The 230,686-nt window shown below is 57.9% G+C and carries 176 protein-coding genes and 1 tRNA gene (2 of these 177 running past the window's edge); 82 read left to right on the top strand and 95 right to left on the bottom strand.

The window, feature by feature from the left end:
- Positions 1-580, top strand: partial view of a 3-keto-disaccharide hydrolase gene (locus tag Mal65_RS22060; RefSeq protein ID WP_196784374.1) — the end only. It extends 758 nt beyond the left edge of the window; the window shows 580 of its 1,338 coding nt (coding positions 759-1,338); its start codon lies off the left edge, out of view; it ends in the stop codon at positions 578-580.
- Positions 581-594: 14 nt separating this feature from the next.
- Positions 595-1,524, top strand: a complete 930-nt coding sequence (locus Mal65_RS22055; protein ID WP_165701454.1) for an alpha/beta hydrolase — start codon at positions 595-597, stop codon at positions 1,522-1,524.
- Positions 1,525-1,531: 7 nt separating this feature from the next.
- Here the strand turns inward: Mal65_RS22055 and ispH are convergent, their stop codons facing one another.
- A complete protein-coding gene (gene ispH, locus Mal65_RS22050) occupies positions 1,532-2,488 on the bottom strand; it encodes a 4-hydroxy-3-methylbut-2-enyl diphosphate reductase (protein ID WP_145302711.1) in 957 nt (318 codons plus the stop codon).
- Between the two features lie 24 nt (positions 2,489-2,512).
- Here ispH and hpnC point away from each other — a divergent pair, with 24 nt between their 5' ends.
- The 4 genes from hpnC (at position 2,513) to Mal65_RS22030 (ending at position 8,586) form a co-directional block, all read left to right on the top strand.
- Positions 2,513-3,523: a squalene synthase HpnC gene (gene hpnC / locus Mal65_RS22045; protein WP_145302708.1), complete on the top strand. Its 1,011-nt coding sequence runs from the start codon at positions 2,513-2,515 to the stop codon at positions 3,521-3,523.
- A complete protein-coding gene (locus tag Mal65_RS22040) occupies positions 3,520-4,512 on the top strand; it encodes a phytoene/squalene synthase family protein (protein ID WP_145302705.1) in 993 nt (330 codons plus the stop codon). Before hpnC ends, Mal65_RS22040 begins: the two co-directional genes overlap by 4 nt.
- Complete coding sequence (gene hpnE / locus Mal65_RS22035; protein WP_145302702.1) at positions 4,509-5,942, top strand: hydroxysqualene dehydroxylase HpnE; 1,434 nt, start codon at positions 4,509-4,511, stop codon at positions 5,940-5,942. The genes Mal65_RS22040 and hpnE overlap by 4 nt, the downstream gene beginning before the upstream one ends.
- Positions 5,943-6,075: 133 nt before the next feature.
- Positions 6,076-8,586 (top strand): FAD-dependent oxidoreductase, encoded by a 2,511-nt coding sequence (locus Mal65_RS22030; RefSeq protein ID WP_145302699.1) that lies wholly within the window; start codon positions 6,076-6,078, stop codon positions 8,584-8,586.
- On the opposite strand, the gene Mal65_RS22025 is transcribed toward Mal65_RS22030, so the two are convergent.
- The 3 genes from Mal65_RS22025 to Mal65_RS22015 form a co-directional block, all read right to left on the bottom strand.
- Complete coding sequence (locus Mal65_RS22025) at positions 8,577-10,046, bottom strand: UdgX family uracil-DNA binding protein (RefSeq protein WP_145302696.1); 1,470 nt, start codon at positions 10,044-10,046, stop codon at positions 8,577-8,579. The genes Mal65_RS22030 and Mal65_RS22025 overlap by 10 nt on opposite strands.
- Positions 10,043-11,326, bottom strand: coding sequence for a putative DNA modification/repair radical SAM protein (locus Mal65_RS22020; protein ID WP_145302693.1), 1,284 nt, complete (start codon positions 11,324-11,326; stop codon positions 10,043-10,045). The genes Mal65_RS22025 and Mal65_RS22020 overlap by 4 nt, the downstream gene beginning before the upstream one ends.
- Before the next feature lie 196 nt (positions 11,327-11,522).
- On the bottom strand, positions 11,523-13,361 hold the full coding sequence (locus tag Mal65_RS22015) for a TIGR03960 family B12-binding radical SAM protein (protein WP_145302690.1): 1,839 nt from the start codon (positions 13,359-13,361) through the stop codon (positions 11,523-11,525).
- 169 nt (positions 13,362-13,530) lie between these two features.
- Between Mal65_RS22015 and nirD the strand changes: the two genes are divergently transcribed.
- Complete coding sequence (gene nirD, locus Mal65_RS22010; RefSeq protein ID WP_145302687.1) at positions 13,531-13,857, top strand: nitrite reductase small subunit NirD; 327 nt, start codon at positions 13,531-13,533, stop codon at positions 13,855-13,857.
- Between the two features lie 105 nt (positions 13,858-13,962).
- Here the strand turns inward: nirD and Mal65_RS22005 are convergent, their stop codons facing one another.
- A complete protein-coding gene (locus Mal65_RS22005) occupies positions 13,963-14,661 on the bottom strand; it encodes a metal-dependent hydrolase (RefSeq protein WP_145302683.1) in 699 nt (232 codons plus the stop codon).
- A 111-nt stretch (positions 14,662-14,772) separates the two neighbouring features.
- Entirely contained in the window at positions 14,773-16,014 is a 1,242-nt protein-coding gene (trpB, locus tag Mal65_RS22000; RefSeq protein ID WP_145302680.1) for a tryptophan synthase subunit beta, read from the bottom strand.
- Between the two features lie 86 nt (positions 16,015-16,100).
- Here trpB and Mal65_RS21995 point away from each other — a divergent pair, with 86 nt between their 5' ends.
- The 3 genes from Mal65_RS21995 to Mal65_RS21985 all read left to right on the top strand — a co-directional run bounded on the left by Mal65_RS21995 (position 16,101) and on the right by Mal65_RS21985 (position 19,081).
- On the top strand, positions 16,101-16,979 hold the full coding sequence (locus Mal65_RS21995; protein WP_196784373.1) for a DUF429 domain-containing protein: 879 nt from the start codon (positions 16,101-16,103) through the stop codon (positions 16,977-16,979).
- A 94-nt stretch (positions 16,980-17,073) separates the two neighbouring features.
- Positions 17,074-17,970: a bifunctional DNA-formamidopyrimidine glycosylase/DNA-(apurinic or apyrimidinic site) lyase gene (gene mutM, locus Mal65_RS21990; RefSeq protein WP_145302674.1), complete on the top strand. Its 897-nt coding sequence runs from the start codon at positions 17,074-17,076 to the stop codon at positions 17,968-17,970.
- Between the two features lie 130 nt (positions 17,971-18,100).
- Positions 18,101-19,081, top strand: coding sequence for a prenyltransferase/squalene oxidase repeat-containing protein (locus tag Mal65_RS21985; RefSeq protein ID WP_390621879.1), 981 nt, complete (start codon positions 18,101-18,103; stop codon positions 19,079-19,081).
- A gap of 76 nt (positions 19,082-19,157) precedes the next feature.
- Here Mal65_RS21985 and Mal65_RS21980 read toward each other — a convergent pair whose 3' ends face one another.
- A complete protein-coding gene (locus Mal65_RS21980) occupies positions 19,158-20,462 on the bottom strand; it encodes a BamB-related PQQ repeat family beta-propellar protein (protein ID WP_145302671.1) in 1,305 nt (434 codons plus the stop codon).
- A gap of 107 nt (positions 20,463-20,569) precedes the next feature.
- Positions 20,570-22,564 carry an ABC transporter ATP-binding protein gene (locus tag Mal65_RS21975; RefSeq protein WP_145302668.1) on the bottom strand — a complete coding sequence of 665 codons (1,995 nt, stop codon included), beginning with the start codon at positions 22,562-22,564 and terminating at the stop codon, positions 20,570-20,572.
- A gap of 172 nt (positions 22,565-22,736) precedes the next feature.
- Here Mal65_RS21975 and ald point away from each other — a divergent pair, with 172 nt between their 5' ends.
- The 3 genes from ald (at position 22,737) to Mal65_RS21960 (ending at position 27,091) form a co-directional block, all read left to right on the top strand.
- Complete coding sequence (ald, locus tag Mal65_RS21970) at positions 22,737-23,834, top strand: alanine dehydrogenase (protein WP_145302665.1); 1,098 nt, start codon at positions 22,737-22,739, stop codon at positions 23,832-23,834.
- Complete coding sequence (locus Mal65_RS21965) at positions 23,827-24,849, top strand: endonuclease/exonuclease/phosphatase family protein (protein ID WP_165701453.1); 1,023 nt, start codon at positions 23,827-23,829, stop codon at positions 24,847-24,849. The genes ald and Mal65_RS21965 overlap by 8 nt, the downstream gene beginning before the upstream one ends.
- Before the next feature lie 76 nt (positions 24,850-24,925).
- Positions 24,926-27,091 carry a sodium:solute symporter family protein gene (locus Mal65_RS21960; protein ID WP_145302660.1) on the top strand — a complete coding sequence of 722 codons (2,166 nt, stop codon included), beginning with the start codon at positions 24,926-24,928 and terminating at the stop codon, positions 27,089-27,091.
- Between the two features lie 31 nt (positions 27,092-27,122).
- Here Mal65_RS21960 and Mal65_RS21955 read toward each other — a convergent pair whose 3' ends face one another.
- The 3 genes from Mal65_RS21955 to Mal65_RS21945 form a co-directional block, all read right to left on the bottom strand.
- Entirely contained in the window at positions 27,123-27,578 is a 456-nt protein-coding gene (locus Mal65_RS21955; protein WP_145302656.1) for an FHA domain-containing protein, read from the bottom strand.
- A 97-nt stretch (positions 27,579-27,675) separates the two neighbouring features.
- Positions 27,676-28,464, bottom strand: a complete 789-nt coding sequence (locus Mal65_RS21950; protein WP_174820227.1) for an ABC transporter permease — start codon at positions 28,462-28,464, stop codon at positions 27,676-27,678.
- Between the two features lie 136 nt (positions 28,465-28,600).
- The gene (locus Mal65_RS21945) at positions 28,601-29,410 is read right to left on the bottom strand and encodes an ABC transporter permease (protein ID WP_145302651.1); all 810 of its coding nucleotides are present in this window, start codon (positions 29,408-29,410) and stop codon (positions 28,601-28,603) included.
- A 353-nt stretch (positions 29,411-29,763) separates the two neighbouring features.
- Here Mal65_RS21945 and Mal65_RS21940 point away from each other — a divergent pair, with 353 nt between their 5' ends.
- Positions 29,764-30,708 carry an alpha/beta hydrolase gene (locus Mal65_RS21940; RefSeq protein WP_196784371.1) on the top strand — a complete coding sequence of 315 codons (945 nt, stop codon included), beginning with the start codon at positions 29,764-29,766 and terminating at the stop codon, positions 30,706-30,708.
- Between the two features lie 29 nt (positions 30,709-30,737).
- On the opposite strand, the gene Mal65_RS21935 is transcribed toward Mal65_RS21940, so the two are convergent.
- From Mal65_RS21935 to Mal65_RS21895, 9 genes are all read right to left on the bottom strand, one after another.
- Complete coding sequence (locus Mal65_RS21935) at positions 30,738-31,550, bottom strand: FliO/MopB family protein (RefSeq protein WP_165701452.1); 813 nt, start codon at positions 31,548-31,550, stop codon at positions 30,738-30,740.
- 41 nt (positions 31,551-31,591) lie between these two features.
- Entirely contained in the window at positions 31,592-32,107 is a 516-nt protein-coding gene (gene fliN, locus Mal65_RS21930; protein WP_196784370.1) for a flagellar motor switch protein FliN, read from the bottom strand.
- 163 nt (positions 32,108-32,270) lie between these two features.
- On the bottom strand, positions 32,271-32,825 hold the full coding sequence (locus Mal65_RS21925; protein WP_145302645.1) for a dihydrolipoamide acetyltransferase: 555 nt from the start codon (positions 32,823-32,825) through the stop codon (positions 32,271-32,273).
- On the bottom strand, positions 32,825-33,601 hold the full coding sequence (locus Mal65_RS21920; protein ID WP_145302642.1) for an OmpA/MotB family protein: 777 nt from the start codon (positions 33,599-33,601) through the stop codon (positions 32,825-32,827). The genes Mal65_RS21925 and Mal65_RS21920 overlap by 1 nt, the downstream gene beginning before the upstream one ends.
- A 3-nt stretch (positions 33,602-33,604) precedes the next feature.
- The gene (locus Mal65_RS21915) at positions 33,605-34,366 is read right to left on the bottom strand and encodes a motility protein A (protein ID WP_145302639.1); all 762 of its coding nucleotides are present in this window, start codon (positions 34,364-34,366) and stop codon (positions 33,605-33,607) included.
- 136 nt (positions 34,367-34,502) lie between these two features.
- On the bottom strand, positions 34,503-34,730 hold the full coding sequence (locus Mal65_RS21910) for a flagellar FlbD family protein (RefSeq protein ID WP_145302636.1): 228 nt from the start codon (positions 34,728-34,730) through the stop codon (positions 34,503-34,505).
- Positions 34,731-34,932: 202 nt separating this feature from the next.
- Positions 34,933-35,631: a hypothetical protein gene (locus tag Mal65_RS21905; RefSeq protein ID WP_145302633.1), complete on the bottom strand. Its 699-nt coding sequence runs from the start codon at positions 35,629-35,631 to the stop codon at positions 34,933-34,935.
- 40 nt (positions 35,632-35,671) lie between these two features.
- Positions 35,672-36,826 (bottom strand): glycine oxidase ThiO, encoded by a 1,155-nt coding sequence (thiO, locus tag Mal65_RS21900; protein WP_196784369.1) that lies wholly within the window; start codon positions 36,824-36,826, stop codon positions 35,672-35,674.
- A 153-nt stretch (positions 36,827-36,979) separates the two neighbouring features.
- Positions 36,980-37,861 (bottom strand): TIGR04282 family arsenosugar biosynthesis glycosyltransferase, encoded by an 882-nt coding sequence (locus tag Mal65_RS21895; RefSeq protein WP_165701451.1) that lies wholly within the window; start codon positions 37,859-37,861, stop codon positions 36,980-36,982.
- Positions 37,862-38,261: 400 nt separating this feature from the next.
- On the opposite strand from Mal65_RS21895, the gene Mal65_RS21890 reads away from it, so the two are divergent.
- From Mal65_RS21890 to Mal65_RS21865, 6 genes are all read left to right on the top strand, one after another.
- Positions 38,262-39,866 carry a serine/threonine protein kinase gene (locus Mal65_RS21890; protein WP_145302627.1) on the top strand — a complete coding sequence of 535 codons (1,605 nt, stop codon included), beginning with the start codon at positions 38,262-38,264 and terminating at the stop codon, positions 39,864-39,866.
- Entirely contained in the window at positions 39,866-41,086 is a 1,221-nt protein-coding gene (locus Mal65_RS21885) for a lysophospholipid acyltransferase family protein (protein ID WP_145302625.1), read from the top strand. Before Mal65_RS21890 ends, Mal65_RS21885 begins: the two co-directional genes overlap by 1 nt.
- 62 nt (positions 41,087-41,148) lie before the next feature.
- Positions 41,149-44,058, top strand: a complete 2,910-nt coding sequence (locus Mal65_RS21880) for a PSD1 and planctomycete cytochrome C domain-containing protein (RefSeq protein ID WP_145302622.1) — start codon at positions 41,149-41,151, stop codon at positions 44,056-44,058.
- A 7-nt stretch (positions 44,059-44,065) separates the two neighbouring features.
- Positions 44,066-45,445: a DUF1501 domain-containing protein gene (locus Mal65_RS21875; RefSeq protein ID WP_145302619.1), complete on the top strand. Its 1,380-nt coding sequence runs from the start codon at positions 44,066-44,068 to the stop codon at positions 45,443-45,445.
- A 109-nt stretch (positions 45,446-45,554) separates the two neighbouring features.
- Positions 45,555-45,932, top strand: a complete 378-nt coding sequence (locus Mal65_RS21870; protein ID WP_165701450.1) for an STAS domain-containing protein — start codon at positions 45,555-45,557, stop codon at positions 45,930-45,932.
- A 182-nt stretch (positions 45,933-46,114) separates the two neighbouring features.
- Complete coding sequence (locus Mal65_RS21865; RefSeq protein ID WP_145302613.1) at positions 46,115-47,362, top strand: PP2C family protein-serine/threonine phosphatase; 1,248 nt, start codon at positions 46,115-46,117, stop codon at positions 47,360-47,362.
- 59 nt (positions 47,363-47,421) lie between these two features.
- Here Mal65_RS21865 and Mal65_RS21860 read toward each other — a convergent pair whose 3' ends face one another.
- Positions 47,422-48,354: an ATP-binding response regulator gene (locus Mal65_RS21860; RefSeq protein WP_145302611.1), complete on the bottom strand. Its 933-nt coding sequence runs from the start codon at positions 48,352-48,354 to the stop codon at positions 47,422-47,424.
- A gap of 260 nt (positions 48,355-48,614) precedes the next feature.
- Here Mal65_RS21860 and Mal65_RS21855 point away from each other — a divergent pair, with 260 nt between their 5' ends.
- Positions 48,615-52,013, top strand: coding sequence for a PAS domain-containing hybrid sensor histidine kinase/response regulator (locus Mal65_RS21855; RefSeq protein ID WP_145302608.1), 3,399 nt, complete (start codon positions 48,615-48,617; stop codon positions 52,011-52,013).
- Positions 52,014-52,030: 17 nt separating this feature from the next.
- On the opposite strand, the gene Mal65_RS21850 is transcribed toward Mal65_RS21855, so the two are convergent.
- The 3 genes from Mal65_RS21850 to Mal65_RS21840 form a co-directional block, all read right to left on the bottom strand.
- Positions 52,031-52,852: an ExeA family protein gene (locus Mal65_RS21850; protein ID WP_145302605.1), complete on the bottom strand. Its 822-nt coding sequence runs from the start codon at positions 52,850-52,852 to the stop codon at positions 52,031-52,033.
- 5 nt (positions 52,853-52,857) lie between these two features.
- Positions 52,858-54,336, bottom strand: coding sequence for a tyrosine-protein kinase family protein (locus Mal65_RS21845; protein WP_145302602.1), 1,479 nt, complete (start codon positions 54,334-54,336; stop codon positions 52,858-52,860).
- Between the two features lie 124 nt (positions 54,337-54,460).
- The gene (locus Mal65_RS21840; RefSeq protein ID WP_145302599.1) at positions 54,461-55,876 is read right to left on the bottom strand and encodes a hypothetical protein; all 1,416 of its coding nucleotides are present in this window, start codon (positions 55,874-55,876) and stop codon (positions 54,461-54,463) included.
- Positions 55,877-56,238: 362 nt separating this feature from the next.
- On the opposite strand from Mal65_RS21840, the gene metH reads away from it, so the two are divergent.
- The 3 genes from metH to Mal65_RS21825 all read left to right on the top strand — a co-directional run bounded on the left by metH (position 56,239) and on the right by Mal65_RS21825 (position 62,830).
- The gene (metH, locus tag Mal65_RS21835) at positions 56,239-59,946 is read left to right on the top strand and encodes a methionine synthase (RefSeq protein WP_145302596.1); all 3,708 of its coding nucleotides are present in this window, start codon (positions 56,239-56,241) and stop codon (positions 59,944-59,946) included.
- 229 nt (positions 59,947-60,175) lie between these two features.
- Positions 60,176-60,805, top strand: coding sequence for a DUF6655 family protein (locus Mal65_RS21830; RefSeq protein ID WP_145302593.1), 630 nt, complete (start codon positions 60,176-60,178; stop codon positions 60,803-60,805).
- Between the two features lie 228 nt (positions 60,806-61,033).
- Positions 61,034-62,830 carry an endo-1,4-beta-xylanase gene (locus Mal65_RS21825; RefSeq protein ID WP_145302591.1) on the top strand — a complete coding sequence of 599 codons (1,797 nt, stop codon included), beginning with the start codon at positions 61,034-61,036 and terminating at the stop codon, positions 62,828-62,830.
- Between the two features lie 46 nt (positions 62,831-62,876).
- Here the strand turns inward: Mal65_RS21825 and Mal65_RS21820 are convergent, their stop codons facing one another.
- The 3 genes from Mal65_RS21820 to Mal65_RS21810 all read right to left on the bottom strand — a co-directional run bounded on the left by Mal65_RS21820 (position 62,877) and on the right by Mal65_RS21810 (position 66,823).
- A complete protein-coding gene (locus Mal65_RS21820) occupies positions 62,877-63,293 on the bottom strand; it encodes a thioredoxin family protein (RefSeq protein ID WP_196784368.1) in 417 nt (138 codons plus the stop codon).
- Between the two features lie 249 nt (positions 63,294-63,542).
- Positions 63,543-65,114, bottom strand: a complete 1,572-nt coding sequence (locus Mal65_RS21815; protein ID WP_196784367.1) for an SPFH domain-containing protein — start codon at positions 65,112-65,114, stop codon at positions 63,543-63,545.
- Between the two features lie 8 nt (positions 65,115-65,122).
- Positions 65,123-66,823 carry an SPFH domain-containing protein gene (locus Mal65_RS21810; protein ID WP_145302585.1) on the bottom strand — a complete coding sequence of 567 codons (1,701 nt, stop codon included), beginning with the start codon at positions 66,821-66,823 and terminating at the stop codon, positions 65,123-65,125.
- Between the two features lie 137 nt (positions 66,824-66,960).
- On the opposite strand from Mal65_RS21810, the gene Mal65_RS21805 reads away from it, so the two are divergent.
- On the top strand, positions 66,961-68,355 hold the full coding sequence (locus tag Mal65_RS21805) for a hypothetical protein (protein WP_145302582.1): 1,395 nt from the start codon (positions 66,961-66,963) through the stop codon (positions 68,353-68,355).
- Positions 68,356-68,359: 4 nt separating this feature from the next.
- On the opposite strand, the gene Mal65_RS21800 is transcribed toward Mal65_RS21805, so the two are convergent.
- Positions 68,360-69,757: an NTP/NDP exchange transporter gene (locus Mal65_RS21800; RefSeq protein ID WP_145302579.1), complete on the bottom strand. Its 1,398-nt coding sequence runs from the start codon at positions 69,755-69,757 to the stop codon at positions 68,360-68,362.
- 170 nt (positions 69,758-69,927) lie between these two features.
- On the opposite strand from Mal65_RS21800, the gene Mal65_RS21795 reads away from it, so the two are divergent.
- From Mal65_RS21795 to Mal65_RS21780, 4 genes are all read left to right on the top strand, one after another.
- Positions 69,928-71,241, top strand: a complete 1,314-nt coding sequence (locus tag Mal65_RS21795) for a Gfo/Idh/MocA family protein (protein ID WP_145302577.1) — start codon at positions 69,928-69,930, stop codon at positions 71,239-71,241.
- Between the two features lie 216 nt (positions 71,242-71,457).
- Entirely contained in the window at positions 71,458-72,330 is an 873-nt protein-coding gene (locus Mal65_RS21790; RefSeq protein WP_165701449.1) for an EF-hand domain-containing protein, read from the top strand.
- 272 nt (positions 72,331-72,602) lie between these two features.
- Positions 72,603-73,781: a DUF3500 domain-containing protein gene (locus tag Mal65_RS21785; RefSeq protein ID WP_196784366.1), complete on the top strand. Its 1,179-nt coding sequence runs from the start codon at positions 72,603-72,605 to the stop codon at positions 73,779-73,781.
- A gap of 315 nt (positions 73,782-74,096) precedes the next feature.
- The gene (locus tag Mal65_RS21780; RefSeq protein ID WP_145302570.1) at positions 74,097-78,050 is read left to right on the top strand and encodes a PVC-type heme-binding CxxCH protein; all 3,954 of its coding nucleotides are present in this window, start codon (positions 74,097-74,099) and stop codon (positions 78,048-78,050) included.
- Positions 78,051-78,136: 86 nt separating this feature from the next.
- Here Mal65_RS21780 and Mal65_RS21775 read toward each other — a convergent pair whose 3' ends face one another.
- The 4 genes from Mal65_RS21775 to Mal65_RS21760 all read right to left on the bottom strand — a co-directional run bounded on the left by Mal65_RS21775 (position 78,137) and on the right by Mal65_RS21760 (position 82,374).
- Entirely contained in the window at positions 78,137-79,720 is a 1,584-nt protein-coding gene (locus tag Mal65_RS21775; RefSeq protein WP_145302567.1) for a hypothetical protein, read from the bottom strand.
- Positions 79,721-79,790: 70 nt separating this feature from the next.
- Positions 79,791-81,137, bottom strand: a complete 1,347-nt coding sequence (locus tag Mal65_RS21770; RefSeq protein WP_145302564.1) for a serine/threonine-protein kinase — start codon at positions 81,135-81,137, stop codon at positions 79,791-79,793.
- Entirely contained in the window at positions 81,128-81,736 is a 609-nt protein-coding gene (locus tag Mal65_RS21765) for an RNA polymerase sigma factor (protein ID WP_231131208.1), read from the bottom strand. The genes Mal65_RS21770 and Mal65_RS21765 overlap by 10 nt, the downstream gene beginning before the upstream one ends.
- A gap of 155 nt (positions 81,737-81,891) precedes the next feature.
- Positions 81,892-82,374: a PDZ domain-containing protein gene (locus Mal65_RS21760; protein WP_145302562.1), complete on the bottom strand. Its 483-nt coding sequence runs from the start codon at positions 82,372-82,374 to the stop codon at positions 81,892-81,894.
- Positions 82,375-82,671: 297 nt separating this feature from the next.
- On the opposite strand from Mal65_RS21760, the gene Mal65_RS21755 reads away from it, so the two are divergent.
- From Mal65_RS21755 to Mal65_RS21735, 5 genes are all read left to right on the top strand, one after another.
- On the top strand, positions 82,672-83,316 hold the full coding sequence (locus Mal65_RS21755) for an RNA polymerase sigma factor (RefSeq protein WP_145302559.1): 645 nt from the start codon (positions 82,672-82,674) through the stop codon (positions 83,314-83,316).
- Positions 83,316-85,613 carry a serine/threonine-protein kinase gene (locus Mal65_RS21750; protein ID WP_145302556.1) on the top strand — a complete coding sequence of 766 codons (2,298 nt, stop codon included), beginning with the start codon at positions 83,316-83,318 and terminating at the stop codon, positions 85,611-85,613. The genes Mal65_RS21755 and Mal65_RS21750 overlap by 1 nt, the downstream gene beginning before the upstream one ends.
- 219 nt (positions 85,614-85,832) lie before the next feature.
- Positions 85,833-86,333, top strand: a complete 501-nt coding sequence (locus Mal65_RS21745; RefSeq protein ID WP_145302554.1) for a hypothetical protein — start codon at positions 85,833-85,835, stop codon at positions 86,331-86,333.
- Positions 86,334-86,397: 64 nt separating this feature from the next.
- Complete coding sequence (locus Mal65_RS21740) at positions 86,398-87,060, top strand: hypothetical protein (RefSeq protein ID WP_145302551.1); 663 nt, start codon at positions 86,398-86,400, stop codon at positions 87,058-87,060.
- A 341-nt stretch (positions 87,061-87,401) separates the two neighbouring features.
- A complete protein-coding gene (locus tag Mal65_RS21735) occupies positions 87,402-88,100 on the top strand; it encodes a hypothetical protein (RefSeq protein WP_145302548.1) in 699 nt (232 codons plus the stop codon).
- Positions 88,101-88,221: 121 nt separating this feature from the next.
- Here the strand turns inward: Mal65_RS21735 and Mal65_RS21730 are convergent, their stop codons facing one another.
- Positions 88,222-89,238, bottom strand: a complete 1,017-nt coding sequence (locus tag Mal65_RS21730) for a hypothetical protein (RefSeq protein ID WP_165701448.1) — start codon at positions 89,236-89,238, stop codon at positions 88,222-88,224.
- Positions 89,239-89,548: 310 nt separating this feature from the next.
- Here Mal65_RS21730 and Mal65_RS21725 point away from each other — a divergent pair, with 310 nt between their 5' ends.
- The 5 genes from Mal65_RS21725 to Mal65_RS21705 all read left to right on the top strand — a co-directional run bounded on the left by Mal65_RS21725 (position 89,549) and on the right by Mal65_RS21705 (position 94,624).
- Positions 89,549-90,892, top strand: a complete 1,344-nt coding sequence (locus Mal65_RS21725) for a hypothetical protein (protein ID WP_145305112.1) — start codon at positions 89,549-89,551, stop codon at positions 90,890-90,892.
- Between the two features lie 143 nt (positions 90,893-91,035).
- Complete coding sequence (locus Mal65_RS21720; protein WP_196784364.1) at positions 91,036-91,806, top strand: hypothetical protein; 771 nt, start codon at positions 91,036-91,038, stop codon at positions 91,804-91,806.
- A 14-nt stretch (positions 91,807-91,820) separates the two neighbouring features.
- Positions 91,821-93,230, top strand: coding sequence for a DUF11 domain-containing protein (locus tag Mal65_RS21715; protein WP_165701447.1), 1,410 nt, complete (start codon positions 91,821-91,823; stop codon positions 93,228-93,230).
- Between the two features lie 132 nt (positions 93,231-93,362).
- Positions 93,363-94,160, top strand: coding sequence for a 50S ribosomal protein L11 methyltransferase (locus tag Mal65_RS21710; protein WP_145302539.1), 798 nt, complete (start codon positions 93,363-93,365; stop codon positions 94,158-94,160).
- A gap of 161 nt (positions 94,161-94,321) precedes the next feature.
- Positions 94,322-94,624: a hypothetical protein gene (locus tag Mal65_RS21705; protein ID WP_145302536.1), complete on the top strand. Its 303-nt coding sequence runs from the start codon at positions 94,322-94,324 to the stop codon at positions 94,622-94,624.
- 16 nt (positions 94,625-94,640) lie between these two features.
- Here the strand turns inward: Mal65_RS21705 and Mal65_RS21700 are convergent, their stop codons facing one another.
- The 3 genes from Mal65_RS21700 to ftsY all read right to left on the bottom strand — a co-directional run bounded on the left by Mal65_RS21700 (position 94,641) and on the right by ftsY (position 97,918).
- Positions 94,641-95,780, bottom strand: a complete 1,140-nt coding sequence (locus Mal65_RS21700) for a hypothetical protein (RefSeq protein ID WP_145302533.1) — start codon at positions 95,778-95,780, stop codon at positions 94,641-94,643.
- 581 nt (positions 95,781-96,361) lie between these two features.
- Positions 96,362-96,943: a MiaE family protein gene (locus Mal65_RS21695; RefSeq protein WP_145302530.1), complete on the bottom strand. Its 582-nt coding sequence runs from the start codon at positions 96,941-96,943 to the stop codon at positions 96,362-96,364.
- A gap of 81 nt (positions 96,944-97,024) precedes the next feature.
- Entirely contained in the window at positions 97,025-97,918 is an 894-nt protein-coding gene (gene ftsY / locus Mal65_RS21690) for a signal recognition particle-docking protein FtsY (protein ID WP_390621984.1), read from the bottom strand.
- Positions 97,919-98,555: 637 nt separating this feature from the next.
- On the opposite strand from ftsY, the gene Mal65_RS21685 reads away from it, so the two are divergent.
- From Mal65_RS21685 to Mal65_RS21670, 4 genes are all read left to right on the top strand, one after another.
- Positions 98,556-99,854, top strand: a complete 1,299-nt coding sequence (locus Mal65_RS21685) for a porin (protein ID WP_390621876.1) — start codon at positions 98,556-98,558, stop codon at positions 99,852-99,854.
- Positions 99,855-100,691: 837 nt separating this feature from the next.
- Positions 100,692-101,870: a porin gene (locus tag Mal65_RS21680; RefSeq protein WP_390621875.1), complete on the top strand. Its 1,179-nt coding sequence runs from the start codon at positions 100,692-100,694 to the stop codon at positions 101,868-101,870.
- Positions 101,871-102,603: 733 nt separating this feature from the next.
- The gene (locus Mal65_RS21675; protein ID WP_231131207.1) at positions 102,604-104,112 is read left to right on the top strand and encodes an ammonium transporter; all 1,509 of its coding nucleotides are present in this window, start codon (positions 102,604-102,606) and stop codon (positions 104,110-104,112) included.
- Between the two features lie 679 nt (positions 104,113-104,791).
- A complete protein-coding gene (locus Mal65_RS21670; protein ID WP_145302519.1) occupies positions 104,792-105,139 on the top strand; it encodes a P-II family nitrogen regulator in 348 nt (115 codons plus the stop codon).
- Between the two features lie 31 nt (positions 105,140-105,170).
- On the opposite strand, the gene Mal65_RS21665 is transcribed toward Mal65_RS21670, so the two are convergent.
- Positions 105,171-106,286 carry a hemolysin family protein gene (locus Mal65_RS21665; protein WP_145302516.1) on the bottom strand — a complete coding sequence of 372 codons (1,116 nt, stop codon included), beginning with the start codon at positions 106,284-106,286 and terminating at the stop codon, positions 105,171-105,173.
- 164 nt (positions 106,287-106,450) lie between these two features.
- Positions 106,451-107,482: a potassium channel family protein gene (locus tag Mal65_RS21660; protein WP_145302514.1), complete on the bottom strand. Its 1,032-nt coding sequence runs from the start codon at positions 107,480-107,482 to the stop codon at positions 106,451-106,453.
- Between the two features lie 442 nt (positions 107,483-107,924).
- Here Mal65_RS21660 and ccoN point away from each other — a divergent pair, with 442 nt between their 5' ends.
- The 9 genes from ccoN to Mal65_RS21615 all read left to right on the top strand — a co-directional run bounded on the left by ccoN (position 107,925) and on the right by Mal65_RS21615 (position 118,038).
- The gene (ccoN, locus tag Mal65_RS21655; protein ID WP_196784891.1) at positions 107,925-110,243 is read left to right on the top strand and encodes a cytochrome-c oxidase, cbb3-type subunit I; all 2,319 of its coding nucleotides are present in this window, start codon (positions 107,925-107,927) and stop codon (positions 110,241-110,243) included.
- Positions 110,244-110,393: 150 nt separating this feature from the next.
- Positions 110,394-110,573 (top strand): hypothetical protein, encoded by a 180-nt coding sequence (locus Mal65_RS21650; protein ID WP_145302511.1) that lies wholly within the window; start codon positions 110,394-110,396, stop codon positions 110,571-110,573.
- Positions 110,566-111,195, top strand: a complete 630-nt coding sequence (locus Mal65_RS21645) for a cbb3-type cytochrome c oxidase N-terminal domain-containing protein (RefSeq protein ID WP_145302508.1) — start codon at positions 110,566-110,568, stop codon at positions 111,193-111,195. Before Mal65_RS21650 ends, Mal65_RS21645 begins: the two co-directional genes overlap by 8 nt.
- A gap of 125 nt (positions 111,196-111,320) precedes the next feature.
- Positions 111,321-112,727 carry a cytochrome c oxidase accessory protein CcoG gene (gene ccoG, locus Mal65_RS21640; protein WP_145302505.1) on the top strand — a complete coding sequence of 469 codons (1,407 nt, stop codon included), beginning with the start codon at positions 111,321-111,323 and terminating at the stop codon, positions 112,725-112,727.
- Positions 112,728-112,749: 22 nt separating this feature from the next.
- On the top strand, positions 112,750-113,277 hold the full coding sequence (locus tag Mal65_RS21635) for a FixH family protein (RefSeq protein ID WP_145302502.1): 528 nt from the start codon (positions 112,750-112,752) through the stop codon (positions 113,275-113,277).
- Positions 113,274-114,041 (top strand): sulfite exporter TauE/SafE family protein, encoded by a 768-nt coding sequence (locus tag Mal65_RS21630; RefSeq protein WP_145302499.1) that lies wholly within the window; start codon positions 113,274-113,276, stop codon positions 114,039-114,041. Before Mal65_RS21635 ends, Mal65_RS21630 begins: the two co-directional genes overlap by 4 nt.
- Positions 114,042-114,055: 14 nt before the next feature.
- The gene (locus tag Mal65_RS21625; protein ID WP_145302495.1) at positions 114,056-116,560 is read left to right on the top strand and encodes a heavy metal translocating P-type ATPase; all 2,505 of its coding nucleotides are present in this window, start codon (positions 114,056-114,058) and stop codon (positions 116,558-116,560) included.
- Positions 116,557-116,745, top strand: coding sequence for a cbb3-type cytochrome oxidase assembly protein CcoS (ccoS, locus tag Mal65_RS21620; RefSeq protein WP_145302493.1), 189 nt, complete (start codon positions 116,557-116,559; stop codon positions 116,743-116,745). Before Mal65_RS21625 ends, ccoS begins: the two co-directional genes overlap by 4 nt.
- A gap of 106 nt (positions 116,746-116,851) precedes the next feature.
- Positions 116,852-118,038 (top strand): IS3 family transposase gene (locus Mal65_RS21615; protein WP_145302490.1). Its coding sequence is split into 2 segments (ribosomal slippage): positions 116,852-117,122 and positions 117,122-118,038, totalling 1,188 coding nucleotides; the frame shifts between segments, so codons are not numbered across the junction.
- A gap of 362 nt (positions 118,039-118,400) precedes the next feature.
- Here the strand turns inward: Mal65_RS21615 and Mal65_RS21610 are convergent.
- The 5 genes from Mal65_RS21610 to Mal65_RS21590 form a co-directional block, all read right to left on the bottom strand.
- A complete protein-coding gene (locus Mal65_RS21610) occupies positions 118,401-118,643 on the bottom strand; it encodes a hypothetical protein (protein ID WP_145302487.1) in 243 nt (80 codons plus the stop codon).
- A 154-nt stretch (positions 118,644-118,797) separates the two neighbouring features.
- Positions 118,798-119,292 carry a hypothetical protein gene (locus tag Mal65_RS21605; RefSeq protein ID WP_145302484.1) on the bottom strand — a complete coding sequence of 165 codons (495 nt, stop codon included), beginning with the start codon at positions 119,290-119,292 and terminating at the stop codon, positions 118,798-118,800.
- 149 nt (positions 119,293-119,441) lie between these two features.
- Positions 119,442-119,816, bottom strand: coding sequence for a hypothetical protein (locus tag Mal65_RS21600; protein WP_145302480.1), 375 nt, complete (start codon positions 119,814-119,816; stop codon positions 119,442-119,444).
- 132 nt (positions 119,817-119,948) lie between these two features.
- The gene (locus tag Mal65_RS21595; protein ID WP_145302477.1) at positions 119,949-120,221 is read right to left on the bottom strand and encodes a hypothetical protein; all 273 of its coding nucleotides are present in this window, start codon (positions 120,219-120,221) and stop codon (positions 119,949-119,951) included.
- Positions 120,222-120,351: 130 nt separating this feature from the next.
- A complete protein-coding gene (locus Mal65_RS21590) occupies positions 120,352-120,936 on the bottom strand; it encodes a sugar O-acetyltransferase (RefSeq protein ID WP_145302474.1) in 585 nt (194 codons plus the stop codon).
- A 372-nt stretch (positions 120,937-121,308) separates the two neighbouring features.
- Between Mal65_RS21590 and Mal65_RS21585 the strand changes: the two genes are divergently transcribed.
- From Mal65_RS21585 to Mal65_RS27245, 3 genes are all read left to right on the top strand, one after another.
- On the top strand, positions 121,309-121,539 hold the full coding sequence (locus Mal65_RS21585) for a hypothetical protein (protein ID WP_145302471.1): 231 nt from the start codon (positions 121,309-121,311) through the stop codon (positions 121,537-121,539).
- A gap of 425 nt (positions 121,540-121,964) precedes the next feature.
- Positions 121,965-123,872: a hypothetical protein gene (locus tag Mal65_RS21580; RefSeq protein ID WP_145302468.1), complete on the top strand. Its 1,908-nt coding sequence runs from the start codon at positions 121,965-121,967 to the stop codon at positions 123,870-123,872.
- A gap of 2,076 nt (positions 123,873-125,948) precedes the next feature.
- Positions 125,949-128,213, top strand: coding sequence for a dockerin type I domain-containing protein (locus Mal65_RS27245; protein WP_231131205.1), 2,265 nt, complete (start codon positions 125,949-125,951; stop codon positions 128,211-128,213).
- 1,097 nt (positions 128,214-129,310) lie between these two features.
- Here Mal65_RS27245 and Mal65_RS21570 read toward each other — a convergent pair.
- Both Mal65_RS21570 and rho read right to left on the bottom strand, forming a co-directional pair.
- Positions 129,311-129,393: transfer RNA gene (locus Mal65_RS21570), tRNA-Ser, on the bottom strand.
- Positions 129,394-129,445: 52 nt separating this feature from the next.
- On the bottom strand, positions 129,446-130,738 hold the full coding sequence (gene rho, locus Mal65_RS21565; protein ID WP_145302461.1) for a transcription termination factor Rho: 1,293 nt from the start codon (positions 130,736-130,738) through the stop codon (positions 129,446-129,448).
- 778 nt (positions 130,739-131,516) lie between these two features.
- Here rho and Mal65_RS21560 point away from each other — a divergent pair.
- A complete protein-coding gene (locus Mal65_RS21560) occupies positions 131,517-132,647 on the top strand; it encodes a thioredoxin family protein (RefSeq protein WP_145302458.1) in 1,131 nt (376 codons plus the stop codon).
- Positions 132,648-132,741: 94 nt separating this feature from the next.
- Here Mal65_RS21560 and Mal65_RS21555 read toward each other — a convergent pair whose 3' ends face one another.
- Together Mal65_RS21555 and Mal65_RS21550 are read right to left on the bottom strand one after the other, a co-directional pair.
- The gene (locus Mal65_RS21555) at positions 132,742-133,005 is read right to left on the bottom strand and encodes a hypothetical protein (protein ID WP_145302455.1); all 264 of its coding nucleotides are present in this window, start codon (positions 133,003-133,005) and stop codon (positions 132,742-132,744) included.
- Positions 133,002-133,676: a HEAT repeat domain-containing protein gene (locus Mal65_RS21550; protein WP_196784362.1), complete on the bottom strand. Its 675-nt coding sequence runs from the start codon at positions 133,674-133,676 to the stop codon at positions 133,002-133,004. Before Mal65_RS21550 ends, Mal65_RS21555 begins: the two co-directional genes overlap by 4 nt.
- Positions 133,677-133,956: 280 nt before the next feature.
- Between Mal65_RS21550 and Mal65_RS21545 the strand changes: the two genes are divergently transcribed.
- Entirely contained in the window at positions 133,957-135,174 is a 1,218-nt protein-coding gene (locus tag Mal65_RS21545; protein ID WP_165701446.1) for a hypothetical protein, read from the top strand.
- Here Mal65_RS21545 and Mal65_RS21540 read toward each other — a convergent pair.
- The gene (locus Mal65_RS21540) at positions 135,164-136,438 is read right to left on the bottom strand and encodes an HD-GYP domain-containing protein (protein WP_165701445.1); all 1,275 of its coding nucleotides are present in this window, start codon (positions 136,436-136,438) and stop codon (positions 135,164-135,166) included. The two genes, Mal65_RS21545 and Mal65_RS21540, sit on opposite strands and share 11 nt — an antisense overlap.
- 143 nt (positions 136,439-136,581) lie before the next feature.
- Between Mal65_RS21540 and lhgD the strand changes: the two genes are divergently transcribed.
- Entirely contained in the window at positions 136,582-137,817 is a 1,236-nt protein-coding gene (gene lhgD / locus Mal65_RS21535; RefSeq protein ID WP_145302446.1) for an L-2-hydroxyglutarate dehydrogenase, read from the top strand.
- 52 nt (positions 137,818-137,869) lie between these two features.
- Here the strand turns inward: lhgD and Mal65_RS21530 are convergent, their stop codons facing one another.
- Together Mal65_RS21530 and Mal65_RS21525 are read right to left on the bottom strand one after the other, a co-directional pair.
- Positions 137,870-139,162: a 6-phosphofructokinase gene (locus Mal65_RS21530; RefSeq protein ID WP_145302443.1), complete on the bottom strand. Its 1,293-nt coding sequence runs from the start codon at positions 139,160-139,162 to the stop codon at positions 137,870-137,872.
- Positions 139,163-139,342: 180 nt separating this feature from the next.
- Positions 139,343-139,957 (bottom strand): TerB family tellurite resistance protein, encoded by a 615-nt coding sequence (locus Mal65_RS21525; protein ID WP_196784361.1) that lies wholly within the window; start codon positions 139,955-139,957, stop codon positions 139,343-139,345.
- A gap of 213 nt (positions 139,958-140,170) precedes the next feature.
- Between Mal65_RS21525 and Mal65_RS21520 the strand changes: the two genes are divergently transcribed.
- From Mal65_RS21520 to csrA, 3 genes are all read left to right on the top strand, one after another.
- Entirely contained in the window at positions 140,171-142,126 is a 1,956-nt protein-coding gene (locus Mal65_RS21520) for a flagellin N-terminal helical domain-containing protein (protein WP_145302438.1), read from the top strand.
- 170 nt (positions 142,127-142,296) lie between these two features.
- The gene (fliW, locus tag Mal65_RS21515) at positions 142,297-142,746 is read left to right on the top strand and encodes a flagellar assembly protein FliW (protein WP_145302435.1); all 450 of its coding nucleotides are present in this window, start codon (positions 142,297-142,299) and stop codon (positions 142,744-142,746) included.
- Between the two features lie 591 nt (positions 142,747-143,337).
- Positions 143,338-143,562 (top strand): carbon storage regulator CsrA, encoded by a 225-nt coding sequence (gene csrA / locus Mal65_RS21510; RefSeq protein ID WP_145302432.1) that lies wholly within the window; start codon positions 143,338-143,340, stop codon positions 143,560-143,562.
- 209 nt (positions 143,563-143,771) lie between these two features.
- Here the strand turns inward: csrA and Mal65_RS21505 are convergent, their stop codons facing one another.
- Positions 143,772-144,209 carry a hypothetical protein gene (locus Mal65_RS21505; protein ID WP_196784360.1) on the bottom strand — a complete coding sequence of 146 codons (438 nt, stop codon included), beginning with the start codon at positions 144,207-144,209 and terminating at the stop codon, positions 143,772-143,774.
- A 296-nt stretch (positions 144,210-144,505) separates the two neighbouring features.
- On the opposite strand from Mal65_RS21505, the gene kdsA reads away from it, so the two are divergent.
- The 4 genes from kdsA to Mal65_RS21485 all read left to right on the top strand — a co-directional run bounded on the left by kdsA (position 144,506) and on the right by Mal65_RS21485 (position 149,362).
- Positions 144,506-145,414 carry a 3-deoxy-8-phosphooctulonate synthase gene (gene kdsA / locus Mal65_RS21500; protein ID WP_145302429.1) on the top strand — a complete coding sequence of 303 codons (909 nt, stop codon included), beginning with the start codon at positions 144,506-144,508 and terminating at the stop codon, positions 145,412-145,414.
- 82 nt (positions 145,415-145,496) lie between these two features.
- Positions 145,497-147,221, top strand: a complete 1,725-nt coding sequence (locus tag Mal65_RS21495) for a tetratricopeptide repeat protein (protein WP_145302426.1) — start codon at positions 145,497-145,499, stop codon at positions 147,219-147,221.
- The gene (locus Mal65_RS21490) at positions 147,214-148,533 is read left to right on the top strand and encodes a glycosyltransferase family 4 protein (RefSeq protein ID WP_145302423.1); all 1,320 of its coding nucleotides are present in this window, start codon (positions 147,214-147,216) and stop codon (positions 148,531-148,533) included. Before Mal65_RS21495 ends, Mal65_RS21490 begins: the two co-directional genes overlap by 8 nt.
- Before the next feature lie 52 nt (positions 148,534-148,585).
- Positions 148,586-149,362 (top strand): TylF/MycF/NovP-related O-methyltransferase, encoded by a 777-nt coding sequence (locus tag Mal65_RS21485; RefSeq protein ID WP_145302420.1) that lies wholly within the window; start codon positions 148,586-148,588, stop codon positions 149,360-149,362.
- A 27-nt stretch (positions 149,363-149,389) separates the two neighbouring features.
- Here the strand turns inward: Mal65_RS21485 and Mal65_RS21480 are convergent, their stop codons facing one another.
- Together Mal65_RS21480 and Mal65_RS21475 are read right to left on the bottom strand one after the other, a co-directional pair.
- Positions 149,390-149,728, bottom strand: a complete 339-nt coding sequence (locus Mal65_RS21480; RefSeq protein WP_145302417.1) for a hypothetical protein — start codon at positions 149,726-149,728, stop codon at positions 149,390-149,392.
- Positions 149,725-150,849, bottom strand: a complete 1,125-nt coding sequence (locus Mal65_RS21475; RefSeq protein WP_145302414.1) for a DUF1559 domain-containing protein — start codon at positions 150,847-150,849, stop codon at positions 149,725-149,727. Before Mal65_RS21475 ends, Mal65_RS21480 begins: the two co-directional genes overlap by 4 nt.
- Before the next feature lie 424 nt (positions 150,850-151,273).
- On the opposite strand from Mal65_RS21475, the gene mntR reads away from it, so the two are divergent.
- Positions 151,274-151,684: a manganese-binding transcriptional regulator MntR gene (gene mntR, locus Mal65_RS21470; RefSeq protein WP_145302411.1), complete on the top strand. Its 411-nt coding sequence runs from the start codon at positions 151,274-151,276 to the stop codon at positions 151,682-151,684.
- A 10-nt stretch (positions 151,685-151,694) separates the two neighbouring features.
- Here mntR and Mal65_RS21465 read toward each other — a convergent pair whose 3' ends face one another.
- The gene (locus tag Mal65_RS21465; RefSeq protein WP_145302409.1) at positions 151,695-152,717 is read right to left on the bottom strand and encodes a hypothetical protein; all 1,023 of its coding nucleotides are present in this window, start codon (positions 152,715-152,717) and stop codon (positions 151,695-151,697) included.
- Between the two features lie 159 nt (positions 152,718-152,876).
- On the opposite strand from Mal65_RS21465, the gene Mal65_RS21460 reads away from it, so the two are divergent.
- Entirely contained in the window at positions 152,877-153,479 is a 603-nt protein-coding gene (locus tag Mal65_RS21460; protein ID WP_145302406.1) for a cytochrome c oxidase subunit 3, read from the top strand.
- Here the strand turns inward: Mal65_RS21460 and Mal65_RS21455 are convergent.
- The 3 genes from Mal65_RS21455 to Mal65_RS21445 all read right to left on the bottom strand — a co-directional run bounded on the left by Mal65_RS21455 (position 153,476) and on the right by Mal65_RS21445 (position 157,518).
- The gene (locus tag Mal65_RS21455) at positions 153,476-154,816 is read right to left on the bottom strand and encodes a tetratricopeptide repeat protein (protein ID WP_145302403.1); all 1,341 of its coding nucleotides are present in this window, start codon (positions 154,814-154,816) and stop codon (positions 153,476-153,478) included. The genes Mal65_RS21460 and Mal65_RS21455 overlap by 4 nt on opposite strands.
- Positions 154,817-154,834: 18 nt before the next feature.
- On the bottom strand, positions 154,835-156,262 hold the full coding sequence (locus Mal65_RS21450; RefSeq protein ID WP_145302400.1) for an FG-GAP repeat domain-containing protein: 1,428 nt from the start codon (positions 156,260-156,262) through the stop codon (positions 154,835-154,837).
- A gap of 341 nt (positions 156,263-156,603) precedes the next feature.
- Positions 156,604-157,518 (bottom strand): TIM barrel protein, encoded by a 915-nt coding sequence (locus tag Mal65_RS21445; RefSeq protein WP_145302397.1) that lies wholly within the window; start codon positions 157,516-157,518, stop codon positions 156,604-156,606.
- A gap of 368 nt (positions 157,519-157,886) precedes the next feature.
- Between Mal65_RS21445 and Mal65_RS21440 the strand changes: the two genes are divergently transcribed.
- The 5 genes from Mal65_RS21440 to Mal65_RS21420 all read left to right on the top strand — a co-directional run bounded on the left by Mal65_RS21440 (position 157,887) and on the right by Mal65_RS21420 (position 163,368).
- A complete protein-coding gene (locus tag Mal65_RS21440) occupies positions 157,887-158,774 on the top strand; it encodes an MBL fold metallo-hydrolase (RefSeq protein WP_145305106.1) in 888 nt (295 codons plus the stop codon).
- Between the two features lie 87 nt (positions 158,775-158,861).
- The gene (locus tag Mal65_RS21435) at positions 158,862-160,028 is read left to right on the top strand and encodes an HD domain-containing protein (RefSeq protein ID WP_145302394.1); all 1,167 of its coding nucleotides are present in this window, start codon (positions 158,862-158,864) and stop codon (positions 160,026-160,028) included.
- 80 nt (positions 160,029-160,108) lie between these two features.
- Positions 160,109-160,381, top strand: coding sequence for a DUF485 domain-containing protein (locus Mal65_RS21430; RefSeq protein WP_196784359.1), 273 nt, complete (start codon positions 160,109-160,111; stop codon positions 160,379-160,381).
- Positions 160,378-162,327, top strand: a complete 1,950-nt coding sequence (locus tag Mal65_RS21425) for a sodium/solute symporter (protein ID WP_145302388.1) — start codon at positions 160,378-160,380, stop codon at positions 162,325-162,327. The genes Mal65_RS21430 and Mal65_RS21425 overlap by 4 nt, the downstream gene beginning before the upstream one ends.
- Positions 162,328-162,414: 87 nt before the next feature.
- The gene (locus Mal65_RS21420; RefSeq protein ID WP_145302386.1) at positions 162,415-163,368 is read left to right on the top strand and encodes a lysophospholipid acyltransferase family protein; all 954 of its coding nucleotides are present in this window, start codon (positions 162,415-162,417) and stop codon (positions 163,366-163,368) included.
- Between the two features lie 68 nt (positions 163,369-163,436).
- On the opposite strand, the gene Mal65_RS21415 is transcribed toward Mal65_RS21420, so the two are convergent.
- On the bottom strand, positions 163,437-164,354 hold the full coding sequence (locus Mal65_RS21415) for a bifunctional 5,10-methylenetetrahydrofolate dehydrogenase/5,10-methenyltetrahydrofolate cyclohydrolase (RefSeq protein ID WP_145302383.1): 918 nt from the start codon (positions 164,352-164,354) through the stop codon (positions 163,437-163,439).
- A gap of 184 nt (positions 164,355-164,538) precedes the next feature.
- On the opposite strand from Mal65_RS21415, the gene Mal65_RS21410 reads away from it, so the two are divergent.
- Complete coding sequence (locus Mal65_RS21410) at positions 164,539-166,257, top strand: NADPH-dependent assimilatory sulfite reductase hemoprotein subunit (protein ID WP_145302379.1); 1,719 nt, start codon at positions 164,539-164,541, stop codon at positions 166,255-166,257.
- Between the two features lie 32 nt (positions 166,258-166,289).
- Here the strand turns inward: Mal65_RS21410 and Mal65_RS21405 are convergent, their stop codons facing one another.
- A complete protein-coding gene (locus Mal65_RS21405; protein WP_196784358.1) occupies positions 166,290-166,964 on the bottom strand; it encodes a phosphatase PAP2 family protein in 675 nt (224 codons plus the stop codon).
- 177 nt (positions 166,965-167,141) lie between these two features.
- Between Mal65_RS21405 and Mal65_RS21400 the strand changes: the two genes are divergently transcribed.
- Positions 167,142-168,119, top strand: a complete 978-nt coding sequence (locus Mal65_RS21400) for a diacylglycerol/lipid kinase family protein (RefSeq protein ID WP_196784357.1) — start codon at positions 167,142-167,144, stop codon at positions 168,117-168,119.
- Between the two features lie 45 nt (positions 168,120-168,164).
- On the opposite strand, the gene Mal65_RS21395 is transcribed toward Mal65_RS21400, so the two are convergent.
- The gene (locus tag Mal65_RS21395) at positions 168,165-169,511 is read right to left on the bottom strand and encodes a BamB-related PQQ repeat family beta-propellar protein (RefSeq protein ID WP_165701444.1); all 1,347 of its coding nucleotides are present in this window, start codon (positions 169,509-169,511) and stop codon (positions 168,165-168,167) included.
- A gap of 417 nt (positions 169,512-169,928) precedes the next feature.
- Between Mal65_RS21395 and Mal65_RS21390 the strand changes: the two genes are divergently transcribed.
- Positions 169,929-172,946: a hypothetical protein gene (locus Mal65_RS21390; protein ID WP_145302370.1), complete on the top strand. Its 3,018-nt coding sequence runs from the start codon at positions 169,929-169,931 to the stop codon at positions 172,944-172,946.
- 27 nt (positions 172,947-172,973) lie between these two features.
- On the opposite strand, the gene Mal65_RS27025 is transcribed toward Mal65_RS21390, so the two are convergent.
- The 7 genes from Mal65_RS27025 to Mal65_RS21355 form a co-directional block, all read right to left on the bottom strand.
- On the bottom strand, positions 172,974-179,273 hold the full coding sequence (locus tag Mal65_RS27025) for a choice-of-anchor I family protein (RefSeq protein ID WP_196784356.1): 6,300 nt from the start codon (positions 179,271-179,273) through the stop codon (positions 172,974-172,976).
- A 511-nt stretch (positions 179,274-179,784) separates the two neighbouring features.
- Entirely contained in the window at positions 179,785-180,651 is an 867-nt protein-coding gene (locus Mal65_RS21380; protein ID WP_145302367.1) for a hypothetical protein, read from the bottom strand.
- Positions 180,652-180,770: 119 nt separating this feature from the next.
- Positions 180,771-181,274 carry a hypothetical protein gene (locus tag Mal65_RS21375; protein WP_145302365.1) on the bottom strand — a complete coding sequence of 168 codons (504 nt, stop codon included), beginning with the start codon at positions 181,272-181,274 and terminating at the stop codon, positions 180,771-180,773.
- Between the two features lie 116 nt (positions 181,275-181,390).
- A complete protein-coding gene (locus tag Mal65_RS21370) occupies positions 181,391-181,639 on the bottom strand; it encodes a hypothetical protein (protein WP_145302362.1) in 249 nt (82 codons plus the stop codon).
- Between the two features lie 78 nt (positions 181,640-181,717).
- Complete coding sequence (locus Mal65_RS21365; RefSeq protein WP_145302359.1) at positions 181,718-182,311, bottom strand: RNA polymerase sigma factor; 594 nt, start codon at positions 182,309-182,311, stop codon at positions 181,718-181,720.
- Between the two features lie 246 nt (positions 182,312-182,557).
- The gene (locus tag Mal65_RS21360; protein WP_145302356.1) at positions 182,558-183,643 is read right to left on the bottom strand and encodes a protein arginine kinase; all 1,086 of its coding nucleotides are present in this window, start codon (positions 183,641-183,643) and stop codon (positions 182,558-182,560) included.
- The gene (locus Mal65_RS21355) at positions 183,640-184,233 is read right to left on the bottom strand and encodes a UvrB/UvrC motif-containing protein (protein WP_145302353.1); all 594 of its coding nucleotides are present in this window, start codon (positions 184,231-184,233) and stop codon (positions 183,640-183,642) included. Before Mal65_RS21355 ends, Mal65_RS21360 begins: the two co-directional genes overlap by 4 nt.
- A 499-nt stretch (positions 184,234-184,732) precedes the next feature.
- Here Mal65_RS21355 and trpE point away from each other — a divergent pair, with 499 nt between their 5' ends.
- Positions 184,733-186,256, top strand: coding sequence for an anthranilate synthase component I (trpE, locus tag Mal65_RS21350; RefSeq protein WP_145302350.1), 1,524 nt, complete (start codon positions 184,733-184,735; stop codon positions 186,254-186,256).
- Between the two features lie 40 nt (positions 186,257-186,296).
- Here trpE and Mal65_RS21345 read toward each other — a convergent pair whose 3' ends face one another.
- The 5 genes from Mal65_RS21345 to Mal65_RS21325 form a co-directional block, all read right to left on the bottom strand.
- The gene (locus tag Mal65_RS21345; RefSeq protein WP_165701442.1) at positions 186,297-187,394 is read right to left on the bottom strand and encodes a hypothetical protein; all 1,098 of its coding nucleotides are present in this window, start codon (positions 187,392-187,394) and stop codon (positions 186,297-186,299) included.
- A 21-nt stretch (positions 187,395-187,415) separates the two neighbouring features.
- Complete coding sequence (locus tag Mal65_RS21340; RefSeq protein ID WP_145305104.1) at positions 187,416-189,041, bottom strand: serine/threonine-protein kinase; 1,626 nt, start codon at positions 189,039-189,041, stop codon at positions 187,416-187,418.
- A 3-nt stretch (positions 189,042-189,044) separates the two neighbouring features.
- Complete coding sequence (locus tag Mal65_RS21335) at positions 189,045-189,656, bottom strand: RNA polymerase sigma factor (RefSeq protein WP_165701441.1); 612 nt, start codon at positions 189,654-189,656, stop codon at positions 189,045-189,047.
- Between the two features lie 188 nt (positions 189,657-189,844).
- Complete coding sequence (locus tag Mal65_RS21330) at positions 189,845-191,605, bottom strand: TIGR03545 family protein (RefSeq protein ID WP_145302342.1); 1,761 nt, start codon at positions 191,603-191,605, stop codon at positions 189,845-189,847.
- The gene (locus tag Mal65_RS21325) at positions 191,602-192,423 is read right to left on the bottom strand and encodes a TIGR03546 family protein (protein ID WP_145302339.1); all 822 of its coding nucleotides are present in this window, start codon (positions 192,421-192,423) and stop codon (positions 191,602-191,604) included. The genes Mal65_RS21330 and Mal65_RS21325 overlap by 4 nt, the downstream gene beginning before the upstream one ends.
- A 445-nt stretch (positions 192,424-192,868) precedes the next feature.
- Between Mal65_RS21325 and Mal65_RS21320 the strand changes: the two genes are divergently transcribed.
- Positions 192,869-195,760, top strand: coding sequence for a PD-(D/E)XK nuclease family protein (locus tag Mal65_RS21320; protein WP_165701440.1), 2,892 nt, complete (start codon positions 192,869-192,871; stop codon positions 195,758-195,760).
- Entirely contained in the window at positions 195,757-198,306 is a 2,550-nt protein-coding gene (locus tag Mal65_RS21315) for a UvrD-helicase domain-containing protein (RefSeq protein WP_145302333.1), read from the top strand. The genes Mal65_RS21320 and Mal65_RS21315 overlap by 4 nt, the downstream gene beginning before the upstream one ends.
- On the opposite strand, the gene Mal65_RS21310 is transcribed toward Mal65_RS21315, so the two are convergent.
- The 9 genes from Mal65_RS21310 to Mal65_RS21270 all read right to left on the bottom strand — a co-directional run bounded on the left by Mal65_RS21310 (position 198,291) and on the right by Mal65_RS21270 (position 207,917).
- On the bottom strand, positions 198,291-199,037 hold the full coding sequence (locus Mal65_RS21310) for an AAA family ATPase (protein WP_196784354.1): 747 nt from the start codon (positions 199,035-199,037) through the stop codon (positions 198,291-198,293). The two genes, Mal65_RS21315 and Mal65_RS21310, sit on opposite strands and share 16 nt — an antisense overlap.
- Complete coding sequence (locus Mal65_RS21305) at positions 199,034-199,333, bottom strand: hypothetical protein (protein WP_145302331.1); 300 nt, start codon at positions 199,331-199,333, stop codon at positions 199,034-199,036. Before Mal65_RS21305 ends, Mal65_RS21310 begins: the two co-directional genes overlap by 4 nt.
- Positions 199,323-200,363: a metallophosphoesterase gene (locus tag Mal65_RS21300; protein WP_145302328.1), complete on the bottom strand. Its 1,041-nt coding sequence runs from the start codon at positions 200,361-200,363 to the stop codon at positions 199,323-199,325. The genes Mal65_RS21305 and Mal65_RS21300 overlap by 11 nt, the downstream gene beginning before the upstream one ends.
- Before the next feature lie 11 nt (positions 200,364-200,374).
- On the bottom strand, positions 200,375-201,859 hold the full coding sequence (locus Mal65_RS21295; protein WP_145302325.1) for an AAA family ATPase: 1,485 nt from the start codon (positions 201,857-201,859) through the stop codon (positions 200,375-200,377).
- A 27-nt stretch (positions 201,860-201,886) separates the two neighbouring features.
- A complete protein-coding gene (locus Mal65_RS21290) occupies positions 201,887-203,371 on the bottom strand; it encodes an RtcB family protein (protein ID WP_196784353.1) in 1,485 nt (494 codons plus the stop codon).
- 346 nt (positions 203,372-203,717) lie between these two features.
- Positions 203,718-204,938, bottom strand: coding sequence for a RimK family alpha-L-glutamate ligase (locus tag Mal65_RS21285; RefSeq protein ID WP_145302322.1), 1,221 nt, complete (start codon positions 204,936-204,938; stop codon positions 203,718-203,720).
- A gap of 124 nt (positions 204,939-205,062) precedes the next feature.
- Positions 205,063-205,587, bottom strand: coding sequence for an ATP-dependent zinc protease family protein (locus Mal65_RS21280; protein WP_145302319.1), 525 nt, complete (start codon positions 205,585-205,587; stop codon positions 205,063-205,065).
- A 242-nt stretch (positions 205,588-205,829) separates the two neighbouring features.
- A complete protein-coding gene (locus Mal65_RS21275; protein ID WP_165701439.1) occupies positions 205,830-207,014 on the bottom strand; it encodes a hypothetical protein in 1,185 nt (394 codons plus the stop codon).
- Positions 207,015-207,275: 261 nt separating this feature from the next.
- Entirely contained in the window at positions 207,276-207,917 is a 642-nt protein-coding gene (locus Mal65_RS21270) for an RNA polymerase sigma factor (protein WP_145302313.1), read from the bottom strand.
- 753 nt (positions 207,918-208,670) lie between these two features.
- On the opposite strand from Mal65_RS21270, the gene Mal65_RS21265 reads away from it, so the two are divergent.
- Together Mal65_RS21265 and Mal65_RS21260 are read left to right on the top strand one after the other, a co-directional pair.
- Positions 208,671-210,845, top strand: coding sequence for a hypothetical protein (locus tag Mal65_RS21265; protein ID WP_231131201.1), 2,175 nt, complete (start codon positions 208,671-208,673; stop codon positions 210,843-210,845).
- Positions 210,846-211,061: 216 nt separating this feature from the next.
- Entirely contained in the window at positions 211,062-212,741 is a 1,680-nt protein-coding gene (locus tag Mal65_RS21260) for a hypothetical protein (RefSeq protein ID WP_196784352.1), read from the top strand.
- A gap of 8 nt (positions 212,742-212,749) precedes the next feature.
- Here the strand turns inward: Mal65_RS21260 and Mal65_RS21255 are convergent, their stop codons facing one another.
- The 8 genes from Mal65_RS21255 to Mal65_RS21220 form a co-directional block, all read right to left on the bottom strand.
- Positions 212,750-213,823 (bottom strand): GHMP family kinase ATP-binding protein, encoded by a 1,074-nt coding sequence (locus tag Mal65_RS21255; protein ID WP_145302307.1) that lies wholly within the window; start codon positions 213,821-213,823, stop codon positions 212,750-212,752.
- The gene (locus Mal65_RS21250; protein WP_145302304.1) at positions 213,820-214,398 is read right to left on the bottom strand and encodes a DUF447 domain-containing protein; all 579 of its coding nucleotides are present in this window, start codon (positions 214,396-214,398) and stop codon (positions 213,820-213,822) included. Before Mal65_RS21250 ends, Mal65_RS21255 begins: the two co-directional genes overlap by 4 nt.
- Positions 214,395-215,033, bottom strand: coding sequence for an anthranilate synthase component II (locus tag Mal65_RS21245; RefSeq protein WP_145302301.1), 639 nt, complete (start codon positions 215,031-215,033; stop codon positions 214,395-214,397). The genes Mal65_RS21250 and Mal65_RS21245 overlap by 4 nt, the downstream gene beginning before the upstream one ends.
- 69 nt (positions 215,034-215,102) lie before the next feature.
- The gene (locus tag Mal65_RS21240; RefSeq protein ID WP_145302298.1) at positions 215,103-215,588 is read right to left on the bottom strand and encodes an ExbD/TolR family protein; all 486 of its coding nucleotides are present in this window, start codon (positions 215,586-215,588) and stop codon (positions 215,103-215,105) included.
- Positions 215,585-216,022, bottom strand: coding sequence for an ExbD/TolR family protein (locus Mal65_RS21235; protein ID WP_145302295.1), 438 nt, complete (start codon positions 216,020-216,022; stop codon positions 215,585-215,587). The genes Mal65_RS21240 and Mal65_RS21235 overlap by 4 nt, the downstream gene beginning before the upstream one ends.
- Entirely contained in the window at positions 216,023-216,883 is an 861-nt protein-coding gene (locus Mal65_RS21230) for a MotA/TolQ/ExbB proton channel family protein (RefSeq protein ID WP_145302292.1), read from the bottom strand.
- Positions 216,884-216,991: 108 nt separating this feature from the next.
- Complete coding sequence (locus Mal65_RS21225) at positions 216,992-218,047, bottom strand: tetratricopeptide repeat protein (protein ID WP_145302288.1); 1,056 nt, start codon at positions 218,045-218,047, stop codon at positions 216,992-216,994.
- Positions 218,048-218,178: 131 nt separating this feature from the next.
- Positions 218,179-221,154, bottom strand: coding sequence for a tetratricopeptide repeat protein (locus Mal65_RS21220; RefSeq protein ID WP_165701438.1), 2,976 nt, complete (start codon positions 221,152-221,154; stop codon positions 218,179-218,181).
- 407 nt (positions 221,155-221,561) lie between these two features.
- Between Mal65_RS21220 and Mal65_RS21215 the strand changes: the two genes are divergently transcribed.
- The gene (locus Mal65_RS21215; RefSeq protein ID WP_145302281.1) at positions 221,562-223,949 is read left to right on the top strand and encodes a hypothetical protein; all 2,388 of its coding nucleotides are present in this window, start codon (positions 221,562-221,564) and stop codon (positions 223,947-223,949) included.
- On the opposite strand, the gene Mal65_RS21210 is transcribed toward Mal65_RS21215, so the two are convergent.
- Positions 223,937-225,433: an endo-1,4-beta-xylanase gene (locus Mal65_RS21210; RefSeq protein WP_145302278.1), complete on the bottom strand. Its 1,497-nt coding sequence runs from the start codon at positions 225,431-225,433 to the stop codon at positions 223,937-223,939. The genes Mal65_RS21215 and Mal65_RS21210 overlap by 13 nt on opposite strands.
- A gap of 144 nt (positions 225,434-225,577) precedes the next feature.
- Between Mal65_RS21210 and Mal65_RS21205 the strand changes: the two genes are divergently transcribed.
- Positions 225,578-226,513, top strand: a complete 936-nt coding sequence (locus Mal65_RS21205) for a phosphoribosylaminoimidazolesuccinocarboxamide synthase (RefSeq protein ID WP_145302275.1) — start codon at positions 225,578-225,580, stop codon at positions 226,511-226,513.
- A 66-nt stretch (positions 226,514-226,579) separates the two neighbouring features.
- Here Mal65_RS21205 and Mal65_RS21200 read toward each other — a convergent pair whose 3' ends face one another.
- The 5 genes from Mal65_RS21200 to fabD all read right to left on the bottom strand — a co-directional run.
- On the bottom strand, positions 226,580-227,524 hold the full coding sequence (locus Mal65_RS21200) for a hypothetical protein (RefSeq protein ID WP_196784351.1): 945 nt from the start codon (positions 227,522-227,524) through the stop codon (positions 226,580-226,582).
- A 30-nt stretch (positions 227,525-227,554) separates the two neighbouring features.
- Positions 227,555-228,823 (bottom strand): beta-ketoacyl-ACP synthase II, encoded by a 1,269-nt coding sequence (gene fabF / locus Mal65_RS21195; protein WP_145302272.1) that lies wholly within the window; start codon positions 228,821-228,823, stop codon positions 227,555-227,557.
- Between the two features lie 354 nt (positions 228,824-229,177).
- Positions 229,178-229,423, bottom strand: coding sequence for an acyl carrier protein (gene acpP, locus Mal65_RS21190; protein ID WP_145302269.1), 246 nt, complete (start codon positions 229,421-229,423; stop codon positions 229,178-229,180).
- 246 nt (positions 229,424-229,669) lie between these two features.
- A complete protein-coding gene (gene fabG / locus Mal65_RS21185; protein WP_145302265.1) occupies positions 229,670-230,428 on the bottom strand; it encodes a 3-oxoacyl-[acyl-carrier-protein] reductase in 759 nt (252 codons plus the stop codon).
- 102 nt (positions 230,429-230,530) lie between these two features.
- Positions 230,531-230,686, bottom strand: partial view of an ACP S-malonyltransferase gene (gene fabD, locus Mal65_RS21180; protein WP_145302262.1) — the final stretch only. The gene runs 768 nt beyond the window's last position; only the last 156 of its 924 coding nucleotides appear in the window; its start codon lies off the right edge, out of view — the gene reads right to left on this strand; the stop codon is at positions 230,531-230,533.

Here is a 230,686-nt window from a genome sequence, read left to right as displayed (position 1 = left end):
GCTGCGGCCGCTGGGGCTGGAAAGCATGCTGGGTGAAGGCCTGGACGGCTGGAAAACCTACCCGGAAATGTCGGGCGAATTCAAACGCACCGACGAAGGCGGTTTGCGGGTGAAAGGTGGCAAAACACAACTGGAAACAGAAAAACGCTTTGCCGATTTCAATTTGCTGGCCGAGTATCAAATGGATGAACCGACCAGCAATTCCGGCATCTTTTTCCGCTGTATCCCCGGCGATGAATTGATGGGATACGAATGCCAGGTCAGCAACGAAATCATCGACGGCAATCCGTTGAAGCCGGCCGATTGTGGCGTCGGTGGGATCTTTCGCCGCCAAGACGCTCGCATCGTTGCCGGAAAGCCGAAGCAGAAAAACGTGATTCTGTTGACCACGCGTGGCCCCCGTATCGCCGCATGGGTCAACGGATTGCAGGTCAGTGATGTGACCGACGATCGTGATCCGGACGAAAATCCACGGCGAGGTCTGCGTTTGGATCCTGGGACGATCATGATCCAGGGACACGACGAGACAACGGATGCAACCTACAGCCAACTGAAAATCAAATCGCTGGATACACCGTGATGCGAATGTCCCCGATGAACCGAAATCTAGGCATCGTTGCCGTCGTATTGCTGTCGGTCGTAATGGCCGGGGACGCCGGCCGGCAAGTTTCCGCGCAATCCGCGACGTCTTCCCCAAAATCGACGACGATCCCAAAGAACATCACTGCCGATTTGGATGTGGTGTACGCCGAAGTTGACGGGCGAAAGCTGCACTTGGATTTGTTTCGCCCCGCCGCGGATGCGCCCCCGCCGATTCTGGTCGTCGTGCACGGCGGCGGATGGCTAAAGGGGGACAAGGAAAAATTTCGTGCCTTGTCTCTGCGATTCGCCGAGCGCGGGTATGCGACGGCAGCTGTGGAGTATCGCTTGGGCGGTGAAGCCCGTTTTCCGGCTGCCATCCGGGATTGCAATGCGGCGGTGGCATTTTTGCGGCATTCGGCGGAGCGATACGGTCTGGACGCAACACGATTGGCGGCCGTGGGCGGTTCGGCGGGCGGACATTTGGTCGGGCTGATGGCGGCGGGTGACGATGAACCTCGTTTGCGTCATCCCGGGGCAATCGATGGCGTTTCCACGCATCTGGACGCGGCGGTGATCATGGCCGGCCCCCTGCAAATGCTGACCGGATCGGTGGCCCAACGTTCCAAGTCAGATCCGGAAAACAGCAACGCGGTCAACTGGATCGGCGGCGACGTTGATCAAAAGCGGGACCTTTATCAACTGGCCGATGCGCATCAAAAGATTGACGCGACGATGCCACCGACACTGTTTATCTGTGGATCCCTAGATTCACCGGAACGGAATCAGGCGTCACGCGACAAAATGCGATCACTGCAGCGGCCGGTCGAATTGATCGTTCACCCTGATGCCAAACACGGGCATTGGAATCGTCCGGAGTGGATCTTGCGGGTGGTCGATGATATCGACGGTTTCTTGCGTCGCCACGGTGTCGCGCCGCGGTAGGACGGCCCTAGGATTGGGATTCTCCGGCCAATTGCTTGGCAAATGGACGCAGTGGTTTGGGAAGCGGGAAATGGACGTCTTCCTCCCGAACCGACTGGGATTCGACAGTGACGTTGAAATTGTCGCTCAGCCATTCGATGGTGGCCTGGACGACGGATTCCGGGGCACTGGCCCCCGCGGTGATCATGATCACGTCGTCATCGGAAAACTGGTCTTTCGACAGGTCTTGTGGGCCATCGATCAAATAGGATTTTTTGTTTCGTTCACGGCCAAGTTCGGCAAGGCGTTGGCTGTTGCTGCTGTTTTGGCTGCCAAGAACCAGCACGACATCGGCTTCTTCGCTCAGTAGTTTGACGGCCTCCTGGCGATTCTGCGTGGCGTAGCAAATGTCTTCCTTCGGCGGACTATGGATCTCGGGAAATCTTTGCCGCAGACGTCGGATGACTCGGTTGGCATCGTCAACGCTTAGGGTGGTTTGCGTCAGATAGGCCAGTTTCGTGCCTTCGGCGAATTCCAAGCGGTCCACGTCGTCTTCGTCTTCGACCAAGACAATGGCTTCGGGGGCTTCGCCCATGGTGCCAAGTACCTCGTCGTGACCTTCGTGTCCGATCAGCAAAATTGTGTACCCTTCCTTGGCGTACTTGATGGCTTCCAGGTGCACTTTGGTGACCAAGGGACAAGTCGCATCCAAGGCATGCAGGTTCCGCCGGCGGGCCTGGTCGCGGATTTCGGGGCTGACACCGTGAGCGGAAAACATCAGCACGCCACCATCGGGCACTTCGTCGACGTGATCAACGAACACCGCGCCTTTCTCGCGGAAGGTTTCCACGACATGCTGGTTGTGCACGATTTCGTGGTACACATACACCGGCGGACCGAATTTGCGGAGCGTCAAATCCAACGATTCGATCGCCATGTTGACGCCGGCACAAAATCCACGTGGGGCAGCCAGGATAACTTTCATCAATTGCTCGAAAAGGAAAGGCGAATGAAGACGGGTCCGTCCACCACCGGCCAGGATAACCGTCGATTCGGGGAGTCGTCTAACCCGGAATGTGGATGGACCGACCCGGACGGTCCGTTGACGTTGGCACAATCGCGTCAGCGGTGCCGCAGAATTGCGAGATCCAATTATGAAAATTTCGTCGTCGCATCGGTGTTTCTGCCGCGACGACTGCGTCAGCCCTTTTTCGATGTGTACGCTTACTGTCGGACGGCCGACGATTTGGCCGACCAGTCGCCTGATACGACATCGGCACTGGCCGGATTGGAAGGATACGCCGATCAGATTTCGCGTATTTATGACGGTCGTGCGGTCACCGGAATTTTCGTCGCGCTATCCGACACGATTCGGGCCTTTGAATTGCCTCGACGACCTTTCGACGATCTGTTGGATGCGTTTCGACAAGACCAAAGCCAGCGTCAGTACGAAACCATGGACGATCTGTTGATGTATTGCCGCCGGAGTGCCGATCCGGTCGGGCGATTGGTGCTGGCCCTTGCCGGGGCGTTGAACGAGACCAATGCAAGGCTGTCCGATTTGATTTGTACCGGGTTGCAGTTGGCGAATTTTTGGCAAGACGTTGCACGCGACCGCGACATCGGACGGGTCTATCTGCCCCAGCAATCCATGCGAAACTTCGGTGTTGATTCCGAAATGTTGCACGCCGAGCGGACGCCAAAACCTTTGCGCGATCTACTGCAGTTCCAGTGTGATCAAACGCGACGGTATTTCGTCGACGGGGCCGAATTGATTGATCGGGTTCCGTCGTGGCTGGCACGCGACCTGTCGCTTTTTGTGCGGGGTGGTCTGGCAACCTTGGATGCCATCGCGTCGATCGACTACGACGTCTTGGCGGAGCGTCCGATTGTCGGCAAAGCCACGCAATTTCGTTTGATGCTGGCGTCGATGTTGCGACCGCAACTGAACCTGGTGTCACCGCGGGAAGCGGATCGAACGTCGGTCGCCGGAACCGATAAAGGCGGGGGGGCGTTGTGACGGTTGATTCGATTGAAGCCAGTTATCGTTGTGCCAAGCAGATCGCCCGACGCAGCGGCAGCAACTTTTATCGTTCGTTTTGGTTGTTGCCAGCCACCAAACGAAATGCCATGCATGCGTTGTACGCGTTTGCACGGATCACCGATGACGTGGGCGACAGCCACGAACCAGTCGCACTTCGGTCCCGAGCGTTGACGTGGTGGCGACAAACGGTTGCGTTGAACCTTATCGGCGAAGACACGTTGGTCACGCCCAAGATGCCAAGGTCACCGACCGGTGATGTGGATCCCATCCCATCCGGTCTGCCCGACGTGGCGGTCCAAATCTTGCCAGCGCTTCGTGACGCGGCACAGCGATTCGAAATTCCATCGCGGTATCTGCTGGAGATCGTCGATGGCGTGATGGCCGATCAGCAAAAGACACGCTTTGATACTTTTGAACAACTGGAGCACTATTGCTATCTGGTCGCATCGGCGGTCGGATTGGCGTGCTTGCACATCTGGCAATTCGATTCTCCATTGCCGGTGCGACCCGCGGTCGATTGTGGCTTGGCATTTCAACTGACCAACATTTTGCGGGACGTCAAAGAAGACGCTTCACGCGGCCGCATCTACTTGCCTCGCCAACACTATGAACAGCACGGTCTGAGCGAAGATGATTTGTTGTCGCCACGCCGAGACGATCGATTTCAATGTCTGATTCGCGATGAAATTTGCCGCGCAGAACGTCTGTTCGACAGTTCCTGGGAGTTGTGGGACAGCATTCACGACGACGGCAAGCCGATGTTCAGCATGATGTGGCGAACCTATCGACGTTTGTTGCAGCAGATCGCCGAAGACCCAGGGGCGGTGGCCGAACGTCGGGTTCGGTTAAGTCGACGTGATCGTTGGTCGTTGGCGTTGGGGCATTTGGTGCGGCCCTGGTACCGTCGTCTGCCGCTTCCGCCGGCGGAGTTGCAAATGCGGTCCGAACCATCGATCAAAACATGACCGCGCGGGTGACCATCATTGGCGGTGGTTTGGCGGGTTTGGCCGCTGCCGAATCGTTGTCCCGGTTTGGGGCCAACAATGTGGCGATCCGTTTGATTGAATCCCGACGACAAACGGGTGGTCGCGCAGGGTCGTTCCATGATTCGGCGTCCGGGCAAACCGTTGATTATTGCCAGCACGTCGCAATGGGGTGCTGTACAAACTTCATCGACTTTGTCCGGCGGATGGATTTGGATCGGCATTTCCGCGTGTACGATCAATTGACGTTTTTGCATCGCAGCGGCAGCAGTCGCTTTGCGGCATCTCGCCGAATCCCGCCACCTTTGCATCTGGCCGGAGCGTTCGGACGGCTAAGTTATTTGTCCTGGTCCCAGAAGTGTCGTGTCGCTTACGGGGTTTGGCGTTTGATGCGAACGCCGGAGTCGGACTTGCGACAACTGACGGCCAAGCAATGGTTGATTCGCAACCGACAGGACGATGCTTGCATCGCCAGTTTCTGGGATGTGATCCTGGTCAGTGCGTTGGGTGAACACACACGAAACGCGGCGGCGGATGCTGCACAGAAAGTGATTCTGGATGGTTTCGCGTCGCATCCCGATGCGTCCGATGTCTGGGTCCCCGCAATGCCGTTGTCTGAGTTGTTTGGGATTCAGGCAACCGAACGGATCCAACGCAACGGGGTCGATGTCGTGCGAGGGGCTCCGGTGCGAACGGTTGTCCGCAGTGATGGCCCGTTTCAGATTCGAACGGCCGGCGAACAGCAGACGGCTGATGCGGTGATTGCCGCGGTGCCCTGGCATCAGATGGCAAAGATCGATTGGCAAATGGATAACGACCGTGGCCAGCATTGGTTCACCCGGTTTACATCGATTCCATCCAGCGCGATCACAGGAATCCATCTTTGGCTAGACCGACCGATCACAACGCTGCCGCACGTGGTGTTGGTGGGGACGTTGGCCCAATGGTTGTTCCGCGAACCGATCGCAGAAACCAAGCATCATTCGACCGACGATTTGATTCGCGAAACTCCGGTGTTTTATCACCAGGTCGTGATCAGTGGTGCGGTGGATATTGCAGGCGAATCGAAAGACGCGTTGGTTTCGCATGTGATGCAGGAACTGCGAGACTTCTTTCCAGCCGCGCGGGATGCCAAACTGTTGCGGCATCGCGTTGTAACCGACCCAAATTCCGTTTTCTCGGTGACTCCCCAGGTTCAGGAATTGCGGCCGGCCACCGACACACCCGTTGATGGTCTATTTCTGGCAGGCGACTGGGTCGATACCGGCTGGCCATCGACGATGGAAGGAGCGGTTCGCAGTGGGCGCATGGCTGCGGCACGCGTCGCCCAGCGATTTGGAATGACGCCGTCACCACTGACGCCAGATTTGCCCCCCGGCCGGCTGTATCGTTGGTTTTCCAACAGTTCCTAGTCTCGCTTTCGAGGGGCAATCGTGGCGATACGCGTTGGTGGACGTGTTTCCGCCGGCTAGGGGTGATTGCCGTTGCCATAGACTGACGGTAGTTCTGAGGCTGTCATTGTCATTCGTTCACCGGAGCCCGCGTATGGATATTCACTTGCCGTCGCATCTTGACGTGCGCACGCGATGGCAAGTCCATCCCGAAGGCACGGCCGGACCACCGGGTGAAATGGTGCTGTATTGGCTGCACAATGCCTGCAGAGCCCACGAAAACCCGGCTTTGGACGTTGCCATTTGTCTGGCACGTCAGAATGGTTTGCCGCTGTTGGTCTACCACGGCCTGTGCGAAACGTATCCCTACGCGTCGGATCGGCATCATGCTTTCATTTTGCAAGGGGCCCGTGACCTGAAACGACAGATGGAAGACCGGGGAATTCGTTATGCCTTTCATCTGCAGCGTCAGGGCAACCGTGGCCCACATTTGCGCGACCTGACCCGGCGGGCGGCCGTTTTGGTGACCGAAGAGACACCGGTTCCACCACTGACGGGCTGGCTAGAACGTCTGGCCAGCATCACGACCACCCCGATCGCCTGTGTCGACACAGCTTGTTTGGTTTCGCCGGGCAGCTTTTCAAAGGCGTCGACTCGTGCGTTCGAATTTCGGTCCAAGACCAAAGCGATGTTTCGCGATGCGGTGAAGCAGCCGTATGTGGACCAAGTCGCCGATTGCCAGATGTTCGATGATGTTCTGCCGTTTGAACCATTCGATTTACGGCATGCCGATTTGGCGCATTTGATCGGTCAGTGCCGGATCGATCACGGCGTGGCCCCGGTCGCTGACACACCAGGCGGGTCGCGTGAAGGGTACCGTCGCTGGGATGAATTCAAGCGATCGGGATTGAACGCCTATTCCGATCGCCGCAACGACGCCGCCGACCCGCTGGGGGTCAGCCGTATGAGTGCCTACCTGCACTACGGGATGGTCAGTCCGTTCCGTATTGCACGAGAAGCCGATCAGCACCATGCAAAAAAGTATCTGGACGAATTGTTGATCTGGCGCGAGTTGTCGTTTCACTACTGCTACTTCCACCAAGATGAACTGGACACGATGGAAGTGATTCCGGACTGGAGCACGGAAACTTTACAGCAACATGAAACCGATACGCGGCAAGAACGATTTCATTGGGAAACGCTGCGACGCGGACGCACCGGCGATTCACTGTGGGACGCTTGTCAGCAAAGTCTGCTGCGTCACGGCGAATTGCACAACAACGTTCGGATGACTTGGGGAAAGGCGTTCATCCCGTGGACCGACAATTCGCAACAAGCACTGCAGCTGTGTACGGATTTGAATCATCGCTATGCATTGGACGGACGCGATCCCAATAGCTACGGCGGCATCTTGTGGTGCTTTGGTCAGTTTGATCGTCCTTTCGATCCACCCCAACCCTGTTTTGGGAAAGTCCGCTATCGGTCCACCAAGGAACATCAAAGCCGTATCAATCTGGACCGTTACTGCCACGTCGTTGGACGCCCGATCGCACGTTCGATGCCCAAGGTGGCCATCGTTGGTGCGGGGTTGGGAGGACTGACCGCCGCGCGCACGCTGATGGACCACGGGATGACGGTGACTTTGTTCGACAAGTCTCGGGGCGTCGGCGGGCGATTGGCCACACGACGTGCCGAGGTGGATGGTCGCTGGTTGTGTTTCGATCATGGTGCCCAGTGCTTTACGGCACGCGACGGCCGTTTTGCCAAGCATGTCCAAAGCTGGCAACAAGATGGGCTGGTGCAAGCATGGTTGGGACGGTTTGTTTGCTTGGACGGTCAAGGGCGATCGGTGCAGCGTCGACAGCCACCGGCACGATTCGTCGGGACGCCCACCATGAATGCATTGGCGAAGCATCTGGCAAAAGACTTGCACATTCATCTAGGTACTCGAATCCGTCGCATCCGCGGTGGGGACGACCAGCGTTATCAATTGCATGATGCGTCTGGGAATGTGTTCGGTGATTTTGATGTGGTTCTGGTCAACTGCCCGCCACCGCAAGCCGCTGAATTGCTGGTTGATGTTTCGCCGACGTTGGCGGAAAGGGCACAACAAGTGAAGCCACAGCCATGCTGGGCGGCAATGTTCGGGTGCGATCAAGAAATTGACACCATCGGGTATGACGCGGCGATCGTGACCGACGGCCCCTTGCACTGGGTCACCCGACAAGCGTCCAAGCCGGATCACGCGAGTACTGGTTCAACCAGTTGGGTCGTGCATGCGTCGTCGGAGTGGACGTTGGCAAATTTGGATCGACCCAAAGACCAGGTCGCATCGATGCTGTTGGACAGTCTTCGTGACTTGACCGGTAGCAAGTTTGATCGCGTACGCCACTTGGACGCGCACCTGTGGCGGTTCTCGGGGGTCGCATCAGCGCTTGATGACGAATGTTTGTGGGAACCGACCGAACGGTTGGGAGTCTGTGGCGATTGGTGTTTGGGGCACGACGTGGAAGCCGCGTTCTTATCGGGCCAGGCATTGGCCGGGCAGGTCTTGCGTCACTACACGATTGATCGAGCCGCGGTTGATTTGGCCCAGTGGATGGAAAAGGCCGACAACCCAAAGGCTGCAACCAACGTCGCCGAAAGAATCGGACTTCAGGACTGATTCAAAATCCGATGGTGTTCCGCGGTTCGGCGAAGGTCTTCGGTGAACATGGCCATCATTCGTGCGCGGGCGTGTTCGTCTGGAACCCTCAGCAAGGCTGACGGATGGTACGTTGCCATCGCCCACTTGGCGTGATCGCATTTGTCGACTTCGCCACGCTGGCGAGTGATGCGAAAGTTCGGTCCTTTGATGACTGATGCTGCGGTTGCGCCGAGGCACAAAATCATCGCGGGACGAATCGCGTCCAGTTCCGCTTCCAACCAAGGCCGGCATGCGGCGATTTCACGCGAGGACGGCTTCACGTGCAATCGTCGTTTTCCCTGCAATTTGAATTTGAAATGCTTCACCGCGTTGGTGATGTAGACCTGTGTGGCGTCCAGCCCGACGTCGGCCATGGTTCGACGCAAAAGCTGTCCCGCTGGGCCGACGAATGGTTCGCCGGATCGATCTTCCATGTCACCCGGTTGTTCGCCGACGATGACCAGTTTGGCGTCGGCCGGACCACGACCGAAGACGACGCGACTGGCATCCCGATGCAATTCGCAACTTTCACAGACCAACGCCGCGTTGCACAACGATGCCAGCGTTCGATCGGACGTTGGCAAGAACGATTTAGCGGTTGGTCCGCCTTCCTGGTGCCGCACCATTTGTCGGACTCGCTGTGGCGCATCACGAAGCATGTCATCGATCAATGACGTTTCGGGCATCGTCGGCCAGTGCTTCTTGGGCATTTCGGCTCGCATGGCATCCAGCTTGATACGAGCTGGATTGAAAATGTGGGCGTAATACGTCTTCCACAGCTCTTCCAACTGGTCATGGTCCGGCGCATCGCTGCGAGGGGATCCATCGCCGAAGTGAAGGGTTTGGTTGTCCCAGTAAACCGATTGGCGTGGCGTCATGATGGTCCAACGCATCACGTCAAAACGCCGAGCAAAAAAGTCCGCGGTCAGGTCAAGGGAATAGTGATCCGGACGATGCCAAGCGACGAACAATTCGCCGACGTCGTCGATTGTTTTTCGGAATCGAACGAACGCTTTGGTCTTATGAGCGTCACGCCGGACTGCGGAGTGCATTTGGGCCGCCCGACGGACATCCGGGTCCGATGCGATCTGCAACAAATGTCGCTCGCCACCAGTCATTCGCCACAGCAGGCGGTACAGCAATTCCCAGCGTCCTGGGTCGCTGTGACTGGCGATGGTTTTGGCCCACTGGATGAACTTTCCCGGCACACGCAGGGACGGGAGCGAATCGGGGGCGTCCGATGCTGGAAGCGATCTGCCGACATCGGGGCCCGCCACGTTTCCGAACAAGTCCTTTTGTTTCGAAGCGTCATCGCCCCGCTGGTCGATCCAACGCACCGTCGACGGATGGGATCCGATGGTGACCAGCCGGCGAGCCGTGTTTCGCCAATCGTCAAAATGGGTCGCGCCGACGGACATCAGTTCTTCACTGGCCGTCACGGCAGGACCTCCAACCGTGATGTCGTCCCATCGTCGGCGGACGGGTCATCATCGAAAAGACGTAGTTGCCGCTGTGACGGACGAAGCTGGCTTCGCAGGAAAGGCGAATCCAAAGACAGAGGGCCGGAATTTCGATCCGCGGTGATCAAGAACGGCCGAGCCTTTTTGTAAACGATGCCCATCGCCGCAAGGTCTTCGTCACGAATATTGTGATGTCGCCGAGTCTGCAGGATGCGTTTGACGCCTCGGCTGCCGATACCGGGAACGCGAAGAAGCATTTCGCGATCGGCACGATTGATGTCCACCGGAAAGCGATCGCGATGCCGCAGTGCCCACGCCAACTTGGGATCCATTTGCAAATCCAAGTTCGCCGATTCGGCGGTGGTTAATTCCTCGGCATCGAAACCATAGAACCGGATCAGCCAATCCGCCTGGTACAGACGATGTTCACGAACCAATGGCGGCGATTTTCCGGGCAGCCTTGAATCGGCGTGCGGAATGGGGCTGAAGGCACTGTAATAGACACGTCGCATTGCGTGCGTTTGATACAGGTGGCTGCTGGTATCCAAAATTTGTCGGTCGGACGTGTCGGTGGCACCCACGATCATTTGAGTGCTTTGCCCGGCCGGTACGAATTTGCCGGCATGTTTGAATCCAGCCTTTTGGTCACGCACGTGTTCGTCACGTTTCACCTTGATCCGATTCATCGACTGTTCTAACTCGGGACGCTTCTTCTCCGGTGCCAATCGTTTCAGGTCCGCTTCGGTGGGCAGCTCAATATTGACGCTCAGGCGGTCGGCATAGGTGCCCGCCTGTTGGATCAGATCGTCGCTGGCACCAGGAATGGTCTTGAGATGGATGTAGCCGCGAAACGACTCTCGTTCGCGCAGCGTCCGCGCGACGTCCAACATCTGTTCCATCGTGTAGTCGGACGATTGAATGATGCCGCTGCTAAGAAACAGACCTTCGATGTAGTTGCGTCGATAGAAATCCATCGTCAATCGAACGACTTCGTTGACGCTGAAACGCGCACGTGGCGTGTCGCTGCTGATGCGGTTGACACAGTACTGGCAATCAAAAACGCAGTAATTGGTCAGCAAGATTTTCAACAGCGAAACACAGCGTCCATCGGGGGTGTAGCTGTGGCAAATCCCCATGCCTTCGGTGCTGCCCAGCCCGCCACGACTTTCGCGGCGTGACCCGCTGCTGGCGCACGAGGCATCGTATTTGGCGGCATCCGCCAGAATCGCCAACTTTCCAGATAGATCCTTCGCCGTCACGTCAACCGTTTTCCCCGTCGCCTGTGAATCCGTCGTGCCGATCGCCGACCATTCGCGGCAACCTTGGTTAACCGCATTTGACCGTAACGCAAAACTGCGATGTGGTCAAATGTTCAGTTTTTTCGCAGCGGCGTTTTCGGGACGGTTTGCCGCGGCGAAGGGCGGTTTGAACCTTGGTCCGAAAGACGACTTGGCCTTACGACTGAACGGTTGCCATCGCGGCCAATTGGACGGTCGATCGGTCCTGTTCTTTTTCCAGATAGGCGCGGCCGAATTTGACGTTCACGTGATCCCAGGGCAGCTTGTCCATCATCTGATAGGGCTGGTGGACTTGGGATTCCACGTTAATGCCGGCGTCTTCGATCGCGGTCCACCATCGATCGGCATCCAGGTGTTCGGTCCAGCCGTCCATGCGAGCGCCACGTTCCCAGGACAGACGGATGGCCTTGCCCGTGCGTCGGTCGCCGCGGCTGAGGACGCCTTCGAGCAGGCTGGTTTCCACGTCGTGACATTTGACTTTGACGCTGCGGATTTTGCAGCGACGTCGCATGTACTTGTGGGCCCAGTGGAAATAATCGCGGTGTTGCATTCCGTTCCACTGATATGGCGTGTGGGCTTTGGGAACGAAATTGGACACGCTGGCGGTGACGCGGGCATAACGGCCACGAACTTCTTTGCCGACGGTGGCGATCTGTTCGGCCAGATCGACGATGCCGTCCAGGTCGATTTCTCGCTCGCCAGGCAAGCCGCACATGAAATAAAGCTTGACGCTTTCAAAACCGTTTTGAAACGCGACGCGACAGCCTTCGATCAGGTCGCTGTTTTTGATCTTCTTGCGGATCTGTTCACGCATGTCATCGCGCGCGACTTCCGGTGCCAGCGTCATGCTGCTGCGTCGCCCGTTGCCGATCAGTTGGGGCAGCGTTCGAAGTTGATCGTTCACCCGCAAGCTGGGGACGCTGATGTTGACGCCCAGAGGTTTGAACACCTCGTGCAAACGGTGAACCAGCGGTTCAAAGTGCGGGTAGTCGCTGCTGGACAGCGACAGGATGCTGATTTCGTTGTAGCCCGTGCTTTCATAGCTATCGATGGCCGCTTGGACGATGGTTTCGACTTCGCGGATTCGCAGCGGTCGTTTGATGACCGTGCTTTGACAGAACCGGCACAGGTGGGGACAGCCACGCATGATTTCAATCGCGATTCGGTCGTGCACGCAATCGATGTAAGGAACGATGGGTTCGGTCGGCAACGGGGTGCCGTCCAAGTCGCTGATCACGCTGGGGGCGATCGTTTCGGGCACATCATCACGCAACCGGTTCAGCGCGACGATGCGATCCCCGGCATATTCGGGCTGATAGAAACGCGGGACGTAGGCCCACGGCAACTTACCGGCCACCACGGCCAATGCTTCGGCACGCTGACGTCGACCGTCTTCGCCGTCGGCAAAGGTGCCGTCGTCGCGACGATATTTTTGTTTCAGCTCCAGCCACAAGTCGCAAATTTCTGGCAACGCGGGTTCGCCGTCCCCGGTGATCATGACGTCGAAATAGTCCGCCATCGGTTCGGGGTTTTGGCAGCACGGACCGCCGGCGACCAACAGCGGATCGGCCATCGTGCGATCATTTGATTCCAAGGGGATTCCCCCCAGGTCGATCATCGTCAGCACGTTCGGCGAACTGATTTCGTATTGCAGGCTGAGCCCGACGACGTCGAAATCTGACAACGCCGTGAACGTTTCCAGCGTGTACAGCGGCACGTCGTGCCGACGCAGCAACGCTTCCATGTCCGGCCAGGGCGTGAACACCCGCTCGGCACACCAATCGCTGCGACGGTTCATCAAGCTGTACAGGACTTGCAAACCGTGGTGGCTCATGCCGATCGTGTAGGCATCAGGAAAGCCGATTGCCAACTTGCCGCGCACGTCGCGGTGATCTTTGACCACAATGTTCCGCTCGCCGCCGACATACTGTGCCGGTGTTTGAACGTGAGGCCAGATTTGGGATTCCAAAAACCGACGTCGCGTTTGGTTGATCATGTTGGCAAACCGTGGTCGAAGTTAAAGGTCGCGGTCGCCGAGCGGTCCGGAAGGAATCTGACCCCCGTGTGCCATGGCGTCCGCGATCGTTCTATTGAATGCTGTACGTACGGCAAGTTTGTGCGTTTCCGCACGCGACATGCAACCGCAAAGTAAGTGACAAAGTTAGATGGCCGAATTCGAGAATGTCGGGAAAGTCGATGATTTTGACCTGAATGTCGGGCGAGCCGTACCCGTCGACGGGCGGATGGTGGCCGTTTTTCGGACCGACGAAGGCTGGTACGCGATCGATGATCTGTGCCCTCACATGGGGGCCTCGCTGGCCGAAGGGCACGTCGAAGACGCCACGGTGACCTGTCCTTGGCACGCTTGGCGTTTCTGTATCAAGGACGGGACCTGGGAAGACAACCCGCGAACCAAGGTCGATGCCTTTGAGGTCAAGGTGGAAGGGGATGACGTGTGGGTCCGAGAAAAGACTGATCCCGCTTCCGAGTGAGCCGGAATCGCAAGGCCCGCGATACAACGGGTGCCCTATGGCCCAGACGTCTCGTCTGCCTGGGTGTTTAAAAGGCCGGGCGTCTAAAAGAGCGGGCGGAACAGCCTAGATTTCGAACGCTTGGCCGATTTGCGGGACAACGGGTTCCGCATCGGTTTCAGCTTTGACTCGTTCGGACCAAGCGTCCGCGTCCTGGGCGATCGGCGGCCAGGTGTTGTAGTGAGCCGGCAGGACGCATTTGGGACCGATCCGCTTGACCGCCGCGATCGAATCGTCGATCCCCATGGTGAAGCAGTCACCGATCGGTAACACGGCCGCGTCCACGCCGCCGGCGTAAAAATCCATGTCACTGTAATAGGCCGTGTCACAGGCGAAATAAATGCGCCGTCCGCCGATGCCGATCACGAAACCGGACGCCGGTCCACCGTAGGAACCATCGGGAAGCCCGCTGCTGTGGATGGCGGGGACCATTTTGACCGTCGCGACATCGTCTTCGCCGACGGAGATTTCGATCTGCCCACCGATGTTCATCGGGCTGGCGTTTTCAATGCCCTGACCGCCCAACCAGTTCACCAGTTCGAAACTGGCGACCACCATCGCACCGCTCCGCTGGGCGACGTCGACCAAATCGCCGACGTGATCGCCGTGGCCGTGCGACACCAGGATGTGATTGACGTCATCGAAGTCCGACGATTTCGCCGTGGCGGTCGGATTATCGGTCAAGAACGGGTCCAGCATGATCTTCAGCTTTCCCGATTCGATCAGCCAAGTGCCGTGGGACAACCAAGTCAGTTTGCAAGTCATGGTTTTGGGTGCTTCTTGCGGGTGGTTAATTGTCGATGCATCATCGGCCGGTCGTCATCGCACTGCACTCAATTGACGAATCTGCAGTGGCGCTGAAACGTGCGCCCGGGATCACGATTCGTTCATCCAATCTTCGCCACGCAGCCGCGCGATTTCCATCGCGTCTTTATCACCACGGCCCGACAGACAGATGACCAAATGTTGGTCGGGTTTCATCTCAGCGGCGATCTGCATCGCTTTTGCAATCGCGTGACTGGTTTCCAGTGCGGCGATGATGCCTTCGGTACGGGCCATCTTATCAAACGCATCCATCGCTTCGTCGTCGCGACAGTCGACATAATCGACGCGGCCGGTGTCTTTCCAATAGCTGTGTTCGGGGCCGACGCCGGGGTAATCTAGACCCGCGCTCATCGAATGCACGTCGCAGGTTTGGCCGTCGTCATCCTGCATCACATAGCTGTAACTGCCATGAAGAACCCCGGGCATGCCGTAAGAAAGTGGGGAGGCGTGTTGTCCGGGATCCGCCGATCGCCCGCCCGCTTCCACGCCGACCAAACGAACCGATTCGTCTTCGACGAACGGATAAAACATTCCTGCCGCGTTGCTGCCGCCGCCGACGCAGGCAACGACACAATCGGGCAGCCGGTCGAAGGTGTCGACACACTGGCCGCGGGTTTCTTGTCCGATAACACTTTGGAAATCACGCACCATCATGGGAAACGGGTGCGGTCCGATGACGCTGCCGATGATGTAGTGGGTATTTTCCACCGAGGACATCCAGTCCCGCATCGCCTCGTTCACCGCGTCACGCAGGGTCTTCGATCCCGATTGGACGCTGCTGATCGTCGCGCCCATCAATTTCATGCTGAACACGTTCGGTTTTTGGCGGCGAATGTCTTCGGCCCCCATGTACACCGTGCAAGGCAATCCGAAATGGGCACAGGCGGTCGCGGTGGCCACGCCGTGTTGGCCCGCTCCGGTTTCGGCGATCACGCGGGTCTTGCCCATCCGCTGGGTCAGCAAGGCTTGTCCCAGCGTGTTGTTGATCTTGTGGGCACCGGTGTGATTCAAGTCTTCACGCTTCAGCCAGATCTGGGCCCCCCCGGCCGCTTCGGACAATCGCTGGGCGTGATACAACGGACTGGGCCGACCGACAAATCGAGCCAGCAATTCGCGGAATTCACGTTGAAATTCAGGGTCCCGACGGGCCGATTCGTATTCCTCGATCAATTGATCCAAAGCACGCGTCAGCGTTTCGGGTACAAACCGACCGCCGAACGATCCGAATCGTCCTTGCGGATCGGGAACCGACGCGGTGGCTGGAGTCGAGGGCGTTTCGGCGGTATTGGTCATGGAGTCCATCTTCTTGTGAATGCGGGGGCTGTGGCCGATAGTTGGCCCGACGACCCTAGAACCGAATTGTCTCTGGAGAGCAAACCTTGGTCAACGCGATCGATCCGGCCGCGCCACTGATCATGCCATGGATTTCCACCGTCTATGGCGTGGATTTCAGCGGGGCGGCCGAATCCGGGAAAACCGCTTGGTGCGCCACGTTGGACGTCCAGGGGGGATCGGACGTCCTGCGATTGGTCGATTTGAAACCATTGGGGAAATGGGCCGGCTGTGACAGTCGAGACGCGGTGTGCGGTGAACTGGTTCGTCGAATCCAGGACAGCCACGAAGCCTACTGGGCAATTGATTTTCCATTCGGGTTGCCCGTCGAACTGCAATTGGGCGGCTGGGACGAACAACTGCAACACGTGGCTGCATTCGACGGCGACGCAAAACAGTACGGCCGAAAACTGGTGGCCATCACCCAGCAATACGCCCACCAGATGCACGTCCGCCGACGTACCGACACCGAAACCAAGACGCCGTTTGATTGTTACCACTACCGGATCATCTACCAGACGTTTCACGGCATGCGCGATGTGTTGCGTCCGTTGTCGACCGACGTCGATACGGCGATCTTGCCGTTCACCTACGGTCGCTTTTCCGCGGCGCGGCGGATCATCGCCGAAGCCTGTCCGTCGTCGTCGCTGAAACGTTGGGGATTGCCGTACCAACGATACAAGCAATCCGCCGGTCGCCCGCCCGGTCGCGAACACCGTAAAGTCCGTCGTCAAATCCTGGCAGAATTATCCCAGTGGGTCGAACTGTCGGATTACCGCAAACGAATCCTATTGAGCGATCCAGGCGGCGACGCACTCGATGCGGTCATCGCGGGGGTGGGCAGTTGGCAAACGCTGCGGTTGATCGATCACCAGACGATCGCAACCGACGATCGCTATCCGTTGGAAGGCTTCGTTTACGCTTGATCCGAACTTTGAATCGGCACGCGATTCGACAGCCACGCCATATCATTTCCTTTCTCTTCGATTCCTCCGCCACCAGCGCCATCGCAAACCACGCATGCCCGAGTTACCCGAAGTCGAAACGATGCGTCGCGGCGTCTTGGATGCCGCCGGGCGCCGCGTCGAATCCGTGACGGTTCCCCCGTGTGCTTGCCGGCCGATCGCGATGTCGCCGAGCCAGCGTCAACTGGATCGGCGGATGAAGGGGCGACGCATCGATGGCATTGATCGCCGAGGCAAACGATTGGTCATCGTGTTGGACAATCAGGACCGCTTGGTGATCGAACCCCGCATGACCGGGATTCTGTTGGTCGCCGACCCGCCCGACGTCGATCACTTGCGCTTGCAAATGGATTTGTCCGGTGCCGGGGTGAACCGGTTGTGGTTTTGGGATCGACGTGGGCTGGGAACGGTGACGCTGTATCGCGAAGACGAATACCGAACTGCGATCGACCAACGTTTGGGGGTCGACGCGTTGCAGATCAGCACCGAACAGCTTCGCCAGAAGCTTTCGTCCAGTCGGCGATGCATCAAAGTGGCGTTGCTGGATCAAAGTGCGGTGGCCGGGATCGGCAATTTGTATGCTGCGGAGATTCTGTTTGCCGCCGGGGTGGATCCCCGGACCCGCTGCGATCGGCTGACCGGCCCCCAGTGGCGACGGATTCACGACCAGATCGGCCTCATCTTGGAAGACGCCATTCGGCACGAAGGCAGCACCCTTTCCGACGGCACGTATCGCAACGCACTGAACGATCCCGGTGGGTACCAGAATTGCCACCGTGTTTACGACCGGGCCGGGCAAGCCTGTCCGCGGTGCCGTGACGGGGAAATTCGCCGAATCGTCCAGGCTCAACGCAGCACGTTTTTTTGTCCCCGGTGTCAAAGGCGGTCGGGCCTCCATTCCACCCTTCGCGAAGATTTCCATTCGCACGATCGGTCGGCATCGTTACGCTAGGAAGAGTGTTCGTCCGACGTCGTGCCCATTTCAGAAAGTTTGCCGAATGCAACGCCCTGCCCTACCCGCCCCTACGGTTTCGCGTCGTCGATGGATGCTTGGTGCCGCGGCGACCGTCGCCTCGGCTGGGATGGGGGCCCGTCGGGTGACCGCGGCTGCATCGGACAATCCACGCTGGTCCGAAGCGATCAATAAGGGGCTGGAATACCTTCGCAAGACGCAATCGTCACGCGGGCTTTGGAACACCCAAATCTACCCCACGGCGCTCGCCGCGCTGGCCGGTACTGCGATGATCGCCAGCGGCAGCACGACGACCCAGGGTTCGTTTTCCAAAGAGATCGCTTTGGCGTCGGACTTCATCATCAGCAAGTCACGCGAAAACGGATTGATCGGTGACCCGCTGACCGACCCGCGGTACACGTATGGTCATGGGTTTTCGATGTTGTTCTTGTCCCAGGTCTTGGGCGAAGAAGGGTTGTTGGATCGCCGCGAAGAAATCGTCGACGTGCTGACACGTGCGGTGAAGTTCAGCGCGTTTGCCCAAACCGCCGCCGGTGGTTGGGGCTACGTTTCAGCCCGCGAAGGCAATGACTTTGACGAAGGCAGCACGACCATCACCCAGGTCCAAGGATTGCGCGGATGTCGAAACGCCGGCATTCCCGTTAGTGGCGAAGTGATCGACAAAGCCAAACAGTACATCTATGGCTGTAAGAACGAAGACGGCGGCATTAGCTACAGCAGTCGCCAAAGGGGCAGCAGTCGCCCGGCCATCACCGCTGCCGCTTTGGCGGCGCTTTATAACGCCGGCGATTATGATAGCGAACACGTTCCGGAAATGTTGGCGTACAGCAAGAAACAGCTGCACGACATCAGCGACGGGGCCCGTGCGTTTGGCCACTGGCACTACACGTACCTTTACTACAGCCAAGTCGTTTATCGCCAGGGCGACGATTTATGGAAACCGTTCCGCACTCGGCTTTATGATCGCATCGCCGGCACACAGCGACCGGATGGATCCTGGGAAGGCCAAATCCATCCGGTTTATGTCACCGCGTGCAACCTGATCATGTTGCAGTTGGACAACGGGTTTTTGCCCATCTATCAACGTTGATGCCGCGTTAGCATCGTCGCATCGATCGACCACCGCGGCCGGTGACGTGACGAGTTGCTTGTTGGGCGATGGATGTTCAGCGGGCGATGTCGAACGCAAACATCAAGTTCTGGTCGCGAATGAAAAGCTTGCCATCAGCGACGACCGGATGGGACCAGATCGCGCCACGATTGTTGCTGCCTCGATTACCTTCGAACGTCTTCGGCAACTTCAGTTCGCCGACCTGCTGAAAGCCTTCGCGGTTGGGCACGACCAAACGGACGATGCCATCTTTATCGCCGTAGCAATACAGCCGCCCGTCGGCAAAAGCGATTGATCCGCTTTGGTTGGGCCGCGCCAATTGGGTCCACAGCACTTCGCCGCTGCGGTGGTCCTGGGCCATCCATTCGCCACGGTTGGTCCGCGAACAGCCATAGATCACACCGTCGACCAGGACGACGCCGCCGTGATGGTTCTGCATCGACTTTACCGATTCGGCGTACAGCACCTCAGCGGTCAAGCGATCGCCGTCACTGGACAATTCGATCAATTGATTGCCCGCGTTGTAGTCGCTGGTGTGATAGATCAGCGATCCGTCGATCACCGCGGTGGGAATCACGGCCGTTTGGTTTCCGGTCGCCGGCTCCATGAAAATTTGGCGACCGGTTTTGGCATCGATGCCAATCAAGCCGGCTTTGACCGCGGTCACATAGTACGGTTTTCCATCCAGTTCGCCTTTGACGATCGATACGTATTGGGCGGGTTCTTCGATGCCTTTGGTGGTCCAGGTGACATCGCCGGTCTTGCGATCCAAACCGACGATAAACATTCGACGACCGGGGGTGACAAGGACTTTGTTCCCGTCGACCAGCGGCGATTCGCTGTAACCCCATTTGGGAATCTCACCGCCGAACTGTTCGACCATGTCGACTTTCCATTGCAGTTGTCCGGTCAGATCAAAGGCCGCGACGACGCCGATGTCGCTGACGACAAAGATTTGATCGCCATCGACGGTGGGGGTTCCACGCGGGCCGCCGCCCCATCCGTCCAGGTAATCGTCGCCGGTGCCGGCGCGACAGAACGGAGTGCTCCAGATCATGGATCCATCGTCCGCACTGATGCAGTGCAGATAACATTGGCCGTCCAGGCTGCCCATCGTGTAGATCCGGCCGTCGACCATCGCCGGCGACGAATACCCGATGCCCAGCTTGTCATTCTGCCACGCCATCGCGGGGCCGCCTTGGGGCCACTGTTGCAGGTACCGGCCGGCATCAGCGTGGCCGTCGCGGTTCGGACCACGCCACTGTGGCCAGTCTGCCGATACGGTTCCGGCGACCAGCACAAGGACAAACGACAGGCACCGCCATCGGTCGGCGCGCAATGATACGGTAGGCGATTTCATGGATGTTCGATCACGGGTAGGAAGGTTGATCGGGGGGCCGAACGAAGCACTGAAGGCGACACTCGGTGAAGAGGAAGGATGACGTTCATGTCGCAAAACGGGCAATGCTAAGGTTTGTTTGTAGCGTAATTCACGCCGGCTTGGTCGTCACGATCCAGAAAATCATCCGTCTGCAGGCTGACCATTCGCTGGTAATGCCCGTCACCGGCCAACAGTTCGTCGTGGCTTCCGGATTCGACAATCCGGCCGTCTTCCAGAACCACGATGCGATCGGCATTGCGAATGGTACTTAGCCGGTGGGCGATCACAAACGCCGTGCGTCCGGCCAATAGATCGACCAGACTGGCTTGGATCAACTGTTCACTTTCACTATCCAGATTGCTGGTGGCTTCATCCAAAATCAAGATCTGTGGATCAGCCAGAATCGCGCGGGCGATCGCCAGGCGTTGACGCTGTCCGCCGGAAAGCTTGACCCCACGTTCGCCAATCATTGTGTCGTAACCGTCGGGAAGCGAACGGATGAATTCGTCAGCCGCCGCCGCGGTTGCCGCCGCCACCAATTGGTCATCGGTGACACGCCGCCGTGCGTACGCGATGTTTTCAGCAATCGTTCCGTCGAACAGGAAAACGTCCTGTTCAACGATCCCCAGCAAACGTCGATAGCTGGAAAGTTCGATGTCACGCAGGTCCGTTCCGTCGATCGCAATGCTGCCGGCGGTGGCATCGTAAAAGCGTGCGATCAAATTTGTCAGCGTGGTCTTGCCCGCACCGCTGCGTCCGACCAACGCGATCGTTTCCCCCGGCCGGACTTCCAGGTTGATGTCTTCTAGCACCAACGTGTCTGAACCCGGATAGGAAAAGCTGACGTCGCGAAACGTCATCGCCGCCGGGACGATCGGGGGCAACGTGATCGCGTTGACCCGCGTCGGCAACTCTTGGTGAATCTCCAAAACATCCAAGACTCGATCCAAGCCCGCCAGATTGTTTTGAAATCCCACCGCGCTGCCGGCCAATGTTGCCAAGGGTCCCAACAGCATGGTCAGATAAACCAAAAACATCATCAGGTCGCCCAGCGTCAAATCACCTTGCAGAATCTGGTAGCCGCCGTAGACCAGCAAGCCGGTACTGGCCAGCGGAATGACCACCTCCCAAATCGTTTCGATGATCCGAGTCCAACACCAAGTGAAAAGTTGTTGACGGACCAAAAAATCGCCTTCGCGAACGTAACGCGACGATTCACTGCGATTGCGTGAAAACGTCCGAACGACTCGGATCCCGCCAAAGGTTTCGGTCGCCCCGCTGTCGATTCGTTGACGCTGTTTGCGAACGTCGCGGTACAGGGGGCGGATGCGGTTGATCCATGTCCGGTGCGTCACCCAGACGATCGGCAACAGCATCAATCCGCCCAGCATCAGTTTCCAGTCCACCAGCATCAAAATGACCAGGCTGCCGACGAACTGGACGATCGCCCGCCACGGGTTGTAAATCATGCTGAAGATCAGATCGGCAACCCCGCCGGCGTCTTCGCGGATCAGGCTGGCAACGCCGCCGCTTTTCAGATCGTAAACCTGATGCAGCGGCAACTTCATTGCATGGTCAAAAACTTTCCGTCGAATCGACACTTGGGTCTGATTGACGGCTTTGGTGGCAATCCATCGGCTGGTCAAATGAACGACCGTCGCGACCATCGTGATGACCGTCACGGCGACGGCCACACCGATCAATAGTCCCAGACGATCAACAGGGACACCGTTGCTGTCGACCCACGACGGAACTGAATCGGCCAGCCAGGTCGGCAAGGGTTCGGGGGGATTGGTCAGCGCCGAATCGATTGCCAGTTTCGTGCCCAGTGGAGGCAGCAAACGCAAGGCAATGCCGATGGTCAGCAGAGCCAGTGACCCGACGATGGAAGACCGATGGCCGCGTGTCAGCCGAATGAATTCACCGAATAACTCGGCAAACTTGCGTTCGCGTTCACCCAGCTTTTTGGCCGATCGATCCGGTCGGTGGGGGTGCGACGGTACTGCAGCACCGCTCTTGTATCGTTGCCGAATCTGGTCGCGGTATTCTGCGAATCGCTTTCGGCTGGGCTGCACAGGCATGGAGGAACAACAAACGCGAAGGAACGGCAATACGGTCGATCAAGAAATCGGTCGGCCAACCGGTACGTTGTCAAGTCGGCAAAGTCAGTGTGTCGTATCATGCCAGCAGGTCAACCGAGGCGTCGTAAGGTCTCGGTGACGTCGGCAACGTTGTTACAGAGCAGTTTTCACCATGATCGTTGGCGTACCCACGGAAGTAAAAAAGGATGAGTATCGCGTTGCCATGCTGCCGGTCGGCGTGGAGGAATTGATCGCCGATGGGCATCGCGTGGTCGTCCAGACGGGGGCGGGACTGGGGTCCGGGTTGGCAGATCATGACTACCTGAAAGCTGGCGCCGAGATCGTTGCCACAGCCGACGACGTGTTTGCGGCTGCCGATTTGATCGTCAAAGTCAAAGAACCCCAGCCCGAAGAATACCTACGGATTCGCAAGGGTCAGTGGCTATTTACTTACTTTCATTTTGCCGCCAGTCGCGAACTGACCGAAGCGATGGTTCGGTCCGGTGCGACCTGTCTGGCTTACGAGACATTACGCGATCCTTCGGGACGTCTGCCGCTGTTGACCCCGATGAGCGAAGTGGCCGGGCGGATGAGTGTTCAGCAGGGGGCAAAATACCTGGAGCGTCCTCAACTGGGACGCGGCATTTTGCTGGGCGGTGTGCCCGGCGTCCCGCCAGCGCATATCACCGTTTTGGGCGGCGGCGTGGTCGGTGCGAATGCGGCAAAGATCGCCGCAGGCTTTCGAGCCGATGTGGCCATCCTGGATGTGAACCTGGATCGGCTTCGCTATCTGGACGACACGATGCCGCCCAACGTCAACGTGCTGTACAGCGACCGACACACGGTATTGGAACAACTGGCTCGCGCCGATTTGGTGATCGGCTCGGTGCTGATTCCTGGCGCGAAAGCGCCCCAACTGGTTCGCAAGGAAGATCTGCGTTTAATGAAATCGGGTAGCGTCGTGATCGATGTGGCGATCGACCAGGGCGGCTGCATTGAAACCAGCCGACCGACCACCCACAGTGAACCGACGTTCGTTGTCGATGAAGTGGTTCATTACTGTGTGACCAACATGCCAGGTGCGGTCGGCCGGACCAGCACGTTCGCCCTGTGCAATGCGACACTGCCCTGGGTGCGACGGATTGCCGATGCGGACCAGGCGACCCTTGTGCAAGATGCTTCGATTCGGTCCGCAATGAATATTCATGATCACGGTGTCACCAATGAAGCGGTGGCGCGTGCGTTCGACATGGAATGCAGCAGTGAATGATCCATCAAGCGTCACGCGATCGCGGAATGCGGCTCCGGTGCAACCGGATGCACTGAATGGGTGGGGGCGTGCGTTGCGGTGGATTGCCGGGCGAACCAGCGTGCTGCTGGTCTTGGCGGTTCTGATGACTCTGGCCGGATACGCCGGTCGGTGGCACTGGTTTGCCGACGCGATGAATCACACCCGCTGTCACCTTATGGTAGGGGCATTGGTGGCGTTGGCAGTATTCGCCGCCGTGCGATGGTGGCGCTGGGCGTTGACGGCCGGTGTCTGTTTCGCCGCCAACTTTTGGTCGGTATGGCCGGTGGATTGGGTGATGCCGGAACGAAAAGTTGTGGCCGAAGGCCCCGAGGTCCGTGTGCTGTTTTGGAACGTTCACGCCAGCACCGATCAATGGGAACAAATCCAGTCGGTGATTCATCAGGCCGACGCGGATGTCGTTGCATTGATCGAATTGAATCATGCGTTGGTGCCGGCGCTGCAACCCCTGCGTCAGTCGCACCCGCATTACCAGGAATTGTCTCGCTCGGGGGCATTCGGATTGGGCGTCTACAGTCGGCGTCCGGTCACTTGGGTCAAGGCAGGCGGGGATCCGGCAGAAATTCGCGGCACCATCAATGCCGGTGAAGCCGATCTGGATATTTGGGCGGTCCATACGCTTCCGCCGATGGGCACGGCAAACTTGGCGGAACGCAATGGGCAGTTGCGGGATCTTGCTGTGGGGCTTGCGGACGACGTTCGCCAGCACCGCCGCGTTATCGTCGGTGGTGATTTCAACATCACGCCCTGGACTCGCGAGTTTCGAAAGCTGGTTCAAGTGTCTGGGTGTCGCGATTCCCGAGATTCGCGTGGGTATCAAGCGACGTGGCCGCGATCTTTGGGACCGCTGGGGATACCGATTGATCACGTCTTGGTCAGCCCCGATGTCCAAGTCATCGATCGCACGGTGATCGGCGGCGACGTCTCCGATCACCGTGCTGTCTTGTGCCGGTTCCGCCCGGTCGGTGCTCTATGACATTGGATCGGCGGCAGCAAAAACGCGGCCAGTGTTGTCCGCCCGGCGGAGTCGTGTTCTCGCTACAATTTGCCACATGAGTGCCATCGATATTGCCGTTTTGTTGACTTACTTCGCCGTCATGATCGCCATTGGTGCATGGGCGTCACGCCGTGTGCGCGATCAAGAAGGCTATTTCATGGGAGGCCGCGGTTTCGGCAAGCTGTTGCAGACCTTTGCCGCGTTTGGTGCCGGAACGGGGGCACACGAACCGGTGACCGTCGGGCGGACCGGTTGGACCAGCGGTCTGTCGGGGGTCTGGTCGGCAATGATGTGGCTGTTCGTGACGCCGGTGTATTGGATCACGGCGGTCTGGTACCGACGAATGCGTCACCTGACTTTGGGCGATTGGTTCGTCGAGCGATACGATTCCAAGTTGTTGGGTGCGGCGTACACGCTGTTCGCCATCGTGTTCTACATGTTCTATCTGTCGACGATGTTGTCGGCGGTGGCGAAGTTTTCGATTCCCTTGATCGGTGCCGAAACGATTTTCGGATTGCCGGCGGCATTGGTGTTGATTCCGTCGATCTCGGTGGTCGTGATTTTGTACGGCGTTTTGGGAGGGCTGACCGCGGCGTATTGGACGGATTTGCTGCAGGGAATCTTCATCATTCTGTTGTCGGTTCTGCTGATTCCGTATGGCCTGTGGCAATTGGCCGAACGGTTCGGGGGCGACGCCCCGGTGACAATGCAGACGGGGTTCGAAATCCTGCACCAGCGTGTTTCAGCCGACTATTTCCAGTTGTTCGCCGGACCGTCCAGCGGCGAGTTCCCGATTCATTACATCTTGTCCCTGACGGTGCTTTCGCTAGTCGGCATCGTCGTCCAGCCCCATTTCATCGCCACCGGTGGTGGTTCGGCAAAAAGTGAATTAGAAGCCCGCATCGGCTTGGTCGCCGGAAACTTCTTGAAGCGACTTTGTACGGTCGGCTGGGCGATGACGGCTTTGATCGCACTGGCATTGTTGGCCGATCAGGTTGAAATCGCTCAAGACCCAGATCGAGTGTGGGGCGTCGCGGCCCGTGAGATTTTGGGGCCGCTGAAATGCGGTTTGGTTGGCTTGATGTTGGCCAGTTTGTTGGCCGCGATGATGAGTTCGGCGGACACCTACATGATCGTCACGTCAGGCTTGGTCGTGCGAAATTGGTACGCCGCGTACGTTGATAAGGACGCCGATGAAGCAAGGTATCTGTTGGTCGGCCGCTTGGCAGGTTTGATCATGCTGATCGGTGCGGCATCGATCGCCATGACCATGTCGGACGTCTTTGGGCAATTCAAAATGGCCATTGAGTTGCCGATTCTGTTTGCGGCACCGTTTTGGGTTGGGATGTATTGGCGACGTCCGGGAAAGGTCGCCGTCTGGGGGACGGTTGCTTTTTCAGCGTTGGCGTTCTTTGTGGTTCCCCTTTTATTGCCGGCGATGATGCCTTCGCTGCGAACCAACGAATCCCTGTTGGCGGCGACACGACGTGTCACAACGACGGTCACGCGGCCGGCCACCGAGTCCGATGTCGCCAAGCGGCAAGCGTGGGATGCCGCCGATGAACAAATCACGGCGCGCAGCGACGAATTGGATGCCGATCAGATCGAACAGCAACGATCGCATCTGGGGCCGCCACCACCAGCCGCAGTCTTGGGGCAAGACATCACCGTCACACGCAAACGTGGCGGCCGGTCGGTGTACTGGCGCGGCGGGTTCGATGCAGCGGAGTCATTGGAGTGGCAGGTGGTGGATCGCCAATCCAACGACGGCATGCGCGTCGTGACCGAACAGCGTGTGGCCGGCGGCAAAGGTTCCGGGGCGCTGGATTTGGACCTGTGGTTTTACGAATGGATTGGGCTGGACTTGTCCGGTGCCAGCGACGCTTTTCTGCAGACGCTGCGATTGCCCGGGCGTGTGTTGATGCCGTTTCTGGTGTTGATGGTATTATCCACCCTGACTCCGCGGCCTCCGGAACCACAAACATCGCGATATTTTGCCAAGATGAACACGCCGGTGGATCCCGATCCGCAGGCCGATGCACAGCGGCTGGCTGCCGCGTATTCGGATCCCGATGCAACGAGTGGGAACAAGCTGTTCCCGGGATCCCAGTGGGAATTCGTCCGTCCAAACAAGATCGACGTGTTGGGATTCGTTGCGTCGGTGGGAATCTGCTTTCTGGTGATCTCGTTGTTGGTTTGGCTGGCCGGGCTGGGTAGCTAAGTCACCGCCCGATGGTCGTGGAAACGGACAATCACGAGCCCTCTGGTTTCTTCTTCTGCTGCAGTTCTTTTTGCTTTGCCAAAAAGTTTTGCACGTCTTCGGGCGTGATCACTTTCATGCGCTCGGTCACGTCCAGTTCGATGTAGTCGTCGGGTTCGTCGGGAACTTCCTGCGGCAGATCGGTCCACTCCAGACGAAGATTGAATTTGCCGATTTCGACCATCATTCCCGGGCTGATCACGGCTTTGTCGACCCGTTGGTCGTCGATGTAAACGCCGTTGGTCGACCCCATGTCGCGGACAATCAACGCGCCCTGTGGATCCAGTGTGAAGGTGCAATGGCGGCGGCTGATGGTCGAATCATTGATCGTGATGTCCGCAGCAGGGCTGCGACCCACGGTTGCCGGTACGGACAGCACCCACTGTTGCAGGTCTTTTCCCGAAGCGGTGTCGACCAGGACGAATTTGTAGACCATCGAATCACGCAAGCTGAAACTCCAGAGTTACCCGGTGATTTAACCCTTCCGACCAGCTTCGGTGTCGACCTGACGACGCGAATTTCGGAAATTTTGTGATGACCGTTTCTCAGCTACTCGCACTGCGGTAGCTGCCCAACGCCCGCCGAAATACCCACCGGCTGCCGGCCAGGCTGACCAATGTGGCCACCAACGCCCAACCGACCAGCCACCATTGATCGCTGGTTTCCGGATTGACGGGTTGGGCCAGGATGCGGGCCGGTACGTTCACAACCACCAGCACGGGAATCACGAACGTGAACAATCCGTACAACGCGGTGCCCCAACCGCGGTTGTAGATTTCCATCGGATAGCGGCTGAAGTTCGTGATGTAAAACCAAAAGTTGTAAAGCGTTTGGTTTCGTCCCAGCCAAACGCTGGTCGCGCTCAGGCAGATCATCAAGCTGTACATGATCACCACACCACAGCCGCAAAACAGGACGTATAAAACCACGGACAAAGCCGACGGTACCAAAGGATCGGTTTCGTGATGGGCCAAGCGGTACAACGCGACTGCCGCGATCACCAATCCCGCAGCAAAATTGGAAAGCGAACTCCAGCTGACCTTCCGAAACGAGATCAAGAATTGTGTATCGATCGGTTTCAGCAATGCGAAGTCCAGACCTCCGGTACGGATCAATTCACTGAATTCTTCCGCATTGGGCATGAAGAACGCTTGCACCAAGCTGTTGATGAACCAAGTCGTCGCCAGGAATAAGAAGAATCGGTCCTGGTCCCAGCCGGTGCCTTGACCGATCGTCGGTGTGAACTGAAAGATGATCAGATAGAACCCGACATTCATCAGCGTCCAACCGATGCTGCTGACGCAATCCAAGATGAAGTTGGTGCGAAACGTCATGTCGCGGATCAGGCTGTTCCGCGCGAACGTCGCAAAGACTTTTGGGTAGGAAGGATTCACGTCAAGGTCGACCGATGGCAATGGACAATTTGGGGAGAGGCTTTCTGCAGGCAGTGCCGCGCCGGAACGATTCGGTTCAGCCGCCGTACCCGCTGTAGCGTTCCAGGCCGCGCGAATAGGCGAAGCGACAGACCACGATAAAAAACGTCAGCCAAGCCGCTTCGACCGCCATCTCCAGCGGCAATTGATCGTCGGGAATCTTGTTCAAAAACACCGCGGCGGGGAAATAGGCCAAGTACTTGAACGGCAGAAACCGCACGACTTGACCCACACCATCGGGAAGCAGAGTCAGCGGAAACATGTGGCCGGACAGGAAGAAACTGAACAGCATGAAGACGAACAACAGTGAGGTGACTTCCAGAAACCAAAAACCAATCATTCCGATCGCGGCTTCCATGAAAAAGCCGATCAAGAATCCCATCACAAGGCTTCCGACGAAGGCTGCCAGCACGTGAGGTTCGGGCCAACCGTCGACGAAGTAACCGCGACACAGATAAAAGACAAAGGCGAAGGGTGCGATCGCCACGGCGTAATAGGCGATCTTGTGAGCGACGCGGTTGAGCAACAGAAAACTGATCAGATCAATCGGTTGAATCAGGTAACGCTTAATTTCACCATCTCGGATCTGACGTGCGATGCCCGATGCAAGGCCCGGCATGCTGCTGAATGCGCGGGCAATCATCGTTAACAGATAATAGGCAACGATGTCTCGGAATCCGAAACCTCCGATCTCCGTTGCTTCACTTCCATCGGCACTGCCGATGGCGTCGAAGACCGCAAACCACAAAAAGATCTGGGTGATGATCGGCAGGAAACGCATCAACGTTCCCAAAGCAAAATCGCCGCGGTAGACCAAGCGTTCGGCCAGTGCGGTCGAAAAAATCATCCGCCAGGTCGCAAGGCGTTGGCCCCACGTTGGTGGCGGTAGGGAAACCCCGGCATCGGCCAGCGTCGTGGAAGACAATGCGATAACCTTTGGTGGTGACTGCGGGAGGCAAGATTCAAAGCGACACGCCGATCGCGGCGATGTTTTGTAGCCAAATGGGCCGATGCCGTTAAGGTCCGCCCGACCGTGCACCGCCCTGCCCTGCCCCATCGGGTTGGTTTCACCAGGCGTGTCCGAACCGCTCTCGTCAAACCCCGGTTACCAGTTCCGGCCCCGTGACGCGCGGCGGACGTTCACCCCCAGCCGAGTCGTTCCTTACGTACTTACCCCCCCTCTCCAAACGAGACGCTCTCATGAAATCCTGTTTTGAACGTGTTTGTCCCCCAGCCCAATTCTTGGTGGCCGCGTTGGTGATGGTCATCGCCACCGGAGAGGCGACGTCATCGTGCATGGCCGACGATGTGGTTTCGCCGCAGCGTCAGGTGATGGATTTGTGGCCCGACGGGGTTCCCGGCGCAACGCAAACGGGCGAAGGCGATGTGCCGCAATTGATCGTCACCCACGCAGAATCGCGCGACGCTGTACCGGCCGTCGTGATTCTTCCCGGCGGTGGCTATCACGGTCGAGCGATGGATCACGAGGGCTATCAAATTGCGGACTGGTTTCGATCGATGGGGTTCACTTCGGCGATCTGTACCTACCGTGTTCGCGGTCAGGGCAACGATGGGAAAGGCTATGGGCATCCCTATCCCATGACCGATGCCCAACGCGCCATCCAGACGGTTCGCGCCAATGCGAAAGAATGGAACGTGATCCCTGACAAGATCGGAGTGATCGGTTTCAGCGCGGGCGGCCACTTGGCATCCACCGTTTCAACACACTTCGCAGACACCAATGTCCAGCAGGGCGACCAAATTGCGGAAATTAGTTCGCGACCAGACTTCAGCATCCTGTGTTACCCGGTGATCGCCATGGGGGTGGATTTCACCCACGCGGGAAGCCAACGAAATCTGTTGGGCACCGACCCCGATCCCAGGCTGGTCGCGTTGATGAGTAATGACAAACAGGTCACCGCGCGGACGCCGCCCACATTTCTGTTTCATACCGCTGCGGACACCGTCGTGCCAGTGAAAAACAGCTTGGTGTACTATCAAGCCTGCGTGGACCACGGCGTGCCGGCTGAAATGCATGTCTTTCCCGAAGGCCGCCACGGCGTCGGGCTGGCGAAGGAAATCTCCGGTGCATCGGCTTGGCCGGATCTGTGTCGGGATTGGTTGCAGCGCACCGTGAAAAATTGACGTGCCTTGATCACGCCGGCCACCTGCGATCAAGCGGTGGCAAACAGCCGGCCGCGAGATTGCGTTGCCGAAGCGGCTTGAACGTTGGCCGGCGACATTCCGCCGGGCACTTCGTGTGGGCCTCCGGCGAATCCCTGTGCAAGCGGCTGGGTTTCAAACGACTGTAGCGTTTGCATGAATTCGTTCTTGGAATTTCCGGTGCATGCGGCGCACAACATGCGGACTTCATCGGGATCGGTGATTTCCGCCAGGGGGCTGAGGCCGGCACTGCTTTGGGATAACACCAGCACCTTCGAACCACAACGCACCAGACAGATACGATGACGGGCATCGATTGCGGTGCTGCCCAGCGGGGTCAGGACTTGTTGTGGCAATTCGCCGCCGCCACGTGATGACGCACCGAAACGTCGGGTGAACCAAACAAACCCGGCAAACAGCCCCAACACGATCACCAAACTGGTGCCGGTGGTGATCAGCGGTGCGGGGATTGATGCCGTCGTTTTTTCATTGGGTTCGCCAAAGGACGGGGACGAGTCCGCGTCTTGACGCAGTGCCGGAAAACCGCCAGACCGGGCCACGATGCGTGTGTCGGATTCCGGTTCGCTGAGCGATGTTGAATCAAACTCCAGCCCATCGTCCGACGGGATTTGCATCCTCCGTTTCGCGGTCACTGACGTACCTTGATCATGGACGACCGATTGATCATGGACGGCATAATGTGATTGCGCCTGAGCCATCTGAGGTGCGGCGACCGACAAGCCAAAGCATGCGATGGCTGCGGCGATCACGGGGGCGACGCCACGACAACGAGAACGCTCGGTGGGCTGTGTCGGTTGCGTCATGGCGAAAGATCCTTCCATTTCCCCAAAAGATAGCCCGTTGGTCAGACTCCGACCAATTCGGTGACACGAACACAAAAGTTGTCGTTCATCACCAAGACTTCGCCGCGGGCGATCAAGCGTCCGTTAACGAACACGTCGACCGGGTCGCCGGCCAGTTTGTCCAAGGCGACGACGCTGCCGCTGCGTAATTGCAGGACTTCGTCCAAACGCATTTGGGTGCGTCCAAGTTCGATCCGCAGGTCGAGTTCCACGTCACCCAACAGGTCGACGCTTTGCCGATCCAGTTCGCCCGGGCTGTCCTGCAGTGGGTCCAGTTGAAACGGTGCCGGTTCGGCGTCGGCCGATACAGGATGATTGACCGCTTGATCCAAACCACCGGACGCTTCGGCCAAGAGTCGTTCGATGTCGTCCGTACTGAGGTTGTCCGCGGCGCCGGAGCCATCGGCGGCGTCCGGTGTCGGGGCATCGGTGATCGGGTCGACGGCGGCATCGGTCGCAGCCGACGCATCGGCGGCGGACGCGTCGTCGGGTTTGGGTTGACCGGCGTTTTCAGACACGATGTCGTCCTTGCATGGTGCCGCGGTGGTGTTGATCCGTCCCTGTCACGATCAACCGGGGCCCTTGGGTTGGGCGGGCAGCCGCAATCCGACCGCCGAGTTTCACGCATCGACGTCCGGCCGTCGGCACAGCCCCGGCGTCGCGTGGTGGCGACGTTCCGAACTACTGTTCACGCAGCTGGTAGTTGTGGAATCCGACTCCCAGTAACAGGTCTTCATCCAACAAGTGGTTACATGTCGTCAAAATTCGTCGTTGGAGCAAGGCCAGTTGGTTGTCTTTCAGTTCCGTCAGCTCGCTGTTGCGGATTTTCATTCGGATCGCGTGCCGCAGACGCCCCTGTTTGGATTCGAATTCCTTTTCCATCTTTTCCAGATTCTTCTTGCGAATCAGACCGAACAGCGTGATTTCGACCGTATACATCCGCTCGGTGTCGATGGGGCTGAAGGTTTCACCGAAATCGCCCAGATTGAATTCGATGCTTTGGTTCTCATCGTATTCCTGTTTCACGGTTTCTTCCTGACCCTCCTGGACGGATTCGATCAGGCTTTGTTCGGCCAAAGCGCTGACTTCATCGGCACTGGGAACCAGGAAAAAGAACATGCCCGTTTCCACCAGGACGACCATGGCGACAAAGGCCACGATCAGTCCGATGTTGCTACGCGGCTTCTGCGGAGCTTCGTTGACTTCGTCTGCTTTGGTTTCGTCGGTGTCTGCCATCAGATCGACTCCGAGTTAGAAGTGGAATATTCGTTGCGGCCGCTGCGTCGCTCTTCCTCGGTCCCGTGAAGGTCGTCCACGGTTTCGTCCAACAGAAAGACTTCCACCCGCGGATTGCGCGACGTGGCCGCATTACCGGCGCTGTTGTGCATCGGTTCGGTGCCCCCGGCGGTGGCGATCCGAAACCGTTCGGCTTCGATGCCTTCTTGTTCGATCAGGTACCGGCGGACCGCGTTGGCCCGCTTGAAACCCAGTTCCATTGCCTTGCCCGTACCACGTGTACGTGCGGCGAATTCGGATGACGTGTGCCCACGGACTTCGATCTTTTGTGGTTTGCCACGCAGTTGTGCGGCGGCTTCCTTCAAGATCCGCTGCGCCGTCTTGTCCAGTTCATCGGACCCCATCGGGAAAAAGATCACCGAACCGACCGCGGTCATTTGGCCGGGCCGCACGATTCGAACGTGTGGGTCTTCACCGGTCGGTGCCTTTTGTGGAACGCCACCTTTAGCGGTGTTTTTGTTCTTGGCACGACCGACTGTCGACAGGACGGAAAAGTTCGATTCCCGTGGTTTTGATTCACCAGGCGTCAATGCTTCGATCGTACGTTGATAGCCAAACGAACGCTGCATCGAATCGACCAACGCCTGATAGGTTTCTTCTTCTTTGATTTCGCTAAGAGACACCAGCATGATGAAGAACGTCAGCAACAGACTCATCATGTCGCCGAAGGTCACCACCCACTCTGGGATGCCCATTTCTTCCGGTTCTTCGTTCATGGATTACTCCAGGGTGCGTTCTTTGGCCGGAAGGAAAGTTTGCAGTTTTTGGTCGATCGCACGCGGGCTTTCGCCACTTTGAATCGCCATCACACCGCGGATCGCGATCTCCATCGTGACCATCTCGTTTCGACTGATCAGTCCCAGCTTTTCCGCGAACGGACTGAAGAAGACGTTGGCGACGATCGCCCCATACAGCGTCGTGATCAGTGCCACCGCCATCCCGGCACCGATACCCGACGGATCACTCATGTCTTGAAGCATCATGATCAGCCCCATCAACGTTCCGATCATCCCGTACGCCGGTGCGAATCGGCCTAACTGGTCCATGATGCTCTTGCCTTCGCGATGGCGTGTTTGCATCGCTTCGACTTCGGTCCGCAAGACTTCTTGAACAACTTCAGGTGTGCTGCCATCGACCGCCATCTGAATGCCGGTCTTCACCAACGGGTGATCGATTTCGGCAATCTGCGACTCTAAAGCCAGCAAGCCATCACGACGCGCCGTTTCAGCCAGCTTGACGATTTGTTCGATCAGCGTCCGGCGGTCTTCGCCCTTATTCAGCAAGACTTTCAACGCGATCATCGGCGATTTCAGCATGCTGCCCAATGGGAAGCAGATCAGCGCGGCGGCGATCGCACCGCCGACCACGACCATCACCGAAGGAATGTCGCAAAAGGCCGACAACGGTGCGGTCCCCAATAACATCGAACCGATGATCAGGCCGATTGCAAGCAACAGGCCAATCAGGCTGGCTATGTCCATGGTTTGTGTCGCAGTGCGTTAGTGAAGGGATCTTGAATGGAAACGGTGGTTCGGGCTTCGCAAAAAGCGTCCGGCATCGTCGCCGGCGGTATCGGTTGGTGGCCTCAAGCCATGTCGGCTGTTTGGAACCCAAGGCCTAGTGCGTTGGCGATGGCATCGGCGTGGGCGCGACGGCCGGCTTCCAAAAATGTTTTTGCTGTTGGTAGTGCACGGCCCGGTCGATGACTTCGTCCATCGTCTCGTTGACCACCAATCGTTCGCCATTGATCAACGTGATGAACGTATCGGGCCGGGTTTCGACGTAGCGGATCAGTTCGGCATTCAAGACGAATGCTTCGCCGTCCAATCGCGTCAGCTTGATCATTTGGAAAGGTCCCCCTGCCCCGATGCGGAATCTTGGTTCGCGGATTCGTGCAGTAAAAGCTAGGACACGACGCACGCACACGACGGCGGTTGCAAAAAAGAAACGGCTGACGCTGCAGGAGCGTCAGCCGTTTGGCGGCGTCATCATCGGTACATTGGTCGCAATCGATAGGACCCGAACCTGCCGAGGGCATTGGGCATGGTCACAGTCGCACGGGGCGGTACAAATCCAGGTCACCACGTCCGGCAAGAATCGCATAAATCTGAACGATGCGTCGCCGCTGGGCCAATAAGGCATCACCGGCGGACGCCTGGTCGTCTGGATCAATCGCAAACCAATACTCGGTGGGCAACGCAAACGTCACCGGCAGTTCCCCCGCGTCTGGGGTCACGATCACCGCTTCGCATTTCGTGGTCGTGCCGTCGGCGAACGTCACCAGGAAATCCGGGGGCAACTGATCGGCGTCAACGATTTCTAAATCTTCGGAGACGGGTTCTTCCTCCGGATCGGGTTCCACGGGAACCTGATCGATCGATTCGACGGCCGAGATCACCAGCCGGTCACGCAACAGATCGGTTTCGGTCAGCGCGGTCAAAAAATCATCGATCCATGCCGACGCGGTGGTCGGCAACGTGATGTCCAATTCTTCCGACCTTTGGGCACGTAGCGCCGATTTGGCCAACGGTGACAGACATTGCTCCGGTGCAACGGGAAGTTCGTCATCGATGGACGATCGCCAAAGACCGGCAATCCCATGGGAATCGCCCAGGGTGACATCGTAGCCCAGGAAGCGTCCATACAACGCCGCTTCGATCCCGGTCGGTCCCGCACCCAAGACGACAATCGTTCCCGGTGGATCCAGTGTCATGGATTCATCATCGATCGGATCAATTTCGGTCATCAGTGGGTGGATACCTAGAAGCGTGTGATGGGTAGGGGGATTAAACCGTGTTGGCCAACTGTTTGCCGACCCGAAAGTCGGCCACATCCAACATTGGCGTCTTGGACTGGACAATGTCGGCGACCAACTCGGCGGTACCGAAAGCCAAATGGATCCCGCTGCGAAAATGCCCCGTCGCAACCAGAACGTGTTTCGATCCCGGCAAGGGACCGATCATTGGGAAGCCGTCAAAGGTAAGCGGACGCAGCCCCGACCAAGTTCGTTCGATCTGTGCGTTCTGCAGCGGAGGGCACAGGTTATACGCAAACTGTGTCAATTGATCGATCGCCCGATCGGTGGTCGACAGATCAAATCCCACTTCTTCTTCGCATGATCCGACCAGCGTTCGTCCGTCGTCGCGACATAGCAGATAGCGATGCCCGATGTTGACGACGGAACTTAACAACGGCTGTCGCGTTCGCATCAGCACAATTTGTCCGCGGACCGGCACGACGCTGTTGCGCAGTCGATGGTCCGGCAGCAAGCGCCCGGCCCAGGCGCCGTTGCAGACGATCACTTTGTCGGCCGTGATGGTTTCATCGTCGGCCAGGTGCACCTTGCCCGTTTCCGGATCGATTTGGTCGACCGCACAGAACTCTCGCAGTTCGACACCAGACGATTCACAGGCTGATCGCAGCGCCTTCAACAATCGGGGCGGACGAATCTGTTCCTCCCCAGGCGCGAACCAGACGCCGGCATCGGGATGTCGTGTGCACCAGTCGGACAGTGCCGGTTGCCGCATGGACAATTCGTCAGGGGTGATCCGCCGGCATTCGATCTGCATTTCTTGCCAGTAATCGGCCGTGCCGATCATCGCCGCTTTTTCGCCAGCGGTGTCGGCCAAGTAGTAGCCTCCACACCGACGGTACCCACAGTCAATGCCGGTGACCTTTTGCAACCGATCGCACCACGGTGCGATGCGACGGTGACTGAACCCCCGCAAGCGGTCCAGCGGGTCGACGGCAGTGTCGAACTGATTGGGCGGAAGAATTCCGCCTGCGGCCCAAGACGTCCCCTGGCCGATCGCACCTTGATCTAACACGGACACCCTTAGCCCGCGGTTTGCCAATTCCCATGCGACCGAAAGCCCGATCACACCGCCGCCGATGATCAGATGATGTGGCGAAAGAAGCTGTCGATGGTTCGAATCGTTCACGGCAAAAGGGCTCGATCGATGAAGTAGCAAAACAAAAAGATTCTTCCGCGGACGGGGCGGCGGCCAGTTTCAATGACGTGATCATCCGGGGGAATCAACCGCGGGACCTGACGCCATGCAAACGACTGTCCAGCCACAAAATAAAAGCGGGGATCACACGGGGGGATGCGGCGGCAACAGCTGATCCAAGCGTTGACGTAATCCATGCAACTCCGTTCGCTTGGTGGTCCGCAATTGATCACGCAGCCGATTCAAATCTTCGATCGTGTCGACGTCGTCCTTCAATTCCAACATGCCGATCGCCAGTCCGTTTTGGTTCGCGTTTCGAAGCGTCAGGGACAGGACCTTGTCGCTGCTCCAGGGGATGTTGGCAAACAAGGAATCACAGCGTGTCAGTGCTTCGGTGCGGATGCCCAACAGGTAATAGCCGCCGTCGGATGCCGGACCGATGACCAAGTCGTTTCGACCCAGGTGGTCGATCGCCTTGCGGATGGTGTGATGCGAAACCGTTGGGCAATCTGACCCGATGACCAGCACCGCATCGGACGGGGGTGTGCCGTGGGGCACGCTACGATCGGTGGGCTGTGCTTGATCCGGCCCGCCAGCGGCAGAGGCATCTTTCGGCAAGAACGGTCGGTCTGCGGCGTCGCCCGAATCAAAACCATCGGCAGCCTCGTAAAACCAGTGCCGCATGCGTTCGCCCAAGTCGTCCCCTTGCTGCGTCGTCCAGTCCCACGGGCCGCCGATCGACTGCATCGCCTGGTCCAGCATCGTCGCGGGCGAAAACACGATTGATCGAGACAGATTTGCCAAGCTTTGCTGGTCACTGGGGCGGAATCGAGATCCCAGGCTGTGGCACAAATTTTCAAAAAACGTTTTGTACACGTTGGCGGCCACATCGTCGCCCAAGTCGGAGGCCAGTCGCGTTTTGACGTTTCCAGGCGTCCAGTATTTAGCAAACATTCCCAGACGGATTCGCCCGAGGGTTACCGTGTCGGATGTCGGCGCGTCGTCAGGAAAGCTGTCACGGGTCATAGGGTCAGGTGGGTTCGGAGATCGAAGTCGGGGGGGGGCGTGATCAGGATTCCATCCCTCGCATCGCCAAAAACGGACGTTGGCGGCGCCGATCATGAGGGGCCGGGGCACGCGATCCCTGGGGCGGATTTCACCGGCCGGCAAAGTGTGGCGATGAAGCATTTCCGCAAGGTGTGGGGGACGGCGGCGGGCTGCCGTGGGGGACGTCCTGAACAGGGCGTTTTGCAAGCCGGCGTGACCGTTGCAACCGGCTTGCAGGGTGCGACAGGATCGACATTTGTGAACCGGGTATGTGTAATCGACGACCCGTTCGGCTATCGTAAACTTAGCGACGCATCGCAAAGTGTGGTATCTTCCCCGCCAACCGAATATCCATGATGGGGATCGAAGCAAGGCACCCATGCCTGATTTGACGTCAGAACGTTTCGTCGAATTCGTCCGAAAAAGTCATTTGGTGGACGAACCGGCGCTCGACAAACTGCTGGAGAAAGTCCGCGCCCGATGTGGGGGTGATTTGCCCCAGGATCCGCGCAAGCTGGCCACCGTGCTGGAAACCAAGGGCCTGATCACGTCCTGGCACAGCGAAAAATTGCTGGCCGGTAAATACAAGGGATTCTTCCTGGGCAAATACAAACTGCTGGGCCACATCGGCACCGGCGGGATGAGCAGCGTGTATCTGGCCGAGCACGTTCGCATGGCGCACCGGCGTGCGATCAAGGTGTTGCCCAAGAAACGCGTCGACGATTCGTCTTATCTGGCTCGGTTTCAATTGGAAGCCAAAGCGATCGCATCGCTGAACCACCCGAACATCGTTTCGGCGTATGACTTGGATAACGAAGGCGATGTGCACTACATCGTCATGGAATACGTCGATGGGTTGGATCTGCAAGCTTTGGTCAAACGCGATGGCCCACTCAGTTTCGCGGTCGCCGCGGATTTGATTGCTCAGGCCGCCGAGGGTCTGGAACACGCGCATGAAAGCGGTGTGATTCACCGTGATGTCAAACCGGCCAACTTGTTGTTGGATCCAAACGGTCGGGTTCGCCTGTTGGACATGGGCCTGGCTTTGGTCGCCGCACAAGACGAAGAGTCATTGACGGTTGCCAACAACGAAAACGTTTTGGGAACCGCCGACTACCTAGCTCCCGAACAAGCGTTGGACAGCCACGGCGTCGATCATCGTGCGGATATCTACGGGCTAGGCTGTACGCTGTACTTTTTGTTGACCGGTCGACCGCCGTTCAGCGATGGAACGTTGGCGCAGCGAATCGCCAAGCACCAAACGGAAATGCCCGAATCGATCAAGAAGCATCGATCCGATTGCCCCGGCGAACTGGAAGGCATCGTTTGGAAGATGATCCAAAAGGAAGCCAAGTATCGCTATCAAACGGCGGGTGACGTTGCCGAAGCGCTAAAAAAGTTCGCCGCAAGCATTCCCAAAGGTGAACCGGTCCATGCCGGTGGCGGCCCGGGGTTGCACGGCGGTGCCGGTTCTTCCGCGTCCAGGTCCGGCGGTAGTAAAAGGTCTTCCTCATCGGGGACCGGTGACACAGTCACCAACAAGAACGACGATACGTTGACCAGCAGTCGGTCCAAACTGGCCAGCACTGGCGGACTAAGCAGCGGCGACAGCGGGCGTTTGGTCGACATCAAACCCAAGATCGCGCCGTCGGATTTGATGGACGGCAGCTTTCTGGATTTGGAAATCGAATCCGGTTACCGCGGCGGCAGCAAGATCCTGGAACAAAAGGGCAATCGCCCTCAGGGCAGCAGCATTGTTCGCCGCTCACGCCCGGACAGCGATCTGCGTTCGATCACCGAAGCGGCCCGTCGATCCGTTGCCACACGACAAGAAAATTCGTCGGTCGGAAAGTCGGGACGCAAACGCTCGGGCAACGCCAAACAACGCACCGGAATGGATCCATTGTTGTTTGGAACTCTTCTGGCGACATTGTTCGCCGTTGCCCTGGTGATCGGATACGTGTTGGCTAGGACGCTGAACTAATGACCGTGGTCTTGTCACGGCCCTACGAATTTATCCCTCCGCACCGGGGGGACCGATGGCCAAGCTTCATCCAAGCGTTTCGGTTGATCGATTGGCACCTGCGTCGCAAGGAAGGTGTGGTCGAACACGAGTGCCGCAACTTGGACGCGTTTCGTGAGGTGTTGGACAGTCGTCAAAGCATTTTGTTGACGCCCAACCATTGTCGCTATGCGGACCCCATTGTGCTGGGCTGGCCGGCGCGCGTGGTCAAGACTCATTTGTACGCCATGGCGTCCTGGCACTTGTTCAACACGACGTCGTTCGAGTCTTTTGCGCTGCGTCGCATGGGGGCGTTCAGCATCAATCGCGAAGGCAATGACAAACAGGCGGTCGATAAAGCCATTGAATACTTGGTCGAAGCTAAGCGGCCCTTGGTGGTGTTCCCCGAAGGCACGACCAATAGAACCAACGATCAATTAAAACCGCTTCTCGATGGTGTCGCGTTCATTGCACGGCGGGCGGCCAAGAAACGTCAAAAACAGGATGGCGGCAATGTCGTCGCGTTGCCCGTTGCACTGAAGTATCTGTGCTTGGACGACATCGAATCTTGGGCAGATCACCAGCTGGGACGATTGGAATCACAGTTGGGATGGCGCCAGACCGGACGTCGCGACATCATTGGACGAACGATGCGTCTGGTGGAAGGCATGCTGGCCCTAAAGGAAATCGAATACACCGGAACATCCGCGTCCGGGCCGTTGCCCGAACGCCGCGATCGTTTGATGCATTTCTTGCTGAACGATGCGGAAGCGAAAATGGAGATGACGTCGCCGTCCGCATCCGACGTGCGAGAACGTGTTCGCAAGATTCGCAGTCGCGTGGTCGGACACTATTTTTCCCTGTCCGAATCCGAGATGCAGTCACAGCGACCGTCCTTGTTGGAGATTGCCGAAGAAGCGGATTTTGCACAAAACTTGTTGTCGTTTCCCGATTGCTATTTGTCGCCCGGCGAAATCACTGACACGCGGATCTTGGAAACGATCCAGCGGATCCAAGAGTCCATTTACGGCAAAGCCGACCAAACGATGCGTTTGAAGGTGATCGTGGAGTTTGCCGATGCGATCGAAGTGTCCGACCAGCGTCCGCCTCGTGGTGAGGCCGATCCCCTGTTGGAATCCATCCGCACCAGCCTGTCGGGCATGTTGGATCGTCTTTCCGGGGAAGCACGTTTGATTGGCTAAAGCCCAGCACCGGCGCTGCGACGATTCTGCATGTTGAATTTGATCCTGCTATCCTGGTTCGGATGAGCAGACTATCTAGAAATTCGACCGATCAATGGTGCGGTGGACAGCTGTTTCTGTGTCTGGTCCTGGCCACGTTTGGCTGCTTTTCAGCTGGACAAGTGCAGGCATCGGATGATTCACGCGCCGACTTTTTCGAATCCAAAGTGCGACCTTTGCTGATCAGCAAGTGTCATGCGTGTCATAGCGCGGCCAACGATGATCCCGCCGCCGGGTTGATGTTGGATTCCGCCGACGCGATCGAAGAATCGGGTGTGGTCATTGCCGGACAGGCCGACGACAGCTTGCTGATCGAAGCGGTGTCCTATGAAAGTGGTTTGGACATGCCGCCGGACCAACCGCTCAGCGACAAAGAACGGGCGGTGTTGCGCAAATGGATCGACGATGGCGCTTTCTTTCCAGACACCAAACCGGTCTCCGGTTTCGATCTGGCTGGACGTCGCGACAGCCACTGGGCGTGGCAACCGGTCAATCCGCCTGAAATTCCTGCCACCGGCACTACCGCTAGCGATCCAATCGATGCGTTTGTGCAAAAGTCGAACGGACCGCATGACGGCGTCGATCGGGCAACCTGGCTACGCCGTGTGACGTTTGCATTGACCGGATTGCCGCCGACACCGGACCAACTGAAAGAATTCTTGGCCGATCAGCGACCCGATGCAAAGTATCGCTGGGTGAATCGACAGATGGCCGATCCCGAATTCGGTGTGCGATGGGGCCGGCACTGGATGGACCTTGTGCGATTTGCAGAAACCTATGGTCACGAATTCGATTATCCGATCCCGCACGCGTGGCGATTTCGCGATTGGGTCGTGCGATCGATCAATGATGACGTGCCATTTGATCAGTTTGTGGTCGAACAATTGGCCGGCGACTTGGTGCCGTCGCCAAGACGCGATCCGTTGGATCAAACCGATCTGTCGAAACAGGGCAGCGCGTTCTGGTGGCTGGGCGAAGCGGTACACGCACCGGTGGATGTGAAAGATGACCAGGCGATCCGTGTCGACAATCAAATCGATGTGGCGGGGAAAGCCGTGTTGGGGCTGACCATCGCTTGTGCTCGTTGCCATGACCACAAATTCGATGCGATTTCACAAGCCGATTACTATTCGCTGTCGGGTATTTTGCAATCGACCACACGCAGTATCGGTTGGTTGGATCCAGGCGGTAAAGTTCAACAACGCGTCGACGAATGTCGCCGGTCTTTGGATCAGCTTCAAACGGTTGCGTTTGCGAACCCAGATCTTGTCCGCTTGGATAAAGCAGAAGTGTCCAATCCGCCAGCGGATTTGCCCACCGATGCGGAGCTTGTTTTTGATCTGACCCAAGGCTGGCCCGACGGTTGCACCACCGAAGGCTGGGCGTTTGAGCCGTTTGAAACCGATGCGATCCCGCCCGCCGTGACGCCGAGCATCGTGCCCGCACCGGACGGCGATCCTGTTGCGATCGAAACTCATCCGGCGACATGGCTGAACAGTCGCGTCGCCGGCATCGAAGCGGCCGGTGTCTGGCGATCACCACCGTTCGTGATCAAACAGCCGCATTTGATTTACCAATTGGCTGGTCAGGATCAATGCGAAATCCGCTTGGTCGTCGACGGCTATTTCATGGGCGACTACCACACGCTGTTGTTCAGTGGAATGCGCATCAAAGTGGATCAGCCGTCCGCTGGCGACGACGGACATTGGGGCTGGCAGGTGCAGGGCGGCGACCTTCACCACTACATCGGTCACACCGCTCATTTGGAAGTCTGGGACCCAGGTCCCGGCTGGATCGGCCTGGCACGTGTGTATCAGTCTGCCGAAGCAAAGAAGCCGGATTCGTCGGTGGCTCCGGTGCAATTGCTTGACGCGAAATCAGTGTTTGCTTCGCAGGCTCGTCCCGACCGTTGGGCAAGTGTTCTGCAAACCGCAAGATCGCGGGTGTATCGTTCCGGAGGCCCACGGGCCGTACCCGTGTTGCAGTCGTCCAAGCTGACCGGACGTGATGTTCCGTTGGCGGTCCGCGGCGACGTTCATCAGCCCGGCGATCCGGTGCCACGCAGTGATTTGACCGCCTTTCGAATTGCTGATGTCCACGAAGATCAGAGTTCGCAAAGCGGGCCGATCGATCGTTTGGAATTGGCTGGGCGCTGGACCGATCCCGCCAATCCATTGACGCCACGGGTGGCCGTCAACCGCTGGTGGCATCACGTGTTTGGGCAAGGCATCGTTGCATCGTGTGATAATTTTGGCGTGCTTGGCCAATTGCCATCCGATCCGGAACTGTTGGATCACTTGGCGGATCGGCTGATGCGCGGTGGTTGGTCACGCAAGCGAATGGTTCGTGATTTTGTTCTGTCCGATTCGTTCGCCGATCCGTCCAGGATTCAGCGTTTGGAAGGCGAGGCCATTCGTGACGCTTTGCTGACGATTTCCGGTCGGCTGGACAGGCAAATTGGTGGCCCCAGCGTTCCCATTCACTTGACCAGTTTTATGACCGGGCGCGGACGACCCAAATCCAGCGGGCCGATCGACGGTCAAGGCCGACGCAGCTTGTTCGTGGAAGTGCGTCGAAACTTTTTGTCACCGTTCATGGCTGCTTTTGACACGCCGGCGCCATCGACCAGTGTTGGAAAACGAAATGTTTCCAATGTCCCCGCCCAGGCATTGGCGATGTTGAACGATCCGATGATCGATGATCTGCTGGATCATTGGACACAAACGCTGCTTGAAAGCGGCCCCGTGGATGATTCATCCGCGACCGGACGGCTGATCGATTCGGTCTACATGCAGGCGTTTGCACGGAAACCAACCGAACAGGAATTCGCCATTGCAGAGCAGTTCCTAATCGAATCGGAATCGGTTGCGGTGGGGCTGCGTGATTTCGTCGACGTGCTGGTCAACACCAAGGAGTTCATCTTTGTTCCCTAAGCAAACCATGACCCGGCTGGCGTTGTCACGTCGCCATTTGCTGCAACGTTCGGCTTGCGGTTTCGGTGCCGTTGCGTTGTCCGCACTTCACCAGGCTGCCGAGGGTGCGAATCGTTCGCATCATGCCGCTAAAGCAAAGCATGTCATCTTTCTTTATATGGATGGCGGGCCCAGTCAGATCGACACCTTTGATCCCAAGCCACGTTTGACGCGGGAAAACGGTCAACCGTTTGGGATGAAGATGGAAAAGACGCAGTTCGACAACAACGGAACGACGTTGGGCAGTCCATGGAAGTTTTCACAGCACGGTGAAAGTGGACTGCCGATCAGCGAACTGTTTCCAAATGTCGCCAAGCATGCTGATCGGCTGTGCGTCATCCGCAGTATGACCAGCGAATTCAGCGAACACACCAGTGCCAACTATTTCTTGCACAGCGGGCTGGGCCAAGTCGGACGTCCCAGCATGGGTGCTTGGGTTACGTACGGCTTGGGCAGCGAAAGTGATGATTTGCCGGGCTTCGTGGTGCTGAACGGCGGTCTGACGCCGCCGGGTGGTCTGGATAATTTCAGCAGCGGTTTCTTACCCGCCAATCATCAGGCTTCGGTGTTCGCATCCGGCCCCATGCCGGTGGCCAATTTGGTGTCGGACGATGCCGTCGATCGGGCAACGCGAAAGCGACATTTGTTAGGCCAGCTGGATCAATCGTTGTCCGAACGTTGGGGGCGACCCGATCCGGTGGAGGCCGCCATTCGGAATTACGAGCTTGCATTTCGTATGCAATCGGCGGTTCCCGAACTGGCCGACCTGTCGGGCGAATCACAGCATGTTCGGGACGCTTATGGCGTTGACGATTCATTCAAGCCCAAGGCGATCTACGCACGACAGTGTTTGCTCGCACGGCGGTTGATCCAACGCGGCGTTCGGTTCATCGAATTGACCTGTCCCAGCGTGTCGGGGAATGACCGCTGGGATCAACACAAACGTTTACGCAAAGGGCACGAAGAAAACTCGTTGGCCGTCGACCAACCCATCGCGGCCTTGCTGGCGGATCTGGACGAACACGGATTGTTGGACGAAACGTTGGTGGTGTTTGCGGGGGAATTTGGCCGAACGCCCTTTGCCCAAGGTGACGACGGTCGCGACCACAACCCGTTTGGGTTTAGCATCTGGATGGCCGGGGGCGGCGTGCGTGGTGGCACGGTTTATGGCGCAACAGATGAATATGGCTACCACGCTGTGGAAAATCCGCTGATGATCCACGATCTGCATGCGATGATGCTGCATCAGTTGGGGATTGACCACCGACGCTTGACGTTTCGATTCGGTGGTCGCGACATGCGTTTGACCGATGTCCATGGAACGATTGTTCCGGAAATCGTCGGCTGACTTCGGTCGCACCGCCATGATGTCGATCTGGTTTAAAATAGACTCTTGGCCGTCGGTCATCGATGACCTGATTGATTTTGACACCGGATTACCGGAATGGAGGTGCCCCATGACCGAGCCACTGACGACGTTCAACGTGTCCCATGTTGATGAGGTCACCGTCATTTTTCTCAAACCGCTTGATTTTCTGCAGCGAGAGGTCATCACGCGGACACAGGAGGAATTGCTGGAATTTTTGAAACAGCAAGGTCCGCAGAAACTGGTGATCAATTTCAAAGACGTCGCAGGGATTTCCTCTGAATTCATTGGCACTCTGCTGCGTGCCCGCGATTACGTGATGGCGGTCGACGGGCAAATGCGTCTGTCGAACATGAATGACAACATTCATACCGCGTTTTGTGTCACCAATTTGAAAGACCGAATCTTTCCCATCGATGCCACGATGCCGAGGGCGATTGATGCGTTGCACGGCATCGAATCGTCGTGAAAGCGGACTCGCTTGCGGGGAAAATTTTTTCGGCTCAGAAGACGGTGCCTAGCGAGTCTGCGGAGACGAAGGCTCGGTGGCGTGTCGTTTTGGCGATTCGGATGGGTGAAAATTGAACGGTGTGTGCCGCTGGAGCACGGTATTGCCTGCAACGTGGGGGCGTGCGGGTTAGACTTGCGGTCATGGATCCGTTGCCCTACAGCCGAAACGATCGTGATTCCATTGCGATCTTACTTGTTGAAGACTGCGCGACCGATCGAACGTTGGCGACTTTGTGCCTGGAAAATGGCCTGGGCGAAGGTCTGGAACTGTACACCGCCGACACGCTGCAGTCCGCGATGGATCGGATTGCCCAATCGCGTCTGGATTTGATTCTGTTGGATTTGCACCTGCCCGACAGCGAGGGCCTGGACACGCTGCGGCATGTCCTGCGGGGCGACCCCGATGCGACCGTGGTTGTGATCAGTGGCGAATCCGAAGAATCCTCGGCCGTTTCCGCGGTACGTCTGGGCGCCCAGGACTTCATCGTCAAAGGCACGCAGCTAACCGACCGCCATTTGATTCGATCCATTCGTTTGGCGATGGAGCGGGCCGCACATCGGTCGATGGAGGCGGAGTTGTTGGAGATCCGCCATCAGATGCACATGGCGCATCAAATCCAGAAACGCTTGTTGCCCGGCCGGCTTTTCGGTTGCACGAAATACTCCATGGCGGGTGCATGTCAGCCGGCCAGTGAGAACGGCGGCGATTATTTCGATTTCATGCGATTGCCCAATGGTTCCAGTTGCGTGGTGATCGGTGACGTCAGTGGACACGGCATCGGGCCGTCGATGGTCATGATTGAAACGCGGGCATCCATCCGTGCTTTGGTCATGACGGGGATGGAGATCGGCGAAGTGTTGACCGAGGTGAATCGGCTGTTGATCAACGATTTGAAACACAACGCGTTTGTGACGTTGTTCATGGTGCATCTGGATCCGACCGGACGCCGGTGCGCGTATAGCAGCGCCGGACATCCCGGGTACCTGGTCCGCAATGATGGGGCATCGTTGGTGTTGTCGTCACCCAATCCGCCTTTGGGGATTGTTTCGGACGAACGCTATTTGTCGATGAACCTGGACGATCTTCGGGGGGACGATCTGCTGGTGATGTTCACCGACGGCATTACCGAGGCCACTCGTGACCACGAGACGTTCCTAGGCGTCGCTCCGGTGCTGAAGACGGTCGTTGCGAATCGGCACCGATCCGCCGACTATGTCGTGGACCAAGTGTTTGACTTGGCGGCGCGGGTGGAACCGGAATCGTGTCAGCACGATGATCGAACGGCGGTGGTCATCAAGCGTTTGGCCGACGCCGTTCCCCGTCCACATTTCCAAAGCCCCGCGGATTCAATCCACAGCCATTATCGGATGCCTCCGCCGCCGCACTAGGCAGGCGGACAGGAGTTCGGCGGCATAGGGCAACCCGACGCGTTCGCGAGGAACCGCGTTCAGTCGTCGTTTTCACCTGACGTGTCCGAACCGTTTTGGTCGCATCGTTTGATCATGGTCAGTTCGTTGCCCACGTCGTTGTGGCTGACCGAATCCATGAAGGCGTTGATCAGCAACAGGCCACGGCCGCTGACATTCTCCAAGTTGGCCGGATCAGTCGGGTCTGGAAGGGAAGCAACATCAAAGCCGTTGCCTTCATCGCGAATCACAAAGCGTACCGATTCTTTGTCGGCGGCCATTTCTACACGAACACGACGGTCACAGAACGGAGCCTCCTTGGTGCGACGATCGATCATTTCGCGATAGGCTTCGCCGTCTTCCAACTCCCGTAGCTTGGACGAAACTTCCAGGTTGCCGTGGATCATCGCGTTCAGCAACGCTTCGTCCAATGCCATGCTGATCTGCATGCGGCTGCCTTCGTCGAACAGGTCCAATTCGATCAGCGGTTGTTCCAACCGGGCGATGACACCGGGGACCAAGGTTTCATCGTTGCGAAGGCTAAGGCTGACCGACGCGGACGTGACATAGTCGCTGACGTCGCTGCGGCCGGTTTCCGATTCGGCCAGCTGCAAGACTTGTCGCAGGGTGGGCAACAAGTCGCTGTTCATCGACCGTTTGGGGACGTAACTGGCGGCGCCTTTTCGCAGTGCCTGGGCGGCGATGTCTTCACTGCCCTGCCCTGTTGTCAGGATGACGGGGACCGAGGGGGCTGCCTGCTTGATGGCTTCGGTCAATTCCAAGCCATCCATTTCCGGCATCTGCAAGTCGGTCAGGACCAGGTCGGGCGGCGATTGCATGACGATGACCAAAGCTTCCTGGCCGTTGCCACAACTTTCGACTTCCAAGTCAGGCTCTTGTTCCAGGACGCCCCGAAGCAGCAACTGCTGCGTCGGGCTGTCATCGACAACCAAGATCTTGAATACGCGGGGCATGATGAGAAAAGACCAGGGGGCAAGTCGAACGTTCCGCCGGACGACCGACGCATCCTAGCGTCATGACGGTTGGGCGTCACGGATTCACGGGAAATTCGCGATTGCCGACCTGTCCCGCGAACGCCATGCCAACAACTTTGTGCGATGGGAATCATGCCCACCATCCGCCGGGGTGACCAAATGCCACGTCGGCTGTGGTCACAGTTTATGATGAATGGAGGGCCCTATGTTGAACCCACGAGACTCGCGGAGGTACCCGCGTGGATGATTCCCGCCCCCTTGATGCGTCCGATACGCCTGACGTTCCTGCCGATTCCCAGGCGACGCGACAATCGGAATCGTCCATCGATGTTTCGGACTCACGTTCCGGTGATCCGTCAACGATTCACGAAATCGAGCGTTTGGAAACGGCGTTACGTGAATCGGATGCCGTTTACCGGTCGTTGGTCGAAAGTTTGCCGCTTAGCGTCATTCGCAAAGGCATGGACGGGCGAATCAAGTACGTCAACAAGCGTGCCAGTGAACAGATCGGACGTCCTGCCGCCGAATTGGTCGGTAAGACGGATTTTGATTTGTATCCGGCGGATCTGGCAAAGAAGTATGTCGCCGATGATTTGCAGGTCATCGAATCTGGAAAGCTGCGGCACGATATCGAAAGGCACCAGTCGGGAAGCGACGACCAGACCTACGTCGAAGTATGGAAAGCACCGGTCCGCGATGCGGCCGGCACCGTGGTGGGCGTCCAGGCCATGTTTTGGGATGTCAGCCGGCAGAAGGATGCCGAGCAACAGATCGAGTACGAAAAGTACTTGCTGGGCACCCTGTTGGACACCGTGCCGGACTCGGTCTATTTCAAAGACAGCGATAGCCGGTTCATTCGGCTAAGCCGCAGTTGCGCGAACAAGTTGGGGGTCGATGATCCCGAAGATGCGTTGGGGAAATCTGATGCGGACTTCTTTGCATCGGAGCACGCACAAAAGGCACTGGCGGACGAACGGCAGATCATGCAAACCGGCCAGCCCGTCCTGGCCGACATCGAACACGAAACGTATCCCGATGGAACCGAATCTTGGTGCAGCACGACCAAGGTGCCGCTGCGCGACAAGCAAGACAACGTGGTTGGTACCTTCGGGATTTCACGTGATGTGACCGAGCAAATCCTGGCCGAACAAGAATTGGCCAGGGAACGTGACCTGTTGAAAACCATCATCGATAACGTTCCTGATCTGATCTACGTCAAGGATCGGTTTGGCAGGTTCGTCACCGCCAACGCGGCGCTGGTGCGGATGCTTGGCGTTGATTCGGTGGACGACTTGATCGGTAAAACCGACTACGATTTTTCGCCGCCTGATCTAGCGTGCAATTATGTCACCGATGACCAGAACGTGATGCGCTCCGGGCGTCCGCTGTTGGATCGTGAAGAATCCCATCGTCGCCCCGACGGCAGCGAGATCTGTTTGCTGACGACCAAGGTGCCACTGTTCCCGGCCACCCAGGATGAACAACCGTCCGACGAAGCCGTCGGAGTTGTCGGCATCGGCCACGACATCACGCGTCGAAAGAAGATCGACCGCGAGATCCTGGAAGCCAAAGAATCAGCGGACCAGGCCAATCGGGCGAAAAGTGATTTTCTGGCAAACATGAGCCACGAGATCCGCACGCCTTTGAACGCCATCATCGGCATGACGGACTTGGTGCTGGACACCAAGTTGGACACAACGCAGCGAAATTTCTTGTCCATGGTTCAGGAGGCCGGTGAATCCCTGTTGTCGATCCTGAACGACATCTTGGACTTTTCGAAAATCGAAGCGGGCAAGCTGGAATTCGAAGAAGCGACCTTCGATCTGCGTGAAAGCTTGGGCGATACCATGAAATCGCTCGGCTTGAAGGCACACGCAAAGAACTTGGAGTTGGCCTTCCGCGTCGATCCAGAAGTGCCGCGATTTGTCGTGGGGGATTCCACCCGATTGCGACAGGTTTTGGTCAATCTGGTCGGCAATGCGATCAAGTTCACCGAGGCCGGTGAAGTCGTTGCCGAAGTTCGTCTGTTGTCGCAAAACGAAGACGAAGTGTGGTTGTCGGTCAGCGTTCGTGATACCGGAATCGGTATACCGGCGGAGAAGACTCAGTCGATTTTCGATGAATTTGAACAGGCCGATACGTCGACCACACGACGTTTCGGTGGTACCGGATTGGGCTTGGCAATTTCATCGCAGTTGGTACGCCTGATGGGCGGTGAAATCCAGGTCACGAGCGACGTCGGTGTCGGCAGCGAATTCAACTTTGACATCCGTTTGCGGGCCGCCGACCAAGAGGTGGAAGAACAGCACCGGCGCGGAATGGTCGTTGTCGGTGGGACTCGTGTGTTGGTCGTTGATGACAACCAGACCAATCGCGAAATCCTTTTCGAGATGCTTGGAAATTGGGGCATGTTGCCGATTCTGGCCGAATCGGCGTCACAGGCGATGCAGAAGATCGAATCGGCCGAGCGAGACAGCCAACCGTTTGGGCTGATCATCAGCGACGTCAATATGCCGGAAATGAGTGGCTTTGATTTTATACGCGCACTGCGCAGCAGCGATTTGGCGTGCCGCTTGCCCGTGATCCTGTTGACCAGCGGCGGACGCGAAGGAGATCGCGATCTGGGCAGGCAATTGGGAGTCGAGGAACGATTGCTGAAGCCGGTGAAACAATCGGAGCTGTTCGATTCAATTGTCCGCACGCTGGGTATTTCAGCACCGGAAGATGCTGCCACACTGGCGACGCAACCGCACAACCCACCGGAACAGACCCTTAAGATCTTGTTGGTCGAAGACAACGAAATCAATCGCCGATTGGCGGTCGGTGTGTTGTCGGCTGATGGGCACCAAGTTGATGTCGCGCACGACGGTCAACAGGCCGTGGAGCGTTTGGAAAGTGAAGCCTTTGACGTCGTGTTGATGGATGTGCAAATGCCGGTCATGGACGGTTTGGAAGCGACGCGACAGATACGTCAGCGTGAGCAATCAACGGGACTTCACCAACCGATCATTGCCATGACCGCTCATGCGATGAAGGGGGACCGAGATCGCTGTTTAGAAGCCGGTATGGATGACTACCTGGCCAAACCGATTCGCGTGTCCGAATTGCGAACAAAACTGTCGAAAACCATTGAGCAACCAAATGGTTCCGAAGGTACTGGTGCGGCGTCCGATGCATCGGAGTCGTCCGGCGAAGTTGAAGACAAGAGACAATCGGCGGCAAGTTCAGAAGAGTCAGGCGGTCAGCATGTGGACGCAGACGAAGCGCTGTCCCCGCCCAATGTCGATCCCGATCGTGGTCCGTGTTTCGATTGGGAACAAGCCAAACAGACGGTGCGAGGCAACAAAGCGTTGCTGCGTGAGTTGCTGGGCGTTTACATGCGCGAGGCACGCGAACTGGCCGATCAGATGAGTGATGCGACCGAACAACAGCAATGGGACAAGGTTCGACAGGCCGCACATACGCTCAAAGGCGCATCGTTATCGGTCGGAGCGGTTGGAGTTGGAAAGCTGGCCGAACAGATCCAGAATGCTGGCGAGCCGATTGAGCCGGCGCAAATCGAATCGCTGGTCCGCTGTGTCGACCAGGCTCTTACCGAAGCGGACGCTTATCGAAAATCGGACGACGCGGACCAATAGTCGCGGGCATCACGAACTTATGGGGTGGTCGCCAATTCTCGGTGAACACCTTCGATGTGATCTTCGGTGACGCGGACCGCATCATCCGCGTACGCCACCATCAAAGCCAAATCAGCCAACCGGTTAATCCGTCGTGGTATGCCCAGCGAACGAGAATGTAATCGGTCGACGGCCGCCGTGGTGAACACGTCGGGCATTTGGCGACCGACCTGTTGCAATCGATGTTGAACGTAAGACGCGGTTTGATCGGGCGTGAAACGTCGCAGCAGACATTTTTCGCTGACGCGTTCATCCAAGGATGCGTTCTGTTCGATTTGCGTCAGTAGGATGCTTTGACCAACCAACAGCAACGTCAAAGCGGATTCTGCATGGCCGCCACCGGTGGCCAGGTTCAGCAACAGACGCAAGGTTTCCAGTTGCTCGTGACTGTCCAGCAGGTGTGCTTCGTCGACCACCACCAAAGCGTGGCGATCGGCTGCGACGTTTTCATCCAAAAACGATTCCAAACGATGAAGGGTCAATCGATCCGGTTCATCGGGCGGTCCGCACTGACGAGTGATCTTGTCGGTGACGTATCCCAGCAATTGATCGCCGGGCAACTTGGGAAAAACGACCGTCACCAATGGTGCGATGGCTTCGGGCAATTGTGACGCCAGAAGCCGAATCAGCATTGATTTACCGATTCCGCTGTCGCCGCATACCGCGATCGCCGAACGCCGATTTTCGATGGCGTAGCGCATTTTCAGCATCGCGGTCTGGTGCGATTCCGACGGATAGTAACTGTCATCGCCGAAGTTTTCGAACGGGCGACCGGTCAACTTGAAAAACGATTCGTACACCGGAATTAGCCTTCCACAAAGTTTTCGATCACTCCGACGCCGCGGATTCCGCTACGCATCAGCCGACGTGCCAATTCGTTCAAGTCGTCGACGGAAGTGGACCGCATGTCGCGGACAATGAAAGCCGAATCGATCGCTTCAGTTTCCTGACCAACGCCATATCCGGCCGACGCACCATCCAAGATGACCAGATCAAAATGTTGTTTCAGTTCAGCGACGATCGATTCCAGATGCTCGGTTGCGTCTTCGTCAGATTCGTCAACGAAAAGCGGCAGAAACGTGATCTGTTCCTCTCCGCTGAACACCGCAACTTCGTCGGCAGCGATACCGTTCTGGCCGGCTTCCAGCCATCCCAGGTCCAAGTCCAAACGAAGATCGTCCGCCAGCGTCGGATGACGAAGATCGGCGTCAACCAATGCGACTTTCAGACCGGATGCAGACGCGGCCAACGCGATACCCGTTGCGACCGTGCTGCGGCCTTCGCCCGACTGCACGCTGGTGACCAGAGCCGAACGTAGGCCCGAATCAACCGCCTGGGCCAAATGGCGACCAACGGTTTCCAATATGGCGTCTTCAAAGAACAAACGCTCTACCGTTTCGGGAATGTCCAGGCAATCGATTTCCCACGACGGTCGGAAAGCCGAACGGTTCAGCGAAGACGTCGATGAATCTGCCGAAAACGAAAACTCCGGTGTATCGACTGGTTCGGGCGTCGGTTCTGGTGCCGGGGCGTCGCTCAAAGTTTCGGCAATTGTTTCCGGTTCGACCGTAGGCTCTGATTCGACGGTTGCTTCCGGCTCGATCACGCTTGATTGGACCGGTGCCTGATCGGATGCCTCATCGTCGATGGCATGGACATCGCTGGGGATTTTCAGCAACGGCTGCACGTCCAGTGATTCCGCATGTTCGTCCTCTGGCGCCTCGGGCTTCGTGAGTGGTTCGACCGGTTGCGATGCAGATTCGGTCGTTTCCAGTTCGCGAACGAGGTTGCGTTCGATTTGACCTGCCGATGCGTACAGATCGGTGGTGAACGACGCGATGGCGTAGGTGGATTCGAAAGAGAACTCAGCGGGCGCGGATTCTGGTTCGACTTCGGTGGCAATCGATTCAGCGGCGACCGAGGGTGTTTCGTCGGTCGGCGTCGATTCGGCTGATTGGTCAGGCGGCGAAGTAATTCGATTTCGCGGTTCCGATACCTCATTCACCGATGACTCGTCCACCGGTGCCGCGACGGGCGGTTCACCGATCGATCGGCTATGCGGCGGCGGAACGGTTTCTTGGTGGGCACGTTCGGCATGGACGATCCGATCTTCCGACGCGTCGATCCACAAGCTGGTTTGCTCCGCGACCGACCGATTGACTCGGATGGACCGATCCGACGAACGTTTCAACGTGGGAACTTCGACCGGGTTTTCGGCTTGATTCACTTCGGCCGTTTGACGGCGGGCGAACGCTTTGACGAACGCTTGGTCAATATTGCTCATAAGAATCCAAAGGATTTCCGTCGAAGGGTTGAAACGAAAGCTTGTGCAGTGGGCCTCACCGATGCTTCATCGTTCGGCCGGCGGGCTTGTTGATTGAACAGGACTGCTCATCCAACAGACGCGTTTATCGGACGGGGTAAGCGTTGGCGTAGGGATTGACCGCGGTACGTGGGACCGGTTCGGCATCGGACATGTTTGCCCCCGTCACGTCACGATTGACCGAGTCGCCCGTCGCGGGGGCGCCGCTGGACACCGTGCCCAGGTAGTTTTGATACACGGACATCGGGTCATTCGGGGTGGTCGTTGCGGGCGAAGCGGCGTTGGCGGAACCACCGGGCAATGCGGCCTGGTACGGGTTTTCTTGGATCGCGCCCGTCCCCGAGTTGCCCGTGTTGACTGGCAACGCACCAGGCAGATAGCGAGTCCAATCGGAGATCGCGTTTGGGGTGGCCGACGGCGTGGGAGTAGAAGTTCCAGCGGCCGCCCCGCGGATGCCTGCATCGCCGCGATTCGCCGGCGCTGGCGATGCGGATGTGGGTTGCGTGATCATCCCGTCACCGGTCATCGACAGCTGGTCCAGTGCCATGGTGCCATCGTCGTTAGCATTTGGTGAAGCTTGGCGTGCCAACGCCTGGCCCACGGGATCGGACGTGAAATCGCCGGGCGTGTCCGCCGAAAGCTCCAGTTCAACGTCGGTCGACGGTGCGGCGGCGATGGACGATTCAATGGGACGATTGGTCTTGAAGGTCGCGGATTGATCTTGGGATTGGCGACTTGATTGGGTGTCGGCAATGGCGGGGCCTTCCGGAACACCGGTGGAGATTTCTTGGATGTCCGCATCGCCGACGGCGATCAGGTCCAAGTCTTCTTTTTCCAAGTCCTGGGTGCGATGGCCGGCGAAATAGGTGGCCGACGCGAGTGCGACCAAGACAGCTGCAACGACCAGTTTTGCGCCGTATCGTTCGGTCAACGCTCCGATGTTGATCGGCAGAGCCCAACGTTGGCCATCCACCGGTTGGTCCGCGTCGGATTCACCGGCGATGCTTTGCGAGCTTTGTACATCCTTGATAGTTGCTTCGGCGGCGTTTGAATCGCTCCCGTTACCTTCGGTCGATTCCATACGGTCAGCACCGTGTGCCGCGGGAACGTCATCGTGGGGATCGTCGAAACGAATCTGGAAAACGGTTTGCGGGACGTCCGAATCGGTGTCGACCGCTTTGGATGAAGCGTCATCTGCGGTTGTCGGTGCCGGCATTTCCGCGGGATCGGCTTGATTGGAATCCCAATCCTGAAAGCGGTGCTGTTCGCTTGTATCGGCGTCGGTCGCGGGGATCGCCGCGTCGAAACGAACGGTTTCATCCACGCGGTCTTGGTCGCTTAGACGATCGGCTTCCGCCGTTGTGCGGCTGACCAACAGACTGCGAAGCCGGAACAGAACGGGCGGCAGCGGCTCGGCGGTCTGCGTCTTAACCCGATGAAAGTGAACGGAGGGCTGAGAGCCCAACGGTCGCTTCGGGCGGCTGGACGGCGAGGCGGTCATGGATGCATCCTGCAAAAGCTGGCAGCGGCGGCATTTCCCGGTGTCTTGATCGACAAATCGGGGATTGAGGCTTAAAGGAACTGTTCGGGTATGACAGAATTTGCGGAATAGACAAAGCGAAGCGATTCCCACAAGGTGGAAACCGCGCGAACCTGCCCATGCGGCTTGTTTCACAATGCGTGGGTGTGGAAGATGTCCCCAGGATGGATTCCGAGGCAGCCACTGCGATGGCGCCCACCTGTGCCGGACACCCCCTGTCGGGCGGCCGTTTCCTGCGGCCCGTTTGTCCGAGTCTTTGCACGATTTGCAATGACCGGCCAGACTGATTCGTGTTTCACGCCCCAAAAAAATTTGCATTCGATATGCTGCAGTTATCTTCCGCGAAGACTCTCCTGCCCGACTTGGTTCGAGACCGCATCTTGATGCTCGATGGTGCAATGGGCACCATGATTCAGCGGTTGCAGTTGGACGAGGCGGCGGTTCGTGGCGATCGATTCGCCGACCATCACAAAGATCTGAAAAACTTTTCCGATCTGTTGTGTCTGACGCATCCCGACGCGATCACAGATATCCATTTGGCCTATCTGGAAGCCGGCGCGGATATCGTGGAAACCAACTCCTTTGGTGCTTCCCCGGTCGGCATGATCGAATTTGATTTGCCGATCGAATTGGTCGACGAAATCAACCATGCTGCGGTGGCTTGCGCGCGTCGTGCGACGGACCAGTGGAACGAACGTACGCCGGACCGACCGCGTTTTGTGGCCGGTTCAATCGGCCCGACCACGCGTCAAACCGCAATCAGCACACGCGTCGATGATCCCGCACACCGGGACACGACGTTTAATGAGATGCGGGACAGCTATCGCGCCCAAGTCGATTCTCTGATCGATGCGGGGGTCGACATTCTGTTGCCCGAAACCGCGATCGATACGCTGAACTTGAAAGCGTGCTTGTTTGCGATTCGCGATGCGTTCGACAGCGGTGCGCGGATTGTGCCGGTGATGGTGTCGGGCACCTTCGACAAAGGTGGACGAACGTTTGTCTCGGGCCAAAGCGTCGAAGCGTTCGTGACATCGTTGGGACATTTTCCGCTGTTGTCGATCGGGATGAACTGTGCGTTGGGACCCGATGTGATGCGTCCACACGTCGAACAGATGTCACAGGCCACGGGGCTGCCCATTTCCTGTCACCCCAACGCGGGTTTGCCCAACGACATGGGGCAATTTGATTTAGGCCCCAAAGCCATGGCGGACATCGTCGGCGAATATGCCGACAACGGATGGATCAACATCTTGGGTGGATGCTGTGGCACCACCCCGGATCACATCCGCGCGATGTGCGAGCGTGTCCGAACCTGTAAGCCAAAGCAAGAATCGACGGGACCGGTCTGGACACGTTTGTCCGGTCAGTTGCCGATGGTGATGCGTCCGGAAATCCCGTTCACCATGATCGGCGAACGTACCAACGTGACGGGCAGTCGAAAATTCGCACGGCTGATCCGCGACGAAAACTACGACGAAGCGGTCGAAGTGGCTCGCGAGCAGGTGCAAAACGGCGCGACAATCATCGACATCAACTTCGATGACGCCTTGTTGGATGGCGTCGAAGCGATGACCCGCTTTCTGCGTCTGATCTCCGGCGATGATGTCGTGGCCGCGGTCCCGGTGATGGTCGACAGCAGTCGCTGGGAGGTCTTGGAGGCCGGGCTGCAAAACGTCCAAGGCAAGGCCATCGTCAACTCGATCTCTTTGAAGGTCGGTGAAGAAGAATTCTTACGCCAAGCCAAACTGGTTCGTCAGTACGGTGCGGCGGCTGTCGTGATGGCCTTTGACGAACAAGGTCAGGCGGCGGACGAAGAAAGCAAAGTGCGGATCTGCAAACGAGCCTACGACTTGCTGACCCAGCAAGCAGATTTTCCGCCGGAAGACATCATTTTTGACCCCAACATCCTGACGGTGGCGACGGGGATCGAGGAACACAACAACTACGCCGTCGATTTCATCAACGCGGTTCGGCGAATCAAAAAGGAATGTCCCGGAGCGAAAACCAGCGGCGGCGTCAGCAACATCAGCTTCAGTTTCCGTGGCAACGATCGTGTGCGGGAAGCGATGCACAGCGCGTTCTTGTATCACGCCGTTCGTGCAGGACTGGATATGGGCATCGTCAATGCCGGGCAATTGGAGGTCTATGAGGAGATCCCCAAAGACCTGTTGGAGCATGTCGAAGATGTGTTACTGAATCGTCGCCCCGATGCGACCGACCGGATGTTGGAACTTGCCGAAACCGTCAAAGGTAGCGGAAAGAAAAAGGCCGGCGAAGATTTATCCTGGCGTGAAAACGACGTGACCGAACGGATCAAGCATGCATTGATCAAGGGAATCGACAAGTTCATCGTCGAAGACACCGAAGAAGCACGTCAGCAATACGATCGTTGCTTGCAAGTCATCGAGGGCCCCTTGATGGACGGCATGCAGGTCGTCGGCGATCTGTTCGGTGAAGGCAAGATGTTTTTGCCCCAGGTGGTCAAATCTGCGCGGGTGATGAAAAAGGCCGTTGCTTACCTGGAACCTTTCATGGAAGAAGAAAAGGAACAGGCCGGGCAAGCGGAAGCGTCCGACCGCGGTACATTCTTGATCGCGACCGTCAAAGGTGACGTCCACGATATCGGGAAGAACATCGTCGGTGTCGTTCTGCAGTGCAATAACTATCGAGTGATCGACCTGGGCGTGATGGTGGATTCCGACACCATCCTGGACGAAGCGATCAAGCACTCCGCCGACATGATCGGTTTGTCGGGATTGATCACGCCGAGCTTGGACGAAATGGTTCACGTCGCGCGAGAAATGAAACGTCGTCAAATGAACTTGCCCTTGCTGATCGGCGGCGCAACGACCAGTGCCAAACACACCGCGGTGAAGATTGCGCCCGCTTACGACCAACCGGTCATCCATGTCGCCGACGCCAGTCGCAGTGTCGGAGTCGTGGAAAAGCTGATCAGCGATGACATGCACGACGAATTCGTGCAATCCAACAAAAAGCTGCAACAGGAATTGGTCAGCAGCTTTCGCGAACGTCAACAAACGCTGGTCCCCTACCAGACGGCGTTTGAAAAACGATTTGCAACCGACTGGTCCACGGTGCGGATTGATCAACCGGATTTCACCGGTGTGAAGGTGTTGGATGATTTCCCGTTGGCCACGTTACGAGAATTCATCGACTGGTCGCCCTATTTTCAAACTTGGGAATTGAAAGGGAAATATCCCAAAATCTTGAAAGACGAAACGGTCGGCGAGATCGCCTGCGAGGTCTTTGAAAAGGCCAATGCGATGCTGGATCGTGTCATCGCCGACAAGACGCTGACCGCAAAAGCGGCCTATGCATTTTGGCCGGCGGCCAGCGACGGCGACGACGTGGTGCTATACGAGGACGATGACCGGAAATCTGAAAAAGCACGTTTCCATTTCCTGCGTCAACAATGGGAACGTCGTGGCCAAAACGATTTTCGATCGTTGGCCGACTACGTCGCGCCCGTCGACAGCGGGCGCAAAGATTACATCGGTGGATTCGTCGTGACCGCCGGCATCGGTGCCAACGAATTGGCGATGAAGTTCAAGCAGGAATTGGACGATGAAAGCGCGATCATCGTTCAGGCCGTCGCCGATCGTTTGGCCGAAGCATTCGCCGAATGTTTGCACCACAAGGTGCGTCGTGAATGGGGATACGGTGCCGAGGAAGATCTGTCCAATGACGACCTGATCGCCGAAAAGTATCGCGGTATCCGCCCCGCCGCGGGCTACCCCGCTTGTCCCGATCACACCGAAAAGCGAACACTGTTCGACTTGCTGGACGCCGAAAAGAACACCGGCGTGGAACTGACCAGCAGTTTTGCAATGACACCGGCCGCCAGTGTGTCAGGACTCTACTTTGCCCACCCACAGTCGCGGTACTTTACGGTGGATCGCGTGACTCGTGACCAAGTCGAAAGCTATGCTAAACGCAAAGGCTTGCCACTGGACGAGGTGGAACGCTGGCTCGCGCCGAACTTGGCCTACGATCCGAATGCCTCATAAGCGTTGGATATACCGACGGGTCATGATCATTGGGAAAAGTTTGCCGGTTGGCTGCGGCAAGCTTCGATGATCGGATCGATGCGACCGAAGTTGCCTGTAACGGCGGCCCTATGGATGGGGCCGGTGATAGGGCGATGGGCGACGCCTGTTCAGTGTGGACGATCGCATCGGAACGATGATGTTCGACCGGCCGCGCCGCCGGAGCGACCGAACAGGGTTGGAGATTGGAATGGCATCACCAAGACGACGTCGATGGTTGATCTTGCCGCTGTTGCTGTCGGTCGCATCTTGTGGTGGTTGTCGTTCGATCGTTCACAGCACCAATACGTCGGCAACCGGATCACAGCAATTGTTGCTCAGTTCATCGGTGGATTCGGTTGTCTGCTCGTTTGACTTCCAGCCTCTTCTGGGGCGCCGTTGCTACTTGGATACCCGGTCACTTGGCGCTGAAAAGGACGGGTATGTCACGTATCGCATTCGGGAAAAGATGATTTCCCAGGGCGTTCGTTTGGTAGATTCCAGAGACGACGCGGACGTTGTCGTGGAAGCGGGCTTGGCCGCATTCGGCACGGATTCGCAGTACGACGACATCGGCATCACCGATGTGGATGCGTTGCCCGATGTCCATCTTTGCATCCGCGGCACCCAATACGGCGTCGCCAAGCTATCGATGTTCGCCTGGGAAAAAGAAGGTGGTGCCGCCATTTGGCATTCCGGGATGATGCGTGCCGACGGGTACCAAGAGTATCGCAAGTGCTTGGGAACCGGTCCGTATTATTCTGGCACCATTCAGCATTCCGCCAATCGAATCGATCGAGCACGTTTGGGGTGGCTGCCATGGTCATCCATTCGTCGCTGAGCCGGTGTTCGCACCCACAAATGTGGTGGGTTCAGGCGGGTTAATCTCGTTCGCAATGGCGGTCAAGCCACGACATTGTCCTTGGATCGAGCAAGCCGGCGGCCACGCAGATGGACGAAAGGAAGCACCGCATCGTCGCACCATGGCGTCGCAGGTGATTGTGGACTTCAATGGGATGTCTCCGACCGTCCGCGTTGATCCGCATCTTTCTGGTTGCCGAGCACGACTATGTTCTCTTGGGTTTTCCGCACGCGTTTGCATGCTTGGATTTCGGTGCTGGTTCTGTTTTCCAGCTGGCCGTTGTCGGTATCCGCTCAAGATTCGGCACTGATTGCCGGTCCAGACACCTTTGCCACAGTCGTTCGGCCCAACGGAGGCCGTGTGCTGCGATCCGGCGGGGTTTTAGAAGTGGATTCGCCGCTTGACGGACAGGACGCCTGGGCGATTCAATTGCAGTCGCCCATGATCGGTCGGCCCATTCGCAAAGGTGATGCTTTTTCGGTTTGCTTTTCAGCGCGAACGGTTGACGCCGGCAATCAGAATTCCGGGACCATCCATGTGACGGTTTCCAAAGACGATCCTTGGCGTGCGATCCAAGCGAACAATGGATTTCGAACTTTGGCGGTGCCGAATGTCTGGCATGATTTTGCGATCAACTTTCGCGCCGAACAGGACTTTCCGGCCGATCAGTTCCGCGCCTCACTGCAACTGGCCGCTCATCAACAGCGATTAGAAATTCGCGACCTGAAGTTTCGTCGTCACGGCCAGACGCCCGATGCATTGTTGCCAAAACAAAAGCTGTTTTATCCTGGCCGTTTTGCGGACCTGACGTGGAAGCAGATGGCCGACGATCGGATTCGCCGGCACCGCCAAAGTGATCTTCGTATCCGAGTGACCGATACCCTTGGGAACCCTGTTCCCGACTGCGCGGTGACGATTCGCCAACAAAAACATGCCTATGCGTTTGGCACGTTTGTTGGTGATGTGCCCAATCGCAACGACGATGCCGGGCAACGCTTTCGCCGTGAAACCCTGCGCAACTTCAATCGCGTGACCCTGCCACGTTACTGGGCGGACTGGGGAACGGATTCTCCTGAGGGCTTGGATCGAAGCAATGCCGTTGCTCGCTGGGCGGCGTCGACGGATTTGGAACTGAAGACGCACCTGTTGCTGTATCCCCGCTACATCCCGAAACGCGTCGTCGCCAATCGCAAGGATGCTTCACTGTTTCGAAAGCAAGTGGTCACGGCAATGGAAGATGCCCTGGACGAGACACGGCATCTGAAGTGTTTTGTCTGGGACGCCATCAATGAATTGCGTGACGATGAATTGGTCGGGGACGTTTTAGGCAACAAGTTTTATGCCGAAGTCTTCAATCTCGCGAATCGTCGGCGTCCCGACGTCCGCTGGTTCATCAATGAGTACGGCTTGTTGACCGGCGGAGCCAAGCGTCAGGAATACCTGGACCAGTACATTCGTAGGATCAAGCAGATCCTGGCCGACGGTGGTGCCGTCGAAGGCATCGGCGTTCAGGGGCACTTCACCGAAAGTCTTTTGACGCCGCAGCAGATTTGGGAGGTCTTGGATCGGTTGGACGATTTTGGTTTACCAATCGAAGTCACCGAATTCGACGTGGACACCGATGACGAGGTGACTCAGGCTGAGTTCACCGAGGACTTCATGACGGCGATTTTTGCGCACCCGTCCACGACGGGACTGACGACATGGGGTTTTTGGGAAGGCGACATGTGGCGGCCCCGCGGCGCGATGTACCGCACCAATTGGACGATCAAGCCCAACGGAAAGGTCTGGCAAAAACTGGTGTTGGATCGTTGGTGGACCGATGAAACGGCCGTGACCGATGCCACAGGCGAATGCGTTGCTCGCGTTTTTCACGGCGACCACGAGGTGACAGTCCGGACGAAAACATCGGCGCGAAGTGTCGTCGGGCGTTTTACAGTGACGGCCGATCAAGAGGCCAGAATTGTCCTGGACGAACCGGAACAAACCGGCCAGGCGAAATAGAGTCGGGCGGGAAAGCGATGCGGCCCGCCATTGACGGGGACGGAGCTTACTGGACGTTGCTGATCCAGGATTCTAATTCGCCGGCCGACATGTAACCGACGCGATCGCTGACGACCGAACCGTTACGAAACAGCACCATCTTCGGAATTGATGTGGCGCCGTATTCGCTTGCCAAGTCGGGGTTGTTGTCGACGTTGATTCGCAGGATTTCCAAGTCCGAACCCATGCCACCGGCCAGTTTGGGCAATTCTTCGTCGATCATCCGGCAGGGGCCGCACCAGGGAGCCCCGAACTTCACCAAAACCAGTTGGTCCTGGTTCACGGTGGCTTCAAATGCGTCAGGGGTGATGGTCGTTTCGTCGTCCATTTCCACCACCGCTGTTTCTGAATTGCATCCGGCCATCATGGCAACGGGAGCGATGATCAGTGACGACAAAGCAATGGTGGTCAGAACGGATCTCATGGAAACAGTCTTGCCGAACAGGGCCAGGGAAAGATGCCCGAACCGGACATCAAGGATTGAAGGCTTAAGGCGGACGTCAAACGCCCTGTCAATGGAATGACCGAGCGTCCGAGTCTACCGTCACGGGCCGACGGGCGATTCGTCCGGAATCGCCGTCTTGCACATCGTGGTCCCACTATAGCGGCCGCGTCTGTCCGTGGCTGCGGCGATTTTCAACCGCTGCGGAGACGATGGGTGTGTCCGCGATCCCTATTTTTTCAAAGGCAGTGTGGGCTGGACGCCCTTCAAATCGGTCCACAGCGTTCCTTCGCCGGCATAGAACAGCTGCAGATCCAGGGCTTCCGGCAATTCTTCGGCAAATTGCCATTTGTTGTACGCGGTGGGCGAACCAAACGCTTCGACCGCCAATCGGAACTTGTCGGCTTCGGCCTCTTTGGACATCTGTTCGGCCTCGGCATCGGCACGCCCCAGGACGACCGTCTTCTGGGCGTCCAAGTCGGCGGTTTCCCGATCGATGGCGGCGACCAACTGTTTGGTTTCCGCTTCGATTTCACGTGCCTTCTTTTCACCCTCGGCCATCACGCTGGCTTTCAAGCGTTCGGTTTCGACTCGGATCCTTTCGGCTTCCAGTTCCACCTTTCGTTCGGCTTCCCGCAAATTGGCTTCGATGCGTGCCGTCTTGGTTTCTTCGTCACGAGTCAGACGAAGTTCTTCGGAAACGTAGCCCTTCTGGATCGGTGCGCGGACGTTCTGGGGGATATAGATGTGACGCACCAGCCCGTACAGCAGCGAGATATGTTTGTCGTCCAAGACGTTTTTGAACTCATCGCTGACGGCAGTTTGAAACGCTTCGCGTGATTCGCCCACCAACAATTCAACCGCTCCCATCTTCGACCCGTTGTTCCGGCAGATGCTTTCGCTTTGCGGTTCGATCACCTTCTGGCGAACGGCTTCGATGTTCCCGAACAGACGCACAATTTCTGGAGCGTTTTCGGGCATGACGCCCCAGATCGCACTGAAGTCCAGTTGGATGTCAAAGCCATCGTTACTGGGGAAATTGATACCCGTGTCCGCAATGGCCAGTGGTTCACCCTGTTCGTCATAAAGAGAATTGCCTTGGCCGTCCAGCTTCTTTTCGACCTGGATGCTGGCTTCGGTGTATCCCACTTTGATGACGTCAATCTGCTGTTCACGAGGATTGATCGGATACAGACCCGGCTGCAGAACCTTGTCCTGGGTGCCCGGGCTGATGCCCAGTGCCTGATTGCCGGCTTGCATCGTGACGACGCCAACAAAACCAGTCGGGATTTCCACCCAGCCACTGATTTTTTCCTGGCTGCTGAAGTTGGTGATCTCCGTTTCGACAATCTTGAACTCGTAGGCGTACGGATTGGCGCGATAGCGACCAGGTCCGAACACCTTGCGCAAGATGCCCTGATGTCGGGCTCGATTTTCGCCCTGCAGATCACCGTCGACCAGGAATTCACCCGGCGGCAACGGTTCACCAATTTTGCTGGTCACCACACCAATTTCACCAGGCCCGATGACGATGTCCGGAACGACTCGTCGTTCCCAGTAGATCGGGTTGAAAAAGTGGCGGCCGGGGCCACGCATCTGCTCATGCACACCGACTTCGTTGCCACGTGACAATCGACCCGGCTCCGGTTCATTGGCTGGTAACAAAAGGGGGCCTTTGTAACGCAGCAGCAAGCTATGGCCCTCGGGGACATATTTGCGGCAGACGAACCACTGGAATGCAAGGAACAATCCCAGCACGACCCACAAGCTGCTAAAGATCAATCCGATGGAGGATTTTGCCATGCGAAAATTCACTGGTCTTCTCCGGCTTTGGTCAGAGTTTCGTCGCGTTGATTGGACGGTTGGTTCGATGGAGTGTCGCGAGTAACGGCACTGTCCGATTCCGTGGCCGCCGATTCGGGGATCTGGTTGAATTCGTCAAAGATGTTCATCAGCGGGCTGTCCGCCGTGTTGACCATCATCTTGCGGAACGCGGGGGCCATCTTGCGAAGCATCACCCAGCGTGCGTATTCGTCGCCGCTGCCACCGTAGGCTTCCACGGCCTTGGCCCAGCCGGCCGCTTCTGCTTCGTTGCCAAACTTGATCACGTCGGCCGCCGCGACCCCGCGTGCTCGGACGGCTTCGGCTTGGTCATTGGCGGCTGACAATTCCGTTTCGGCAACCTTCTTGCGTTGGTTGGCTTCGATCACGGCGACGTCCTGTTGTCGCTGGGCTTCGGTGGTCAGCGTCACGACCTCTCGATCTGCTTCGACCAAAACCTCCTTGCGTTTGACCAGTTCTTGTTCCATTCGCAACTGTTGTTCGCTGGCCTGTTGCTCGATTTCTTTTTGATACTGGGCCGCCTGCTGAACGGCGATTTGACGTTCACGCACGGGCAAAGCGATCTGTTGCGGCGGGCTGATACGTGTGATCAACGCTTGGACGATTTCAATTCCCTGTTGCTCACAGGTTTGCTCCAGTTCCTTTTGGAAATCCTTTTGAAACTGCAAACGCTTTTCGCCCAAGATGAAATCGCGGCCGGAGTTATCACTACCGCGAAGTCGGCAGAACGAACGGGCATTGGGCAGAATGATTTTCTGGATGATTTCCTGTTCGACTCGTGCGTCCAAGCCGTCGTCGTTGTCCGAATCGTTGTAAGTCACAAAGACTTCGGCGGCCCGATCGGGATTGACGCGAAATTCGATTCGGCCGTCCAGTTTGACCCAGAATCCGTCTCGACTGGGAAAGCCCATTTCGCCGCCGGTGCTGAGGTTGAACCGCTGGCTGCGGCAGTCGACCAGAGAAACACGTTGGACGTACGGGTTGATGTAGTAAACACCGGGATCCAGTGTCTTCTGTTGAACACCGCGGCGGCCTGTTTCAACGATCAGTTGGTTGGGGTCATCGGCAAGTGGTGCAGACAAAAGCGTGACCACGCCTTTGAATCCGGCCGGGATAACCACAGGTTCGTGCAATTCGATCAGTTCGATGTAGTTGTCACGAAACGGATCGGGCTCCCTGCCGGCTTCGTAGACGACGCCGTTGATCGGATAACGTCCCGGACGCAGGACTTCGGTTGAAATGCCCTTTTTCGAATCCGTATCGGCAATCAAATTGCCGTAACCCAGATCGTCGCCATACAAGCGAATGCGAACGCCCAAGCGATTCTCAGGAATCTCCACCTGCGGAACGACATCCCAATCCCAGTTCCATGGGTTGTAAAAATAGCGTCCTTCGGTCAGCACCTTTTCTTGGATGCCTTTGAACTTCCCGAAGTCGGCGGCACTGACGATTTCCGTTTCATTGGTCAGGTCGTCGCCGGTCTTTTTGGTCAAGACGGCGATATGTCGACTGGGGACTTCGATTCGGCAGAACAAAAAGACCCAGGCCGCCAGCCCGATCAGTCCTCCAGCAATAAGAACAGCCGCGCTGCCCAGGTTCGCCGGGTTCAGCAGACGTCGGAGTCCTTGTTCGGATCGAGAGTCCTCAAAATCATCAAATTTGTTGGACACGGTATGCTCTGTGGTTGGCGCGTGAACGGTACGTGCGAAACGCTGGACAGGATGCCCCCTGCCATTGGGCAGGAAAGGCTAGCACCTCGGGGCGCGCCGCTGGCAAAAAATCGTCTGACCCACCAGGAGAACTTCGGATGAACGCTTCGCGTTTGACGCTGACTCGGAACGGTCGCACGGATCGTCGCGGTTTTATTGCGGCATCCGCGGCAACGTGTTTGGCCGCATCGGGACAGACGCAGGCCGATTCGCCCGCCGCTGATACGGTGCAGTCGACCGCCGCGCAGGTCTTGTTGCCGAGGGACCGAGTGCCCGTGTCGTTCATCATTGATGACTCGACTTGCCTGGTGAACATGGGCTATTTCTGTACGCCGCAATTTGCAACCGCATGGCCGGGGCGCGCGGAATACCAGAAACCCTGGCGAACTTGGCCGGCGGAGATTCCCGACGACTTTGTTCGCGAGTTTGGGCAATGGTGTGCCGAACATGGGGTGAAGGGAAAGTACAGCGTGGTGCCCTACCCCGCTTGTGTCGGTTGGATGGATCGAATGTTGCCCGGTTGGTCCCGACGACAGTTGCGCGACAGCTTGGATTTGGTTCGCACGCTGATGTTGCCGAACTGGGACATTCACCCAGAAATGATTTCTCACACCCGCGTGCTTGATCTTCGAACCGGACGTCCGATCGAAGCGATCAATGACGGGACGATGGAAAACTCGTTTCCGCAGAACGATGTCAGCGTGGATCACTTGACGGAGTATTTGGCTTACGCACTTCGGATCCTAAAAAACTGCGATCTGCCTTGTCAGGGAATCACAACGCCGGGCGGTTTTGGCAATCGCGTGAAGCAAAAGTTGCCGATCGCAACCCACCAAGCCGTGCGTGATGTTTATGGTGCATCCCTACCGCACTACTTCAAGTACGTGCGTCAGGGCGAACAAAGCACTGAACCGGAGCTGGAGTTTGTCGGTGCCGATGGAGATATGTCGAACGTCACCGTCAACGTTCCCGCGGGCACGGGGGATTGGTATGGCGGTTGGCAAGGTGACGGTGAATCGGAACCGGACCGTTACGTGACACGCGATGGACAGTCCGGCCGGATGGCAGAACTGATCCAGCGGCGGCAACCTGCGGTGATGCTGTGCCACTGGCCGGGGATGTACTGCAACGGAACGAAGTCGGGTTTCCAGGCGTTTCAGCGAAACGTTCTTTCGCTAGCGGAACACTACGGTGATCAGATTCACTGGATGAAGGTCAGCGAGATCGCGTCGTACTGGGCGGCCAAGCAATGCACGACCATCCGGCCCCTTCAAAGTGGCTATCAGTTCGACGCCGTTCATGCGACGGGCGACTTCACCGTTCAGTTGGACGGCGTGGACGCAGATCGGTTTTGGTTTGGTGATCGGAAGCAGCCACTGGATCGTGTCACCGATCGGCGCACGCTGCGGCCAGGATCGTACTGTTCTGAACGCGGCAATCTGATCGTTTGCGTGGATCTTCCGGTTGGACGATCACAATTGACCTGGGGCTGAACCGCTAGCGTGATTCTTTATCGTCCGGTGCTGACACGTCGCCACCGCTGGCATTGGCTTGTTGTGCCAGACGCCGTTGTTGCCGGCCCAGATTCCATGCCAGCACGCCCCATCCGATTGCGATCGGAATGGCACAGATGTTCAACGTTGCCAAGCCGAGGCCGGCAAAGTTTCGAAGCGAACCGAAGATTTGCCCGGTCAGCGCGTCGCCTCCTCGCAGCACCACCGTGTCGATGAAGTTCTTCGATTTATATTTGTCTTCGCGGCTGACCACGGTGAAAAGCACTTCGCGGGCGGGAACCGCGATTCCATAGGCGGTCGAACGACAGGCAATCATCGTGACCACCAGGATCGGCAGCGTTTGCGACACCGCCAAGGCGGAAAAGCCGAGCCCGTAAACCAGCGGCAATAACACCAAGGCCACGCTGACCCCGAGACGGCGTAAGATCGGACCGGCGAAAACGATCTGCAACAGCAGCGTCAGCGTTTGTGTACCCAGATCGATGTAAGCGAACAATTGCGTTTTCTGGCCGTCGTCGGCCACCTGTTGCGCTACGATTTCCGCTTGCTGAAAATACAGCATCGTTCCGCCGGCTTGGATCAACACCAAGAAGCCGCAGATCGATGCCAGATATCCAGACATAAGCACCCGCGCAATGCCCGTCAACAGACCGCCGCCGGTGGGACGTCCGTCGTCGCGATGCTGTTCGCGATCGGGATCCGAGCGGTGCAAACGATCCGTCTGTTTTTCCAGTCGCCACGCGCACCACAAACCACACTGGATCGCCGCCAGAGGCAACAAAAGGATCAAGCTGGTCGACGTGGACGCTGCAAGCTGACTGGTCAAAAGGGAACCCGTGATCGCGCCGACGGTGCCACCTGCGGCGATCATTCCAAACAGACGCTTGCCCTGTCGATTCGAAAACAAGTCGGCCAACACCGACCAAAAAACACTGGTCGCAACCAAGGCGAAGACGTTCACCCAAATGAAGAAGACCCAAGCGGTCCAGGATCGAAGCGTTTCGCTGCTGGACTGTAACCCGATAGCGAAAAGAAGCAGACAAACACAAAAGAAGTGAAAGACGATCCGGACGACCCAGCGTCGGGGAAGTCGAGCGACCAAGGCGGCATAAGCGGGAACAGCCACCAGCATGACCCCAAAGGTGATCAGCATCAGACCTTGCAAGCCGTTTGGGCCAACGATCGCTCCCATCGTTTCGCGAAGTGGTCGCACGATGGAATAGCTAAGCAGGATGAAAAAGAACCATGTCGTCGCCCAAGCCACGCTGGCACCTTCGCCGACGTGAATCCGCGAACGCCAGGGTCCCATCATCCCACCGGTTTGGGGTGTTGCCCCGGGGGCGGGAGGCGTCGGTTCACTTTGCGAATCACGGGATGTCATGGATGACGTTTTACACCAAAGCCACCAAGGCGCCCTGTGCCCGGCATTGACGTGGCTTCTGGGGTGGCCCATCGCACCTCACCGTCGTCTGGTCGTGACAGCGAAACAACGATGACGCCGATGGGGATAAACTGCGGGTGTCCATTTCTGCCCGCCCTGGAGTCCCACCGATGACCAAACCGATTCATTCAATGACGTCACCGATCGATCGCCGTGACATGCTGTCCGCCATGGCAGGCGGGATGATCGCGGGCGGGGTGTGGGGACAGGTTGCCGCCGAAGAATCCAGGTCCGCCGGACAGCGTTTGCGTTTGCTTTGCGTGGGCACCGCGAACCGGGCAGCGGCCAACATTCGCGAAGTCCGCGACCAGGAAATCGTCGGGCTGTGTGATGTCGACCAAAACTACTTGGACAAAGCACACGCGGATTTCCCCAACGCCGTGGCCTTTCGAGATTATCGAGAGATGATTGACGCGATGGCGGATAAAGCCGACGCGATCGTCATCGGGGCGAGTGACCATCATCACGCACCCGCCACGATCCGCGCGATCGAATCCGGTCTGCATTGCTACTGCGAAAAACCGTTGACGCACACCGTGGCCGAAGCACGCAAGATCACCAACGCGGCGCGGCACAAAGGTGTCGCGACGCAAATGGGAACGCAGATTCACGCTGGTGCAAACTATCGACGCGTGGTGGAGATCATCCGCAGTGGCGCGATCGGTGATGTTACCCAAGTGCATGTTTGGGTCAATAAAGCTTGGGGCGGCGGTGAATTGCCCTCGACCGCCGACCCGGTTCCGCCGCAATTGGATTGGGACCTGTGGATCGGCCCCGCTGCGAAGCGTCCCTATGCCAAAGGTCAATATCATCCGGCCCAGTGGCGACGTTGGTGGGAATTCGGTCAAGGCACCTTGGGTGACATGGGATGTCACTACATGGATTTGCCGTTTTGGGCATTGGGGCTGAAGTATCCTGAAAATATCCAGGCCGAAGGCGAACCGCCGCACCCGGAAACTTGCCCGCTGGGTTTGACGGTGAAGTATCAATTTGCTGCCAGCGATCAGCACGGGCCGCTGGAGTTGATCTGGTACGACGGAAACCATGCGCCGAAAGAAATCGATGGCCATGCGGTACCCGGCTCCGGCGTCCTGTTTGTCGGTACCGAAGGAAAAATGGTGGCCACCTATGGTCAGTACCAGTTGTTGCCGGAAGACAAGTTCGCCGATTTCCAGCCCCCCGAGCCGTCGATCCCCGATTCGATTGGTCACCATGCGGAATGGATCAAGGCATGCAAGGACGGCACGCCCACCACATGCAACTTTGACTATTCCGGTCCGCTGACTGAAACGGTGTTGTTGGGCAATGTTGCTTATCGGACGGGCGGGGCGATCCAGTGGGACGCGGCGAATTTGAAGGTGACCAATGATTCCCAGGCGAATCAGTACATCAGCAAGACCTATCGATCCGGGTGGGAAGTCTGACCAAGCCAGGACTAGAAAAAGTCGCTGAACCTTGGCCCGGACCTCCGGGTTTCGACGCATGAATCGATGACGAGACGATGGTCGACGCTTTCGCCGGTCGTTGCCTCGAAAAGACCCGACTTTTCCATCTTTGCTATCGGGGAAGATTCGGCCGGCGGAATCAGTCCGTCGCCGATCCACGGTGATTCAGCATTTCGAAACCAGGAGATCCTTGTCGTGAAATTCACCCTGCCCATTGTCATGGCATCCGCGTTGGCGGTTCTTGTCACTTCCGCGATCCAAGCACAGCCGCCCGGCGGACGTGGCCAAGGTGGCCCTGGTTTCGGCGGCCAAGGTTTTGGTGGCCCCGGCCGTGGCGGACCCGACTTTGGTGGTCCCGGCGGGCCGCCACCCAATGCGATTGCCGAAGCTTTGGACACCGATGGCGATCATGTCATTTCCGGTGCGGAGATTCAAAAGGCCAGCGACGCACTGAAAAAGTTGGATCGTAATGGCGACGGTCGGCTGTCCAATGACGAATTTGATCCGATGCACCAGCGCTATGCCGGTGGCCCCGAAGGTCGTGGCGGCGAAGGCCGTGGCGGACGTGGGGCCGACGGGCGTGGGGATGGTGGCGGGTTCGTCAGCCGTATCATGAGTTTTGATGAAAATGGTGACGGCAAAGTCAGCAAAGACGAATTGCCGGCTCGCATGCAAATGGCGCTGGATCGCTATGACGCTAATAAGGACGGCGTGCTGGACAAGGATGAGTTGGACAAGGCGTCGGCGGGAGCCGGTCCCGGAAATCGCGGCGGCCGTGGCCCAGGACCGGGGGGCCCAGGACCGGGGGGCCCAGGACCGGGGGGCCCAGGAGCAGGCGGTCCCGGTGGCGAACGCGGTGGACCTCCCAGCCCCGATCAGTTCGTACGCGAGGCGATGGAGTTTGATGCCGATGGCGACGGAAAGCTGGACGCCGGTGAATTGGCCAAGGCAGCCGAACAGCTGATGCGTCGCGGGCCCGGTGGACAAGGGCCTGGTGGCGAAGGCGGACCCGGTGGACCTCGCGGACAAGGCGGCCGTGCGGGTGGTCGACCACAACGTCCCAACTGATCAACGCCGTATCGAAGTGACTGTAAGACGCTGCGATGCATCGGCAAAGCAACTTCGTTTCACCACGAGATGTTTCAACCCGATTGGGCGGCAGCCATCGCGGATCCCGACAATCGACGGCCGGCAATTGACCACATTGCGTTGCATCACACTCGTCTTTTCGCAAAGAAAATGCCCGCCGGGGTCGGCCGTGCCTTAATCTGGCGTTTGCCCACGATGGGCACCGTGTGTTTGTTGCCTCGGTCGTTCGTTCTGGATCAAAAAGGTTTGCCGTGAAAATTCGTCATGTCTTTGCTTTCGGTTTGCTGGTCGTCTGTCTTGTCGGGATCGCTGTCACCGCGTATTCCCAGCAAGGTCGTCGCCGACCGATGCGCGGCGGTGGCAACTCAGCGGTGGATGAACCGTTTCGCGGTGTCACCGCAGGCGGAGAGATCCAACCCGGCGTGTTCAAAATCGAATCCACCGGTGTCAGCACGAAGCCCGTGGTCGAAGCGGCCGATGCGTTCTTGGCGTCGTTGACCGATCAGCAACGTGAAAAAACGGTCTTCCCGGTGGACGATGCGGAATGGCGGCAATGGGACAACCGGCACTTTCCCAAGCGGCAAGGTGTCGGCTTTGATGAAATGGACGACCGCCAGCGCGATCATGCGTTCGGGTTGTTGCAGGCCAGTTTGAGCGCCAAAGGTCTGAAGTTGTCCAAGGACATCATGAAGCTGAACGGAACGCTGGCGGAGTTGGCTGACAACTATGACGAATATGGTCGCTGGCTGTATTGGATCACCATCATGGGTAAACCATCGGAAACGGAACCGTGGGGATGGCAGATCGATGGGCACCACCTGATCATCAACTACTTTGTTCTGGGCGACCAAGTCGTGATGTCGCCTGTCTTTGTCGGCAGCGAACCGGTGCATGCGGTCAGTGGTGAGTTTGCCGGTACGGTCGTCTTGCAAGAACAGCAAGACAAAGCATTGCAATTGATTCAAGCCTTAGATGCGGACCAGCAATCCAAAGCGATCTTGTCACGAGCCAAGCCGGGAAACAATGCATTGGCCCAAGCGTATCGCGACAACGTGAACATTGATTATGCCGGCATCGAAGCTTCCAAGTTGGATCAAAAGCAACGCGACCTGTTGATCGAAGTCGTCCAGTCTTTTGTTGGGAACATGCGCGACGGGCATGCCGAAATCAAAATGGATGAAGTCAGGTCGCACCTGGACCAAACGTACTTTGCGTGGATCGGCGACACCAAGGCGGACAGCGTTTTCTATTATCGCATCCAAAGCCCTGTTGTTCTGATCGAGTTTGATCATCAACGTCGTGTCGCACCGTTCCGCAGCGATCGCCCCACTCGTGATCACATTCACGCGGTTCTGCGAACACCCAACGGCAACGATTACGAAAAAGATCTGTTGCGCCAGCACTACCATTCGCATCATCACGGCGAATGATCTGCCGCGTGACGACGGTGGACGCATGATCAATGCTGGCTGGGGGCGACCCGGCGCGGATTCCGGGGACGGATGATCCAGCGTTTGGTGGATTCGCACGTCCGTGGGTTGATGCAAGATAGATCTTGCCGGCGTTGCCGCATCTGTCGGTTCCGGAATCGTGTGCGGTGTTATGACGCGGATCCGGTCGGTCAACTATACTCGGGTACCCGCGGGGCTCCCTCTTTCCCCCAACGCCGTCGCTGCGTCTTCCGCGTGGCCCTACCTGGCGGCCGGCCCATTTCGAATCCCTCCTTGCACGGCTTTTTCTGCGACATGCCAAAGCTCTCTTGCGCCCTGCCAACGTTGTTGTTCGTGGCGGCTTTCCTTTCGTCCATTCCGCCAGCCACCGCACAGGATGGCGTGATCGATGGTGATTGGACCCCCGACGTGATCACGACCGTCACCGACAATGAAACGCAGCAAACCAAACGTGTGCGTCCCGAATACCTGCAACCTTCGCCCGTCAAAGAGATCGCCGATGCGGTCACCTTGCCGCTTCAGCCCCGTGACGGCGAAACGATCGTGTTTTTGGGCAATGGATTGGCCGCGCGGATGGAATTGTTCAATGCTTTTGAATCATCGCTGTATCAACAGTTTCCCCAGGCCGAATTAACGTTTCGAAACATGGGATATCCGGGGCACACGCCAAGCTTTCGGCCCGAAGCGGGACGTGATGATCCTTGGGCGTTTCCGGGGGCCAGCCAGTTTCGACCGGAAATCAAAGCTCACTTGGGCGAAGGGCATTATCCCAGTCCCGACGAATGGCTGACCATCGTCGGTGCCGACACGATCGTTGCCTTTTTTGGATTCAACGAGTCGTTTGACGGCACCGAAGGGATCGAAAACTTCAAGAATGAATTGCGGGCGTTTGTCCAGCACACGCGATCGCGTTCCTATCGTCAAAACGCCGATCGGCCGCCGCGTCTGGTTTTGGCCAGCCCAATCGCGATGCAGCAGTTGAGCGAGTTCAACCTGCCCGATGCGGACGAACGAAATTTATTGCTGCGCAATTACGCGGATGCCGTCGCCCAGGTCGCCGGAGAAATGCAGGTCGGGTATCTGGATCTGTTCTCACCCACGCTGCAGTGGTTCACCACTTCCGACGAACCGCTGACGATCAACGGCGTCCATCTGTCCGAGGCCGGTTATCGAAAACTGGCACCGGTCATCATGCAACAGTTGTTCGGGGCCGATGCACAAGTCCCGGAAACCGATTCGCTGTTGTATCAAGCGGTCAAAGACAAAGCATGGTTTTGGCGAAATGATTACCGCATGCTCAACGGCGTTCACGCGTATGGTCGCCGCTGGGCACCGTACGGGAATTTCAACTATCCCGAGGAGATCGAAAAGATCCGCCAGATGACGGTCTTGCGAGATCGCAACCTGTGGGCGATTGCACAAGGAAAATCGTCCACCATCGAAGTCGACGATTCGATCACCCGTCCCTTGTCGACCGTGGAGACCAATTACCGGGCAAGCGAAAAGAACGGAACGCTGGATTATCTGGATCCCGAAAACGAAGCGATGAAAACGTTCACGCTGCCGGATGGTTACGACGTTTCGTTGTTCGCGTCGGAACAAGATTTTCCGAATTTGGGGAATCCGGCCCAAATGCGTTTCGACAACCAGGGACGGCTGTGGGTTTCGACGCTGCCCAGTTATCCGCACTACAAACCGGGCGACGCCAAACCCAACGACAAAATTCTGATTTACGAAGACACCGATGGCGACGGGCGCGCCGACAAGGAAATCGTCTTTGCCGACGGTTTGCACATGCCCATCGGTTTCGAATTGGCACCCGAAGGCGTGTATCTTTCGCAGGAACCGTTTTTGGTCTTGTTGAAAGACAGCGATGGTGATGATCACGCCGACGAAATGGTGACGCTGCTGGACGGGTTCGATCCCCATGACACCCACCACGCGATTTCCGCTTTTGATGTGGACAACGGCAACGGCATCTACATGTGCGAAGGTCGGTTTTTGCACAGCCAAGTTGAAACGCCTTGGGGCCCCCAGCGGATGACCGACGGCGGCGTTTGGCGGTTCGATCCCAATTCGTGGAAAGTCGAACGCGTGATGCAAACCGACGTTTCCAACCCGTGGGGCGTCGCCCATGACGAGTACGGGCAAACGTTCGTCAACGACGCATCGGGTGGTTCACAGTATTGGATGCTGGGCTATTCGATGAATATTCCGCATTCGATGGAGGTGCCGAAGGTTTCGAAGTTCAACTACGAACACCACACGCGGCCGACCTCGGGATCGGAATTTTTGCACAGCCGACATTTTCCCGACGACGTGCAAGGCGACTATCTGTACGCCAACACGATCGGATTCTTGGGAATCAAGCAATACAACACGGTCGAAGACGGCGCTGAAATCAAAGGCAAGTTCCGTCAAAACTTGATCGAATCGACCGACGGCAATTTTCGTCCTTGTGATTTGGAAGTGGCTCCCGACGGCAGTCTGTACTTCATCGATTGGCACAACACGCTGATCGGTCACATGCAACACAGCGCGCGTGATCCGCTGCGGAATTCCGAATATGGCCGGATCTATCGCATCACTCACAAGCAGCGCCCGTTGGTTGATCCGCCGCAGGTGGCCGGCGCTTCGATCCAACAATTGTTTGAGAACATGAAACTGCCCGAGCTGAATGCTCGGAAACGATCCCATCGCGAATTGCGCGGCCGTGATCGCCAAAACGTGTTGAACGCCGCGATGCAGTTCGCCGACGCCAACGCCGGTGACGATCGTTTGGTCTTGGAATCGTTGTGGGCAACCTGGGGCCAACATGCTCCGTCGACCGAACTGTTGCAGCGGTGTCTGAATGCCGATGATCATCGCGTCCGATCCGCGGCCGTTCGCGTCGTCCGCCATTGTTTGCACCTGCTGGATCAACCCGAGACGTATCTGATGCAGGCGGCCAAGGACACCCATCCCCGGGTTCGTTTGGAAGCCTTGTCCGCCGGAACATGGATGGGCGAAAAAGCCGGTGCCGACATCTTGTTGGTCGTTGCGTCCCAACCGACCGATCGTTGGATTCGCAATGCACTGAACAGTGCGATGTGGACACTGAAGCCCTTCGTCGAACAGGCCATTGATTCAAGTGCGGTGGACCCGGACAGCTTGTCGGTGGATTACGAACAGCTTTTGGCTAGCAAGCTGGAAGGTGCGATGAAGCCCAAGGATTACCGCACCAAATCGCCGAAGTTCAAAAACAAAGCGTTTGCGCGTACCTACAACTTGGGCCAACAAGTCTTCTTCGAAGAAGGCTCCTGCTACGCATGTCACCGTGACAACGGCGAAGGCGTCGTTCGCATCTATCCGCCGTTGGCAGGTAGTGAGTGGATCAACGGCGACCCGGAACGTCTGATCAAGCTGACCTTGCACGGCATCTGGGGCAAGATTCGCGTTCGCGGCAAGGTTTTTGAAACGAACCAAGGTGTGCCGCCAATGACGGCGATCGGGAACATGTTCACCGACGCCGAAATTGCCAGCGTGCTGACCTACGTCCGCAACAGTTGGGGGAACGATGCCAGCGAGATCACACCGGAACAGGTGAAACAGATTCGGGCGGCGACCGGCGACCGACAACGCTTCTACAGCCCCGAAGAACTGTTGGAAATGCATCCGTTCCCCGAAGGCAGCCGACCTGAATTGATCGAAGATCAGGTGGCCGGCAGCGAATTGGAAAAGGCGTTGTTGGCCGAACCCATCGCCGACCTGGTGCGTGATGCCGCGGCCGAAGGGGATGCGATTCGAGGGGCGAAACTTTTCTACTGGGAAAAGACCGCCTGTGCGACCTGCCACGACGTCGGCGAAGGTTATCAATTGGGGCCGCAATTGACGGTATCCCGCGATGACGTAACCGCCCAACACGTCATCGAATCAATCTTGAAGCCGTCGGACAAGATTCTTGAGGGCTATCGAACCGTCAATGTCATCACGCTGGACGGCGCGATTCTGTCCGGATTCCTGATCGAGGAAACCGACGACAAGATCGTCATCAGTATCGCGGCCGATCAGGGCAAGCCGCGTGAGATCTTGATCGACGATGTCGACGACGTGATCGAGTCCAAGAATTCGACCATGCCGACCGGGTTGGCAAACACGCTGAAGACCCGCCAGGAGTTTTTGGATCTGGTCCGCTTTGTCACCGAAGTGAACCAGGGCGGCCGAAAGAAGCTGAATCAGCTGAAACGAAGAGCCAAGATCAAGAATTAGGTACGACAAGCCGGAATGTTGGCTGTTCAGCCGGGATCACAATGCGATGTGATCCCGGCTTTTTTTGTGTCCGACGACTATGGTTTCTATCGTCGATCAAGGATGGCTTGAACCGTCCGATCAACGATCGTGTCCTCGTCTCGCTGACGCAGCATGCGGCGAATTTCGACCAGTTGCAACTTCATGCCGGCGGTCTGGACACGCTGTTCTTGTTCTTGCTGACGCAATTGAAACTGTTTGCGAACCGCTTGGCGAAGTTGGTCGACGGTGGCTGGGTCTTGTTTTCCAGAACCGGTCAGTTGACGGGTCAGATCCCCAATTTCTGTGTCGATGTTTTCCAGTTGCTCGCGAATCTCGGCAACCTTGTCTTGCGTCTTGCGAATGGCAATCTTCGCACTGGCCTCGGCGGCATACAGTTCGTCGATGTCGGATTCGACCTTGCCCGGTGGCGAATCGGAGGCGTCGGCCTCGTCGGGAAATTCCACCGGTTCGGCCATGCGTTCCGCGTCGGTCAGCAAGCCGGGGATCGGTTCTTTGGCTTGACGGTTGGTCAGTTTGCCTCGGACACCGTCGATCTGGACCAATCGGGCGCTTTCCATGCCTTGGAAACTGCTGGCAGTCAGGCCGGTGATGTCGTACAGCATCCGGGCCATTTTGCGTCCTTCGTCGGTTGTCCAGGAATACGCATACGCCCAAAGTCCGCGGCGTTGTGGTTGTTTGTCTTGGCGAAAGTAGGAAAGGTTCAACACCGGAACCTGTTTGCTGTCGGTGGTCAGTGTCAGATCTTGTGCAAAGTATCCCGTTGCGATGACCAGTTTGACGTCCGAATCTTTGGCGATTCGGATCCGCCAAAGTACTTCCATATAGGACGAAACGACGATCACGCTGGGGTGATCCAGCGGTTTGACATCGACAAAAACTTCATCGCTGCTGCGGTCATCGGCGGCGCGGTACAAACCGACGATGTGCATCCGGCAATCGGCCAAGTCTTCTTGAGCCAGGTCGACGTCGGACAAGACTTCCGGCGGTGCGTCCTTCTCAGGTTTCTTCGCCGCGGTGCCAGACGTTTTCTTGCGTCGATCGGCTTCCTTCTTCACCGATGCAAGCTGCAGTTTGGCAAATTCCAATTCAGTTTCCGCCTGACGCAACGCCAATCGCGATTGTGTTTCATCTTGTCGCAACTCCAATAGCATTGAATCGAAAGACTCGTCCAGCTTTTTCTTTGCCTGGTCATGCGATTGCAGGTTGTTTTTGGCGGATTGAATGACATTGCCCATCGGGGATCCGACAGGGTCGTTTTGGGCTATTTCATCTTCAATGTCACGAAGTCGATCGAGCAGAGCCTGTCGACGCTTATCGTGTGAGGCAAATGCTTCACTGCGTTTGGTCTCAAAATTCTGCATCTTCTTGTCAACGAGCGCGCCAGCACTCTGGGCCGCTTGAAGTTCGTCTTGCTTCAGTTTCATCAACAGTTCAGCTTTTTTGATCTCGGAATCCAAGTCGCTGGCAAGCGGATCGGGAACCAGTTGCTGCGACAACGACGTCTTCGAATCAGATTTGATGCTGTCAATGTAGATGGGAACCGAGTCTGATTCTTGAGCGTGCCCCTGTGCAGCCAAGAGTATGCAGAACGAGAGGTATGCGGCGATTCGTATTGGAATTCGGTTCATCAAAACAGCCTTTCAAACAGATGGCCGAGGGAATGGAGTGCATTGCGAAGTCAGCGTGAATCATTCACGGTCAGAATTCTTCAAGCATTTGATCGATCTCCGATTCAACTTGCAGTAACAGCTGGTCACTTTCGACGAATGAATCACTGGCGGATCCAGTTTGGCGATCGAGTTGTGTTCCGGTGCGGTCAAAGAAAAACCAAATCGTGATCACAATCAGTGCCGCAGCGATCGCTGACACAAGCCAGCGGAATGGCCGCCAGCGCTGGCCAGCGTTTGGCAATGGCGCCAGTAGTGCCGGGGGCAAAGGTGCGGTGTCATTTTGAACGTGAGCCAGGCATGCTTTGAAAAGTTCCGCGGCTTGTTCTGCCGATGAAATCCGTCTGTCTGGATCCTTGGCGTGCAGTCGTTCGACCAAGTTTTCGAACCAAGCGGGAAGCGACGGATCGATTTGGCGCAGCGGTTTGGCACCGTCATCAACGATGCGGCGGATGATCGCGTAGGGGGAATCGGCGCGGAACGGTGGCCGACCGCTGGCCATCGCGTACACCACGCTGCCCAGTGAAAAAAGGTCCGAGCGTGGATCGATCGTGTCACCACGGGCTTGTTCGGGCGACATGAACTGTGGGGTGCCTGCGATCACACCGCTGCGTGTCAGCGTGGCGTCGTCGACCGTTCTTGCCAGGCCGAAATCCGTGATGACCACGCGTTGAACGTCGTGCGGTAACAGGATGTTCGATGGCTTGATGTCGCGGTGGATCAAACCTTGTTGGTGGGCGGCGGCAAGACCGCGAGCGATCTGCATTCCGATTCGCAGGATTTCTTCGATGGGAAGTGGACCCAGCCGATCGATGCGACGCTGCAGTGATTCACCCTTCACATACGGCATCGTTAGGTAGGGCAGCGTGCCAGACGTTTCAACACCGTGGATTGCGATCACGTTGTCGTGGACCACCGCGGCGGCCGCCTGGGCTTCGCGTGTGAATCGAGTTCTAGCCGCGGCGCTGGATGCCAAGTGTGGGGCCAAGACTTTGACCGCGACGAATCGATTCAGCGATCGATCCAAGGCTTTCAGTACGATGCCCATTCCACCGGTGCCGATCACACCGCTGATTTCCAGCGTTCCCAATCGGCCCAACATGTCGGGATCGTCGGTTGGTTGCAAAAAGCTAAGGTCGGGCGCCGGGTCGACTTGGAAATCCAAATCCGACAGCAGCGACCGCGCATCGGTCCAATAAGAATTATCCGCGGCCGTTTGATCCAAATGGCGTCGACATTGGTCACACGTTTCCAAGTGGGCTTCGAAACGGAGAACGTCTTGCTGGCTAAGCTGATCGCTTAGAAAGGCTTCGATCGTTTCTCGGTTGCATTCGTTCACCGAGGGATCGGGTGGTGGGATGGAAGGATTCACTGCCATGGTTCGACCTTTTCACGGATGCGTCGCATGACGCGGCTGCGGGATGCGTACACGCTTCCCTTGGTGCGTCCCAAAGCGTCGGCCACGTCGTCGATGTTTTCTCCCAGCACGGCGGTTCGCCAGAACGATTGCCAGGTCGCGTCGCTGAATTCGCCTCGCACGGCGCGGGCGGCAGCCTGGAAGTGTTCGCGACGTAGTTCGGTTTGCAGCATGCGCGAATCACCGGGGTCCGGATCGGGGTGTTGATCCAGCCACCGGTGCAACGCACTGTCACCGCTGCCGCGATCCGGCCGACCGCGTGTCAACGCGTTCAAAGTGGCGTTGTCGGCGATCCGACGCAGCCAGGTTCGGAATTTGGCTTGATTCGAAGCGTGATCGAACCGATCGATGGCACCACAAACGGACATCAGGACTTGTTGAGCCAAGTCATCGGCGTCGGCCCGTTGGATGCCTTTGGCGGTGGCGACCCGCACGATCACCGGCCGATAGATCTGCACGAATTCCTGCCAAGCGGCCGCGTCGTCGCGGTCGCGCAGGCGGATCAGCAGGCTGGCGCGGGTTTCGGGCAGATTCATCGTGGGCGTGGTCGTCGTGGACATCGGTGGGGACCAACAACTTACACACGCCGTCGAATCGCATTTGACACAAAAAAAGCCAAGATCGCGGGATCCGCGGTCTTGGCTGGGTGAAACGCAGTCGTGAAGGCAGGTGATGTTCGTGCTGAAGCGGTTCGGGATTTCAAAGATGCTGAGCTTCAACGGTTCAGCGCCACCGGGCCGCCTTGGTAACGCGGGTAAGCGGTCAGATTCATCGGCTGGCCCGTGCGAACATTGATCACGACCAAGTTCAACTGGCCCCCGCTTTGATTCACGGCGTGGATCAGAGCGTTTCGGCACGTCAGCGGTCGACCGTTTCCGGTGACCAGCTGATCGCCGGGTTCCAAGCCGATGTGGGCGGCCGGCGACCCCGGGACGACACCCGTCACACGCTGGACGTAGTGAACGGGACCAGGGCCGGGTGATGGGACGACTCGGACGCCGACTTGAGCGGCGGCAACCGGGCCGACGGGACCGCCGGGAAGCGTGACCGCGACGGTTTCGGTGTACACGCCCAGGAAATAGCTGGCGGCCGGTCCGGTGCCCGGATTGGGCTGAACCAAGACGCGTTGGTCGGCACTGGCGGTGGTGAAGGTGATCATGGCGGCAAGGACGGCGGTGCAGGCGGTCAGCGTTTTCATCGGTCGGTTCCCAAATGGTTTCGAAGTGAAGTGGTCAGTCGGCGTGTTTGATTGCCGGAACACTTACACCCAGCGGACGTGACCGGAAAAAAGGGACACCGGATCGCCAAAAAAATCTCTCGAATCTGTCTCCGCCCCGTTTCCAGGCATCAACGGTTCGGCTTGGTGGTACGATTGTGCCGAGCGCAAACGTGTGAAATGCGAGCAACCGTGCGAGCCGCGTGCGACTGTGAGGGGCAAAAATCGTTTCCGAAATCCGAAAGAATCGGATGACCGACGCAAAGGGACCACGACGAAATGCCCGATGATTCTGCCCGTGGTGAACAAACGATCGCCGTCGAACGCTGCCTTGAATTGCTCCGCGATGGTGACACCGCCGTTCGAGGCGAACTGTTGAATTTGACGCAGGAACGTCTGATGCGTCTGACCACCAAAATGAAACGCGATTTTCGTGGCGTCGGACGGTGGGAACAGACCGAGGATGTCTTTCAAAATGCGTCGATGCGTCTTTACCAGGCCATGTCGTCGACGAAGATCGAAGACGCACGCCATTTCTTTCGATTGGCCGCATTGCAGATCCGCCGTGAATTGATCGACCTGTGCCGTCATTACCGCGGCCCTCAAGGTCAGGGCGCTCATCATGTGACCCAGGCTGGCAACCAGGACGACGGTGACGGTCGCGCGATGGCGTTTGATCCCGGTGACGCCGCCGCAAATCCGGCGGAATTGCAAGCCTGGAGCGATTTTCACGAATGCGTCGATCGACTGCCGGACAAGGAACGCGAGGTGTTCGAATTGTTGTGGTACCACGAGCTGAAACAGGACGAGGCGGCCGAGCTGTTGGGAACATCGACGCGAACCATCAAGCGGCTGTGGCGTTCGGCAAGGCTGATGTTGCATGAAAAGCTGAGCGATTCGACACGCCAAAGCATCGCGTTGTGATGAACGTGCCCTCCGAAAACGACGACGAATCACGACAGCAGGTGATCGATGAGCTGTTGGACGTGTGGGAGGAAGCTCAGGAGAACGGCACCGATTTGAGTGTCGAGGAACTGTGTCGATCGCATCCGGATTTGATCGCCGAGGTTCGTGACAAGATCGCGCGGTTGGCGGAGATCGATGGACGCATCGGTCAAGGCATGCCGATGTCGGACTGGTCCGATGCGACGTTGCCGGTGCGGACGACGATCGAGGAACTGGAGTTCTTACAACGCGGCGGCTTGGGCGCGGTTTATGTCGGCGAAGACATGACGGCACACCGGCGTGTGGCTGTGAAGTTTTTGCACAAGCATTTGGTTGCCGATGAGGTTTGTCGTGAACGGTTTCTGTTAGAAGCCGAGGTGACCGCGCGGCTGGAACACCCCGGTGTGATTCCGTTGTACGGCGTGGGGCGGACGACCGATGGTGACCCTTTCTATGCGATGCGTTTTATCGACGGCCAATCGATGGACGACTTGATCGCTTCGTTGCACAGCCGTGACGATGAATCGAAAACGAACCCGTTGGAAACCGACCGGCGCTATCGATTGCTGTTGAATCATTTTGTTTCGGTCTGCAAGACGGTTGCCTATGCCCACAACCGTGGCATCGTCCACCGCGATATCAAACCCGCCAATGTGATGTTGGGCAAATACGGGGAAACGATCGTCGTCGACTGGGGCTTGGCGATTCCCGTCGTCCGCGATGAACCGTTTCGTCAAAGTGGGGAAAACACACTGATGCCCGTGCAATCGGGTGACAGCAGCACGTCCGGGCTCGGTGCGGGAACGCCAGTGTATATGAGCCCCGAACAGGCGTCGAAGCTGGCCCCGACCCCGGCCAGCGACATCTATAGCCTGGGAGCCACGCTATACAAAATTCTGTGTGGGACGACGCCGGTGGATGGCGAATCGGTGGTCGAGATCAAAGAAAAAGTGATCGACGGACGGATTCGACCGGTCAAAGACGTTCGCGGTGCCGTGCCGGCGGCCCTGGCCGCGATCGCCCACAAAGCGATGTCTCTGCAGCCCGCCGATCGTTATCCTACCGCGCTGAAGATGGCCGAGGACGTGGAGGCGTTTTTAGCCGACGACCCCGTATCGGCTCATCGCGAAACTTGGTTCGGACGATTGTTTCGTTTGGCCCGGCGGCATCGGGTGGCGACCCAGATTGCATTGATCGCATTGGTGCTGTTTGGGGTGTTTTCGGCCTTCGCGTTCTTGACCTTGGGGGCTTACGCGACACGGGAGACTTTCGCGCGCAAAGATGCCGAAGCCGCGGAGCGTCTGGCGGATGAAGCAAGGAACAATGCCGAACAATCACGGAACAATGCCGAACAATCACGGCGGGCATCTCTCGGGGCGAGTGCACAGTTCTTGGCGCAATCGATCGGCAATCAAATCGATTTGCGTTGGCGGATTTTGGAATCCGAGGCGTCATCGGGCGTCTTGCGAGACTTGGTCGTCGAACTGAATCGCAAAATCAAAACCGCTTCGCCTGATCCCGAACGTGGGGCTGGTGCCGTCGTGCTACAGGAACTTGCACCGGAGCAGCCGGAGCTTCAGAACTGGTTGCAGGATCGATTCATCGAACATCAGAACGCGGTGAAGACAGAGTCCTGGTACGTGCAAAGTGTTCAGGGGATTCAGATCGCTCGGGTCAAACGAGAGCCCAGTATTGGTCGCAGCTATCGACATCGTGATTACTTTCACGGGCTGGGGTACGACCTGACACCGGAGGAGGCTCGGGACGTCGGTCCGCTGGCCGGACGCATCGTTCACATGTGTGCCGCCTACAAAAGCACCAATTCGCACACCTTGAAGGTGGCCTTTGCCGTTCCCATCTATGACGGGCCTGCCGAGCAGACCGATCGACGGCGAATCGGCGTCATCGGGATGGCCGTCGAACTGGGCGATTTTGCCATGCGAGACAACACCTGGTTGGTTGATACTCGGGTGGATCAGTACCAGAAACGTCGCGGGTTGCTGTTGCAGCATCCCGAATTGGGACTGCAAAACGAAGACGATCCGCCACGCTATATGGAAGACGCATGGGTCCAGCAAGCTTTGCGTGGACGCCGGATCAGAATGCGGGACCTGGATCGCGGGAATTCGCATGATCAGGAAGTGATGGTGACCGAGGTGGCTGATCCGATCGATGGTCGGCCTCGGGTGGTCGCGACCGAACCGGTGATCATTCATGGCCGACCCGATGACGTGGCCGACACCGGCTGGATCGTGGTGGTCAGCGACCAGGGGTGATTTCGCGCCCGCTGTGCACGAAAACCGTTTCAAGGATCAGAAAACGGCCGAAATACGGGCGAATCTGGCCTGCTGGGCGTTCTTTGGCAGGGGGGGAGCACACGTGTTTCTTGAAGAAGTTTCACGATTTTTCCGCCGGGCTTGTCCCCTTGGCGGACCGGGTCTCGCCAGGAGGAGTGTTCACCACCACCAAACACTCTGTCACCCGGAGACTATCCCATGCGTGCTTCCAATGTTTTCGCCACTGTTTGTCGTTTGACCCTTTCGATTGCCGCCGTCGCGGTGATCGCCACCGCCGCATCAGCACAAAGTGCCGGAACGATCGTTGATGTCGGTCCGGGATTCGCCGGGGCGGATGCGTCCGCCAGCGGGCAGTGGACCCATACCGACACGGAATCTCGCGTCGGACCCGGCGGCAGCATGGGACGCGGCTTGGCGATCGGTGCGGGCCCCAACGGTTTGTCACTGTCCCATTCGATTGGGGTTAACAGTGGCGGAGTCGGTCTAGGGCACAACTTCAACCTGTCGATCGGTCGCGGCGGAACGCACGTCAGCCACGGCGGCGTGCAATCGACCGGCGGAAATTCTCGCGTCATCGTCGGCGGCCAAACGAATCATGGATTCGGCAACATGGGCGGCGGCAGCACGGCGACCGGTTTCGGGAACCGAACCCGCGCATTCAGCCATTCCAAGACTCGCAATTTCTTCCGTCGCTGGTAATCCGGCCAGCCGACCCCGATCCGAATACATCTGACCCAAAAACATTCAATCAAGGAAACCAATCATGATTCGCCTGACTCTGCTTTCCGTCGCTGCCCTTTCGTTGGTGTCGATGTGCTGTGGCCAAACGCCGTTGTTCGATTCCCAAGGCAACGTGAACGTCGACGGCATCCGTCGGCAAGTGATGTCACAAGTCCCCGCCGCTGCGATGGCCGAGGACGATGCCCCAACCGATCATCGTCCTCACAACGCGGCCGCCGAATCGTGGGGGCTGCAACTGACGACCGTTCCCAATTTATTCCGCGGTTGTCACGAGTCATTGACCTCTGGCGGCGGATTGCTGGTGGTCGATGTGGTTGCCGGGTCACCCGCCTATCAGGCCGGAATTCAGCCGCACATGGTTCTGTTGACGTTGGACGGACACGTGCTGCGTGACGTTTGCGAAATGCCGCCGGTCACCCCCGGCATGCGATTGACCGTTTTGACCGAGGACGGCGTACGATCGACAACGATCCGCCATCGTCCTTTGATCGAAGACACCCAGTCGTCAGTCCACAGCGTGTCGGTCAGTAATATGAACGGACACATCCGCATCGACGCCACTGTATCGACCGATGAGGGGCCGAAACAAATCCGGCTTAGCGGTACCGCTGGTGAAGTCGATCGCAAGATCGAAGCTTTGCCCGCCGACGTGGCGCGGCAGCTTAGAAACAGCGTCAGCTACTGATTCGATATCAACGAACGCACACCCCAATCGACCAATCACCGTCCGCCATCACGGTCGGACGTTCATCGGCCGGTGTCGTGTCTTGCCCAAATAAGGGAAGGACACGGCATCGGCCTTTTTTCGTTGGGTCAGCGTCTTGCTCGGGGCTTCGCGTGCCGGATGTGATGGTCAAACGCCATGCAGATCAGCATGGCACAAAAAATCAAAAAGGTTTGTCCCCTTGGGAGTTTCGCGCCCGCTGTGTGAAACGTGGGCCGGCGACAAACGATAGTCGCGGCCGCAACTTCACCATTTCAGATTTGTCCGCAGTGTCGGACAGAACCATCAGGAGTCACCGACCGATGAAACGCTTCTTCAAAACCTTCGCGATCCTTGCCGCCGCCACCACCGTCTCGATCGTCGCCGACGACGCATCGGCTCAAGTTACATCCAGTGCTTACTCCACCGGCGGTGTCGCCCGGTCGTCGGCATCGGGCAGCGGAAACGTCCGATTGAACGCATCGGCCGCGGCATCCAACGGCGGATACGCCAATGCACGGATGACCGGTTCGGGATACAACGGCGGACGTGCGACGGGCAACGCGATCGCCGCCAGCAACGGTGGCGTGGCGATCGCCAACGGTCGCAGCGTCGCCAACGGCTGGAACGCACGGTCCAACAGCAACGCGATTGCCGCGTCGAACTACGGCACCGCCATCGCCAACGATTCGGCTCGGGCGTATGGCAATGCCAGTGCCAACAGCATGAGTGGTGCGTTCACGACCGGCGGCGTTTCGATCGCCAACGGAAGTGCGGTTGCTCGCGGACGCTGGGGCGGACGTGCGGTGGCCAACAACACCGCCATCAGCGCCGTCGACTACGGCGTCGGGGTGGCCAACGGATCAGCACGATCCAATGCAATGTTCGGCGGCCGTGCGATCAGCAACAGCGGTGCCTACAGCGTGGGCGTTGGCGGCTTCCGATCCTCCGGCGCATCGGCCAACGCGGGAGCCATCTTCGGCGGCCAAAGCATCAGCAACGCTTACCACTTCGGTCCCTGATCCAGGACGAACAACGAATCAACCACTTGAATCGGTTCCCGACGGCGGGGCATCGCAGCATCGCGATGCTTCGCCGTTTTTTCGTGGCATTATCGCATGGCGGCGATATCCCAATCGACGTTCACAACCCGTAGCGATTCAGGTAACGCTGCGTTTCGTTGACGTAGTGGTTGTTTTGGTCTTGGCTTTCAAAGCTGAACCGGTCCGGCGACGGCGCTGTGATCGGCTTGAGCGCGTACAGTTCGATCAGGCTGATCAAATGACCCGGTGCTGCGACGTTGGCGTCGGGTGCTGTGGCGGGTGCGGCTTCACCCTCTTTCGTTTCCGCCGGTGGCGGATCACTGAAGAAATAGATGCGTCGGGGCAGACCACGCCCGAAGTCCGTTTGTGTGTCGCCTTGGGTGGCAATCAGCATCCGCATCGATGTCGGGCACAAGGATGGCCATTGGTCGCGGCCGCTGGATTTCAAAATGGTTTCTCGGACTTCACTTTTCAGTTCACCGCTGAGCACCAGGAACGTCTGTTCGTCGTCGCCATCGTCCTGGCTGGATTTCAGTTTGAATTTGCCGGATTGCAGCGTCAGGTCGTAGTCGCGTTGAATTGATTCGACCAATTCGACCAAGCCGCCGACGACCAAATGGGGTGCCGGATCGACTTGGATGTCGGCGTCGCGGATGCGTTGTTGCAGGATGCGTACGTCGACCCGTTTCAAAACCACACTGCCGGCGATCTCGGTTCGGGTCCACGCCAGGCGGCCGTCGCTGATTTGTTGCAACGTGTGTTTGCCCGCCCCGTCGTGCATGGTGACTTGCAGGTTGTAGTGACCGGTGCCCTGCCCCGCTTGTTCGTACAGACCGACGCCGATGACTTCGCGTCCGGAGGTCCAAACGCGTTTGCGGATCTGTGCGTTGAAGGCCGGTCCGTACATCAAACGCTTCAGCACTTGATCGATGACTTTGGTCGCACCTGGGTCGGAGCGGTGGCGGACGCCCGCCGGCACATCTTCGGTGCCGGCGCGGGCGACCGGATACGCCAGCGACGTGGCCGGTGCATTTTCGGCGGCACGCGAAGAAGCCGGCGTCACCCAAACGATTCCGACAGCGGCGAATACGAGCCAAATCCGGTATGCGATGCGCATCGGTGAAACTGATCCGTGTTTCATGGACCGGTCATCAGCGTCATGACTTCTGTGCGGATGGATCTTCATGGGGCGGTTGTGCCGGTTTTATCAAAGAAACCGCGGGCTTGATGCCGATGCTGTCCCAAGCAGCCGGTCTGTGATGCGTCGGTGGAGGTTAGTGATTCCTTCGCCCTCAAGTCCAGCCGGATCAGATTCACACCATTGTCACCACCGACGTGGCTCGCGATTCATGGATGGACGTGTGCGTCAACGCGAGCGGCTTCGGCTGCGACCCAAGGAACTGAAACCGATTTATCGGGGGGAAATGATGAAACGATCCGTCACCCATTTGTCGCTGCTGGCGGCCGCGGCGGTGCTCGCCACCGGATGCGTGCCGGTTCGCCACAACCTGCCGCCCGAGCAGCGGTTGATGCAGCCCGGTCCGGGCGTCGGCGGCCCCGGCCCCGGCGTGTTGGCACCACCGATGTATGGTGCCACCGCACCGGCACCGGGACCCGCATTGGCAGCCAGTGAAAACAATGCTGCCGCGAACTTGGCCAAAATTGAAGACAGCAGCAACGGCACGATTGCCCAAGCCAGCTACAACGTCGGATCCGAATGCGGTCCGGCCGGCTGTGGTCCCGCACCGGGCCCCGGCCTGTGCGGCATCGGCGGCACCAACATCCCACAAGGCGGCGGCGTCATGATGGGCGGCGGCCCGGTCATGCCGATGCCCGTGCCCGCGACCGTTCAAGTCACTTTCGGACGTCCCGATGGGATGCAGGTCCGATATGACGCCAGCGGTGCCGGCATGTTCGACAGCGAACCGCTGATCGTTCCGGCACGCCAGAACTTTCCGCAAGGCGGACTGTATCGTCTGAAGCTGACGAACATTCCCGGACGCGAAGGCGTCGAACTGTATCCGACCGTTGAATTGGCCTACGGTAATCCCCGAACCGGTGCTTACCTGGCGCACAATTCGATCCCGCTGCAGTTCACCGACGAAGACTTTGACCAAGTCTTGACCGGCAACTTTGTGACCAAGGTCATCTATCTGCCGGATCCGGAATTCCAAGGTCCCGCTCTGGCCGGTATCGATACGTTGGTCAGCACTCGATTGGATCCGGGCATCGACCCGATCGTCGAAGCGGACAACCGTGGTTCGATCCTTGCCATCATCCGCTTGGGTGACAAAGACATCGAAATGGCTGGCGGATCGGCCGGCGGCTTCGGCGGACCCGGCGTGGGTGCCCCGATTGCCGGATTGCCTGCTCCGTTTGCACCGGCCATGACCGATGGCTGTGGATGTTCGGCCGACGGCACCTGTGCCCCGACTGCACCGTCGCTGCCCGGCATGGTCGCCGGTTACAACGCACCGCAATACGGCATGCCGATGACCGGAACGCCGATCGGATTGCCCGGACCGCCCCACATTCCGTTGGGTGCACCGGCGGGCTTGAAGAAGCACACCATCAAGAACCACACGCCGATGCACATTCCGCGACCGGTGGAACACCTGAAGATGAACGTGCGTCAGCAACCCGGTATGAGTTATCCGAACCCGGTCAGCCGCGTGCGGATCACCGAACAGAACATCCACCCCGGTATGCCTGCCGGTCGACCGCTGCACTACAAAGCCAGCCAAGAAGTGGATCCGAACTGCAACCAGTAACCCTGGCTAGACAGTTCAACTGACAACCGAATCAACGCGGTGTGGCGATCGACCGCTACGCCGCGTTTTTTTATCCAATCGAAATGATGCTTGATCGGCCCAGCAGAATGATTCGCTTCGGCCACGAGACACAAGGGACTGGGATGCACCACGACATCAGTCAGCATCGCGACACGGATCGTCGCCGCGGCGGCATCCGCTGTTGGGCCGCGGGGATCGTTTGCTTGTTCAGTTTGGGGGCGATTGGCCTGGACGCAAACGCGACCGATCCGTCGCAATACTTGTCGTCGGCCGGACAGCATCGTGTGTTCAGCGCCGATGCGCAGCCTGGCATGATCGGTTACGGCCGCAGTTTGGGCCACGGTCCGATCGCCGGCTACTTTCAACCGGTCGCTTTCACCGGACCCGATGGAGTGCAATTCGCACTTAGCCAAGGCGGCACGTTTGTTTCGTCCGAAGACCACTTGATGGCGGGATTGCAAATCGGCCGTGTCTATCGGATGCGAATGACGGGATTGCCCGATGCCGAAGGCGCCGAACTGTACCCCAGTGTCGAAGTGATCGATCGGACGTATCCGCCGCCGGGATTGGAAACGACCTATCCGATCCAAATCGTCTTGGACCGAGCCGATATCGACGAAGCCATGGCCGGCCGGATGGTGACCAAGGTGATCTATCTGGAAGACCCACAAACCGCGTTCGCCGAACAAGAAAAGCCGGACACCGGACGCGTCATCGACGTCGGGCTGCCGCATGATCCGTTGGAAGTCGCCGATCGATTCGGACGCCCGGTTGCCATCGTTCGCATCGGAACGCTGGCACCGCCGTCATCGCCCGTCTTGGCGCCTCAGTTCTTTTTCGGTGATCCGACCTGGGCGCCGATCTATCAGCCCGAAGTCGAACCCGTTCCATGATCAAGCTTCCGACGATGAACGATTCTGCCAACGAACGGCTTAGCATCTCCGGCCGACCGGCATCCCGCACAACTGCAATGCGCCGGTGGCTGCGCTGGGTTGCCTGTGGCGCTGTTGCTTGCGTGACCACCGGCTGTGCCCTGCCCCAAAACATGCGGATGTTTTCGCCGGCGACTGAAACGCAAGCTCAATCATCGGGCCAACCGGCCACGCCCGTTGCAAACGCGCCGGCAATGAAAACGCCGACAACGAACACGCCGGCGACGGCTTCAGCGGGAATCTCCGCTTCGTCGCCAGCGGATCAACTTCAAACGGCGGCTGATGTGCGACAAGTCGGATACACCGCTTCGCTGTCTGATTTGCAGGCGGATGAATGCCAGTCGACACTGGGGCAGCCCTGCGGACAGTGCAACGCTTGCGCGACAGGCCAAGCCTGTACCGAGTGCGGAAACAACGCTTGCGCGGTTTGCCAGCCGCATGGTTATGCCGCGCCGCCGGCGATGTACAACGCTTATGGCATCGATCCGCAGGAATTCCTGTGCGACGGCGGTGACGCCAACGCCAAGGCGTTCCTTCGTCAAGACGACACGATTGCGGCATTGGATCCCGAAGACACGGTCGTGCACTTCACAAATCGTCACGGACAAATCGAATTCGCCGAAAGCAATCGTGTCTGCTTGTACGCACCTCGTTTCGCATCGGTGCGCCGGGTGACCGGTGCATCAGCAGGCGGACGGGTTACCGGCGCGGTCGGCGTCGCCCAACCCGTGGGTCCGGAACGGATGAACTTGGATCAACCCGGTTTGGTCGTCACCGATACCACCGAAATCGGTATGGCCGATACGGCCCGGCGGATCGACGCGATGCGTGACCGTAACCGTGGTGTTCCTGTCGATGCGGTGTTGCAACCGATCTTGACCGCCGACGTGTTTGCCGTCTTGGCCAACATTCGCGTGTTGGATTTGACCGAACTGCGTGACGCGGATCTGGCTTTGTTGGAACAAGCCGCGACAGCCGCGATCGCTTGGTCCATCGAAGAATCGGTGGAAGTCGCCGTCCAAGACCTGAAGCCCCCGGTGTTGAACCGTTCGCAGACGCCGCGTGGCTTTACCGAGTATGACTTTGGCGATGGCCGTTTGGTGATCGGCAAGTTTGCCGACAAGCATCACGCCCAACCCGGCGACATCGTTGAGTTCGCACTTCGCGTCGACAACGTCGGTGACGGTCCGGTCAGCCATGTGACGGTGACCGACAATTTGACGACTCGATTGACCTACATCGACGGCAGCCAATCGGCCAGTTGTGAAGCGGATTTCGAAGTCGTGCAGAACGATGTCGAATCGGCGCAACTGATTTGGACCATTCGCGACGAACTTGCCGTCGGTGAATCGGCCATCCTGCGGTTCAAGTGTCGCGTTCGCTAGGAATCCCGCCGGCATACGCTCGCCTTCGGGGTCCGATAAACTATCGGTAACGTTTCAACGGTCGCATCATCCCTGCGTCGGATGGTTGCGACTCGTGTTACCGATAAATCGTGAACCGTCCGATTGCACCGTATGCTACGCCACGCTTATTCGTTTTTTTGGTTTGCCGTCGCGACCAATTGGATCGCACCCGTCTTTATCGCGTTCGTTCTGATTGCGACGGGGTGTCGGCCGAATCGGACCGATCTGGATACCGATCACGTCGTCCGCCAAGTTTGGGAAATGGACGACGTCGCGTTCGGCGATATCGTCCAATTTGAAAACGTGTTTTGGGAACCCGATGACACGATTTCTTTGCGGCGAATGATCATCGACGACAACTTGGTGAACGGTCGCGACGTGCTGGAAATCGGTACCGGCACCGGGTTGTTGGCGATCGTCTGCTTGCAAAACGGCGCTGATTCCGTGCTGGCGACCGACGTCAATCCGGCGGCCATCGCCAACGCCAAATACAACGCGGCCATGCTGGAGACGGAAAAAAATTTACAGCTGCGATTGGTGCCCAAATCGTCGCAAGGGGCTTTTGACGTCCTTCGTAGTGACGAAGCATTCGACGTGATTCTGTCGAATCCGCCTTGGGAAGATGGAACCATTCATGAAGATCTGGATCATGCGTTTTATGATCCGGGGTTCGCTTTGATGGATTCTTTGTTGCAAGGGTTGCCTAAGCGATTGCGCCCTGGCGGACGTTGCCTTGTCGTCTATGGAAACGTGTCAGCCATAAAACGCTTGCGCGAACAGTCGACGGCGCGTGGGATCGGCTTCAAGATTTTGGATGAACGAAGTCTGGACGATCTGGAGGAGAACTTCCTACCGGGCATGTTGATCGAACTGACGCCCAAGCCGCTCGACGCTGAAACGGATCGCTAAGGCGGTGTCAAGACACAAAAATGCCACCCACAGAAACACACGAACTGACTTGCGATCGCCGTCGTGCTGCTACTAATATGAAATCATAGGATTCACCGAGATTTCATTTCCGGCGTGCCCCAGACGCCAACTTTTCATTCCCACGGTTGGACCTGCCATCGATGATTCATTACACGTGCGATCGATGCAAACGAGAAATTGATTCCATTGACGACGTTCGGTTTGTGGTCCAGCTGGAGATCAAACCCGTTCGCGAAGAGTCGTTCGCACCGCTGTGCGACGAAGTCGATCATCTGTCGGAATTGAACGAGATCTTGGAAACGGCACCTCCGTGTGATTGCGGTGATGACAACGCCACCGGCCATCGCGAGAGTTTCGATCTGTGCGGCGAATGTTACGAGCAGTTTCGTCGAAACCCGCTGGGACGTGAATTGAGCTTTGCACTTGGTTTCAGTAACAACTGAACCGACGGCATCGGTATCAGTTCGCTTGGTCGGATGCCCCGTCAATTTGATTGGACACCAGGCGCTCGGCTTGTGACGACTGGGTGACGACCGGCTGCGTTTCAATCGTCGACAGTTCGTCGCGTTTGTCGCAGTACGCGATCGCCAGCACGCGTAGGTCGACCGGCAATCGACGCACGGCGGGATTGGTGTAAGGGTCGACGTCGGCTTGCAACAGACCGTCCAGCCATTGGTCGCGGTCGTGATGGCGGGCACCATCGGGCGCGTTGGCCAAATGATCCATGGTCGATGCCAGGCTTTGTAGCATCGTGGGGAATCCACTGCTCCGGTTGCGCATCTGTTGCCAATGCGTCGTGGCATTGCGAAGTTCAGCCTCGGCATGGAACAGATCGTACGCCCACGTTTTGGCAACGTGATTCTCTGGCCGATACGCGGCGACGGTAAAGTGCTGCGTCGCAACCGTTCTTTCGACGGTCTCGAATCGACCGAACGGACGCGTTTGACGTTTGGCTTCGATGAAGACGTCGAACAGTCCGGCCTGCCAATCATTCGGGACTTGGTAGGTCACGGTGAAGCACTTTTCACCTTCCAAGATCTGTTGGCGGTCATGGCGCAGTTGGTAGTAAACGCCACGCCCGTGTCGAATAGTTCCCGCCGCTGTGATCGCACGCAGTTGGGGAAGTTCACGGAATGATCGTGATTCGATCGTCTTGTTGATGTTGTCCACGCCCGCATCGGCGCTGGCGGGACCATAGCTGACCACGCTGGCAAGTCCGAATGATTCGCTGTCTTCCTCGGTCACTTTCACGTCGATCGATCCATCCAGATGACTGGCACCGGATGTTTGTGGCGAATAGTCTCGGACGACCAATCGATCGTTGCGTGGGATCAACCGCAGCGTCCATTGATCCATCGGTCGATCATCAATCGACGGGACGATCGAGGATACTTTCAATTGAATCTGCACGACCGATGCATCGCTCGGGTCGACCGCGTGCGCGGCGACGACCGGGTGTAGGTCAAACTGGACGGGGCGAGCGTCCGAGGCGTCGGCGACGTCGTTCGGAAGCCATCCTGATGAAAGCAAGGTTGCCAATGCGATCGCGGGCAAAGATCCAAACGATGGCGGCAAGGTGGACGGTGAAACCGATGGCATGATGCGGTACTCCATTTTTCGCACGGACCGGGCGGTCTGAAAAATAGGAAACCGGATCCTCCGGTTGGTCACGGATGTCAACTAAGCGATCGCTTTGAGCGATCACCGCCGCGGCACGGGACGCGGCGATGATATGCCTTGGATAGGCAGCGAATCGTTGGGCAACTTCCAGCGACGAAAACGCTTCGGTGTCCCTGAAGCGTTGGTTGATTTTCTTTGACTAAAAGACGACACCGATTCGCGTCGGATCGTCCGGCACATCAACGGTACGGCGTCGCGCCGCCGAAGTCATCGGCGTGTCTGTTGAATGGATCCTTTCAACGGATTCATCAAAGTTGGTGGCGGACCGTGAAACGTGGTCCTGGCATGCGCCCGGCGATCCGTGCTGATGCGTTGATCGATCCCAAGCGTGACCATGTGAAACACCCCGCAACGATAGCGGGGCACCGCGGACAATCCAGCAACTGGCGTCCGGCTATGGGATGGACATTTAGTCGGACGTCCATCGAACAAAGATGTCGGATCCCCTTGGGCTGGTCATGCGTCGGGCCGACGTCATCCCAGAAAAGGGATCACGCGGGTTAGCTATGCATCCGTGGCAGGTCGCAGCCGCCGGCGATGATCTCGGCTTCTTGAGCCGATAATTCGTCCAAACGCTGGCGGACACAATCGCGTGGTTGAAAGTGTTCGGCGATTTGTACATAGGTGGTGTGATGCCGGGCTTCGCTTTCGAACAGACCGGCGTAAAAGTCGGCCAATTCGCTATCACGCTGCCGAACGTGGTCGGCCAGCAAGCGGAACCGTTCGCAACTGCGCGCCTCGATCAGCGAAGCGACCAGCAAACGATCGACCGCTCGCAGTGGTTCACTGGGACGGACCAATTGGTTCAGCTTGCGGCCGTAAGGGCCCGACGCCAGTCGGCGAAAAGGGATGCCTCGAGCATCCAAAACGTCCAACACCATATGGAAGTGTTCGAGTTCTTCTTCGACGATGCGAGTCATCTCCACGCACAGCGGCCGATTGTCCGTGTACGCGTTCATCAGGTTCATTGCCGTCGAAGCGGCTTTGCGTTCACAGTGGGCATGATCGATCAGGATCTCGTCAAGCGATTGGTCGACCTGGGCCAACCAACGCTTTGCCGATTCGGATTGCAGGTGAAGCATGATGAAAGAGTCGCCGATGGATAAGCGTCAAAGAAATCAGGATCGTGTTTACAGGCGTCCCTTCGCCCGCCATTGAACGGGTCAGCTGAACAGGCCTTCGGCGAACGCCGCCGGGTCGAACTTCACCAAGTCGTCGATGCCTTCGCCAAGTCCGACAAACTTCACCGGCAACCCGAATTGTTCGCGGATCGGCAGGACCACGCCGCCTTTGGCGGAACCATCCAACTTTGCCAGCACGATGCCGGTGCATCCGGCCGCTTCGCTGAAGCCTTTGGCCTGGCTGATCGCGTTCTGGCCGGCGGTCGCATCGAGCACCAACAAGACCTCGTGCGGTGCGGCTTCCAGTTTCTTTCCGATCACGGTGCGAATCTTCTGCAGTTCCTGCATCAAATTGCTTTGGGTCTGCAGGCGACCTGCCGTATCGATGATGGCGATATCGGCGTTGGTTTCGCCGGCCTGCTGGACGGTCTGATAGGCGACGCTGGCAGGATCGGCTTGCGGTTTGCCGGTGACGATGTCGCATCCGATCCGCTGGGACCAGATCACCAATTGTTCGACCGCTGCGGCGCGGAATGTATCGCCGGCCCCCAAGACGACCTTCTTGCCCGATCGGTGAAAGTGATTGGCAAGTTTACCGATGGAGGTGGTTTTACCGCTTCCGTTGACGCCGACGACCAGAATCACCGTGGGCGGTTGGTCGGCGGTTTGAATGTCGGTGTGTTCTTGTTCCAGCATCTGCCGAGTCTGATCGGCAATGGTCTGCAGGATTTCGTCCAGTTGAACGACACGTCCGCGGTACTGTTTGGCGATTTCATCGCGGATCTTGGCCGCCGGTCCTCCGCCCATGTCGGTGCGGACCAGTCGGGCGAATAACTGTTCCAGCAAGGCGTCGTCGACCAGACTGCCTTCGCTTTTGAACAGGTCGCGGATGTCCGTGTTCAGCACGCGACGCGTTTTTTGCAGCCCGCCCCGCATTCGAGACAGCAGACCTCCCGATCCACCGTCGTCGGCGGACGAGGTCGGCTGGGAAGATTCCTTGTCGGATTTCTTTTCGGAACGCCAAAAGGCCATGGTCGATCACTCGGGCATCAGATTGGGGATCAAGCGGCATACTAGGGCAAACAGTTTGCCCGAACGACGAAATCCCCGAAAGGCGGAGCGTCAGGAAGGGGGAGTGGTGTGGTCAATCGATCCCCGAAACAGGCTGGGGCTGTCTGGAAAAATCGATGAAATCGGATCAATCGGCAAGGTCAACGGAGCTCGTACTGAACGAACCGCCCGGTGCCAAATCATCGCTCAGTTTTCGAACAAATCCCTGAAGCGTCCGGTCGGAGGTCGATACGGATTCCTGACGTTAGGGTGCGGAAAGAATTGCATCGGTGTCGGACGAACGAGGTCACGGACCACATCCGACAGCCTTTGTGATTCAGGCCGCTGGCCGAAGAGACAACTGTCTCGCGGACCGACGCGACGGCTTTCCCGTAAAGCTGGGCGTGAAGGGTCCAACGGGGATCGATCGAGCGATCAGAACCCGGTGCCACGGAAGGTGCCCTGCGACCACTACGTTTCACGAATGGGGAGTTCGGAACTAATGAAACTTTCTAAACTTGCAATGCTGGCGGCATTGGCCTGTGGCCTGACTGCCGGGCAAGCTATGGCCGGCAACGGCACGATTGCTCAAGTCGGTTGCTTTAGCGACAGCTGTGACAGCTGTGATCCTTGCGGCGAAATCACCTGTGGTTGCGAACCGGTCGGATGCGACCTGGGTTGCGACAGCGGATGTGACAGCGGCTGCGATTCGCTGGGCTGCAACCTGGGCGGACTGGGACTTTGTGGCGACTGCTGCCACGACGATCCGTTCACGCTGTTCGGCGAGTACGGCGGAATCTCGGTCGGCGGATGGTTGCAAATGGGCTACCACACGGCTGCCCTGCCGCTGTTCAACAGCCGTCCCGACGAAGTTCAGCTGCACCAAGCTTGGTTGTACGCCGAAAAAGCGATCGACACCTCGTGTGGTTTCGACATCGGTGGTCGCATCGATTACATCTACGGTACCGATTCGCAAGACACTCAAGCGTTCGGTATCGCCAACGATCACTGGGATAACGGCTGGGACAACGGTGCCGATTACGGTCACGCCCTGCCCCAGTTGTACGTTGAAGCTGGCTACGGCGATTTGTCGGTCAAGGCTGGTCACTTCTACACCATCATCGGATGGGAAGTCGTTACCGCCCCGGACAACTTCTTCTACAGCCACGCGTACACGATGTACAACAGCGAGCCGTTCACCCACACCGGTGCTCTGGCGACCTACAACGCGACCGATGACCTGACCTTCTACGGCGGATACGTCATGGGCTGGGACAGCGGTTTCGAAGACAACGGCGACGCCTTCTTGGGCGGGATTTCGGCCGGTCTGACCGACAACCTGACGGTCACCTACGCGACCGTTGGCGGACGTTTCGGTGATGGCAACATCAACCGCGTCGATCCCGGACCGCCAGCAACGGTCGGTCGTGGCGAAAACGGATACATGCACTCGATCGTCGCCGACTACGCGGTCAGCGACAATCTGCAGTACATCTTCCAGTCGGACTTGTTGGACACCGAAGACATCGACGGCGCGACCGTTCGTGACACCTTCGGCATCAACCAGTACTTGATCTACTCGATCAACGACTGCTGGGCTCTGGGAACTCGTTTCGAGTGGTATCAAGCCGACGCTGGTGTGTTCAACACCGACAACGATGTCTACGCTTGGACCAGCGGCATCAACTACAAGCCGAATGCCAACGTGATCATTCGTCCCGAAGTCCGCTGGGACTGGGTTGACGGCGATCCGACCGGAATTCTGGAGAACGATGACGACGACCAGTTCACCTTCGGTATGGACACGATCTTCCTGTTCTAGGCCCCAGTGGCATAGATACAGAGGCTAGGTGTACGGAATGTGGGCTTTGGCCCGGGCGAACCACCCTTCACAGGTGTCTTCGGCCCGGGCGTCCGGCCGCGAGGAGTTCGGTGGCAAGCAACGCCACCGGTGAAACTCCCCATCCGCCCCGGCGTCTTGTCGCTGTCAACTGAACTGCCTGGAGGAAGCTTCAACGTCTTCTCCACACGACGAATTCCTGCTGATCCGACCATCAGGCAACTCGGGCCGGAACGACAGAAAGCTCTGACCGATATCTTCGACCGCGTGTCATCCATCTCCGGTGACACGCGGTTTTTTCATGCGCCGGTTGATTGGGGCGATCGGCGGTCTCGATCGGGGCCGAGGGAAACTTCGCTTAACCGGTACAGCTTGCCAAATTCCGGCCGTGACGGACAAATCGTTCGCACCAGTTCCAACACTGCGATGAACTTTGACGAATTTCCCGGTCGATACGCTCCTTAGGAAATTCGCCGGCGTCGCTCTTGTGGCTGAAGGATCACGTTGATTCTTTCAGGTGGAGACCACACGAAAGACGCCGGTCTGGCCCGCCGTGAAACAGGACACGATGTCCTGCAATGCGGCCGGCAGTTGTTGCGATGAATTCCGCGGCCAGGAATCGGTTTCCTTGATGCGGATTGTTTTGCGTGCTGCCAAACACATGGATGGGGAGTCCAACGGATGAAATTGAGCAAACTCGCTCTCTTGGCCGCGATTTGTTGTGGAACAACCGCATCGGCCGCCGGAGTGCAATCTGGTTACTACCAAGACAATGGTGTTCAGCAAGTCGGTCACTGTGAAACCGGCTGTGACGTCGACATGTCGGCTTGCGACATGGGCGGCTGCGATGGACTGCCCTCATGCGGCTGTGACAGCGGATGCGATAGCGGCTGTGGCATGGGTGGATGCCTGGGCGGTGGATGCCTCGGTGGCGAATGCGATCTTGGCGATCCCTTCACCCTGTTCGGTGAATACGAAGGGTTCAGCATCGGCGGTTGGGTCCAAATGGGTTACCACACCGCCGCTTTGCCACTGTTCAACAGTCGCCCGGACGAATATCAGCTGCACCAAGCTTGGTTGTACGCTGAAAAGGCGATCGATACCTCCAACGGTTTCGATATCGGTGGTCGCATCGACTACGTCTACGGTACCGACTCGCAAGACACCCAAGCGTTCGGTATCGCGAACAATCATTGGGACAACGACTGGGATAACGGCACCGACTACGGTCACGCCATGCCCCAGCTGTATGTCGAAGCTGGCTACGGCGATTTGTCGGTCAAGGCCGGTCACTTCTACACCATCATTGGATGGGAAGTCGTTACCGCCCCGGACAACTTCTTCTACAGCCACGCGTACACGATGTACAACAGCGAGCCGTTCACCCACACCGGTGCTCTGGCGACCTACAACGTCGGCGATCACGTCAGCGTGATGGGCGGATATGTCTTCGGCTGGGACAGTGGTTTCGAAGACAACGGTGATGCCTTCTTGGGCGGCGTTTCGGTCGGTCTGACCGATAGCCTGACGGTCACCTACGCGACCGTCGGCGGACGTTTCGGTGACGGCAACATCAACCGCGTTGTCGACGGTGTGGTTGGACGTGGCGAAAACGGATACATGCACTCGATCGTCGCCGACTACGCGGTCAGCGACAATCTGCAGTACATCTTCCAGTCGGACTTGTTGGACACCGAAGACATCGACGGCGCGACCGTTCGTGACACCTTCGGCATCAACCAGTACCTGATTTACACCCTCAGCGACTGCTGGGCCGTGGGAACTCGATTCGAGTGGTACCAAGCCGACGCCGGCGTGTTCAACACCGACAACGACATCTACGCGTTGACCAGCGGTGTGAACTACAAGCCGCACGCCAACGTTCTGGTTCGTCCGGAAATCCGCTGGGACTGGGTCGATGGCGATCCGACCGACATCCTGGAAAACAGCGATGACGATCAATTCACTTTCGGCATCGACACGATCTTCTTGTTCTAAGCTGCCGATGCTCGGGTGACTCGCCCGAGAAGTGTTCGCCCGGATTGATCCGGCAACGAATGAATGAATCAGGCCACCGTCCAGATCTCCGGATCCGGGCGGTGGCTTTTTTTGTGGGGTTCGGTGGCCTGGGGCCGTACCGTCACGCCCCACCGGCGGTCGGGGTTGGTGATTGGAAGCTCGACACGCTCCCATCGGCCCCACCGATATCGCTCGGAACGACCTGCCGATGATGCGGCCGACCGCCAACTTCTTAAGCAGCCCTGCATTTGTGGTGGCCGTTTTTCCCTTCGGGGCGTTTAGTGCAGAGTCCGCGATTTGCCGGTTCAAAAGGATGTTCCAGGCGGCTGACGCCGGTGTGCATGCTTTTTGGGCGTTGAGGCGGGCGGCGCTGCCTGTTGTTTGGGCAGTGAGGGGAGCCTCCTGAGGGCTGTTCCGACGGTCTTTAGAAAAAATTCAAAAACCTAAGTGCTTTGCCTTCAGTGACTTGTGATTCGTTTTTTGATTTGGCACATCCCAGTGGCTCGCGACGTGCCAAGCAAACCCGTCGAGCGTTGATCAGAAGATACTTCCGTCGTCGGCTTTCGAGCGATTCGATGGATGGCCCGGGCAGGGGCCGACGGTGTGGATCGACGGAGATTCGCTCATCCGTTTTGTTTTCGAAGCGAGCGTAAGGCTTCACTCGTGCCGCTCGCTTCAACCAATTCACATCATGTGTTGAAGGCGAGATTTGATGAGAAACATGTTTGGAGCCAATTGGCTCGTGATCGCTCTCCTCGTGGGGATGTTGGGGGTCGGTGCGCCGCTTGCGACAGTTGCTTCGGCTCAGGAGGATGCCGCTTCGGTCATGGAGGCCGACGCAGCTGACGCAGGCGGCGACGCCGATTCAGCGCCGGCGGGTTGGAACGCTGGTGATGAGGTGTCGGCCCTCAGCTACGACGATGCGAACGATTACACGATCAATACGTTGATCATGTTCGTGTGTGCCGTGTTGGTCCTGTTCATGCAGGCCGGCTTCGCCATGGTCGAAGTCGGGATGAACAGTGCCAAGAACACGGTCAACATTTTGGCCAAGAACGTCATGGACCTCTCGGTCGGCGTTCTGCTTTATCTGTTCATCGGGTACTCGTTGATGTACCCGGGCAGTTGGATCGCGGACGGTTATCTTGGATCGCCGTCGGCGTTCATCAGCCGTGACGCCCAGGTCGAAGAAGTCGACGGTGCCGAAGTTTGGGCCGCCGCACCGACCTACAGCGACGGTGCCTACGCCAGTAACTCGGCTGACTTCCTGTTCCAGGTTGCCTTTGCCGCGACGGCCGCAACGATCGTTTCGGGCTCGGTTGCCGGACGCATGAAGTTTAGTGCCTACCTGATTTACAGTGCGATTTTGACGGGCCTGATCTATCCAATCAGTGGTGCCTGGAAGTGGGGCGGCGGGTTCCTGGATGCGATGGGCTTCCAAGACTTTGCCGGAAGTGTCGTGGTGCACGCGGTCGGCGGGTTCGCCGGCCTGGCCGGTGCGATTTTCTTGGGGCCGCGTTTGGGCCGGTACAGTGCCGACGGCAAGAGTATTCCGATCCCCGGTCACAACATTGCGTTCGCCGCTTTGGGTGTCTTCATCCTGTGGATCGGATGGTACGGATTTAACCCCGGCAGTCAGCTGACCTACAGCGGTGCGATGAATGCCGAAGCCACCACCTACATTGCTTTGACCACGACGATCGCGGCCTCGGCCGGTGCCGTGTTGGCGATGATCTTGGGCTGGGCTCTGTTCGGAAAGCCGGACTTGACCATGGCACTGAACGGCGTTTTGGGCGGGTTGGTCGCCATCACCGCTAACTGTGACCGCGTCGGCCAGTTCGAAGCTTTGGTGATCGGCGGCATCGGTGGTGCCCTGGTCGTTTTGGGAATCGTCCTGTTGGACAAGCTGAAGATCGACGATCCGGTCGGTGCATGGCCGGTCCACGGTCTGTGCGGCGTCTGGGGCGGAATCGCCACTGGCGTCTTCGGCGACATCCCGGCTGACGACATGACCCGCGGCGGATTCATCACGGTTCAGGTCATCGCGACCGTCGTGATCTGTGTTTGGGCCTTCGTCACCATGTCGGTTGTCTTTGGTGTTTTGAAAGCCATCGGGATGCTGCGAGTCAGTCCTGAGGAAGAACAAGCTGGCTTGGATATCTCCGAGCACGGCATGCACGCTTATCCGTCCGATGCGGTCGCCGGCGGGGCGATCGCCTAGGGCTAGGCGAATGTTGGGAGCTACCCACCGCGCCCCGTCGCCAGTCGATTCGAATTCGACGGCGGCGGGGCACCCGGTTGGACTCCTTCGCACGCGAAGTGCAACGGAATTGATAAGCGTTCTGGTTCCGACCGAACCGTTTAGCTGAACATCGAGACGTGACGGCCTTGGCCAAGCGTTTCGCTTGAACTTCTCGGCTCTTGCCTGGGCCAGAAGGGCCCCGGTTTCCCGCATCGGATGTCCGCCTCATCCGATGCGGGTCGGGGTTTTTTTCTGCTCGGCTGATCCAGCCGGGCTTTTTTTATGCACCGATGATCTGCATCTGATGGAGCAATTTTTGCTGATTGCTGGGCCGATCGCGTGGCCGCTGGGGGGCCAAGGCTCTCACACGACGCTGCCGATCACCCGTCGCAGTTGGGGCCGACACGCGTGTCCATGGCCCATGCATTGCGGTGAATCAAGCAACGCTTGCACGTTGGATCGCAAGGTCCGGAAGAATGGCGTAAGCCCCGGTCCCCTTGCCGATCCATGCCTGCTGGTTTCCACTGTTTCACCCGTGCCATCCACTGGCCTGTGCCCAGCCGAGGTCGATCGTCCGAGCCGTCTCGGCATTGATTGGCAGCATCCGGACGGCCCGGTGTGCATCCCGACGACCTGTTCCTCGACGACCTGATCGAACGTGAAACTGATCATTGCCATCATCCAGCCGACCAAACTGGATGCCGTCAAAGAAGCGTTGACCAACGTGGAAGTTCACCGATTGACGGTGGTCGATTGTCAGGGGTTTGGTCGCCAGAAAGGTCAGACCTCGGCGATCCGCCCGTCCACCGGTGGTGTCAGCCTGGTGCGGAAAGTCCAACTGCAAATCGCCGTCAACGAAGACTTTGTCCAGCCGACGGTCGATGCGATTTTGGCCGGCGGCCGGTCAAGCGAGACCGGTGAAATCGGTGACGGCAAAATCTTCGTCTTGCCGATGGATGATTGTGTCCGGATCCGAACCGGCGAACGCGGTCCGGAAGCGATCTGAACGCTGGCCCTGATGGATGACCGCTGGGGGCCTATGTGTCCGGCGTGTTTTCACGGCCGCCGGCGTCTTCATCGGATTCTGCGATGTTGGGCTGGACCACGGCCGTGCCCTGGCTTTCTTTCTGGCTCAAGCGTTTTTCCCAGCGGCGACGGGCCAGTTTTTGCATGTCCACCTCGCGGTCATGTTCGTCGATGATTTCCAGATCCAGCAAAGTTTCGACGATGTCTTCCAGCGTGACCAGGCCGACGACGCTGCCGTACTGATCGACGACGATGGCGATGTGATGTCGGCCTTGCAGCAATTGGTCCAGCAGACGCGGCAACCGAACTTCATCGCGAACCGTCAGCAACGGACGGCGATAGGTGGTGATCGGATCCGCGTCCTGGTCACGTGCCTGCGCCAGCAACAGGTCGTCCTTTAAAACGAATCCGGTCACGTGGTCCAATGTGCCTTCGTAGACGGGAATTCGAGAGACCGACAGGATGGATTCCTGGGCCAGTGCTTCGGCCACGGTCGATGATTCGCTGACCGCCAGGACCACGGCGCGGGGCGTCATTACTTCTTGCGCCGTCACACGGGGAAACCGAATCATCGAATCGAAAATGCGGTGTTCGTTGGCTTCCAAGACGCCTTGCTTGGCGCCGATTTTGGCCATCGCCGACAGTTCTTCGCGAGTCAGCGTGTGGTGGGACTTGCCACCGGAAAGCAGCCGAGTCAGACGCTCGCTCATCCACACCAGCGGATACAGGATCCAAATCAGCCAGCGGACGCTGGTGGCCACGAACGGCCCGAGCGTGCGCCAGTACAGGGCCCCGATCGTCTTGGGGATGATTTCGCTTAACACCAGGATCAACAGCGTCATCACCGCGCTGGCGGCTGCCAGGTACTGGTCGCCATAAAGCCGGACCACTTCGGCACCCACGCCGGCCGCACCGATCGTGTGAGCAATGGTGTTCAGGCTAAGGATGGCCGCCAGCGGGCGATCAATGTTGTCCTTGAGATCTTCCAGGCGTTTGGCGGCCTTCGGTTTCCGCTGGCCCAGCGTCGCAATGAACGACGGCGTGATCGACAGCAGCACGGCTTCGGCCACCGAACAATAGAAAGAGCACCCGATCGCAAAGAACAGGTAAAAGATCAGCAGTCCCATATCGGCTTTTGCACAGGAGGCACGCGAATTCGATCCGTCCGCTGCCGCGGCAATGGCGATGGCGGAACAACCAGGCTGCGCGAAGGATACCAGATTCGATCGCGCCGGTCCCCTGCCCTGTTCGCCCGCCGGCGATGCGTCTTCGCGACCGATCCTGCGTCGCGTCAATCGGCGATGTCCCGGCGAAACGCCAGGATGTTATCGGGGTGCCCCAAGATCAAAAGCGTTTCACCGCTGTGGATCTGATCGTCGCCGTTGGGATTGAACTTCAAGGCCGCACCGTCACGCTGGATTCCGACGATCAGCAAATTGCGGGACTGAAGCGTAACGATCGATCGAATGGTCCTTCCACACATGGGGCTGCCCGCTGGTATCAGGACTTCGTCCAAATCGATGTCTTTGAAACTGGACTCGGTGACCACGTCGATCAAATCGGCTGTCGACGGCCGGGCGACCAGACGCGTCATCTGTTTGGCGCCGACGATCGTCGGCATGACCACGCGATCGGCACCCGCCTGGCGAAGTTTCTTTTCGGTGGTGACCTGTTCGGCGCGGGCGATGATGGTGAATTCAGAATTCAATCCGCGGCCGGTCAACGTGATGAAAACATTGTCCGCGTCATCGGGCAATGTGATCACCAGTGTTTCAGCCTTGGCGATCCCCGCCATCGTCAACAGGTCGTCGTTGGTCGCGTCGCCGTGCAGAGTCAAAAGGCCCGCTTCGCTGGCGCCGGCAATGGCTTCTTCGTCGATGTCAATGACGACCATCGATCGCGAAGCATGGCGTAGACCCTCGACCAGATGCTGGCCCATCCGGCCATAGCCGCAAACGATGACATGTCCGTTCAGTTTGGCGATTTCACGATTCATTCGCTGGCGTCCAATCACGCGATCAAGTTCGCCTTCCAGTATCATCGAAAACAGACCGCCGAAGGTGTAAACCGATGCGGTCATTCCGAACACAATCACCAAGACGGTGAACCATTTCACCAACGCGTCGGATTGACTGTGTTCGCCATAGCCGACCGTGCTGATCGTGATCACGACCATCCAAACCGCATCGGACCATCCGTATCCGCCCAGGTACCGATAGCCCAACACGCCGATAAAGACCACGCCGGCAAGGATTTTGCCACCGCTGCGAATACGATCCAGCGGCGTTACCGAAGATTGAAAGATTGCGGCAGGGCGCGCCATGTTGTCTCGGTCGGTCTGGTTTGTCAGGAATCGGCTGACGACACGATAGTAAAGTCAGGACGTTCGATTTGTCGCATCGAAAGGCGCCGAAATGCCGCGGGGTGCGACAATTTGACTTTCGTTTTGAGGGTGAATCCGCGGCGTGTATCGCAGATAACAGTACAGACTGTGGTGAAGTCGTCACGTCGCATCGTTACACTATCGCCATCATCGCAGGGGACGTCGGAGTTCTTTCCCGATTGCCCACTGCGTGCGTCAATTTGGCGCGTCGGGCAAGTCGTCCCAAGAACGCTTTCCCACACTGAATATCAACCTTTGTCTTGCTATTGTCCCCTTCGTCGAGGATCACTTGGTGGCCACCGCAGAGACCAGTCTAGACCCGAGCGACCCATCCGGTCCGTTTGAATCTGGCCAGACATCCGCCGGGCGTGCGTCGGAGCACATCGAATCGTTTTCGTACGATGACGATATTTCCCGCAAGTTTGCCGTCGCGACCATCGTTTGGGGATTGATCGCGACGATCGCCGGTTTGGTCGTCGCCTTATTGCTGGTTTTGCCCAAGGCCTTTGTCGGCCTGGAATGGCTGACCTTTGGTCGTCTGCGACCGCTGCACACCAACGCAGCCATCTTTGCCTTTGCGGGCAACGGCATTTTCGCGGCGATCTACTACAGCACCCAGCGATTGTGCAAAGCACGCATGTGGAGCGACGTGCTCAGTCGTCTGCATTTTTGGGGATGGCAACTGATCATCGTCGCGGCCGCGGTGACGCTGCCACTGGGCATCACGCAAAGTCGCGAGTACGCCGAATTGGAATGGCCGATCGACTTGGCGATTGCCGTGGTGTGGCTGGGGTTTTTCGGTGTCAACTTTTTCATGACGTTGATCAAACGTCGCGAACGGCACTTGTACGTGGCGCTGTGGTTTTACATCGCAACGATCGTCACCGTGACCGTTTTGCACGTCTTCAATAACTTGGTCGTGCCGATCGCGGCTTTCAAAAGCTATAGCGTTTATGCGGGTGTCCAAGACGCATTCATGCAGTGGTGGTACGGGCACAACGCGGTGGCGTTCTTCTTGACCACTCCGTTCTTGGGTCTGATGTATTACTTCTTGCCCAAGGCGGCCAATCGTCCGGTGTTCAGCTACAAGCTGTCCATCCTTCACTTTTGGTCGTTGGTGTTCATCTACATCTGGGCGGGCCCGCACCACTTGCACTACACGGCGTTGCCCGAATGGGCGTCGTCCCTGGGGATGTTGTTCAGCGTCATGCTGTGGATGCCGTCTTGGGGCGGAATGATCAACGGCTTGCTGACCCTGCGTGGTGCTTGGCAGAAGGTCGCCGTTGACCCGGTGCTGAAGTTTTTCGTCGTCGGAGTGACGTTCTACGGAATGTCGACCTTCGAAGGTCCCATGCTAAGCGTGAAAAGCGTCAATGCGCTCAGCCACTACACCGACTGGACCATCGCCCACGTGCACTCCGGTGCACTCGGTTGGAACGGCATGATGACTTTCGGCATGTTGTACTGGCTGGCCCCGCGGTTGTTCCAAACCAAGTTGTGGAGCGTCAAAGCGGCCACACTGCACTTCTGGATTTCGACGATCGGAATTTTGATGTACATCGTGCCGATCTACATTGCCGGTCTGACCCAGGGGCTGATGTGGCGTGCGATGGACGAAACCGGCCAACTGGTTTACCCCGACTTTGTCGAAACGATTTCCTCGATCGCCCCGATGTGGTGGCTGCGTGTGGTCGGCGGGGCCTTATTCGTCGCCGGCGTCGTGCTAATGGTCGTCAACTACTTCATGACTTGGTTGTCCCGTCCGTCGGCCTATGAAGTGCCGGTGTATCAGGCACCACGCCTAGCCAAGCAAGCGGACTATCGCGAACCGGCCGAAGTCAGCGAAGCGATCAAAGACGCTCCGATGTTGGAAGCCGCCAAGAAATTGGACACATGGAGCCGCATGGGATGGCACCGTCGTTGGGAACGATTGCCGGTTCGGTTTACCATCTTGGTCACCCTGGCCGTTGTGATCGCCAGCTTATTTGAAATCATCCCGACGTTCTTGATCCGCAGCAACGTGCCGACGATCGCCACGGTTCAGCCTTACACGCCGCTGGAGTTGGCCGGACGTGACATCTTTGTCGCTGAAGGTTGTTACAACTGTCACTCGCAAATGATTCGGCCGATGGTCGCCGAAACGAAACGCTATGGCGAATACAGCAAGCCGGGCGAATTCGTCTATGACCACCCGTTCCAATGGGGCAGTCGTCGGATCGGCCCCGACTTGGCTCGCGAAGGTGGCAAGCAAAGTAACCTTTGGCATTGGCTGCACTTGGAAGACCCCCAAAGTGTCAACGAAGCTTCGGTGATGCCTTCCTATGTCCACCTGCTGGATACCGCCATCGATTTCGACAAGATCTCCGATCGTGTTTGGGCGGCCCATATGTTGGGAGCCGAATACGATAAGGAACTGACCAACGCTCCGGAAATTGCACGCAAGCAAGCCGAATTGGTCGCCGCGGACATCGTTTCGCAGGGCGGCCCGATCAAACGCGGCGAATTGATGACGTATGACACTCAAGCCGTCGCGCTGATCGCCTATCTGCAGCGAATCGGTACCGACATTTTTGCAACGCCCGAAGCGGATGAATCGTCGGAAACCGATGGTCCTGCTCCGGGCGAAGTTCCCGAAGACGTCGATGCGATTCCCGAAGTCGCCGCCGGCCAAGCGGATCCGCAATCCGATGCCACCGGCTGACACTGTCGCCAGCTGGAGCCGCCCTGCCTCATGCATCCTTTGGTTGCATGCTCCGCCTGTCTTATCTGTGGCGGGCGAAATTTCCGGGCGACGGCGGCCGGTTTGACCCTTTCACTTCATCTCATAGCCCCATCCCCCCAGTTCATCGCCATGTTGAAAGACGTGATTCGATCGGTCGACTACAGCGACTGTGCCGAGATCGCGTTGGCAATGTTTGTCGTCGCCTTCGCAATGATGGTCTTCGCCGTGCTGCGTCTGTCGCGCAAGTCGGCCGACCGGTTTGCCTCGATTCCACTTTCCGATCAAGTGAAGGATCCTCGTGATGAGTAGTGTGACCCCCGAGACGTCCGACACGGGCGCAATTCCAGACGATCCGCTGACCGGCCATAGTTACGACGGCATCCAAGAATTCGATAACCCGTTGCCCGGTTGGTGGAAGTGGTTGTTCGTCGGCTCGATGTTGTTTTCGCCGCCCTACTTTTTCTACTTCCATAGTGGTGTGGAAAGTCGGACTCGTGCGGCCTCCTATGACCGGGATCTCGCAGAGAACTTGCAGCTTCAGTTTGCCGAAATTGGTGAGTTGAAAGCGGATCGTGAGACCGTGGTGAAATTCCTGTACAAGCCCAATTGGCTGCAGGTTGGCAAGGTCGTGTTTGAAACGAATTGTCAGTCATGCCATGGCGCCGATGGCGGCGGTTTGGTCGGCCCGAATCTGACGGATGATCATTATAAGAACATCCGTGAAATCGAAGACATCATTGGTGTGCTTCAAAACGGTGCGGCCGCCGGTGCAATGCCGGCATGGAAAAATCGTTTAAGTACCAACGAACTCGTGCTTGCCGCCAGTTACGTGGCCAGCATGCGTGGGACCGAAGCGGCGAATCCAAAAGCGCCCGAAGGAAACGTGATCGCGCCTTGGCCAGATCCGCCGGCGGAGTCCGACGCCCAATAGCAATCACTTTAAGGTCGCCTGTAAGTGACAGGTCGCCTTTAGATGAACATGCAATCGATTTCGATGGCATGTGTTTGGCGATCAACCAAGTTTTGAAAATCTGATCTTCGTCGTACGACACAACAATGAACGCCCCGTCCCCAATGTTGGAAGCGCCCGAGCATGTGCTAAGCACGTTGGAGGGCGACGGGTCGCGTCGATGGTTGCGTCCCAAGTTGGCCAAGGGGCATTGGTGGCGTCGACGACAGATTTTGGCTTACGTATTGATTGTCGTTTTCGTCGCATTGCCGCATTTGCGGATCAACGGACGACCGCTGATCTTGTTGGACATTCCCGCACGTAAGTTTGTTCTGGCCGGACACACGTTTTTGCCAACCGACACGGTGTTGTTGGCGTTGCTGTTGGTGTCCATTCTGATCACGATCGTCTTGTTGACCGCTTTGACAGGACGCGTCTGGTGCGGATGGGGATGCCCGCAAACGGTTTACATGGAATATGTATTCCGACCGATCGATCGTTTTTTTGAAGGCACCTTGGGACGTGGTGGAAAGCCCAAGCGAAAGGTGACCGGTATCCGGGCGGTGCTGCGTTTTCTGGTTTACCTTGTTTTGTGTATGGCGTTGGCCCACACATTCCTGGCGTACTTCGTTGGTACCGAACGTCTGGCGGAGTGGATGCGAAGCAGCCCGTTTCAGCATCCGATCGCTTTTGTCGTCATGTTCGGGACCACAGGGTTGATGCTGTTCGACTTTCTGTTCTTTCGCGAACAGATGTGCCTGATCGCGTGTCCCTATGGGCGTTTCCAATCCGTGATGCTGGATCGGCATAGTCTGATCGTCGCGTATGACGAAACACGTGGCGAACCGAGAAAGAAGGGCAAACGTGACGTCAGTCTGCCGATCGCCGAACGCAGTGCCGGCGATTGTGTGGATTGCAACCAGTGTGTGGTGGTGTGCCCGACGGGCATTGATATTCGTGACGGCTTGCAGATGGAATGCATCAATTGCACCCAGTGTATTGATGCCTGCGATGACGTGATGGACCGGGTCGGTTTGCCCAAGGGGTTGATCCGCTACAGTTCCCAGGACGCGATGGCGGGCAACCCGCTGCGATTTCTGCGGATGCGAACGGTGTTGTACCCGGCGGCGTTGATCGCCGTGCTGTCGATCTTCTTCGTGGTGTTGTCGACGAAGTTCGCGTTCGACGCGCGATTGATCCGGTCGGCGGGGAATCCCTTTCAAAGGGGTGCCAACGGCCAGATCGTGAACAACTTCCGCTTGCGTTTATGGAATCGAAGCGAAGAAAATCAAGACTATAAGTTCCAAATCGTTCGGCCCGACGGAGCCTTGTTGGTGCAGCAAGAGAATTCCGGCGCCAGCCTGGAACCCGGTCAAACGGAATTGATCCCGCTGACGATACAAGTGCCTCCGTCCAAGTTTGGGGCGGCGGGCCAGTGTGATGGTGAAATCGAAATCACCGACGGTGCGGGTAATCAACGCACCGTGACAACAAAACTGCTCGGACCTCGCTGAGAAAGCGAATAGGTGGACTGCAATGGTGAAGAATGACGCCAATTCGAAAGCAGCGTGGCGTTGGGGATCAATGGTCGTCGCCTTGCTGACGCTGCAGGTCGCCCTGGGCGTCGTGGCGATCTTTCTGGCCACCGGCGACCGGTCGGTGGCGGTCGTCCCGGACTACTATCAGAAGGCGCTGGATTGGGATAAGCAGGCGGCGCGAAAACGTACATCGGAAAAACTGGGCTGGACCTTCACGGTCGCGGAGATTCCTGCCGGCCAGTCCGGAAACGGGCTGATGTTGAAGTTGTTGGATGCAGACGGCCAACCGGTGGCCATCCAAACCGGAACGGTGTCGATTTACCATCATGCCCGTGCCGGCGATGTGCTGCAGTTTTCGCTGGACGAATCGGTGACGGCGGACAGTCCTTTGGCGTTCACCGAATGCGTGGATCGTGGCGGCTGGTGGCAAGTTGAAATCGATGTCACCGATGATAGCGGCGCACGTTTCGTCGAATCGCGGCAAGTCTTGTTGCAAGGTCCGGCATCGTCGGAGCAATCGTCATGACGGCTTTCCTGGCGGCAACCGTTTTGGCCAGTGTCTTGGGCAGCTTGCATTGCGTCGGGATGTGTGGCCCACTGGCGATCTGGGCGACCGATGGCCGCAGCCGCGGAGCGTCACTGGTGGCTTATCACCTGGGACGTTTGACCACGTATCTGTCCGCCGGACTGATGGCGGGGCTTTTGGGATCCGCAATCACGATCGGTGGTGATGTTGCGGGATTTCAAATGCTGGCGTCCAAGTTGGCGGGGATGTTATTGATCGGCATGGGGCTGTGGCGAATTTTCGGTTTGCTTCCCCGTAACCGATTGACCGGCACTCGGGAAATCAAACCCTCGAAAATTGCCGGTCTGTTGGCGAAGGCCAAGCCGGTATTGGCATCGCGTGGCCCGATCGGTAAAGCGTATTTAGGCGGCCTTTTGACGACGTGGTTGCCTTGTGGTTGGCTGTATTTGTTCGTGCTGATGGCCGCGGGGGCCGGCACCGTTCCCGGCGCGATGGCGACGATGACGGCATTCTGGATCGGTACGTTGCCCGCACTGACCGCCGTGGTTGTGGGGGCCGGAACACTGATGAATCGGTCTCGCGTGGTCATGCCGATGCTTGCCGCAGTCCTGTTAGTGCTGACGGGTTTGTATACCGCCACCGGTCGTGCTTCGGCGGACTTGGCGTCGATTCAACCGCCGCGGTTGGGGGACCAGCCAAGTGCCCAGCAAGTCTGGTCCGCCACCAACGATGAACCGCTGCCGTGTTGTCACCCTGAGCCTTGAAGGTCAACGACACAATGTCGACGATCGTTTCGCAATCGGGCGATGCAACCGAAGCCGCGGACAGTAATGCTTCGGTCAACCGTCAATGCATCCACTGTGGACTTGCGACGCGCCGGCCGGCCGATGCGAACGGCAATGTCTTTTGTTGCCACGGTTGTCAGGGGGCTTACGAGCTGATTCAAAGCTGGGGGCTGGACCAGTATTACGAACTGCGTGATGTCAACGGTGACGCCCCGTGGGAACCGGAGTCGGTCGACTTTTCGGATCTGGATGATCCGCGGCTGATGGGACGATCGGCGCCGTTGGTGGTCGATTCTGATGACCAAGTTCCCTTGTTGAAGTGCAAACTGGCGGTCGATGGTTTGCACTGCGCAGCCTGTGTCTGGCTGCTGGAACGTGCACCGGAACGTGTGCCCGGCTGGGTTCGCTCGGGAGTCAACTATCATCAACAGACCATCGAAATTGTTTTCGATCCCAGTCAACAGAAACTCTCCAGCATCGCCGAGCGTGTTGCCAAGTTAGGCTATCAACTGTCGCTGCTTTCCGATGCGGATGACGACCGCAATCTGCGCGAAAGACATGGCCAGCTGATCGATCTTGCGGTGGCCGGGTTTTGTGCCGCCAATGCAATGTGGGTGGCGATCGCGTTGTACGCGGGCAGCTTTACGGGAATCGCCGATAGCCATCAACAAATCCTGCGATTTGCCGGCGTCGGCCTGGGCGTGGTCGCTGTCGTTTTCCCCGGTCGTGTGTTTTTCCAAAGTGCCTGGGCTTCGTTGCGGACCCGAACGCCACACATGGATTTGCCGGTGGCCGTTGGTTTGGCGGCCGGTTTGTTGGCAAGCTTGCATGGGCTTTTCGATTCCCAACGCGATGTCTATTTCGACAGCATTGCCTGTCTGGTTTTCTTTCTGCTGACGGGCCGGTGGCTCCAGTCACGACAGCAGCGTCGCGCCGGGGACGAGGTCGCCGGGCTGATTCGGATGTCCCCGGTGGCCGTCAATCGCATCGCCCCCGATGGCGTCGCGCAACGTGTGCCGCTGTGCGAAGTGATGGTGGGCGATCGCGTTCGTGTCGACGCGGGTGAAAGCGTTCCGGTCGATGGTCAGGTCATCCAAGGGACATCGACCTTGGATCGGTCACTGCTGACCGGTGAATCCGTCCCGGTTCCCGTCGGTGAAGGCGATCAGGTCGAAGCGGGAACGGAAAACGTTCAAGGTCCGTTGACGATCCAGGCCACCGCAGTGGGCGCCGACACGCGATTGGCAGCCATCACCGATGCCGTCGCTGATGCCGCCGCCGCACGAACACCCATCGTTCAATTGGCCAATCGTATCGGTGGATGGTTCGTCATCGTCGTTTTGGTGCTGGCGATGATCACCGGGGGTTACTGGGTGATGCATGATTCCACGCAAGCTGTGTCGAATGTCGTTGCGCTATTGATCGTGGCCTGCCCTTGTGCGTTGGCGCTGGCCACGCCCCTGGCCGTCGCCGTTGCCGTCGGCCGTTTGGCAAAGCAGAAGGTATTGGTGCGTGCGGGTGACTGTTTGGAACGGCTTGCGAAGCCGGGGACCGTCTTCTTCGATAAAACCGGCACGCTGACCGAGGGGCGAATGAAAGTGACTCATTGGTTCGGAAGCGATCGTGACTGGAACGCCGTGCGGGCGATCCAGCGTCACGTGCGTCATCCGATTGCCGCAGCGGTTCAACGTGGTCGACCGGGGGTGATAGAAACCGATGAATCCATCGAAGGTTCCATTGCACACGTCAACCACCGTCCGGGACTTGGCGTCACCGCACGGGATGGATCACACGACTACATGATTGGAAATCGTCGTTTGGTGCAGTTTCCAAACGGGCATTCATTGCAAGGTTGCGTTGACGAGATTGAATCCAGCGGTAGCACGCCGATCTTTGTCGCTCGCGACGGCGACATTGTTGCTGTGATGGGGATTGCCGATCAGATCCGCCGGGAATCGCCCGCCGTGTTGACCAAGTTGCAGCGACTGGGATGGCAGGTCGGGATTTTGTCAGGCGATGATGCCGCCACCGTTGCTCGCGTTGCCAGCACGCTTGGCATAGCCGACGACAAGGCTTTGGGCGGTCTATTGCCCGAAGACAAGTTGGCGGCGGTGGAATCGGCCAAGCGAAACGGCCCCGTTGTCATGGTCGGCGACGGATTGAATGATGCGGTCGCCTTGGCCGCGGCCGATGTGGGCGTTGCCTTGCGCGGTGGTGCTTCGGCAAGCCTGACGGCCGCACCCGTCATGATCGGCGATGGTTCGTTGTTGGGAGTGGTCCGATTGATGGATGGATCCCAGAAAACTCGTCATAGCATCCGCCGCAACTTCGCCGTTTCGATCGGCTATAACCTTCTGGCGGTGGCTCTGTCCATGGCCGGTCTTGTGACCCCATTGTTGGCCGCATTGTTGATGCCGCTCAGTTCCCTTTCGGTGACCGCAATGACTTTGTCGCAGCGCAAGTCCGACGAAACGAACAACGAGGTCTGTCCCCAATGAGTGTCCTGTTCATTGCCTTACCGGTCGCGATTGCCATGGGGGCCACGGCTCTTTGGGCCTGTGTGCGCTGTATCCGTGGCGGGCAGTTCGATGATTTGGAATCGCCCCCGATTCGGATGTTGATCGATGACGCGCCGTCAAGCAGCGATCCGCAGGATGCTACTTCGGCGGACGCCAAACGTTAACGCACCGGTTAATTGACCGAACGTAGCGACAATGGCGTGCTCCCCAAAAACTGGTCCATGAGTTATGAGAGTGTACCGGCCAATAACGGCCAAGGAGACTCTCGAGATGAAACAAGCACGAAAGCGACGTAAGCCCGAACAGATCGTCAAGGCGATCGCCGAGGGTGAAGCCATGTTGGCCGCCGGCAAGAGCCTGGCGGAGGTGTACCAGAAGCTTGGGATTGTTGAATCGACCTGGATGCGATGGAAGAAGCAGTACGGCGGCATGAAGTCCGATGAGGCTCGACGGCTTCGCGAACTCGAAATCGAGAACCAGAAGCTCAAAGAACTGCTGGCCGAAGCAGAACTCGATAAGCGAATGCTCAAGGTGATCGCCGAGGGAAACTTCTAAGCCCGACGCGTCGCCGTGAAGCAGCCTGCAAGTTGCAGAGTTGCTTCGGCGTCTCGGAGCGTCGGGCTTGCAGGACGCTCGGCCAATCGCGCAGTAGCCAACGATACCGGCCAAACACCAAAGAAGACGAACCACGTCTGATTGCTCGAATACTGGAACTCGTCGGCGAGTTTCCTCGCTATGGCTATCGACGCATCACTCGTCTTTTGCGGCAGGAAGGCTGGTGTGTAAACTTCAAACGGATCCACCGACTCTGGAAACAACAAGGTCTCAAGGTGCCGGTCAAAAAGGCGAAAAAGCGACGATTGGGCAACTCCGAAGGCGGCGTCATTCGTCGATCGGCCGAGTACCCCAATCACGTTTGGTCGGTCGACTTCATCTTTGATCGAACCGAAGACGGTCGCTCGTTGAAGATCCTCTCTCTGATCGACGAGTTCACTCGTGAGTGCATTGCACTGGAAGTGGGTCGAAAGTTCACCGGCGACGATTTGGTGGCGCTGTTGAGCGACTTATTCGTCAGCCGCGGCATCCCGTCGTTCATCCGCAGCGACAATGGCCCGGAGTTCATCAGCAAGGCGGTCCGCTCCTTTCTGGACTTCATTGAGGTGGGGACTTCCTACATCGAACCGGGCAGTCCCTGGCAGAACGGCTACGTCGAAAGCTTCCACAGCAGGCTTCGCGATGAGTGTTTATCGTGCGAGCTGTTCAGCAGCTTGTCCGAGGCACAGTCGATCATTGAGTCATGGCGTCAAACGTACAACCATCGACGTCCGCACAGCGGCATCGGTGGAATGGCCCCAGCGGATTTTGCTTCACAGTGGGCTACTTCCGCTTCGTTCGCTGCGCTCCCTTCGCGGAAGCAGCCCACTGTGGAATCGTTTAACCAACCCGTACTCTCATAACCGTGGATCAGGAAATGGGGGCATTCCAACAACGTCCGTTTTCATCGCCCCTGGGTCATGGGGATCCGGCAAGCCGTGTTCTGCGACTGCTGCCAATACGGGCCAGCGTCAACGCCTGTCGCTTTGGGTAAGCAGCGACCCGATCAATCGTTGGCGATCTGCACGGCCTGCTTCAACCCGCAATGCAAGACGCCAGTTTTGGATGGCGTCGTCGAAACAGATCGGCCCTCGGCTAGAGCCAAAGCGACTCAGAGTTGTCGCCCGTTGCAGCACCAATGCAGCACGTAGACCGAAAAGACCCCCGTCCCCTTAAATGTTTCCCGGTAGCCAGAAGCGTCCTGCGACGTGTCGATCAAGCCTTGTCATGGCCGTCGCGTATCAATCGCCGAAGGCGTGACCATGCCAATGATTACCATCACAGAAGCAAGTACGCCACCGAGAACGACACCAATAAAGACCTCAAACGGCGAGGATGCAAATCTTATTGTCGCGAGCAAGGACATGGGAAAAATTGCAACTGCAGCAACAAATGCAAGAAGTTGAGCAAGGCTAACAACAATGCGATCAGGTACGAATGGGCGAGACTCGGTTGTTGTGCTGGACATCTCGATTGCCTTTCAGTGTGAATAGTGGAACTTGGGCACAACTTGTGGTGGATGCGTAACGGGAATCGGTCTGCAACGTCCCGCATCACCGGGTCGGGACGATTGGTGATCCATGTGTGAAAACGTGCTAGCGCAGTTCCGGTACATGTGATATTTATCCGCTGTTATCAGTTCCCGCGCCCGCCGGACACGGACCGTAATTGATTGCCGCAGATACTGCAGTGTAGCAAACGACGCCATAGGTAGCAGCAAATGCGATGGCCCATCCAGCCATCTCCAGAGTGTCGTTCCACGCGTTCGAGTAAACGGCCATCTCCACGCGTTGACCAGAACGCATCATCGGATTGTATGCGTTGGTAGCGTAGTGAAGGCCCACGGCGTGCAGGAACGTCCATGCGATAGTCAGGACGTAATGCACGAAGATCGCCGCGGAGATGTTCAGGCGCAATCGAAGGTGAATCAAGCATGTGATCGCCGTCGGCGAAAGATAAAGCAAGGCGGCAATCTCCGATCCTCCTTTGGATACTTCGGCGGGGAGTGAAGCGAGGTGCAACGCTACCAAGGCGGTCACAGCGAGCAGGTCAATGATCCGGAAGCGGCGGAGTACCGTTGCCCGTGGTGGTTGATTGTTGACCTCCGTCGCGGCCACCGATCTTAGTGGAGTCTCGCACTGTGGGCATTTCATGAAGATGGCGACATTTTGATTTCAGTCGGACAACGGTCGCGTACACAGGGACGCAGGAGAGGATATTGATGTCACGAAGAAGCTTTCCACCGCGTCTCCGGTGCGACGCATGGTCATCCGTCACCAGCAGTCGGCTCAGCGTTCTTTGACACAAAACCGTCAGTCACCGATGGACGCATGAGAACGACAAGCGTCAAGACGCCAATGATTGTTCCAAGCGGCACGATGAGACACTCGATAGCAGCAACAGTGAAGCAAAACCAGTACATCCTACGTGTATACAGCAGTATCCCCACAACGAAGACCAGCAATGACATTATCAGCATTGACGCGAACAAAAACGAAATGAAAGTTGGCAGTGGTCCTACTATCACAGCATTTTTGGCTAGGAGAAACTGCCCAAGTGAGGTGACGAAAAAGAACAGGCCAGCAACAATGTGCAAGACTGAAAGCACTCTGACGTGAGTTTTGTCGGTCTCGTTGGTCATGGGATATCCATGTTCTCAGTTGGAAAACGGCGGCGACGACCGGGCCGCCGTGGTCGATCGCTGACTTCAACATGACGCGAGCGGCGGCTCCGCGTCAATCGCTTGGTTATCGGGCTTCGGACCCTGTAAAGACTATTCCGCTGGCTCGCCATCGCCCTTGGATGTCGCGATGAGCATAAGCGCCATCCATTCCAGAATGGCCTGAAACACAAGTGCGAAGCGAAGCCCCACCACGACGCCAACGACCGCAAGCACCATCGCGCTGATGAAACCAAAGTACAAACCGACGTATCCAAAGACGACTGCGAAGATTGGAACGGACACATAGGGCGTCTGCTTCATCGCCACACGTAGCCGCTCAATGCACTCGCCATTTCGTTGTGTGTCGTTTGCGTAGTGACTCATGACGCTACTGTCCCTTATCCGACAACGTTCGCCGTCACCGGCCGGCGAGAGTGAAACTAGCCATCGGAAAACGCATTGCCGCCGCTCCAGTGCACGGCTTGGAAATCCGGCGTCTACCCTGATATCTCAGTTAGCCCTCAATCGTACGGAGGATTCGAGCAGGGTTGCCAACAGCAACGACGTTTGCCGGTAGATCCCGCGTGACCACTGCACCTGCGCCAACCACCGTATTGTTGCCGATCGTTACACCAGGACAGACGATAACTCCGCCCCCAAGCCAAACGTTATCGCCAATGATGATCGGCTGAGAGCCTTCCCACTTCGCTTGGCGGGGCAACGGTTCAATTGGGTGAGTCGCCGTTAGCAGTTGGACGTTAGGTCCGATTTGAACGTCATCACCAATCTCAATCTTGCCGACGTCGAGGCAAATCAGACCCCAATTAGCAAAGGTACGGGCGCCAATGTGCGTCTGATACCCGTAGTCACACCGAAGCGGTGGGCGAATGACCGTGCCCTCGCCGACGCTTCCAAACAGTTCGCGCAAAATTCGGTCCTGGACTAGTTTGTCGTCACCGTTGGTTGCATTGAATGCAGCGATGAGTTTCGCCGCGTGGTTACCATCACGAACGAGTTCCGGATCGTCGGCAATGTATTGGTCACCGGCGAGCATTCGCTCGCGATTCGAACGACGATCGGGTTGGAATCGTTCATTCATGTATTGACGCCAGTAAATAAGGTTGCCGCCAAGAGAAAGCCTTCACGTGTTCGGATAACTCTGAATTCTTCAGTGGTTTGGGAAGAATGCCCGTCCGCTCTCCAGATTCGCCCCTAGCCGAAATCCCCTCCGGTGAGCGGTATTTTAACCGTTCTCCCCGAGTCGGGTGAACGACAAATCCACGCAATGCAAAACGATGGATACGCGTTGACCCTTTGCCTTCCTCCGGCACCAACGAGCAAAGGTCATGCATGTTTTGATGTGTGTTTCCGCAACCAGAATGACTGGAATTACACCGGTGTAATGGAGTTCAGCGAATCAGGGTGGAAGCCCGGTTTTGCCCGTTGAACGGGAGACGCTTGCCGCCAATCGTTGACGGCATGGCAGATCCATCCGTCGAAACGATCACCGACAAAAACCGCATCCAACGCGGCCGAACCGGCGAGCGCCTCGGGTGACGGTCACTCCGCCGCGCAGCACTCGCTGCGTGAACAGATCGAAGCGGATAAGTATCTCCGCAGCGTCAAAGCCGCCGAAGGTCGCAACAGCCTGAAGCAAAAGATCGGACTGGGCCGCTTCGTTCCTCCGGGGGCGTTCGGATGACCGAACAATTGATTGGAGTCGATGGCTAACCACTGACCAGTCGCCATGAAAAGACGCGGCGGTCCCTGCTGGCCAAGTACGGCGCCGCCCAGACCACACCGGGCAACCGCCGGCACTGGGAAATGGAGGACCTACGGCCGGGAAAAGTCCTCCGTCCCCTTTGGGGTCTCTGCCCACTGGAAAGGCCCGTTGGTCACCTGGGGCAAGAATGCTTTCCGACTTGTGGGGATGCTAGTGGTCTGGGACGACTAAAAATTGGGGTTTGGGCGGTAGCGAAACTCGCCAAGAGTTTCGACCGGTGCCGTGGATCACCGAAAGCCTTGGCGGCTTCCGTTAACCTAAGATTATGCTGTAACAGGCCACTCAACTATGAATCCCATCTGTTTTCTCTCCAGTCCGAATGGACTTTGGTGTAGTTCCAGACAATGCGAAAAACAAATTGGCGTCGGTGCAAGCTGGAGACGCTAGAGTCACGTCGACCGTTGGCGGGATTCGGCGGATTTGCTTCGTCTTCGGATCCTTTTCCGAACAGCAATACCGACTTCGCGCGGGTCGGAGACAACACGCTGTTCGTGCGAAACGAACCTGCCTCTGGGGCGGAGCTTTGGCGTAGCACCGATGCCAACGGTCCGGCCGAACTGGTTCGAGACATCCGACCGGGCGAAATTGGCTCCGCGATCGAGTCGTTGCTATCGGTGGGCGACAGCGTGTTCTTCACAGCACAATTACCTGATTCGGGCCGTAATCTCTGGCGTTCCGATGGCACGTCCGAAGGAACGGTGCGGGTGTCGGATCACGACATCGATGGTCCATTGCAGGTGTTCGGTGACCGAGTCGTCTTTTACGTCCCCGTTGACTGGTACCGCGGCGAGTTGTGGATCAGCGACGGAACGCGATCGGGAACGACCCTGGTAACAACGTTGACCGACCGTTTTGAAAATGGGGTCGGAAAACTGCTCACCGCCGACCAGCATCGGTTCTATTTCGAGCAGGGGTCTCGCAACTATTTCGTTTCTGATGGAACTCCGGCCGGGACGATCCAGCTATCCGGTGAATCGGTCGACAAAATCCGGTCCATTGAATCGGCCCATAATCTGGCCACCGGAGATATTATCTTTTCGGAGCTGTTTAATGGGAACGAGATCCATTTCATCCAACCTGATGGGACCGTCGCGAGCGTCGAGGAGTTGTTCGGCGTCAACGTCGCGAGCCCAGCAGTCGGGCAACCGTTTGGTGACGACTTCTTTTTTCTTGTCACCAATACGATCGGTAATGTGTTGTGGCGAACGGATGGTTCGCCACAGGGCACGGCGGCGGTGGAAACGGTCGCCGAGCTCCCCGAAGGTCGCTGGGTGAACGACAGATCATTGTCTTCGGTCGGCGAGTTTTTGCTCACGCGAACGTCAGGAAAGGGTGGCGACGCTTGGGCCGTCTTCGACACGTCAACGGGCGTATGGAGAGAGTTCGCGGGCGCGCCGCACGGCGGGGAAATCACGATTGCCGGCAAGTACGCATACTATGCCACCCGCCACAATAACTGTGACCAGATCATCCGGCTGGACCCCCGCACCGCTACCTGGGAAATTTCTGCGTCGCTATCGCCCGAGGACCGATTGGGCGAATTGTTCGTGATCCAAGATCAGTTGTTTTTCAGCTACTTCGCGAGTTCCAAGTTTTTTGGACAATCGCTACAGATCCATTGGATTGATGACCAGGGGAGTTGGAACCGACACTCGAGTTTTAGTTACGGCTCGGGAGATTCGCATCGGCTGGTGAGCGTTAACAACAATCAGACACTGATCCTGGTCCAGATGAATCAGAATCGGTTGGTGATTCATCGAACCGACACCACGGCCGAGAACAGTCTCCGCCGCATCGCGTCGAACCATGCACCAATGACCCGGGCGGCTGTTCCGCGGGCTGCGGACAGGCATCATTTGACCCGACTGGATGGGCGACACTTTGTGTTCACGACGCAAGACGTTTTCGGCAGCAAGGTCTGGATCTCGGACGGAACCGCACTCGGTACTCGAATCGCCTTCGCAACCGACGACATCAGCCCCCAGGCCACGATCGACGAACTCTATGTCGTTGCCAACAAGGCCGTTTTCACGGTCACGCCCACCGAGCGGCTGGGCCGTTCACTTTGGTCCGTCGGAGTTGGTTCGGTCCCGCGAGCAATCTATCGCCCGGGCGACGGCTTTGGTCACCTGTTTGACGTGCTCGGCTCGGTCAACGATCGTGTAATTTTCGCGACGCATGATGATGCCGGCGGTCAAACGATTTGGCGGACCAACGACGACGTGTCCAATATCGCAGCACTCGCTGCGTGAACAGATCGAAGCGGATAAGTATCTCCGCAGCGTCAAAGCCGCCGAAGGTCGCAACAGCCTGAAGCAAAAGATCGGACTGGGCCGCTTCGTTCCTCCGGGGGCGTTCGGATGACCGAACAATTGATTGGAGTCGATGGCTAACCACTGACCAGTCGCCATGAAAAGACGCGGCGGTCCCTGCTGGCCAAGTACGGCGCCGCCCAGACCACACCGGGCAACCGCCGGCACTGGGAAATGGAGGACCTACGGCCGGGAAAAGTCCTCCGTCCCCTTTGGGGTCTCTGCCCACTGGAAAGGCCCGTTGGTCACCTGGGGCAAGAATGCTTTCCGACTTGTGGGGATGCTAGTGGTCTGGGACGACTAAAAATTGGGGTTTGGGCGGTAGCGAAACTCGCCAAGAGTTTCGACCGGTGCCGTGGATCACCGAAAGCCTTGGCGGCTTCCGTTAACCTAAGATTATGCTGTAACAGGCCACTCAACTATGAATCCCATCTGTTTTCTCTCCAGTCCGAATGGACTTTGGTGTAGTTCCAGACAATGCGAAAAACAAATTGGCGTCGGTGCAAGCTGGAGACGCTAGAGTCACGTCGACCGTTGGCGGGATTCGGCGGATTTGCTTCGTCTTCGGATCCTTTTCCGAACAGCAATACCGACTTCGCGCGGGTCGGAGACAACACGCTGTTCGTGCGAAACGAACCTGCCTCTGGGGCGGAGCTTTGGCGTAGCACCGATGCCAACGGTCCGGCCGAACTGGTTCGAGACATCCGACCGGGCGAAATTGGCTCCGCGATCGAGTCGTTGCTATCGGTGGGCGACAGCGTGTTCTTCACAGCACAATTACCTGATTCGGGCCGTAATCTCTGGCGTTCCGATGGCACGTCCGAAGGAACGGTGCGGGTGTCGGATCACGACATCGATGGTCCATTGCAGGTGTTCGGTGACCGAGTCGTCTTTTACGTCCCCGTTGACTGGTACCGCGGCGAGTTGTGGATCAGCGACGGAACGCGATCGGGAACGACCCTGGTAACAACGTTGACCGACCGTTTTGAAAATGGGGTCGGAAAACTGCTCACCGCCGACCAGCATCGGTTCTATTTCGAGCAGGGGTCTCGCAACTATTTCGTTTCTGATGGAACTCCGGCCGGGACGATCCAGCTATCCGGTGAATCGGTCGACAAAATCCGGTCCATTGAATCGGCCCATAATCTGGCCACCGGAGATATTATCTTTTCGGAGCTGTTTAATGGGAACGAGATCCATTTCATCCAACCTGATGGGACCGTCGCGAGCGTCGAGGAGTTGTTCGGCGTCAACGTCGCGAGCCCAGCAGTCGGGCAACCGTTTGGTGACGACTTCTTTTTTCTTGTCACCAATACGATCGGTAATGTGTTGTGGCGAACGGATGGTTCGCCACAGGGCACGGCGGCGGTGGAAACGGTCGCCGAGCTCCCCGAAGGTCGCTGGGTGAACGACAGATCATTGTCTTCGGTCGGCGAGTTTTTGCTCACGCGAACGTCAGGAAAGGGTGGCGACGCTTGGGCCGTCTTCGACACGTCAACGGGCGTATGGAGAGAGTTCGCGGGCGCGCCGCACGGCGGGGAAATCACGATTGCCGGCAAGTACGCATACTATGCCACCCGCCACAATAACTGTGACCAGATCATCCGGCTGGACCCCCGCACCGCTACCTGGGAAATTTCTGCGTCGCTATCGCCCGAGGACCGATTGGGCGAATTGTTCGTGATCCAAGATCAGTTGTTTTTCAGCTACTTCGCGAGTTCCAAGTTTTTTGGACAATCGCTACAGATCCATTGGATTGATGACCAGGGGAGTTGGAACCGACACTCGAGTTTTAGTTACGGCTCGGGAGATTCGCATCGGCTGGTGAGCGTTAACAACAATCAGACACTGATCCTGGTCCAGATGAATCAGAATCGGTTGGTGATTCATCGAACCGACACCACGGCCGAGAACAGTCTCCGCCGCATCGCGTCGAACCATGCACCAATGACCCGGGCGGCTGTTCCGCGGGCTGCGGACAGGCATCATTTGACCCGACTGGATGGGCGACACTTTGTGTTCACGACGCAAGACGTTTTCGGCAGCAAGGTCTGGATCTCGGACGGAACCGCACTCGGTACTCGAATCGCCTTCGCAACCGACGACATCAGCCCCCAGGCCACGATCGACGAACTCTATGTCGTTGCCAACAAGGCCGTTTTCACGGTCACGCCCACCGAGCGGCTGGGCCGTTCACTTTGGTCCGTCGGAGTTGGTTCGGTCCCGCGAGCAATCTATCGCCCGGGCGACGGCTTTGGTCACCTGTTTGACGTGCTCGGCTCGGTCAACGATCGTGTAATTTTCGCGACGCATGATGATGCCGGCGGTCAAACGATTTGGCGGACCAACGACGACGTGTCCAATATCGCAGCCCTCGCGTCGGGGTTTCCGGTCGTTTACCGGACGGACCTGCTGAAGCAAGCAGTCGCTGGGCAGCGGCTGTTCTTTCGTGTTGATAGCGTCGCCCCCTACAACGTACGTTATCAATATGCATCGAACTATGCCCGCAGCTACTCGGGCTGGGGAACGGATCTCGATTTAGGTCGGAGGCCGAGTCCAGGAATCGAGCGGGCTTTGTGGTCGACCGACGGCACAGCATTCGGAACGCAAAAAGTCGTCGTCCCGCAGGATCTCGTTTCCGAAGAAATTTTGAAAAGTTACGGCAACAGCATCAAGCCAGTTTCGGATCTTGCCTCGATCCGAACGGACAACAGCGGGCTGTTTCTTCAAATCGAAGGTTCAAACGACTTCTTCGAGATCCCCGAATCCCTCACTCAACATGGGGATCCCGTGCCGATTGGCCGCCTTGGTGACAGCTGGATTTTTCGCATCTCTCCACCGAACTCTCCTTTCGTCAGAGAACTTTGGCGGCTCGACGACGATGGTTCGCAGCCAGAACGGATCATCCTCGCGCCGCTGGACCAGATCGTGATCTCGGATTCAAAGATCTTCTTTGGGGTCTCGGAACTCACCGACGGCGTCATGGCCGGATTGTACGTTTCTGATGGTACGGCCGCGGGGACCCACCTCGTCCCGACGATCAGCCCTTTGGGTGGTCGTTCTCTAACCTTGGATGGGTTTACCGCGAATGGTTCGGTGGTGGCCAGCGGTGAAGCAACATGGGTGACCGATGGCACTGCAGAGGGATCAACTCTGATCAGCGACACTAGAGCCTGGAACATCGTGATCCTTGATGACGATTTTGTCCTCAATTACGTCAACCATCCGCTGATTGTGGACACGATCGACGTCGTGGACACGGCATCTACCGTCACCATTTCCGCAGACACTAATCAAACGTCTGTCAGCGTTGATCAGATCGATTTTGCAGCCTCAGTGTCGACGGAAGTGCACCTGAACCTTGAAAGAGCTGTTGGCGAAGTCGTGATCGACACCGCCTCGGTGGCCGCCGGCCCGGCGCGCCGACTTGATTTGAACGTTCGCTACGAGACACGGATACGACTGATCAATGGCCCCGGCGACTCCGTCACCTACAGCGACTGGCCCGACGGATTGATGATTCAGATCGACGGTCTGGACATTTGCGTTCGCCTCAATGATTCGGTCAGTTTGATCGATGACCTGGGGCCGCGGGAGCGTCGCGTCATCACCAGTGATTCGGGCGATTTGGTCCGCCTAAAGAACGTCGGTGACGACCCGACATTCTCCATCAATGCCAGTGGTCGTTTGTGGAACCTGCAGATCGCGGAAAAATCGCACTTGAGCAATCAGGTGGTTCGATTCGACTTATCGCGAGGTTCGGACCGAGTCATTGTCGACAAATCGTTTGATCCATTTGTTGCGGGAGGGTTTACGCGGCCCATCGATATCCGCTTCACGGAGCCGACCAATGGGATCGATCACTCGACCATCATCGTGCCCGATACTTACGAGTCATACTTCTCCAGTGGACGCTACATCCGTTACAGGCTGACCGAACATCCTCACATCCGACTGCACTTCGACATTCAGAACAATCCATACCAGAATCCCGTTGATGTGTACGACACCAATGCTGACGGCGTGGTCACAGCCTTCGATGCACTTCTGGTCATCAATCGCCTGCATTTTGCCAATGAAGCTGTTGGCTGGAGCGATTGGCAGGGCCTGTACGACGTCTCGGGCGATGGCACCGTCTCGGCGCACGACGCCCTGATGGTGATCAATCGCCTACGGCGAGATGCAACATTCGAGGCCACGGATAGCTTCGTAGACAGAAGCTTGTTAGTGGAAGATGACGACCCGCTGAGGGTTCAGCCAACGTCTAACACCCTTTTCTAGATACGCTTTTGCGGATCCGATGTCACCAGATCTCAGAGTCCTTGGATCGCGAAGCAATTTCGCCTAACAAAGTCAGTTGTCCATCAGAGCTGTTCTGCAACAAGAACCGTGACTGGGAGCCCCGTGTCTTGCGAACGCAGCCGCTTTAGCGCTTACTCAGCGAGTTCAAATCAGTGAAGACGCGTTAAAACTATCGAGGAGCACAACAGCCACTTGGTAGTCGCAGCACTGATTCACCCTACACGCGTCGGTTGAATCAGCCTATGCCGGTTCGGTTCGGTTTTGTTCTACGCCGGTCATCACGCCTCGGTGGTACGTTCAAAGCGACTCGCCTACTCCGCTTTCGTCGAACTGAGTACCGAACCAGAAACATCCGAGGATTGCGTGGTCGAGCAACCCTAGTGGCCGGCGCCGGATGGGCGCAGCCCGACGCCGATGTTCACGACCTAGGTTCTTGCTGATTTGGGGATTGATCTAACCCGATACGAAGATCCTGGGAGGAAAGTGAGTGTTCGTTTCGCGTTGGGGAATGGTCTGACCACCGGCGATCGCCGATATCGACCACCGCTGCGCAGATGGCCGGCAACGGCAATCGCCTTCGGCCGTGTTGGCCGGGGGCGATAAGATGAGGCAGGCGAAGTAGCGGCCGTATGCCATTTCCCGGAGCAGTGCTAAAAGATGCCAAGCCCGAATTTTTCGATACGAGGGCTACTAATGCTCGCCGGTCTTGTCGCGATTACGCTCGGGGCCATTCGGTGCCACACCCTTCAGGGACGCGGTGAAACGCGACAGGTGCAGAACGAAGTTAGGCCTGCTAGGCGAGCGGCTCGATTCGATGCCCACTGGAAAGGCCTGTTGGTCACCTGCGCAAGAAACGCCTGATTCGAAAGAGTGGCGATTCAGGGCGCGAAAGCTCGCGTCTGCGATCAGGCTCCATCGCTCGAGAGCCGGATCGCGGTGAACGGCCAGAGATCTTCGAGCTTCGGATTTTCTACCAGAAGAAAGATCGGTGCCGAACTCGATTGCCCCCGTCCCCTTCGATCGGTTGGGGTGGGGGATGAATATGTCGAAAGCCCGCGAAATGCGGGCTAAAACAGCGGAGGGCACGGGACTCGAACCCGCAGCCCCTTACGGGGTACCTCAGTTCCAGTGAGGCCGCTCACCAATTCGCTTACCCTCCTGCGGACGATCAGGCCGACGCGAGCGAAATCATCGCCCGATTCGTTTGATCGTCAGTTCGCAAGCTTAGCTCCTGCGATCAGCTTCAAGAAGGCCTCATTGTTTTCAAAACGGCCGAGCTGTTTGGTCAATTGTTCCATCGCGTCGATCGGATGCATTTCGCTTAGCGTTCGACGCAGCATGGTGACCGTTTCGTACGTTTCTTCGTCATGCAGCAATTCTTCGCGACGCGTTCCACTTTGGCTGATATCGATCGAGGGCCAGATGCGTCGGTCGGCCATCCGCCGATCCAAGACCAGTTCCATGTTCCCGGTTCCTTTGAACTCTTGGAAAATGGCTTCGTCCATGCGGCTGTTGGTATCGACCAGGCAGGTACCGACGATGGTCAGCGAACCGCCTTCTTGGAACGCACGTGCGGTCGCGAACAGCTTTTTCGGGATATCCATTGCTTTGATATCCAGACCGCCCGACATTGTCGCGCGACCGCGGCCGGTGCTGCCGACCCATTTATTGAAGGCACGGGCCAGGCGGGTGATCGAATCGAGCATCAAGAAGACGTCTTCGCCACGTTCGGCCAAGCGCTTGGCCCGGTCGATGACCAGCTGGCTGAGACGGACGTGACTGTCGACGTCCATGTCCAGGCTGCTGGCGATGACTTGTCCGCCCTGGACATTGCGGCGCATGTCGGTGACTTCTTCGGGCCGCTCGTCGATCAGCAGCACCATCAGCTTCAGGTCGGGATGGTTTTGTGCGATCCCGGCAGCGATGTTTTGCAGCATGATCGTTTTTCCGCTGCGTGGCGGCGCGACGATCAAGGCACGTTGGCCTTTGCCCAGCGGTGCCAGCAAATCGATGACACGGTTGGTCACCGGTTTTTGGCCGACTTCCAGGTGCAGCCATTCTTCCGGGTTGATCGCGGTCAGGCTGTCAAAGTTCTTCACGTTCAAATAGTCTTCCGGCGGCATGCCTTCGACTTCGGTGATTTCTTTGACGCGCGGACCCTGTTGGCGACGTGCCTGTTGGACCATGCCCTTGATGTAGACGCCCTGCCGCAGGCCGAAGCGTTCGATCATCGTCCCCGGCACGAACGGATCGCTCCGTTCGCGGGTGTAATCGTTTTCTTCGCTGCGCAGAAAACCGTATCCATTGGGATGCAGTTCCAGGATGCCTTCACCGGCTTCCATGGGTGCATCTGATTGGAAATCGGCGTCACCGTTGGCCTGCGGGTTACCGCCATTGCCACCACGACGGCGACGTCGGCCTCTCGATTTGGGCGCTCCATTATCGTTGCCCTGGCCATTGCCAGAGCCACTTCGGCTCCTGGGAGCCCTTTTCTTTTTCGCCATTTGTCATCCAAACCGCACGTTCATTCCGCGCAATTGCGGCCTAAACGTAAGCATCAAGAAAGGTCGCTGTGGTCCGAGAAAGGGAAAGAAAAACTCCGTCCGGTGCCGCGACAACGCAGCCGGTGGAATCAAATTGTTTTGGAATCGGTTTTGTTTTTGGAAAGTCAGTCAGATTCGACCCGGCAGGGACCGATCTGTCGGCCAGTCATGACGACTCGGGGCCGCGACTCGTTAGATTTTCAACGGGTGAATTTCGGCTCCGCTCCGATTGAAACCCGGCCAGCGATCGATACCTATGATCATGCCGTGCGATGCCGCCCATTTCGATTCATGCCGGGCGACGGATCAGAGAGAGACACTCCCGTGTCTGATTGGGAATGTCGACGGGATCAAATCCCGAGTCCCATGTTCTGCTCCCAAATATAGAACCCGTTCGCCTAATGTCAAGAGAAGATGTCGCGGGCAACCTGGGGGGGAATCGTAGCGACGTCGCCAGAGTCTGATGCGATAGCGAGGCCGTCAGCGTTCCGCAGATGTCGGCGCCCCCGGGGGGATTTGCCGGAAAACTTTGCCTGGTCGGTAATTTCGGTTCAAGCGGTACGACCGTGGTGGTCGATGGTCGGTGATGGGGCGATCTGTCTGCCATCGCTGAGGCAGCCCTAGACGCCACCCACCAAATTTCGCTACCTCCCCCCAAGAACCATGATCCGGTCCGAATACCGGTTCGACGCGAAAAAGGAATTTTGCGATGTGCCGTCTCCTATCAAAACACGCCGCCATGACCGCGATCGCCATGGTCGTCGCGCTGGCCGGCTCATTCGCCGGGGCCGCCGAGTCCGGCATCCCCTGGCAATCCAATTTGAAGCAGGCCCATGCCGAGGCCAGCCGTGACGGCAAGCTGCTTCTGCTGCACTTTTACGGCGACAACTGTCCTTGGTGCGATCGGTTGGAAGCCGGTGCATTCCAGAACGGTGCCGTCGCCGCCGCGATCACATCGAAATATGTGCCGGTGAAAATTCACGTCGGCAAAGATCCCGCGATCGCGAAGATGTTCCAAGTCAAAAGTTTGCCGACCGACGTGGTGGTGACACTGAAGGGCGAGAAGCTATCGCACAAGGTCAGCCCACAAGATCCACGTCAATACGTGGCGATGTTGAACACCGCGGCCGCATCGGCGGGTCCCGCGGCCGAACCGCAGACCATGATGGCGGCAAGCCAGCCGGCACCGACGCCCTCCCCTGCACCGTCGGCGACGCCGAAGCCGGCACCGGTGGTTTCGACCGTTGCGGGAAAGACTAACAATCAATTTGCTTTGCCCAACGCGGTGATCGCACCCGGCGGCGTTCAGACGACGGCCGCCGGCGCTCGCACCGATGCGATGACGTTGGACATGCCGGCGCAAATCGCCGTGCCGCCGACGGCCAATCAGCCCGCGGCCGCATCGCCCCAAACGCCCCCGGCGCAGCCCGCCGCGACCGATGCTGAGGCGGACGTGGCGGTCGCAGCCCCGGCGGTCGCCCCCAGTGCTGACCTGCCTCCGCTGGCTTTGGAAGGTTACTGTGCCGTCAGCATCAACGAAGACTACGCTTGGGTCGAAGGCAAGCCCGAGCACGGCGTCCTGCACCTGGGACGGCTGTACTTATTCAGCAGTGCCGAAAACAAGCAAAAGTTCTTGGCCGACCCGAAACCCTACACGCCGGTGATGAACGAAATCGACGTGGTGCGGTTCTTCGAAGAAAAACGCATCGTTCCCGGCAAGCGTGATTTTGGGGTGAAGGATCCGATTCACGGCCGCATGTTCTTCTTTGCCGACCAAGCGGCACGTGACCACTTTGAAAACCAATTCGAACGGTACACCGATGCCGCCATTGAGGTGATGGATCAAGCGATCGGCGACGCCAACCCGTGATTTCGGGGTGAGGTTCGCCGCTTTGGCGGTACCATCTGTCCGCTGTCCTTGGACGCGAAACGCTCGGCCGCGTGCAACGCGTCGAAGAAGGCCATCAGTACCGGTTCACCGGTGAACGTTGCGACTGGGGCGTCGCATAGGACGGCCGTATCCCGTTCAGGATGGACACACTGGCGACGAAACACATCGCGGCGACCAGCATGACCATGGTGCGGGCGGCGGTTCGCCCGAAACGTTCGTCCACGGCGCGGACCGAACGCAATTGAAACGGCACCTGCCAGGGACCCAATGCAACTGCGGCGGCGACGACCGCCAAAACCAGGGCGATGCCGCCCACCAAAGAATCGCCGTAACTCAAGAATCAAAATCGCGTTGACGGAGCCGGCGGCGAATCTGGCGGATCTGCAGTCGCGCCGATTCAACGTCCGGATTGATGCTGAGACAGCGTTGCAGGGCACGCAACGCACCTTCGGGGTCACCCAGGATCAGTCGGCATTTTGCCAAGCCTTGCCAGGCCGGGTAGTGGAACCGGCACCGCCACAGGCATGCGTGATAGGCGGCTCGGGCTTGGTCGTAGTTCTCCAAGCCGTGCCAGCAGATCGCCAATTGATGATGTGCTTCCGCATACATCGGCGCTTGGTCGCACAGGATCATCGACGGTGCCAACGCGGCGGCGTGTTCGCCACCGTCGTTCAGGTGCATCAGCTTCAGTAATTGCTGGTGATGTCGTGGGGCGGCCGAACGAATCAGCAGCGCGCCAAACGCGTCATCGGCGGCCAAGCGGACACCGCGGTCCGGATCGCTGATCGCACGACCCAGCGGGTCGATCGTTCGGTGATCTCCCAACATGCCCAACGCCAGCGCAGCGGCGCGACGCATTTCCACGTCGCCGCGTAACAACAGCGATGCGATGGTCGTTACCGAGTAATGTTCGTCAACTTGAGATGCGAATCGTGTCGAATCGGCCGTCGCCAAAAATTTGCGATAGGCGGTCGTCAGCCGGGTCGTCCGAACAACAGGTGAGGTCACAGCAATATCCGTCAAAGGGTGATGTTCGCAGTTCGGTCGCGAGCATCCTAGGCAGGTCAGCCGGAACGGCAACCAGGCATCCTTTGGCGGTTCAGGTCACCCGAAACGGTTGCGGCAGGCAAGACAACCCCGTCTCTGCGGACGAGTCTAATTACGAGACCACCGCCCAACAACTCGCTATGATGAATCCCAGGTGAATGTCCCGTGTCGGGCCGTCGGTGGGGACGGGGGGCGAATCGGGTCGGGTCTCCAAAACTGCCTAAATTGCGTAGCTGTTGCCGTGTTTTCTCTCTCGAATTCGACCGGATTTATTCCCCCGGCCGGACACTTTCGATCCACGCGTCGTCGGCCCGCCTTGACGGGGCTGTGGGGCGTTTTGCTAGCGTCATGTTTGGCCTTCTCGCTCGATGCGGCGACACCAGAATCCACCGTCGCCGATCGCGACGCCTACCGGGCCTTGGCCAGCCCGATCACGATGCGAGCCGAAGGCCAGACCGTTGGCGAGGTGGTCGACCAGTTGGCGACCACGCGAACCCTGAATTTGTGGCGTCAGCGGGATCTGGACTGGGACGCCGAGTTGCCCGAAATCAGTTTGGGGCCCAGCGTCGCCGCGGCGCTCCAGCAGGTCGCCGATCGGTTGGACGCCACCGTGATCGTGCGCAGCGGCGTGGTTCTTGTCGGCCGGTCGGCCTGGATCGAACGCAATTTGGCCGAGCTGCATCGGGCCGAACTGGATGGGGCCCAACTGAATGAGGCCCAGCGAGATGAGGCACGTCCCGGGAGTTCGCAACGACGCACCACGGGGGCGTCGGGTGCCCACCCCGCCGCCCACTTGGTTTCCATCCGCTGGCCCGACCTGATCACTCCGTCAGAATTGGTTCGTCTGGCCCGGCGTGCAGATGGCGTGCACACCGCGGAACTGTCCCCGGCGGACATCGCTGGTCGACCCAAAATTGATGATGAGTTTCCACATGATCTGTGGCCGGCCGGTCAGTTGTTGGGGGTTGCACCGGCGTCGGTGGAGTCGTTGGTGCGGGGCCAGTTTGCGGCAGGGGCGGACCCATCCGAATCGTGGCAGGATCGCTATCCCGGCGTGATCGGCAGTGGTCGGTGGGGACGGCGGGTACGCACCGCTGCCGGAGTCGGCAGAATGTCGACCATCAATGGAACCGTGACGCTGACCGGAACGGCGGCGACGCACCGCGTGGCACTACAAACACTGCTGCAAGCGTTCTTGGCACAGGCGAACCCGAAGACAACGGGCCAAGAGGCCACGTTTGACTTCAAGGTGGAAAATCAACCGGCGGCCCATGTGTTGGAATCGCTGGCGCAGGCCGCCGGAGTTCCGTTGCAAGTCGAAGCCGACGAACCATCTCGGGTGCAACAGCGTGTGACGTTTTCGGCTAAAAAGAAGACCTTGGTGCAATTGGCCCAACAGGCGGCATCCGAAGCGGGGTTGCAGATCCAGTTCCGAGACGATCGCTGGATCATCCGCTAATGTTGATGGCGGCCTGCATCGCCGATTCCAAGGTCATCGATTCCATCGCCTGTTGGCTGATTCGCACTTGGTCCACCGCATCGCTGCGGATCGGCCGAGCGATTTGAATGGTCGACTGGGACAGATCAATTCGTTCGCCGCTTTCGCGTTGCAGAACGGGCATCGCGTAACCATCACGCGGTCGGCGGATGACGGTTGCTATCGTGCCATCGGTTAGTTCCACGGTGCTGCCCAGTGGAAACAGTGTTTGGGTCAACAGGAATGCGCGAATCACGGTTGGTTCGAACAGACCATGTCGAGCCTGATGCAACAGGATGCCGATGGCGTCGTGTGGCAAAATTCCAGGGCGACGATCGGTCGGCAGGATCAATTGCAGGTAAGCATCGACAACGTTCAAGATTCGCGCGTAGGGGTGAATCCGATTGCCCGATAACCCACGGGGAAATCCGACGCCGTTGTACTGCTCGTGAACTTGTTCGACGGCCAAACGAATGTGACTGGCGACTTCGCCGACTTCGCTCAAGCACTGTTCCGAAAGGATCGGATGCTTGCGATAGGTCCACTGTTCGTCTTCGCTGAGCACGACGCCGACTTGACGAAACTTTTCGTCCATCATGAATAGGCCCACGTCATGCAGCAATCCGGTCGTCCCGATTTCGGACACCGCCTTGCCGTCGAGTCCCATTTCAACGGCGACCGCCATTCCCAGATTGGCCAATTTGACACTGCGTTCGGTCAAGTCGCATTGTTCTTGGGCGCTTCCGAAGACGCTGACGGTTTGGTCGTGATCGTCGATCAGATTGCTGGTGAACCGTTGCGAAAGATCGTCGATGGCCTCGATTGTTTTCAATTGGTGTTTGGAAACCGCTTCGCGAATCTCATCCACCTGCTCGATGGCCGACGCATAATCTTTCTTCAGCGATTCATATCGCTTTTCGTCCAAAGGTTCGTCGAATCGATCCACCAAGAAGTTTCGCAGCGGCCGCCCCGAATCGAGTGCGGACTGTTCTGTGTCTGCGTGCGTCGTGCGTTTGGCGGACGGTTCCTTGCGTTTGGAATCGTCTTTTTGGAATTGAGCCGCGTCTTTGGGGTGAACCTCTACCTGCTCGATCCCACGGTCCACGAGCCCCGCGATGACCGATTCGGTGATCTCGGTGTTTGCACCGAGCAACAGCACACCCGATTGATCAACGATCGGATGCGAACAGACCACCCCGGACTGTAGGTCCTCAACCCAAATCGTCACATTCGCTGATTGCCCCATCAGCGGATCTCCCCATTTAGTCTGGTAACGTCCACAATAGGCTTTGACAAAGCGCGAGGGTTGCACCGAGTCTGGTGCGTTTCCGCTTCGGTTTTCTTGCCCTGCATAATGCAACGCTAGGTTCAAAACGCACTGATTGCCTTATGAATTCGCCCTTTCCGGCACAGAATGCGGGTGGCCGCTACGACGTGGTGGTCATCGGCGGAGGGATCGTAGGGTTGGCGACGGCCGTGACGGTATTGCAGCGTCATCCGGAGTGCCGGCTGGCGGTGTTGGAAGCCGAGGCCGACGTCGGGCAACATCAGAGTGGCAACAACTCCGGCGTGATCCATTCAGGACTGTATTATCGTCCCGGATCGACCAAAGCCAAAACCTGTCGCGAAGGCAAGCAATTGCTGGAGCAGTTTTGCCGAGATGAGAGCGTTCGCTGGGATCGCTGTGGCAAGGTGGTCGTCGCCGTCAACGCGGACGAACGACAGCGGCTGGACCAGATCGCCGATCGGGCGACCCAAAACGGCGTGGAGTTCGAGCTGATCGATACGGACCGGCTACGCCAATTGGAACCGGCCGCGGCGGGGCTGGCCGCACTGCATGTGCCCGAAACCGGGATCGTCGATTATCCAGAAGTCTGTCGCGCCATGGTGCGGCGAATCCGTGCGGCCGGCGGACAGGTGATCACCGGTTTTCGTGTCGAAGCGATCGATGTGGCGGGGGACGATGTTGTTTTGAAAGCCGTCGGACACGACGATCCGGTCCGCTGCGACCGCTACGTCAATTGTGGCGGACTGCAATGTGATCGAATTGCACGAGCCGCCGGGGTAAAAACCGATGTTCGCATCGTTCCGTTTCGCGGGGAATATTTCGAACTGAAATCGGAAAGCCAGCGGTTGTGTCGAAATCTGATCTATCCGGTGCCCGACCCCAGCTTTCCCTTTTTGGGCGTCCACTTCACGCGGATGATACAGGGAGGCGTTGAATGTGGTCCCAATGCGGTCCTGGCGATGGCACGCCACGGATACCGCTGGTCTGACGTCAGTGTTTCGGACCTGGCGGAGACGCTTTCCTTCGCTGGTTTTCGAAAGCTGGCCGGAAAGCATTGGCGGATGGGGGCCGGCGAGATGTATCGCTCGTTCAGCAAACACGCCTTCACTCGGGCGCTGCAGAAGTTGATCCCATCAATTCGTCCCACCGATTTAAAGCCGGGACGTTCCGGTGTCCGCGCACAGGCGGTTACACCGGAGGGGGATCTGGTGGATGATTTTCTGATCCAACGTGGGCCTCGATCGGTCCACGTGCTGAACGCGCCGTCACCCGCCGCAACCGCATCGCTGGCGATCGCCCGTCACGTCGTCGACCGATTTGAATCGGAGGAAGACTGAACGGTTTGGGCCACCGGGAAACGGCGATTCGCGTCGCCGATGTTGGGCACGTTTAGTTGTCGACGCAGGTTTCCAGGAACCGAGCCAGTCGGTGGAAATCGCTGTCGGGCTGGATGAAGCGGACCTTGGTGACCAGCGTTTCGGGGTCCACCAGTTCTTGGAACGGCACAAAGTGCAGGTCCAGTTGTCCGGAGACCGACACCATGACACCGTTAAGCTTTTCTTCCACCAAGGCACGATACGCACCGACACCCAACTGAGACCCCAGCATGATGTCGTAGGCGTGCGGCGGTGCACAACGGGATTCGTAACCCAGTTGCAGCCCGTTCACCTTGCGAGTCCGGCCGGTGCGTTCGTTGTATCGAGCCGACAATAACCCGGACATCATGGCGGCCAGATTGACCGAGGAGATGTTGATGTGGCCGTGATCGTCGCGGCTGATGCCTTCCAAGTACTTCGACGGCAGGTATTCCGCCATGCCTTCGGCGACGACGATCGTTCCGTACTGGCGACCTTCGCGTTCGCGGGCCAGCATCATGTCGACCATGCGATCGATGACCCGATCCAGGGCCATGATTTTGCGGGTTTCTCCGGTTTCTTGGCTGACGACTTCTTCCTCGGCCATGGCGCCGCGGATGTCTTCGACGCTGAGGACCATGCTGGCTTCACCGGCGATCGCCGCACCATAGGCCAACCAACCGGCACTGCGTCCCATTGCTTCGCACAGGAAATAGGCTCTGCCCGCGGCGGCGTCAAAGTTCAGGTTGCGGATTTCTTCGGCCAAGGTTTCGACGGCGGTGAAGAAGCCGAAGGTGAAGTCGATGCCGCTGTAATCATTGTCGATCGTCTTGGGCAAGTGGACGACGGGGAAACGCCTGGCTTCGGCCGGCAATCCGTCCTGGAACATCTTCAGCTTGTTGGCGGTCTTCAGCGTGTCATCGCCACCGATGCTAATCAGGGCGTCGATCTCCAGACTGCACAGACCTTCATAAACCCGCCGCAGGGGCGCGACCAGTTCCGGGTCCTTCAGGTTCTCGGGGCTGCTGACGTGGCGGCCGGGGTTGGTGCGTGCCGTTCCGATCATGATCCCGCGGCTGCTGCGGGCGTTTGTCAGCGTGTCGTGGCTGAATCGGATGTAGTCGGTGCCTTCCTGCAGCGGTCCGGCGGCGCTGTATTCGGCCAGCCGACTGTAGCCGTGCTTGATGCCGAAGACCTGGGCGCCTTCTTCCAGAAACGAGAATGCCGCCGTGCTGATCACCGCGTTGGCTGCCGGTGCGGGGCCGCCGGCGAACAGGATGGCGACGCGTTTGATATCGAGGCTGTGATGATCAGAGGAAACTGGCATGACGAATCGGCTCGCGTGAACTGGATCGGCGACCAGGACGCCGGTCTTCATCGGACCGATTACGTCACCCGTTCGCTCGCGTGGTTTGGTTTTGGAGTCGGAAATTCTAGGCTTCTGGGGGCGACCGCCAAGGCGGCTGGTCCCACCTGGGGTGAATCGCGGCCCCGTCGCGGGTGGATTCTAGGTGGCGTCGGCTTGTTCGATCGCCTCTTCGATGGTCGCCTGGTATTCGGCGTCGGTCAGGTCGAAAATTTCTCGCAACCGCCCCAGAAGTTCCAGACGTGGGCCGTCCAGCGGTTCGTCGGCCGTGGCGGCCAAGAAGACGATCTGCAGGGCCAAACGTCGTTGCTGTTGGGTCCAGCGTCGGCTGACCGTCAAGATGTAGTGATCCGGCTTGATCCGGTTGTCGACGGCGATGGAACACAGTTGCCCCAGTTCTTCGCGGTCGATCGGACGTTGTAAAAGATCGTTGGAAAGCGAAATCAGGGTGTCGATTTCGCCCGGTGTGATCTGTTGGTCGATCAGCACCGTCAAAATAGCCGACCGCAGGGCTTCGTCTTTGAATTGGGCTTCCTTGGCCGCTTCGTGGCTGTCGCGGTCCATCTCCAAAACGCTCAGATCCCAGGTGGCGTCGCATCCGTCGCACTGGATGAATTCCTCGGCCGCCCCGACCGGCACGGTGGGGATGAAATAAAGCGTCAGGAACGGTCGGCGCGATCGGCGACGGTAAAACTCCGTCGTCCCGCATTGGGGGCAATAAAAACTGCCTCGGTCGCGGGTTCGGGTCAAGTTCATGGTGCCGATCAGGATCATTGACGGCGGGGCCTCGCAGGATGGGGAATCAAGACGGGCGGCGCGTCACCGGTGAAGAACCCCACAACCGGGGCCCGGGCCACGCAAACGTCCCATGGTGGTTCGAAATGATTGGTTTGATTGAATCGAATGCGAAAGGCTTGACGATACAAGATCGACGTCCGCTGTTCATTCGACGCAGGAATCCCGTCCGCCATGGCCATTTTGCCGGTCAACACGACGCGCACCAGCACGCCGCTTGCGACCCAGCGGCTGTTGTTCCAGCTGAACGCCGACCAAGTCGAATTGCAGCGGACCTATGACCAGCTGAGCACGGGCCGGCGTGTTTTGCGGGTCTCCGATGACCCCGCGTCCGCCGGGCGCGCGTTGGTGCTGCAACGTGGAATCGACCGCACCGATCAGTTGCAACGTAACGCCCAGGCCACCGAAGCATTCTATCAGTCGACCGATGATGCGTTGGCGCGAATCGACGATGCTTTGATCCAAGCCCGTGGTGTGGCGGTCGAAGCGGCCCAAAACGTGTTGTCCGAAGACGAGCGGGCGGCGTTGAGCGCGACCGTCCAGCAGGCGTTGAATTCGGTCTTCACGGCGGGAAACGTGATGTTTCGCGACCACCAATTGCTGGGCGGCATCCTGGAAAGTGAAAACGCACTGAACTGGATCGACGGTGGTGTGCATTTTTCGGGGACCGAAGCGGTCGGGAACACCAAACTGGGCGGCGGTGTTTCCACCGCGATCAACGTCAGTGCGTCCGAAAGTCTGGGGCTGCTGTCGACCGTGGTCACGGGCGATTCCTTGGGTGCCGGGCTGGCCCGCGACACGCGTCTGGTGGATATGAAAGCCGGTAAGGGAGTCCAGCCGGGAATCATTCGTGTCAGCGATGGCGGCAACTTTCAAACCATCGATCTCAGCCGTGCCGCAACCATCGGCGACGTGGAAGACATCATCGACCAATACGATCTGAACGGTCGCCGATTGTCGTTTTCGATCACCAACGACACCGTCCGTCTGGAATACAGCGACGGGCTGCCGGGGACTCTGGCCGTCGACGACGTGCCTGGTGGTACAACGGCCAGCGACTTGGGACTTTCCAACCCACAAGGGTTCACCGCGCCACCGCTGACCGGAACGGGGATGGCGCCCCGGGTGACCACCGAGACCCGGATCGATCAATTGGCCGACGGTGCGGGGCTGGATCTGACCGGTGGACTTCAAATCAGCCGCGGCGGACAGGATTTTGACATCGACTTGTCGGAGGCGGAGACGCTGGGTGACGTTCTGATCGCGATCAACCGTAGCGACGCCGATGTCCAGGCGGAACTGGATCAATCGGCCGGACGCATCGTGCTGAAAGCCCAGCGAAGCGGCGTCGATTATTCGATCGGTGAAAACGGCGGCGTCGCAGCCAGCAGCCTGGGAATTCGGTCCTCCGACGAACAGACTCGCCTAAGCGAACTCGGGGGCGGCCGAGGCCTGGTGCTGAACAGTCAAGACGATGATTTGGTCATCACTCGTCCCGACGGCGTCCAGCTGGGCATCAATCTGGAAGGTGCCGAGACGATCCAGGACGTCATCGATCTGATCAGCAATCATCCCGACAATCAGGACAGCCTGCGGGTGTTGGTGCGGTTGAATGCGGTGGGCAACGGGTTGGAGCTGGAAGCCCCGCCGGGCGCGGGAAACCTGGAAGTTTCACAACCCGGGCTGTCGGATGCAGGTTCACAGTTGGGGCTGATCCCCGACGGGGAAACCGTGGGCACCGGGGAATTGTCCGGCGGCTCGATGCGCTTGGTCGGTGGAGACTATGACCCACAGGAAGCCGGCGGAGCTCTTGATACGTTGATCCGGTTGCAACGTGCGGTTCTGGACGGTGACGTCGAAGAAATCTCGTTGTTGCAAGAACGCCTGGACGTCGATTTGGACCGGTCCAGCCGGACCCGCGGCCGGGTCGGTGTGTGGAGCCAGAATCTGCAGCAACTCAGTGAGGCCAACGCCCAAGAATCATTGCTGCTTCAGTCACAGCTGTCCGACGAAATCGACGCCGACTTGGCGACCGTGATCAGCGAAATGACGTCCCGGCAAACGGCGCTGGAAGCATCCATGCGGCTGATCGGACAGACGTCACAGATCACCGTGTTGAACTATCTGTAGCAATGGTCGACTGGTCGTTGACGCAATGGTCACGGTCAAGCCGCACTTTTTTCCGCATCGGTTTGTAACGAATTTGTCGATTCGATGAATGAACCGGCCGATACACCTTATGAACCGCGGATGTCCCTCGGTTCGATCTGCTGATTGACGCCTTCAAATGATCCGCAGCCATGCGTATTGAAACCAACCGATTCGGTAACCTTGTTCTGAACACCGAAGATCTGTTTCTGTTTCCACAGGGATTGATCGGTTTGGAAACGCTGCGGCAGTGGGCCCTGATTCCCGACCAACAGAACGACGCGGTGGCTTGGCTGCAAAGCGCTTCCCGCGGTGATCGGGCGATTCCATTGATCAGCCCACGCGCTTTCTTTCCCGACTATCGGGTGCACGTTGCCAGGCGTGAGATGGCGTCGCTGCACATGCGGCCTGGTGCCGAACTGTACGTGATGACGACGGTGTCCGGTCATGTCGGAAAATTGACGACGAATCTTCGCGCACCGTTGCTGTTGAACCTAGACAAGCGTCTGGGATGCCAAGTGATCACCAACGATGACCAGCCGATTCGGCAAGCGTTGCCGCTGGGCGCCCAAGGCCAGTTTGACATCGCACGCGCCGCCTGAATTGCAGGCAACGGTACGACGCATTCTTTAAGATCCGAACGGGATCGCACGGGCATTGCGCGTCATCGGCGTTTCGCCCGAGCACGCGTGTCACCACGATCATGTTTGTGACCCATCGTGGCGGAATCACGATTGCGTTGACTATTTTTTGGTTCATCTCAACCAGCGTTTGCGGTCAAGCCCAGCATGCGATAGCGCCAAGTGGCGGATCGAGCTGCGTGCATGTGATGACAGCCACGATACAGCCGCCTGCTTTGCGGGGCGTCATTGTTTCACCGATCGGACGAACCGAACGTTCTTTCGCGTCGAACCGCATCAACATGGTTGCAGTCGTTTCAAGGGGCGCGGCCGGGCGTTCCGTCAGAACCGGAAATGGTGGACCTTCAAAGGTGGTGGATCAATTGTCGCGCACTGTGCGTCGATAGCATGTCGTAGCGAGCGAGTTCTCCGGCGACCCCGTCGTTCGGACGGTCCGTCCCTGAGACCGACCCACAGGTCGAACTTGCACGCGGTGCCAAGACATCGATTCAACATGTGTTCGGTTTCGACGTCACGCCTTCAGTACCCTGCCCTTCATGTATCGAGGCCATCATGCTGGTCCTTTCACGACACCGCGACGAAAGCATCATGATCGGCGACGACGTCGTCGTGACCATCGTTGACATCCGTGGCGACAAAGTCCGTCTGGGAATCGACGCTCCGCAGTCCATCCCGGTGCACCGTCAAGAAGTTTACGACGCGATCCAACGCGAAAACAAACGCGCGACGCAGACCGGCAGCGGGGCGACCAAAGACGTTCGTCCGCCTCGGAATTGACGCGGCCGGCGGGAATCATCCGATCCCACAACGATCGGATGGAATCAGCGTTGACGAATCAGCCGACCCCATCGATGCAAATCGACGGCGTCTGATTCGGCATCCCCGTCGGCTTGTTGCGCTGGATGACGCATAGGGCGACCCATGGGGCGTAACGGTGCGATGCACCGGCGCCCATGATGATGTTGCGTACCTGAAATGATGGGACGCTACAAATGGATTGATTCCACGGGGACTTCCAACCAATCGGTGATCAACACCCGCTGGATCAGCTTGTCGGGCAAATGCTTAACGACGACGTCCATCAACCGCGCGCGGACTTCGGCCTGCTTGGGATCTTGTAGCCACTGGACGTCGGCGGTTCGTAACATACGCTCGGAATCTTCGACGATTTCCATCTTCATCTTTTCCAGTTGTTCGCGACCTTCCATGTGTTTGGCCGGGTCGACGACCGCGTGCAACCGAAAGTGATAGACGCTGTCTTTGTCCGTGACGGGTTGAAACCGGAAGTTGCCGATTTCAACCGCCGAGCTTTTCAAGTGTTTCAACCGGGCGACGCGGCTGCGTACGTACCCAATCACGGCGGCGTGAATTGCCACCATGATTAGGATCAGACCCGCAGCCCAAAAACGTCGAATGAAGCTCACCTGAAAATTCCCCTCAGCAGTGCGTTGCTGCCATCGATGGTCGCCCTCCTTGGGACTTGGTTCCCCGAAATCAAAGCTTCCTGCAGCCCAAGGCTAGGTCACCGACGATGACAGGCGGCCGAAGGACGAGAGAAATGAGCGGACAATCCGGGCGGATCTTGGGACATTTCGATTGCGCAATCCGCATCGTCGCTACGTCCCCACCGGATCGGTGATGACACGACGGGCATTCCAATTCGGCGGACCTTTCGCACGTGGATTGCCTTCATGCCGGGGATGATCCAAACTTCCCCGCCATGAACGCTGCACAACACTCCTCCGCCGGTTCCGGCTCCGACCACGATTCGGCGGCTGAAAATGTCGTCGTGATTCCTGACGCCAAAGGTGGCCCAGCTTTTCGCTGCGGGTCTGGCCAACCGCTGATGCTGATTGCCGGCCCCTGCGTTTTGCAAGACGAAGAGACTTCGATGCGGATCGCGGAGGTTTTGGCGGCAATCAACCAGTCCGATCAGGTCAATGTGGTATTCAAGGCTTCCTTTGACAAAGCCAACCGCACCAGTGCCGCGGCCAAGCGGGGGCCCGGGCTGGAACAAGGCGTGGCGATGCTTCGGCGGATCGGTCAGGCCAGCGGTTTGCCGGTGACCACCGACGTGCATTTGCCCACGCAGTGCGGCGTGGCGGCCGAAGTCTGTTCGATTTTGCAGATTCCCGCGTTCCTGGCACGTCAAACCGATCTGGTCGTGGCGGCCGCGGAAACCGGACGCCCGGTGAACGTGAAAAAGGGGCAATTCATGGCCCCCGAAGACATGCGTCACGTCGTCGCCAAAGCCACCGGGGCGGGCGACGGTGGCGTTCTGTTATGCGAACGCGGGACTTTTTTTGGTTACGGCCGTCTGGTCAACGACATGGCGGGCCTTGTCACCATGCGAAATTTGGGCGTTCCTGTGGTGTTCGATGCCACCCACAGCGTCCAGCGGCCCGGCGGACTGGGCGATGCGACCGGTGGCAACCGCGAGATGGTCGAACCGTTGGCCCGCGCCGCCGTATCAGTGGGTATCGACGCATTGTTTTTCGAAACTCACCCCCAGCCGGAATTGTCACCCAGCGACGGTCCGAACATGATCCCGCTGGACCAGTTCCGCCCGCTGATCGATCGGCTGTTGCGATTGCGGCAGTGCGTCAACGAACTGGCGTCGATCCGCTAGCCTGTGACGGGCGGCCCATGCGATTCCGCTTGTCCGTTCCATTCCATCGCCGTTCTTTTCCACCGGTTTGTGCGTTTCTGCCGTGTCATTGCTCCGCCCCCTAAGCCTATTGCTGGTCGTCTGTCTGTTCGCCGGTTGCGGCGACGATCGAGATCTTGTGCGAGAAATCCAGGCCTCCCGTCAGGCGCGGGTTCAAACAGAATCGAAACAGGATCACTTGGGCGAAGCGTTCAGCTTGTTGCAGCGTCTGGTCGAACTGAATCCGACCCGGGCCCAGCAACAGATCCGTTTTCATCTGAACCAGTGGTTGCAGACCCGCGGCGACGTTCCCGCATCAGTCACACCTGAGATCGTGTCGACGTTGCGTGGTGTGGTCCCGCAGGAAGTCTTGGACGAACAAATCGGCGGCACGAATTTCGTCGGCGGCGATGTAAAGCATCTACGCGATGCCTATCTATTTCGCCAAATCGTCCAGTGGGTGGACCGTCCCGGCGAAACGGATCCGCTTTGGATGTCATGGTTCGAAGACGGAGCCGGTGGATTGGACCCGGACTCGCTGGATTCGCTGCAGACTGCTTCGCGACTGTTCGATTGGACGGTGCGAAATGTTGCCTTACAGCCTCGCGTGCTGACCCAACCGGCGCCGGAGCCGCCACCGTTGCCCGAAGGGTTGGAGTTTCGCGGTGCCGGGTATCGGCAAAGTGATTACGAAACGATTTGGCGTGGCACCGGCGATGGATTGCAACGAGCCGGCGTCTTTGAACAACTGTGTCGCCAAGCCGGTTTGGCCGCAGCCATCCTGGCGGTGCCTTCGGATGATTCCGGTCGACTGACGCCGTGGGCGGTGGGAGTCATGATCGGTGACGAAGTCTATTTGTTCGAACCCGAATTGGGGCTGCCGATTCCAGGTCCCGACCAAGTGGGCATCGCCACGCTGAAACAAGCCCGTCGTGACGAATCGGTGTTGCGACGATTGAAGGTCCCGGGCTTTTTCGACTATCCATTCGACAAAGCCGACGTCCAGCAAGTCACCGCGATGTTGAACCTGATGCCCGAAGCGATCGCAACACGGATGAAGTTGTTGCAGGAATCGTTGACCGGCCAACGACGGATGACTTTGTACGTCGACGCCGACGAATCCAGCGAACGTTGGGATGCAATCGCGGGAGTCGCCGGGGCACGCTGGTGGCCGGTCCCGATCCAGGCTGAGATTTATCGCGCGGCGATGGAAAACCAATCCATGCGAGACCCGTTCTTTGCGTTCTGGTACCAGTCGCAATGGCTGATCATGGATGCCCAGGCCGAGATGCCACAAATGTTGTCCCAAGGTCGGTGGCGTCACCTGCACGGCGAATTTTCGGATGACGAAGACGATTTGACCGAGGGCGCGCGGACGCTGTACCTGAGCCAACGAGCCCCCGAGTTTGAGATTGCCGACTTGCGAATCGATTTGGAACTGCAAAAGGCTTACGGTCTGCGTCGGGAATTGGGGATGGACAACCAGCAGTTCGAAGCCCAGATCGCTCAGGTGCAAAGCTTGATGCGGCAGGGAAAGCGAACCGCCACCTATTGGCTAAGTCTGGTTCAGTACGACGACGGCCGCATCGAAACGGCACGCAATTGGTTCGACAAGCGAGTTCTGGATCCGGCCCAACCGACGCCGTGGGAACCCGCCGCACGGTACAACCTGGCTCGTACCGAAGAACAACTGGGACAGACCGAGGCAGCCGTGAAGCTGTTGAAAACCGTCGGTGATCCCCAGGAGCAGGGAAACCGGATCCGCGCGCGTCTGATCGGACGTGACTGATTTGGCAACCTCCCCCGCCCCGCCGGATCGCCCCTCGGTGGCGATCGTCGCTTGGCAAGCGATTGGAACGGTCGCCCCTGGTGCGGGGGTGCCCGTCGGCGGAATGGAAACTGCCGCGTGGACGTTTGCCACCGGCCTGGCACGCGACGGACGGTGGCATCCGATCTTTATCGCACGCTCCACGCGGCGTTTGCCAATCACCCATCCCACCGGCGTGACCATCGCCGCCCATGTCGACCGCTGGATGCCCGTGCGACGTGCGGTGGCGTCGGCACTCTCCGATCGGCCGGTACGATGGACCCCGCGGCTGATGTGGCAAGTTTTTACCTTGGCGATCACCAAGCCGTTTCGCGCGGCCGATCCGATGCCGCGCAAGCCGGATCCCAGATTGACGAAATTCGATCCACCGGACGTTTGGATCACGATGGGTGTCAGTGCCGAATCGGCGGGCGTGATCGCCACCGCTGTTGATCAACAACGGCCCTTGCTGGTGCTGGTGCAAAGCAACGAAGACCTCAATCCACGATTCGCCGACGATCCCAATTTCACGTCAAAGTATGGCGTCACATCGGCCGACGTGATGTTTGCGATTCGCAACGCCACTCATTTCGTCTGCCAGAATCAATGGCAATGCGATCGCTTGCAGAAACACTTTGCACGTGATTCTTTTCTAATTCGAAACGCCATTGATTTGAATCATTTCAATCAGTTGCGGAAACGCTTCGAGCCGACATCGCGACGCGACGATGAATCGAATGCATCGTCCACGCTGCCCTTCGACAAACGTCCGGTTGATGTTTTGTGGATCGGAAGATTCGAGGATTTCCACAAACGCATCACCATGGCAATTCAGATTGCGCGGCAATGTCCAACGCTGAAGTTTTGCTTCATCGCCAACCCGTCGGATCCGGCGGTCGAAGCGGACGTCCTTGCTGATCCGCCCGGCAATGTTCGCTTCATCAGCCGCGTTCCAGCGGACGAGATGCCGAACCAGTTTGCCCAAGCCAAAACATTTCTTTGCACCGGAGATCCGCGTTACGAAGGGTTTCCCAATGTGCTGCTTCAGGCCGCCGCGATGGGGACGCCGATTGTGTCGTTGGCCGATTTCGACCAGTTTTTTCAGCGATCGGGGGCCGGAGTCGTTTGTGATGATCCGACAACAGTGCCGGAGGTTCTGTCGGATTTCGTCGATCGACGGCGAAGCGTGGATCATTCGAAGGTATACGATTATCTGGAGACACATCACAGCGAACCGGTCATTTGTCGCCACCTGGCCGATTTGCTGGATCGCTGCTTTGACGACGTTCGGTAAACGGGTGATACCGGATCTTAGTTCTGCCAACTTTTGAAAGGCCATCTCTGTCGTGCGATTTTTCGTCATCGCCCGCATTTTGCGGGAACTGTTCCGCGGTCCCGTTACCCCCGGGAAACGTCTGGAAGCCCTGCAAAAACTGGGTCAACAGTTGGTTCCGGGATACCGATTCATGTGGCCAAATCCGGACTGGTGCCTTCGCGAATCGTTCGACGGCTACCTTCGCCAACAAGGCGAAATGGACGGCTTCAACACGCACAAACGATGGATGTTGTCACAACTGTTGCGAATGACCTGGCAAGTCCCCGGTGACACTGCCGAATGCGGCGTGTATCGAGGATCGACCTCGGTTTTGATTTGTCAAAGCAACCAGCGGTCTTCGCTGAATCGCCATCACTACTTGTTTGATTCGTTTTGCGGGCTAAGCGCCCCCGATTCCCAACAAGACGGTGATTACTGGACCGAAGGCGATTTGTCGGTCAGTGAGCAAACGGCTCGCGACGCTCTGGCCGCATTTGACCAGACGACCTTTTTGACCGGTTGGATTCCGCAGCGGTTTGGCGAAGTTGACACCAAACGTTTCAGTTTCGTTCACGTCGATGTGGATTTGTACGAACCGACGCGGCAGAGTGTTGAATTCTTTTACGACCGATTGAATCCGGGAGGCATTTTGTTGTGTGACGACTACGCAACGGAATTTTGCCCCGGCGCGACGCGTGCATGCGATGAAGTCTTGGCCGACAAGCCCGAAAAAATGATCGCTCTTTCACCCGGTGGTGGATTCATGATCAAGGGGCTGGAAACCGAAGCGGAGCCTTTCACAACGTGAATCACATCACGGGCGGCGAATCGGTTGTCAGTGTTTGATTTGGTCGTCCATCAATTCGCGGCAGCGGACCATCGCCGGTTGCCAACGTCCGGCTTTCGCGTCATCAATGACCGATCGCAGCGCTGACGTCGCATCGGTTGATAGCTGGCCGGCGCTGGCTTTGGTTTCGACTTGGTCTTGCAGTTGTTCGATCGCGACTTCGCTGCGTCGGTTACACGCGTTGTACAGCGCCATCGTCAAATCGTAACCGTCGTCGGACAGCGGAGTCGTGCCGGGCCAAAAGCTGACGGCCAATCCGATCAACAAGACGGCGGCAATCGAAATCCACAGCCAGGGCGTCGACCAAACGGGGCGGGTTTGATTCACAGTCGACTCCAGTCGATTTGTTCGCGTTCGTTCATGCTGGACATCTCCGCCCACAGAATCAGATCCACGAAATTCGTGACGAAGCGTACTGATCCGTCGCCGTATGCCACGTTGCCGCCGCCAACGTGCTGGCTGTACATCTGACCGACGTGATAGGTCGGAAAATTGATCGGGTGGATGATGGGTTGCCCGGTGATATCCAATTCGCCTCCGGACGGACCGGCGTGCACCAACGTCAACGTGGCCGCGGCGTCGGCACCGTTTTCGGGCGACAGGAACTGTGGATGCGTGAACGCCCCAGGCACGACACCGACCCACGTTTTTTCACTGAGCGCCGATGCGTGTTCGCCGAAGAAAATCGTCTGGCTGGTGCCGTCGGTCACATCACGAAATCGGGTGCGTGAATTTCGATAGAACGGGCCATCGGCAACGCGGCTGGCGTCACCGTCAATCTGTACCGTCCGCGTGGTGCCCTGATAGATGTCGTCAAAAACGATTCCCACGGCGGCGGAACCGCATTCGCCCCAGCAGCTTTCTTGGCCATGGCTGGCCACGTAATGACTGCGGCCGACTCGGACGCCGCGACCGGATATCGACAACGCATTTCCCGATTCATTCAAGACGTCGAACGGTTGGTCACCACCGGTCGACGAGGGACACAGGTACATCGGTATGGTCGCCGCGATCGCGGCTTCGTTTTCCGGGTCCCAAACCGGTCGATCAAAGCGAATCTGATCCGCAACGGCGGTCTGTTCGGCAAAGGGCAACAGCATCGATCCCCAGCCCCATCCCGAACCCGCGTCCCAGGTCGTCGAATCGATGGTGACCCACGAAGGAACGTTTCCATTGCTGGTCGGCTGCGATTGGTAGCCCGGCGGGAATTGCTTGAACGCCGAAGCGTAGTTGTGCGACGCCAACGCGATCTGCCGCAGGTTGTTGCTGCATTCCATTCGCCGTGCCGCTTCACGCGCACCTTGGACCGCCGGCAACAAGAGGCCCACCAAGACGCCGATGATGGCGATCACCACCAGCAGTTCGACCAGGGTGAACGCACCGCGTCGCGATTTGCGGTCGATGGGGGCGTCTTTCACGCTGCGAATTCGAAAAACAGGAAAGAACATCGGGCAACGCCAAGGCGAAAGGGTGAACACGTGGGCGTGGTGACGATTCTCGCCCGGCGAAAAACGGGATTTAGCGCAAGCTAACATTCAAGGCGGAATTAATAGCCGACAATCTGAATGACCCTGGAAAAGCCATGCATTGTGCGGCTCCCTGAGTTAGCCTGTGCTAACTTTCTGGTGTGATGCTAGACCGCCCGGGCTGTGGCGGCAAGGGTGTGGCTGAAAAAATGTCGCACCTGGTTGAGCACGTCGTCCCGGGATAGGAGGACAGGTTCGAATCGAAAATGTCTTCGGCCCAGCGGGTACACTTCGTGGTTTTCGGCTGCCAGACTGTGCCGTGCTGCATCCGACATACCGCCGGCCCCAGAAGCCGCTTTCTAGGCGGCGTTTGCCCCCGATTCTCGATCCGGTTTTTCTCGATCCCGTGACAGCGAACTCACACCAGCGAACCCGCGACGACCACGCCAGCGAAACGGCGGAGGACTATGTGGAAGCGATTGCCGATGCGATCACCCAAAATGGCGTTTGCCGTTCGGTGGACTTGGTGAATTTCTTTTCGGTGACGCATGCGACAGTCAATCGAACCGTGGCGCGTCTTCAGCGTGACGGCTATGTGACCACGGCGGCGTATCAGCCGATCGAATTGACCGAGGCGGGACGCCGCTTGGCGACACAAAGTCGACGCCGACACGCGGTGGTCTACGCGTTCTTACGGGCGATGGGGGTCAGCGAGTCATCGGCCGCCGCCGACAGCGAGGGCATCGAGCATCACGTCAGTGATGAAACTCTGTCGATGATGAAACGCGTAGTGGAAAAGGGATGGCCCCAGGCCTAGGCCTGCTCGATTAAGCCGAGGCTTGCTCGGTTGACTGGTTCAGTGGTTTTTCCCACCGCTGGCCTTGTTGGGCGATCGTGAACTTGAGGTTCGTCAGTTGCTCGATGCGTTTGGCGTCATCTTGGTTGACGCTGGTTTCGACTTCGAAGATTCGACGATTGGGCAGCCCGCTAACGATCGATGCGATCAGGTACGATTCGTGCGACAGATCCACGTCGGTGCTGTCCATGCCACCGGTGCGAAAGGAACTGGACAAGTCCAAGATGGCTTTGTCCACGTTCATGACTTGGGATTCCGGGTCGCTGATCCACAGGACGACCTCTGCCAGTACGGTCCCACTGCGGTGGTCGATCAATTGGTGTTGTTCCAAGTCCAAGTGGGACATGGCCGACGCTTGACGAGCCGTTCGCGGGTAGATTGCAAACGAGTCGGTGCGAGTGGAGCGGCGTAGCATCAAGCTTTCACGACCCACCGGCGGACGATAGGTGCTGGTTGCCGCGGTCAGCGCCTTGGCCGTGGTGGTGGGCGTGAAGCCTTGCCGCGACAGCAGCGAACTGGTGCGGGCGTCATGGCTGGGGACGCCGATCCCGTGACCGATCGGGGAAAGTCCCGCATAGCCGCACGTTTTGTCGCGCAGCGGCCCGGTCAGTAATCGAGTGAAGCCTTTGCGGCTGGCCGCCGACTGGACCTCACGCAGCAGGTCGTCGCACATGGCCAGGCCCCCGTCGCCGTCGAAGCAAATGGCGGCCAACACGGCGTCATGCGGGGCCGCGGGGTCTTCGACGTGATAGGGGCCCAGTTCGCTGGTGAACGCTTCGTCGGCCGACAGAAAGTGCGCCCAGGCGTGGGGACGGTTTTCTTCGTCCACGGCGACCAGTAACTGGGTTGCATCAAAAAAAGTTCGCGCCAGAATCGACTGTTCGATCATCGGCACACTGACCGACGGCGGCGGGCCGACAGCGGACCAGTGTCGGATCCAAACTTCCAGCAGACCCGGCAGGTCGGCGTTACAAAATGTCCGAATTGCGGTCATGAAGGAGTCGGATTTGATGCGGTGGTTGGTGGATTGCCCAGCGTGTCAGCCGGATTTGACCCGACGGGGCCGTGTTGCAATGGATTCGGCCGGTTCGGTCACGATCTGTAAATTTTTAGCTTAGCCCGATTTTATCCCCGCCCGATGGGGCCGTTTGCGATGCCACGATCCAACAAAAATCGCCCCCACAAACTTCCCAGCGATCACCGTGCCCAGCAAGGCGGCATGCTGTTTCTGTTGTCGTTGGTGATTTTTTTTCTATCCAGTCTGTTGTTGTACGGGTTGTACGCGTATTGGCGTCGCGATGATCCACAGTCGCAGATGCCACTGCCACTGACTTTTTTGATCAGCACGGGGTGTCTGCTGGCGATCAGCGGGCTCGTTCATGCGGCGACCCGGACCGTTCGACGACAGAAACGATGGCAGACCAGTATCTTACTGATTACAAGCAGCATCGCAGCGGTGCTGTTCATGTACGTCCAGTTCCGATCGATGCGGACGATGATGTCGGGATCCGATGTCGCCGAAGGGATCGGTCGCGGCGTGATCGGAATGGTGTTTGTGTTAGCGTTCCTGCATGCCCTGCATGTGGCCGGCGGGATCATTTCTCTGGCGATCGTTTCGGTGCGTTCGGTGTTGGGAAAGTATGATCATGAACGACACTGGCCGGTCGATTTCGCCGCCCACTACTGGCATTTCTTAGATGTGGTTTGGCTGATGATGTTGGCGACATTTTGGATGACCACCGGCGGATTCGCTTAGTCGATCTGTAGCCGAATTTCTTCCTCGGCGTTCACATTGCCGCTGGCTTGGAAATAAACCAAACGCCACCGGCGTGCTTGATCCTTGTCGGCCATGTCACGCAACCAGGGCAAGGCCGCCTTCCAATCGGCGGCCATGTGATCGCGAGCCATCTGGTTCAATTGGTCCGCAGTGGCCTGGACGCCCTGGCGCAGTCGTTCGTTCATCTTTTGAGTGCGATGAAACAACGATCGCTTCAATGATTTTGCCTGGACGTATTGATCCAGCCATTGATCCGAGTCTGTCGTGGCACCCAGTTGCGCGTCACAGCGTGCCAGCAAGTACAACGTTGCGACGTCTTGTTCGAACGTCTGCAGGATGGGCAGCAACGTCTCCTTGGCCTCTTGTGCCCTGCCCTGCTGCAACAGCGTTTTGCCCAACATCAATCGGGCGTCGTACAGTTCGGGACGCAAACGTAGTGCTTGACGCAAATCAGGTTCGGCTTCCGCGGGGCGATTCAAATCGGTCAACAGTTGTGCCCGCCACATCAATGCTTCCGCGTCGTCGGGACGTCGTCGGATCAGTCGTTTGGCAATCGGCAGCGCGACGTCTTGACGGTTTTGGCGTGCCAGGACTTCGATCAGCCCCAACCGGGCGTTGTCAAAGTCGGGGTCCAAGCGTAACGCTTCGCGAAAGTACGTCTCGGCGGTGACATAGTCGCTTTGTGTGTTCAGCATCGCGCCCATGTAGAACCGAGGCGTGGCCTGACTCGGTTCGGACTGCATCCACTGCGAAAGAACGCCGCCGGCGGCAGCAAAGTTTTGCGTGTTCAGCTGGCCGATGGTCCACGCTTGGAACAACGCATTCGTGTCATTAGGGGCGCCTTCCAACAAACGTTGAAGTTTCGACGAACTGGCTTCGCCCGTTTCCTGCAGCCGCAGCAATTCAGATTCGCGGTCCAAGCTGGGGTATTCACCGGGTTCCGCGCCGACCGCCGCCAGTGTTTCGTCGGCCAGAGTGTATTGCAGTTTCAGTCGCGCGATCCGTGCGTGCTTGACGGCTTGTTCGGCTGGCGAAAGCGGCCAAATTCGTCGCTGCAGGACTTCCGCGGCTGCGTCGTACTGCTGCGACGCCAACAGTCCGTCGAACTGTGATTCGATCTTTGCGTCCCAGCGGCCGATTCCCCACAGCACCGCGACAACCAGCAAGGCGACCAGGGCGACGCCCAGGACCAGCAGTCGCCCGCGAGACGACCGCGGCTTGGTCGTGGGCGATTCAGGGTCGTTTCCACGGTCGGCATCTTTATCGCCGGCACCCTGGGATGCTTGTCGGCTTGGGGGATTCCGTTTGCGATTCATCGGGGCGTTGGGCAAGCGTCACTGGGCCGCCGTTTGATCGGCGGATTCATCAGACGGGACAGGCCCGTCGATCGTGCGATTCATCCACCAAACGTACTCGGTTTGCGGCGTCATTTCGACGGTCAGTGGTGGAACATACAAATCCAAATCGCCATCGCGGTCGATATCGATCAGCCGGCAGGTCGCCGCATGGCACCGGTCGGTTTCCAAAACATGCGGTGCAAATTCCATGTCTTCGGTCTGTTCCAGCCATACGACCGACGGAAAGGAACCGGGGGGATAAGCGTCGACCTGGTGCTGTGACAAAAGCGAACAGGCCGCGATATCCAAATCACCATCTTGGTCGATGTCGCCGACCGTCGCGGTGTACACGCCGGGCATGCGGAACAACTCATGGGGCGTCAGCGGAAATGTGCCTTCGTTTTCCAACCATCCGATGTGGTGAAACGGTTTGGCCATGTTGTCATCAAAGGTGTCGCCACAGGTGTAAACCACATCCAGGTCGCCGTCTTTGTCCAGGTCGACCACTTCGATCCCGCTGCTGCCTAGCGTCGGTGTGTTACCGGTGTGCAGGTTTTTTCGTTCCAGTTGCCCGTCGCCCCGGTTCAGATACAAGTCGATTGATTCGGCGTTCTGGGTCACCAGGGTGATCAGGTCATCCAAGCCGTCGTCGTTGAAATCGGCAATCAGAATTTCGATGCATCCATCCCGCGGGTCCAGGACCTCCGTTTCGAATTGTGGGATGCCGTCTTGGATTCCCGTCTGACGCATGATTTCGACGCCGCCGGAAAAATACAGACCGAAATCAGCGATGATCAGGTCCAAGTCACCGTCGCCGTCGTAGTCAAACGGCAGAGCATCGGCCACGCGTGTCAGGCCCAAACGCAGTGCGTGTCGACGAAAGCCACCATCGCTTTGACCCTGCAGCCACCACACCGACCCCTGGCGTTCATCTTGGGGTGCCATCGAACCCAAGTCGGAAACGACGTAGTCCATGATTCCGTCGGCGTCCAAATCGGCTTCATGGATTCGTGACGGATTTCCGCCGCGGCCCAACAGCGTCGACGTCACGTCCACCTTGGACGTTTCGCTCGATTCGGAACGATGGAACTCCAGACGCTTGACGACGCCGGTCCACAAATCGGTCACCGCCAACGAAATCGCGTCTTCGGGAGTGCGCCCGTCGACCAACGGCAACGTTGATGACACCGCCATCAAGTCCTTTTCGCCACCCCATTGCAGCGGCACGGCCTGGAATGTGTTGTCCAGCGATTCCACGGGTGGCGGAAATTGATATCCCGGCGGTGCGTCTTTGACGAAGTAGTCGACGATCGCCTGGTAATCAGGAATCACCAAGTCGTTGCGTCTGGATTGGTGATAAAGAGCGATCTTGTCCAACACCTGCTGGGGCCAATACCCGGCGGGCAAGTGCGTGGGGTCCGGCATCGGGTGACAGTCACCGCAGAAAGCTCGAATGGAGGCGACGTCGGTGGGAGGCGCTTCGTTGGCGGCGACCCGGTGGAGCGGCAAGTTGTGCCGGTTTGATTGCGACGCGGAAACATCCACCGCCGACGATGCACGCCGATTGTGGCCTGAGGAATCGGACGCAGAAGGCCGCGGAAACGCCAACGTGGTGGCGGCCCAAACGGCAACGCCGAACAGGAAAAGGTTCCCGATTCGGCGTTTGGAAGTCCAGAATACCGGACGATCTTGGGTGTCCGGCGTGGTGGGATCGGCGTGACGTTGATTCAAAGGTGGTTGCCTTCGACTGCGCCGATGCCCGGCGATCAGATCGACGGTGTCGGCTCGTAAGGGATGTCTTCGATCAGGTCCATCGGTCGCGGAGCGACGTGCAGGCCGGCGTCGCTGAGGATCGCATCGACGGCTTCTTGGCCGGCCTGAACGATACTTTCGCGGGTTTGACCTTTATAGTTCGCCGTGCTGGCAGCCGGGCCAATTGGACCGTCGAACTCCGACGAATCCAGATGCTTGACCAGGGCGACCAAGTCCAACAGGCCTTGTTTTTCGGGCAGCACGCGGTCGGTGGGCTTCGCCGTCGATGCGTCGACCGAATCGGACAGCGACGACAAGCGGACGGCCACGATCTTGCTACCAGGAATTTCCGTAATTTGATCCATCGCGCCACCGCCGACGATCCAATCGAAGGTGTCCAGCAGGTAGCCAATGTTGTCGGCGGTTGTCGCGGAGATCAACGCCATGAAGCCTTCGACGTCGCGGACGAACGGGAATTGGACTTCGTCACCGGTCGGGCAAGCCGAAAAACCGACGGCCAGGCGAATGTCTTTACCGGCCAAAACACCGGCGATTTGGTCCAGGCGGCTTCGCTGGACTTCAAAGTATTCCGGATACGGCAATCGGTCGGTGCCCGAGGGGACGCGCAAATAAGCACGTTCGACCTGCAATTCGGCCGCCAATTCGGTCAGCGGGTGCAGGGTGCCGACCTGTGCGGTGAACGCGTCGTCATCGGCGTCCAAGTCGATGTCCAGTTCAAAACCACCAATTTTGATGTCGGCCGCCCGCAGGTACTTCGTGGCGTCTTCCACGCTCGTGCGTTGCGATCGACGCAGCATGTCCAGCAGATCGACGTCCATCCCACGGAACGCGTAGGTCAATGACAATTCGATCAATTCGCTTTGGCGGCCGTTGATTCCCAGGGCTTGAGGGGAAAAGTTTTTGAACATGGGCAAATGGGGTCCTACTGGTGACTTCTTTGTATTCGCAATGGGCCGGCGGTCTGTTTGAACCCGTCCGACCGGGATATTCATCGGCCCACACGGTCGTCGGCGGGCGGGCAAATCGGCCATGGAAGCCGGTGGAATCGCCAACACGCATGGCCGGACCAGGCGGCGCGGCGACGGTCGTCCAGGACGATTGACAGCTTGAGGCGACCGGAGAGTATCGCAGAATCGCCCCGATCGGGCCAAGGGGCAATTGCCCCGGATTATGACAGCGGGCAAGATCGGCGGATCGGCCCTGCGGTAGCGCGCCGACCGGATCCACTTTTACCGAGCCTTCGCGAGTGACCAAGCCAGCGTCTTCGTCTGCCGATTTGCCGTCCAACGCGTCGTCTGGCCGGGCCAAAACGACCCCGGCGCCGGGGGATCGTCGCCCGGCAACGGACGCGGACCAGGCCGACCGATCGGCTGATTCGTCGCGTCCGGAGGTCGTTTTTCTGGGCACCGGGACCAGCGTGGGTGTGCCGGCCATCGGCTGTGATTGCCCGGTTTGCCGCAGCAGCGATCCCAAAAACAAGCGAACACGCTGCGCGATCGTCTTTCGATTGCCTGACGGGGACCTCCTGGTCGACACCCCGCCCGATCTGCGGACGCAGTTGCTGCGGGAAGACATCGGGCTGATCCACGCGATCATGTTCACGCACGAGCACGCTGATCACCTGTTCGGGCTCGACGACGTGCGTCTGTTTCCTTTTCGTCTGCACGCCCCCGTGCCGATTTATTGTCAGCAACAAGTGGACGAACGGATTCGCAAGTCATTCGACTATGCGTTTTCCGATCGCGTGGAAACCCATCCGGGATCCAAGCCGCGGTTGGAGCTTCGCCGCATCACTCATGATCGCTTCGAAGCGTTGGGCGTCCCGGTGACGCCGATCCCGATGCTGCACGGGCCACATTTCGAAGTGCTGGGGTTCCGCATCGGTGATTTCGCCTATTGCACGGACACCAACGGGATCCCGGACGCCTCGATGGAGTTGCTGCAGGGGCTGGACACGCTGGTCATCGGCGCGCTGCGGTACAAACCCCACCCGACGCACTTCACCGTTGATCAGGCGATCGAGGTGTCTTCTGAACTGTCCCCCAAGCGGACTCTGCTGACTCATATCGGGCACGATTTGGATCACGGGCCGACCAACGAATCCTTGCCGCCGGGAATCGAGTTGGCCTACGATGGTTTGCGGGTTCCTTTGGTGGGCCTGTAAATCTTCACTCAGGTGGATCGCCGAAAGACGCTTCCACCCTGCCCTGCTCCTTTGCATGACCGGGTCCGCATCGAACGGACCCCACGGATGAAAGATTCGAAGCTGCGCCGTCAAATCGCGTTCGAGGCGGCCAGATTGATGTACAGCCGACAGGAAACGGAATACTTCCAAGCCAAGATCAAGGCGTCGCGACGGACAGTGCGTGGCTGGGTCAAACCGGCCGACTTGCCCAGCAATGCCGAGGTTCGCGACCAGATCCAGGTGCTGACACGGTTGCACGAAACCGACGCCGATGCCCGCCACGGACGATTGGGGCGAATGCGTTTACGCGCCTTGTGGTGGCTGCGGCAACTGGACGCTCACCATGCCAAGTTGATCGGCAGCGTGCTGACCGGATCGGTCCGCGACGGCAGTGACATCGACATCCATGTCTTTGGAAATCATCCCGACACGATCGCCGACGAAGTCGATTCGTTGGGGTTCGCCTGTCAGGTGGTTCGCAAGCAAGTGGTCAAAGACGGCCAACCGCGTGTGTTTACCCATATCCGCATCGATGACGAATTCCCGATTGAACTGACGGTCTATCCGTTGAAGTGGATCGGACATCGATTCAAGAGCAGCATCACCGGCAAAGCGATCGAAAGGGCTTCCGCGTCGCAGTTGGAAAAGCTGTTGGTGTTCGCACACGATTACGATGCCGCGTCGCTGTCGACATCCCTGCAGCAGATCCAGGGACGTCCCGACCGTTTTCAAGTTTTCCAGGCTTTGATGGTCCCGCTGGAAAATGTCGTCCAGTCGCCGCGTTGGCACCCCGAAGGCGATGCGCTTTATCACAGTCTGCAAGTGTTCGGACTGGCCAAGGACGAGTCACCCTATGACGAAGAATTTCTGTTGGCCGCGCTGCTGCATGACATCGGCAAAGCGATCGATCCCGATGATCATTCGGTCGCGGCGCTGGAGGCCCTGGATGGCTACATCAGTCCGCGTACCGCTTGGCTGATCGCCCATCACATGGAAGCCCACAAAATTCACGACCACACGATCGGTGCCCGCCGCCGACGTCGTTTGGCATCGCATCCGTGGTTCGAGGATCTGCTGTTGTTGGGGGATTGTGACCGCGGCGGTCGTGTTGCCGGTGTGTCGGTCGATACGCTGCAGCAGGCACTGGATTACATCGAAAGCATCGAAGAAATGTTCGGCGGCGACCCGGTACAGCCGTCGTGGTCACCCCACGACGACGAGCCAATACGCTAGAAACATCCGCCACGGCTCGCACGCAGTTTGCGACCCGCTGGATGTCCCGATCGCGTATCGTTCTTTGCCAAGGTCCGCCGATGACCCAAACGTCTGTCGACGCACAACGCTTCAACGCCAAGTTGGGGTTGGTTTTGTTTGCGTTGTATTTGTTGTGTTACTTGGGGTTCGTGCTGACCGGCGCGTTCGCGCCCGATGCGTTCGACCGGGTGTTGTTCTGGGGGCTGAACCTGGCGATCGTTTATGGGTTTGGATTGATCGTCGTGGCGGTTTTACTGGCGGGCATCTACGGCTGGTTTTGTCGTGTCGAACCGGACGATGAAGCTGCCGAAGCGATGGAGGATCGCTCGTGATTTACGACGCATCCGTCGCGGCAATCGTCGCCTTTGCGGCCTTCGTCGCGCTCACGCTGGGCATCAGTTTTTACCTGGGACGCCGAGCGACGTCGTCCGAAGGCTACTTCGCCGCCCATGGTCAAATCCCATGGGCGATCAATGGTGTCGCGTTTGCCGGGGACTATCTGTCGGCGGCATCGTTTTTGGGCATCTGCGGGATGATCGCGTCGTACGGGTACGATGGATTCCTGTACTCGATCGGTTACTTGGCGGGCTGGGTGGTTGCACTGTTCGTCATCGCCGAACCGATGAAGCGGCTGGGGCGATTCACGTTTGCCGATGCGTTGGACGCCAAGTTTCAATCACCCGGCATTCGTGGTGCGGCGGGCGTCAGCACGCTGGTCGTCAGCGTTTTCTATCTGATTCCGCAGATGGTCGGCGCCGGTGTGCTGATCCAGCCCCTGCTGGGACTGCCCCACTGGATCGGTGTCGTCGCTGTGGGTGCGGTGGTGATCGTGATCGTCGTCACCGCAGGAATGGTCAGCACGACCTGGGTCCAGTTTTTGAAAGGATCTCTGCTGGTCATCTTCAGCGCCGTCCTCGTGGCAATCGTTCTGTCCAAGGGATTGAAGGTCGACGATGGCGGATTCCAGTCGATCGGGCCGCTGGATGAAAGCGAGGTTGCCGCCGAGCGCACGGGATCCGGTGATGCAATGATCGCGGGACGGACCGTGGTGGCACCGGAGGATGGTTGGGCGGAGGCCCAGGATTTCATTCGATTGACGCGAGACGACGGTCGAGGCTTTGATTTGTTTCGGATCGAACGCTCCGGTGCACAGGTTTGGTTGCGCCAGGCCCAGTCGGTTCGAAAAACGGACGCAGCGACGTTGATCGACGGGGCTCCACTTGGACGCGATCAGGGCCAACGCGAACTACTGACCGGCGGCTATGTCAGTCGTTTGCCTGATGATCAACAGCAGACCGGACCACTCGGGCCCGCGGCCTATTTGTCGACGTTGCGTCAAAGCGAAGTCGTGCTTTGGAAAAAGACCAGCGTTTGGCATGATGATGAAACGATGTCAACGATCTACTATCCAAAAGCGACCGAAGGTTCGCAGGTGTTGCGGCCGGGCGAACACCCACGTTTTCAAGGTATTCGCGGTGATAGCTGGGTCGGTAAGATCAATTTTCTGTCACTGATGTTGGCACTGTTTTGCGGGACCGCTTCGTTGCCCCATATCTTGATTCGGTATTACACGGTCAAGGATGCCGCGGCGGCACGCAAAAGCACGATTGTCGGAATTGCGACGATCGGTTTTTTCTATGTGCTGACGTTGTATCTGGGCTTGGGCGCGATGACCAACGGGGCGCTCGACTTGACCAGCAACAACATGGCCGCGCCGTTGTTGGCACGCAGTTTCAATGATTGGTTGTTTGCGATCATTTCGGCGATCGCGTTCACCACGGTGTTGGGCACCGTCAGCGGGCTGATCTTGGCCAGCAGCGGTGCCGTCGCTCACGATTTGCTGGAAGGCGTCTTTGGTCTGCAACTGTCGGGGGCTCGCCAGGTCCGCGTGGCGAAAATTTCGGCGGTCATCGTCGGCATCGTTGCGATTGTGTTGGGCATCCTGTTCCAGGGCTTGAATTTGAGTTACCTGGTCGGCTGGGCATTCAGCGTGGCCGCCAGTGCGAATTTGCCCTCGTTGGTAATGTTGCTGTTTTGGAAAAGGACGACCCGGCAAGGGATCGTCGCCAGCATCCTGGTCGGAATGTTCAGCTCGTTGGCGTGGGTGTTGTTGTCGGCCGATACGTTTGAATCGGTCTACGGTATCGATCCGGATGGTGCGCCGACGCCGTTTGGCCAACCCGGGATTGTGACAATCCCCTTGGCGTTTCTGACTTTGATCGTGGTCTCGCTGATGACCGGAAATCGGTCTGGTGACGAATCCCCGGTTGCGGGATGATGAATCCAGCGGGTGTGCCGGTACGCCCGCCGGTTTCCTGTGAATTCAGGGCTGAAGTGACGGATCACCTTCCACCGAATTGGATCGATGCAAGCTTGGAAGCGACAGGCCACCGATGCCGCCGCGTACCTTTTGGTGCGGCTGTTGGTTTCGGTCGTGCAGGTGTTGCCGGCCGACATGGGCGATCGTATGTGTCGGGTCTTGGCCTGGTTGCTGACCGGCCCGATCAAGATTCGCTATCGCGTCACACGCGAAAACATCCGCCGTGTCTTTCCCGACGCCACCGAAGAGCAAGCCGCAGCCTTGATGCGGTCGATGTGGCATTCGCTGTTGCTGATGGGATGCGAGATCGCCTGGGCCCAGCGTCGATTGCACCTGTGCAACTGGCCCCGTCACATTCGTTTTCGCCAGAACCGCGCGATGTTGCGAATTTTGTTGGGGCGACGACCCACGGTGACGGTCACCGGGCACTTCGGGAATTTTGAAATCGGTGGCTACTTGATCGGGTTGATGGGCTTTCAAACCACGTCGATCGCGCGGCGGCTGGACAACCGATTCATCGATGATTGGGTCAAGCGTTTTCGCAGTGCGAAGGGCCAGCACTTGGTCGACAAGGACGGCAGCGCACCGGAGGTCGAACGGTTGCTTCGCAGTGGTGGGGCGTTGTCACTGTTGGCCGACCAACACGCGGGTGACAAAGGATGCTGGGTGAATTTTCTGGGCACCCCCGCTTCGTGTCACAAAGCCTTGGCGTTGTTCACATTGTCGTCGGGGGCCCCAATGTTGGCCGCTTACACCCGCCGCATCGACGGACAACCGATGACGTTCGAATCGGGATGCGTCGGCGTCGCTGATCCGGCCGACGATCCGAACAAGGTCTGCGCGAGCGTGCAAACACTGACCCGCTGGTACAACGCGCGGTTGGCCGAAGCGATCGACATGTCCGTGGAACAATACTGGTGGTTGCACCGACGCTGGCGCCAGCCGCCGCCAAAGATCGCCAAGCGTCTGCAGAAAGCTGCGATGACACAGGCGGCGTAGTCACGCGCCGGCACGGTTGCGATGTGCCAATTGCCAGATGCCGATGACGGCGTGACGGCACCTAGCCCTTATCCGTCGGCCAGTTCCGCGGCTTTGACCGTGTTGTGCAGCAGCATGGCGATGGTCAATGGTCCGACGCCGCCGGGAACTGGTGTGATCGCGCCGGCGACTTCTTTGACGCCTTCAAAGTCGACGTCGCCGACCAGTTTGTCGTCGACTCGATTGATCCCGACGTCTACGACCGTCGCACCGGGACGGATCATGTCGGCGGTCACCAGCTTTGGGATGCCCACTGCTGCGATGACACAGTCGGCTTGGCGGACAAGGTCGGCAAGGTTTTCCGTCCGGCTGTGGGCGATCGTCACCGTGGCGTTGGCCACATCGCGGCCGCCTTCCGCGTCGCCTTGATTGGCCATGTTCGTTCGCTGTGACAGCATCGACGCGATGGGTTTGCCGACGATATCGCTGCGTCCGATCACCACGACGTGTTTGCCCGCGACGCCTCGGTCACAGCGATGCAGCAGTTGAACGACGCCATGCGGGGTGCAAGGCAGAAAACGTGGCCGCCCCTGCATCAGCAATCCCACGTTGACGGGGCTGAACGCGTCCACGTCCTTCAGCGGCGAAACGGCGTCCAATACCCGTCGTTCGTCCAGTGGATCGGCCGACGATTCGGATTTAGGCAACGGCAATTGGACCAGGATGCCGTGCACGGTGGGATCGTGGTTCAGTTGTTCGATCCGCGCCAGCAGTTCGGTGCCGGTGGTGGTGGCGGGCAATCGGTCGACCGTGCCCGCAATTCCCGCTTTTTCACAGGCCCGTTCTTTGTTGCGAACGTACACCTGACTGGCGGGATCATCCCCCACCAGGATCGCGCACAGCTTGGGCTGCGATTTCCCGGCCTGAACACGCCGGCGAACCTGTTCGGCGATTTCGGCTCGAATCTCCTGTGCGATCTGTTTTCCGTTCAGAAGCGTTGCGGTCATCGGTGGTCCAGCGACTGGCATAGTGATGAAGAAGAGCGGCCGTTATAGTTGACCAGACGTCGAAGAATGTGAAGGCTGGGCAAAGTCTGCCAGTCAGCGAATTTCGCGTCGTGCACTCACCATCGAATCCACTCGCGTTCAATCCACGCGGCTCGAATCCTAATACCCGACTGACATCCAAACTATGTCCACGGACGCTCCCAAGCTTAGCCCCGTTGAAGGGATCAAAGAAGGCAGCCAGTACCTGAAAGGCACCATCGGCCAAGAACTTCATGAAGATTCCGATCACTTCAACAAAGACAATTTGCAACTGTTGAAGTTCCACGGGACTTACCAGCAAGACGACCGAGACAAGCGGGCCGAGCTGAAGAAGACCGGCGGCGGCAAAGCCTATTCGATGATGATGCGGTGCCGGATTCCCGGGGGCCGATTGACGTCGGACCAATTGCTGGCCCACTTGGATCTATGCGATGAATTGGGGAATTCGACGCTCAAGATCACCACCCGACAAACGTTCCAGCTGCACGGCGTTGTTAAAGATGATCTGAAGGCTGCGATCGCACGCGTCAACGCGGTTGGATTGTCAACGTTGGCCGCTTGCGGCGACGTGAATCGAAACATCATGTGTTGCCCCGCCAAACGGACCGGGCCGCTTCACAACACCATCCAACAATTGGCGGATGAACTGACCGTCGCGTTAGCACCACAGACGCCTGCTTATCACGAATTGTGGTTGACCGACGATGAGACCGGTGAGAAAGAACTGGTCGGCGGCGGTCCCGGTGAAGTTGTCGAGCCGCTGTATGGGCCTCGCTATCTGCCGCGAAAATTCAAAATCGGCATCGCGCTGCCGGACGACAACTGTATCGACATCTACACCCAAGACCTGGGCTTCCTGGCCGTCGTCCGCGACGGTGAAGTCATTGGTTACAACGTTAGCGTCGGTGGCGGCATGGGAACCACCCCCAGTGCATCCAAGACGTTCCCCGCGTTGGCCAAGCGGATGGCTTTTGTAACGCCTGACCAAGCGGTGGATGTGGCCAAGGCGGTCATCAAAGTCCAACGCGATTATGGGAACCGCGAAGACCGCAAGGTTGCCCGTCTGAAGTACTTGATCGCCAATTGGGGCATCGAGAAATTCCGGCGTGCGGTCGAGGAATACTATGGCGGGCCGCTGCAAGATCTGACCGACGACGATGTGACCGATTTCGACGATCACATGGGATGGCAAGAACAGGGCGACGGCAAATGGTCCTATGGTCTGAACATCGAAAACGGACGTCTTTACGACAATGACCAGCGTCAGTTGAAAGCGGGATTGCGGGCTGTATGCCAGCGATTCAAACCTGAAATTCGCTTGACCGGTCATCAGAGCATCATCTTCTGTGACTTCGACGAAGATCAGCGGGATGAGCTGATTCAGATTTTGCGGGATCACAAGATCGTGACCACCGAAGACACCAGCACGGTGCGGCGTTGGTCAATCGCCTGTGTCGCTCTGCCCACCTGCGGTCTGGCGATCACCGAAAGCGAACGACGTCTGCCGGGAATCATTGATGGGCTGGAACAGCCTTTGGCCAAATTGGGGTTGGACAAGGAACGGTTCACCCTTCGCATGACGGGATGCCCCAACGGTTGTGCTCGCCCCTACAACGCCGACCTGGCGTTGGTGGGCAAAGCCAAGAACAAGTACACACTGTTCGCGGGCGGTGGTTGGCTGGGAAACCGGCTGGCGTTCATCTACAAAGACTTGGTGCCTGACGCCGAGGTGGTCGATGAACTGGTGGCGATCTTTGCCGCGTTCAAAGCTAATCGCCAGGGCGACGAATCACTGGGTGAATTCTGCACACGCGTTGGTCAGGAAGACTTGGCCGGCTTGGCTGCTGCGGCCCCCAAACCGTAGACCGACGACACGACCACCCAACCGCCCACCGGTCACAACTTTGGCTCCCTCGCGGGGACCAGCGTGTCCGACGGCGGTTTTGGCGTGCTGCGGCGGGCGATTGACCAACAGATCAGTGCCCAAACGCCACCCGCCGCCCATCCGGCCAAGACGTCGGTGGGATAGTGCACGCCCATGTAAACGCGGCTGATCCCAACCAAGACCGTCACCAAAGCCGCAGTGGCCAGCACATAGACCCGCGCCCAAAAGTGCTTCAACACGGGAATGATCAAGACACCCAGGGTCAGGTAAACCACCGCAGACATCATCGAATGGCCGCTGGGAAAACTGCTGGTGTAAACGTCTGACAGATGCGGGACCACATCGGGGCGTGGGCGATCAAACACTCGCTTCAGCAACAAGCTGATGGCGATGCCGCTGGTGGTGGAGGCCACCAGGATCGCCGCCAACCGTCTGGCTCGGTTGACCAACAGGAATCCGGTTGCCGCGACGATCAACAAGGTCAGGTTGGCGATTCCACCCAGGGCCGTGATGTCTCGTCCCGCTTCGCCCATCCACTTGGGGCCGATCGGAATGGACGGCGCGTCGCTCTGACGCATCAGACTGACTGCCCAGCGATCAAAGTTCCGTGTCGAGCCTTCGGTGACCTCGTCGGCCAATTCGACGAATCCCCAGATGCCTAACACCACGGTGACCCATACCAGCATTGCGATCGGTTCGCGGCCGCGGATGAAGTGGATCAGTGTCGCGCTTCCCGAGCGGATCAGTCGGGGGAAATGACGGTTTCGATCTGTTTTGGTCCGAGGATTGCCGCCCTTCATAAGTCTCCGAGATAGTTTCGTGCGAGGAATTTGACAGCGGGTTATCAATTGAAGATGGAATCGATGATGTCCGACACGACGGCCACGACGCAGGCCGAGCCCGTTGCGGCCGGCGATGTGCTATGGATTTGGAACCAGAGTTCAGGTCGGGGGTTGGATGTGAGCACCGCGCGTGCCGCCCAGTCCCAGTGGGGCGGTCGTTGGTTGAAACTATCGCAGCAAATCGATCTGGGCCAAGTCATCTCGCGAGCCGTCAACGACGGGTTCCGCACTGTTGTCGCAGCCGGCGGGGACGGGACCGTCAACGCGGTTGTCAACGCGATCATGCGGCTTCCGTCCGAGCGACGACCCATATTCGGCATTCTACCGCTGGGGACCGCCAACGATTTTGCTGGGACGCTGGGTATGCCGGCGGATGTTCAGCAATCGGCCGCCCTCATTCAAAACGCTCGAGTCATTCCTGGTGATGTCATTCGGGTCAGCGATGGGCGGCGCGACCGTTATTTTGCCAACGTGGCCGCCGGCGGAAACAGTGTTCGAGTCAGCGAACAACTAAACGATCAGACCAAGGCGTTTTGGGGGGCGTTCAGTTATCTGCGTGGCGCGATGGATGTGCTACCCGACATGCGGTCGTACCATGTCGACGCACGGTCCGATGATCATCGGGATCGGATTGATTGTTGGGCCGTGATTGTTGCCAACGGTCGCACCAACGCGGGACACATTGAAGTCGCCCCGGAGGCATCAATTTGTGACGGGCGAATGGATGTCGTCCTGATCCGCGATGGCGAGGTTGCCGAGATGGCGAAGCTGGTGGCTTCCAACCTGCTTGGTCGATTTCTTGAATCGGACCAAGTGCTGTTTCGTCAAGTCAGGTCATTGCACCTGAGCAGTGATCCGCCGATGCGGTTCAGTATCGATGGTGAAATCGACCAAGACGTTCCAACTTCGTTCGAGGTGATCCCCGCCGCAATCCGCATGATTGTGGGGGACGGTTTTGTCGTTCGCCCACCATCCTCGTCGCACGCGCCGGCCATCTGAATGCCGGTCGCGATTCATCGATGTCCGGGACGGAACGGCAGTCGACTATTTTCCGACCCGGATCAACGAATCCCTTGTACGGATCAGCAATCCGTTTTTTAGCGGCACCGGGCTGGCCACAGTGATTCCCGGCTGTTCGCCCAAGTCGTTCTGCGCGACCACTTCGGGAGCATCTGACGACAGCGGTCCGATCACGTAAGTCTGGGAATCTTCCGCCGTGACATACAAGTGGTCGCCGGCGATCAAAGGCGAACTGCTGAAAGTCACACGGCTTTTGGGTGTCGCAACGGTCCATTTGGTTTCACCGGTCTTTACGTCGACGGCGATGACTTCACCACGGTTCTGACGGCCGTCTTCGATGAAGTAGGCGACGCCATTATCCACCGCGGGAGTCGGAACATCGCTGCCGATGTCATCCCGTTCCCAGATCACCGCATCGCGACCGACATTCTTTGCCAAGCGATCCAGAGCGATGGCCGTCACGGTATCGCCACGTGAATACGGGCAAATCAAAACGCCGTCGGTCACCGCGGGTGATGAAATGGAACGAAAGAAGGCTTCGCCGGCGGGATTGAACCCGCCCACCGTTCCCACGGTCATGCCATCGTTCACACGGTGCAGTGATGCTTGGTCAGCCCCCAAGACGGCGAACATGTCAACGCCGTTGACGTTGCACCGCACGGGAGTCGTGTAGCTTTGCGACGCCTCGACCGGTGCGTCGGTGTTTCGATCGACTTTCCAAGCCACGTCGCCGGTCTCGGCATTCAACGCCACCACGTATCCGACGCTGGTCAGTGACCGCCGATCTTCGCCTTCACTGGAATGCATGACCGGAATGATGACTTTGCCGTCGGCAATGATTGGTGAACTGCCCAGATCCCACCACAGTGTGTCTTGGCCGTACAAGTCTTGCAGGTTGTGATGCCAGCGAACGGTTCCGTCGTCCGAAAGACAGCCGACATCGCCGCTGCGAAAGTACGCGAAAAGAGATTTTCCGTCAGATGCCACCGACGGATTGCTGCCGCTGCCTTTTTGGTGCTTGCCACCCCGGTCATCGCCCAGTTCTCGTGTCCAGGCGATCGTTCCGTTGGTCAGGTTGACGGCGATGACATGATTTTTGTCGTCGAAACCGGCGGTCAGATAAGCGGTGTCACCCACGATGACGGGGGTGCTGCCGCCGCGTCCCGGTAGATCAAGTGTCCAGGCAATGTTGGACTCGCTGGACCACTGAACGGGATAATCGCCTGCTGGTGCGACCCCGTTTTGCTGGTTGCCCCGCCATTGTCCCCAGAACGCATCCGTCTGGGCGTGAAGTTGGGCCGCCGCAAACAGTACCAAGCACGTTGCAATTCCCAGTGATTGATAGCTTGGTTGTAAGCGGTTGCCATGCATCGATCGGATCGGAATCAGCCGATTCGAATGTGTTCGGTGACGACAAATCCGCGGTCGAAAACTGGGGGTGGGCATCGGCAAACTGGCTTGGGTAGGCGGGAAATTCGGGCGGGGGCATGGCCAAAGGAATCGAAAGACGACACGCCGAGCGGGTTGAACATCTCGCGGCGACGATTGCGGTCTCGAGCCTTCGGTGGCTGATCATCTTAACGACCGGCGAACGAAATGTCCCTTTTTCTGGACCATCGGCTAAACTTCATCAATGCTTCCGGGTTTCAATGACTGGCGATGTATCGCGGGAGCTGACCATCGCAAGGCCGCCCCACACCGGACGATGGTGATCGGACGCTGTGTTTCTCCTGAACGAATGCTCAGGAACGCCGGCGTCAATCGTATGGATTTTCTAACAACGGGATCGTGTCTTTGCATTATCGACAACTGCGATCGAATGGTCTGTGTCGTCGCGCGTGCCGGACGGGGCTGGTGCTGGCGGTTTGGGGGCTGGTGATCCCGTTTCAGACGATCCCGGCAACGGCGGCGGATCAGCAGGACCCTTCGGCCGCACATCATCAACGAAACACGTCAGATGTGACCGGCCAGGCCGAAACGCCACCACCGGTCATGGCGACCGAGGGCGCTTGGGCACCCGAACAACTGTCGTCGGACGATTATCGAATGCGTCAACGTACGACGTTGCAGATGTGGCGTCATCGTGATGCGACTCAAAAGTGGGTGCGTGAAGCGGTGCGTGATCCAGATCCGGAAGTTTCCGGCCGGGCTCAATGGATCTTGGAACGATGGCGACGGGGAATTTTGCCTGAGACTCCCGCAGAATTGTCCAAGCGGTTACAAGAGGTCGATCCGGCCGAAGCGATGGACTTGTTGTTAAAGGCTGGTCGCTTCGAAGCCGCTGCAGTTGCGTTGGATGAATCCAGTGGGACACCCGCATGGGACGGTTTACGCGACCGTGCCGCCACGTCGATTGAAAACCTGTATCCGTTGTTGGTCGCCATGGCCGTCTCGGGTGACAGGGTCCCTGACCTGGTAGACCTGATCGACCGCGTGGCCGAATCACCGTCGATGTTGGTGTGCCGTGCTGAAGTGATGCAAGTCATGGGCATGCCCGTTTCCGATGACACGTTGCTGCCCGATCGTTCCCAACGTTGGTCGGGCAACCAACAGACGGTCAATCGCATCCAGGTATTGGACGCCTTGGGACGACGTGACGATGCGATCGAATTGGCCGAATCTGCACTTCGCAGTGAACAGAAAAATGCGGATCGGATGGGTGGGACGCAAATTAGGCCAGGCATCACCGATGAAGGCGCGTCGGACGGCGAATACTTGAAACAACTGCGTGAGTTACGATATCGCTGTATGGCCTTGGACGGTCGCTGGCGCGAACTATGCGAATGGTTGGATGAAGTGGATGGATCCGCGATGTCGGCCATCGGTCCGCCACGTTCGTTGTCGTGGACGCGTCACCAAAGCCGTCGCTTGGTCGCCGCACATCGTGCCGGTGATTTGTCGCGACGCCAAGATGCGATCGACGCCCTGACCGGGACCCAGTGGAATACCAAGGACGTCGCCGCCGGAGTGGATCGTAATCAGGCCGCGTTGATCGGTCAGCTGCGTTGGGGAACGCTTGCCAGCTGCGGCGAAATCGATTTGGCCATTGAAGTCCTGTCAGAAACTGATCCCGATGGTGCCGCAAACTTGGCCCGTGCGTCATCACGCTATCGGGATGTTTTCAAAGCCATTGGCTTCGCCGATGACACAAACGAAATTGCCGGCGATCGTTCGAATCATATGGCACGGCAACTAAACCAAGCGACGGGGGATTGGTTGGAACGCCTTGCGTCTGGCACCGAAGACTCAACGACCGATGTGAACCATGTCCAGTTGGTGATTCGAAGTTTGTTGTGGTGCGGGCGGCGAGATTTGGCGTGGCAAGTGTGCCAAGAACTTTGTCGCCAGACCAGTATCGGGCGCTATCCATCGCGATTGTTGGTTTGCTGGTCGCTTCAGCAGGCCGGCGAACTGGATTGGGCGGTTCGCTTTGCACATGACTCCGATGACGATCAAGTCAGCGAATCGACGGCCAGCGTGCTTGCCAGTTTTTTTGGCGATGAAGGTGCCAACGGCAGCATGTGGGGACGCATCAGCCAAGTGTTGGCATTGTCTCATGCCGGATCAAGCGTCAGGACACGCAATCGGTGGACCGCCGATTTACTGCGCGGCCGGTTGCCACATTCGTGGGATTCGGCGATTGATTTGGATCGGTTCAGTCACATGCTGATGACCGCGCCGGCGACCAACCGACGCAGTCGGCTCACCCGCTCGATAGCGGAACCCGAAATTCACTCGGGTTACCCGCTGATGTTCCAGCGGTTGGGCCGGCAAGACTTGGCTGATCTGTGGCAGACGGAATTGGTGCGGCGTGGTGATCGCCGGGCAATGTTCCTGCTGGCCGAGCGACAACAGTTCTCCGGTGACGATCAGACGGCAGCGACGATCTATCGCCAAATTTTCGAACAGATCTTGCACCAAGTGCAAACGACAACGACGCCCTCGCCCAGCGCCGATGACGAAGCGCTGGCCGTGCGAATCCTGGCGGCACAGTGGCGCTTGGCGAAACAGGGAACGGACGCTTCGGCCAGTCTGCACAGCGACCGGACCATGCAGTTGTTGCTTTGTTCCCCCCAACCGCGTCATCGCAGGCGTGTGATCGATTACCTGGTGACGCATGGTCTGGATGCGGAGGCTAAAGCCGCGTACCAGGGACTGTTGGCGTTGACAGCGCTTGATCCCAAGCATGCACGTGACTTTTCGGCAGCGGTGCACACCTACGCCGAGATGATTCACGAAACGCGTCCTTTTGATGCCGCGATGATCTTGGACCAAGCCGTGGCCACACTCTTGGACGTCCCTGATCGATCCGAAGTCACCTTCGTCTGGTATCCCACGGTCGTCGAGGGGTATCGGATGCAAGCGGCAATCGAATCCGGCGACGAAGAAGCGGTCGACAGATCGCTGGCTTTCATATCAAAGCTGGATCCGTTGGCAATCGATCACGTCGAACGGTTGCTGCCTAAAGCGGCCGAGGCCGGCATGGACGGTTTGGTAACCAAAACGCTGGATCGAATCACGGACTTGGGCCATCAGCACTTTGCCAACTTTCCCAGCGACGCCATGATGCTGAATAATCTGGCCTGGGTACTGGCGGTCAACGACAGCCATTTGCCGCTTGCCCAGCAGTGGGCATCCCGGGCGGTGCGTCTGGAACCCGACAGCGCCATCTATCGCGATACGTTGGCGGAAATCTTGTATCGCCAAAACAAAAACAAGCAGGCCGCTGCAATCGAGCAAGCCTGCTTGTTGGATACCCCGGCGGATCTCCACCTACATCAACAGGTGGCGAGGTTCAGGAAATGACCTTGATAGAAATCATTGTTGACTCAGTTAGATCATTTGACCAAAGTTCGCACGAAACGCGGCAAAATCCTGGATTCCTATCCCAATATCGCCGTCGACATTGAATTCATCGATATAGGCTGCATCGGCTTCCGTAGCTCCAAACGACGCGCGGAAATCTGCGAAGTCCGTGATCCCGACGCCACGGTCACCATTGATATCGCCGAACAGACGGAACAAGCCGTCGGCCGCGTCGTCACCGAAGACTTCGTCCGCCAGCATGGCGGTCGTCAAGTCCACTTGCGACGTAACCTTGGTGCTATCCACCGTCAAGCGATAGTTTCCGTCGGCCAGGCTGTTGCCGGTCGGTCGGGCATCGATAGAAGGCGACATGCCACCGGCACCGAATTCAATTCTTACGATCTTCGGCGATACCTGGACGATCGATGCAGCCGATAAGTCGATTTCGATGTTATCCGTTGTGTTTTCCAACTTGAAAGCATCGCTGGCGATGTCCACCGCTTGAGTGAATTGGACCGTCAGTGATGTCACCATCGATCGCTGATCGGCGCCGTCGTTGACGGTCACATTAGCGACCTCCGGTGCAACCGTTTGGACGCCGAAGACCCGCATGTTGTTGCTTTCCTCGTTGGTCACCAACAACAAAGGCGTGCCCCCTGGGCCGCTTGGGACGAAGGTCAAGCCTTCCGGTGCGACATCGCCATCTACTCGGGTGTAGCCAACGAACTGAGCATTCATGGGGTCAGTGATGTTGAAGATCATCACTCCCCCGCCAGCACGCTCCAGGCCCAAAAAAGCATAGGTTTGACTGCCGATCGTTGCCAAGGTTACACCCTCGGGTTCGGCACCTTTGTCGTCGCTTCGGTCATCAAATTCGCCGGGATCTCCGTCGTTCGCGTTGAACAGCGTGGGCGTCATCGCTGCAGTAACACGACCAATCAGGTCACCGCTATCGAACACCAGATTGCCCGTGGAATCGAAGATTGACATCGATCGACCACCGTAAACGTGTAATTTGTCGATATCGCCATCGCCATCCAGGTCGCCATCGACATTCGATGACTTCAAACGGCCCAAGACAGCGTCATCCTGGACATCGGCCTGCACGGTCGTTCCCAGCAAGGTGGCGGAAGGATCAAGTTCGGAAACGCTGTAGTCCCCAATGCGGGTTTCGTCGATGTCGCGACCGTCACCTTCGTTGGCTGTGACAAAATAGGTTTGTCCACCGACAGCAAACGATGCGATGGCGTCGGGCATGTACATGCCGAAAACCGGAGCGTTTTGTAGTTCAATGCCGCTGTCGCGATTGCTGGGGTCCAGCATGTTGAAAGGCAACGTGTGGTCTTTCAGCCCCAGAGGCAAGATGTCACTGAAAGTCTGGGTACTTAGGTTCAAAACGGCCACCGCATTGGCTTCCTGCAGCGTCACATAGGCGGTTGAACCATCCGGGGCCACTGTGATGTACTCCGGTTCAAAGTCCTGTGATGCACTCTTACCGGGGAAGATACGGACGCCCATGTCACGCAATTCAGCCTCGGTGCCATTGAACTGACTGAAACCGACCTGGTTTGCCGTCGCCGACGCCGCACCAGCGGACACATCAATGATTGATACCGAACCGACCGGATCGCTGGTCGGCTGCGTTGAGGTCGCAAAGGCATTGGTCAAAAAACTCAATTGGCCTCCCTGGACCAGAGCCGCGTTGCCGCCGATTGCACCGTCACGCACCGAGTGGGCTTGAACATCGAACAAGAACAACGATCCGGCGGCTTCGCCGAACAAGCCGGAAACGTCGATGATCCCCGACGATTCCCAATCGCCCAGGTCCGTCGGGTCGCCGTCGGTCGCGTCACTGGGCAACACAGCGGTACGATCGATCTGTCCGACACGTTCCAGCAGGCCGTTGTTCGGATCGATCCGCCAGATGCTTGCTTCTTCGCCGCTTTCGTCGCCAAAAGCGCCAACGCTTCTGTCTTCTTGGATGTAGATCAGCCCGTCATCGGCCCAGTCCAGGTTGTCCGGGCTGCGGAGTCCAAAATCAGGGCCGGCGAATTGGCCTGAACCAGCGTCGTCGCCATCGTAAATGATGTCCAACGTGGCGACCGTCGGAACGCCGGCGGCGAAGGTGATATCGACCAGGTAGGTCGTTCCCCATAGGTCGGCGTCACCGGCAAACCCGGTGCGTCCGGTCGATGCCAATACGGCGCGGCTGCCATCGGACGGGTCGGTGGCAACGTCTTCGGGACGCGAGAACTCGAACGCGCCGTTGGCGTCGATTTCGGCATCCTGTGCGGCGATGGAGGTCGTGTTGGTCATGGCCACCCAGGTTCCAGCCCGACTGGACCCGGTTCCGGCCCAATCGGACGGGTCTTGGGATCCGTCGTCCGCCTTCCAGGCGTACAGGGTTCCGTTGGTCAGCCCGTTTCGTTCCAAGAACCCGGCACCCACGGACACGTCTTTGTCGCCGACCCACAGGTACAACGGTGCCGCTTCGCGGTCGTCGCCGATTAACAGTGCGGTCTTGCCGGCGTCCCCGGTGTCGATGGGGGTGACGTTTTCCCAGGCGGCGTATCCGAGTGCCGGCAGGGCATAGAGGGTTCCGTTGGCGGCGTCGAGGGCGTATTCCAGTCCACCGAGTCCACCATTGGCGTTGCTGTCTTCTTCGCCGGCGAAGTAGATGGTGTCGACGAAATTATAGGATCCTGCCTCGACTAAGATTCCGCTGCACAGGCGGGCCAGCCCACCACCGTCACCGATGCCACCCTTATTGGCGTCATCAACAGCGACACCTGCGGCGTTGACGATGGTGTCAAAGGCGAGTCCGCTGTCGACGATTTGACGAGTGGCCTTGTCGATGTCGAAGTAGCTGATGCGTGCGCCGGTCAGTGTGGCGTTGTTGGCAAGATTGAATTCCGCACCGACGTTGGATGTCAATTCATGGTTGGCAAAGACGCGGATGGTGTTGGCATCCAGTTCATAGGCCCCCAGTCCGTCCAGGATCCCGACCGGTTGGTAGTCACCCGCCGTGGTCGCATTCAACGCGCCCGTCGTCCCAGAGATGACATCTGCGACCGTAAAGATCGGCTGGACTTCAAAGCCAGCCAAGCCCGTCATCATGGATGCCAAACGTCCTTCGTCGGTGGGTTCACCTTCATTGGCAACGACGATCTGTGAACCGTCCGGCGTGAACGTGATCATGTCGGGAAGTGCCCCAACTTGCACTGCGTTGACGAAGACGATTTGGCTGATCGCATTGGTGTACGCCGACAGATCGTACAAGAACACGTGACCGGGCAACGTCTTGTCGGCATCCGGAACCGCCATAGCCAAGAGGTCGCCGTGGACGGCCACGCTGGTGACTTCATCGGTTGCTCCGGTGCTGGCCGATGGTGCGATTGGTCCGACCAACGCCGGTGCGGCGGGGTTGGACATGTCGATGACTTGAACGCCTCCGGCGAAGGTCACAAACGCCAACGCACGCGCATCGTCGTAGACAACAATCTCGGCACCGGCTAGCGAGATCTGGCCAAGATCGACCAGTTCTAATTCGCCGCTGGCGACGTCCGTGGTGACCGTATCGATCATGCCGTTGGAAGCTAGATCTACAATGCGTCGGTCTTGCTGGACCGGCGTGTCGTTGGTGTAGTAAGGCACGGTGGCGTGGTTGGCCAGCAAGTATTCGGCCAATGCATCCTGTTCGCTGCCCGGGTTGGCAAAGGTGGCCGCTCCTGCCGGGCCCGCCGGATCAACCAAGTCGACTCGGTTTTCCCCGAAAACGTCAAAGGGATAGCTGTCGCCACCGTCGGCCAAAAAGTTCAGGGTGACGATGCGGATCACTTCGTTGGGGTCAGCCAACATTCCGCCGTCTTCCATCACAACCTTGCTGACGTTACCCAATTCGTCAGTCAATGCCAGGCTCTGGACGCGACTTCCCGATGGCAGACTGGTGTCATAACTGAATCGCATGCCGCCGATCTGTGGGAACTGTCCGGGGGTGTTGCCCGGGCCGGAGGCGGCGACACCGTGTTCAACGACCTGCACCAACTCGGCAAGTGTCAAATCCAGCAACGTTAACCCATTGTTGAATCGCAGCGTGTTTTCGATGTCCAGTTGTGAAATGTCGCCGACTGCTTTGCCGGCGGCTGCGTTGCCCTGCGGCGGCAGCAGTTCACCTGTGATGCTATCGACCTCGCCGATCGGGGCGCGGATGCCCCCACCATTCTTGATGGATACAAGCACCGTCGCATCGATCGACTGGGCATAAGCCAGGTTGGCATCGGCGGTCAGGTTCCCGATGTTGGTTTCCTGAGTCCTAATCTCGCTGCGGTTTCCTTCCAGGTACACGCCGGTCCGACCGACGATGTTGCTGTCCTTAGCAACGACGACGCCGCTGACCGCGTCGGTCAGTTTCTTGACTTCGGTGCCTTTGGTGCTGGCGGCGACCGCGTCTTCAATGGTTGCACCTCCCACCACCGCCAAAGTGTTCGCATCGGTGGTTGCATAGGCGCCGCTGATCGGTTCTTGGACCGATCCCGGAATGACAAGACCGTTGGCATCAAAATCGATCACCAAACGCCCCAGGTAGCTGTACTCCCCATCGGTGCTGACGATTAACGCCGGGTCGGTGTCCAGGTTGCTTGTCATCACTGGATAGGAGCCTTCGGCGGTGTCGCCGGGACGCAGAACATCGTCGCCGTCGGCCAGCAATGTATCGCTTCCGCCTGCAATGACCACGTCGACGCCGGACAGCAATCCGATCAACGCCTCTTCCAGCGCCAGTTGCTGCAGGTGGCTGACCAGCACGACCTTGTTAACGTCGTCGCTGTTACCCGCAACGTCATCGTCGCCATTAAGGATATCATCAATCACCGGTTGTAGGACCGCCGCCAATGCCGGCATGTCATTGACCGTTCCGGCCGTACCGAGGGTTCCCGAGGGGGACGAAATGCTTTCCAACAGCTGCGTGGTGGCACCCACCACGCCGATGGTTTCTCCGCCGGTCTGGACCAACGTTGCCGGGGCGATTTTCCGAAGAGCGCCCGTTGCCGCTAAGTCGCCGAGGTCGGCTTGGAACGCAGTGTTCGGCAAGATGTCGGATGTGAACAAATTGCCCAGATCGGCGTCACCACTGAAATCAAGGTTTGCCGACAAATATGGGAACTGAGCACCCAGCCAGCGAACGTCGCCAAGTGTGCCGCCCCGAATGTCTTCTTCGATCAGTCCTTCAAAGGTATCACTTCCAAAGTCAAACTCATGGTTGCCGATCGCCGATGCGTCAAAGCCCAGGATGTTCATGATGGAAATGTCGATGCGTCCACCACCTTCGCGGATATTGTTCAGACCCGGTTCTCCAAACAAAGTCTGATAGGCGGCTTGCAATTCGTCACGAACTGCAAAGTCCCCTGCCCCGCTGAAAAAGGGTCCGCCGATATAGTTGTCACCGGCTGATAGCAATACGCTGCCGTCAAAGTCGGCCGTTTGACCTTCAAAGTGGTCGACCAGCGTCGCGAAGTTTGCTGCTCGCTCGATGGCTTCGACGCCACCTTCCAAATCAGATGCGTGCAAAATTTGAAGTGTGAAATTGTCGACCGTCGCCTCCGGCGCCACTGCGATATCGTCCACCGCGATTTCGTCACGGCTTCCGCCGCCCGAAACATCGTCGGTGGTCCACTGGAGGTACAACGATGTTCCGGCGGGGACCGAAACCGGCAACATCAAACTGCGTCCCACGGATTCCCAAGCCGGGGTCCCCGAGGCGGCTTCGCCCGTGATGAAGTCCGCCGCCGCAACCGGTGTGTAGTTCACGTCGTCGGTGGAATACTGGAACAGAACGTTGTTGGCTCGGTCGGTGTCGTTGTAACTCCAAATGGTAAAATCAACGCTCCAGTTGCTCTGTGTTGCGTCGCTAGTGTTGTCAATCTTTAGGGTGAGATTGCCTGGGGTGTAATCGCTTCCACCGGGCTGGATACCAAGTGCGGTGTTGCCGCTACCGACGTCAAAGGCATAAACGCCTCCCGTGGTGACGCCACCTGTGGAAGCACCGCGGGCATGATCACCACTGGAGAAATCACCGCCAAAACTCGTGTCTCCATCGCTGGCTCCCACGACGCGCCAATCGTTGCTGTTTAGTTGACCCGGCACTGGTGAAGAAACAATGCCCGCACCGGTGAAACCGTCGAAGTTTTCGCTGAAGGGGGCAGCTGCCAGCAATTGCCGATTCTCTAGTTGCTGAAGCAGAAACTGGCGACGTGTATGTCGGTTGCTTCGTGGGTTATTTCGTTGCTTTTGATTGTCGGCAGACCGCTGAAGACCGTTGTATCGATGCATGAGAATCTCATAGGGGGTATTTACGATGCCATGACACGCGTACACGCGTTCGATTGGGCCGGTAGTCTAAGAATTGATGTTTGGGCGATCTTTCGGATTAGTTGAATCTTCACTGAAACTTTGGCGGTCGTCATCGAGAATTCATCGAAATCAATGCTTGACCGATTCGACGAAATGATTGAGTGAAGAAAGACGCGAAGTCGACGCGAAGTCGACGCGAAACGAGGGCCGTGGAGAAGCTGTCGTGAAGATCTTCACGCTGAATGGTGAAGTCTTGGTGAGCATGCCAATGCAGCAGGCGGGCAATGCGGACCGATAGGTGATAATGTTGCCGTGCCGCGTCTTTTGGCGAACATTTTTTGCGTCAATGTCTACTTGACGACAGGGTCTATTAAGTTGCGTGGAGGCGTGTGGTTGACCGGTTGAATGTCAGCCTTTGGAAGCCATCGGTCGAAGGTGCGTCCAAACACGCCCTTGGAATCAAGTAGGTGAAAAACCCTGTTGATTTTGCTCACCGAGTCATCGTGCCACGATACTCTGGGATCAAAGTGGCCTGTTGCGTGTAGCTGGTTTCGGTGGGGGCCGGCGGTGTGGCCAAAGACAGCTTGGTCAAATCGCGAATGTTCGGCGCGGTTTGAGGCATCACAAATAGATTCGGGTCACCACTCAAAATTTGATTCACCGAGTAGTCACCGACTTCGATCATCAGATTCATCTCCGGTGCTTCGGTCGGAAGCAGACGAAGCAGAATCTTATGCGGCAGCACACAGGCCGGATTTTCATAAAAACGATGGTCTGCCGTGCGACTTTCGGCAATCAGAATCTCACCACCGCCGATCGTTGGTTTCGTCAATAGTTGTTGCGTCACGAAACCACCATCGGCATCGATGTAGCAAACGCGTTGATGGATCCCGTCGGGCATTCGGCTGCGTATTTCCAACAATCCATCGTCGCGGCGCACCGGACCTTGAATGACCAGGGCGGGATCCAAATGGACCAAGCCGATCGCTTCGATCAGCCACGCTGGATTGACGGGGATCGCGGCGTGCTGCAATTGATTTTGATACTGGTCATGACGCGCGAAGTACATCGTCCGGCTCATCCCGTCGGGAACCTCGAACCAAAACACATCGCGGTTGCTGCCGATGTCCAACCCCGATCCCAGGATGATGGGAAGGCTAGCCCGCAGCCGAAAGTCCTTCTCGCGTTGCAAATGGACGTTGGCGGTAAAGCGAGGGGTTTTTTGGTGGATGTCTTGGATCGATGCGGAGTTTGTCGAAAGTTGTTGGACCGCGTCGTTCCGGTTGACCGCTGCGATGACGTCGTTCAGTTCCGGCACATCGGATAGGACCGGTGGTGGAGCGGGGAAATCAGTCACCTTTCGTTGTGGCATGCATGTCGCACCACCGCATACGAAAACGACAGCTAGCATCAACCAGGCCGATAGTTGGCGGCCAAGTTTGGGAGTATTACTGTGATGGGGCGCGGTCGTGCGAATCATTGATCTTCGTCGACCTCGCAATACAGCAACTCTTGCAGGTTCTGATTCAGCGACTCGACTTCGCTTCGTCGAATCTCGGCGACCGGAATTTCCATCGTGTCGCCATCGCTGCTGACTTCGATTCGCAGAACGTCCGGCGATTCCGGGCTTGTTTCGCCGGCGGCCGCCTCACGAACGATTCTGCGGCGCAGCAGCAGTAGTGCCAGCAAGTACTGATTCTTGCCCTGCGCGGGGTTATCGCTCATTTGCCGTAGTAATTGAATCAGAACTTCCGGCGGCGCCAGTGTCAGCTTTTTCTTCTCCGCCGATGGCATTTGGTTCTTCCACCAGCCGATCGCACCCTCGGGCGGTTCGGTCCAGGCTTCGGCGGAATAATCGCGGCGTTCGAACTGTTCCCCGTCTTCAATGACGACGCTGTAATACCATTCCGCTTCTTTCAGCGGACGGCCGAGCGTGAAACACCGTCGGGTGCATCGATTGACTTTGTATTCACCAAGCATTCGGATCCGTGCAACATCGAGGGACGCGTCGCGACGGTAGCAAAACGATGCCTGCCGCGAAAAGCGGAATCCGCGTTCGAATTTGCCAGAAGGCCACCGCCGAACTGTGGCGTCAACTAACCGGCGGAAAAAAAGCGAGACGACGAACCGCCGGGACCCACCGGTACTCGGATGCGACGACGGCATTTGGGGCACGCACCGTCGTAGGCCGTCCCCGAATCATCCAAATAGATTCGGCCATAGGTGCGACAGCATTCGAATCGAATGCCCAGGAACGGTTTGCTCTGGGGCAAATCCTCGGTTGCTTTCGGTCGCCCGCCGTTGGGCGAATTGGTCAAATCCAGACTCGGTTGGGGGTCGTCCATGATCGCGATCGTCGAATCGATATCGTCAACGGGCGTTGGTCATCAACAGAACGTCGGCCGGACGGCGTTTCCACGTTGCTAGGGACGCGATTGCGGACGCGAGGTCTGTTCGTCTTCCAACTGTTCCAAGTGTTGTTTCAGTTGGCGTCGGGCGCGGTTCAGCCGGCTGCGAACGGTGCCAATGGAGATGCACAGAATCTCCGCTATCTTCTCGTAGTCATGTCCCTCCATCTCTCGCAAGACCAGAATCGAACGATGGTCTTCGGACAACCTCGCCATGGCGACACGGATCATGGTGACACGCTCGGCACGCAGCAGGTTCTCGTCCACCGCGTCGGTGGTTGCCGTCAACTCGTGCCCGGCCGATTCACGTGCCTGGTCCAGGGAAATTTTGACTTTTTGGCGCCGTCGTCGCGTCAGTGCGGTATTGAAGGCGATGCGATACAGCCAAGTGAAAAACTGGCTGTTTTGCTGGAACGTGTCCAGTTTCACGAAGGCACGGATGAACGCCTCCTGTACCACTTCCTCCGCTTCGTCGGGCGACCCGGTCACCTGGATCATCGACGCGAACAGGCGATCCTGATTGCGACGCACCAACGTCGCAAAGGCGTCGCGATTGCCGGATAGGGCGTCGGTGATCAGGTCGGACTCGTTGTCCACGCCGTCAGTCATGCCGGTCAGTGCGAGGAAGGGGTGGGCTGCAGGACAAGGTATTCTATCAGGGGGCGCGGGGGGGAAAGTTCGAGTCGCCGCCCGCGTCGGATCGCCGCAAACCCTTTTCAATTTCAGTCGCGATCATCCGCATAGCCGAGGGCGATTACGAAACGGCGCCATCGGATGGGGACATGACGGGAAAGCCGAAACCCAGTGCGGGCCGATAGAAACTCGGGCCCGCCGGGATCGACGTTGATCCTGGTGTCAGTTCAGATCCGATTTATCATCGCCCGACAGATGACGCTGCAAATAGCTCGCACGCCGGATGTTTCGGTCCGATGAGGTCAACACGCGACCATGCAGTTTCTGCAGGTGAGCCGGTTGGGTGTGAATGAACAGCTTGTTCAGCGTTGCCGTTTGAACGTCGCTGATCAGCCCCAAGTTGACGCCCATGCGAACCTTGGACAGGTAGTGCATCGTTTCTTCGCTGCTGATCTTTTTGGCCGTGCTCAGGATCCCCAGGGCGCGGCTGACATCGTCGTGCAGGTCTTGCTGGCCTTGATGCACCAGAAAATCGCGAGCCTTGCGTTCGTATTCGATGATTCGCGGCACCACTTCGACGCCGATCAGTTTCAGCAAATCTTCTTCGCTGTGCCCCAGCGTGACCTGGTTGCTGACCTGGTAAAAATCACCGGTGTACTGGGACCCTTCGCCGTACAGCCCGCGAACGGTGACATTGATCCGCTGCATGCTGCGGAACACCTTTTCGATTTCACCGGTGATGACCAACCCCGGCAGGTGAAGCATCACACTGACCCGTAATCCGGTTCCCACATTGGTCGGACACGCGGTCAGATAGCCAAATTGGGGATGAAACGCGTACAGGATCTTGGCTTCCAGCTGGTCGTCCAGATCGTTGATTCGGTTCCATGCCGAATCCAAATCCAAACCACTGTGCATCACTTGAATCCGCAAATGATCTTCTTCGTTGATCATCACGCTGGATCTTTCCGACGGATCGATGGCCACGGCACGGGAACCATCGGCATCGGCGATTTCACGGCTGATCAACTGTCGTTCGACCATCAATTGACGATCAATTTCCGACAGTTGGTCCAAATCGATGTAGCAGATTTCGTCCCAGCCACGCAGCGATTCCATTTTGCTGCGGACGGTGCGTTCGATGCTCAAGCGGTCTTCATCGCTGCAGCGGCGGATGAAGGGAAAATCGGCCAGGTTGCGTGCCAATCGGATCCGAGTGCTGATGACGATGTCGGATTCCGGGCCGGTGCCACGGAGCCATTCGCCACTGCGGTGCGCGAGATCACTGACGTCAGTTTGCAGCTTCACGAGGGTCCTTGCGTGCTGTTTTCGGTAGGTTCGTCACCGGCGTCTTCCTGATTCTCAGCAGCAGGACCGGACGCATCGCCCGGGTCTTCGATGACGGCGGGTTCCATTTCTTTCAACCGGTCGCGGATCTGCGAAGCCAATTCGTAATCTTCACGTTCGACCGCTTCTTCCATGTCGCGCCGCAATTGGATCATTTCCGCTTGGGCGTCGGCCGTCGCCGCGGCGCGTCGGGGCCGTTTGCCGGTGTGTTCGGTGGCGTCGTGGATGTTGATCAGCAACGGCTTCAAATCGGCTTCGAAGTGCACGTAATCATAGGGGCATCCCAGACGCCCCGAGTTGCGGAATTCGAAAAAGCTGATTCCGCAAACCGGGCACTCTTTTTGATCCAGCTGTTCGATTTCTTCCTTGGTTTGACCCAAGTGCAGCTGCTTCGCAATCACACCGGCCAGCGATGCGGTCGGGCTGGCAGATTCTTTCTGCAAAAACTGCTTGGCGTGCAGTTCACACAGGTGCATCACCTGCGGACCGTCGTCACCGGTCAATTCGGTGATATGGAACGTCGCCGGTTTTTCACAGTAATGGCATTTCATGACGCGTGCTTCCCCCCCGCAAGCCGGCGAAATCAAAACGTGGGGCGAAACCCTTGTTCAGGCGTCTCGCCAAATTCGGGTCAACACCTCGCCGACCGCGCCACAGACGGGCCGGTAATCGATCCGAGACCACCCACAGGCAGTCATTTGTGGATTCTATCGAGGCCATAAACACTGTCAACGTAAGTCCTTTTGACGGATCGGTTCCGCCGCACCGGATGGCGAATTCGCCGGGCAGACCGCTTGCACGTCCTTCATCGGCGTCCACACTTGCCGGTATCCGCGCGAAGGCCGACGGCGAAAATTTTTCGATTCGTTGTCGAACCCCCGGCGGCGTTGAAGATTCTTGCCTGGTAGGAACTCAAGCCACCGACGGGATTTCCTTGGATCGTGGAGCCCCGATTCGCCGATCCCCGTTTCGCCGATCCCCGTTTCGCCGATTCCGGTCCGCTAGATCGAGGGAGCCGGCGCCACCGACGACGACCACCACCGCAAGCCCATGCACCAGCCCAACTTTGATGATTTTCGTTCGCTGGCCCAGCGGCACGACTTCGTGCCGGTTTATCGGCGAGTTCTCAGTGATACGCTGACTCCGGTGACCGCGTTCAAATTGCTGGACGACGGCGGTCCGGCCTGTCTGTTCGAATCGGTGGTCGGCGGCGAAAAAGTCGGACGCTACAGTTTTCTGGCCACACAATCGATGCGTCGTTTTACCGCGACAGGAAATCAAGTTCTGGTCATCGCAGACGATCAAACGGTCCAATCGTTTCAGTCCGATGATCCCCTGGATAGCTTTCGAAAGTATTTTCAGTTCACCGTCGCCGACCCCGAGGGCTTGCCCCCATTCATCGGCGGCGCGATCGGGTACGCGGGATACGATGTGGTGCGTTATGCGGAAAAGTTGCCCAACGCGCCCCAGGATGATCGGCAACTGCCCGATTTCGATTTCGAGTTCTATCACACCCTGTGCGTCTTTGATCACGTCGACAAGACGATTCTGGTCGTCCATCTGGTCGATTGTCGCGATGTGAAAGACGACGGAGATTCGGTGGGCGGAAACGACGTTTTCCAGCAGGCCTATGACGAAGGCAAACGCCAAGTGGATGACGTCGTCGGGCGGCTGTCACAACCGCACAGCTTTCCCGTTCAAAGCGTTGCGGTGGTCGACGACACGCAGCCGCACCTGGAAGTTCGAAGCAACTTCACCAAAGAAGAGTTTTGTCAGGGCGTTCGCAAGTGCGTCGAATACATTCGTGCCGGTGACATCTTTCAAGTCGTCCCCAGCCAACGCTTGTCCGTCAAATCCGACATCGATCCGCTGGAGATCTATCGTTCACTGCGAGTGGTCAATCCCAGCCCGTTCATGTTCTTTGTTCGGTCGCGTCAATGCACGTTGGTCGGATGTTCCCCGGAAATCATGTGCCGTGTGGATCATCGTCGCCTGACCGTTCGCCCGCTGGCCGGGACACGGCGCCGCGGCAAGAACGATGCGGAAGACAAAGCACTGGAACGAGAATTATTGGCCGATCCCAAAGAACGTGCCGAACACGTGATGCTGGTTGACTTGGGGCGAAACGATGTCGGCCGGGTGGCCAAATTCGGCACCGTCGATCTGACCGAAGTCATGGTGATCGAACGCTATAGCCATGTCATGCACATCAGCAGCGAAGTCCAAGGCCAACTGCGCGACGATGTTGATGCCTTTGACGCGCTCAAAGCCTGCCTGCCTGCCGGTACGGTGTCAGGCGCACCGAAAGTTCGCGCGATGCAAATCATCGACGAAATCGAACCGCATCGCCGCGGCCCATACGGCGGCGCGGTCGGCTATATCGACTATCGCGGCAATATGGACACCTGTTTGGCGCTGCGGACCATGGTCGTTCAGGACGGAACGATCTATGTTCAGGCCGGTTGTGGCGTCGTGGCCGACAGTGATCCCGATGCCGAGTACGAGGAAACGCTGAATAAGGCGAAGGCCATGATCGCGGGGATCGAAATGGCCGTACGCCGATGCCGACCCTAGCGTTTCGGCATCGGCAGATAGAGCAGAACAGTGGTCGATATCAGTCTTCGTTTCGGTCGTCGTCTTTCCAGTCGTCATCGTTGTCCCGGTCACGACGGTCGTCCCTATCCCGTTCGTCCTCGCTACGGTCTTGGGACGAGCTAACTTCTTCTTCTTGGCTTTCAACCTCCTCACGTTCGAATTCTTCGTCGTCCTCGAATCGATCATTCAGGTCGTCAAGGATTTCTTCCATCTCGCGTCGCAGCTTCATCACCTGCTCCCGTGCCTCCTCGGCTGATTCCCGTGCACTATCACGCGCATGTGATTTGGCTTGTTGAGTGATTCGTTCGGTCAGCTTGCGGGCGATGTCGCCGAAATCTTGTCCGTCGCGAAACACTTTGACGTCCACATCAAACTCGCGGCCCGTTTCCCGGTCGAAACGACGAACGGTGGTCGGAAAAGAGAATCCGTTGGGCCGCCAGTTTGGATTGTCACGACGGGATGCACCGAGCGGAAGTCCGGTGTCGCCCGCATTCGCGGTGACGTTGGGCATCGGTCCCATCTCCCAATTCAATGGGCTGGGCTGGCCCAGGAGATCCGCGACGCGACGGTTGATAATCTCCTCGCGTAATCGATGACGCTGTTCCATGTGTTCTTGAACGATTTCCAATTGCCGCCGCATCTGTTCGATTTCTTTTTCACGCGTTTGCATTTGCTGTGCAAAAGCTCGTTCGGTGACCTCCATCAGCTCGCGACGAATTCGTTCTTTGCCCTCTTCATCGTGCTCTCGTCGAAAAGCGTTGGCTAGTTCGCGGGCTTCCTGATCCAATCGACGAAGTACATCGGATTGTGGGAACACAGGCCCGACGTGGTGAACGTCTCGTCGAACGATCTTCCCTGGTCCCTGCGGTGCATCACCAAAAGTTAGGGCAAATGGCTGCAGACGTTGGTCCGAACGCGGGCGCCGCTGGTTGTCTTGTTGGTGACGACGCTCGGGTGCATCGGGTTGTGTCGAAGAGGGACGATCCCGGCGACGGTCGGTGTCGTTTCTGGACGCGTCCGATCGCTGAGCCATCACGTACGCGGCAGGCAACGCCGCAATGGCGACAACGACGAAGGCCCAAGTCGTCACGGTCGATCTTTTTAGGTCGCGCATCATTGCTTTCTCCGGTATCGGGGATCAAGGGAGGTTGGGGTGTGTTTCAAGTTGTTTCAGGCGCGAAAGCCGTTCACGCAGTTGGGATAGGACAGGCTCCAGTCCGTCGTCCCAAGCGGTCACGTCCGTCGGCATCGATCGAAGTGCTGGTGATGCGGCGATCGGAGTCTGAGACGACGCGTCGATCGCACTGCCAGGTGGTGCACCCGATGGGGCCGCCCGTCTTGTCGGATCGATCGCAAACGGTGGGATCTCTCGGCCACGAGCGTCGGCCGGGCCGAACGAATCGGCCGGCGGCGACGGACGAGGCGGATCAATTGTCGCCGGCGGGCTGGTGGAAGGTTGAATCTTCGGGACGTCGATGGACGATTCGCGATCGGTGGGGGGCAATGAAGTGGAATCCATCGTTGGCCAATCCACGGTCGACAGCATCATCAATAGCAACAGTGCGATCGGGATCACCAAACGTGCGGCAGACGCCCCTGGCCGGAATCGCCCCGCATCGCATAGTTCGACCGGCAGCGGATGATCGTGCGGGGCCGAACGATGTGAAAGGCATTGCCGTAGCAGCGCCGCGGTTTGCTCGGCCGATTGCAGACGCCGTTTGGGGTTCTTGGCCAGCATCTGCTGCACCAATCGATCCAACCAGGTTGGAATCGATGGACGGATCGCAGCGATCGGACGTGGCGTGTCTTCTTGGATTTGGTTCAGCACCCGCAGACTGGAGTCCCCGCGAAACGGGGGGCGGCCCGTCAGCATGGCGTAAAAAACACTGCCCAAGCTGAAAACGTCACTCCGTGCGTCAACTGGCAATCCCCGGGCCTGTTCCGGTGACATGTATTGGGGCGTGCCGGCAATGGTACCACTGCAGGTTTGGCCTGCGTCGTCGAGCGCCTGGGCCAAACCGAAATCCGTCAGCATGGCGCGGTCTTGGCCGTGATCCAACAAGATGTTCGCCGGTTTGATGTCGCGATGGACCAGTCCCTGGCGATGGGCAGCCGCCAAGCCTTCGGCAATCTGTAGACCGACCCGCAGGCATTCGTCGATTTCCAACGGACCATGGGCATCGATGCGGTCTTGGAGGGATCCACCGGGAATGAAGGCCATCACCAGGTATGGCGGATCGTGGTCCGCGTCGACGGCATGGATCGGAACAACCGACGCATGGTTGACGGCAGCGGCCGCTCGAGCCTCACGGCTAAAACGCTGACGTGCCGGCCCGTTGGCGGCCAAATGTGGATGCAGGACCTTCACGGCCACCGGGCGTGAAAGACGCGGGTCAATCGCTTTCAACACAAAGCCCATGCCTCCCCACCCGATCAAACTGTCGACTTCGTATCCGTCCAGTTGTCCCAGGCTGTCCGGGCAATCCGACGGAGCAAGGTGCGGCAAAAAACGCCGGATCTGGTCTTCCGGGGAAACCGACTCGGTTCGCCAAGGATGGACCGTTGACTGCAACGCACCATCGGACAGGTAACGCCGAGTCTGGATCCAAACGGCATCATCGGCCGCCAAGGATTGCAATCGAATCTGGCAAGATTGACAGGTTTCCAGATGCTTGGTGATCTCGGATTCTCGATCCGGGGCCAAGGTTTGATCCAACAGGTCGGACAGCCATGCCGTTGGACAATGTTCGGGCAATCGAATCATCTCTCATGGCTCCGGTGCAGTGTGTTGTTCAACAAGCTGGCGGATCCGGGCGACAATGCGGCATCGCGCCACATGCACCTGCGACCTTGACAAATTTAAATCGTGTGCGACCAAGTCGATCGGTTCGCCTTGGACGCTGGTCCGCCAAAAAGCCTGCCAATTCACCGGGCTGAATCGGGGCCGCAGGGTCTCGGTGGCCCAACAGAAGATTTGGCGACGATGTTCATCATCAAACTTGCGCCGGATGATCTCGTCCGGTGGATCACCGCTGCACATCAGCTGGTCCCACTGGATGGCGGTCGCGTCGTCGCTGACCACTCGTTGACGCGAAGCCTGTTTCAGTTGATTGATCGTTTGGTTGCGAGTCACTGTTCGCAACCAGGCCCGAAAGCAGCCAGGCCGGCCGCCGTGTTCGAACTGTCCGATCGAACGGCTGACCGCCAAACAGACCGACTGGACGACCTCTCGTGCATCGGCATCTTGCAATCCACAGGTGGTCGCCAGCCGATAGATCAACGGCTCGTAGATGTCATAAAACTCCGACCACGCCAGCTGGTCATCGCGGTCTTTCAGACGGACCAGCAGGCTGTGGCGGGTTTCGGGCGACTCGGTCATCGACACGGGCATGGGGTCCGGCGGTTGGCGATCCGATTCGGCGGTCCGTTCCGCCTACGATCATAGAACAACCCGAACCGGTTCGTCTTGCGCCCTTGGGACCAAAAAAACACAAAAAAAGGGCGGCCCGGATGTCTCCGGGCCGCCCTGACGCTGTTTTTGAATGTGAAACGTTCGGCTTTGACGCTTTATCGAAGTCGACTTTCGATTTGATTCCAAATGCTATCGGCAAAGCGATCGGTTTTTTCAGCAATCTTGTTGGTGATTTCCGCGATCGACTCATCGGCTTTTCGCATCAGCTCGTTGGCTTCGTTCTGGTGCGTGGCCAGCCACTGGTTCAGGCCCTGCGTTTGTTTCAGGTATTCGGCGTCCACCTTTTGGGTCAGCTCTTTCTTGCTCTCGGCGACTTGCAACGAAATCGCATCCCGTACGGCACGATTCAGAACATTGCTGAGGTTGGAACTGACGTCGAAGGCAAGGTCGTTCCAAGTCCCGGTGAAGTTCGCGTCGACTTCGATGCGGTCGACTTCCGAAAGACTTTGACGCATGGACGATACCAGCGCCGTTTCGGCCGCCGACGGGTCGACGTCCAAGCCGACGTTGACGCCCAACTGTTTGCTGACCACACGACCGGTCAGTTGCCCGGCATCGTCGCTGATCTGAACCCACAGTTCGCGATCGCCACCTGTCACGGTCAGTCGGACGTCGTCACCGCTGCCCATCTCGATCGGCTTTGCTCGGGCACTGGGCCAATGAACGGTCAACATGTCCAGGTCGTTGCCGCCGCGACGATCGCGGACGATTTCGACGTTGACCAGTTCGGGGCCGTCCAATTGCAATCGAGCTTTGGTCGGTTCATCCAACAGTTGGGGATCGGGGGTGATGTTCGTAACCACACCCGTCATTTCATACGAGTTGCCGTCCGCACGCATCAGCCCGCTGACTTCGCACTGGCGGACCAGTGTCACCGGTGGCGGGTTGTCGCCACGAAGGTCAAAGTACTGGCCACGCGATCGTTCCGATTCGGGGGCAAGGACGGTGTAGTCGGCGATGGTCTTGCCGCCTTCGAAGTAGTCGCGAACGGTTTGGATTTCCTGACGAATCGAATTGGCGATCAAATCGATGCCGAAGTTTTTCGATTCCGACAGATTGCCGGGGACGTAGGAATCGATCAACTCCATGTCCATTTGTTTGGCTTGCTGGAGCGCGGTCCAGTCCGTTCGCACACGTGACGGCATGCTGTCGATCTGGTCACGGACTTGAACCAGTTCTTCACGCACATTCATGGCCTGTTCCAACAGTCGCGGCAGTTCTGACGTGTCACGCAGTTTGTTGTACAGTTCGTCGCCGGACATCAGGTCGCGGGCCTTGTCGCGGATCGACCGAATTTGGCCTTCCAAGTTTTCGGCGCGTACCATCAGAGCGTTGTAATCGGATTGCCATTGATCGCGGATTTGTTCGCCACGACGAATGGTTTCCAAGTCGCCCGTGAAGTCGTCCGCAAATTGTTGGGTCTTGCCGGTCAAGCCTGACAGCAACTGACCCATCATCGACGGACTGTCGTCAACGGTTTCCGGTTCCACTTGGTCAAAGTGTCCGCTGGTTTGGCGGGCCTCGCCGATCGTGATTCCCGTGATGCGGCCACTGCTGGCCACAAACCGGCGGTGCAGCAACGCGTTGCCGTCAATCACCAAGTCGATCGTGTCCGCACGAAAAGCGTCACGCATGGATTTGTCGCTTCGCGGGTCGGCGATGCGGACGTCTTGATAACGAACGCGGGGCGGAAACATGCCGATCTGGGCGTGGTCGATTTCGACCTTTGCACCCGTGACCGTTTCCAGGCCGCGTACGGTGACATACTTCGCGACCGGTCCCAGACCCCATCGGATTAGGAATAGAATCAGTACGACGATGAACAGTCGCGTGAAGACGAATTGCCAGCGGATCATGCTACGTCCTTTTGCTGAGAGTCACGCAATTGGCGAAGCAAAAAGTTCAACGCTTCGTCCATCTCGTCTTTGGATGTGCGGGGGCCGGCGGACGCGTCATTCGCGGCGTCGGCATCGTTTTCGGCCATGCGGATCACGTCGATCCGAGTTTCGACCGACGCGGCGGCCGGCTGGTCATCGAACGTACGTGCCGATGCCGTGTGTGCGGCGTCAATTCGCTGCCCGGTCGATGCGGCGGGGCTCGTGACGTTGCGAACGTCCGACGGACGAGCCGTGGTCGTGCGTTCATGCGGCTTGCCGACGTGGCCATGGGGCTGGTCAACAGTGACGTCACTGCGCCGTCGTGATGTGGCGGCCTTTTCTTGTCCTTGCTCGTCCTGCACGTGCAGACGCTGAATCAATTGGAAGATTGGATAGGTCGCCAAGAAGATCGGCACCAGTAAAACCAGGCCGATCAGCAGACTGCCCAAGACCACCGTGTTGTTCAGGTCGGTCCATGGGACCAGCGGCATTGCCCAGGCGTTGACCGCCGCGTCATGAAAACGCGGTTGGTTCAGCAGGAACTGGCCAATCGTGTCGCTAACCGGATCCAAACGTGGTGCAAAGATTGCTGTCAGAATCGCCGTCAACGCTGCCATTGCATGGTTCAGCCTTAACGACAAAACCAGCACCAGCACGGCGATCGCCAGCAGGTTGCCATGGGGTATCACGCCCAACAAAAATCCGAACGCAACGGCCCAAGCCAACTGGGACGGGTGTTGTCGACCCGCGAAGGCTTTCCGCACGTTATTTATGAGCTTGATCGTCCATAAGATCATCGGGTGCGTCTCCATCCGCACGAGTCACCGACGGTCGCGAAGGCAAAACGCGCAGTTCGCCCCTACCGCTCGGGTGTGTTCCAATGCCGTTATCGGTATCCTGCCGTCCAAACTTTCGGCACAGCTGATAAATTCTACCTTGTCGCTTTAGTCCGACGTCAATCTGATTCGGCGTCGAAGGGGGCTGCGATCGCGTGCGGTCGATTCCGGACGTTCGGTGGAAACCAGTGACGACCACATGAAACGTTCGCGTGAAACCGCTGGTGACCAAACGTGTCACGCGTTCCCGCGACAATCCAAATTCCGAAGCCATTCGGTGTGATTGTCGTACGCGTCGCCCGTCCGGTGATGCCGCACGGCTGATTCGTCGGAAAAGCCCGCCGAATTTACCGTGTTGGATAACCATTTTCTGCTACCAAACTCCAGTCCACTTATTGCCATGCCGGTGAAAGCAAACAGGAAGTTTCTCGATTGGTCCAAGCCACTGTTGCACAGCGTGGTCGATGCGTTGGCTGCGGACTTCCCCGTCCGCGAATCGCCTGAGGGCTCCGCAGGGAAAAAATGCTGGCCGTTGTCGTCCTTATTGGTGGTCGTTCCGACAGCTCGTGGGAAAGTTTTGCTGGGCGATCGACTGAAGCATGTGGCGACGCAGCGAAAGGTCACCCTGCACTGGCCAAAGATAGTGACGACCGGTGAATTGCCCGAATACCTGTATCGCGGCAACGGCGAAGCAGCGTTGCCGATCGAACAGACCTTTGCCTGGGCACGTGTGCTGCAAGAAGCTCGCATCCGCAGTGAACAAGATCCGGATGATCGTCTGGATGCATTGATGCCGACACCGCCACCGGCCGAACCGTTGACGCAATGGTTAGAAATTGCCGCGATGATTCGCCGAACCCACGAAGCACTGGCGGCACAGTCGATTCGGTTTGATGAATGTTTGAATCATTGTGTCGGTCCGCGTGAAACCCTAACCTGGCGACTGCTGAATCGTTTGTATCCGCGTTACGTTCGCACCCTGGCGGATGCCGGATTGATCGATCCGCATCACGAACGATTGCAAGCCATGGAATCCGGCAATGCCGTCTGTGATCGGACCGTCGTGCTGGTCGGAACAACGGATTTGAATCAGGGGTCGCTGCGGCTACTTGCCGACTGTGATTGCGAAGTCTACGCCTACATCGCGGCCCCGGAAAAACAGTCTGATCACTTCGATGAATTCGGACGTGTCGCACCGGAACGTTGGAAATCGTATGCGTTTGAACTTGATGACGCGTGCTGGATCAACGCTGATGATGTGCACGACCAGGCAGCGGCAGTGGCCGAAAGCTATGTCGCTTTGAAATCCGATGCTTCGGTTGAACGCCTGACATTGGGGGTGACGGATGAATCGCACGTGGTCCCGATCGAGAATCAAATGCGTTCGATCGACGTGACCACCTATCGTCACTTGGGATGGAATCTGGCGCAGACCGCCATTGGTCGTCTGCTTCGTCAAGTCGGCGCCTTGGTGGCGACACCGACGTGGGACAACTTGGCCACGTTGGTCCGTCACGCCGACGCATTCCGTCGGTTTGGGAAGGTGACTTCCCTGGCGCAGTTGGACGCCTATCTGTCGGAACATTTCCCAGTCCGAATCGACGATCCGCCCGTCGATGAGGCGTTGCCGAAGTTTGCCGACGTGATCAAGGCGAAGGACGCCATTGTCGACTGGATCAAGCCGCTCAGCGGTGGTTCGCCCCAAACGCTTTCCGTTTGGTGCGGCGTCGTTGCTGATTGGTTGCGTCAAACTTACGAAGTCGAACCGTTGGAAGGTCCGCCGGATGTGGAACCGACCGATAGCGATCCTGTCATTCCGTTTCGGTCCAGTTTGGCTGAACGAACGCGGTCTGAACTTGCGTTGGCAAAGACGTTGGATCTTTTGGATCGCCTGGCCAATCTGAATGACCGCTTGGACGTTGTAGTTGATTCGGCGGAAGGCTTGGAATTGATCGTCCAACGCATCTTTGAACTCAGGGTCGTTCAGGACAATGATCCAAACGCGGTCCCCGTGCTGGGATGGTTGGATTTGCCGATGGATGACGCACCGTCGATGATCATCACGGCGATGAATCATCCGTTTGTTCCTGAACCCGTGTCGGCCGATCCGTTGTTGCCACTGACACTGCGAAGCCGATTGACGACCGAAGGGAACGATCGGCGTTATGCCCGTGACGTTCACGCCTTGGTTCTGTTGTCCAATTGCCGACCCGAAATTCGGCTGGTGGTCGGCGAAAAGTCTGCCGATGGAAGCCCGACACCTCCGACTCGGTTAATGGCGGCGGCTGAACCGGATCGTGTGGCGGCACGCTTGCGGAATCTACTTGTGCCCGCGAATCGCAAAGAACGAATCGCCAATCGGTGGGATGGTGGGGCAAGTAAGACTCGTCTTCCCGTTCCCGATCTGGGCGAAATCCAGCCGGTCAACGTGATCAGTGTCACGGCGTTCAAGGAATATCTGACGTGTCCGTATCGGTTCTATTTGCGACGTGTGCTGAAGCTTAGCCCATTGGACGATCGTGCCGATGAAATGGCGGCCAACCAATTCGGAAATCTCATTCACGACACCTTGGAAGCCTTTGGCAAATCCGATGTCGCCAATTCGGACGATCGTAAGGTGATCCAAGATACCCTGTTGGACCATTTAAGCGATCTGGCCAGGAAACGGTATGGCGATCACTGCAACGCAGCGGTTCGCATGCAAATCATGCAGGCCCAGATGCGTTTGCGTCACGTCGCCAAAGCACAGGCCGAACGTCGGGCGGATGGATGGAAAATTGAACATGTCGAAAAACCCGTGGACGAAAAAACCGGCGGCCAAATCATCGTCGATCGAAAACCAATGGGTGTTCGCGGCCGCTTTGATCGTATTGACAGACACGAATCAACAGGGGCATGGGCCGTGTTGGACTACAAGACGCATGGTGACAAGCCGAATGATCGACATTTGAAGCAAAAGAATGGTCAAACCGTTTGGGCGGACCTCCAACTGCCGCTGTATCGATTGATGCTGCCGGCGCTGGAGATACACGACGACCCCAAAACGGTTCAGTTGGGGTATTTCAATATTAGTGATAAAGAAAACGAAACCACGATCAATATCGCGGACTTTTCGGAGGAGTTGATGCAGCAGGCGATCCACAAGATTCATGAAATCGTTCGTGCCATTCGACTTGGCCATTTTGAGCCAACGGATGATCCCGTTCCCTTTGACGATTACCCGATGATCCTGCAAACCGGTGTGGCGTCGCAAATGTTGGGCCGCGAGCAAAGCGAAGTTGAGGAGGCGGTGCAATGAGTGCCGTCGCCGAAGATCGAAAAGCCATTCTGCAGCTGAAACCGACCGTGGTACGTGCATCCGCTGGCACCGGCAAAACGTATCAGTTGACCGCTCGATTTTTACGAATCCTATTGCAAGGGGTTCCGCCCGAATCTGTTCTGGCGACCACGTTCACGCGGAAAGCCGCCGGGGAAATTCTGGCGCGTGTTTTGGAAGCTTTGGCAAAAGCGGCGGATGAGAAGGATCCGGAATCGCTGAACGGCTTGCGCGCTCAGGTCGACCTACCCACCCTGCCCCGCGCTCAATGCAGCCGTTTGGCCCGAGACCTGGTGTTTGACATTCACCGCTTGAAAGTGTCGACGCTTGATAGCTTGTTTTCCACTCTCGCCCGCAGTTTGCCATTCGAATTGGGACTTCCCGCCGGATGGAATTTGACCGATGAAATCGAAGAACGATGGTTGGTCGAATCTGCTGTCAACGATCTGGTGGCTTCGGCTGATTTGACGGAATTGCGTTCGCTGCTGGCGATGTTGTCCAAAGGACGAGTTGTACGCAGCGTGTCCAATGAAATTCAGCGTGTGGTGACCGATGCATATGCCATTCAGCGTCGATGCGACCCGGAAGTCTGGAGTGCCGTGCGGGTTCCGCGCATGCCGGGGACGCAAAATGTGGAATCGATGCTCACGGATTTTCGTGCCGCCGATGTGCCACAGAAAAGCTTGGTCAAGTGTTTGAACAAAGCCGCCGATGCGGCCGAGCAATCCCAATGGGACGAGCTGGCCGAAGAAACTCTTTTGAACAACATCGTCAAAGCAAGACGCAGTCGCACAGAAGTCAAATTCGGCCGGTCAAAGTTTCCTGATCAATTGAATCCCAGTTTTGATGTTCTGCTGGAAAGCGTCCGCAGCCATGTCCTGGCATTGCTGGACGCGCAGAATCGTGCGACCGGAACATTGGTGGAAACCTTTGATCAGCGGATTCAGCAGATGAAGGCCGCCCGCCGCAGGTTCAGCTTTGACGACGTGGCCGTTCGGCTGGCTGATTATTTCGGGCAGTTCGATTCCGACCGGCATGATGCGATTGGAAACGATCGGTTGGATGCGCCGATCGATCACTTGCTGTTGGATGAATTTCAAGACACTTCGCCGATCCAGTGGGCCGTGCTGCGTCCCTTTGCGATTCATGCCACATCGGCCGAATCGTCCGACGACGATGAAACACGCACCGCCCGATCCTTTTTTTGTGTCGGTGATACCAAGCAGGCCATCTATGGCTTTCGCGGCGGCGTCGCGGAGATCTTCGATTCGGTGACCGACGACTTGGACGGCGTCCGCACGGTCGAACAAAACGAAAGCTACCGCAGCAGCCCGGTGGTGTTGGACTTCGTCACCGACGTGTTTAAAAACTTGAAAGCGTCACCGCCTTCGGGGGCTCAGCGTGACTGGGATTCCGATGCGTTTCAGGCTGATGCCGTGCGACGCTTTCGCGAAGCTTTCCCGCCGCATGTTTCGGCAAAGCCGAATTTGAAAGGACACGTCGCGATCTGGGCCGGTGACACTCCCGAATCCGCTGATGCGAATCCGAAAAAGGCCCAGTGGAAGGAAGCTTGCTTTGACGCAGCGGCCCGCGTCGTTACCGACCTTCATCTCGGATCTCCGGATCGCACGATTGGTGTTCTGACCCGGTCACGTCGGGCGGCAGCGGAGATGATGTGGCGTTTGGACGGTCGCGGATTGACCGTCAGCCAGGAGGGTGGCCACCCGCTGACCGATTCAGCGGCCGTCGAATTGGTGTTGTCCGCTTTGATGATGGTGGAGCATCCCGGCGACGGACGTTGGCAGTTCCATTTGATGCATTCACCACTGGGGGATGCTTTGTGCGATGGCGTTGCCGATGATCAAGCGATTGAACGGATCGAGAATCGGATCCGTCAAAGCTGGACCGATGGCGGATTGGCTGAAACGGTTTTCTGGTTATGTGATCAGCTTCTGGATCGATGCGACGCTTCGGATGCCCTGCGTTTGAAACAGTTGACCCAACTGGCCGCGTCTCAAGCTTGGGTGGAAACCGGTCGATTGAGCGACTTTGTCAGATTGGTTCGCGAAAAAGGTGTCGAACGCCCCCAGGCCGCCAACGTCCGGGTGATGACCGTGCACGCAAGCAAAGGGTTGGAGTTTGACGCCGTCGTGCTGCCGGATCTGGATGAACCGTTGACCCGTCGGCAAGGCGGATGCATCGCCGATGCCCCGTCGGTGACCGAACCCGCCACCGGTTTGACACGTTATGTCAGCAAGAAGCGTCGGCACTTCCTGTCACAGCGTTGGCAGGCGGCATTCGGACGCTGTGAAGCCGGGGACATGACCGAAGCGTTGTGTCTGTTGTACGTTGCCATGACGCGGGCCCGGCAATCGCTGCAGTTGGTCGTTCAACCAAAGGAAAAACGCAAAAGCGGTTCCGCGAAAACGGCCGCGGGTCTGATTCTGGATGCGTTGGAACTGGGGGATGTCCCTGCGTCACCGGAACAACCGGTTTTCGAAGTGGGAAATCATCAATGGTGGCTTTGATCGACGGATTCGGTTGCCGTTTCGGCGTCAGCGTGTTCCGCTTCCGTCGCGACTCGTTCCAGCGTCACGCCGTCACCCGTATCTGGAATCAGCCGGAAAACGCGATCGGCGAACCGTACGAAGTGTCGAACGTCGTGATGGCTAATCATCAACACCTGAAAGCCAAGTGCACGGCCCGCTTCTTGAACGATCCGCACCAAACGCGGCACCAAATCCGGATGTAGCCAGCAGTCTTGTTCATCCAAAACCAAAAACTTACGGTGCTTGGACTCGTCCAGCATGGTGATGGCAAAAAGCCGCAATCCGACTGAAAGAATGTTGGCAACCGAACCGCCCTGCCCTCGGATAATGTCTTCGTCAAATCCGTCACGTTGGACGACGAATTCAACGCTGGCCGCGTCACGTTTGAGTGTCGACGTCGCTTTGAAAACGATGGGCTGATCAAGAACCTCTTGCAGGGCTTTGGTCAGCGTCGTTTCGATGACACGCAGCTGTCGATGAAAGACATCTTGGCTTAATTTGTCCAACGCATCGGTCACCGCATCAGCGATTTTCAGAAAGCCGTCCGCTTTTTCGATTTCCGCAGACAGCGACCGTTTCTGACGCAGCAGTTCTTCGCGTTTGCCGGAAAGCTTGTTTAGACGACGGCGCAATTGATCCGACGATACGGAAGCGTCACCGATCGGGATTGAGGCCGCTGATTGTGTCGATGGCGTGATCGGATCATTCATTCCGTTGGTGTGCCCGATTGGTTGTCCTGTTCGACCTGTTTCAGTTGCCGGGCAATGTCGTCAAGCAAGGCCTGATACTCCTGACGATCTTTTTCATTCTGGGTCTGCATTTCGTCCAGCATCTTTTCCAGCTGTTTGATGTCGCTGGTGCCGAATTCCTTTTCCGCTTCCGCCTGCAGTTCCGCCAACTGACGATTGGCGGATTCCAACTCGGTGCCTGCTTTGATCCGCTGTTCGTTCAGCGTTTCAAATTCGGCACGCAGTTGTTCGATGCTTTTCGCTGTTTCACGACTCATCAAGGCTGTCCTGATCGGAATGTTGGGTGACTTCGCCGGCAAGTTTAAGGATTTCTTGTCCGACGTCGGGTGCAAAATCATCAAGGTTGTCGTTTAAGAATTGGATCAGGCCGGCACCGGTTTCCGTTTTGCGGGTGATCAATTCTTGTAAGTCCGCGATGAAACCGGAACCTTGGTCGTCGGTCGCCGATTCATCAGACTCAAGGGCTTCATGAAAAACGCTGTCGAAGGTTTCGTGCGGTACGGCAACCCACTGCAATTGCCAATCGTTACCCAAGTCATATTGATTGACCACCGGCCGTTGGAAATCAAGGTCAGAGCCTTTGCGTGTCAGGCAGACGACCGATGGAGTTCGTGAGCGCGTTGCATCACTGCGTGTTCGGCGTGCGATGTTCCCCGCCGTGATCCAGTGCGTGTCACCGGTTTGCACCGGAGGTAATGGGCGATGGATATGGCCATTGATGACGACATCGATACCTGAAAGCGGTTTGGGACGAATACGACCGGCGTCCTCGTATCCCGGGATCAGGATGTCGTGGTGTGTCATCCAAACAACCAGATCTTCGGACCGGCGTTCGTATCGCTTGGGCAACTTTTCACCCCACGATGTTCCCGACACCGCGACCTGTTTGCCGTCCACTTTGCCGATCCAGGGATGTTCTTCATTGATGCGTCGCAGCGTTCCGCTGTTGAACAGGATTTGAATGCTGTCGTTTTCGCTGATGCGGTTTTCGCGGACGTCGTGGTTGCCATGGATGGCTGGCAATGTCTGTGGAACGCTTTCGATGATTTGGCTGATCAGCCAGTTGGGATTGTCTTGGGGTAACTGGAAAAGGTCGCCCAACAGAAACGGTTGCAGTCGGTTCTGAACTGCGAACTCCAAACACCAGCTGAACTTTTGCAGGATCGTCGACGGGTAATCGTCCTTTCGAAAACCAGGCACTCGGGCTTCCAAGTGTGGGTCGCCGATGAACAGTAGGCCCCGAAACGCCGCCGGTACAGTGTTTGAAACTTCGGTGGATGACAGCATCGTGCGGTGATTCAAAGGGACTGGTCGGGTTGTTGATGCAACTGTGGCATGGTGGACATCAAATCATTGACATCGATTTGCTGTCCGCAAGTTTCGCATCGCGGGTGTTTCCGTACCCAAGATTCCAAACGTTTGACCGCTTCTTCTTTAAGCGATTGGGCCGCTTGAAGCCTGTCTTTTTGCGAGGCGACGGCGGCTTCGGCGGCAAGCAGACGCGATCGGGTTTGCGACAACAGCGATGCGTCCCCAGCGACGGGCACCGCATCCAAACGGTTCAACGCATCAACGATTCGGGTGAATCGTTGACGGTCGGTTTGCAATTGACCCAGGGCCGCAATCATTCGAACCAGCGGTTTGGTTTCGATGGTCACGGGCGGTGACACCAACGCAGCCAATGATTGGTGGACGTCGTTCAGGCGCACGCATCGCGTTTGTAGACGCTCCAGTTCAGCGACCACCGATTGACATCGTTGGGCCGGTCGCATGTCCGGCGGAGATTTAAGGCCGGAAAGAGAACGGTCCAGACGCTGACACTGTGAACGCCGTTGAGTGACCGAAAGAATGCCACGGATGCTCTGGCTGATCGGCTTGATGTCGCGAACCGTTGGTGGTTCGGTCAACGTGTGCAAAACCTTTCGGACCGCTTGTGCCAGGTGACGGGTGGATTCGGCACGTTGCATCCGCTGTAGTGTCAAACGCAGCGATTGGGCTCGGTTGAAGCTGCTGGCAAGCGTCTCGGCGCGATGGGGACTGTTATCCAGTCGTTGCAGGACGGATTGTTGGCTGATCAGTTCACGACAACGTTCATGTGTTCGGCCGAGTTGTTTCAATAACTGTTGTATTCGGTCGATTCGCTTTGCTTGGTCCTGAACGGCGTTGCCTTTTGCTTCCGCCGCATCCAAACGCTGTGACAGGTCATCCAACGGTTGATAGGCCGCCAAACGCTGATCCACCTGTGTAAGGTCCTTGGTCAGTCGCCTGTGTTCGGACTTTACATCGCGGTGTCGATTACGGTGCCGGTTCTGCATCGCCAACAGCAACGCGGCATCGGATGACGAAGCGAAGAAAGTGGCCGCACGGTTGCCCGATTCATTCAGCAGAAAGACGGGAGATTTCTGTTCGCCGAAGTGGATGTCGTATTCGACTTTTCCATTGTCTCCACTGACTTTTGCCAGCCGAAGTACATCGTGCAGTGATTCGGGCGTTGCTTGGCCGACGCGACCGATGTCTTCCCCGTTGATGGTGTAACTGACACCGGAACGCCGTCGCCAAGTGACGTTTTGGCCGTCATCGGTTTCAACGGTGACGCTGGATTCCTTCGCGCCGTGACGGGTGACATGAGTCGTCCGCCCGTTGCTGGCCAGCACCTGCAATGCCGCAACGATCGCCGATTTTCCGCAATTGTTCGGTCCGGTCAGCACGGTCAGACCATCGGCCAACTCGATTTCGGTCGACCGATGAGACATGAAATTCTTAAGCTTGATTTTTCGAATCATCCTTTGGTTTTACCCGATCGTTCGGGATCAATCATCGGCGTCTGCGGCGTCTTTGATGACAAACTTGGCACGCAAGCGAGCCACCTCCGTGGCCAAGCCCGCTTTGGAAACGCTACGCAACACTTCGTTGAAATCTTTGTAGACCGCTGGCGCCTCATCACGCGGATAACGACGGCAATTGGTCAAGATGTCGGCGTCATTGAATGACTGGTCAATCGATTCTTGGTTCAGCTCGCGAATCGCGCGTCGTCGTCCCAGCACGCGGCCTGCGCCGTGATTGACGCTGTAGCAGCTGTCTTTCGCACCGGTTGCGGCGACCATCACGCTGGATCCGGCCTGCGGATTGCCTGGCAAAAGAATGGGGTGACCTGTTTGGGCGAAAGGTGTCCGCGCCAACGCGGGGTGGCCGCCGGGAAACGCCCGGGTGGCACCTTTTCGGTGGACCCAACATGCCTGTTGGTTGACCGTTTCTTGCCGCGCGATGTTGTGACTGATGAAGTACACCAAGTGACCACGCGTGCCGGGAATGATCTCTTGAAACGCTTCCAAGACCAACGCGTTGATCAACAAGTGATTGACGGTTGCGAAATTGGCACCCAGTGCCATGTCATCCAGGTAACGATCGGCTTCGACGCTGCCCAGCGGGGCGTAAACCAGTTGTTTATCGCTGCCCGGATACGGAATGCCCCACTGGTCAAATTTTTGTTCCAAGACCTGGAACTGATGCGAAGCCAAGCGATGTCCGATCCCGCGGGACCCGCAGTGCGATAGGAACGCCACGTGGCCATCGATCAACCCAAAGACCTTGGCGGTCGCTTTGGCATCTTCATCGTCCGCAATCTGGACGACCTCGCATTCACCGAAATGGTTTCCGCCGCCATAGGAACCAAGTTGCTGGACTTTGTCGCGGAACTTTTTGAATCCGCGTTGTTGTCGAAGTTCGTACAAACGCGACTTTAACGCATCGATTGTTCCATCGTGTCCGCGGTGGTAAGCGTCTTCGCATCGGTCGGGCCAGTCGATCGGAATCCCCAGTCGCGACAACACGTCGGGCGATGCGCCCTCGGTCATTGCCGCACTGCCGATCTTTTCGTCGATTCGTCGGGCTTTGGGAACGTCACGCGAACCTTTGCCCATGCCGGTGGGAATGCGGCGACACACGGCATCGATCAATGCCCGGCGAGTTGATTTGTCTTGAACTGCATCCGCGGGCAGGTCAGTTTGCAACAGGCTCATCGAACACTTGATGTCGAAACCGACGGGCCCGGGATAGACGTGGGTGGGCGACGCCAGCACGCATCCGATGGGTGCACCGTACCCACAGTGTGCGTCTGGATTAAGCACCAGTTCGGTTACGCCCGGGGCGCAGCGGGAGTTGATCGCCTGCTGTAGGCATAGGTCGTCGAACGTGTTGCGGATCGCTTCGGTACCGAACACCTTGACCGGTGAATGATGGTCGCCGGCCGGCAAGATTGCGGTTGCCTCGCCGGTGGGAATCATGGTGGTTGTCATGGCTGGTCCGGGCAGGAGTGCGACAAGTTGGTGGTCCCGATTCACGGAATGGGGATCCGGATTTTAGCCAACAGAGGCGATCGGACCGATTTAGGTTCGCGGTTGGTCAGGACGCTGGATCGACGATACGCCAATGAAGCGGTTCGCGTTGAATGCTTGTCGCCGTAGTTTCCCATTTCGCGGTGCGTGCTTTAAACAACGACCGGCCACACCCGCAGACGATGGCGTGGCGTTACGATTCGCCCCATCGAGGCACTGAACGAACCACAGGGCACCGAGTGGGAATTGGGTGCGGCCGGATGACGATGGTTTGCACCGGAGCGGTGTACGCGAGCGAGTTTCCGGATCAGGTGTCGTCCGGTTCGCTTTCCTGCGTCGGTGGCACCGAGGATTCGGGTAATTTTTGAATCTTGGGGCGACGACGACGGCGGGTCTTTTCAGGCACCATTCCCCGCATCGCTTCCATCTTGCCGAAGCACAGCAAGCGATCATTGGGCTCCAACGTCCGCTTCAATCGTGGATTGGGAATCACGGTGGTTCCCCGATAAAGCGTTAGCACGTTGATGTCCAACTCGGGCAAGCCGGAACTGTCGATGGACTTTCCGACCAATTCACTGCCTTCGCGTATGAGGATTTCCGTGACCCCGTATCCACGGCTGACCGTCAGACGTTGCCGCAGATCCAGTTCGGGAAAGTCAACTTGGGCCGCCATGTATTCGATGATGGCACCGGCAATGTCCAGCTGAGTACAAGTTTCGATGCCCTCCAATCCGGGGGACGAATTCACTTCCATCACCTGAGGACCATCGGCACCTTCAAGCATGTCAACGCCGGCGACACGCAGCCCCATGATTTGGGCACATCGCACGGCGGTTTCGGCATAGTCGGCAGGCAGTTCGACCATTTCCGTCGTGCCGCCGCGATGCACGTTGCTGCGAAACTCGTTGCCTTGGGCTTTGCGTCGCATCGCGGCCACCACGCGGTCGCCGATCACGAATGCACGGATATCGCGACCACGGCTTTCACCGATGAATTGTTGCACCAAAACGTTCTGTTGGGTGCTCTGCAAGGTTTCGATGATCGCCTCGGCGACTTTGACGGATTCGGCCAGGATCACGCCGACGCCTTGGGTGCCTTCCAGCAACTTGATGATCACCGGTGCGCCGCCGACCCGATCAATTGCCGGCAGGATGTCCTTTCGATCGCGAACGAAGGTCGTTTGCGGAATGCCGATTTGATGTCGGCTAAGGATTTGAAGGCTGCGCAGCTTGTCGCGTGAATTGACGATCCCGGTGGACGTATTGGCGGTGAACACGTCCATCTGTTCGAACTGGCGAACCACCGCGGTTCCAAAGTAAGTGATCGAAGCGCCGATTCGCGGCAACACGGCGTCATAGTCGCTGAGCGGTTTGCTGCGATAGTACAGGTCGGGATCACCCTGTTGCAGATCGATCGCGAATTTCAACGTGTTCAAGACGCGTGTCTTGTAACCCCGTTGCTGGGATGCTTCCAAGAGTCGCCGGGTGCTGTAACAGTTGGGACTGCATGACAGGATGGCCAGTTTCATCAGTATCCGAAGGGTGGGCGTCGTGTGATTGCCAAAGGACGGCGATAGAACAGAGCAGTTTTGATGTCCTTGGTGTCGGCTGGTGGAGCCGGAACGAAGGTGGTGCGGAGCCGCAAGAACGGACCTAGCTGGATGGGCGTCGCGTGGACGGGCCCTTGGCGGTGCTACGGCGCAATCGCCCGCCTAAAAACGATTGGTTTGAATCCACCAGAAATCTGCCACGTAAGGCTTCGCGTCCGACCAGCATGCGGAAACCCATCGCGTCACGATTGGCAAGTGTTAGGTCGACCGGAAACTCTTCGCCCATCAGCCTCAGCGCCGTACGGATCACGATTCGCTCGCTGGCTTCGCCATTGCTACTGCGAATCATTCGGTGTTCCAAGATGGGTGCGGTGGCAACGATCGGTTGGGAATCCCGATGTTGATGCGGGTGAATCGCAAACCGGACGAACTCCTTGCCTTGTTCGCGAAACGTTTCCAAATCAAACGCGTGGAGCGCACTGCTGCGTGCTCCCGTGTCGATCTTGACCTTGATTCGTGGAACGTTCAGCTGCGGAAGACTGGCCCATTCACGCCACCCACAAACAAAAAGAGGCGTGGTGGGGGCGGGGCCTGGCGTGGGAGGCTGGCCGGAGGAATCGGTCGTCATGGCACGCGGGCTCCTGGCGTGTTGAACAGGCGAAACCCATCATCGTGAAATCGGCGATATTGATGGGGCAGCCTCAAGGGAGACAGGCCGAATGGATGGCAAACGGGTGGGACGACCTTCGATCCGATAAGGCGGTCCGGGGGCGACACTTTGGTTACCGAACAAGTTCGGCATCGCCATGGGCAAACTGCCGGGGCGAACCAGCACCATTGTCGGAAACCGTCACCGAAAATGCCACCAGGCTAACGCTGATGCGTATCCAAAAAAGGACCACGCCAACTGGGGCCCAGCACGGAATCATCGGGCGTAATGCCCGCTTCGACGTGCCCGCGGTGATTCACCCAAGGGTCATCGACCACGGTTTCGAACGATCCCACGGTCACAAACCGGACGTGGCCGTCTTCATACAACACGTTCAGCCCGCGACCACCGTGTCCCCACAATTCCGTCGGCCCGCCATTGCCCCAACGCCCGGCCAGCGGAGCGTCGGACATGATGGCAAACCCGGCACGATGCTCGTAACGCGGTGGACGCAGATGGCCGCCATCACGGACCCCCAAGATGTAGGCGTAGTTCCCGCCGGTGATCTGCTGCAAGCGACGCAACCGATCGACTGATGCAGCGTGCAAATCGTCCAAGCTGGGGATGTCTTGCAGAAAAGACGCCATTGATGCGACGGGGATGGTTGACGCCTCGGGTGAAATACCAACACCCTGCACGACCTGTGACGATGCGTCTGTGATGTCCAGATCCGGCTTCAGCATCGGTAGATCGAACGATGGACACCAACGCACCGAACCGTCATCCAACAGACCGGCTTCGTTCAATCGGACCGCAAAGACACCCGCATGTGCTTCCGGGCCGGTTTCGTGAACGGCGGGCAAGCGATTTTGTTCCTGTCGCGATACGAATTGCGTGATCGCCATGCCCAACGATCGCAGTTGATTCTGACAGGCAACCTTGCGGGCTTCGAATCGACCGTTGGCGACCGCCGGCAGCAACAGTGCAAGCACGACCGCCGCCGACATGGATGCCGCGAACCAATCTTGCCACCGCCAACCGCCGCTGGCGATTCGGTCTTCAGTGGGGCTTAGACGAACCGTTCCGGCTTTGTTGGGGCTTCCCACTTCGTCGCCCAGGCCCGGGGTTGCCGCATCGGCAAACAGCCTTGCGGCGAGCGGCGAATCGGTTGATTCCGCTTGCTGATCAGCCGTGCCCATCGGTGGCAGGCCTTCCAAAGTTCGGGCGACCAAGTCAATCGGCGGAGGTTCGACGGCGTCGAATCCGTCTTCCAGCGGACGCAGCGACGCTTCGATCCGTCGCAATTCGTCCCGCATTTCTGGGTCGGACCGTAGCATCCGCTCGACCCGATCCATTTCATCGGGGTCAAGGGCACCAAGCAGATATCCAAGAAGGTCTTCGCTCATAACAGTCAGCCGCTGGGATCCGAGAACTCGCCGTCCTCAAGCACCTATCATCGAAAACGCCTTGAGAAAACCGGCAATCGAGGACTCATATCCTCATCCCAATGAACCACTACGCGCCGCCCAGTGGCATAGTTCATTCAGCAGCGAATTCCTGCCGATTCCGTACCGTTGGGAATCCTGGATTCGGAATCCTTGGGGCACCGGGCGTTCGCCGTTGGCTGTACCGCCGGACGACGCCATGACCGGGACGCCCCGACTTGGCTATTCCGCTGCTTCCAGCGACTGTTCGTGCGACTCGTTCCAGATCAAGCCCAGGCGGTTGACCGCGGCGTGAATTCGGCTTTTCACGGTGCCGACAGGAATGCCCAGAATTTCGGCCGCTTCACGGTATTTCAGCCCCTGGTAGTACACCAGTTGAATGACCTGTTGCATCGGCGTCCCGAGCGACTGCACCGCTTCGTGAACCCAACGGCCATTCTCTTCACGCGATGCCGCGGCCAGCGGATCCGTCAGTCCGCCGACTAGTTTTTCCGACCAAGTTCCCGGTCGGCTGTCATCATCATCACCGATGGGGCGGTCCAAGCTGACCATCCGATGTCGCTTGTTTCGCCGCTGGACGTCGATCGCCTGGTTCGTCGCGATGGCGTACAACCAAGGCCGAAAGCGACGGGACGAGTCGAACTGTTCGCATTTCAGGTGTACCTGCAAGAAAGTGCCCTGGAACGCGTCCTCGGCCATTTCAGCATTCCCGATGTAGCGACGCAGGTAGCTGTAGATCTCCCGCTCGTAGCGGCGGATCAGCGTTTCAAACAGCGTGCGATCACCGGTCTGGCGGTAACGTGCGATCAGAGCCTCATCGGAGACTCGGTCATCGGCCAAATTGTGGGCGGATTCGTCGGTCATGGTGGGGTTCTTGACACTTCGGCAGGGAAAACGGTTCGGATATCTTCGGTGTCCGGACGCTAATGTCAAACGCGGATCAGGGCGTTGCATTCCGCACGCCGCCAACCACGCCCAAACGGACCCGACCGCCGCCACACACCAAGTCGATTCGTACCCCGGCTGCCTGTACTCCAAACGGGGCGTAAGACGAGCCGATCAGCGGTGGCAATGGCTGCCATCGCGCAGTTGGTCAATCTGCAAGGGTGGCGGAGTCACCGCTATTGTTGGCTTGGTCCCCGACAAAGTCAAAGCAGATTTGACGCACACTGACGAATTGACAGACGTCGCGGGCGGCACACCCGAGAGAGGCAAGCGGTGTGCCATCACGGCCCCACCACTTCGATTGGGGACACATTCCGGGGATTCACCCAGGCAGGGCGACGTTCGAATTGTCGCACCAGCCATTGGTCACAGGTGCCGAAGACCGCCCGGCGGGCGGCCGACGGTATACAGAACGGTGATCTCGGCAAATTCGTGTTCGATCGAAAAACGTCAAACTTCCCCAGCAATCCGAATTTCCCCAAGCGAAAAGAATCGGCGACCGGGCCGATCCGATACCTCCAGTCACGGACATCGGCCGCGAAGATCGTTCGAACAGATCAGCATTTGTTCCGCCAACCCTTCCCCTGAGCATCCGCCATCCACCGAATCGCCGATTGGTGATGCCGCGCCTGCGACCACCCAGCCCACCTCCAGCAAACCCGCCAGACTGCGATGCGTTACAGCCACCACGTCCGTCGTATTTTTCGTCATCAAGATCGCCCACGTTTTTTACGGAGTCTCTTCGTCTTGGTGCTGGTCGCCATTGCGTTCAACGGATCGCTGGCACTTTCGGCGGAGGATCCGGATGGGGATCAAGTGGTGCTCGATCTGAGACATGCCGACGTCGTGAAGTTCGACGCCAAGGCCTTCGTTCTGGACGCCAACGATGTGGTCGATCAAATGGTCGCGGCAGGATTCGAGGTCGGTGCACCATGGCCCGGCATCACCATCGAAGCCGATCAATTGTGGGGACACGTCGATGGAGCCTGTGATTGGTCGGGCTTTCAACAAGTTCAACTGGATCTGGTCAACGAGAGTGAACATCCGGCATCGGTCCAGTTGCGCATCGACAGCGGACCGGATGACAGCATCGTCAGCGTTACCCATTCATTGGATCTGGCTTCAGGAGCCGCAGGGACGCTTGTCTTTCCGCTGAAGCGGCAAACCCCAGAACATCTGCAAGGCAAACTGTTTGGCATGCGGGCCGCTCCCGCGATGATCGCCGACAAGGCGGGGAATCATGTCGATCAAATTCGAAAACTGATTCTTTTCATGAATCATCCCGATCAGCCGACCCGTGTTCGAATCGGAAAATGGCGTCTGGTCGGTCGCTATCACGAAGATCAATGGTGGGATCCGAACAAGAAGCCGTTCCCCATGATCGATGCATTGGGTCAATACGTGCACCGTGACTGGCCGGGCAAACTGCGATCCGCATCGGATTTATTGGAGCGTCGACGATCCGAACAGATTGAATTGCGACAACACCCCGGTCCGGAAAACTGGAATCGTTTTGGCGGCTTCGCGACCGGGCCACAGTTGAAGGCGACTGGAAATTTTCGTGTCGAAAAATTCCAAAATCGCTGGTGGTTGGTCGACCCATTGGGAAAGCTGTTTTGGTCCAACGGGATCGATTGTGTTCACAGCGGTAACGCCACCACCCCGATTACTGATCGCGAGTTCTACTTTGCGGACCTTCCCGAACCAGAGTCACCGCTTGCATCGTTCTATTCGTCGGCCAGTTGGGCACCCCACGGGTACTATCAGGGCAAAGGCCGCTATCGAACCTTCAACTTCACCGCTGCGAATTTGCACCGTAAATACGGATCGGGTTGGAAGGAGACGTTCGCGGCGATCACCCATCAACGTTTGCGCAGTTGGGGGATCAACACGATCGCCAATTGGTCCGATGCCGATATCTATCGCCAGAAGCAAACGCCTTACGTGGTGACCGTGACATCCGGTGAAGCAAGGATCCAGGGTAGCGATGGGTATTGGGGGAAGTTTCCCGATCCTTTTGATCCGCAGTTTGCACAGCAAACGCTGAAGCATGTTCAATCCAAACAGAACGACATCCGTTCGGAATGGTGCATCGGCGTTTTCGTTGATAACGAATTGGCTTGGGGCGATGAAACGTCCTTGGCGATCGCGACGGTGATGTCGCCGGCGGACCAACCGGCCAAAGAAGCCTTTCGTGACGACTTGATCGCCAAATATCAAAGCGTCGAAAAACTGAACGCCGCATGGCAAAGTGACTATTCGTCTTGGCAAGATTGGATGCGGCGAACCGACAAGCCGTCAGAGACGCACGCCGAAGCCGACCTGAAGGCTTTCTATTCGCGGATCGCAGAACAGTACTTTGATGTCTGTCGGGACGCCGTAAAAACGGTCAGCCCATCGACCCTGTATTTGGGCTGTCGGTTTGCATGGTCCAACGATCGTGCCGTTACCGCTGCAGCGATCTCCTGTGATGTCATCGGTTTCAATCGATATGCCTACTCCGTCGCCGACGATCGGTTGCCCCAAGGCGTGGATCGGCCGGCGATCATCGGCGAATTTCATTTCGGCGCGCTGGACCGTGGACTGTTCCACACCGGTTTGCGAGCGACCGAAAATCAAAACGCTAGGGCGAGGGCCTATCAAGATTATTTGACCGGTGCGTTGCGGCATCCGAATTACGTGGGGGCCCACTGGTTCCAGTACGGAGATCAGGCGGCGACAGGACGCGGGGACGGCGAAAATTATCAAATCGGTTTTCTGGATGTGTGCGATTCGCCCTACCCCGCGATGGTCGAAGCGTCTCGTCAATTAAGCTCGCAAATGTATTCGCTGCGTTTGGATCCTTGATCGGGGTTGCGGCCAACTTGATGGCCGGGGGCGTGTTGCCGATCCGTCTCATACGCGTGTTCCGGTGCCGGTGGACCGGGCGGCCTGCCGCGTCGCGATCACCTTGGCAGGGGGGATTGATGCGGATGGGCCCCGCCTGGAGTCCGTTCCGGTCTGCCGTTAAAACCTTGCGTGTGAAGGCGGGCAGACAATCTGAACGAGAGGCCACCCAATATCGTGAATCTGCTGGACCAGCCCGCGGACGCCTTGGCGTCGAACGGATCAATGAAATACCGGTGGGCTCAGCCCGGCGATGTGAACGCGTTCTTTGGCCTGATGCTGGACAACCTGGCCGGCCTGTTATTGATGGTCGGGTTGTTAAGCGGCGGGTTCGGGTTCCCGGTGGAGTTCGCCGTCGGGGCCATGGTTCCCGGGACTGCTCTGGGCGTGTTGATCGGTGACTTGGCGTTCTTTTGGTTGGCGTTCCGCTTGGCAAAGCGAACGGGCAATCCCGATGTCACGGCGATGCCCCTGGGGCTGGACACACCGTCGACGTTCGGAATGGTGCTGTTTATTTTGGGCCCTTCGTTCACCGATGGCGTGAATAATCTAGGGCTTGCACCGGAGCAGGCGGCCCTGCGGACCTGGCACATTGGCATCTGGTGCATTGTCATCAGCGGAATATTGAAGCTGGCGCTTTCGCCGACCGGTGAATGGGTGCGACGGGTCGTGCCTCGCGCTGGTCTGCTTGGTTCCCTGGCCGCCATTGCACTGGCCATCATTAGCTTTTTTCCCTTAGTCGAAATTCTGGGGCATCCGCTGCCGGGAATGATCGCTTTGGTCATCGTGTTGATGACCTTGATCGGTCGGTTGCCCGTTCCGGGTCGCGTCCCGGGGACGTTGGCTGCGTTGCTTGTTGCTGGGGGCATGTATTACTTGATGTGCGCGATTGGGGCGGATGGATATGAATTTCCCCAAGCCATGACGGTGACTTGGATGCCCACCGTTTGGTTGGACAGCTATTCCTTTGGCTGGGTTTCGCGATTTACAGATGCCCTGCCCTATGTGCCGATTGCACTGCCATTTGCTTTGGCGACCGTGGTCGGCGGGATTGATTGCACCGAATCGGCCGCGGCCGCCGGCGACCAGTTTGACACACGCACGGTGCTGGGCATCGAAGCGGTGGCGACCTTGGCGGCCGGCTTTTCCGGTGGTGTGATCCAGACGACGCCGTATATCGGCCACCCCGCGTACAAGGCCATGGGCGGCCGCGCCGCTTACACGTTGGCGACCGCGCTGGTGATCGGCTCGGCGGGCATGATCGGTTACTTCGCCTTTCTGAATGCCTGGATCCCCAAGCCTGCGGTGTATCCGATCTTGGTGTTCATCGGATTGGAGATCACCGCGCAAAGCTTTTTGGCCACACCAAAGCGTCACTTTCCAGCCGTCGCTTTTGCGTGTGTGCCGGCCTTGGCTTTTTTGGCGGGAAGCCTGCCGGGACAGATCTTCGGCGATGCTGCGACTTTGGAAGCCGGCTTGGGGCCTCAGACACTGGACCCACTGCTGGGAAAGAATCTGCAGGTGGTGACGATGCTGAGCAGCGGATTCATTCTGACCAGTCTGTTGTGGGCATGGATGCTGGCCGCCGGAATCGATCGCAAACTGAAAGTCGCCGCTGCGGTGATGGCGTTGTGCGGGACACTCACGTTATTTGGATTGATGCATTCCCCGTTACCCGGCAGTCAGTTGTTCGTTCCCTTCGGACCGGAATCGTGGGGCGAATTGGTTTTGGCACCTCAGTATCGCAGCACGATCTACGAATTCGTTGCTGGTTACTTTGTGGCCGCCGGCATGCTGTGGGGCTGGTCCTTGATGCCCACCCGCGGCGAAGACATCGATTCGATCGAAAACGCCTAGTGGACAAATCATTTCATCGCAGGCGTGGTCTTCGTGCCTGTCGTATTTTCAGGCGGCGGTGAATTGCCGCTTTCCAATGATTGAACGGTCCGTGGTTGGTTGCGTACGCGAGTGATGATGACGTCGAATTCGGCGGTGGGAATTTGGCGGGCAAAATCACTTGCCGCGGACTGGTTTTCAAACCATGCGAACACGCCGGGACCCCAGCTGCTTTGACCCACACCATGTCCATCCAGTGACTTGGCTCGTTCAATGGTTTTCGCGACGACCGGGCCGCGGTACGGTCCGCCTTGGACCTGTGCGAACAATTCACCGCTGTGATAGTTGTAACGAGCCACCGCTCGGGTGAAGCCGTTGAAGTCGCCAGCTTTCGCGCGGGGGACGATTTCTTCACGTAGCCACCGGGTCAAACGTTCTCGTTGCTCCGGTGTCGCGCGATTGATCGTGGCGAACAACTGTTTTTCTTGCCGACCATGGACAAGCGAGGTTTCTGCTTTCGGAATCAAGATCACCACCCGCCAGTGACTCGGTAAGTCACATCGCATCGCCAGCGGGCGAAGCACCCGGTCCGATTCGGACGTCGTCAGTAAATCGGGACTTTCAAGTGATTCTTCGCATAGAAACCCACCGTGAAAGTAGCCGTGACAGCCGATCGCTGAACGGTGGCCTCGATTGGCAATTCGAACCAACTGCTGCGGTTTGGGTGGCGACTGGCCGGCGGCACAAAATAGAGCTTCGCAGACTGCCAACGCCATTTGGGTGCCGCTGCCCAAGCCACAATGGCGTCGCGGGTGCCGTGACACGTGCAGCCGGCACGATGGGATGCTTGGTGCATCGACGAACTGTTGCCAATGACGGGCCAAGCGATGGACGGACGTGCTGTCATCGATTCCGGTGACGCTGAACTTGCTGTCTGGCGTGATGGTGATTTCGACGCCACCGTCTTCGATCATCACACCACAACCGCCGAATGGTGCCGCCGTATCCAGCAATCCGAAGTGCAAACGTGCACCGGTTTGAATGGCCGCGGTTTGTACCTCGCTTGTTCGGCCGTGCGGCGGAGGATCCTTTGGCGGACTCATGATTCCATCCGCTGGTCGATGAAGTCGGCGATGGCGGCAAAGGCCTGCTGTTCAATCTTTCCGCCGGTCTTTGTCACCGCAACAGCGAATGTTTTCATTTGGTCACGAATGTCTTGGGCGTCCAGAAGATGAATACGGGTCGCCAAGATGCAGGCTTCGATCACCGCATGCTTTGCACGATTGAATCCGAAGAACGGATCCTGGATCCCCGACGCAACCATCCGTGTTTGCATTTCATACTTTGGATCGCCGCCGGAGATGTCGGTAACAGCCACGGCAAACCAACGATGGCAACGCTTCAGACGCCAAAAGCCCTCTCCATCAGCGGTGGTCACCGGAACGACCAATGCGTCCGCATCAATCGAACCAATCGCGGTCTTGGCGAACAGGCTGACGTCGTCGCAGACATGAATCGTGGCGCGACCGGTTTCCAACAAGTTTGCGCAAGTGGTCGAACCCTGGTATGGACGCAGCACAAAACGCCTCAGTTGTGGACCGTCCACGACCGGACCCATTGGAGCCAAATTGAGATGACCGTTTTGATCAATCGTGGTGACCAATGATTCCAGAATCATGGCTTCGCCACCGTATCGTGGTTTGCGACCACCGCCACCGAATCGGCAGACGCCGGCGATTGATGAAACCGATCGGCAAGGTTCAGAAAGTTTTTCAGCGTGCGATCGCCTTCCGGGGTCAACACGGATTCCGGATGAAACTGCAACCCATGAACGGGGTGCGTGCGGTGCGAGATTCCCATCACGATGCCGTCGTCGGTGCGCGCGGTGATGGTCAATTCGCGGGGAATGGTATCCGGATCCACTGCCAGTGAATGGTAACGGCCGACTCGCATCGGGGTGGGGCAGCCCGCGAACAATCGGTCGCCGTGGTGTCGGATCGGGCTGTCCGATCCGTGCACCGGTCCACAACGGATGATCGACGCGCCGAACGCAGCACCGATGGCTTGATGTCCCAAGCAAATTCCCAGGATCGGAATGGATGTACCCAAAAGCCGGATGACGTCAACGCTGCAACCCGCATCGGCGGGATCATGGGGGCCAGGCGAAAGGACGATTGCGTGCGGTTGCAACCGTCGGCACTCATCCGGGGTGATTTGATCGCTACGGACGACCGATGTTTGGTGGCCCAGGATTCGAAAGTACCGCGCCAGGTTATGGACAAAGGAATCGTAGTTGTCCAACACCAAAAGCATGATTGTGGGGCGGCGACTTAAACGGCAAAGCGGCGGGCGGGGACGAACGGGACAACCCCGGTCGACAGGCTACATTCGCGGCTTTGCGAATTTAACCTTTTCGATCAGTTTGACAATTTGGTTGCCGTCTTTGTACCCGCTGACCGCCGTGAACGCGCGAATGACGTTTTCATATCGCAGCGAATAGTCCGCATCGATTTCAATTTCCGGGCCCTCGTCGCCTTCGATGGGCGCCGTGGTGCCCACAATGTCAACGATGCTGGCACGCAACCGGTCAAACGCTGCCGGGTCATTGCCCAGGGAAGAATCGTTCAACAGCATGGAGGACAAATTGCCATTGGCATCTGCGGTCATTCGCAATTTCAGTGGCAAATCGGTCGGGTCGGTGACGGCGGCGGCATCGCTGGCCAGCGGCATGCGGACGCTAAAGTCGCCTTCCATTTCGACGATCTTGAAAGTCATCACAAAGAAAATCAGCAACAGGAACACGACATCGATCATGCTGGTCATGTTCAGCTGGTTTTTTTCCGCGCCGCGTTCGCCTCGGATTCTCATGATCGATCCTCCTTGGCACGTAGCTGAAAGTTTTCCAATTGTTGTTCTTGGGCCACTTGGATGATTTCCTGGACTTTACCCGTTGCGGTGTCTTTATGTGCGCGAATGATCACATTGGCGTCGGCCGGTGATTTGCCTTCGGCTTTGATCACGGACAACTCGCGATTCAAACCGATTCGCAACGTTTCAGTGGTGTAATCGTCTCCGCCCAAAAAAATCTGACCGTCTTTGGCGACGTGCAGGATGATTGGGAATTCCAACGGCGCATCCGGCGGTTTGACCAACTGGCTGTTGGGCAACACGACGTTGTCGTTCGATTCCGTTTGGGCGAAATTGATCAGCACCATAAAGAACGCGATCAACTGGAACGTCATGTCGATCATCGGCGTCAGATCGCCTTCGGCTAGATCGACAGGCTTTCGCTTCAGACGCATTTACTTCGCCGTATTGGTTTGGGGTTTCCAATCTTCAAAACGGCTCATCAAGTTTTCACTGGTCACGCCGACTTCCAACAGCAATCGGGCCACTCGGTTGCGTAGCACGTTGTAAGCAGCAATCGCGGGAATCGCGACGGCCAGTCCGACCAGTGTCGTGAACAGTGCCGTGGAAATCCCGCCGGCCAATTCAGCCGGCTTCGGTGTGGATCCACCGATCGCAATCGTTTGGAAAGCACTGATCATCCCTTGGACGGTTCCCAACAGTCCAATCATGGGGCTCAGGTTGCCGATCAACGCCATGTAACTCAGGCGATGTTCCAGCTTCATGCTTTCTTCTTCGCCGACTTCCTGCATGCCTTCGATGGCTTTGTTGTACCCACGTGACAGTTTGGCCAGGCCGGCGGACAAGACTTGTCCCAAGACGGATTCGTCGGTGCGTGCCAAATCGTACGCCGCCTGGAATTCTTTGTTGTTCAGCTTTTCTTCGAAACCGTCGACCAGTTCTTGCGGGCACAAGGTTTCCCGCCGTGCGGCGACCAGATTGGTGACGAACAATGACAACAGGGCAACCGACAATAACAGAAAGACGCCCATGTAACCCGGCCCCAGCGATTCGTAGGTCCAGCCCAACAGGGTTTTGCTGCCGCCAGATGAATCGTCGTCGCCTGCCGCATCGGCGTCGGGGGCGGCGTCGTTCGCCGGCGGTGCGTCTGCCGGAGCCTCCGCAGCCGGTGCATCGCCGAATTCCAAGTCGGCGGCGTCCTGGCCCAAGACCAAGGGGCAATACGCGATCAGGACCAGCCAAGCCAAAGCGGCCGCACCGGCCGATCGCATCCAAGGTGTCATTCGTTCAAGCATCTTTAGGGGTCGGCAATCGGAATCCGAGAAACGGGTGGGTCAAGAAAAGCATGTCGGGCGCCGCGACGCCCGCGGAAATCGGTTCACCGCAGAACCGCAATATAGTCTTCATTGGTCATATCCCGGATAGCGCTGGCCCAATTCTTGTCTTGCCTTTGCGCCACGTTCCGGTTTTCCGACTTTCGCCCAAAGCTGTGCCAAATGCGACAGTGACTCGGCATGGGATTGGGGAACGCTATTAAACAGCAATTCGGTATGCAGGAATGCCAGGACGGCGCCTTCGAAATCACCGGTTGCTTCGAAGATCATGCCGCGACTGTTGTAGACCTTGGATGCCAATTCCAGGTCCAGTGGGTCCAAGTCTTCCAGCACCGCATCGGCCAATTTGATTGCTTCGTCGTTGCGTCCGGATCTGGCGTAACATTCGGCCAGCTTGATGCGGCCCAGCGTTTTGGTTTTTGCCAAGGCGACGCTGTCCGCTTCGATTCCGGCGACTTGTTGCAGGTCATCCGCGGCGGCCTCGGTATCGCCTTTGGCCAGTTTTGCCACCCCCGTCAGGAATTTCGAACGGACTTTGGTGTTCTTTGTCGGGGCGGAAGCCAGCGATTTGAAATAGGCGATGGCTCGATCATTGTCACCAAGGGCCAGCGCGAGTTCGCCCAGCATTTCGGCAGTCTGATAAAAATGCCAGCTGTTGGAATTTTCGCCAGCGAAGGCTCGCAGTCCAGCGACCACCGATTTGCGATCGCCGCGTCCGGACAACGCCAACTTGGCTTGGCACAATAGGCGATAAAACTGTACCTCGGTCCCGATCACCTGGCGTGGCACGTCGTTGGGATCGACCGATTTCAGTTCTTCCAGGGCTTCTTCGTACTGGCCTTCCAGTGCGAACTGGCGACCTTTGACCAAGCCGGGTGGGTCGCCCTGCAGCAGCACCTTTTGGATATCACCAGCGGGAATGTTCTCGGTCTTGCCGCCCGCCTTGAACGAAATTCCCTGACGAACCACTTTCTCCAAACGGCCGCTCATCACATCGCCGTTGTTCAGATAAACACGATCCGATTGCGCGCTGGCCGAGGTGCACCAAAGACACGCGATGGCCAGCGATGTAAGCATGGCCAGCCGGAACGATCGATTCGATCCACGGTGGGTTCGTTGGTCCATTCGCATTGTCGAAACTGTTGTTTGGGGCGGCAACGGCCGAAGGGAATCGGGCATCATGAAGTCAATCGGACGAAAAGACAGAGCTCGAACAAGGGAGCGTGGGAAGGTCGTACAAAGCCGCTGCAAAGGCATCATTTGTTTTCTTCTAAACCGACCGCCGGGACACCCGCCGCGGTTTGAATGCGTTTGAGCAAGGCATTGAACTTTTTCTTTTGTGCGGGACCACCCATGTCTGGATAAATCGCGTGCACTTGTGTGACATCGCGGATCGCTTGTTGAATCACACGATTGTTGTTGGTCGCCTTGCCCATCAGGAAGCGGCAAAGGGCAACGTGGTACCGAGCGTCAAAAAAAGTGTCGCGAAACTTTGGTGATCGCGAGGTCGCCGAACTGATCTTGCCCCAGCCCCAGATTGTGTTTTTGCCATCGTCGCCCGGACGTCCGCCCAGCATGGCAGCCGAATAGGCCTTGCCGGCCAGCGCGGGGCGAATGCTGCCAGCCCATTGTTCATACGTCAGTGCGGCTTCGACTTGTGCGTTCAGCATTTGCGGCGTTTCGCTCAGCACCGACTGGAACGCGTCCAAGGCCGCGGAATAGTTTCCCAACAATCGATTGGCACGTCCGCGTTGAAAACGCAACGCCGCCGAAGGCTTCGCTTCCTTTTCCGCCAATTTGTTCAAGGCATCCGATGCCGTTTGGATCAGTTTCAATGACCGGCCGGTCGCCTTTTGTTCGCCCGGTTGCATCAACGATTCCCCCAGAGTTAACGATTCTTGGGCGACCCATTGGATGATATCGGGATCGTTTGCGGTGGCGCCGATGCGTTGCAGAAAAAGCTCGAAAGCCGTGATGAATCCATCACGCTGACTGGGGGCTGCGGATTCGATGTCGTCGCGTAAATCACGTGCCAACGTGAACAGCGTGTTGGTCAAGCGGTCTTTGGCACCTGATTTGTCTGCCGATTGACGAAGATTTGTCATGGCAGCGTCGATTTGCTTGAACAGATCTTGTCGTCGCGACAAGTTGCCGACGTCTTGCTTCAGCAAAGCGACCAATGCGTTCAATTCGGTGGCATAGACGTCCGTCAAAAACGACTCGGTCGGCGGATTGACCTTGCCGACTGTGGTGATCGGACCGTGGACCGGATGGCGAAGTGTTTCCACTGCATCATCCGGTGCATCGGATCGTAACTGGGCCTTGGCAAGGGACAATGAGGCGGCGATCGCCTCGGGGGCGACCAGCTTTCCGACGATCGCATCCAGACCGTCACCCAGCATGCCGATCGATCGTTGACGCATCGCGTCGGCGGCTTCCGTTTGCTGGTCACGACGCAGTTTGGAACTTTCGGTGAAGAAGACTTGCCCGGCCAAACGCTTCATCGCACCTTTTTCTGGGCCGTCGGGCAATTCATTGATCAACGTTTCAGCATCGTCCCACTTGTCTTTTCGCAAGGCGATACGAATCATCACGCCCTGTGCCTGGGCCGTCTGTGGATCACCGGGCCAAGTTTTCGTCAAATACGATCCCAGGATTCGAACCTGCGATGCCAGGCCATCATTGATATCGTCGCCCGATTCGACCAATAACTGTTGCAATGCCGACAGGGCCCACAGACCACAGGTCTTGCCGATCTCGGTGCCCGGCGCGGCGTACGCGGTGAAGGAGCCGACCACCGCGGTTTCGCGATAACGCCGTTCCTGCAGCAGCAAGTAGGTCAAGTATTGTCGCGCATCGTTGACCAAGTTTAGGTCGGTCGACTGGTCCACCAAGCCCAGGCCTTGTGTCAGCATTTCAATGCCCTTGGTCCGCGCCGTGGTAAGGGCCTTTTGTACGTTGCGGATTTGGTCTTCCGGAGCCTTTGCCGCGGTCAGTTTTTGAACTTCATCGCTTAACGTTTCGACTTGGTCCAAAATCTGGCGTGTCGCCAACACGGCATCATCGATGCTGGCGGGGGTATCGATTTCGACATCCGCAATTTCAGATCGTTCGATTCCGATTTCGGCCAATCGTTCTTTCACGGCCGCTTGGTGCGTCCCGGCAACTTTCTCCGCCGCCAGCAGCAAGCGGCGGGCATCGGTGACATGCCGCTTGCGGATGGTCGCATTGATGCTCTCGTCTTTTGATTTCGAAAGATGAGCGTCGGCCAAGGCCAAGCGAAAGTCTTGAACCGCGGGCAGTTCGACTTCGTTGGGTCGCAGAGAATCGGCGATGCGTTTGGCGCGATCCAGCACGACCGGAAAGTCAGTGGATGATTCATCGGTCGCGATCTGTAGCAATCCCGTGATCGCCTTGATCTTGCCTTCGCGCAACGGGTCCGCTTCGGGCTGTTCCAGCATTTCCAAATAGCTGGCCTTGGCGGCTTCGAACTTTCCCGCAACCTGCTGAACTTGTCCGCGTGAAACGGCGGCCAAAGCGCCCGGAACGTAGTCGCCGTATTTGTCCATCAATTCGGAAAACTGCGATTCAGCGCGTTCCAACAGCTTGCTGCCTTGCTTGGACGGGTCGTCGTAGGTTTTTGCCGCCGACAATCGGGCATCGCCGCTGCTCAGTTGGGCCTGCAAAAATTCATAGCGAAAGCGATCACGCTGGGCGACTTTTTCGGGTTCTTTGGCAGCATCGATCTTCTGCCCACGCATGTCACGCAGGGTGTCGCGAAGGTTTTCGGTGATCGTGTCGAATGTGACCGCGGCGTCTTGATAGATCGATCTGGCCTGTTCCCGTTGCTGTGGTGTCGGGTCTGCGGCCAGCAATTGCCCGGCGCGGACCAATTGCAAACGTCCCAACTGCAGTCTTGCTTCGGAGGTGCGGGAATGATCCGGATACTTTTTGATGAAGGCCTGGAGCTGTTCTTCGGCCAAGCGAAAAGCGTTTTCCTGTTCGTCGGCTTGGCGAGCCGACAAAGCGGAATCGACGAAGACTTGCGCCCGTTCCAGATCGATCGATTGACGCCACTGTGGGTCGATCCCCGGATAGCGATCGATTCGGTCCAGGTACGCGGTGGCCATATCGAAATAGCCCGCTTGCCGCAGCGCATCCAGGAACCGTTGGGACGGTTCGCCGGCGGTCACGGCCGGTGACCAACCCAGATGGATTGCCACAATCGCCACGACAGAAAACAAACAGCACCCACCCCCACGCAATCGACGCGCGTTGGTCGGTAGTCGCCGGTCCTGTGGGCCGGCATCGGAGACGTCGCGATTCATAAGATAAGAGGTCAGTGGAATAGGATCGGGGACGCCGTTCCGGGATGCGAAGACGTGTCTCGGATCAGACGCGGGTGCCAAAATCTGAACGCGGCGGGTCGATCGGATCATCCCACACCGGCCACTCCGACGACGCGGCACGGCGTCTCCTATCCCTAAGTGCGATTCCTGAAGCCAAAGCGGACAGCAAATTGACGCGGCATCCCGGTCAATCCTTTCTTTTCACACCCACGTAAAATACACCTTAAGGTCGGTCGGAACCCGCTTCAAGCGATTGGCCGGTCCGCTTCGCCCCCAAATCCGAATGTCTCATGCGAATACCGTCACAGTTGGACCAAGACGGCCTGTACCCCATGCCAGGACGGCGATTTGCCGCTCCCGGAGGCCGGCCCGGGGGGGGGCAGTCCTGGCGAAAAGTCATTCGCTTGGCGATCGCGTTGGCCCTTGTGCTGGTGGTCATGGGCCGAGCGGCGGATCCGAAATACTACCGCGTGTTCTTTCCCGAAACGCCGCAAAAGGTCGCCTTTGCCGCATCGGATCAGCCGGCCATTCGGCCCGGTTCGCCTCAGCAATCGTCGTTCTCCGATGCGGTTGACGAAGCGATGGCTGGGCAAGGCGGCGTCGCGGAAGCCGAAATGGCGAAGCCCGAACTCGCGGATTCCAGATCAAATCCCGGTGCAGAAGCGGATGAACCCGGCCTGGGATCCTCGAAAGGTGCCGGGGACGTGTCCGATGAAGAATTGGCACAGATGCTGGAACGCGTCATCGACGGCGCGACCTGGCGCGGCGAAGACAATGACGCGTTTCGGGCGCTCAGGGCGATAGCCGACCGGGCATCGACTGAGGATGCTGCGGAGATCGGTGTGTTGCCGCTGTTGCAGCAACCGGATCTGTACCGTGGATCGAAGGTTCGTATTCGTGGAAGAGCCGTGCGATGCGACGTTGTCGAAGACTACTTTCAGGTCTGGATCAAGCCGGCCGACGGGACGAACCGCCCTGCCCTGGCAATCGTCAACCAAGTCCCCGATTCGTTGCGAAAGCTATCGGGTGGCACCTACACCAACGGCCCGGAATTGGAAGTGATCGGGCGTTTCTTGAAACGTTTAGCCTATCGATCCGGGAAAGGTGCGGATGTCGTTCCGGTGGTCATCGGCCGGATTGATCAGATCGAACGTTCGGCTGTTTCGGACGCCCTGTCGATTCCCGACGTTTCGACGCCGATTTCCGCGGGCACATGGATTTGGTTTGCCGCAGCGTCAGCGGCGGGTGTCTTGCTGGCGGTCGGCATTTTCTGGCACAGTCAGCGTCAGTCTCGACGCATTCGCAAACAACGCCAATCCGGTCGTGACAGCACCTTGCACCTGAGTGTCTGGGTGTTGTTTTTGTCTCTGGTTGCTACGAGTGAGAACGTACTGGCGGATTCGGCGCTGGAACTGATCAGTGGTTTCGATGCCGCACGCATGGAGAATGTCTTTCCCGTCGACGGCGACGGGGAAGCCGTCGCGGAAATGGCAAAGCTGGTTTACCGACTGGATCGGCTGGACCCCACGTCGTTGGCCTCCCGTGCGAATGCGGCTTCGCTTGACCATGAACTCGGCTTGGGGGATGCGTCCGCTTTCCGAGGGAATGTGGATCAGATTCAGTCGATCCCGGTCCCTGCGGATCTTCGGTCTTACTTGGAATTTCCAAGGCTCTATCAGTTGATCATCCGGCCAACGGAATCACCGAAGGAAGCTTGGGTGGTGATTAGTTCGGGCGTTCCACCCGATTTGCAGACCGGCGATATCGTATGGGGTGTCGGTGTCAGCGTGCTCGGATCCGCGGTCGACGACATGGTGGTGCCGATACGACGTGCCTTGGCGACCGGTGGTCTTTCTTGGCAGCCACAAGAGATTCGCTCGGTTGGTTGGCGGTTGCTGGCCGATCAAGGATTCGATCTGGGATTGTTGGATGACATTCGTCGCGCGAATCGGAAGCCTTTGAGGGCGGAAGATCAAAGGTCGTTCTACGCGATGATGGATGCGTCCCGATACGTCACTGGCGACACACCCATACCCAAGCGTGTGCCGATCGTTGATCTGTTGACCCGGCCGGAACGTCTGGCCGGTGATTACGTTCGAATCGACGCGGAATTGGTTCGTGTGACCAGGGTGCAGGTGGCACCCGCGAGACAAGCGAGCGGCGAGGTTTCGGCGACGTCGTACTATCAACTGGACGCGATGGGGAATGTCGGTGACGTCGAAATCCAGATCGAAGCACCTGACAGTGGTGGGCCGCCACTGCGATTGAAGAATCGCTTTCCGGTTTCCATCGTTGTCAACAGACTACCCGAATTCTTGGAAGCCGCGATGACCGGCGATCCGGTCACCGTGGCGGTTCGCCGGCCGGTGGTGGTCGATGGATTCTATTATCGGCTTTGGAGCTACGAATCGGATCTATCGCAGCGAGCACAGGGATCGTCGAATCAACTGAGTCCCCTGATCATCGCGACATCCATTGATGCACGTTTGGTACCCGAGGGTGATCCGATCGGTGTCGGAAGGATCGGATGGCTGGTCACCGGAGCCATCTTGCTGGGCGCGGTCGCGATCCTCGTTTGGAACTTGACCAACCGTCGACGCGATCGATTCGCGGGGCTGTCACGGCCCGAGCCCGAATTCGACCTCAACCGGCTGAAGCCGGATGATCAGCAAAGATAGTCCTGGCGTAGTTGCTGCAGGAAACTGAGCACGGGACGCGGTTTACCACCGACATCCAACAATCCACTGTGGCTGTTGACGTGCGGTTCGGCATCGGACCAGCCGTCCCAGACGATTGCGTGCACGCAGTGTTTGGCCAACAGTGTTTTCAGCAACGGAACGGCGATTTCCGACTGCTGGGTGCCGCCGTCGGTCCCCGTTTCGCCGGGAAGGTTTGTATCGCTTGGGGCCGTCGCGTTGGGGTCAATTCCGCTGCCGCCCGGTACACCCAAGTGCACCATCAATGGCAGCCCGAGGGTCGACCACCTGTCAAGCATCAGGCTGAAATCGACGACCGAGCGTGGGTCGGTGTGATCATCGCGATAGTGGTACCGCAGATCCAATCCCAGCCCGGCCATTCCCAAACCGCTGCGGGCCAAAGCGTCCGCAAAGTGCAGCGGAGAAATTCCGTTGCGTTCGCGTGAAAGATATTCACCAAACGGCTGGTCGAAACTCATGATCGCCGGTGTGCCGGGATCCAAGCGACGGACCGTCTGCAGAATGCCGACCGCGATCCGCATCGCCTGTTCATCGTCCAAGCGGATTGGCCCCTGGGTGTTCAGCCCGCTGGCACAATTCCAAAGATGAACCTTGCCTTTGAGTTGCTTTACCGTCTGTTCGGCGAACTGGATGATCGCGGTCAATAAGGTTTCAAAGTTGTCTTCCAACACGTACAGCCAGTGTGGCATCAAGCGGGTTCGGAAGTCGATCAGAGGACCACCGACCACTCGCAGGCCGCTTCCGATACACCAGTCGATACTCTGTTTGGCCGCATCAAAATCGTAGCGGCCGTGGTCGTTTTCGATGTCACCCCAATTCAGCCGCACCATCGCGGCGTTGAACGTCTGCTTGAACGCATCGCGAGACGTTTCGGATGTCGGGCCCGGGGGCAGAACCGACGCGGCGACCATCGTTCCGATCCGAGGCTCCTGGCGTTTGCGAAACGCGATCGATTGTGTGGTGTAGCTTTCGCCCAGCCGGTCGATGGCTCGCTCGAAAAACTCGATCGCTTCCAAGGCGGCTTCGGGCGGCGAGCCTTTGCGATCGCGATCACGCACCGAATCCAGGAAACGCTGAACACCCTGGCGGACCAGTTGGTCGAACTGTTTGTCCAGTGTCAGGCCCGCGCGTCGCCAGATGTCCGCTTGGTTCTGAGCACGGTAACAACAACCGCGGGCCAATTCGACGAACAGAGAATACGGTTCCTGGGACTCGCGTAAGCTACAGGTGCTAAGCGTGCGGGGCCCTAGATCGCCGACCGGACAGACCAAATGCAATTTGCCGGAGGAATGGATCGCACGGCTGATCGTCAGCCGCGGCGCCTGATACTTCACCTGGCACTGCCAGGGAATTCCCTCGATGCCACATATGTACGCTTCTGACCAGCGTGTTTGGTCAAATAGTGATTGCGCCGAAGATGGGACTTCGAAGTGAATTTGCCCCATGGGCCAATGACCAACCAACCGACGGATACGAACTGGGCGAATTTTAGGGAAACCGACTCTGTCCCCAATCCGACCGGACGTGTCGGATTGCCGAGGGCGGGTTATCTTAGCCGCCTCACTTTGAACCTGCGAGACAGCCTGACGATGAATCCCCAATCCGAAAACCCGTCCGCCCAGAATCCCGCAAACTCTTCGGATCTTTATCAGTTCGATGGCAATGGGGCGCTTCTGTCAACGGCTTTGCCGCTCCCCCGCCGCAGCGGTAAGGTTCGCGATGTGTACGATCTGGGCAGCGGTCTGTTGATCGTCAGTACCGATCGAATCAGCGCGTTTGACTACATTCTGCCCAACGGCATTCCAGGTAAAGGTGAACTGCTGACCCGGATGAGCGGGTTTTGGTTCGAATCGTTGGACATCCCCCACCACCTGGTCTCATTGGACGTTCCGGACGACCTGGCGAACAAGTTTGATGTGACGCCTCTGGCCGGGCGAATCATGGTGACCGCCAAAGCCGACGTCGTGCCCTTTGAATGCGTCGTTCGTGGATACCTGGAGGGCAGCGGGTGGCGCGAATACCAGGCCGGCGGTTCGGTCTGCGGCGTCGAATTGCCGGCGGGGCTTCGGCAATGTGATCGATTGCCACGGCCGATTTTTACTCCGGCAACCAAAGCCGACGAAGGCCACGACGAAAACGTGTCGTTTGACGTCATGGCGGCCGCACTGGGGGCCGAGCGTGCAAACCATCTTCGCGACCTTAGTCTGCAGGTCTTCGACCGCGCCAGCCGAATCGCGCAAGACAAAGGGATCATCATTGCCGACACCAAGTTCGAATTCGGTGTCGTCGATGACGATCGGGTCATCCTGATCGACGAAGTGCTGACACCCGACAGTTCGCGGTTCTGGTCGGCCGATATTTATCAGCCCGGCCATTCGCAACCGTCGTTTGATAAGCAATTCGTTCGTGAATACTTGTCGCAATGCGGTTGGGACAAAAACAGTCCGCCGCCGGTGCTGCCTGCGGAAATTGTCGAAAAGACAGCCGAGAAGTATGCCGAAGCGTATCGTCGACTGGCATCGTAACGGCGACGCCGTCGCGGTGGCTTGGTGGTGATGGGCTTCTTTGTGCGGACGAGACGGACGATCGCTTCAGGGCAATTCGTCCAGCGATGGCGGATCGGGCCGATGCTTTTCGTAAAACTTCGTGATGTCCAAACTGGCCCGACGTTCTTCTTCCATCAACTGAATGCGAGATTCCAAACGCTCGATACGTCGCGCCATTTGCGGAATCAGATCGATCGTTTCGTCGATCGGTTTGGGGCGCGGGACTTCCGGGTATCCCAGATGCCGTTGCATGGCGGAAAACAGATAGACCGGATCTTTGCGGCGGTTTGCCAATGCAATGCGGCCTTCCTTCTGACCGAATAGAAACGGCCCCTTTCCGTCCAGCGTTAAGCCTTTTTCCTGCAATTGCGATTTGTAAAACGCGCTGGCCAAATAAAGCAGATCGGCGAAATCGACCAGTCCGATCTGAGCCCGAAGATCCAGGATCCACTTGGCAAACGGCCGTGAATAGATCGGATCACCGCTCATCGCCGTCAGCCCGCGGTCATAGTTCAGCCGATTTCGACACAACACTTCGAACTGGAAGAAGAAGGCCGCTTGGGATTCCGCCGGCGGGTCATCGGTAACGTCATAGCCGGTCGGGCGTGCCGGCTGGTCGTCATTGCCCACACGGGTCTGGACACCGATGCGTGAACGAAATTCCGCGTCGCCTTGCAGGACCAACAATGCGGATTCGATGCTGAAACGTCCCGTGTCCTTTTCTGATTCGCTGATCAGATAAGTTTGAAACGGTGTGAAATAGTGTCCCAATCGGCTCATCGCCGGCGACATCAAACCGCTATGTTTCAGTTCGGTCAACAGAAACGAAATGGCCAAAGGCAGATTCGTCGTCGACAACAATTCGTGCCGGGTCTGTTCCAGCAATTCCTGCATCGGGACCTGCTTGGCGATGCGTTCGCCCAGCAATTGAAACAGGTAGGCCTGTTCGACGTATTCGGTGCGGTCAAGTTTGGGGCTGGGTGACAACAAATGGCGAATCGTCGACGTGGGGAATCGGGCTCAGTTCGCGGATGAAGCGTCGTCGTATTTGCCCACGACGATGCAGGCGTTGTGGCCGCCGAATCCGAAACTGTTGCTCATCGCGATTTTGACATCAACATTGCGTTTCGTATTCGCACAGTAGTCCAGGTCACACTCCGGATCCGGGTTCTGCAGATTGATCGTCGGAGAGATCGTGGACGTTTGCAACGTCTTGCACAAAATGACCGCTTCGATGCCACCGCTGGCGCCCAGCGAATGGCCCAGCGCGCTCTTGGTACTGCTGACGACCAGGTGATCGGCGTGCGATCCAAAGACCCGGCGGATCGCCCGGGTTTCGGCTTTATCGCCCAGCGGCGTGCTGGTTCCGTGGGCGTTGATGTATTCAATCGATTCCAGCGGCAAACCGGTGTCGGTGATGGCGGCATTCATGGCCGCTGCGGCGCCGGTTCCCTCCGGATCCGGAGCGGTGATATGGCCGGCGTCGCTGGTCGTGCCGTACCCCAGTACTTCGCCGTAAATCTTCGCTCCACGATTAAGTGCGTGCTGCAGTTCTTCGAAGATCAGCAGGCCCGCACCTTCGCCCAAGACGAATCCGTCGCGATCGGCGTCGAACGGTCGGCTGGCTTCGGTCGGTGCTTCGTTGCGGGTTGAAAGCGCCTTCATGTTCTGGAAAGCGGCCAGTCCCATGCCGGTGATCGCTGCTTCGCTGCCGCCCGTGATGACGACGTCTGTTTCGCCCAGCCGAATGCTGCGCAGTGCATCGCCCATCGCGTTGGTGGCGCTGGCACAGGCGGTGGCCACGGCGTAATTGGGACCGGTCAGTCCGTAGGTGATGGAAATGTTTCCGCCGGCGGCGTTCAGCATCATCTTCGGGACGGTGAAGGGGCTGACGCGATCCGGGCCCTTGGTCAGCATGCGGCCGATCTGCATTTCGATTTCGCCCAGGCCGCCGATGCCACTGCCCAGGATCACACCGCAACGTGAGCGATCCATGCTGGTGAAATCGATGCCGCTGTCGGCGACCGCTTGTCCGCATGCATGGACGGCAAATTGGGTGAACCGGTCCAGCCGTTTGGCTTCTTTGGCTTCGACGTATTCGGTCACGTCGAAATTCGGAATGTCGCCACCAAAGTGGATTTTGTATCGCGACGTATCCATGGTTGTCAGTTCATGGATGCCGCTTTGACCAGCGGTCAGTTGGTCCCAAAACGTCGGAACGTCTAATGCGATTGGCGAAACAACACCGAGACCGGTGACGACAACACGACGTGACTTCGAATCGGGCATGATAATGGTGCTGTGGATGCCAAGCGGGGCGTGATGTGTTCCGCGTGTCCTGCCCGTCCCCGCTGGCGATTGCGACAGGCGGGCCACATCCGCGGCCCGAGATGGCGTGGGGATCCGGCCGTGACGGGCATCATTTCGGATCGGGAAAAGAAATGTCGGACTTTGGTGGCATGGGCGGCGTTGGAAATTGCCGCCGATTCAAAAGAATCAACCACGTGTGTCCGGGTTGAGGCACGTGACGGTTTCGAATGCAAGAGATCTTTGTTTCGTCGCTGACCCATCAAGCGATGGCGACCGCAAAAACCGCTGATCCGAAACCGTGCCCTGGAAGGACCGCAAAACGCGGTCCGGCGATCAGGCGTCTTCGCCTTTGGCGGATTCGATGAAGTCGACTGCTTCGCCGACCTTTTGAATCTTTTCAGCCGATTCGTCGGGAATGCTGATATCGAATTCTTCTTCCAACTCCATCACCAATTCAACGGTGTCCAGGGAGTCGGCGCCCAGATCGTTCACGAACGAGGTTTCGCGAGTGATCTTTTCTTTATCAACGCCGAGTTGTTCCGCGACGATGTCGACGACGCGTTCTTCAATACTAGCCATGGGCTGGGTTCCAAAAATTTTCGTTTATCAGGTTGGGACGGGGGGCTGTCACAGCCGATCGAATCGCAACGACTGGTTGACGGCTCATGGATTCAAGGAGCCCAAGACTTCGCTTCGAATGCGCTTTCGACCCGTCGGCGTGGCAGGAAAGATAGGTGAAAGATTAGAAATCCGTCAAGAACGGGAAACTGGATCAAAACGTGCACCGCAGCGGGCCACCCGTCGGGGGCCCCGGTGCGGCTGGGGTTATTGGATCAGACCGCCATCGACGACCAGCGTTTGCCCGGTCACATATCCGGCGTCCGCCGAGGCCAAAAACAGGACGGCGGCGGCGACATCTTCGGGTTTGCCCAGACGTTTGGCGGGGATCCGTTTGGTGACCTCGCCCAGCACGACGTCGCCCAATTCAGCGGTCATGTCGGATTCGATAAAGCCGGGGGCGACGCAGTTGCAGGTCACGCCACGGCTGGCCAATTCCTTGCTGATCGTTCGCGTCATGCCGATCATCCCCGCCTTGCTGGCGGAATAATTGGCTTGCCCGGCGTTGCCAATCAGGCCCGACACGCTGGCCATGTTGATGATTCGGCCGTACTTGCTGCGACGCATCAGGCCGGCCGCGGCGCGACAGCACACAAAGCAACTGGTCAGGTTCGTGTCGATGACCGAATCCCATTCTTCGTCGCTCATGCCCCGCATCAATTTGTCGCGAGTGATGCCGGCGTTGTTGACCAGAATGTCCAGACGGCCGTGCGTCTTGTGGACTGACGCGATCGCGTCGGCGGCTGCTTTGCGGTCGGTGACGTCACAGGCGACTGCTTCGGCCTTGCCACCGGCGGCTTCGATTTCGCCAACCGTCGCAGCCAACTTCTCAGCATTGCGGGCCATGCAAGCGACCGTCGCGCCATTGGCGCCTAAGGCGACGGCGACGGCTTTGCCCAGACCCTGGGAGGCACCGGTGACGATGGCCACTTGGCCGGAAAGATCGATTTGGATGGGTTTGTTCATGGGGTTCCCGGTTTCGGTGGGACGCCCGAAGTCGTTTCGGGGCGACAGGGCAAAAAGGGGGCGTTGAAAATGTGGCTGGCTTCGACGGAGGCGGCGTGATTGCTAATCGCCAAAACCGTCGGTGGGGAATTTTCGATTGATCCGCTTGAGAGTGCCTCGCAACACACGGCCGGTTCCGGATTCCAAAAATCCTTCGACTCCGTCGTCCATCATGCGGCGGATCGAGGCTTCCCAAAGAACCGGGTTGACCACTTGGCG

The sequence above is a fragment of the Crateriforma conspicua genome (assembly GCF_007752935.1).
GTDB classification, from domain to species: domain Bacteria; phylum Planctomycetota; class Planctomycetia; order Pirellulales; family Pirellulaceae; genus Crateriforma; species Crateriforma conspicua.
This window is presented reverse-complemented; position numbering and strand designations above follow the sequence as displayed.

What these genes read in the sequence shown, in the direction of transcription:
- Mal65_RS21235 (WP_145302295.1), bottom strand. Translation starts at nt 216,022, where the DNA reads ATGCGTCTGAAGCGAAAGCCTGTCGATCTAGCCGAAGGCGATCTGACG.
- Mal65_RS21430 (WP_196784359.1), top strand. Translation starts at nt 160,109, where the DNA reads ATGACCCAAACGTCTGTCGACGCACAACGCTTCAACGCCAAGTTGGGG.
- Mal65_RS21920 (WP_145302642.1), bottom strand. Translation starts at nt 33,601, where the DNA reads ATGAACGAAGAACCGGAAGAAATGGGCATCCCAGAGTGGGTGGTGACC.
- Mal65_RS21890 (WP_145302627.1), top strand. Translation starts at nt 38,262, where the DNA reads ATGCCTGATTTGACGTCAGAACGTTTCGTCGAATTCGTCCGAAAAAGT.
- Mal65_RS21285 (WP_145302322.1), bottom strand. Translation starts at nt 204,938, where the DNA reads ATGAAACTGGCCATCCTGTCATGCAGTCCCAACTGTTACAGCACCCGG.
- Mal65_RS21345 (WP_165701442.1), bottom strand. Translation starts at nt 187,394, where the DNA reads ATGATGCGCGACCTAAAAAGATCGACCGTGACGACTTGGGCCTTCGTC.
- Mal65_RS21340 (WP_145305104.1), bottom strand. Translation starts at nt 189,041, where the DNA reads ATGATTCGATTGCCCGAACATTGTCCAACGGCATGGCTGTCCGACCTG.
- ccoS (WP_145302493.1), top strand. Translation starts at nt 116,557, where the DNA reads ATGAGTGTCCTGTTCATTGCCTTACCGGTCGCGATTGCCATGGGGGCC.
- Mal65_RS21265 (WP_231131201.1), top strand. Translation starts at nt 208,671, where the DNA reads ATGCGTTACAGCCACCACGTCCGTCGTATTTTTCGTCATCAAGATCGC.
- Mal65_RS21805 (WP_145302582.1), top strand. Translation starts at nt 66,961, where the DNA reads ATGAACGCTTCGCGTTTGACGCTGACTCGGAACGGTCGCACGGATCGT.
- Mal65_RS21825 (WP_145302591.1), top strand. Translation starts at nt 61,034, where the DNA reads ATGTTCTCTTGGGTTTTCCGCACGCGTTTGCATGCTTGGATTTCGGTG.
- Mal65_RS21925 (WP_145302645.1), bottom strand. Translation starts at nt 32,825, where the DNA reads ATGGCAGACACCGACGAAACCAAAGCAGACGAAGTCAACGAAGCTCCG.
- Mal65_RS21625 (WP_145302495.1), top strand. Translation starts at nt 114,056, where the DNA reads ATGTCGACGATCGTTTCGCAATCGGGCGATGCAACCGAAGCCGCGGAC.
- Mal65_RS21230 (WP_145302292.1), bottom strand. Translation starts at nt 216,883, where the DNA reads ATGCTTGAACGAATGACACCTTGGATGCGATCGGCCGGTGCGGCCGCT.
- Mal65_RS21325 (WP_145302339.1), bottom strand. Translation starts at nt 192,423, where the DNA reads ATGATCTTATGGACGATCAAGCTCATAAATAACGTGCGGAAAGCCTTC.
- Mal65_RS21210 (WP_145302278.1), bottom strand. Translation starts at nt 225,433, where the DNA reads ATGGGGCAAATTCACTTCGAAGTCCCATCTTCGGCGCAATCACTATTT.
- trpE (WP_145302350.1), top strand. Translation starts at nt 184,733, where the DNA reads ATGCACCAGCCCAACTTTGATGATTTTCGTTCGCTGGCCCAGCGGCAC.
- Mal65_RS21945 (WP_145302651.1), bottom strand. Translation starts at nt 29,410, where the DNA reads ATGATTTTTTCGACCGCACTGGCCGAACGCTTGGTCTACCGCGGCGAT.
- csrA (WP_145302432.1), top strand. Translation starts at nt 143,338, where the DNA reads ATGCTGGTCCTTTCACGACACCGCGACGAAAGCATCATGATCGGCGAC.
- Mal65_RS21775 (WP_145302567.1), bottom strand. Translation starts at nt 79,720, where the DNA reads ATGAACCGAATTCCAATACGAATCGCCGCATACCTCTCGTTCTGCATA.
- fliW (WP_145302435.1), top strand. Translation starts at nt 142,297, where the DNA reads ATGCGTATTGAAACCAACCGATTCGGTAACCTTGTTCTGAACACCGAA.
- Mal65_RS21820 (WP_196784368.1), bottom strand. Translation starts at nt 63,293, where the DNA reads ATGAGATCCGTTCTGACCACCATTGCTTTGTCGTCACTGATCATCGCT.
- Mal65_RS21520 (WP_145302438.1), top strand. Translation starts at nt 140,171, where the DNA reads ATGGCCATTTTGCCGGTCAACACGACGCGCACCAGCACGCCGCTTGCG.
- Mal65_RS21895 (WP_165701451.1), bottom strand. Translation starts at nt 37,861, where the DNA reads ATGACCCGTGACAGCTTTCCTGACGACGCGCCGACATCCGACACGGTA.
- Mal65_RS21680 (WP_390621875.1), top strand. Translation starts at nt 100,692, where the DNA reads ATGTCGGCTTGCGACATGGGCGGCTGCGATGGACTGCCCTCATGCGGC.
- Mal65_RS21685 (WP_390621876.1), top strand. Translation starts at nt 98,556, where the DNA reads ATGCTGGCGGCATTGGCCTGTGGCCTGACTGCCGGGCAAGCTATGGCC.
- Mal65_RS21290 (WP_196784353.1), bottom strand. Translation starts at nt 203,371, where the DNA reads ATGACAACCACCATGATTCCCACCGGCGAGGCAACCGCAATCTTGCCG.
- Mal65_RS21330 (WP_145302342.1), bottom strand. Translation starts at nt 191,605, where the DNA reads ATGATCCGCTGGCAATTCGTCTTCACGCGACTGTTCATCGTCGTACTG.
- ald (WP_145302665.1), top strand. Translation starts at nt 22,737, where the DNA reads ATGATCGTTGGCGTACCCACGGAAGTAAAAAAGGATGAGTATCGCGTT.
- Mal65_RS21525 (WP_196784361.1), bottom strand. Translation starts at nt 139,957, where the DNA reads ATGAACTTGACCCGAACCCGCGACCGAGGCAGTTTTTATTGCCCCCAA.
- Mal65_RS21410 (WP_145302379.1), top strand. Translation starts at nt 164,539, where the DNA reads ATGTCCACGGACGCTCCCAAGCTTAGCCCCGTTGAAGGGATCAAAGAA.
- Mal65_RS21630 (WP_145302499.1), top strand. Translation starts at nt 113,274, where the DNA reads ATGACGGCTTTCCTGGCGGCAACCGTTTTGGCCAGTGTCTTGGGCAGC.
- lhgD (WP_145302446.1), top strand. Translation starts at nt 136,582, where the DNA reads ATGAATTCGCCCTTTCCGGCACAGAATGCGGGTGGCCGCTACGACGTG.
- Mal65_RS21725 (WP_145305112.1), top strand. Translation starts at nt 89,549, where the DNA reads ATGAAACGATCCGTCACCCATTTGTCGCTGCTGGCGGCCGCGGCGGTG.
- Mal65_RS21795 (WP_145302577.1), top strand. Translation starts at nt 69,928, where the DNA reads ATGACCAAACCGATTCATTCAATGACGTCACCGATCGATCGCCGTGAC.
- Mal65_RS21815 (WP_196784367.1), bottom strand. Translation starts at nt 65,114, where the DNA reads ATGGCAAAATCCTCCATCGGATTGATCTTTAGCAGCTTGTGGGTCGTG.
- Mal65_RS21830 (WP_145302593.1), top strand. Translation starts at nt 60,176, where the DNA reads ATGGCATCACCAAGACGACGTCGATGGTTGATCTTGCCGCTGTTGCTG.
- Mal65_RS21905 (WP_145302633.1), bottom strand. Translation starts at nt 35,631, where the DNA reads ATGACCGAAATTGATCCGATCGATGATGAATCCATGACACTGGATCCA.
- Mal65_RS21610 (WP_145302487.1), bottom strand. Translation starts at nt 118,643, where the DNA reads ATGTCCAGCACAACAACCGAGTCTCGCCCATTCGTACCTGATCGCATT.
- Mal65_RS21310 (WP_196784354.1), bottom strand. Translation starts at nt 199,037, where the DNA reads ATGAATGATCCGATCACGCCATCGACACAATCAGCGGCCTCAATCCCG.
- fabF (WP_145302272.1), bottom strand. Translation starts at nt 228,823, where the DNA reads ATGCCCGATTCGAAGTCACGTCGTGTTGTCGTCACCGGTCTCGGTGTT.
- acpP (WP_145302269.1), bottom strand. Translation starts at nt 229,423, where the DNA reads ATGGCTAGTATTGAAGAACGCGTCGTCGACATCGTCGCGGAACAACTC.
- Mal65_RS21715 (WP_165701447.1), top strand. Translation starts at nt 91,821, where the DNA reads ATGAACGATTCTGCCAACGAACGGCTTAGCATCTCCGGCCGACCGGCA.
- Mal65_RS21705 (WP_145302536.1), top strand. Translation starts at nt 94,322, where the DNA reads ATGATTCATTACACGTGCGATCGATGCAAACGAGAAATTGATTCCATT.
- Mal65_RS21530 (WP_145302443.1), bottom strand. Translation starts at nt 139,162, where the DNA reads ATGCCAGTTTCCTCTGATCATCACAGCCTCGATATCAAACGCGTCGCC.
- Mal65_RS21880 (WP_145302622.1), top strand. Translation starts at nt 41,149, where the DNA reads ATGAGCAGACTATCTAGAAATTCGACCGATCAATGGTGCGGTGGACAG.
- Mal65_RS21915 (WP_145302639.1), bottom strand. Translation starts at nt 34,366, where the DNA reads ATGGACATAGCCAGCCTGATTGGCCTGTTGCTTGCAATCGGCCTGATC.
- Mal65_RS21215 (WP_145302281.1), top strand. Translation starts at nt 221,562, where the DNA reads ATGCGAATACCGTCACAGTTGGACCAAGACGGCCTGTACCCCATGCCA.
- Mal65_RS22015 (WP_145302690.1), bottom strand. Translation starts at nt 13,361, where the DNA reads ATGATCAACCAAACGCGACGTCGGTTTTTGGAATCCCAAATCTGGCCT.
- Mal65_RS21245 (WP_145302301.1), bottom strand. Translation starts at nt 215,033, where the DNA reads ATGCTTTTGGTGTTGGACAACTACGATTCCTTTGTCCATAACCTGGCG.
- Mal65_RS21395 (WP_165701444.1), bottom strand. Translation starts at nt 169,511, where the DNA reads ATGCATGGCAACCGCTTACAACCAAGCTATCAATCACTGGGAATTGCA.
- Mal65_RS21735 (WP_145302548.1), top strand. Translation starts at nt 87,402, where the DNA reads ATGAAACGCTTCTTCAAAACCTTCGCGATCCTTGCCGCCGCCACCACC.
- Mal65_RS21845 (WP_145302602.1), bottom strand. Translation starts at nt 54,336, where the DNA reads ATGAGCAATATTGACCAAGCGTTCGTCAAAGCGTTCGCCCGCCGTCAA.
- Mal65_RS21645 (WP_145302508.1), top strand. Translation starts at nt 110,566, where the DNA reads ATGAGTAGTGTGACCCCCGAGACGTCCGACACGGGCGCAATTCCAGAC.
- Mal65_RS21980 (WP_145302671.1), bottom strand. Translation starts at nt 20,462, where the DNA reads ATGAAATCGCCTACCGTATCATTGCGCGCCGACCGATGGCGGTGCCTG.
- Mal65_RS21840 (WP_145302599.1), bottom strand. Translation starts at nt 55,876, where the DNA reads ATGACCGCCTCGCCGTCCAGCCGCCCGAAGCGACCGTTGGGCTCTCAG.
- Mal65_RS21475 (WP_145302414.1), bottom strand. Translation starts at nt 150,849, where the DNA reads ATGTTCTTTCCTGTTTTTCGAATTCGCAGCGTGAAAGACGCCCCCATC.
- Mal65_RS21860 (WP_145302611.1), bottom strand. Translation starts at nt 48,354, where the DNA reads ATGCCCCGCGTATTCAAGATCTTGGTTGTCGATGACAGCCCGACGCAG.
- Mal65_RS21885 (WP_145302625.1), top strand. Translation starts at nt 39,866, where the DNA reads ATGACCGTGGTCTTGTCACGGCCCTACGAATTTATCCCTCCGCACCGG.
- Mal65_RS21660 (WP_145302514.1), bottom strand. Translation starts at nt 107,482, where the DNA reads ATGGCGCGCCCTGCCGCAATCTTTCAATCTTCGGTAACGCCGCTGGAT.
- Mal65_RS21710 (WP_145302539.1), top strand. Translation starts at nt 93,363, where the DNA reads ATGCTACGCCACGCTTATTCGTTTTTTTGGTTTGCCGTCGCGACCAAT.
- Mal65_RS21745 (WP_145302554.1), top strand. Translation starts at nt 85,833, where the DNA reads ATGCGTGCTTCCAATGTTTTCGCCACTGTTTGTCGTTTGACCCTTTCG.
- Mal65_RS21595 (WP_145302477.1), bottom strand. Translation starts at nt 120,221, where the DNA reads ATGAGTCACTACGCAAACGACACACAACGAAATGGCGAGTGCATTGAG.
- Mal65_RS21205 (WP_145302275.1), top strand. Translation starts at nt 225,578, where the DNA reads ATGAATCCCCAATCCGAAAACCCGTCCGCCCAGAATCCCGCAAACTCT.
- Mal65_RS22030 (WP_145302699.1), top strand. Translation starts at nt 6,076, where the DNA reads ATGGATATTCACTTGCCGTCGCATCTTGACGTGCGCACGCGATGGCAA.
- Mal65_RS21770 (WP_145302564.1), bottom strand. Translation starts at nt 81,137, where the DNA reads ATGGCAGTGAATCCTTCCATCCCACCACCCGATCCCTCGGTGAACGAA.
- Mal65_RS21590 (WP_145302474.1), bottom strand. Translation starts at nt 120,936, where the DNA reads ATGAATGAACGATTCCAACCCGATCGTCGTTCGAATCGCGAGCGAATG.
- Mal65_RS21675 (WP_231131207.1), top strand. Translation starts at nt 102,604, where the DNA reads ATGAGAAACATGTTTGGAGCCAATTGGCTCGTGATCGCTCTCCTCGTG.
- Mal65_RS21365 (WP_145302359.1), bottom strand. Translation starts at nt 182,311, where the DNA reads ATGACTGACGGCGTGGACAACGAGTCCGACCTGATCACCGACGCCCTA.
- Mal65_RS21755 (WP_145302559.1), top strand. Translation starts at nt 82,672, where the DNA reads ATGCCCGATGATTCTGCCCGTGGTGAACAAACGATCGCCGTCGAACGC.
- Mal65_RS21780 (WP_145302570.1), top strand. Translation starts at nt 74,097, where the DNA reads ATGCCAAAGCTCTCTTGCGCCCTGCCAACGTTGTTGTTCGTGGCGGCT.
- Mal65_RS21455 (WP_145302403.1), bottom strand. Translation starts at nt 154,816, where the DNA reads ATGAATCGCAAACGGAATCCCCCAAGCCGACAAGCATCCCAGGGTGCC.
- Mal65_RS21460 (WP_145302406.1), top strand. Translation starts at nt 152,877, where the DNA reads ATGCCACGATCCAACAAAAATCGCCCCCACAAACTTCCCAGCGATCAC.
- Mal65_RS27025 (WP_196784356.1), bottom strand. Translation starts at nt 179,273, where the DNA reads ATGCATCGATACAACGGTCTTCAGCGGTCTGCCGACAATCAAAAGCAA.
- Mal65_RS21700 (WP_145302533.1), bottom strand. Translation starts at nt 95,780, where the DNA reads ATGCCATCGGTTTCACCGTCCACCTTGCCGCCATCGTTTGGATCTTTG.
- Mal65_RS21720 (WP_196784364.1), top strand. Translation starts at nt 91,036, where the DNA reads ATGCACCACGACATCAGTCAGCATCGCGACACGGATCGTCGCCGCGGC.
- Mal65_RS22005 (WP_145302683.1), bottom strand. Translation starts at nt 14,661, where the DNA reads ATGACTTGCAAACTGACTTGGTTGTCCCACGGCACTTGGCTGATCGAA.
- Mal65_RS21695 (WP_145302530.1), bottom strand. Translation starts at nt 96,943, where the DNA reads ATGCTTCACCTGCAATCCGAATCGGCAAAGCGTTGGTTGGCCCAGGTC.
- trpB (WP_145302680.1), bottom strand. Translation starts at nt 16,014, where the DNA reads ATGACCAATACCGCCGAAACGCCCTCGACTCCAGCCACCGCGTCGGTT.
- Mal65_RS21560 (WP_145302458.1), top strand. Translation starts at nt 131,517, where the DNA reads ATGACCGCGATCGCCATGGTCGTCGCGCTGGCCGGCTCATTCGCCGGG.
- ispH (WP_145302711.1), bottom strand. Translation starts at nt 2,488, where the DNA reads ATGAAAGTTATCCTGGCTGCCCCACGTGGATTTTGTGCCGGCGTCAAC.
- ccoG (WP_145302505.1), top strand. Translation starts at nt 111,321, where the DNA reads ATGAACGCCCCGTCCCCAATGTTGGAAGCGCCCGAGCATGTGCTAAGC.
- fabG (WP_145302265.1), bottom strand. Translation starts at nt 230,428, where the DNA reads ATGAACAAACCCATCCAAATCGATCTTTCCGGCCAAGTGGCCATCGTC.
- Mal65_RS21335 (WP_165701441.1), bottom strand. Translation starts at nt 189,656, where the DNA reads ATGACCGAGTCGCCCGAAACCCGCCACAGCCTGCTGGTCCGTCTGAAA.
- Mal65_RS21240 (WP_145302298.1), bottom strand. Translation starts at nt 215,588, where the DNA reads ATGAGAATCCGAGGCGAACGCGGCGCGGAAAAAAACCAGCTGAACATG.
- Mal65_RS21765 (WP_231131208.1), bottom strand. Translation starts at nt 81,736, where the DNA reads ATGTCCACGACGACCACGCCCACGATGAATCTGCCCGAAACCCGCGCC.
- Mal65_RS21600 (WP_145302480.1), bottom strand. Translation starts at nt 119,816, where the DNA reads ATGACCAACGAGACCGACAAAACTCACGTCAGAGTGCTTTCAGTCTTG.
- Mal65_RS21870 (WP_165701450.1), top strand. Translation starts at nt 45,555, where the DNA reads ATGACCGAGCCACTGACGACGTTCAACGTGTCCCATGTTGATGAGGTC.
- Mal65_RS21435 (WP_145302394.1), top strand. Translation starts at nt 158,862, where the DNA reads ATGAAAGATTCGAAGCTGCGCCGTCAAATCGCGTTCGAGGCGGCCAGA.
- Mal65_RS21225 (WP_145302288.1), bottom strand. Translation starts at nt 218,047, where the DNA reads ATGGACCAACGAACCCACCGTGGATCGAATCGATCGTTCCGGCTGGCC.
- Mal65_RS21635 (WP_145302502.1), top strand. Translation starts at nt 112,750, where the DNA reads ATGGTGAAGAATGACGCCAATTCGAAAGCAGCGTGGCGTTGGGGATCA.
- Mal65_RS21960 (WP_145302660.1), top strand. Translation starts at nt 24,926, where the DNA reads ATGAGTGCCATCGATATTGCCGTTTTGTTGACTTACTTCGCCGTCATG.
- Mal65_RS22055 (WP_165701454.1), top strand. Translation starts at nt 595, where the DNA reads ATGAACCGAAATCTAGGCATCGTTGCCGTCGTATTGCTGTCGGTCGTA.
- Mal65_RS21950 (WP_174820227.1), bottom strand. Translation starts at nt 28,464, where the DNA reads ATGACGTTTCGCACCAACTTCATCTTGGATTGCGTCAGCAGCATCGGT.
- Mal65_RS21400 (WP_196784357.1), top strand. Translation starts at nt 167,142, where the DNA reads ATGATGTCCGACACGACGGCCACGACGCAGGCCGAGCCCGTTGCGGCC.
- Mal65_RS21935 (WP_165701452.1), bottom strand. Translation starts at nt 31,550, where the DNA reads ATGACGCAACCGACACAGCCCACCGAGCGTTCTCGTTGTCGTGGCGTC.
- Mal65_RS21665 (WP_145302516.1), bottom strand. Translation starts at nt 106,286, where the DNA reads ATGGGACTGCTGATCTTTTACCTGTTCTTTGCGATCGGGTGCTCTTTC.
- Mal65_RS21300 (WP_145302328.1), bottom strand. Translation starts at nt 200,363, where the DNA reads ATGCTGTCATCCACCGAAGTTTCAAACACTGTACCGGCGGCGTTTCGG.
- Mal65_RS21275 (WP_165701439.1), bottom strand. Translation starts at nt 207,014, where the DNA reads ATGAGCGAAGACCTTCTTGGATATCTGCTTGGTGCCCTTGACCCCGAT.
- Mal65_RS21255 (WP_145302307.1), bottom strand. Translation starts at nt 213,823, where the DNA reads ATGAGTCCGCCAAAGGATCCTCCGCCGCACGGCCGAACAAGCGAGGTA.
- metH (WP_145302596.1), top strand. Translation starts at nt 56,239, where the DNA reads ATGCTGCAGTTATCTTCCGCGAAGACTCTCCTGCCCGACTTGGTTCGA.
- Mal65_RS21315 (WP_145302333.1), top strand. Translation starts at nt 195,757, where the DNA reads ATGAGTGCCGTCGCCGAAGATCGAAAAGCCATTCTGCAGCTGAAACCG.
- Mal65_RS21370 (WP_145302362.1), bottom strand. Translation starts at nt 181,639, where the DNA reads ATGGACGACCCCCAACCGAGTCTGGATTTGACCAATTCGCCCAACGGC.
- Mal65_RS21270 (WP_145302313.1), bottom strand. Translation starts at nt 207,917, where the DNA reads ATGACCGACGAATCCGCCCACAATTTGGCCGATGACCGAGTCTCCGAT.
- Mal65_RS21540 (WP_165701445.1), bottom strand. Translation starts at nt 136,438, where the DNA reads ATGGGGCAATCAGCGAATGTGACGATTTGGGTTGAGGACCTACAGTCC.
- Mal65_RS21985 (WP_390621879.1), top strand. Translation starts at nt 18,101, where the DNA reads ATGGGGGCCCGTCGGGTGACCGCGGCTGCATCGGACAATCCACGCTGG.
- Mal65_RS21800 (WP_145302579.1), bottom strand. Translation starts at nt 69,757, where the DNA reads ATGACATCCCGTGATTCGCAAAGTGAACCGACGCCTCCCGCCCCCGGG.
- nirD (WP_145302687.1), top strand. Translation starts at nt 13,531, where the DNA reads ATGGCCGAATTCGAGAATGTCGGGAAAGTCGATGATTTTGACCTGAAT.
- Mal65_RS21305 (WP_145302331.1), bottom strand. Translation starts at nt 199,333, where the DNA reads ATGAGTCGTGAAACAGCGAAAAGCATCGAACAACTGCGTGCCGAATTT.
- Mal65_RS21280 (WP_145302319.1), bottom strand. Translation starts at nt 205,587, where the DNA reads ATGACGACCGATTCCTCCGGCCAGCCTCCCACGCCAGGCCCCGCCCCC.
- kdsA (WP_145302429.1), top strand. Translation starts at nt 144,506, where the DNA reads ATGAACGCTGCACAACACTCCTCCGCCGGTTCCGGCTCCGACCACGAT.
- Mal65_RS21975 (WP_145302668.1), bottom strand. Translation starts at nt 22,564, where the DNA reads ATGCCTGTGCAGCCCAGCCGAAAGCGATTCGCAGAATACCGCGACCAG.
- ftsY (WP_390621984.1), bottom strand. Translation starts at nt 97,918, where the DNA reads ATGCGGGGCGGGCTGCAAAAAACGCGTCGCGTGCTGAACACGGACATC.
- Mal65_RS21465 (WP_145302409.1), bottom strand. Translation starts at nt 152,717, where the DNA reads ATGACCGCAATTCGGACATTTTGTAACGCCGACCTGCCGGGTCTGCTG.
- hpnC (WP_145302708.1), top strand. Translation starts at nt 2,513, where the DNA reads ATGAAGACGGGTCCGTCCACCACCGGCCAGGATAACCGTCGATTCGGG.
- Mal65_RS21420 (WP_145302386.1), top strand. Translation starts at nt 162,415, where the DNA reads ATGCAAGCTTGGAAGCGACAGGCCACCGATGCCGCCGCGTACCTTTTG.
- Mal65_RS21650 (WP_145302511.1), top strand. Translation starts at nt 110,394, where the DNA reads ATGTTGAAAGACGTGATTCGATCGGTCGACTACAGCGACTGTGCCGAG.
- hpnE (WP_145302702.1), top strand. Translation starts at nt 4,509, where the DNA reads ATGACCGCGCGGGTGACCATCATTGGCGGTGGTTTGGCGGGTTTGGCC.
- Mal65_RS21405 (WP_196784358.1), bottom strand. Translation starts at nt 166,964, where the DNA reads ATGCTGGTATGGGTCACCGTGGTGTTAGGCATCTGGGGATTCGTCGAA.
- Mal65_RS21375 (WP_145302365.1), bottom strand. Translation starts at nt 181,274, where the DNA reads ATGCTTGGTGAATACAAAGTCAATCGATGCACCCGACGGTGTTTCACG.
- Mal65_RS21730 (WP_165701448.1), bottom strand. Translation starts at nt 89,238, where the DNA reads ATGCGCATCGCATACCGGATTTGGCTCGTATTCGCCGCTGTCGGAATC.
- Mal65_RS21250 (WP_145302304.1), bottom strand. Translation starts at nt 214,398, where the DNA reads ATGATTCTGGAATCATTGGTCACCACGATTGATCAAAACGGTCATCTC.
- mutM (WP_145302674.1), top strand. Translation starts at nt 17,074, where the DNA reads ATGCCCGAGTTACCCGAAGTCGAAACGATGCGTCGCGGCGTCTTGGAT.
- Mal65_RS21415 (WP_145302383.1), bottom strand. Translation starts at nt 164,354, where the DNA reads ATGACCGCAACGCTTCTGAACGGAAAACAGATCGCACAGGAGATTCGA.
- Mal65_RS21740 (WP_145302551.1), top strand. Translation starts at nt 86,398, where the DNA reads ATGATTCGCCTGACTCTGCTTTCCGTCGCTGCCCTTTCGTTGGTGTCG.
- Mal65_RS21760 (WP_145302562.1), bottom strand. Translation starts at nt 82,374, where the DNA reads ATGAAAACGCTGACCGCCTGCACCGCCGTCCTTGCCGCCATGATCACC.
- Mal65_RS21580 (WP_145302468.1), top strand. Translation starts at nt 121,965, where the DNA reads ATGCGAAAAACAAATTGGCGTCGGTGCAAGCTGGAGACGCTAGAGTCA.
- Mal65_RS21355 (WP_145302353.1), bottom strand. Translation starts at nt 184,233, where the DNA reads ATGAAATGCCATTACTGTGAAAAACCGGCGACGTTCCATATCACCGAA.
- Mal65_RS21750 (WP_145302556.1), top strand. Translation starts at nt 83,316, where the DNA reads ATGAACGTGCCCTCCGAAAACGACGACGAATCACGACAGCAGGTGATC.
- Mal65_RS21865 (WP_145302613.1), top strand. Translation starts at nt 46,115, where the DNA reads ATGGATCCGTTGCCCTACAGCCGAAACGATCGTGATTCCATTGCGATC.
- Mal65_RS21910 (WP_145302636.1), bottom strand. Translation starts at nt 34,730, where the DNA reads ATGATCAAGCTGACGCGATTGGACGGCGAAGCATTCGTCTTGAATGCC.
- rho (WP_145302461.1), bottom strand. Translation starts at nt 130,738, where the DNA reads ATGGCGAAAAAGAAAAGGGCTCCCAGGAGCCGAAGTGGCTCTGGCAAT.
- Mal65_RS21875 (WP_145302619.1), top strand. Translation starts at nt 44,066, where the DNA reads ATGACCCGGCTGGCGTTGTCACGTCGCCATTTGCTGCAACGTTCGGCT.
- Mal65_RS21445 (WP_145302397.1), bottom strand. Translation starts at nt 157,518, where the DNA reads ATGTTCAAAAACTTTTCCCCTCAAGCCCTGGGAATCAACGGCCGCCAA.
- Mal65_RS21295 (WP_145302325.1), bottom strand. Translation starts at nt 201,859, where the DNA reads ATGATTCGAAAAATCAAGCTTAAGAATTTCATGTCTCATCGGTCGACC.
- Mal65_RS21450 (WP_145302400.1), bottom strand. Translation starts at nt 156,262, where the DNA reads ATGCCGGACCCCACGCACTTGCCCGCCGGGTATTGGCCCCAGCAGGTG.
- Mal65_RS21940 (WP_196784371.1), top strand. Translation starts at nt 29,764, where the DNA reads ATGAAATCCTGTTTTGAACGTGTTTGTCCCCCAGCCCAATTCTTGGTG.